The sequence below is a fragment of the Novosphingobium olei genome (assembly GCF_037076535.1).
Classification (GTDB): Bacteria; Pseudomonadota; Alphaproteobacteria; order Sphingomonadales; family Sphingomonadaceae; genus Novosphingobium; species Novosphingobium olei.
Window position 1 is genome coordinate 1809419 of sequence record NZ_AP029021.1, and the last position, 228248, is coordinate 2037666.

Consider the following 228248-nt stretch of genomic DNA (forward strand, 5'->3'; position numbering starts at 1 on the left):
GCCTGACCTCCCGCCAGCCCATTCACCAGCGTATCATAGCTGTCACAGACCGCTGCCATGCGTGAAATTACATCGAGATCCTCCGCGCCAAGGCGATAGGGATAGCCGCTGCCATCAAGGCGTTCGTGATGGCGAAGGCAGGCCCTCAGCACCTGGTCGGGTATGTCGCCCGCGGCCTTGAGCAGGGCGTGACCCAGAACCACGTGTCCATCACGCAGATCGTCGGGCAGCCGGCTGTAATCGCCGTCCTGCGGCAAGGCATCCGGGGGCAGCTGCCCCACGCCAATGTCCATCAGCAGCCCCGCCATGCCGGCCTCGCGGGTGTCGAGCGGCGTCAGCCGCATCGTCCGCGCCAGCGCTATCATCAGGGCACTGACGGCCAGCGAGTGCCGGTAGATGTTCCCCCCATCCTGCTGACAACGGAGCAGACCGTTGAACGCATAGAGATTGCGCTGGATCGACGCATAGATGTCTTCGATCAACGGCTCGACATCGCTTGCCGCGAGCGTCTTGCCCAGGCGCGCTTCGAGAAACAGCTTGTTGACGACGCGCCCCGCCCGCCCCGCAACCCGCCGCGCCGCGCCGAATTCTGCCGCGGTACTCGTGCCCACAGCGCGCATGGCCGTCGCCGGTGGCAGACGGTTTCCGCTTACCGGCGACCGCCTGGCCTGGCCGAAGCTTGCCCGAGGCATCGACGTCTGGATTGGTTTATGGCGCTCCGGCATGCCAGGCGCCGCCATGCGGGCACGAGACACGTCGGCTCCTCGCGCCGTGTCGATGATCACGGCAGGCACCGCGCTGTCGCGCAGAGATTGGAGCAGATCTTCATCCTCAAGCAGGAAGCGCGATTTCCAGAAGGGGTGCTTGAACCAGCTACCTTCCAGCTTGTGGATGAACATTCCCAGTCGGACTTCGTTTGTTTCGACGCGCTTGAGCATGCCCCGGACCGCAAATGGTTGTATCCGCTAGCTATCTCTTCTCCGCTTCGAAGCCCGCTTCCGCTGACTAGCTAAAACTACTTAGCCCCGGCACCGTCAAACGCCGGCCCCCTTGCTAGATCGACCAGCGCGCGGCCCAGCATCTCGATTTCCCGCTCGCTTCGCGAATTGGCGAAGATCGAGGCCGAGACGCAGAAGTGCACCTTGCCATCCTCGCCGGGGCGAGGTGGCACCGTTGTGCTAAGCGAGCAGATGCCAGGATGGTTGAACCCATCGTCCACGGCATACCCAAGGCCCTGCGCACGGGCGACCTGCTCGACCCACGCGGCGAGATCGATCGGCCTGCGCCAGCGCACCTTGGAAAAGCGGCGAACCAGTTCGCCATGATCCAGCTTCAGCGCGGCAGCCAGCGCCCTGCCCGTGGATCCGCCTCCGATCGGCTGACGCTGGCCGACCACCATATGGATGCGCGTCGCTTCACCGGATTCGCCAAGCGCCACAAGCGCGAGGCGTTCGCCTGAGACAACCTGCCAAAGCCCGGTCGCCGTATCATGTTCGCGGGCAAAGCGCGCCAGGGCGGGGCGCGCCGCGGCAATCCGGCTGGCAAAGTCTCCGCCATCAAGCACACCGGCCTGCGCCCAGGCGTCGGCAAGGCGATATCGCTTGCCAATGCTCTCACGCTCGCAAACGCCCTCGGCAACAAGCGTGCGGAGCAGATTGAGCCCGCTGGACGGTGACAGGCCCGTCTCGCGCACGACCTCTGACAAGGTGAGTGCGCCTTGCTCGGCGAGCAGGCGCAGGATGGCGAACGCCTGGGAAACGGAGCGCACGGGACCTGACATGCCCACCGGCATAGGTTTCATGATTGTGAAAAGCAATTCGATACGTTGAACTGTTTTAACCGAGCAGTTAGCGGTGAGAACGAGGAAGAGGAGAGAGTCGCGATGCCTGGCATTCTTGAAGGCAAGGTTGTCGCCATCACCGGCGCGGGGCGTGGCATCGGCCGTGAGATCGCATTGTTGTGCGCCCGCGAAGGCGCCGCAGTGGTGGTCAACGACCCTGGCGTCGCCCAAGGTGGGGATGGCGGAGATGCTGGCCCAGCCGACACCACGGTTGCGGACATCGTGGCCGCTGGCGGCCGCGCCCATGCCAATCTTGCCAACGTCGCCGATCCCGCAGCAGCAGCCTCCATCGTGGAGGACGCGGTGCAGCGTTTCGGCCGTATCGACGCCGTGGTGAACAACGCCGGCATCCTGCGCGACACCATCTGGCACAAGATGAGTTACGAGGACTGGACAAGCGTCATCGACGTGAACCTGACCGGGGCTTTCAACGTGTCGAAAGCCGCCACGCCCTATTTTCGCGAACAGGGCTCCGGCAGCTTCATCCACTTCACCTCGACCAGCGGCCTTATCGGCAATGTCGGCCAGGCGAATTACTCCGCCGCGAAGCTCGGCCTCGTCGCGCTGTCGCACTCGATCGCGCTCGACATGGCGCGCTGGGGCGTTCGCTCGAACTGCATCGCGCCTTTCGCGTGGAGCCGCATGACCGCCTCGATCCCCGCCGAAACGCCCGAACAGAAGCTGCGCGTCGAACGCATGAAGACGATGAGCGCGGACAAGATCGCGCCGCTCGTCGCCTTCCTCGCCTCGGATGCCGCGCAAGGCGTGAACAACCAGATCTTCGCCGTGCGCAAGAACGAGATCCTGCTGTTCAACAAGCCCCGCCCGGTGCGTTCGATGGTCAAGCTCGAGGGCTGGACCCCGCAGGCGATCGCCGACGAACTGGTGCCCGCATTCAAGCCCGCTTTCGCGCGCGCCGACGAAGTTTCGGCGCACGTCTTCCCCTACGATCCGGTCTGAGGAGAGACCCAGATGACCACAGCCAACCCCGGTATGGACGCTGACGTTTTCGAGCAGTTCCACGAACAGCTCAAGCGTTACGTCCGTGAACGCCTGATCCCGGCCGAAGCCCAGGTGATCGCTGAGGACAAGATCCCCGACGACATCCTGGCAGAGATGCGCGAGATGGGCCTGTTCGGCCTCACCATGCCAGTCGAATACGGCGGCGCGGGCATGAACATCACCCAGTATGTGGAAACGATCCACACGCTCAGCTACGCGCTGCCAGCCTATCGCTCGATCACCTCGATCAACCTCGGCATGGTTTGTTCGGCGATCAAGCTGAACGGAACGGACGAGCAGAAGTCGGAATGGCTTCCGCGCCTTGCTGCCGGCGAAATCGCCTCGTTCGGCCTGACCGAACCCGGCTCGGGTTCGGACTCGGCAGGCCTGCAGACCACCGCCGTGCGCTCTGGCAATGGCTACGTGCTCAACGGCACCAAGCGCTACATCACCAATTCGCCTTTCGCGAAGGTGGCGCTGATCATGGCGCGCACCAACAAGGAATCGCTGCCCAAGAACGCCCACGTTTCGGCCTTCATCGTGCCGATGGACACGCCCGGCATCACCGTGGGCAAGAGCGACAAGAAGATGGGTCAGGGCGGCAGCCACATCGCCGACATCATCATGGAGGACGTCTACGTCCCCGGCGAGGCGCTGCTCGGCGGCGAAGAGGGCAAGGGCTTCGCCGTGGCCATGCAGAGCCTCGACAACGGGCGGCTGTCGGTCGGCGCGGCGGCTACCGCCTATGCCAAGCGCGCGCTCGACACTGCGGTGCGCTATGCCAACGAGCGCAAGGCCTTCGGCGAGCCCATCGCCAACTTCCAGCTGATCCAGGCAATGCTGGCCGACAGCCAGGCCGAAATCTATGCCGCGCAGTGCATGATGCGCGACGCCATAGCCAAGGCGGACTCGGGGCAGAAGGTCCTGATGGAAGCCGCCTCGTTCAAGATGTTCGCCTCGGAAATGTGCGGCCGCGTCACCGATCGCTGCGTGCAGATCCATGGGGGCGCCGGCTATCTTGCCGAATACGAAGCTGAACGCTTCTTCCGCGACAGCCGGATCTACCGCATCTACGAAGGCACCACGCAGATCATGCAGCTGGTCATCGCCAAGCAGATGCTGCGCAACTTCGCCGCCGGCGTGGAAGGCTGACGCTTGTACGATCTCCTGAACGGATTGTCGGTGGTGGAGGCGTCGTCGTTCGTCGCCTCGCCTACCGCCGGCCTCTATTGCGCGCAGATGGGCGCAGAAGTCATCCGCGTCGATCAGATCGGCGGCGGGCCGGACTTCAAGCGCTGGCCATTGGGACCTTCGGGAGATTCGCTCTACTGGGAAAACCTCAACCGCGCCAAGAAGTCAGTCGCGCTCGATCTGGGCAAGCCGGCAGGGCGCGAACTGCTGCAGGCGCTGGTTCGCGCCACCGGGCAGTTCATCACCAACTTCCCGGCCGAGGGCTTCCTCGCCCATGATCTGCTCGCGCGCGAACGCGCCGACCTGATCACCGTGCGCGTGATGGGCTGGGCCGATGGCAGCCCGGCGCTGGATTACACCGTCAACAATGCGGTCGGCTATCCGATGCTCACAGGAGGCGGGCCAGAGCCGGTTAACCACGTCCTGCCGGCATGGGATCTGCTCACCGGCGCCTATGCCGCTTTCGCCCTGCTGGCCGCGTTGCGCCGCCGCGATGCCACCGGCACGGGCGGTGAAGTGCGCCTTCCGCTGTCCGATGTCGCCATCGGCACCGTCGCCAACCTCGGCAGTCTTGCCGAAGTGCTGGTCGGCGGCCAGAACCGACCGCGCATGGGCAACACCGTCTATGGCCTGTTCGGGCGTGATTTCGTCACCGCCGATGGGGTGCGCACGATGATCGTGGTGGTTACGCATCGCCAGTGGGCAAACCTGTTGAAAACCCTGGGGATGGAAGAGGCGGTCGCGGCGATCGAAGCGGCCCGCGGCGTCTCGTTCGCCAAGGACGATGGGTTGCGCTTCGATCATCGCGACGCGCTCTTCCCGCTGTTCGAAGCCGCCATCGGCGCGCGCAGCCACGCCGATCTTGCCACCGCCTTCGATGCTGCCGGGATCGTCCATTCGGCCTATCGCACGATGCTCGATGCCGCGCGCGATCCGGCGCTGGTCGACGACAACCCGATCTTCGGGGAAAGTGCCAACCCCAGCGGCTGCGCCTATCCTGCTGCCGGTTCCTTCGCCACGCTGCCGGGTCTCGAACGGGGCGAGCCCCGCCCTGCCCCATTGAACGGCCAGCACAGCGAGGAAGTGCTCAGCACCCGCCTCAAGCTTTCCTCGGGCGAGATCGCCCGCCTGATCGACACCGGCATCGTCGGCGTCGGACGAACCGGAGAATAACGTCATGACCCTGCGCCGCGTCGCCATTGTCGCCCCGATCCGCACCGCCGTCGGCAAGTTCGGTGGCTCGCTCGCCTCGATGAACGCCGGCCAGTTGGGCGCAGTCATCCTCAAGGCCCTGATGGAGCGGACCAGGATCGACCCGTCGCGGGTCGACGACGTGATCTTTGCGCAAGGCTACGGCAGTGGCGAGGCGCCCGCCATCGGCCATTGGGCGTGGCTTGCCGCGGGGCTGCCGCTCGAAGTGCCGGGCTATCTGGTGGATCGCCGCTGCGGGTCCGGGCTTCAGGCGGTGGTCAACGCCGCAATGATGATCCAGACCGGCGCGGCGGACGTCGTGGTCGCGGGCGGCGTGGAATCGATGTCCAACGTGGAGCACTACACAACGGATCTGCGCAAGGGCGTGCGCATGGGCAACCTGACCATCCATGACCGCTTGACGCGTGGCCGCGTGATGAGCCAGCCGGTCGAACGCTTCGGCGTGATCACCGGCATGATCGAAACGGCGGAGAATCTTGCCAAGGATTACGGCATAACCCGCGAGGAAGCCGACGCCTACGCCGTGCGCTCGCACCAGCGCGCCACGGCTGCCTGGGAAAAGGGGCTCTTCGAAGACGAACTCGTCGCCGTTCCCGTGCCGCAGAAGAAGGGCGAGCCGAAGCTTTTCGATCACGACGAGGGTTATCGTCCGGATGCGACAATGGCATCGCTCGCCGCGCTGAAGCCGATCGAGGGCGGCGTGGTCACGGCTGGCAACGCCAGCCAGCAGAACGACGCAGCGGCGGCTTGCCTGCTCGTCGCCGAGGACAAGCTCGAGGAACTGGGCCTCGAACCGATCGCGTGGTTTCATTCGTGGGCGGCAGCGGGCTGCGAGCCGAGCCGCATGGGCATCGGCCCCGTCCCTGCGGTCGAGCGGCTGTTCGCGCGCAATGGCCTTTCGTGGAAAGACATCGATCTCGTTGAACTGAACGAAGCCTTCGCGCCGCAGGTTCTTGCCTGCCTCAAAGGCTGGGGTTGGTCGAAGGACGACAGCCGCCACGAGATACTCAACGTCAACGGCTCGGGTATTTCGCTCGGCCATCCGATCGGTGCCACTGGTGGGCGCATCCTTGCCAACCTGACCCGCGAACTGGTGCGACGCGACGGGCGCTACGGGATCGAGACAATGTGCATCGGCGGCGGACAGGGCATTGCCGCAGTGTTCGAGAGGGCCTGATGTTCACGCACGAACTGGATGCCGCCCGGACCTACCGTGCTGCCGCGCAAGCGGCGCTGGCGAAGCGTCTCGAGACGCGCAAGGTCGATGACGAACAGCGCGCCGCCCACGGCTTTGCCTGGGTTGCCACCACCGTCGCGGCGCTGGAATCGGTTGCGGGATGGCTCGAACGCAACGGCGCTTCGAACCCGGTCGACGCGCTCGTTGCCAGGCTCGCCTTTGCCGAACTCGGCGCGCAGCTCACCGGCGGCCTTGCCATGGGCCAGAACGAGATGTTCCGCCCGGCGGATCTGGACCTGACCGATGCCGCGCGCGCCCTTCACGCTGCGTTTGCAGCGCTCATCGAAGCCGACCATGCCGCAACAAGGCTGGAACTGGCGCAGAAGCTGGCCGAGGGCCAATGGCCTAGCGAAAGCTTCCACGATGCCGATCTCGACACGATCCGCGACCAGTATCGCCGCTTCACCGATAGCGAGATCCTGCCCCACGCGCACAAGTGGCATCTCGCCAACGAACTGATCCCCGATGCGACCGTTCAGGCGATGGCGGATCTGGGTACGTTTGGCGTCTGCATCCCCGAGAGCTATGGCGGCTTGGGCCTCAACAAGCTGGTGATGTGCCTCGTGACCGAGGAGCTCTCGCGCGGGTGGATCGGTGCGGGTTCGCTCGGCACCCGGTCCGAAATCGCCGGCGAACTGATATCGGGCGGCGGCACCGAGGAGCAGAAAGCCTACTGGCTGCCAAAGATCGCCAGTGGAGAGATCCTTCCGACCGCCGTGTTCACCGAACCCGACACCGGCTCCGACCTCGGCTCACTTCAGACCCGCGCACGTCTCGAAGGCGGTAAATGGGTCATCGACGGCGCCAAGACCTGGATCACCCACGCCAGCCGCAGCGACCTGATGACGCTGCTGGCGCGCACCCTGCCCGATGCCAAGGGCTACGCCGGCCTCTCGATGCTGCTGGTGCCCAAACCGCGCGGTAGCGAGGCCGATCCCTTCCCCGCTGAAGGAATGACCGGAAGCGAGATCGAGGTGCTCGGCTATCGCGGGATGCGCGAATACGCACTGCAGTTCGACGGCATGACCGCGCCGGAGGACGCGCTGCTCGGCGGCGAGGAGGGCCAGGGCTTCAAGCAGCTGATGCGCACCTTCGAAGGCGCGCGCATCCAGACGGCAGCCCGTGCCGTGGGCGTTGCCCGCCGCGCGCTCGAACTTGCGCTCGACTATGCGCTGAACCGTAAACAGTTCGGAAAGGCAATCGTCCATTTCCCGCGCGTGTCGGACAAGCTGGCGATGAGCCTGGTCGACTTCGTCGTGGCGCGCGAACTGACCTACGACGCGGCGCGCGCCAAGGACCTGGGCAAGCGCTGCGACATAGAGGCCGGTATGGCCAAGCTCCTCGCGGCACGTGTGGCTTGGTCCAACGCGGACTCGGCGCTGCAGGTGCACGGAGGCAACGGCTACGCGCTCGAATACGAAATCAGCCGGGTACTGTGCGATGCCCGCATCCTGAACATCTTCGAAGGCGCGGCCGAGATTCAGGCGCAGGTCATCGCGCGCGGCCTCGTCGGTGGTCGCAACTGATGGACTGGCAGGCGTGGGTCGGGCGCGAGCAGCGCCGCAGCGACACGGTGACTGATGGCCTGCTGACCCGCTGGTGCGCAACGCTTGATCGCCCCGTCCCTGCCGCGATTCCGCAAGGCCTGCATTGGTGTCTGTGCCTGCCAGACGCGCAGACCGCAGGCCTTGGCGAAGACGGACACCCGCTTCGAGACGAAAGCGCCGACAGCTTTCTGCCGCCGGTTCCGCTGCCACGGCGAATGTGGGCATCGAGCAAGGTTGATTTCTGCGAGGTACTTCCGCAGGGGGCGCACGTCGAAAGGATCAGCCGCGTAATTTCGGTCAAGGAAAAGAGCGGTGGCTCGGGTCGCCTCGTCTTTGTCGAAATCGAGCACGAAACGCTGGCCGATCAGGTCATCTGCGTTCGCGAAGTGCAGTCGCTCGTGTACCGTGAGCCTGCTCCCGCAGGAGTTCCCCCGGCGCCACCGCCACCCGGCAGCAGCACGTTTGATCGCTCCACCTGGAATGTGGTGCGCAGCGTGACGCCAAGCGAGGCGCTGCTTTTCCGCTTTTCGGCCCTGACCTTCAACAGCCACCGCATCCACTATGATCTGCCCTATGCGACTGGCGAAGAAGGCTACCGCGGGCTCGTCGTCCATGGACCACTGACCGCGACGCTCCTCCTTGATCTTGCGCGGCGGCAGCTTGGCGAGAACAGCCTGCGCCATTTCGCCTTTCGCGGCACGTCGCCCGCGATTTGCGGCGAGGAGCTGAACCTCGCACTGCGAAGCGAGGGTGACGCATTGGTCCTGGGCGCGTTCGCAAGTGACGGGCGCCAGGTCATGGACGCCATCGCGCGCATCTGAACGCTTCCGTCTGTCACGACAGGACAACAGCGCGCGCTTGTTCGGCGCGCGCGGCAAAAGGCTACAATTCTTGAAAAATCTGGTTCTTGATCGTCCACAGGGCGCCGGCCGGCGGCACGCTGACGGTCGACTTTGCGATGCAGTACCTCGCCGCCGCTGCGCTGGGCGTGCCGCTCGAGGGCGAGATCGCGTGCATCCGCGAGACAGGCCGCCTTGCCTTCATCCGCGGCACGTTGCGGCAGGATGGCGAAGCGGTGATGGGCTTCACCGCCACCTTGCGCAAACTCAAGAGCCGCACCCCGCTCAGCTTTGGGCCCGGCGCCGTCAGCGAGAACGGATAGGAACGCTCAGCTCCACACGGCTTCGGGCGGCAGGCTCATCAGGATCGCGTCGATATTGCCACCGGTCTTCAGGCCGAACAGCGTGCCCCGGTCGTAGACAAGGTTGAACTCGGCGTAGCGGCCGCGCCACTGCAACTGCTGCAGCTTGTCGGCATCGGTAAACGCCAAGCCCATCCGCCGCCGCACCAGCTTTGGGAACACGGACAAGAAGGCTTCACCCACGTCGCGGGTGAAGGCGAAGTTGGCGGCAAAACCCGCTTCGTCTGCGCATTCCAGGTGATCGTAGAAGATCCCGCCCACGCCGCGATGCACCTTGCGGTGGGGAATATAGAAGTACTCGTCGGCCCAGGCCTTGAAGCGCGGGTAGTATTCGGGATCATGGGCGTCGCACGCAGCCTTGTAGGCGGCATGGAATTCCGCCGTATCCTCGGCATAGGGCAATGGCGGATTCAGATCGCCGCCGCCGCCGAACCATGCCTTCTGCGTCGTCAGGAAGCGGGTGTTCATGTGCACCGCCGGCACGTGCGGATTGGCCATGTGCGCGACAAGGCTGATGCCCGTGGCGGTAAAGCCCGGATTCTCCGCGCTCGCCCCGTTGATCGACCCTGCGAACTCCTTCGAGAACGCACCGCCCACGGTGGAGACGTTCACGCCGACCTTTTCGAACACACGGCCCTTCATCAGGCCCTGGACCCCGCCGCCACCGTTCTCGACCGGCTCGCCGTCGTGCTGGCGATCCCACGGCGTGTACGTGAAGCGCGCATCGCTTCCCGCCTCACGCTCGATCGCCTCGAACTCGGCGCAGATCCTGTCGCGCAGGGATTCGAACCAGGCGCGAGCGGCGGCGGTCTCCTGCGACCAGTCAGTCTTGGGCGTGTCCATGGCGAGGCCCTTGCCAAGCAATCCGCCCTGCGGCAAGGGGAAGCCATGGTTCCCTTTTCGTTCGCAGGGCAGGAATGGCATCTCGGGGCGGCACGCGCGCTGTTCTGGGCAGAGGAGAACGCGCTCCTCGTCGCCGACCTGCACCTCGAAAAGGCAAGCTGGTTTGCCCGGTTCGGCCAGATGCTGCCTCCTTACGACAGCCGCGAGACGCTGGGCCGAATGGCCGATGCGATTCGCGCAACCGGCGCGACGCGGGTTTTCTGCCTGGGCGACAATTTCCACGATGCTGCCGGGCCTGAACGGCTCGAGTCCCACGCTGCCGGCATGCTCGAAGCACTGACCCGCGCGGTCGACTGGGTGTGGATTACCGGCAACCATGATGAAAAAGGCGGCGCGGCGCCGGGCACTTATGTGCCCGAACTGGCGGTGCGCGGCGTGGCCCTGCGGCACGAGGCGAAGGCGGGCGAAACCGCTCCAGAACTTTCCGGCCATTACCATCCCAAGCTGCGCATCGCCGCGCGCGGCCGCCGTATCGCGCGCCCCTGCGCGGTGATGAGCGATCGCAAGCTGATCCTGCCCGCCTTCGGGGCGTTGACCGGCGGGCTCGACGCAGGCGACCCGGCAATTGTACGCGCGATGCAGCCCGCCGCGGCGATCGATGCGCTGGTTCCAGCTGGCGAGCGGCTTGCCCGCTTCCCGGTCTGGCGCGACCCGCTGTGGCAGGATGGACGCGCTCCGGCTTGAACCGGAGGTCCTTGCGCACCATCTCGCAAGACTAGGCCTTTATCTGCTGCGCCATTGTGATATGAGCGCGCGCAAAGCCGCATTATCCGACCACATCAGGAGAGCACACAATAGCACCCCCTCCCCGGCGCATGATGGCGCCCCCCGTCAAGAGCGGGCCCCGCTACAACCACATGATCAACGTGCCCAAGGTGCGCGTGATCGATGAAGCAGGCGAAAACCTGGGGGTGATGTACACCCGCGAGGCGATCGAGCAGGCGGCCGAAGTCGGCCTCGACCTTGTCGAAGTCTCGCCCAACGCCGATCCGCCGGTGTGCAAGTTCCTCGATGTCGGCAAGTTCCGCTACGAGGCACAGAAGAAGGCCAATCTCGCCCGCAAGAGCCAGAAGACGCAGGAGATCAAGGAGATCAAGATGCGTCCGAACATCGATGACCACGACTACGAAACCAAGATGCGTAACGTGGTCAAGTTCATCGGCGAAGGCGACAAGGTCAAGATCACCCTGCGCTTCCGCGGCCGCGAGCTTTCGCACCAGCAGCTGGGCATGAACCTGCTGCGCAAGGTGCAGGACGATGTTGCCGAAATCGCCAAGATCGAAGCCTTCCCCCGCATGGAAGGCCGGCAGATGCTGATGGTGCTCGCGCCGAAGTAAGCACTGGCGCCACCGACAATGGCCAAAAAAGGGCGCCGGATCTGGTCCGGCGCCCTTTTTGTTTGCCTCTGCCGCAACCTTTCTGCTTGCACGGCGTATCGCTCCCGTCTCGCTGCAGCGCAACATTATCGCGGCATGTCGGGGCAGCATGGAGCGATAGATGGCCAACCGCACGCTGATCCAGTTCTTCCATTGGTACTCCCCCGGGGACGGAGCGATATGGCGCCAGTTGCGGGACGAGGCGCCGCGGCTCGCCGAGATGGGGGTGACCGACGTCTGGCTGCCGCCCGCGTGCAAGGGCGCAGCCGGGGCGATGTCGGTGGGGTACGATACCTACGACCTGTTCGACCTTGGCGAATTCGACCAGAAGGGCACGGTCGCGACGAAGTACGGCACCCGCGCCGAACTGGGAGACGCTGTCGATGCGCTCAGCGCCAACGGCATCGGCGCGATCTTCGATGTGGTGTTCAATCACAAGATGGGTGCGGACGAACGCGAGGAAGTGACCGTGCGCCGTGTCAACCCGGAGGACCGTAACCAAATCGAGGACGATGCCTTCACCGCGCTTGCCTGGACGCGCTTCACCTTTCCGGGGCGGCAGGGCGCGCATTCGGACTTCGTGTGGGACAAGCACTGCTTCGGCGGGGTCGACCATATCGAGCAGCCAGACGAGAACGGCTTGTTCAAGATCGAGAATGAGCACGATCTGGGCGGCTGGAACGAAGAGGTAGACGCAGAGAACGGCAACTTCGACTACCTGATGGGCGCCGACATCGAGATGCGCAACCCTGCGGTTCAGGAAGAGCTAAAGCACTGGGGCCGCTGGATGGGCGAACAGTTCCCCATCGCCGGCTTCCGCCTCGATGCTGCCAAGCACGTGCCAGCCTGGTTCTTCCGCGACTGGGTTGGCCACATGCGCGATTGCGTGGCGCCTGAAGCACTCGTAGTTGCCGAATACTGGCATCCCGATGTCGATGTGCTGCGCGGCTATCTCGATGCGGTGGATCATCAGCTGATGCTGTTCGACGTCGGCCTGCAGCACGCGATCCATCACGCATCGCGCGATGGGGCGGACTACGATTTGCGCACGCTGTTCGACGGCACACTGGTGCAGTGCCTGCCTGATCACGCCATGACCATCGTCGCCAACCACGATACGCAGCCGTTGCAGGCATTGGAAACGCCGGTCGAGCCGTGGTTCAAACCGATCGCCTACGCCCTGATCCTGCTGCGTGAGCAGGGTATTCCCTGCGTGTTCCACGCCGATCTTTACGGCGCGCGCTATTCCGACACGGGGGGCGATGGCGAAAGTCACGAAGTCGAACTGCCGGCGCTCGGCTGCCTGCCCGCACTGATCGCCGCGCGCGCCCGTTTCGCCAACGGGCCGCAGACCGACTTGGTCGACGACGATCCGTCCTGCATCGGCTTCGTGCGTCACGGCACCGCCGAAGAGCCAAGCTGCGTCGTCGTGGTTTCCAACGGCGGGGAGAACGGCAAGGACGTCGATCTCGGCCCCGAACAGGCCGACACCACGTTCCGCTGCTGGCTGGCCCACCGCGAAGACACTGTCACCACGGACGGCGAAGGCCGCGCGCGCTTTCCCGTAAACGGCGGCAGCGTCTGCGTCTGGGTCCGCGCAGACGCGTGACCGCCTCTGCGTCGGGATCAGGGTCTACGGCCGGGTGATCCGCACCGACCAGCCCGCGCCTGCCTTGATCCCGTGCGCCTTGGCATAATCACCCTGGTTCAGCGCCACAGCGACGCTGAGCAGGCTGTTGATATAGACCATCGGTTGCCCCACCGGCACGTCTCCGAACGTGCGGGTATAAGGCGCGACCACCGTATCGACGACCTTGCCATCGTTCAGGAATTCGACCTTCACCTTGTCGCCCAGCTTGAACCCGGCCTTGGCGAACAGGTCCTGCGGCACATTGGTCCAGACATTGCCATACGCGACATCGAGCGCCGGGATCATGCCCTTGAGCACGCCGGCTTCAAGCACAGGATGCTGGTAGGACAGCCGCACCAGCTTGGCCGGATCGACCTTGGGCCCGACCTGCTCCCATGAAATCGTGCCCGATGCGAGCCGCGCGCCGGTGTAGCCGAACACGTCGCGCCCGTGGAAGGTGTTGCTCTTTTCAGAACCGGCCAGACGGTTGACCTTCTCGTCGATTACCCGCGCCTCGTCGATGCCCTCGACCTCGTCGATCAGGGTGTAGAGCCCGTTGTCGGGGCCGATGTAGTAATGCCCGGCGCGGGTGCGCACGCCGATCGACAGGCGGCTGGTGCCCACGCCCGGATCGACCACGGTGACGAACACCGTGCCCTTGGGCCAGTACGGCGCGACCTGGTAAAGACGATAGGCACCGTCCCAGATGCCGTCGATCTGGTGCGACAAGTCCGAGATCAGCAGGTCCTGCGACACACCATAGGCAACGCCCTTCACTTCCGAGACGGCACCATCGACGGTGCCGAAGTCGGTCATAAGCACCAAGGGCGCGCGGGCTGGCGCCGCCGCCGGTGCAGCGGGCGCGGCAACGGGCTGCGCCGCCAGCGCTGACGGCAAGGCGGCAAGGCCCGTGCAAAGGCCCGCAAGAACGATCCAGCGCTTGAACATGACGTCCCCCTCGAACAATTACGCCTTCCTTCTCGGCGATGCGTCTGCGCAGTTCAAGGCGGGATAGCCAAGAAGGGAGCGGGTCGGGCTTTGCAGGCAGCCCCCCTTCCCCGTGCCGGCCGTGCCATGCTACCCCACATGCCAAAGGGATTTGGGGGAACACCGTGGCGGCATTCGATCTACGCAAGCTGGCGCTCGTCGTCGGCCCGCTCGGCTTTGCGGCCACGCTGATGTTCGCGCCCCCGGCAGGCATGCCGCAACCCGCGTGGTACGCCGCCGGCCTGCTGTGGTGGATGGCGGTGTGGTGGATGACGGAAGCGATGCCGCTGTCGGCCACCGCGCTGCTGCCTTTCATCGTCCTGCCGCTCACCGGCGTTGCCGATGCCAATAAGACCGCGTCCGCCTATTATTCGCCGATCATGTTCCTGTTCGTCGGCGGCGCGTTCCTCGCCCTCGCGATTGAACGCACCGGTCTACACCGCCGCCTTGCGCTCGCCATGCTGCGCCACGCGGGGTCCAGTCCGTTTCGCCTGCTGCTGGCGGTGATGGCCGCGACGGCGACAATCTCGACGATGATCTCCAACACCTCGACCGCGCTGATCATGATGCCGATGGCACTGGCCATTCTCGCTTCGGGCGGGGTGAAGCCGGGTGAGACCAGCGGCATGGCCGGTGCGCTGCCGATGGGGGTCGCCTTCGCCGCCACGTTGGGCGGATACGGCACGATCGTCGGCACGCCGACCAACGCCATCGCCGTCGCGTTGCTCGACCGCACGCTGGGCGTCCAAATAAGTTTCATCGAGTGGTCGGCCTTCGGCATGCCGGTGGTGCTGATCGGTGTGCCGCTTGCCGCGTGGCTGATCGCGCGGGTCCACGGCCTGCGCGCCGACAGCTTCGATCCCGCCGCCGCGCGCGACGCGATCGAGCACTCGGTCGAATGGACGCTTCCCGAAAAGCGCCTTGTCCCGGTGTTTGCGCTCGCCGTGCTCGCCTGGGTGACGCAGCCGCTGACCGAGCCGCTGTTTCCGAAAGGCGGGCTGACCGACGGCACCATCGCCGCCATCGCCGGCCTTGTCCTGTTCGTGCTGCCCGATGGCACGGGCCGTCCGATGCTGCTGTGGAAGGAAGCGAACCGCGCACCTTGGGACGTGGTGCTGATGTTCGGCGGCGGGCTGTCGATGGCCATGGGGATGAGCGAATCGGGACTCGCCGACTGGCTCGGCAAGGCGATGCTGCCGCTGGCCCAAGTGCCGCTGCCGATCGTGGCGCTGGTACTGGTCGCCTTCGTCGTGGTCGTGACCGAATTTGCCAGCAACATTGCCGCGGCCAGCGGGATCATGCCGGTTGTCGCCGCGCTGTGCGGCGCCCTGGGGGCCGATCCGATCCTGCTTGCCCTGCCCGCCGCGCTTGCCGCAAGCTGGGGCTTCATGCTGCCTGCGGGCACCGGCCCCAACGCGCTCGCCTGGGCCACCGGGCACATCGCCATGCCGCGCGTGCTCAAGGCGGGGCTTGCGCTCGATCTTGCAGGCGCGGTCCTGATTGTCGTGGTGGTCTGGTCGGTGGCGCAGGTGCTGCACTTCTGACCAGTGCGCTCCGCACATTTCCCTCTTCCCCATTCCGCCAATTTGGCACTAAGATATCACGCGTAGGCCGCCGCCCCGTCGTCGTTCACCATTGTGACCGGCGACACAGCAAGAACCGGGCGAGCAGGCCAGATAGGGCGCACCACCACAAACCGGCAACGGGAAGAGGGCCATACCGTGCGCAGGATCATCACGTCATTGCTGGCAGGCGGCGCCTTGAGCGCGGCGCTCGTTGGTATCGCATTCGTACCGTCGGACAGCGCGATGAGCGCCGACCATCTTGATCCGCCGACGCGCACCGACGCCGGCTTCGACGCGACGCCCGATGTGCCCGCCGATATCGCCGACGTTTTCGCCTGGCATTCGAACGGCACGGTCAAGATCGCGATGACCTTTGCCGGCCCTGTCGCGACGACCGATCCGCTGCACTACGATCGAGACGTTCTCTACAAGATCCACATCTCGACCAAGGCGCCCGGCACCACCGACGAATTCACGATCCGGGCCCGCTTCGGCAAGGGATCGGGCGACAAGGACTGGGGCGTGCGCTTCGAAGGCGTGCCCGGGGTCGGCACGATCGAAGGGCCGGTCGAAGCCACGCTGGAAAAAGACGGGGTCAAGGCGCGCGCCGGCCTGTTCGATGAGCCGTTCTTCTTCGACCTGATCGGCTTCCGAGAAACGCGCTCGTTCGGCGAGATCCGCATCCGCAACAACCGCAATTTCTTCGACGGGCAGAACGACACTGCAATCGTGTTCGAAATTCCTGACGCCAAGTTCGGCGGTGATGTCAGCCAGCTGGAATTGTGGGGCCAGACCCTGCGCTTCGGAGGGAACCTGTGATGGCCAACACGTTCCCCATCCGCGCCGCTGCGTTGTTTGCCGCGCCGCTTGCGCTGATCCTCACCCTCGCGGCTTGTGGCGATGATGGCGCGGGCAGCACCGTCGTCGTGCCGGCTCCGCTGCCGAGCACTACCAGCACGCCCACCGCGACGCCCACCGCGACCGAGATCGCTTACGATGTCAGCCCGTGCTTCACCCAGACGATCCAGGGCCAGACGGGGGCTACCGCCACCCTGAAGGGGATCATCATCCCCGATACGCTCAAGCTCGATCTTACCCGCGCCACACGCTGGCCCAATGGCCGCCACCCGTCCGATCCGGTTGTCGACCTGCTGCTGGCAACGCTGTTCCTCGACATGAGCGCTTCGGGACAGGGGCCGAACACACTGGCCAATATCCCGCTCGATCCGCCATCGAACGACAAGCCCTTCAGCCTGACTTTCCCGTTCCTGGCGACGCCCAACGGATCACCGCAGGTGGCGAGCGGCACGGGCAGTGGCTTCAACTTCCGCACCGATGCCGACAGCGCCTACGTCAACGTCGACCGCATGGGCAATCCGGCCGTGGCCACCGCACTGATCCGCAGCCCTAAAAAGGTTGAGTACAACGACGACAATCCCGCTACGGACGAAACGGACAAGTACTTCGCGGAGGAGAAGGCCGATCTTGGCGAGCTGTTCCACCTGATCGGAGACGATCTGGTTGGGCTGGGCCTCAAGATTTGCGCCAAGACCTCCTGACCCACGCGTTTCGGTCGCCCTTTAAATGAACGAAACCGGGGAAAGCAGGCGCCGCGCGCCGTGGCCGTTGCTCCTGCTTATCGCCGTCCTGGTGGTGCTGGCGGCAGGCTTTGGCGTACGGTCATGGCGCCAGCACCATCAGGGCCCTCCGGACCCCGACCCCGCCGCCATCCGTCCGTGGTTCGGCCCGAAGACCGCGGCCGAAGCCATTGTGCTGGCCGATAGCCAGATCACCGGTGCGCGCGAGCGGATCGAGCGCGGGCAAAAGGACTGGCTCCATCTTGAAATCCTGGGCGACACGCTGGTCGGTCGTTACCGCCTGACCGGCAGCTGGAACGATCTAGCCGAGGCGGACCGCACGCTGACCGAAGCGATGGCCCTGGCTGACTATCCCGCCGGGCCGAGCCTCAGCCGCGCAGCGCTTTCGAACACATTGCACCGCCTGCCGGAAGTCGAAACGACGCTGGCGAGGTTTGACGCGCAAGCCGCAAAGCCCTTGCCCGACGAAGCATCGAGCGCCCTCGCCCTGCGCGGCGATGTCGCGATGCAGCGTGGCGACTATGCAGCAGCGCGCGATCTTTACGGCAAGGCAGAGGCAGCGGCCAACAATGCTGGCCTTGCGCTGCGCCAGTCGATGCTCGCGCTGCGCACCGGCGATCCGGAACTTGCCCGCCGCCGGGTCAATGCGGTGCTTCGCGGTAAGCGGCTGACGCGCCAGGCGCTGCAGACCGCCGCGCTGCAGCGCGCGACCATCGCTTATGCCACGGGCGACTGGGCCACGGCCGGTCGATGGGTCCGCTGGGCCGATGCGGTCTTTCCCGGGCAATGGTTGGCGCAGGCCTTCGTCGCGCAGCAAGCCGCAGTGGAGGGGCGCGCGGACGAAGCGGTGCACCGCTACACCGATCTTGCGAACCGCAGCAATGCGCCCGAAGTCATGGACGCGCTCGCCCACCTGCTGCGTCTGCAGGGGCGGCGCGATGCCAGCAATGCGTGGGCTGCGCGCGCCGGAAGCTTGTGGGCCAGGCGCGTGGCGGCCCTACCCACTGCAGCCTATGCCCACGCTGCCGAGCATGAACTGGCGGTCGGCGATCCGGCCCGCGCGCTCGACCTTGCGCGCAAGGACGCCGCGCTGCGGCCCCACGGCGCGACGCTGGCGCTGCTCGCCCGTGCGCAACTGCTGACCGGCGATGCCAAGGCTGCGCTGGCGACGATCGAGCGCGCCGAAAAGGGCGGCTGGCGCTCTGCGCTGTTGCTGATGCAAAGAGCCGAGGCGCTGGACGCGCTGGGCCGCAACGGCGAGGCAGAAGCCTCGCGCAAGGCCGCGCTGGCGATCAATCCCCACGCCGCCGATCCCGCGGCGCGGTACGTGTGGTTCGGGCATGACTGAATTGCGGCGCTGGCTGGCGACGCTGTTCCTGCTATTCCTGTCAACGCCTGCCGCCGCACACCTCACGCCCAATTCCGAAATTCGGCTAGACTTCGCCCCCGGTGCAGTCACCGCCGACGTGGTCGTGCCGCAGAGCGAATTCGGCTACGCGACCGGGCTTGCCACCGACAACAGCCCTCACAGCATAAGTGCCGCATCGCGCTACCTGCTCTCGCACATGGCCGTCGTCGCCCCGTCGGGCGCGCACTGGAAGGTGGAAGTACGCCGGCTGCGCTTCGAGACGATCGCCGGACCGCCAGATCTCCACGCCAGCCTCGTGCTGGTGCCCCCTCCCGGTGCCAGCGACCGCGCCTTCCGCTTCGACTGGCGGGTCATAACCAGTGAAGTCCCGACCCACTTCGCGCTGCTGGTCGTCGGCGGCGATCTCGTCGGCGGCACCGCCGAGGCGCGCGAACTGGTCGGCGCGCTCACCGCCGCGCGGCCCAGCCTTAGGGTCGACCGGGGAAACGTCGGCCTGCCCTCGCTCCTTGCCAGCGCGTTCCGCCTCGGTGCGGTGCACATCGCGGAGGGGACCGACCACTTGCTGTTCCTGCTCGCCCTGCTGCTCCCCGCGCCGCTGCTGGCGAGCGGCGGTCGCTGGAGCGGAAGGCGCTCGACCCGCGAGACAATTCGCCATCTCGCCGCGATCGTCACCGCTTTCACCATCGGTCACAGCACCACGCTGATCCTCGCCGCGCTGTTCGGCGCACGCCTCCCCGCAGCGCCGGTCGAAGCCGGGATCGCCTTCTCGGTCCTCGTCTCTGCGATCCATGCGGCAAGGCCGCTGTTTCCGGGGCGCGAGGCGGTCGTCGCAGGGCTGTTCGGCCTTGTCCACGGCCTCGCCTTCGCCACCACCATCGCCAACTTCGGGCTCGACCTCGCGACGCGCGCCACCGCAATCCTCGGCTTCAACTTGGGCATCGAGGCGGTGCAGCTGATCGTCGTGCTGGTCGCTCTGCCCGTTCTGATGACGCTGCCCCGGCTGCGGAACGGCAACGCAGTGCGGCTCGTTCTGGCGGGCGCGACCGGCCTTGCCGCGCTCGTCTGGCTCGCCGAGCGAACCGGGCTGGCATAGCAGTCGGTTGTTGGTTACAGTTGAAACCAATAGAGTTTTGCCAGAGGATTTCCGATGACCGCCAGCCCGCCCGACCGCACGCTCAAGCCTTCCACCCGAATGATGGGCGCGGGCTACGACCCCAAGTTGTCCGAAGGCGCATTGAAGCCGCCGATCTTCCTCACCTCGACCTTCGCTTTCGAAAGCGCGGCGGCGGGCAAGCGCCATTTCGAAGGCATCACCGGCAAGCGCCCGGGCGGCGCGGACGGGCTCGTCTATGGCCGGTTCAACGGACCCGACCAGGAAATCCTCGAAGATCGCCTCGCCATCTGGGACGAAGCGGAACAGAGCCTCGTGTTCTCGAGCGGCATGTCCGCCATCGCCACGCTGCTGCTCGCCCAATGCGGGCAAGGCGATGTCGTGGTGCATTCGGGCCCGCTCTATGCCGCGACCGAAACCTTCATCGCCAAGATCCTCTCTCGCTTCGGCGTGACGTATCTGGACTTCCCTGCCGGAGCGACGCAGGCCGAAATCGCGGCCCTGCTTGAACAGGGCAAGGCGCAGGCGGCGAAGCAGGGCGGCAAGCTGGCGCTGGTCTATCTCGAAAGCCCGGCCAACCCGACCAACGCTCTGGTCGACATCGAGGCGGTGCGCGCCGCGCGCGACGCGGTGCTGGGCGCGGACGGCGCGCCGATTGCGATCGACAACACCTTCCTCGGCCCCTTGTGGCAGCAGCCGCTGCGCCATGGCGCCGATGTGGTGGTCTATTCGCTGACCAAGTACGTCGGCGGCCATTCCGACCTTGTTGCAGGCGGCCTCTCTGGCGCGAAGAAGTGGATGGACCCGATCCGTTCGTTGCGCAACGTGATGGGCACGATCCTCGATCCGCATTCCTCGTGGATGCTGCTGCGCAGCCTCGAAACGGTCGAGCTGCGCATGACCCGCGCCGGGGAGAACGCCGCCAAGGTCTGTGCTTTCCTCAAGGACCATCCCAAGGTCGACGGCCTCGGCTACCTCGGCATGATCTCCGACGCACGCCAGCAGGACATCTTCGACCGCCACTGCAGCGGCGCCGGCTCCACCTTCTCGCTGTTCATCAAGGGCGGCGAGGCGGAGTCCTTCCGTTTCCTCGACGCCCTGCGCATCGCCAAACTGGCGGTCAGCCTCGGCGGCACCGAAACGCTCGCCAGCCATCCTGCCGCGATGACGCATCTTTCGGTGCCGGACGAGCGCAAGGCCGCGCTCGGCATCACCGACAACCTCGTGCGCGTGTCGATCGGCATCGAGGACCCCGACGACCTGATCGCCGACTTCGCGCAGGCGCTCGACGCGGTTTAGGCCTGTAATACCGCTCGACTTCGCTCGCCAGTATCGGAGGCAAGGTTTCCCTCTCCGTAGCCTGAGCTTGTCGAAGGGCCGTTCTTCTTCGTTGCAGCCCCTCCCTGACCGACAAGAAGGGCAGCCCTTCGACAAGCTCAGGGCGGACGGGGTGGAACGGCCACCGTAAGCTCACACCGATCCGTTCGTGTCGAGCGAAGTCGAGACACACTGGACAAGCTCCACGCGCTTCCCCCAAGATCGCACGCGGGATGGACAGGAACGGGGACCTCTCGGCACTCTCGGCGGGCGCCAATTCCGTGCTCGGCTCGCCGCTGCGGCTGCTGTCGGGCACGGTGATCTATGTCGCCACGCTGTTCGTCATCTCGACCATGGGCTACGTCCGCGCGGGCTGGCCGCTCGGCGATGCGGCCTACATGGTGCTGCTGACGATCTTCTCGGTCGGCTATGGCGAGATCCGCCCGGTCGACACCACGTTCCTGCGGCTGTGGACGACGATGACGATCGTGCTCGGCTGCACCGGCATGATCGTGCTGACCGGCGCGCTCGTGCAGGTCTTCACCCTCTTCCAGTTCCGTCGCCTGCTGGGGCTCGACAAGATGCAGACCGAGATCGAAAAGCTGAACAACCACGCGATCATCTGCGGCTATGGCCGGATCGGCGTGCAACTGGCCAAGGCGTTGACCGAGGCGCGGCACCCGTTCCTGATCCTCGAACGCAGTGTGGCCAAGGCCGAGGAGGCCAAGGCGCATGGCTACCTCACTCTGATCGGCGAAGCGACGCAGGAGGAGACGCTGCGCGATGCCGGGATCGAACGTGCCCGCGTGCTCGCGTCAGTGCTGCCCGACGATGCCGCCAACGTGTTCATCACGCTTTCGGCCAAGAACCTCAACCCCCGCGTCCAGATCATCGCGCGCGGCGAAGCGCCCAGCACCGAAAGCAAGCTGTTCCACGCCGGCGCCGACAAGGTCGTGCTGCCCACGCACATCGGCGCCGAACGGATCACCGAGCTGATCCTGTACCCCGCGACCGATGCGGTGACGCAAGTCGCGGAGATGGGGGCGGTCAAGCGCAACCTCCACGACTTCGGCCTTGACCTGGAGGTGGTGCGGGCCGCCGAAAAGGGCGCGCTGACCGGCGAAAGCGTGGGCGAAGCAGAGCGGCGCGGCAACGGCGCGTTCTTCATCGTGCGCATCGAGCGCGCCAATGGCCAGTCGATCGAGCATCCGGGCGAGGACGTGAAGATCGAGGCGGGCGACCAGGTCATGCTGGTGGTGCGCGGCAGCCGCCTTTCGGCGGGCGCGATCTTCACCACGCCGGCGCGGCCGGTGAAGCAGGGGCGGACCTGGTCGACCTAATCCCGCCCGTTGCGCCAGCGCCAGCCACCTTGCGTGCGGCGCGACGCGATGACCACCAGCAGCACTGTTGCCACGCCCATCGCGACCGGGCGCTGCCAACCCGATAGCATCGCGTTCGATAGCGCCATCGCCACGATATAGGTGACCAGCAGTGCCCAGCCCTGCCAGGCGATGGGCATCCCCGCGCCATAGCCGTATCGCTTGGCGGCAAACCACGGAGCGGGTGTCTTGAATGTCATGGCGGGCCTATGCACAAAGGGTCGGTCACCCTCATCGCAAAGTGGCGTTTGCACGGCAGACGTCAATCCCCGCCGCAACGACTGCGGGTCATAGGCTCACCCCTTGGGCCACTATCACCCGCAAGCTGCGTCGCGCATATATTTTGGTGAACAAGGGGGAAGCGATGGTTTCGGCGCAGTTCAAGGAATGCCTGCTCGACGTCTATCTGAGCGTCTATGCCGCCGAAGCAGTGTTCGAAGTCATGCTGGTGCGGGCGCAAGACGCCGAACAGCGCTATATTCTTTCCACTCTGTTGCAGGCGGAAACCGAGGCCAAGGTGGTGATGCGCCCGCTGCTCACCCGGCTTGGCCTTCCGATCACCGACAGCGAGGGCACCAGCGTGGGCGGCGCGGCGGCGGCCAACCAGCTCAGCTCCCTGCATTGGACGGACCGCTTCGACGCGCTGGGCGACATGATCCGCGCGACCTACCTTCCCCGCTATCTCGAACTCGGCATGCTGGTGTCGCCCGAGGAGGACGCCGAGGCGGCAGCGATCGCGCGCTTCATGGGCGACCACGAAAGTGCGCTGCTGCAAGTGGCCGACAACGTGGCGCAAGGGGTGCCCGATCCTGCAGCGCCGCTCGCCGCCCTGCTCCACTTCCCGCTGGTGCGCCCCACGCTGATGTAGAACTAGATCACCTCACTTCGGCATGCGGTTCCAGGCGTCGAGGGCGGCGATCTTGTAGGCTTCGGCCAGCGTCGGATAGTTGAAGGTGTTCTCGATGAAGTAGTCGAGCGTGCCCTTGAGGTTCAGCACCGCCTGCCCGATGTGGATCAGTTCGGTCGCACCCTCGCCCATGATGTGCACGCCGAGCAGGCGGCGGGTCTTCAACGAGAACAGCATCTTCATCATGCCGGAGTTGAGCCCCATGATGTGTCCCCGGCTGGTTTCGCGGAAGCGCGCGATGCCCACTTCGTAACCGATGCCGCGCGCCTTCACTTCCTGTTCGTTCATGCCCACGGTCGAGATCTCGGGCACGGCGTAGATGCCATAAGGGAAGTACTGCGGCGCGGGCGGCAGCGGCAGGCCGAAGGCGTGGCAGGCGGCGATGCGGCCCTGCTCCATCGAAGTGGAGGCAAGGCTGGGGAAGCCGATCACGTCACCCGCGGCATAGATGTGCGGTACGCTGGTCTGGAACGTCTTGGGATCGACCGCGATGCGCCCGCGATGGTCAGTGGCCAGCCCGCAATGCTCGAGCCCGAGGTCTGCGGTCGCGCCGGTGCGCCCGGCGGCATAGAGCAGCATCTCGCTGCGCACGCTCCGTCCGTCGGCCAGTGTCGTGGTGACCCATCCTCCGGGGTCCTTCACCACCGATGCCACCGGCGATCCGAGGCGGATGATCATGCCGCGATCGCGCAGTTCGTGGGTAAATTCGTCAATGATCTCGCGGTCGACGAAATCGAGGAACGTCTCGCGCGGCTCCACCAACGTTACCGGCACGTCCATGGCGGAAAAGATCGTCGCATATTCGATGCCGATCACGCCCGCGCCCACCACGCACAGGCTGCGCGGCACGCGCAGGTCCTCGATGATCGTATCGGAATCGATCACGTGGGTGCCATCGAAGGGCACGTTGTCGGGGCGGAACGGCACCGTGCCCACCGCGATCAGCACGCGCTCGCCATGCACCGCAAGTTCGCTGCCGTCGCCGCGCGTGATCGTGACTTCGTGCGCACCCGTAAAGCGCGCCGTGCCCGAAATCGTGCGGATCATGTTGCGGTGGAACTGATGCTCCAGCACGGCCACTTCGTGCTCCAGCGTCTTGCCAAGGCGGTGGGTCAGGTCGTCTCCGCCGATCTCCTGCTTCACACGATACGAATGCCCATAGAACCCGCGCTCGCGCCAGCCCGAAAGGTTCAGCACGGTTTCGCGCAGCGTCTTCGACGGGATCGTGCCGGTATGGACCGAGACCCCGCCCACCCGGCGGCGGCCTTCCACCACCAGCACCCGCTTGCCCAGCTTGGCCGCCTGCACGGCCGCGCGGCGGCCCGCCGGTCCCGAGCCGATGACGATCAGGTCATATGCATCCATGCCTTGTGCCCCCCAGCACTGGCGCACGGACTCCCGCAAGATCTTGCAAGAACCGGCGCTTGGCGCCTTGTCAGGACACTCCCCTTACGCGCGCAGAGCTGGCAAAGGCCCTTCGCGTCCGATCCGCAATGCTACGCGCTTAAGCGTGGCGCGGCAAAACCCTTGATGGCTCGATCGCTGCAATTACTCATACAATTGACTTGCGCAGGCAATGCAGCCCGCTATCGATTGACAGCGCAAGTCATAAAGGTGGGAGAACGTGGTGAAGTTTGTCTGCAGCGTCGCCGCAATTGCCGCTTCGATCGCAGCGGTGCCCGCGCAGGCAGCGCCTTCGCTCCCCGATACGGTCCTGTTCGGCGCGGCCTACTACGACGAATACACGCCATCGCCTCGCGCAGAGCAGGATGCCGCGATGATGAAGGCGGCCGGCATCTCCGTGGTGCGCATCGCCGAAAGCACGTGGTCGACGCTCGAACCCCAGCCTGGCCAGTTCGATTTCACCAGCATCGACCGCACCCTTCTCGCGATGCACCGCAACGGCATCAAGGTGATCGTCGGCACACCGACCTATGCCATTCCGACATGGCTGGCGAAGGCCCATCCCAACGTGCTGGTGGTGCGCAAGGACGGCCCCGCGCGTTATGGCCCGCGCCAGAACATGGACATCACCGACCCCGATTTCCGCGCGGCAGCAGAACGCGTGATCGTGGCTCTGATCGACCACGTACGCGATCATCCCGCTGTGATCGGGTACCAGCTCGACAATGAAACCAAGGCTTATGGCGTAGCCTCCGCCCGCGTTCAGGCTGCGTTCCAAGCAAGCTTGCGCGAGCGCTTCGGCTCCACCAATGCGCTGAACAAGGCGTTCGGGCTGGACTACTGGTCGAACCGGATCAACAGTTGGGAGGATTTTCCCGACGTGACCGGCACGATCAACGCAAGCCTTGGCAACGCCTTCGCCGAATACCAGCGCGGGCTGGTCAACGAATACCTCGCCTGGCAGGCTGGCCTCGTTCGCGCGCATGCCCGGCCGAAGCAATTTCTGACGCAGAACTTCGACCTTGAATGGCGCGGCTATTCCTATGGCGTCCAGCCAGAGGTAAACCACTGGCAGGCCGCGCGCCCGCTCGACGTGGCCGGCGTCGATATCTACCACCCGTCGCAAGGTGCGCTGACCGGCGCCGAAATTGCCTTTGGCGGCGACCTTGCCCGCTCGATCAAGGGTGGCCAAAACTACCTTGTCGTGGAAACGCAGGCACAGGGCTTTCCGCAATGGACGCCCTATCCCGGGCAGTTGCGGCTGCAGGCGTATAGCCACCTTGCCAGTGGCGCGAACATGATCGCCTACTGGCACTGGGCCAGCACCGGCGCCGGGCTGGAAACCTATTGGAAGGGGCTGCTTTCCCAGGACTACGCGCCGAATCCTGTCCTGGCCGAAGCGTCCACAATCGGCGCCGACCTGAAGCGTCTCGGCAAGCGGTTGGTGAACCTGAAGAAGGATAACAAGGTCGCGCTCTATGTCAGCAACGCCGCGCTTACGGGGATGGATTCCTTTGCCTTCGTCACCGGCGACAAGCTCAAGTACAACGACGTGGTGCGCCGGATGTACGATGCGCTCTATCGCCAGAACATCGAGGCCGACATCGTCTCGCCCGACGGCGCAGCCGACCTTTCGCGCTACAAGCTGGTCATCGTGCCTGCGCTCTATGCCGCGAGCGATGCCGAAATCTCCAAGCTGAATGCCTATGCCAAGGCAGGCGGGCACGTGCTTTACACCTTCAAGAGCGGCTTTTCGGACGAGAACACCCGCGTACGCGCCAGCGTCCAGCCGGGTGGGCTGGCCGAAGCGGCGGGCGTTACCTTCAGCCAGTTCGCGGTGCCGCAGGGCGTCACCTTGGCCGGAGATCCCTATAAAGCGGGCCCCGCGAACACCGCCAGCGACTGGCAGGAGATGCTTCAGCCGACGACGGCCAGCGTGCTGGCGCGTTACGATGGCGGCGGCTGGCCCGGGACGGCAGCCCTGACCCGCAACGCCTACGGCAAGGGCGAAGTGGAATACCTGGGCTTCATGCCCTCACCGGAACTGGCCGAGAAGATCCTTGCCGAAGCGAGCGATCGCGCCGGGGTGCAACGACCGGCACTGCACTGGCCGTTGATCCAGCGATCTGGCATCCTGACCGATGGCAAGCGGGTGCATTACGTGCTCAACTACGCCGCAACGCCCGCCAGCGTACCGATCGCCCTGCCTGCCGCGCACGATCTGCTGAGCGGCAAGGCCGTGGGAGCGCGCCAGCCTATCGACCTGCCGGCCTGGGGCGTTGCGGTGCTGGCCGAGGATTGAGCCGCGAGCCCGCAAGCGGCCCAGCTGCGCTGCTCAGCCGTGGGCACCGAAATAGTTGGCGATGGCCACTGCGATGCGCAGGTTGAGCGCGTGGGCTCGTTCGATGGGGTCGATGAACCGCGCCCGGATCGCGCCGTAATCCTCACCCTGGCTGTCGGGGAAGTCGGTCGGCTCGTCCACCGCGAAGTCCGAGATTTCGGGCTCGACCACCGGATAGGCACGGCGCATCTGCGCCAGCGCATCCTCCACGCGCAGCGACAGCACCATTTCCAGCACATCGTCACGGCTGACGTCGTTCGACCGCGCGAACGGCGGCACCTGTACCGCGCGCAGGAACATGTGCATCAGCAGCGCGAGCCGGACCGACTGCAGCAGCCCGATATTGCGCCGTTCCGCATCGGCCGCCGGATCGCGCTCGGTCGACCCCCCGGCGGTCAGCGCCAGCAGGCGGTGGAGCTTCATCCAATCGACCCGCAGGCGCGAAACCAGGCGGCGGAACACGCCCGCGCGATCGTCCTTGGTCAGGTGCTCGGCCATCGTCAGGCACGCCGTCTCCAGCGCGGTTTCGGTGCCGCGATAGGGGCGGCTCGCCCAATAGGCCGAATTGAACAGCTCGCCATAGGCCGCGACCGTCTTGATCGAGGCGAGCCCGTTTGCGCTGCGCAGCAGGCGCACAAGCTGGCTGCCGCGTCCCGAATGGCCGAGCAGTTCGGCGATCGCCTCCATCTCGTCACCTGCCGCCGTGCCCGCACCGGCGATCACGTTCACCGGATAGCCGATCTGCTGCAGGATCGCGTTGTGCGGGATCGCGCGGATCTGGCGCAGGCTCATCGTCCGGTCCGAGCCCACGTCGGACTGGCGGCGAGACACGCGGCTGCCGGTGGCCTTCAGCAGGCCCAGGCCGAACGCGGTGACCGCCCGTGAATAGGTCGCGCTTTCCAGATGTTCGCGCTGCACGCGGCGGATCGAGCGGTAGAAATCTAGGCTGAGGTCGGTGCGGTCGTAGAACGGATCGCGTGCCCCTTCTACGAGCTCCCCGGCGATGGCCGCTTCGGCCTCGGCAATCCGGGTCAGCGTTGCGAGCGCGAGGTCGTCGTTGCGGAAGAACAGGTAGCCGTCGCCGCCCTGGAAGCTTGCTTCGGGTTCGAGCGTGATCCCGGCTTTGGCAAAGCGCGCCCGTGCCCAGCGCGAGAGCGGCCAGGTCAGCCGATCGGCAAAGCCGGCGGGATGCGCGCCGCGACCCATCGATTCGCCGTGCGTGTTGAAGATCAGTGCGGCCACATCGGTGAGGCCGCTCGCCTTCATCGCTTCGGCCAGGCGGCCCTGCAGACGTTCGATGGCGAGCGCTGCTGGAAGCTGGCCGATGAAGCGGCCGGCATCCGAAAAGCCGGTCTGGATCGATACGCGGCCGCGCAGCGTTGCGTAATCGCGATAGCTTTCCTCGGCCAGCAGCGCTTCGAGGAAGCGGCCGCCGTGTTCCAGCGCGGTCTCCGTCTCGAACAGGGGCGATACGTCGACCTTGTCGTCGATGCCGAACAGCCTGGCGAAATAGAGCGCGGCAAGCACCGTCTGCGGCTGTTCGCATTCGGCGATCAGCATGCGGATCGGCGCATCGGCGTCGATATGGTGCAGGATCTGCGCCATCGCCAGGAACTGGCGCATCGCCGTGCTGGTCTCGATCGCCAGCGCAGCGAAGTTGACGCGCAGCGGCTTCACGTCGGCCAGCAGTTCGCGCAGCCGCGAAATCGCGCTCTTGCTTGAAAGGTCGAGCGTGGCGTCGGGGTCGATCCGGCGTCGCAACGCGTTGTGCAACTGGCTGGCGTTCACGCGGAAGTGGATCCACCCCATGCCCAGACCATCGGCGCGCATCGCCGCCGCCAGAGTCGCGAGCGCCAGCGCCTTCTCGCCGTCCGCTGCCTTGGCATCGGCCTCCAGGGTGGCGATCAGCGGGGCAAGGCTCAGCAGCTTTGCCGGATCGTCCGCCGTCAGGCGATTGGCCGCTGCGGCCAGCGCATCGGGCGCATCGAGCGGGCGTACGAACAGGCTGGCCATCTCGGCCGCATGGGCCTGCGCCGCTTCGAGCGTCGCGACCAGCGGATGGGCCGCATCGATCGCCTGCAGCGAGGCGAGATACCCTGCAAGCCGCCGCGCCTTTTCGGCCAGGCGATACGAGATCGAGGTGTGCCACCCGATGTCGGTGCGGCCGTCCATGTCATATCCGACCCAGGTGGCGAAGCGGAACGGCAGCGGGCGGAAATCGAGCCAGCGGCCCGGCCAGCGTGCGCGCGCATGGCCGAGCAGCGCGGCGACGATCCTGTCACGCGCGGCGCCGGCGCGCTCGATCGCGTCCATCGCCTCGACATGCTCGAAATCGAGCGTGATCGCCGGGCCATCGGCAGGCACGGTGCAGACCGTCGCGGCCAGCGGATCATCAGCCAGCGCGGCAGTGGCCACCGCGTCGGACTGAACCGGGTTGAGCAGGAACGTCGGGTGCGCGGTGAACACCGCATGCAGCAGCGGCTTTTCCCAGCGCGCGCGGAATTCCGAAAAGCCGTCCTCTTCATTCAGCAGCGCCGCGACGCGCTGGAGGTTCTGGGCAGGATCGGTGGGCGCAACCAGACGGCGCAGGCGCGCGGCGCGGCTCTGCAGCGCCTCGCACTCCAGCTCTGCCACGAGCGACTCAACCCCGTCGAGCGAGAGCGCCCCGCCTTCGAGCTGGCGCGACAAGTCGTGGCTCAACTGGAAGACGGGATTGAACAGCGGGGTTTCCGCCGTCCGCTGGTGCAGGACCTGCAGGCGTTCGCGCAAGGCTTCTACCGTCTTCATCGCCCGATTACCCCCCTTGCGCGCACTCTTTGCCACGATGCGCGCGCTTCAGCCTTGTGCCAGCGCCGCAGCGGCGCGCGCCGCGGCTTCGATCTTGCTCTCGTCGGGAACGCCCTTGCCAACGATCCAGCTCCCGCCCACGCAAAGGACCGGATCGAGCCCTAGCCAGTCCGGCGCGGTTTCGAGCGTGATCCCGCCGGTGGGGCAGAACTTGCAGGTGTGGAACGGCGCGGCAAGCGCCTTGAGCGCGGGCAGCCCGCCCGAGGTTGCCGCCGGGAAGAACTTGAAGTGCGAAAGGCCGAGATCCAGCCCCAGCATCAGATCGGCCGCATTCGCCGTGCCGGGCAGGAACGGTATGCCCGAAGCCACCGCCGCTTCGCCCAGGCGCGGGGTCAGGCCGGGCGAAACGATGAATTCCGCGCCCGCATCGATCGAAGCCTTCAGCTGATCAGGGTTGAGCACGGTCCCGGCGCCGACGATGGCACCTTCGACACCCTTCATCGCGCGGATCACATCGAGCGCGGCGGGCGTGCGCAGCGTCACCTCCAGCACGCGCAGGCCGCCGGCGACGAGCGCGCGGGCCACCGGAACGGCATGTTCCACCGTGTCGATCACCAGCACCGGAATCACGGGCGCGGTGCGCATGATGGTTTCGATCGGCTTCATGGGGCGCTACTCTTTCATGGGACAGATGATGGTCTGCCTCACGACTAACGCGCAACACCTTATTGTGCAGCCGCTAACCGCGCCCGCGCATAGCTATTACCCCACGACAGGTGCGCTCAAACCGCCGAACTGAACTGGTGCGCCCCGCCGCGATAGGCGTCGAACAGCGCCGCCACCGACCGGGCGTACGGTTCGCTGCCCCGTTCGAGCACCAGCATATCCCCGTCCAGGCTGATGATCCCGCGATCGGCAAATTCATCAAGCCGGTCGCGCGCGGCGATCAGCAGGTCGCGGTCCACACGGGCGTGGCCCTGGCACAGCAGGTCGGTGATGATCGCCCCGCGCCGCCGGTCCTCCACTGTGCGGACCACGCCCTTGCGCCCCGGCAGCAGGTTTGCCCCCACCAGCATGCGATAGCGCCCGGCGTTCTTTTCGTTCTGCACGAACAGCCCGTCGAACTCGCTGATCGAACTCGCGCCAAGGCCGATCAGCGTGGAGGCATCGTCATCGGTGAAGCCCTGAAAATTGCGCCGCAGCGTGCCCGCCAGCGCCGCACGGGCAAGATCGTCCCCTGGCCGCGCGAAGTGATCGAAGCCCACCGCCTGATAGCCTGCATCGACCAGTTGCACGTGCCCTTCTGCCGCCATGCGGAAGCGCGCAAGCTGGTCGGGCAGCTCGCTCGCATCGATCCGGCGCTGGCGCGGGATCATGTGCGGCACGTGGGCATAACCGAACAGCGCCACCCGGTCCGCGCCCATCGCCACCGTCCGGTCGAGCGTTTCGGCCAGCACCTCGTCCGTCTGGAACGGCAGGCCGTACATCAGGTCGAAGTTGATCGAATCGACGCCAGCCCGGCGCAGACCTTCGACCGCGCGCTCGATCATCTCGGCCGGTTGCACGCGCCCGATGGCCGTCTGCACGTGCGGATCGAAAGTCTGCACGCCCATGCTCGCCTTGATCACGCCGATGCCGCGGATCGCCATGAACCAGTCGGGCGTGATGCTGCGCGGATCCAGCTCGATCGAAAGCACCGGGCTCTCCATCCGCAAGTTCAGCGTCAGCGCATCGATCAGCCGGACAAAGTCGGTCGGCTTGATCGCGTTGGGGCTGCCCCCGCCGAACGAAATCCGCCCGATCCGTACCGACGGATCGAGCAGTTCGCCGATCATCTCGATCTCGCGATGCAGCGCCTCGAGATAGGAGGCGAGGCGCTGGCGCTTGTTGGCGGCGCCGGTGTTGCAGCCGCAATACCAGCAGATTTCCTGGCAATAGGGGATGTGGATGTAGAGCGAGGCACTGCCGCGAACGGCCTGCAACGCGCTTCGCTGCGCCTCCTCGAAGCTTTCCTCGACGAACTCGGCCGCCGTGGGATAGCTCGTGTAGCGGGGCACCGGCGTTGCCAGCAGCTCCGGATAATAGGTCCAGTCGCCGTAGCTTTCGCTGCGCGACGCGTCAGCCGACATCGGCCTCATCCTCAGAAGGTTCGCCATGGTCGCAACAGCTATCGCCGCCGATCCGCTTGCGCATTGAGATATGGCAAATTTTGCAGCACGGCGCGCCGCCCGGCCCGTCGCTGCGACCGGGCCCCTCGTTCCGACTAGGAATGCGGATCGGTGCGGAATGGCCCGGCTCGCCGCAGATCGGCACGAGAACGAAGGCCGCCTGCGCAGGCGCCGGCAGCGCCATCTGCAGCACCGCGAGCGGGGCGAGGAAGGCGAGCGCGCGGCTCACCGCTCCTCGTCCTCTTCGATCAGGATGCGCGCCGCCGCGCCATCTAGATCGCTGAACTGGCCGCGCTTCAGCGCCCAGAAGAATGCCGCCAATCCGCAAAGACCCATGCCCAGCGCGATGGGCAACAGGAAGGCGATCGATGTCATCGCGCCGCCCCCTGCAGCCGCAGCGAATTGGCGACCACGATCAGCGAGCTGGTCGACATGGCCACCGCCGCGATCAGCGGGGTGACGATCCCGGCCATCGCCAGCGGCACCGCCAGCACGTTGTAGCCGATCGCCAGCACGAAGTTCTGCCGCACCACCCGCATCGTCCGGCGGCTCGCGCGGACGGCGCGCGGCAGGGCCAGCAGGCTGTCGCCGGTGAACACGAAGTCCGCAGCCTGCCGCCCGACGTCACTCGCGCTGCCCGGCGCAATAGAGGCATCGGCAGCGGCGAGCGCGGGGCCATCGTTCAACCCGTCCCCCACCATCAGCACCTTGCGCCCCACACTTTGCAGGCTGGCGATGTTCTGCTGCTTGTCGGCCGGCGAGGCGGAAGCGCGCGCGGTGAGCCCGGTCTGGCGCGCGATTTCGGTGACGGCGGCGATTCCGTCGCCCGACAGCATCGAGCATTCGATGCCAAGCCCTTCTAGCGCATCTAGCGCGTCCAGCGTGTCGGGCCTAAGGCGGTCGGCAAAGCCGATCACGCGCGCAGGGCCCATACCGGTATCGAGTGCGGCGGCCATGCCATCGGCCACCGCCGGACGGCCCAGCGAAACGCGGCGGCCCTGCCAGGTTGCGCTGACGCCCCGGCCCGGCTCTTCCGCCACATCGCCCAGTTCCGCCGCATGGACGCCGCGCGCGGCGAGCGCCTGCGCCAGGCCGAGCGAGAGCGGATGGCGGCTGTGGCTGGCGAGTGCCAGCGCGACCGAAGCGTCGGCAGCCGACAGTGCATCAAGCGCGGCTTCATCGGGCACCGGCCGTCCGAGCGTGAGCGTACCCGTCTTGTCGAGCAGCGCGCGGTCGACTTCGGCAAGGCGCTCCATCGCCGAGCCGTCCTTGACGAGAATGCCGCGCTTCATCAGCGCGCCCGCCGCCACGACTTGCGCCACCGGCACGGCAAGGCCCAGCGCGCAGGGGCAGGTAATGATCAGCACCGCGATGGCGATGACCAGCGAATGATACAGCCCAGCGCCTGCCAGCATCCAGCCCGCGAACGTCAGCGCCGCCAGCGTGTGCACCGCCGGGGCATAGAGCCGCGAGGCGCGATCGGCGATGCGGACATAGGCGGAGCGCGACTGGCCCGCCGCCTCCATCAACCGCGCGATTTCAGCAAGCGCCGTATCGGTGCCCGCCGCCGTGACCCGCACGTCGACCGGGGCATCGACGTTGAGCGTTCCCGCATGGACCGCCTCGCCCTCGCGCGCAGGGACGGGCGCACTTTCGCCGGTCAGCAGCGACTGGTCGAACCGGCTGTTGCTGCGCATCACGATACCGTCGGCGGCAAGCCGTTCGCCCGCCGCCACGCGCATCACCATGCCGGGCACCAGCGCCGCCGCCGTGACCCAGCGCGTCGCACCATCGGCGTCCACGACCATCGCCCCTGTCGCCGCTTGGCGCAGCAGCGCATCCACGCCCGCGCGGGCGCGATCGCGCATCATCGCGTCGAGCGCGCGGCCCGCGAGCAGGAACAGCAGCAGCATCAGCGTGCCATCGAACCAGGCATCGGTGCCACCGGTGACGGTCTCGTAGACCGAAAGGCTGGTGGCGAGCGTGACGCCGATCGAGATAGGCACGTCCATGTTGGTCCGCCCGCGCTTCAATGCGGCGAAGGCGGAGGAAAAGAACGGCTTTCCGGCATAGGCGATGGCGGGAACGCCGATCGCCGCCGACAGCCAGTGGAACATTTCGCGCGTGGTGCCTTCCGCGCCCGACCAGACGCTGACCGAAAGCAGCATCACGTTCATGCAGGCAAAGGCCGCCACGGCGAGCGGTGCGAGCAGCGGCTTCACCGCCGAGGGCGCTTCCTCGATATCGACACGCGGTTGCGCTTCGAACCCGGCACCGGCAAGCGCGGCGATCAGGTCGGGCGTCTCGACGCCCTGTTCGTGCACCACCTCGACGGTCCGTGCGGTCAGGTTGGTCCGCGCCGAGGAAACCCCCTCAACGGCGGCAAGGCTGCGCTCGACCTTCCCCATGCACCCGGCGCAATGCATGCCGGGGACCGAAAACACGCTGTGGAGCTCGAAGGCCGCTTCGCCTGCGATCCGGCGTGCGGCGGCGGTCACTGGACGTCTCCGACCGTGCGCCATTCGCGGCCCTGCACGTGCGCGGCTAGCCGCAGGCGCCAGCGTCCGGCGGGCAGCGGCGCTTCATAGACGCCCGGCGCGCTCTCGCGGAAGGCAAGGGTTTCATCGGCACGCAGGCCGAGCGGATGTTCCGCCACGGCGCTGAGCTTCACGCCCCCAAGCGCCCTGCCCGCCGCATCGCGCAGCCGCACTTCCACGCGATCGCCGCCCGTCCGTTCTACCAGCGCCTTCCAGCCGAGCGCCTTCTCAGCCTTCGCCTCGTCGAGCCAGGTGTTGAAGTGCTGGCTCGCGACGTAGGAGTTTTCGACGACCACGCCGCCGAAGGTCGAGGTGGCGAGCCGGGCCATCAGCACGTTGACTGCGATGACCACGCCGAAGAACGCGACCATGATCGCGGCCATATGCTTTCCGGTGAATTGCCCCCTGTGGCGGGGCTCGTCTGCACGGCGCTGCTGGGTCACTGGCCGTTTCCTTCCGCTGTAGTGAATGTGGTGCGGACGCTGTCCTGCCCGCCTTCCTTGTCCAGCGCCTTGATCTGGAACAAGAATTCGGCCGGCTTCGCGCCCTTCGGGACGATGGCGTAGACGCGCATGCGCTTGGTCGTATCGGCCGGCACCTCGACCGAGAGCACAGTCCTTGCCAGCGCCGCATCCATCTCGTCGGTGAAGATCGCCCCGCCCGGCAGCCCTTCGATCGACAGCGTGACCGGGCGCGGCCGGTCCTCCATGTTGCGCAGCTTGACGGTGAAGCCGTTGCGCACCTCGCCCTTGGACAGCATGACGTATTCCGGATTGCGATCCTTGGCGACCGACAGGTCTAGCCGGGTGCGCGATCCCAGCAGGAACAGCATGGCCACGCCGATCCCCGCCCACACGCCGAAATAGACCAGCGTGCGCGGGCGGAAGATCGTGCGCAGCACCGGCGTCGGCGCCTCGCCCCGCTTGACCTTGTCGGCATCCTCCAGCGTGAAGTAGTCGATCAGCCCGCGCGGGCGGCCGACGTCGGCCATCGCTTTGTCGCAGGCATCGATGCACAGCGCACAGGTGATGCAGCCGATCTGCGGCCCTTCGCGGATGTCGATGCCGGTGGGGCACACCGCGATGCACTGCTTGCAATCGATGCAGTCGCCCAGCGGATCGAGCCCGGATTCGACGCGCTTCTGCGCCGCCTTGACCGATCCGCGCGGTTCGCCCCGCCAGTCCTTGTACGTCACGGTGAGCGAGCGTTCGTCGAGCATCGCGGTCTGGATGCGCGGCCAGGGGCACATGTAGATGCACACTTGTTCGCGCATGAACCCGCCAAGCCAGAAGGTGGTGAAAGTCAGCACCGCCGTGGTGGCATAGGCGACCGGTGCCGCCGTGCCGGTCCAGAACTCACGCTGAAGCGTCGGCGCATCGGCGAAGTAGAAGATCCACGCGCCACCGGTGAGGAAGCTGATGGCAAGGTAGACGCCCCACTTGAAGGTGCGTCGCGCGATCTTGGCGGGCGTCCACGGTGCATTTTGCAGACGGATCTGGGCGTTACGGTCGCCATCGATCAGCCGGTCCACGTGCTGAAACAGGTCGGTCCACACCGTCTGCGGACAGGCATAGCCGCACCACGCGCGCCCCACCGCGCTGGTGACGAGAAACAGCCCGATCCCCGCCATGATCAGCAGGCCCGCCACGAAGTAGAATTCGTGCGGCCAGATTTCGATCTGGAACATGTAGAAGCGGCGATGGGCGAGATCGACCAGCACCGCCTGGTCGGGGGCATAGGGCCCCCGGTTCCAGCGCAGCCAGGGCGTTCCCCAGTAGACGATCAGGCAGAACGCCATGATCGCCCACTTCAGCCGGCGGAACGGACCGTCGCTGCCGCGCGGGAACACGCCCTTGCGCTTTTCGTAGAAGCCGATTTCTTCGGAATGGTCCGCGCGGGTGAGCTTGGGATCGTGCGCGAGGTTCATGGGATCTGTCCTGAAAAGGGTGGCCGCCGGTCCGTTGCCGGGTGCGGCGGCCGCACCCGATTATTTGGCGGCCGCTTGAGCTGGCGCGGCAGCAGGTGCTGGCGCCGCTTCACCACCGCCCAGCGAATGGACGTAGGCCGCCAGCATCTTGACCGTGACCGGATCGAGGCGGCTGCCCCAGGCCGGCATCACGCCATAGCGCGCGTTGGTCACCGTCTCGGTCAGCGTCGCGCGGTCCCCCCCATAGAGCCAGATCGCGTCGTTGAGGCGCGGCGCGCCGACGTTGCGCCCGCCTTCACCGCCGGCACCGTGGCACACCGCGCAGTTGGCCGCGAAGATGGCCGCGCCGCGCTGCGAAGAACCGCTCGGCTTTTCCTGCCCGCTGATCACGCGGACGTGGCTGACCACGTCCTGCACCTGCGCCGGCGTGAGGATGCCGTCGCGCCCGAAGGCCGGCATCTGGCTCATCCGCGTGGCATCTTCGCCGGGCTGGCGAACGCCGTGCTGCAGCGTCTGGTGGATCGTCGCAATATCGCCGCCCCACAGCCAGTCGTCGTCGTTGAGGTTCGGATAGCCCTTGGCCCCCGCCGCGCCCGCGCCGTGGCACTGCACACAGTTGACCTTGAACGCGGCGCGCCCGCCTTCGATCGAGGCGCGCAGCAGCTTTTCGTTGCTGGCGAGCTGTTCCACCGGCGTGGCCGCAATCTCGGCCCGGATGCCGGCGCGCTCGGCGTCGGCTTCCTTCATCTCGTGCGCCAGTGCGCCCCGGCTCGACCAGCCGGAGGTGCCCGCGGTCGCACTGTGCAGGCCCGGAATGGCCGGATAGACCACGCAGTAGCCGATCGCGAAGACGATCGAGGCGTAGAACGTCCACAGCCACCAGCGCGGCAGCGGATTGTTCAATTCCTCGATGCCATCCCATTCATGGCCGACGGTTTCGACGCCCGTGGCCTCGTCGATGCGCTTATCGTTCGCCATCGTTCTCATCCTTGAAGATCGAGGTCGCCGCTTCGTCGTTCGTCACCCGCGCGCCCGGCCGGAACGGCCAGAGGCAGAGCACGAGAAACACGATCCCCATCGCGACGAGGCCCCAGCTGTCCGCCAGATGGCGCAGCAGGTCGTAGGTGGAGTGGGTGGACATGGAGAAGAAGCTCATCGCCCCTTCTCCTTGGCCAGATCCTCCTGCGCGGCAGGGGCGTTGACGTCGACCATCGTACCCAGCACCTGCAGGTACGCCACCAGCGCATCCATCTCGGTCAGGCGCTTGGGATCGCCGTCGAAATCGCGCGCCTGCGCCTTGGGATAGCGCTTCCTGAGGTCGGCGGTATCCGCTTCGGGATCGGCTTGCGCCTGCAGGTCGTCGTTCGCCTTGGCGATGTCGGTCTTCGAGTACGGAACGCCCACCTGGTAGAGCGTTTGCAGCTCCGCCGTCATGTCGCCGGGGTTCAGCTCCTTTTCGGCCAGGAACTGGTAGGTCGGCATGATCGATTCCGGCACGACCGAGCGCGGGTCCTTCAGATGCTGGACGTGCCATTCATCCGAATACTTGCCGCCCACGCGGGCAAGGTCCGGCCCGGTGCGCTTCGATCCCCACTGGAAGGGGTGGTCGTACATCGATTCCGCGGCAAGGCTGTAGTGGCCATAGCGTTCGACCTCGTCGCGGAACGGACGGATCATCTGGCTGTGGCACAAGTAGCAGCCTTCGCGGATGTAGATGTCGCGCCCCGCCTGCTCGAGCGGGGTGTAGGGGCGCATTCCCTGCACTTTCTCGATCGTGTTATCGATCCAGAACAGGGGCGCGATCTCGACGATGCCGCCCACCGTCACCGCTGCGAAGGCGAGCACGCCCAGCAGGGTGATGTTGCGTTCCAGCTTCTTGTGACGCTCCATGATGGAGAATGCCATTGTCGTGTCTCCTTCCCCAAGGCGTCAGGCGTGCGCCGCCGAGATGCCGGCCAGCGGCACGTCGCGGTTCGCGTCGTAGGGGGTCTCGGTCATCGGCTTTTCGACGCGGAGCGGCGAACCGATGATCGTGCGGGTGATGTTGTAGGCCATGATGCTGGCACCGGTGAGGTACAGCAGCCCGCCAAAGGCGCGCAGCGCGTACATCGGGTGGAGCGCGGCGACGGTTTCGGCGAACGAGTTCACCAGATAGCCGTCAGGCCCGTATTCGCGCCACATCAGGCCCTGGGTGATGCCTGCCACCCACATGCTCGCGGCGTAGAACACGATACCCGTGGTCGCGAGCCAGAAGTGCCAGTTCACCAGACGCAGGCTGTACAGCCGCTCGCGGTTCCAAAGGCGCGGCGCGAGGTAGTACAGCGTGCCGAACGTCACCATGCCGTTCCAGCCCAGCGCGCCCGAGTGAACGTGGCCGATGGTCCAGTCGGTGTAGTGCGAGAGCGAGTTGACGCTCTTCACGCTCATCATCGGGCCTTCGAACGTGCTCATGCCGTAGAAGGCCAGGCTCATCACGAACATGCGGATGATCGGGTCGGTGCGGATCTTGTCCCATGCGCCGTTCAGCGTCATCAGGCCGTTGATCATGCCGCCCCAGCTCGGCATCCACAGCATGACCGAGAAGACCATGCCCAGCGTCTGCGCCCAGTCGGGCAGCGCGGTGTAGTGCAGATGGTGCGGACCCGCCCAGATGTAGAGGAAGATCAGCGCCCAGAAGTGGATGATCGACAGGCGATAGCTGTAGATCGGGCGTTCGGCCTGCTTGGGCACGAAGTAGTACATCATCGCCAGGAAGCCGGCAGTCAGGAAGAAGCCGACCGCGTTGTGGCCGTACCACCACTGCACCAGCGCGCCCTGCACGCCGCCGAACACCGAGATCGAGTGCGAACCGAAGAAGCTCACCGGGATCGCCGTGTTGTTCACCAGGTGCAGCATCGCCACGGTCAGGATGAACGAGAGGTAGAACCAGTTGGCGACGTAGATGTGCGGCTCGGTGCGCTTCAGGATCGTGCCGACGAACACGGCGAGGTACGACACCCACACGATCGTCAGCCACAGATCGACGTACCATTCGGGCTCGGCATATTCCTTGCCCTGCGTCACGCCCAGCAGGTAGCCGGTCGCGGCCAGCACGATGAACAGCTGGTAGCCCCAGAAAACGAAACGGGCGAGGCCGGGGAAGGCCAGCCTCGCCCGGCAGGTGCGCTGGACGACGTAATAGGACGTCGCGATCAGCGCATTGCCTCCGAAAGCGAAGATGACCGCGCTGGTATGCAGCGGGCGAAGGCGGCCGAAGTTGATCCATTCAAGGCCGAAGTTGAGCTGCGGCCAGGTCAGTTCCAGCGCGATGTATAGCCCGGCGAGAAAGCCCGCCATGCCCCAGAACACCGTGGCGATCACGCCCCAGCGGATCGGGTCGTCATCGTAACGCCCCTGGTCTGGCATCTTGAGGATGCCGCGCGCGAGCGAATCCACGTCGGCCTGCCGCAGCGAGACGACCAGGCCGATCAGCGCGGCGAGAGCGCAGATGCCCATGTGGATGGCGAACGGGGTGTCTTTTGCGAGCGCGATCGCAATGACGGCGAGAAATAGCACAGCGAGCCATATGCCGCTGCGCGTCACTAACGAGACCATGGACCCTTCCCTTCCATGAATGATGTCTCGCCGCCGTGGGCCCATGTGGGCAGGCAAACATTGATGCGGGTCAAATTGCCGGAAAATCAGACCCCTACAAAGGTCTAGGGTCGCCGGTCCGATTTTTGCGCTCGGTCAATGAGGCTGATTCGCAAGGGGTGCATCACGCTGTCACACCGCGAGGCAGCAACCGGGTCTGCGAGGGGCAGGCCACCCGCGGTCGTCAGGATTGGACCCCATGAAGACAATGCTCTCCGCCGCCCTCGGCGCCACCCTCGCCACCACCGCGCTGGTCGCCCCGACCGCGGCGCACGCTGGCTCGGCCGATGGCAAGTGGCAGGTCAAGGTGCTCGGCACCGCCGTTCTGCCCAACGGCAGGATCGACGAAATCAAGTCGATCAACACAGCGACCACGCTGGGCTCGACCCTCGCCGCCGTCACCAACCCCGACGTCAAGGCGAACGACAACGTGGTGCCGACGCTCGCGGTCGAATACTTCTTCACCCCCAACGTCTCGGTCGAAACGATCTGCTGCTTCACCGGGCACCATGTCGAAGGCGACAAGGGTCTCGCCGGTGCCGGCCGCATCGTCGATCACGTGCTGATCCTCCCCGCCACGGTCACCGCCAAGGCGCACCTGCCGCTGGGCGCGATCAAGCCCTATGTCGGCGCAGGCCCCGCCCTGTTCTTCGTGTTCGGCGAAAAGCCGGGCGATACCGCCAAGGCGCTGGGCATCGACAAGGTCAGGATGAGCAATTCGTTCGGCGTCGCGCTGCAGGGTGGTGTCGACATCGCGCTCGGCGACAAGGGCTTCGGCCTCTCGCTCGATGCCAAGAAGTACTTCATCAAGCCCACGGCCAAGTTCTACGACAACGGCACGCTCGCGCTCGAAACCAAGCACAAGCTCGATCCCTGGGTGCTCAGCGCCGGCGTCAGCTACCGCTTCTGATTCCAGCTTCCTTCGGTCCCGCCCCGCCCCCACGCACGGGCGGGACCGGGGGACGGTGGGCGGGTCAACCGGGGTTCTGGGATCACCCCGGCCTTGGCCCGCCCGCTTCTTTTTTGGGGAATGAACAGATGCGCCCTATCGCAACCGAAACCTTCCCCTGTCAAAGCGGTTGCCGATAAACAAACCCAAGGGTCCCAGGAGCATCTGTGTCGCGCCAGCTTTCGATCGACGTTCTTCTCGACTACCAGTTCGATGCAGCGACTGACCTGCTGCTCCAGATCGAAGCCGCGCCGCTGCCCGAACAGCGCATCCTCGACGCCAGGATCGACATCACCGCCGACGACGCCGGTACCCGCATCGCCGCGCTCGATGCCATCGGCGAGCGGATCTGGCTGCACCGCCAGGGGCGCCTGCAGGTCTCCTACCGCGCCCGCGTCGAGATCGAGCGCGCCAGCCTCGACATCGCGCCGCTTGCCGTGACCGCGCACCGCCTGCTTCCGGGCGAGACGATCCCGTACCTGATGCCGTCGCGCTATTGCCCGTCGGACCAATTCCAGTCGTTCACGCTGCGCAAGTTCGGCGAGATCACCACCGGCGCAGGCGTCCTCGCCATCCGGGACTGGATTGCCGAAAACGTCGATTACGTCCCGGGGGTCAGCGATTCCGGCACCGATGCCACCGACACGTTCGTCCGGCGCCAGGGCATCTGCCGCGATTATGCGCACCTGATGGTCACCCTCGCCCGTGCCGCCGGGCTGCCTGCCCGCTTCGTCAGCGTCTATGCCGCAGGGGTTAAGCCGCAGGACTTCCACGCCGTGGCGCAAGTCTGGCTGGCGGGATCGTGGCACATCGTCGACGCCACGGGCATGGCCAGGTGCGACGAAACCGCGATCATCGGCGTCGGTCGCGATGCCGCCGACGTACCCTTCCTGACCGCCTTCGGCTTCGCCCGGTTCAACGACCAGCGCGTTTCGGTGACCGTCGCCTGACGGGGGCGGTTCAGCCCGCCAGCGAAACCAGCGCCGGGCGGTCGAGAATCTCGACCTCGCGGCGCGAGGGCAGTTCGATCACGCCGTCGTTCTTCAGCTTGGTGAACTGGCGGCTCACCGTCTCGATCGTCAGGCCCAGCACGTCGGCCACCTGCTGGCGGCTGAACGGCAGCGAGAAGCGGCGCGCGGGGCCAAGCTTCACCGCACAGCCGGTCTCGTTCAGCCGCTCGCTCATTTCGAGCAGGAACGTGGCGATCTTTTCGGGCGCGGTCTTGCGCCCCAGCAGCATCATCCACGAACGCGTGCGGTCGAGTTCGGCCAGCGTGCGTTCGAGCAGCTTGTGTTCCAGCTCGGGGTGTTCGCGGGCGAAGCGGTCGAAATCGTTGCGGGCGAACACGCAGACCCGCGCATCGGTCAGCGCGACGACGCTTGCCTTGCTGGTCTGGCCGAACGGGCGGCCGATGAAATCGGATGGATAGGCCACGCCGACGATCTGTTCGCGCCCGTCCTCGGTCGAGGTGGTGAGCTTCAGCACGCCTTCGATCACGTTGGCGACGAGCAGCGAATCGTCGTCCTCCCAGATCAGCGGCTCGCCCGCCGATACCGCGCGCCTGCGCCCCATGGTGTTGAGCGCCGCGATTTCCTGGTTATCCAGGCCGGCACAGATCGCCCGGTTGCGGACGACGCAGGTATCGCAAGAGGACATGACTTAGGCGCGTAACAAAATAGCGGCCCGGTCACAACGAAATGCAGTGCGACGGACCCGCAAAAAAATTGGGCGGCCACGAAATGACCGCCCGAGTCGGGGAGAAATCGGCGAAGGTCCGATCTCCGAAATGGCGATCTTTCCTTCGACAGGCCCTTTCTCGCCCAACCCGTGCCCGCCCGCCTTGACGGATGTCAAAAACGCGGCGGCGCTGCAAAAAAGGGCCGCGTTTCCGTCCACTCAATCGTCGAGCTTCGCCAGGTCGTGGTAGCCGCCACGGAAGAACAGCAGCGGCGCGCCCGCCTCGCGATGGCCCAGCGCCTCGACCGCGCCGACCACCAGCCAGTGATCGCCCACTTCCACCACACGCTCGATCGCGCAGTCGATCCACGCGACCGCGTCGTCGAGCAGCGGCAGGCCTGAAGGGCTGTGCCCGTGGGCCAGCTCGGCAAACTTGTCCTCGGCGCGCGAAGCGAAGCGGCGGCACAGGTCCAGCTGGTCCGATCCCAGCACGTTGACGCAGAAGCGCCCGGTCGGTGCGATCCGCGCCCAGGTTGTCGATCGCTTGTCGGGAAAGAAGCCGACCAGCGGCGGATCGAGCGAGATCGACGTGAACGAGCCGACCACGAGCCCGTGGCGCGCGCCATCGTCCCCGATCGCGGTGATCACGCACACCCCGGTGGGATAGGACCCCAGTACATCGCGGAACTGCCGCGCTTCGATCATGCAAACCCCGTTTCATTCATTTGCAGCGGCCCTTCGTTCGGCAGCGCCCCGGATGCAACACCTTCGTTTGGGATGTCCCAAAGGGCTCCGCAGCATCAAGGGCGGCTAGCCCGCCTGAAATCCATGTACCAACACATAATCCTCATCAACGCATGAGCGGCATTGATGGAACGACAGCCGATCCGGACGCCCGCGCGGCCTTGGCGATAGCGCTCCAGATGCGACCGAGTCTTGATCTGGAATCCCACCCAAGTTGACGAAGTTGACAGTGTTCAGGAAAAAGACTCCAAGGCCCGGCAAAAGCGCGCTCAACACTTCAAAAAGCGCCAATTTCAGCGCCCTTCCCTCCGCCTCTTATGGGCGCAGGCGAGCGTGTAGGACAGGTGCAAGTTGACACGTAACTGACGCCCGCGTCAGAAATGTGTCAGGCGCTGTCGCTCGGCAAACGATGGAAGGACGTTGCTTACCGAGCGATGTCCTGATGAGCCGCAACACGGAGGGCGGTGCAAAGAGGACGCCGGGGATGCGCCGCAATATGTCACCTCAGAGATATGTTTTTTGACGCCATTTAGCTGACCCACTCTCAATTAATAGAATTCGTGCGGCGGCACCGGTGCGATCGGTCGCACCAAGATGGGAGAGTCATTGACCTGCTCCCGGGGCGGATCCGCAAGTGAGGACTGGGCTTCAAGCCGAGGTATCGACATGCGCCACATCACGACGTGTGCGGTCGCAGGAGCGGCGGCGATAGTGGCCGGCATTGACGAGACCCTGCCCTACCGGGGTAAAGCTACGCTTGCGTTGATCTGAAGCATTTGGACGAAGCGGAGGCGGCTTATCGGCAGAGCCGAGGCAATTGAATCACGGTGACCTTCTCCTCGCCGACCGCCCGCCGCGCCTCTTTTGGGGGGTGCCAACTTCCTTAAGTGAGGTTGTTCAGGTCGGCAGTGATCCCGCAGGATAATCATAATAAAGTTTCGACCAGATATCTAATCCCCCATACAATGACAAAAAATGCCCCGATGCCTAATGTGATGTATTGGCGCCCCTTGGTCCACCACCATTCGCTTTCTTCGCTCATATCTCTTTCCCTTGTTGTCTAGCTGATTGCGGCCCGTGGAGGCGATGCGACCATTGGTGATCGCTAGCTACTGATGTGCAATTGACAGGAAAAGCAAGTTTGTGACCTGCATCTGCCATGCTGCTCCGATCAGCCGGAGGTCAAGGTGCGGTGATATTCACCGGCCATGTCTGCTTGCAAGCATCGTCAGCGCACTTTTCCGGCGGAAGCGCTCCTACTCCTTAAGGTTTTAAGACGAGCGTTAACCGCCAATTGGCGCAGAATGCTTCTGGGTGGTCCGAAACGACAGGAAATGGTGGGAAGCGGACCTTAGAATTCGGGCGTAAACGAGGGGTCAACCCAGACTCGCTTCACCTGTCCCGGCGTGAGTTTTACCTTTGTCATGTCGAAAGGCGTCAGCTTAGCGATGAGGCCCGATACGTCGCTGGCAACTACCTCGTCCTCACTCTCAACTTCGTGATCCCAGAAGCGAACGGAGCCGGACCGAGGCTCCACGTAAAAGTAGTTTCCGCAGCTATCCTCGGCGAAAGCAATGACGCCAACTGGAAAGCCGTCAATCTGTTCTGCCAACTTCGCCGCTTCATTCACCGAGATGAAACGTGAGAGCGCCACTTCGTTCTCATTTGTGACGAGCGAATTCTCTTGGGGTTCGGCGCCATCATGATTTCGAACAAATTCGACATATGTCGCAGGCAGCTGTTGGCCCAACCAGCTTTCCAAGTCGCTCAGCGCAGCCGCAGATGGTGAAGGCATCTTGGGGATGTGTATCGTCATAGCTGAGCCTTTCGATTGCTTGTTCGCAAGGAACGCTAACGTCCGCAAGTGGGCGGCAGCGGACGGCTGGCTTCACGCACCAGAGACTTGCCCAGCGAGCGCTTACCCGCCGCACGAGTGCGCAGCGGGCAATGCAGGCGGTCTCAGCCCTTCCTGCTCCTCCACTCCGTCCACTCTGGCGTATGTTGCCATAACAACCGGCGGGCGGCCCATCGCAGCGCCGGCAAGCGCCAGACCAGCCCCGGCGTCCGCCTTACTCCTCGCCCATCCGTAGCGCGGCGATAAAGGCTTCCTGCGGGATCGAGACGTTGCCGTATTCGCGCATGCGGGCCTTGCCCTTCTTCTGCTTTTCCAGAAGCTTCTTCTTGCGGGTGATGTCGCCGCCATAGCACTTGGCGGTCACGTCCTTGCGCAGCGCGGCGATGGTTTCGCGGGCGATGACCTTGCCGCCGATCGCCGCCTGGATCGGGATCTTGAACAGGTGGCGCGGGATCAGGTCCTTGAGCCGCTCGCACATGCCGCGCCCGCGTTCCTCGGCCACGGCGCGGTGCACGATCATCGACAGCGCATCGACCGGCTCGTTGTTGACGAGGATGCTCATCTTCACGAGGTCGCCCTCGCGCAGGCCGATCTGTTCGTAGTCAAAGCTCGCATAGCCGCGGCTGATCGACTTGAGGCGGTCGTAGAAGTCGAACACCACTTCGTTGAGCGGCAGTTCATAGTTCACCTGCGCACGGCCGCCGACGTAGGTCAGGCCGGTCTGGATGCCGCGCCGGTCCTGGCAGAGCTTGAGGATCGAGCCGAGGTATTCGTCGGGCGTGTAGATCGTTGCCTTGATCCAAGGCTCGTCGATCTGCTCGATCCGGTTGGGATCGGGATAGTCGGCCGGATTGTGCAGCAGGATCTCGCGCGCGTCGTCGGTCTTGCTGGCGCGCAGCTGGATGCGATAGACGACGCTCGGGCTCGTGGTGATGAGGTCGAGGTCGTATTCGCGGCTGAGGCGCTCCTGGATGATTTCCAGATGCAGCAGGCCTAAGAACCCGCAGCGGAAGCCGAAGCCCAGCGCCGCGCTGCTCTCCATCTCGAAGCTGAAGCTGGCATCGTTCAGGCGCAGCTTGGCAATGCTTTCGCGCAGCTTGTCGAAGTCTGCCGCGTCGACCGGGAACAGGCCGCAGAACACCACCGGCTGCACTTCCTTGTAGCCCGGCAGCGCCTCGAGCGCGCCACCTTTCACCGTGGTGATGGTGTCGCCGACCTTGGCGGTTTCCACTTCCTTGATCTGCGCAGTGATGAAGCCGATCTCGCCCGGCCCCAGTTCGGGCAGGTCCTCGCGCTTGGGCGTGAAGCAGCCGACGCGGTCGATCAGGTGCTCGGTGCCGCCGGCCATGAACTTGACCTGCAAGCCCTTCTTGATGACGCCATCGACCACGCGGACGAGGATGACGACGCCGAGGTAGGGATCGTACCAGCTGTCGACCAGCATGGCCTTGAGCGGCGCGGCGCGGTCGCCCTTGGGCGGCGGGATGCGTTCCACCACGGCATCGAGCACATCCTCGATGCCGATGCCGGACTTGGCGCTGGTCAGCACCGCCTGGCTCGCATCGAGGCCGATCACTTCCTCGATCTCGTCCTTGACCTTTTCCGGCTCGGCGGCGGGCAGATCGATCTTGTTGATCACCGGCACGATCTCGTGGTCGTGCTCGATCGACTGGTAGACGTTGGCGAGCGTCTGCGCTTCCACCCCTTGCGCCGCGTCCACCACCAGCAGCGCGCCTTCGCAGGCGGCAAGGCTGCGGCTGACCTCGTAGGCGAAGTCGACGTGGCCGGGGGTGTCCATCAGGTTGAGCTCGTAGGTCAGCCCGTCCTTGGCCTTGTAGTTCAAGCGGACGGTCTGCGCCTTGATGGTGATCCCGCGCTCCTTCTCGATATCCATGTTATCAAGGACTTGCGCGCTCATCTCGCGCTCGGTCAGGCCGCCGGTGTACTGAATCAGGCGGTCGGCCAGGGTCGACTTGCCATGGTCGATGTGGGCGATGATGGAAAAATTGCGGATCAGCGAAAGCTCGGTCATGCCGCGCCCGTTAGCAGTGCTTCGCCAAGCTGTCATCTGCCCCGATTCCCGCGCGGGCAAACCATGCGGTCGCATTTTTTAATTGCTCAATTAACACAGATGTCGCAGCTTCACGTTCGAGGCCGCGCGTGATTCCGCGTGGCTCAAGAACATGGCCAATGGGAGTGGCGGCATGAATCTCGATTTCTCCGACGAGCAGAAAGCGCTCAAGGAACAGGTAAGGCGTTTCCTCGAGGACCGCGGCGGCGTTGCGCAGATGCGCGCCGTGCTGACGAGCGACGCCTCTTACGACAAGGATCTGTACAAGGGCCTCGCCGATCTGGGCGTGCTCGGCGCGGCGATCCCGGAAGAATTCGGCGGCGTCGGCCTGTCGCACCTCGACCTGTGCGTGGTGGCTGAAGAACTGGGCCGCGTGATCGCGCCGGTGCCGGTCGCCTCCTCGATCTACCTCGCCGCCGAATTCCTGGTGCAGGCGGGATCGCAGGCGCAGAAGGAAGCCTGGCTGCCCAAGCTGGCCGCGGGCGAGGCCATCGGCGCCTTCGCCCTGAACGAAGGCGAAGGCCGCATGGGGCCTGAAAAGATCAAGGCCAGCGTTTCCGGCGGCAAGCTCACCGGCACCAAGAGCCCGGTGGCCGATGGCGATTGCGCCGATGTCGCCATTGTCGCCGCCAAGTCGGACAGCGGTGCTGTATCGCTCTACGTCGTTGATCTCAACGGCCCCGGCGTCGAGCGCCGCACGCTCAATTCGATCGACCCGAGCCGTGGGCAGGCGGTGCTGACGTTCAGCGGCGCTCCCGCCGAACTGCTCGGCGGCGAAGGCGATGGCTGGCACATCGCCACGCAGGTGCTCGACCGCGCGGCGATCCTGATGGCCTACGAGCAATTGGGCGGTGCCGACCGCGCGCTGGAAATGGCGCGCGACTATGCGCTTGAGCGCATGGCGTTCGGGCGGCCGATCGGCTCGTTCCAGGCGATCAAGCACATGCTGGCCGACATGTACGTTTCGGCGACGCTCGCGCGCTCGAACTGCTACTACGGCGCCTGGGCGCTGGCTTCCGGCGCATCGGAACTGCCGGTTGCCGCTGCCACCGCGCGCGTATCGGCGAGCCAGGCCTTCCAGCACTGCGCCAAGAACAACATCCAGGTGCACGGCGGCATGGGCTTCACGTTCGAATACGATTGCCACCTGTTCTATCGCCGCGCCAACGCCCTCGCGCTCGCGCTCGGTTCGGTTTCGACGTGGGAGGACATGCTGGTTGACCGCATGACCACCGGCAACGTCGCCGCTGCCGCCTGACCCCTTTCGTTCGGAGAGCAAACATGGACTTCGAAGATACCCCAGAAGAAGCCGCCTTCCGCGCCGAAGTGCGCAGCTGGATCGACGCCAACGCCCCCAAGCACCTTGAGGACCAGCTCAAGCGCGCCAACTTCGGCGACATGGGCGTGACCAGCGAGGACCCCATCCAGGCCTGCAAGTCGTGGCAGAAGAAGAAGGCCGAAGCCGGCTGGGCCTGCCTGCACTGGCCCAAGGAATACGGCGGCGGCAACCGCACGCCGATGGAACGCGTGATCTGGAACCAGGAAGAGGGCATCTTCCGCTCGCTCGGCGGGCTGTTCACTATCGGTCAGGGCATGTGCGGCCCCACGGTGATGGCCTGGGCCGATGAAGAGACCAAGCGCCGCATGCTGCCCCCCCTCGCCTCGGGCGAGGAAGTGTGGTGCCAGCTGTTCTCCGAACCCGCCAGCGGGTCCGACCTTGCCGGTCTTCGCACCCGCGCGGTCAAGGCCGACGACGGTTCGGGCGACTGGATCGTCAACGGCCAGAAGATCTGGACCAGCGGCGCGCAGAACTCCGACTGGGGCCTGCTGATCGCCCGCACCGACCCGGATGTGCCCAAGCACAAGGGCCTGACGATGTTCTTCCTGTCGATGAAGTCGCCGGGAGTCGAGGTCCGTCCGATCAAGCAGGCGAACGGCCAATCGTCATTCAACGAAGTCTACTTCACGGACGTGCGCATCCCCGACAGCCAGCGCCTCGGCGCGGTGGGCCAGGGCTGGGAAGTTTCGCTGACCACGCTGATGAACGAGCGCCTGTCGATCGGTTCGGGCATGTCGACCGGGTTCCCGCAGCTGCTGTCGCTGTGCATGGACGTCGAAGTGGACGGCAAGCCGGCGGTGCAGGATTCGAATGTGCGTTCGAAGCTCGCGCAGTTCGCGGTGCGCGAGATGGGCCTCAAGTACACCGGCATGCGTGCCATCACCGCGCTGTCGAAGGGCGAAACGCCGGGGCCGGAAAACTCGATCGGCAAGCTCGTCGCCGGCGCCACCATGCAGGACCTCGCGATGTTCGCGCTTGATCTGCAGGGCCAGTCGGGCGTGATCTGGGAGAAGGACGGCCCGCACGATGGCCGCTTCCAGGCGATCCTGATGCGCTCGCCCGCCACGCGCATCGAAGGCGGTTCGGACGAGATCCTGCGCAACATCATCGGCGAGCGCGTGCTGGGGCTTCCGGGCGACATCCGTGTCGACAAGGACGTGGCGTTCAAGGACATCCCGACCAGCGGCCGCAAGAAGGCTGCCGCCGCCGCCTGATCGCGGTATGCCGCAAACGAACGGAGGGCGCCCTGTGCGGAACGGGGCGCCCTTCTTCGTGTGGCGCGTGTTGCAGCACGGGCGATCCTGCGCCAAGGCGCCGCCATGGAGCAGACCCCTTACGAACTCTTCGGCGGCGAACCGACCGTGCGGGCGCTGTGCGCGCGGTTCTACGAGCTGATGGATACCTTGCCCGAGGCGCACGCGGTGCGCGCGGTCCATCCGCCGTCACTGGCGAATGCCGAGGCAAAGCTCTACGATTACCTGACGGGCTGGCTCGGCGGACCGCCGCTCTATACCGACAAGTATGGCCACCCGCGCTTGCGCATGCGCCACTTCGTCGCCCCCATCGGCCGGGCCGAGATCGAAGGCTGGCTGCTCTGCTTCGGTCAGGCGTGGGGCGAAGTGATCGCGCCCTCGCCGCTTGCGGACGCGATCATGGCAAAGGTCGAAGCGCTTGCCTGGCACATGGGCAACCAGCCCGAAGGCTGACGGCCAGCAGTCTGCTGGCCCCAAGCCTCACTGGCGAAAGCATCAGCCGACCTTGCGCTGGGCCACTTCCTGCGGAACGCTGCGCAGCGTGACGGCGGCGATGCGGCCATCCTCGTCAAGTTCGAGCGGCATCGAGAATTCCACCCCGAGCCGGTCGTCGTTCGACCAGCGGCACGTGGCCGTGACCGGGTAGTTTTCCGACAGCAGCACGCGGAAGATCGTTCCGGGCGGCACGTTCCACAGCCCTTCGATCAGCGCGCCGGTGCGGCTGATGTTGCGCACGGTGCCATGGTAGCGGTGCCCCGCGTGGTCGAGCACGACCTTGCGCAGCATCGTCTGGCGGCTGGCGCGTGCCGAACGCGGACCCTGCGCCACGGCGATCAGGCCCGAGGTCAGGCGCGATGCGGCGGCTTCGGCCGAAAGCGGGCGTTCGTAGATGTAGCCCTGCACGTGGCTGCAACCCAGAACGCGGATCAGGTCGAGCTCGTCGAGCGTTTCCACGCCCTCTGCCGTCGTTTCCATGCCCAGCGCTTCGGCCAGGCTGACGATCGAACCGATGATCGCACCGTTGCGGCTGCCCGGCTGCGTCGCGCCGCGCACGAAGGACTGGTCGATCTTGATCTTGTCGAACGGCGCCTTCTTCAGATAGCCGAGCGAGGAGTAGCCGGTGCCGAAATCGTCGAGCGCCAGCCGCACGCCGACCGACTTGAGCGCGCGGAACATCGCCTCGGTGTCGGAATCGTCGTTGAGGAACACGCTCTCGGTAATCTCGAGCTCCAGTCGCTGCGGATCGACCTGCGCATGGGCAAGCGCGCTGGTGACGATCGAGGGCAGCGAGGGATTGGCGAACTGCAGCGGCGATACATTGACGGCGACGCGCACGTTGGTCGGCCACTTGGCCAGATCCTGGCACGCGGTGCGCAGCGCCCATTCGCCGATCGTGGCGATCAGGCCGGTATCCTCGGCGATCGGAATGAACTTGGCGGGCGAGATGAAGCCCTGTTCTGGATGGTGCCAGCGCAGCAGCGCCTCGAACCCGGTGATCCGTTCGGTCGCGGTCTGCACCACGGGCTGGTAATACAGCTCGAGCCCGCCATTGGCGACCGCATCGCGTAGCTCTTCTTCGAGCTGGCGGCGCTCTTCGGCATCGCTGTGAAGATCCGGCGCATAGAAGTGGTAGCGTCCGCGCCCGCCATCCTTGGCCGCATAGAGCGCAAGATCGGCGTTGCGGATCAACGCTTCGCTGGTGACGCCGTCATCGGGCGCGAGCGCGATGCCGACCGACGCGCCGATCATCACCCGGCTACCGTCGATCGAATAGGGCTGCGAAAGCGCTTCGATCACCTGTGCCGCGATCGGCGCCAGCTTTTCGCGCTCGGTCTTGCCGGGCAGGATGACCTTGAATTCATCACCGCCGAGACGCCCGACCCGGCCGTGCTTGCCGATCACACGTTCCAGCCGCTGCGCCACCTGCTTGAGCAGGGCATCGCCCGCCGGGTGGCCCAGCGTATCGTTGACCTGCTTGAACCGGTCGAGATCGAGCAGGAACACGGCGCAGGCGCGGTGGCTGGCTTGCGGAGCGTTGAGGATCTTTTCCAGCGACTGCGACATGCGGAAGCGGTTCGACAGGCCAGTCAGCGAATCGAAGTGCGCGAGGCGGCTGGCGTGTTCCTGCGAGCGGCGCTTTTCGGTCAGGTCTGTGCCCGAGCCGCGGAAACCCTGGAAGTTGTTGAACAGGTCATAGGTCGGGCGGCCGGTGATCGACCACCAGCGTTCCTCGTTCTGCGTGGCGGCGCGAACCGCCAGGTCGGAAAAGCTCGACCGCGCGGAAAGGTGGAAGGCCAGCGTGCGCTCGCCCTCGCCCGACTGTTCGGCCAGGTTGAACAGTTCGGCCAGCGGACGACCGATCAGCTCCTCAACCTCGCGGCCGAGCGTGTCGGCCACGGGGCGCGAAAGATAGGTGATCTGGCCGCGGCGGTCGGTTTCCCAGAACCAGCCCTGCCCGGTCTCTTCATAGTCGGCGAGGATTTCCTGCGCGCGGGTCTGCACGCGGGCTTCTTCCTGAACGCGCTCCTCGGTGCGCAAGTCGATCTCGCGCTGGCGCATGTAGGCAACGCCCGCGATCGCCAGACCGATCAGCAGCGCAAGCAGGCCGCCCTGCGCACTGACCACGCAGGTGACACCCGACCACAGCGCGACCTGTGCCGCGAGCATGGCGGCGAGGCGCCCCGACTGGGTAACCGTGGTAAACAGCGAAATGGTTACCAGAAGCGCAAGCGATTGATCCCACGCGATATGTCCACCGTTCGCCCACAGGCCGACGGCCGTGCCGTAGACGAACATCGGCAGGACCACGGCAAGCGCGAGACTTGCGGTGCGCACGGCAGTGGAAAGCCGCGCGGTCTGTTCGAGCCGCACGGCGAATCGACCGGCGAAGACGATGATCGCGGCGACCAGCGCCATCACCGGCGCGGTCCACGAGGTAAACGCTGCGTTGACGACCGCGAGCCCGGCAATTCCGGCGGCCATCGGCAAGGCCATGTGCGGCCATTCGGGGCCGATCAGCGTGCGATTGCGACGATCGCCGAACAGGAAGACGTCTCCCGGCGGCACCGACGCGATGCGTTCGCGCCGCTTCTGAGTGCGGGCGAAATCACGGCCCGTCTGGGGCTTGGCGGGGAAATCGGCCATCACGACCGCCGGTTCATCGGACATGGTTTCCCGATTGCCCCATTTGCTTTGAAAAAGGCTTAACGCGGACCTGAAACCGCAGCCGGAACCTTGCGACTTTTGCCACCGGATCGAACCTGCTAGTCGCTCGCCCGACGGCGTCACGTTTGCGAGGGAAAATTGGCTTCGACTGCGGCATTTTCGATGATCGGCGTTGCCGGGCGCAGGCTTCGCGTGGGCCAGTGGCATGCCGAACAGACCGGGGCCCGGCCGCTCGTCATCCTCAACGGCATCGGCATGAACATCGAACTGCTCGAACCGATCGCGCGGGTGCTGACCGACCGTCGTATTATTGCGGTCGACATGCCCGGCATCGGTGGCTCGCCCGATCCGGTGTTCCCTTATACCATTCCCTGCATGGCGCTCGCGCTCGCCTCGCTGCTCGATCGCCTGCGCATCGAACAGGTCGATCTGCTCGGGATCAGCTGGGGCGGTGCGGTCGCCCAGCAGTTTGCCTTCCAGCATCGCGGCCGGCTCGGCAAGCTGGTGCTCGCCGCCACCGCCTCGGGCGGCGCGACGATGGTGCCGGGCAACTTCGCCCTGCTCGGCAAGATGGCCGATCCGCGCGAATATACCGTCGAGAAGGCGCTGCGCCGCAACCTCGCCATGCTCTACAACGGGGGCGGATCGGCGCGCGTTTCGCTGAACGCCGCCAAGGCGCCCTCGCCGCTCGGCTGGGCCTGCCAGATGACCGCGTTCGCCACCTGGACAAGCGTGCCGTTCCTGCCGCTGATCTCGGTGCCGACGCTGATCATGGCCGACGAGGAAGACCAGCTGATCCCGCCGACCAACTCGCACTTCCTGCACAATGCCATTCCCGGCAGCCGGCTCGAGATGTTCGAAGGCGGCGGCCACCTGTTCATGCTGTCGAAGTCGCACGAATTCGGCGAGAAGCTCACTGCTTTCCTCGACGAACGGCCGCACTACCCCAAGCGGGCCGCCTGACCCGCCTCAACGCTTTCCTTTTGCCGCCGGTCCGTCAGGCGGCGTGGATAAATTCCACAGCGCCACGGCTGGAGGCAAAAAGCGCCAGCGCGAGAAGGAGAGGCGGAGCAATATCGGGAATATTGCGAGCCGAGCCGACGCTGCGATGGCGCTTTTTGGTCCAGCCCCTTCTGGGTTGCCCTGTAAGAGGCCCCTGCGGCGTCGCTCAGCCTTGATGGAGGCCCACTCCACCTGCGGCCTCGCTCCTTGCCGGGGGCCTCTTACAGGGTAACCGTGGCGTTGCGGAATTTGCCCACGCCGCCTAGCATCTCCCGCAGAATCACAACAAACGCGCGGGAGAGCGCATGCGTCACATCGCGATCATCGGTTCAGGACCTGCCGGATACTATACAGCCGAAGCCGCCCAGAAGCAGTGGGGGGATGACGTCAGAGTCGACATCTTCGACCGCCTTCCCGTTCCCTACGGCCTGATCCGCACCGGTGTCGCGCCCGATCACCAGTCGATCAAGGGCGTCTCGCGCCGCTACGAACAGACCGCGCTGTCCGACAACGTGCGCTTCGTCGGCAACGTGACCATCGGGCAGGACGTTTCGATAGAGGAACTGCAGGGTTTCTACGATGCGGTGGTGCTCGCAACCGGCGCGCCGCGCGATCGCGGGCTCGACCTGCCGGGCGACCACTTGCGCAACATCCACGGCAGCGCCGCCTTCGTCGGGTGGTACAACGGCCACCCCGAATTCGCCGCGCTCGATCCCGACCTGTCGGGCGAAACCGCGGTCGTCATCGGCATGGGCAACGTGGCGCTCGACGTCGCGCGGATCCTGTCCAAGACGCGCGAGGAATTCGCCGGCAGCGACATCGTCGGCCACGCGCTCGAAGCGCTCGTCGCCTCGAAGATCCGCCGTGTGGTCGTCCTCGGCCGGCGCGGCCCTCACCAGATCATGATGACGCCCAAGGAACTTGGCGAACTGGGCCATCTTTCGCGCGCCGCGCCACGCGTCGATCCGGCGGACCTGCCCGATGTGGGTGAAGATGCGCTGCTCGAACCGGGCCTGCGCAAATCGGTCAACCACTTGCGCAGCTTCGCCGCGATCCCGGAAAGCCACCGTGCCGACGTCGACATCGAGGTGGAGTTCGATTTCTTCGCCGCTCCGCGCGCCCTGCTCGGCGATGGGCGGGTTGAGGCGATCGAAGTGGAGCGCACCCGCATCGAGAGCGGCCGCGCCGTCGGCACCGGCGAATTCTACGAAATTCCCGCCAGCCTCGTCGTCGCCTGCATCGGCTATCGCACCGCGCCGATTCCGGGCGTGCCGTTCGACGAGCGCGCCGGCCGCTTCGCCAACGACGAAGGGCGCATCCTGCCCGGCCTCTATTGCGTCGGCTGGGCGCGCCGTGGCCCATCCGGCACGATCGGCACCAACCGCCCCGATGGCTTCGCGGTGATCGAGAAGATCGCCGAGGACATGCCCGCCTTCGCCCACAAGGCGGGGCGCGAGGGGTTCGACGCGCTCGCGGCGCAGCGCGGGCTGGACGTCGTCACCTTCCGCGACTGGAAGCGGATCGAGGAAGCCGAAGCTGCCCGCGCCCGCGACGGCGCGCCGCGCGAAAAGTTCGTCGACGTAGCCGACATGATCCGCGCGCGAGGTTGACCGGGCCGCAACCCTCTGCCTTAATCGCTTAACTAAGTAAGGGGCGTGCGGCGACAGCTGCCGTTGCCAGGCGATTTAGGGAGAGAGGAAATGTCCGTTCGCGCGATGCAGCTCGGCGCAAAGCCGGCCACGCTAGACAGTCTGAAGGCGGTGGAGCTGCCCGATCCCGGCGCGCCGGGTGCTGGCGAAATCCGCGTGCGCATCCACGCCTCGTCACTCAACTTCCACGACTACGCCGTCGTTGCCGGCATGCTGCCGGCTCCGGCGGATCGCATCCCGATGTCCGACGGCGCGGGTGAAGTCGTGGCCATCGGCGATGGCGTGACCGAATTCGCGGTGGGCGACGCGGTCGTCTCGGTGTTCTTCCCGCTGTGGGAGGATGGCACGTTGCACCAGCCGATGCAGTTCTGCGTGCCGGGCGACAGCACCGATGGTTACGCCCGCACCGAGGTCGTGGTCCCGGCGCGTTGGTTCACCCGGGCGCCCAAGGGCCTCAGCCATAGCGAGGCGGCGACGCTCACTTGCGCAGGATTGACCGCGTGGCGCGCACTGTTCGTCGATGGCACGACGGGCCCGGCATCGACCGTGCTGATCCAGGGAACGGGCGGCGTATCGATCTTTGCGCTGCAGTTCGCCAAGGCTGCCGGGGCACGGGTGATCGCCACCAGCTCTTCGGACGAAAAGCTCGAGCGGCTGCGGGCCATGGGCGCGGACGAGCTCATCAATTACCGCGCCCATGCCGACTGGGGCGTCAAGGCGGCGGAGCTGACCGGCGGACGCGGCGTCGACACCGTGGTCGAGATCGGTGGTGCCGGAACGCTGGAACAGTCGATGATGGCCACGCGCGTCGGCGGCCATATCGCGGTGATCGGCGTGCTGGCCGGGTTCGCCGGGCCGGTCAACACCGCGCTGCTGATGAACAAGAACCTGCGCGTCCAGGGACTTACAGTGGGATCACGCGCAAGCCAGCTCGACATGATAGCCGCGATCGAAACCAACGGCATCCGCCCGGTGATCGATCGTCATTTCGCGTTGGAATCGCTGGGCGATGCCTTCCGCCACCAGATCAGCGGCGCCCACTTCGGCAAGATCGTCGTCGATATCTGATCGCCCGCCCGGGTGCGCCCAACGGCTCAGGCCGCGCGGCGCATCCGGCGCGCCACCCGAGAATCATTGCCCAGCTGGAAGCGGTCGACGAGTTCGGCCATGCGGTCGGCCTGCCCCGCCAGGTTGCGCGCCGCCGCGGTCGCCTCTTCAACCATCGCCGCGTTCTGCTGCGTCATCGTGTCGAGCTCGCCCACGGTCTCGCGGATCTGACCGATGTTGGTCGCCTGATCGCGCGCCGATGCGGCGATGCTGCTGGCAAGGTCGGCGATTTCGCCCACCCGGCCGACGATGCGCGAGAATGTCTCGCCCGTCTGTCCGACGATGGCCACACCGCGATCGACTTGCGCCGAGCTCGCGCCAATCAGGTTCTTGATGTCGAGCGCCGCTTCGGCCGAACGCTGCGCCAGCGCGCGCACTTCGTTGGCGACGACGGCGAAGCCGCGGCCTGCATCCCCCGCACGCGCCGCCTCGACGCCGGCATTGAGGGCGAGGAGGTTGGTCTGGAAGGCGATGCCGTCGATCACCGCGATGATCTTGCCGATCTCCTGCGCCGACCGCTGGATGTCGGTCATCGCCTGAACCGCCTCGCCCACCACGGTTCCGCCATCCTGCGCATCGGTATGGGTCTGGCGGACCGCATCGTGCAGGTTGCCCGCATCGTCGGCGGTGGACCGCACGCTGGCCGCGAGCGAGGTCATCGCCGCCGATGCTTCTTCAAGGCTTGCCGCCTGATGCTCGGTGCGCCGCGCCATGTCGTCGGAAGCCTGGCGGATCTGCTTGGCGCCGGTGTCGACCGAGGTCGAAGCCTGCGCCACTTCGGAAAGCGCCTCCGCCACCTTGGCGCGCATCGTTTCGAAGTCGGACTGGATCGCGGCGAATTCCTGCGGAAGGTTCTCGATCGCCGAGTGGAAATCGCCGTTGGTCATGCGCTGCAAGGCGCTGCCGAGATGGCCGATCACCTCGACACGCGCCTTTTCCGCAATCTCGAAATAGGTGGACAGCGCGATGTTCATGTCGAGCTGCGCCATCTTGACCATCGTGCCCGCCAGCCGCGCGGTGCGCCGCGGCGAAAGCGTCGGCAGCGCACCGGCGAGCCCGACCATGACCTCGTCGATCACGCTGGCATAGGCGCCGATGTACCAGTCGGGCGAAAGGCCGATCCGCGCGTGGACCCGGCCGATCGTGCGCGCGCTTTCAAGGTACGTCGAATCCGGACGGCCTGAGAACATCGTCTGCCAATGCTGCAGCTGCTTGTCGCGCGCATGGTTCATCGCCGCGCGCGAACCGAACAGACCGGCGATTTCGGGGCTCACCGCGATCCGGTCGTAAAGGCGTTCGAGCGCCGGCGGCGCCAAGCGCGCCATCGCCGCCGAAATCGCTGGAAACCGGCGATAGTCATCGTCGGTCAGGCTGAAGAAATCGAGCGTGCGGGAAAGGGAGGGCGTTGCTTGGGACATGACGCAGCTTCCAGAAAATGGTTGCTGCGTTATGTCACAAGGCTCTCAATCAACCTTGGCCGCCGATTAGGTACGATTACGGCGTCCGAGAGAACATCTGGCTTTTGGGCGATCTCACACCCGCATCGGCATCAGCACGTAGAGCGCCGGTGCCTTGTCGTCCTTGCGGATCAGCGTGGGCGCTCCGGCATCGGCGAGGTGCAATTCCACCGTATCGCCGTCGATCTGGCTGAGGATATCCTTCAAATAGTTGGCGTTGAAGCCGATCTCGAAGCCTTCGGCGCGATAGTCTGCCGCAAGCTCTTCGGCCGCGGTGCCGTTGTCAGGGCTCGTCACCGACAGCGTCACGCGGTCGGCTTCGAGCGCCATCTTCACCGCGCGGGTCTTCTCGGTGGCGATGGTCGCCACGCGGTCGACGCCCTGGAAGAACGAGCGCGGATCAAGCTTGAGCAGCTTGTCGTTGCCGGTGGGTATCACGCGGTTGTAATCGGGGAACGTGCCGTCGATCAGCTTGCTGGTGAGCACCACGCCATGTTCGCCGCCCAGCGTGAAGCGCACCTTGCTGGCCGAAAGATCGACCAGCACGGCGGTATCGAGCACTTCTTCGAGCAGCTTGCGCAGTTCGCCCACGCATTTGCGCGGCACGATCACGTCGGGCATGCCTTCGGCGCCATCGGGCCGCGGCAGGGTGTAGCGCGCCAGGCGGTGGCCGTCGGTCGCGGCGGCCTTCAGCACATCGTCCGCGACGTGGAAGAAGATCCCGTTGAGATAATAGCGCGTCTCTTCGGTGCTGATCGCAAAGCGCGTGCGGTCGATCAGTTCAGCCAGCGTGCGCGCCGGAATCTCGAAGCTGGTGGGCAGATCGCCTTCGACGATCACCGGGAAATCGTCGCGCGGTAGCGTCGGCAGCTGGAAGCGGCTGCGCCCGGCCTTGACCACCATGCGGTTGTCGGCGGTTTCAAGGCTCACCTGCGAACCGTCGGGCAGCTTGCGCGCGATGTCGAACAGCAGGTGCGCCGACACGGTGATCGCGCCCGGCCCTTCGACCGAGACGGCGGGCATCGATTCCACGATCTGCAGGTCGAGGTCGGTGGCCATCAGGCGAACCGAATTGTCGGGCGACGCCTCGATCAGCACGTTCGACAGGATCGGGATCGTGTTGCGCCGTTCGACCACGGACTGGACGTGGGACAGACAGCGCAGGAGCGTCGCGCGTTCGATCGTCGCCTTCATTCTCGTCTCTCGTCCCCCCAGTCGGCAGGGTTCAGCATGCCCGGCCGGTCGGTGTCAGCTAAGGTTTCCTGTGGCGGAATCGCCCGGAAACACAGGTCAATTCGGACTACCTTCCTTAGCGCGCGGACCGGCGCGGGCAAGCGCTCCGGCGCCGCTGCCAAGCGAAGCTGTGCATAAACTGCAGGAATTGCGCCTCAATCGAGCCGGCGCAGCCCATCGAACATGTTGGCCGTCGCCGCGATCCACGCGGTGATCAGCCGCCAGCCGTCCGGCGTCACCGCTGCGGGATCCTGTCCCGCATCGCGCAAGGCGGTGGTGATGCGGTTGAGATCGCCCTGCGTCACCTTCTCGGCCGGGTTGTTGGTCTTGCCTGGACCGATATCGAGCGCATCGTCGATCAGCGACACCGGAATGCCGATCGCCGCCAACCGGGCATCGAGCACGTCGCGCCCCATCCGCCCGAGCGTGTAGTCGACATAGGCATCGGTCTGCTTGGCATCGAGGAACTGGTCGCGCGCGCATCCTTCCACCACGCGGCGCAGTTCATCGATCACCGGGCGGTTGCGATCGGGATCCTGCGCCACGATCGCATCGGCCACGCGCGCATCGAGCCCCACGGGCGCTGCCTTGACCGCGCAGGCCAGCGCCTCGGGCGAACGCGCCTGCGCCCCTTGCGCGCCAGCGAGCAGCGCCAGCGCCACAAGGACCTTGCGCATCATCAGGAAAGCATCGCCATGCCGCCGTTGACGTGCAGCGTCTGGCCGGTGACGTAGCCTGCTTCCTTGCTGGCAAGATAGGCCACGGCTGCGCCGATGTCGCTGCCTTCGCCCATCCGGCCCATCGGGATGCGGGCGTTCAGCGCATCCTTCTGCGCATCGGGCAGAACGTCGGTCATGGCGGTGCGGATGAAGCCCGGTGCCACGCAGTTGACGGTGATGTTGCGGCTGGCGAGTTCCTGGCCGAGCGACTTGCTCATGCCGACAAGGCCCGCCTTGGCCGCGGCATAGTTGACCTGCCCCGGATTGCCCGTGGCGCCGACCACGCTCGTCACGGTGATGATGCGGCCGAAGCGCGCTTTCATCATCGGCTTGGTCGCCGCGCGCATCAGGCGGAAGGCCGCTTCAAGGTTGACCTTGATCACCGCGTCCCATTCCTCGTCCTTCATCCGCATGGTGAGATTGTCGCGGGTGATCCCGGCGTTGTTCACAAGGATGTCGACCTTGCCCAGCGTATCCAGCGCGGCGGGGACGAGATGTTCGACCTGTTCGGTGTTCGACAGGTCGCAGGTGATTTCGACGTGATCGTGGCCGTAGGTTTCGTTGAGTTCCTCGCGAAAGGCGCGCAGCTTTGCCGGGTTGGTCCCCGAAAGCGCCAGCCGCGCCCCCTGCCGCGCCAGCGCGTGGCTGATCGCCGAGCCGATGCCACCGGCCGCACCGGTCACGAGGGCGGTCATGCCGCTAAGATCGAACAGGCGGTTTTCCATGGCTCAGATATCCTTCAGGATGGCTTCGATGTCGGCCATGCCGACGACGCTGGTAACCGACACATCGGCCACGGTGCGGTTGATCATGGGCGAAAGGACCTTGCCGCCCAGTTCGATGAACTGTTCGACGCCGGCGTCCTTCATGGCGATCGCGCTTTCGCGCCAGCGCACGCGGCCGGTCACCTGCTCGACCAGCAGGCGCTTGACTTCGGCAGGGTCGGTCACGACCGCTGCAGTCACGTTGGCGAATAGTGCCACGCGCAGCGCGGCCGGCGGCGTCTTTTCGAAGGCTTCGGCCATGGCATCGGCCGCCGGCTGCATCAGCGGGCAATGGAACGGCGCGGAGACGGGCAGCAGGACGCCGCGCTTGATGCCGTGGTCCTTGACCAGCGCCACGGCGCGCTCGATCGCGCCCTTGTGGCCCGAAAGCACGACCTGCGTGGGATCGTTGTCGTTGGCAACGGTGCAGACTTCTCCTTCCGCCGCCGCTTCGGCCAGTGCCGAGGCTTTCTCGATATCGGCACCCAGCAGCGCCGCCATCGCACCCACGCCCACCGGCACGGCCGCCTGCATCGACTGGCCGCGCAGCTTCAGCAGGCGCGCAGTGTCGGCAAGGCTGAACGCGCCTGCGGCACAGAGCGCGGTATATTCGCCCAGGCTGTGGCCCGCGACGAAGTCCGCCTTGTCAGCGAGCGCAATGCCGCCTTCCTTTTCCAGCACGCGCAGCACGGCGATGGCGTTGGCCATGATCGCGGGCTGGGCGTTCTCGGTCAGCGTCAGCGCGTCTTCCGGCCCTTCCTTCATGATCTGGAACAGCTTCTGGCCCAGCGCGTCGTCGACTTCCTCGAAGACTTCGCGCGCGGCGGCGCTCGCCTCGGCGAGTTCCAGCCCCATGCCGACCTTCTGGCTGCCCTGCCCCGGGAAAACGAAAGCTCTCATGTCCTCTACGCTCCTTTGGGCGCGCGCCCTATTGCCGTCACTCGCGCGGGGCAAGCCCGAACGGGACGATCTTGTTGTCGATATCGTGGCCGATGTCGGCCGAACCCAGGAAGGAGAGGCCGGCAACCCCGCACCAGTGCCGCGCCATGGCTTCCGGCGCAAAGCCGAACGGCCGGTCGTTCTCGGGAACGTCGCTGACGCGGCCGAGGCGGAGGCCGGCAGCCCCTTGCGCGGCAAGGGCGTGGCAGACGTGGAACAGCAACCGGTCAACGGCATAGTCGTATTCGGCCACCTCCTCGACCAGCACCTCGTGGCCCGCAAGGTCGGGCATCAGCGGCGTGCCCAGCAGCATGGCCAGCGTCATGAGGTTGAACGCAACGCGGGGGCGCGCCCCCGCCGAGGGCTCGATCCCGTCGCGCGCTCCGCTCAGGAAGCCGAGCGTGCGCCGCACCGCCGCCTCGCCGCCGGTGCGCCGGATATCGGTCGGCATGGGCGCGTGGACCTGCCGCCCGATCGCTGAACGATAAAGCGCGCCCAGCAACGTGCCGCCGTCCGAATACCCGAGGTAGAGCTTGTCGCGCGCCGCCGCGCCCGCCTGCGCCACGGCATCGGCAGCGATCCGGTTGGCACCATAGCCGCCGCGCACGAACCACACGGCATCGAACGCCGGATCGTTGGCGCAGTCGAGAAAAGCCGCCAGCCGCACGGCGTCACTTCCGGCGAAGTGGCCCTCAACTGCAAAGCACTGTTCGTGGAAATCGAGCGCAATGGAGGCGAACTCCGCCCCGGCCAGCGCCACCACGCGCGCCGCATCGTCGCGAGTGAACGGGGTCGAAGGGGCGCAGATGGCGACACGCATCGACTTGCCATAGCGACAACCACAAGCCGGCGCAAAGCAATGGGCCAACGTTTGGGGGCCGAAGTCTGGACTGGCGTGGCCGTTGCTGTAGTGCGTTGCCCCCATGACCTCTGCCACAGCCACCGACCTTACCTCGCGCCCCTGGTTCTTCTGCGGCATCGGCGGATCGGGCATGCTACCCCTCGCCCTGATCCTGCGCGGCCTTGGCGCAAGTGTCGCCGGCTCGGACCGCAGCCGCGACCAGGGCCGCACGCCGGAGAAGTTCGCGTGGCTCGAAAGCCTGGGCTTCACGCTGTTCCCGCAGGACGGCAGCGGCGTCACCTCGTCCGAACAGGTGCTGGTCGCCAGCGCTGCGGTGGAGGACACCGTGCCCGAAATGGTCCGCGCCCGCGAGCTTGGCTGCCCGCGCATGAGCCGCGCCGAACTTCTCTCGCGCCTTTTCAACGCAAGCAGGACCGGCATCGCCGTCGGGGGCACGAGCGGAAAGTCGACCGTCACCGGGATGATCGGCTGGATCATGACGCAGGCGGGCCGCGATCCGACGGTGATGAACGGCGCGGTGATGAAGAACTTCCGCACGCCCGATGCGCCCTTCGCCTCGGCCCGCGTCGGGAGCGGCGAGCTGTTCGTGTCCGAGGTCGACGAAAGCGACGGCTCGATCGCGCTCTACACCCCGGCGATCGCGGTGCTCAACAACGTCAGCCTCGATCACAAGAGCCTGGAGGAACTGCGCGCGCTGTTCGGCGATTTTCTGGCGCGCGCCGCGATCGCGGTGATCAACGCCGACGATCCCGAAAGCCTCGCCCTGCGCCCGCGCGCCCATGCTTCGCTGACGTTCGGCTTTTCGACCGAGGGCGACATTTCAGTCGATGCCGCCACCATCGCAGAGCATCCCACCGGCATCGCGGCCACCGTGATCGATCGCCGCGACGGCGCTGCTGTGCCGCTCGCCTTGCAAGTGCCTGGCCGGCACAACCTCGCCAACGCGCTCGCCGCGCTGGCTGCCGCCAACGCCGCCGGCCTGCCCCTCGTCGAAGCGGCGCGGGCGCTGGAAGGGTTCACCGGCCTTGCCCGCCGCTTCGACATCGTGGGCACCAGCCCATCGGGTGTCACCGTGATCGACGATTTCGGCCACAACCCCGAAAAGGTCGCCGCCACGCTCGCTACGCTGAAAGCCCATCCCGGCCGCGTGATCGCCTTCTTCCAGCCCCACGGCTATGGCCCGCTGCGCCAGATGGGCGCGGAACTGGCCGAGGTGCTGGCCACCAGGCTCGACAGCGATGACGTGACCATACTGTGCGATCCGGTCTATTTCGGCGGCACGGTCGACCGCTCGGTCGGCTCCGAACGCATCGTCGCGCTGGTGCAAGGCCACGGCGGCCAGGCTGAACACATCGCGTCGCGCGATCATTGCGCCGACCGCATCGTCGCGCTTGCGCGCCCCGGCGATCGCATCGTGATCATGGGCGCGCGCGACGATACCTTGTCCACGTTCGCGCGCGACATCCTCGCCCGGCTCGCCTGAGATCGCCCCCCGCCTTAACAAAAAGCCCCCGGGCCGTACGAAATCGTCGCGAGTTCACGGCAACCGTTTGGTGCCGGGCGCGGTGCTAGGTCCCCGCTAACCCGCCGGCATCCCCGCGCCGGCCGGGGCAGCGTGGGGCCTGGCCATGACGATCCGCGAAACGAGCCGAAAAGGCGGGCTCAGCATCACCTGCATCCTCCTGGCCGCCGCCACCGCGCTTGCCGTCGGCGTGGCGCGCGTCCGCGTCGGTGGACCCATCTACACCCGCGTCGAGGAACTGGCCGACTTCAACGCCGATATCCTTCCCCCGCCGCTGTTCCTGACCGAAGCCATGCTGACCGCATCGGATGCCGCGAACATCGGCGGCTCGCTCGATGAGGACAAGGCAACGCTCGCGCGCCTTGAACGCGAATACCGCACGGCGCGCGATCGCTGGGCAAAGTCGGAACTCGACCCCGCGCTCAAGGCTGAACTTGCCGCCGGGGCCGGCGCGTTGGGCGATCGCTTCTGGACCGAGATCGACCAGAACCTTGTCCCCGCGCTGGAGCGCAACGATGCCGATGGCGCCGCGCTCAGTCAGGGCAAGGCGCGCCTGCTCTATCGCAAGCACGCCGATGCGGTGCGCCAGCTGACCGGGCACACGGCCAAGGTGCGCGAAGCGTTGTCGGACCATGTCCACCTGACCATGCGGCTGACGCTCGGCGTGATGGCTCTCGCCGGGATCGCGGTGCTGGCCATGGTGTTCGTGGCGCTGCGGCTGCTGGGCCGACATGTACTCACCCCGCTTGCGGCCACCGCCGAGCTGATGACCGACATGGCCGGGGGCGACCTCGACCGCACCCCCGATCATACCGACCGGGCCGACGAAATCGGCGACATGAGCCGGGCCATCGCCGTGTTCCGCAGCGCCGGGCAAGCCGCCCGTGAAGCCGCAGAAGCCCAGGCCGAGGTGGTGCGCGTGATGCGCGGCGCGCTGGATCGCCTGTCCGGCGGCGATCTCGTCCATCGCATCGAACAGCCATTCGCGCCCGACTACGAAGGCCTGCGTACCGCCTACAACACCGCCGCGGTCAAGCTGGACCGCCTCGTCGCCCAGGTTTCGGTGTCGGCGGGAGACGTCAAGGTGGGCGCGGCCGAGATCCGCGGCGCAAGCGACGACCTGTCGCGGCGCAACCAGATCCAGGCTGCTAGCATCGAGGAATCGGGCGCCGCCGTGCAACAGGCGGTCGACTTGGTCCACGATACCGCGCGCCGCACTGCCGAGGCGCACGGCGCAATCGGCGCGGCCAACAGCGAAGTCGCCAACGGCCGCCGGATCGTCGACGATGCAGTGCGGGCGATGACCGCAATCGAGAGTTCGTCACAGCAGATCGGGCAGATCGTCGACCTGATCGATGCCATCGCGTTCCAGACCAACCTGCTGGCGCTGAACGCCGGGGTGGAAGCAGCGCGCGCTGGCGAATCGGGACGCGGGTTCGCCGTGGTCGCCACCGAAGTGCGCGCGCTCGCCCAGCGATCCGCTGAAGCTGCGCAGGGGATCAAGACGCTGATAGCCACCAGCACGCGCGAAGTCGCCGCCGGCGTCGCCCTCGTCGGCAATACCGGAGAAGCGCTGTCGGCCATCGTCGAGCGCACCGCCGGTGTCGGTGCCCTGATTGCCGACATTGCCCGCGCATCGGAACAGCAGGCCGTCAGCATGGATCACGTCAATCGCGCGGTGGGCGATATCGACCGGCTGACCCAGCAGAACGTGGCCATGGTGGAGGAAAGCACCGCCGCCGCTCGTTCGCTTGCCGAAGAGGCGGAAGCGCTCGCCGAAATCGTCTCGCAGTTCCGCACCTCAGGCCGGCAACCCGGCGCCATGCGCCGGGCGGCCTGACGCGAAAGCCCGAGGTCAGGCGAAGCGCTTTTCCAGCAGCACCAGGTGCGGGTCGCCATCGAGCCCATGCGCCTCGAAGCCCTTTTCGCGCTCCAGCTCGATCGCGGCGTGGTTGTCGCGATCCTCGATCGAGATCACCCGCTCCAGTCCGCGCCTGTCTGCTTCGGCCGCAAGCAGGTCCAGCATCGTCCAGCCCACGCCCCGGCCGCGATAATCGCTGCGCACCGAAACGGCGATCTCCCCGGTCTGCATGCGCGGATCGCAGGCCAGCATGGCCGAGGCGACGATTTCCCCTGTGGTCGCATCGAACGCCACGAAGCTTTCGGTGCGCCAGTGGTCGACATGGGTCAGTGGCTGGAGTTGCGCGTGTTCGAGATGGCCGATCGCGGTCAGGAAGCGAAAGCGCCGGTCTTCCGGGCTCACCTTGTCGAAGAAATCGGCCAGCACGCCTTCGTCTTCCGAAAAGGCGGCGCGCACGGTCAGCACGGTTCCGTCACGGGTGGTCATCTGGGTCATCGGGGCAAGCTCCGCAAGCGTGGTGATCTGGGGCATGGCGGGATCTCCGTCGATCTGGCGTTGTGATGCGGCGACGTTAGCAACCGCAGCATCGTGCACCTTGATCCAGCGCAATCGCGCGCTTGCAAAAGACACGGTTTTGCTTGCGTTTTGCGGGGGCTTGGCCTAGGGGCGCGCGGTCCCTCGGACGGCCTTCACCGGCCCGATGTACGGATGCCCGCCATGGCATGAGGCCCGGCGGGCGGTTCGGCCCTTTTTGGCCCGTCGTTTCCGCATGGTGCGGAAGGCGGAGGAAAGACCGGCGGAGACAACCGCCTGGCCGGAATAACACGATACAGGAAGCATAGCATGGCTAGCACTCCCACGCGCGACGACTTCGCCGCGCTGCTCGACGAGACGCTGGGCGCCGCCGCGAATGGCGGTTTCGAAGGCCGCGTCGTCAAGGGCACCGTCACCGCAATCGAAAACGACAAGGCCGTCATCGACGTCGGTCTCAAGAGCGAAGGCCGCGTGCCGCTGCGCGAATTCGCCATGGCCGGTCAGCCGCATGGCCTTTCGGTCGGTGACGAAGTCGAAGTCTACGTCGACCGCGTCGAAAACGCCGACGGCGAAGCGATGCTCAGCCGCGACCGCGCCCGCCGCGAAGCCGCCTGGGACAAGCTTGAAAACGAATTCGGCGAAGGCAAGCGCGTCGAAGGCGTGATCTTCGGCCGCGTGAAGGGTGGCTTCACCGTCGATCTCGACGGCGCCGTGGCCTTCCTCCCCGGCTCGCAGGTCGATATCCGCCCGGTCCGCGACGTGACCCCGCTGATGGACATGCCGCAGCCGTTCCAGATCCTGAAGATGGACCGCCGTCGCGGCAACATCGTCGTCTCGCGCCGTGCGGTGCTGGAAGAAACCCGCGCCGAACAGCGCTCGGGCCTGATCCAGAACCTCAAGGAAGGCCAGATCATCGACGGCGTCGTCAAGAACATCACCGACTACGGTGCGTTCGTCGACCTGGGCGGCATCGACGGCCTGCTCCATGTCACCGACATGAGCTACAAGCGCGTCAACCACCCGAGCGAAGTCATCGCCATCGGTGACACGGTGCGCGTCCAGATCGTCCGCATCAACCAGGACACGCAGCGCATCTCGCTGGGCATGAAGCAGCTCGAAAGCGATCCGTGGGATGGCGTCGCCGCCAAGTACCCGGTCGGTGCGAAGCTGCACGGCACCGTCACCAACATCACCGAATACGGCGCCTTCGTGGAGCTGGAGCCGGGCATCGAAGGCCTGGTCCACGTTTCGGAAATGTCCTGGACCAAGAAGAACGTCCACCCCGGCAAGATCGTCTCGACCAGCCAGGAAGTCGACGTCATGGTGCTGGAAGTCGACAGCGACAAGCGCCGCATCTCGCTCGGCCTCAAGCAGGCCCAGCAGAACCCGTGGGAAGCCTTCGCCGAAAAGCACCCGGTCGGTTCGACCGTTGAAGGCGAAGTCAAGAACGCGACCGAATTCGGTCTGTTCATCGGCCTCGATGGCGACGTGGACGGCATGGTCCACATGTCGGACATCGCGTGGGGCATCTCGGGCGAAGACGCGCTGGCCCTGCACCGCAAGGGCGAGCAGGTTTCGGCCGTGGTCCTCGACGTCGATGTCGAAAAGGAGCGCATCTCGCTCGGCATGAAGCAGCTTGAAAAGGGTGCTCCGGCTGCCGGCGGCGTCTCGGCCGGTTCGGCTGGCTCGCTGCGTCGTGGCGAAGTCGTCACCGTCACCGTTCTCGAAGTCCGCGATGGCGGTCTCGAAGTGCAGGCTGGCGAAGACGGCGCGACCGGCTTCATCAAGCGTTCGGATCTCGGCCGCGACCGCGACGAACAGCGTCCGGACCGCTTCCAGGTCGGCCAGAAGCTCGATGCCATGGTCACCGGCTTCGACCGTTCCAAGAAGCCGAACTTCTCGGTCAAGGCCCGCCAGCTGGCCGAAGAGAAGGAAGCCGTGGAACAGTACGGTTCGTCGGATGCCGGCGCTTCGCTGGGCGACATCCTCGGTGCCGCGCTGAAGGCCCGTTCGTAAGAACGAGAGCCCTTAGCGGGACAAAGCAAGGCCCGTCCGGAGCGATCCGGGCGGGCTTTTGCTTTGGTGCTCGGATGGAGTAGGCTCCCCAAATGCGCGCCACCTGCCAGTGCGGCCAGCTCGTCGTAGAGATCGAAGCCGGGTACCAGACCGACCAGATCGTCGCCTGTCATTGCCTTGCCTGCCAGCGCCGCACCGGCTCGCCATTCGGCATTCTCGCCTACTTCCCCGCTGCCGCCGTGAAGATTGCAGGCGTCGCGCATGAATATGCGCGGGCCGGAACCAGCGGCGCGGTCTTCGTCAACGGCTTCTGCCCCAGCTGCGGCGCAACCATGTGGTGCCGCACCGAATTGAAGCCAGATACCATCGGCGTGCCCGTGGGCGCCTTCGCCGATCCGGCCTTCCCCGCCCCTGTCCGATCAGTCTGGGAAGAGACGCAGCACGATTGGGTTGCCATTCCCGGCGCGATCCCGCACTTTCCGCGCGGTCGCAGTTGAGGATGCCCGGATCGTGCCGTCGTCGCTAGAAGTTCACCAGTTCCCGTGCCTGTCCGATAACTACGGCTATCTCGTGCACGATGCGACGAGCGGCGAAACCGTCGCCATCGACACCCCGGATGCTGCCGCTTACCTCCGCGAGGCGGAGAAAAAGGGCTGGAAGATAACGCAAATCTGGAACACCCACTGGCACCCGGACCATGCCGGCGGCAACCAGGCTATCAAGGACGCGACGGGCTGCACGGTGATCGCCCCGGCAGTCGACGCCCCCCGCATCGCCGCTGTCGACCGCGAAGTCACACACGCGATGGGCGTGGACCTGGCAAAGTTCGAAGCCCAGGTAATCGACGTCGGCGGCCACACGATGGGCCACGTCGCCTACCACATCCCGGCAGCAGGCATCGCGTTCGTCGGTGATGCGCTCTTCGCCCTGGGCTGCGGACGAATGTTCGAAGGAACGCCCGACCAGTTCTGGGCCAGCCTCTCGCGCCTCAAGGCCCTGCCGCCCGCAACGACGATCTACTGCGCGCACGAATATACCGCCTCGAACGCCCGCTTCGCGCTCCACGCCGATCCAGACAACGCAACGCTGGCAGTTTATGCGGCGGAGGTCGAGCAACGCCGCGCAGCCGGGCAACCGACCGTTCCGACCACCCTTGATCGCGAACTTGCCACCAACCCCTTCCTTCGCGCCGACGACCCTGCCATGCAGGCGCGGTGGGGTGGTGCGAATGCAGTGGAAACCTTTGCCGCGCTGCGTGCCGCAAAGGACGACTGCCGCTAGGTTGCATGCGGACACGAGGGGAATGAACAAGCCGATGCCTGAAAAGCGCCTCACCCGCGTAACCTCGTTCGACGTGGCCGAGGCGGCGGGCGTCAGCCAGTCGACCGTCAGCCGCGCGCTTGCAGGCGACACCTCGATCAGCGAGCCGACCCGCAAGCGCGTGATCGAAGCCGCGCAGAAGCTCAATTACCAGGTTGACGAAAACGCCGCCCGCCTGCGCCGGGGCAAGACCGGCACGCTGGCGCTGGTGATGATCTGCCGTCCAGGACAGGACCGCAAGGACATCAACCCTTTCTACTTCGCGCTGCTGGGCAGCACCTGTGCCGCCGCTTCGGCGCGCGGTTATGAAGTGCTCGTCGCGTTCCAGGACAGTGCCGCCAACTTCTGGGGCCATTACCAGGAACGGCGCAAGGCCGACGGCATGATCGTCATCGGCACGAGCGAGAACACCGAGGCGTGGGATTACTTCGGCGCGCTGCCCGAAGGCACCAACTGGGTCTGCTGGGGCGCACCCAACGACAATTTCCCGTGGATCCGCAGCGACAACGCCGCCGGTGCCGCGCTGGCGACGCGCCATATGCTGGTGCGCGGCTATCGCCAGATCGTCTGCCTCGGTTCGGAAACCTCACCCCAGCGCCAGTTCAAGGAACGGTTCGACGGCTATGCCGCAGCGATGCGCGAGGCCGGGCTCGAACCAGTGCTGCAGAAAATCGAACGTGGCCTGCCGCGCGAGGAACAGGGCCGCCGCGCCGCCGCCGCGCTGGCGGAGAGTGGCCGTCCGTTCGACGCGGTGTTCGGCGTAAGCGACGAGATCGCGCTCGGTGCGCTCAAGGAACTCAGCCGTCGCGGCATCGCCATTCCCGATGATGTGGGGGTGGTCGGCTTCGATGGCGTGCGCGCCGGGCAATGGTCGGTGCCGCCACTGACCACGGTCGAATCCGATTTCGAAGTGGCAGGCTCGCTGCTGGTCGATCGCCTGATCGCGACCATCGGCGGCGAAGCGCCTTCGCCCCGCCGGGTACCGGTTCGCCTCGTGGTGCGCGGTTCTACCCGCGACTGACCGCGTGAGGATCCGCGACGCCGCCGCCAGCGATGCCGACGCGATCTGGGCGATCCTGGAACCGGTGATCCGCGCCGGAGAAACCTACGCCCTGGACAGGGACATGAGCCGCGACGCCGCGCTCGCCTATTGGTTCGGTGCCGACAAGCAGACCCTTGTGGCCGAAGACAATGAAGGCATCGTAGGCACCTACTACCTGCGCGCAAACCAGCCCGGCGGGGGCAGCCATGTCTGCAATTGCGGCTACATCACCTCAGCCTTTGCCACCGGGCGCGGCGTTGCCCGGGCAATGTGTGCGGATTCGCTCGAGCGGGCGCGCGCTGCGGGCTTTGCCGCCATGCAGTTCAATTTCGTGGTGAGCACGAACGTGCGCGCGGTCGCGCTGTGGACATCGTTGGGTTTTGCCATCGTCGGCCGCCTTCCCGACGCCTTCGACCATCCCGCACTCGGTCGGGTCGATGCTCTGGTCATGCACCGCGCGCTTTGAATTGGGCGACGCCATGCCCGCAAATGAAAAACCCCGCCGTTTCCAGCGGGGCTCTTCGTGTCGATGCACAGCTCTTTCGAGCCGGCAGGACGATCAGTGCGAAAGACCGGCAATCGCGCCGTCGACCAGCGCCTTGTCCGCGTTCGCGCCGTGGTTTGCGGCGATCAGCTGACCGGCGGCGGCCGCTGCAGCCGAAGCCACCTTGGCGCGCAGATCGTCGACCGCAGCGCGCTCGGCCGCGCCGATCTTGTCCGCCGCCATCTTTTCGCGACGGGCAATCACATCGGCAGTGTCCTGCGAGGCCTTGGCCACGATCAGGTCCGCTTCGTGACGGGCATGCTCGAGCATGGCCGCCGCGTCCTTTTCGGCATTGGCGATCTTGGCGGCATATTCCGCGCGCAGCTTTTCGGCTTCGGCGCGGAGCACCTTGGCTTCGTCGAGCTGCTGGCGGATCGCGGCGATCTGCTTGTCGAGACCACCCACGATGGCGCCGGGAACCTTCTTCACCACCAGGATGAGAAGGAAGACCAGCATGGCCGCCGCGACCCACATGCCGGGCGTGAGGCCCAGCGCGGCGGGTTCGACTTCGTGCTCGCTGCCATGCGGCTGCTCGACGGTTGCGGTGGTTTCGGCGGCGTTAGCCATGAGCGAGAACTCCCTTCACGGCGGCCTGCGCCTGCTCGGCCGGAACCGAAATGCCGGCAAGGCGCGAGACGATGTCCTGCGCCGCATCGGCGGCGACGGCTTCGATTTCGCCGAGCGCTGCATTGCGGGCGGCACCGATCCGCGCTTCGGCGGCGGCAAGGGTTTCGTCGACCTTGGCCGAAGCCACGGCAAGCGCCGCTTCGGTCGACTTGGCGGCATCCGCCTTGGCCTGGGCGATCACGGCCTGGGCCTCGGCGCGCTGCCTGGCGGCCGTGACCTTCCACGCCTCTTCCTCGGCATCGGCGGCGGCCCGGGCGGCTTCAGCCGCGGCGAGATCGTCGGCGATCTGCTTGTCGCGCAGGTCTACGGTCGAAGTCACCTTGGGCAGGAGCCCGAGGCCGACGACGAAGAAGACCAGGCCGAAACACACCAGAAGCCAGAAGACCTGGCTGGAATAGGTGGTGGCAAGCTGTGCAATCTGAGGCATCGCGTTGGTCCGCGCTTCTTGCGGTCGGGGCCGCAAAATCTGCGAACCCCGTCCGTTGCATCAACAGTATTCGAAACGTTCGATCAGGCGACGAAGATCAGGATCATCGCGACGACGAACGAGAGCAGGCCGAGAAGTTCAGCAGCCGCGAAGCCGATGAACAGACGGCCCTGCTGGCCGTCGGCAGCGCCGGGGTTGCGCAGCGCGCCTTCGAGGAACTTCGCGAAGACATTGCCCACGCCGAGCGAGGCGAGACCCGCACCGATGGCGGCCAGACCAGCGCCGAGAAGCTTTGCGCTCTGTGCGTCCATGATAAAAACTCCCTCTTTCAAATCCGTAGTGGAAAGGTTGAAACCGATCAGTGAAGATTTTCCGCGTCGTTGAGATAGACGCAGGTCAACAGTGCGAAGACGTAGGCCTGGATGCCTGCGACCAGCAGTTCGAGCGCGCAGATGCCGATCATCAGCAGGAAGCTGGGCAGCGCGGCAATACCGAAGGTCAGCGCGCCGGCATTGGTGCCCGAGATCACGAAGCCCGAAAGCACTTCGAGAAGGACGTGGCCGGCCATCATGGCGACGAACAGACGCAGGCCGAGCGAGAACGGACGCACCATGAACGAGATCAGCTCGATCGGGAAAATGATCGGGATCATCGGAACGGGCGTGCCGTGCGGCACGAACAGCGAGAAGAAGTGAAGCTTGTGCTTGGCAAAGCCGACGATCAGCACGATCGCGAAGCTCATCACCGCCAGCACGCCGGTCACCGTGAAGTGGCTGGTCGCCGTAAACGGATGCAGGCCGACCAGGGCCAGCGGCAGCAGGCCGAGCAGGTTGGCGAAGAGGATGAACATGAACAGCGAGAAGATGTACGGCAGGTACTTGCGGCCCGCCTCACCGATGTTCGACTTGAGCAGGTTGTCGACGAAGCCGGTAAAGCCTTCGACCGCCATCTGCCAGCGACCGGGCACCACGGCGCGCTTTGCCCCGCCTGCAACGAACACGATCAGCACGACGGCGGTAATCGCCATCCACAGTGCCGAATTGGTGAACATCACGTTGTAACCGGCGATGGACCAGTGATCGGTGCCGAACAGCGGCTCGATCGTGAACTGGTGAACCGGATCGACCTTGCCTTCGGCCACGTGCTTTCCCCGTCACAACTCAAAATAAGACAACAGCGCCCTTATTCGGGGCGCTGGTTCGAAATCCTGATGATGTTGCGGAAGGCGATTCCCACCCCCACGAACAGCATCACCAACAACCCCCAGGGCTTCGTTCCGGCAAACTGGTCGATGACCCAGCCGATGAACGCGCCCCCCACCATGCCGCCCACAAGTTCAGCCAGCACGCGGTTGCCAAGGCGATAGTTCGCGTCGGACCCATCCGGTGCCGGCTTGTTGATCCGCTCGTCCTCGCGCTGGCGAGCGGCCTGAAGCCGCGCGTCGAGCGTGGAGATCCGCGGATCTTCGCCGATGGGCGTCACGTCGGATGTGTCGTCGGTCATGCTGCTCTCCCCAGATCGTGTAAAGCCCGACCGAAAGCGCAGCGCAACCAACGGCTGTCCGCCGGGAGCGCCTGCCCCTTAGGCGGGGGGTTTGTTCAAGTCAACCGCTACGGGCCACAGGTGATCCGAAATGAAATGCCCCTTCCTGTGCGGGCAGGAAGGGGCGGAATTTCGTTGTTTGCTACGTATGCGCACAAGCGCGCCGGTGCAGCGCGCTGTGGGCGCCGCGATCAGGGGCAGCGCGCGTCCCGAAGGGGCGGCGCGGCGGTGCGGGTCTGCCACGAACCGTCGGGCGCCTGGTACTTCTCGCCCGGCTTGGTCTGGGCAATCAGAAGGCAGCCCGAAGTGAGCGCATATTCCTCGACCGTGGCGCTGTTGGCCTTCGCTTTGTCGGCATAGACCGCCTTTCGCTTGATGTTGATGTCCTCGACCACCGCGCGCAGCGCCGCGCTCGGCGAAACGACGTAGCCGAGGTAGCCGTCCATCTTCTCACCCACCTGCCCCGCAGCGCGCGCGGCGGCGTAGGCGGGGTCGCGCTGCGCGAGCGCGGCGGCGGGCAGGAGCAGCCCGGCGAGCGTGGCGGCAACGACAAACTTGGTCCCAATGCGTGCCATGATCAGAAAATCCCTGCATTCTTGTCGATCGTCTGGGCAGCGTCGGCCGCCAGGCGATAGACCACTTCCTGCTTGATGTTGATGTTGAGCTCGATGACGATCGGCTTGTCGGGCGCCTTAACCGAAATGCACCCGCCAAGCATCGCCGTCGCGCCCAGCACAGGGAGAAGCCGCAGGATGCGCTTCCCCTTCTTCGACCGGCTTACACGTTCCCTCATCATCGAAAGGGTCGCAGGGTTCGTGTCTGTGGTCAATTCGAGGCTCCTCATGGCATCTTTCCGCTTGCTGGAGGCTGAATGTTGGCGGGCAGCTCGATCACCGGCGTGCCGCCGGCGCGTACCCCGTTGGTCAGCCGCGAGACCGCCCGGCCCTTTTCGTCGACAAGGCCCAAGGTGCGCGGATCCTTGACGAACGACGGATCGTACATCGCCTTCACCGAGGTGATCAGCTGGTAGAACGGCGCGCGGATGTTGACGTTGAACTGGATCGGCAGGTTCGCGAGCTGCCGGGTGATGAAGTTGCGCTTCACGCTGGCGCCCTGCTTGACGCCTGCAAACTTGACGTTGGTGACGATCTCGCCCTCCAGATCACCCTGCATGGCGATGGTCATCTCGCGGTAATCGAGCGACTTGAGCTGGTCGAAGGCGTAGTTCGCCATGGGCGAAAGGTCCTTGTAGGTCAGCGCGCCGACGTAGGAGACGTTGCCCCCCGGCGGCCGGGCGACCAGCGATCCGCCGACGATCTTGCCGCCATCAGCATCGAACACCAGCGGCAGCCGCCCGTCGAAGATGCCCGTGGCCGAAAGATTGCCGATCTCGAGCCGGGCGAGGAATTTCGCCGCATCGAGCCCGTCGACAACCATTGTGTAATGGCGGGTTTCGGCCAGGCCGAGCCGCAGTTCGGTCGGCTCCATCGTCAGCGTGCCGCCCAGGAACGGCCAGCGCGCGCCATTCACGCGCAGCAGCTGTTCGGGCAGCAGCTGGATGTCGATGGTGCCGTCGTTGACCTCGATCCCGGGATTGACCGACGCGACCTTGAGCACCTGGTGCGGCGCAGTGACCATGTTCAGCAGATCGGTGAAGACGAGCTGGCCCGAAAGACCCCGCACCGGGCCGAATGCCGCGGCAAGATCCAGATTGTCGCTGCCGAAGGTGCCGCGACTGGTGACCTTCTGCGCGGTCCAGTCGACGCGGCCCTTGCCCTTCACCGTGCCAGAAACGTTGGCGACCACGCCGAGCGCGAGGCGCGTGAGCTGGTCGGGGCGCAGGCCGTTGTCGAACACCAGCCGGTCTACATCGAGATCGGCATGGCCGCTGGCATCGGTCAGATCGTGGCGAATCGCCACGCGAACGACTTCGCGATCGGCCTGCGGGTTGCGCAGCACGGCGGCTGCATCGATCCTGTTGTCGACCAGCATCAGCGTGGCATCGCGCGCGGTGAGCTTCTCGAACCGCGCCGGGCTCTGCCGGTCTGTCAGGTCGAAGGCGGCGTTCGACAGGGTCAGTGCGCCGTCGGCAAAGCGCCAGTCGCCCTTTGCGCCGCTCACATCCAGCGGCACCGCGGCCAGCCGGGCCTCGACGCCGGAGAAGGTTCCAGCCGTCTCGCTGCCTAGCCGTGCAACCACCTCGTCCAGCTTGAATTGCGTGGCACTCGCTTCCGGACCGAGTGCTACGTCAACCTTGCGTGCGGTTATCACGCCTGGCCAGGCAAAGCCGACGGGACCGCTCGCCAGCCGCACCGGCGTTTCGCCCAGGTGCCCGCTCAGCGCGAGCGCGTTGGTGCCGCCAGCAATGCGCAAGCCACCAGCGCCGTTGCGCAAGATCGGCTGCCCGCCGACCGGGCATACGATGAGCCTTTGCGCATCGAGCGCGACCGCGCCAAGCTCCAGCTTTTCGAAGCGCGGGGTCACGCAGCGGCGCCACAGCGCAAGGTCGCCGCGCGCGGAATAGGCGCCATGCAGCGGCAGTTCGAGCCCTTCGACCCGGCCGCCAGGTATGGCGCCAGACACCTGCGCCGTGCCCGCGAACCCGAGCGATCCATCGCCCACCTGCGCGATGGTAAGCTGCGGGATGGCGATCCGGCCGTCGCCGGCGCGATATTCGTCCATAGCCACGCTGAACACGGCGCGGCCCGGCAGCGACTGTTCTAGCCGCGCGGTCACGTGCGGCATGCCCGGCCCGCCGGTGCGGAACGCGCCCGACATGCGCGGAGTGCGATTGCCGGCCGATGCCAGCTGGAAGCGCGATACGGTCAGCAGCGGCACCCCGCTACCTCCCTTCACCGCGGCCGCCGGCACGACGAGGCTCCAGCCATCACCCTGCTTGCGGTAGGCGAGTTCGCCACCCAGCCGGCTACCGCGTTCTTGACTGGCGATCGCACGGCGGATCTGCGCGACCATCGGCCCCAGCAGGGTGCCTTCGACCTGCGCCTGGGTAGAGGACAGCGCGCGGTCGAACACCGCCCCGCGCCGCAGGCCCTGCCCGTCGACCCCGCCGCGAAATTCCACCGTGGAGAATCCGTCGCGCGCTGCCACGCGGCCATCGACGGTGAGCAGCGCGACCGTGGTGCCGCCTGCGTGGACGCCGCCCGCATTGCCCGCGATCCGCCCGCCCAGCTTGCCATCGCGCCATGAAAGCGCGGAATCGAGCGCCAGCGATTCGAGCGCAAGTCCATCCGCGGCGATTTCGCCGGACCGCAGGCTGTTCTTGGCGACCGCCCCCTTAAGGTCGCGATCCCCGATGACATCGAGCGCCAGCGTCGCCGCCTCGCCGTGCAGGCCCTGGCAGTCGAGCGCGTCGAGCGAAAGCGGGCCCGTCAGACGCAACCGCTCGCCAGCGCTGGTGATCCGCGCGGAAAGCGCCGCATTGTCGATCCTGCAATCCGCGCTCGCCAGCAGTGGCGCGGCGCCGACGAGCGTACCTGCAAAGCCGTTGCGCAACTTGCCCTTGCCTCGCGCCACGAACGCCAGCGGGCCCATCGGGGTGTCGATCAGCGCCTTGCCGTTTACGACCTCGAGGTTCAGCAGCGGCAGGCGAAACGGCTCGGTCGATGGCTTGTCCGGATAGATCAGCGGATCGAGGCTGCCGAAATGGACGCCGCCATCGCGCCACTGGCCGTGCAGGCGCGGGTTGGTCAGCACGATCTTGCCGATCTGCGGCAGGCCGAGCCCATAGACGACGCGCAGCTCGGCACGCTCGATGGTCAGATCGGGGTGCTTCGGATCGCCGATGACGATGTGCTTGAGCACTTCTACGCCGGGCGCGATCGTGTCGATCTCGTATGTCGCGGGCAGGCCAAGCGCAGTCAGCTCGCGCTGGATCACGCGATCGGCAATGCGCTCACGCGCCAGCCAGAATGCGCCGGCCGTCGCGATCAGCGCGGTCCCGGCGACAAGTCCGGCAATGCGTGCCCGGCGGTTCCGGCGCGTCGGCAGCGCATCAGCGCCTTCAACCTCGCCCGGATCTTCCGCCAAATCGGTCGTGTCCCCCATTGGCCCCTTCTTGCGCACTCCCCCATCATCGGCAATGCACGTTTGTGCAAACGTGCACGACCAAGAATGGTGCCTGTGAGTTCCTCGATGCCCGACGAACCCCGACTCTTTCCTGAACGGGATGCCGATCGGCGATCAAAAGACCGCGTTCGCGAAGCCGGAAACGATCCTTCGGGCCACCGCGCCCGCCTGCGCCAGCGGCTGCTCGATGGCGGCGACGATGCACTGGCCGATCACGAAGTCATCGAATACCTGCTGATGACCGCAATCCCGCAAAAGGACGTGAAGCCGCAGGCGCGCATGCTGCTGCAGCGTTTCGGCTCGCTGGCCGCCGTGCTCAACGCCGACTGGCGGGCGCTGGTCGAAACGCCGGGGATCAAGGAAACGGCTGCAGCATCGCTGCGCATCGTAGGTGTCGCCGCCCGGCGCCTTGCCCGCACGGGCGTGCAGCAGATGCCCGTGCTGGGCAGTTGGCAGGCGCTGATCGACTACCTCACCATCGATATGGCGCACCTGACGCACGAGCGCGTCCGCGTGCTCTATCTCAACACGCAGAACCGCCTGATTCTCGACGAAAAGGTCGCCGATGGAGACATCGACGAAGCCGCGATCCATCCGCGCCGCGTCATCCACAAGGCGATGGACATTGGCGCAGCCGCGCTGATCCTGGTCCACAACCACCCGTCCGGTTCCCCCCAGCCGAGCCGCGCCGATATCCAGATCACCCAGAAGATCATCGAAGCTGGGCGCCTGCTCGGGATCACCGTCCACGATCACGTCATCATCGGGCGCGAAGGTCACGTTTCACTGAAGGCGCAGGGCCTGATCTGAACGCACAGGTGGACAAGCCCCCTTGTCCCGCGCCATGACCCGTCCAGGGTCGCGGCAAGGGGAGGAAGCGCCATGACAAGACTGGACGACAGCAGGCTGGCGCAGGGCCCGGGCCGTGGTGCCACGCTGGCGATCGCCCTGGCGCTGCTGTGGCTGATCGTCCTCGTGGCCGAAAAGCTGGCCGGGCAACCGGGCCTGTCGCTGTTCGCGCTGATCGCCTTCGTCATCGCCCACGGCACTGCAACGATGGGCGCGCGCAGCATCGTGGTGTTCTTTGCCGTGACGATGCTGGTTTCGTTTCTGCTCGAAGCACTGAGCATCGCCACCGGCTTTCCCTTCGGCTTCTATGTCCATCACATGGCAATGCCCCGGCCACTGGGCGTGCCGCTGATCGTCCCACCTTCCTACGCGGTCTATGGCTATCTCGGCTGGCGGCTCGCCTGCACCATCCTGCGCTGCGAGGAGCCCGGCCCTTCGGCGCAGCGCCTGCTGGGCGCGCCGCTGCTTGCCGGTTTCATCATTCCCGGGCTCGATCTCGTCGGTGATGCAATGGGTTCGACCGTCGCCGGCACCTGGAGCTATCTGCATCCATCGGGCTATTTCGGCGTGCCGCTGACCAATTTCCTCGGCTGGATCTTCACCTGCTGGGCGATGGTCCAGCTTTACGCGCTGGTCGAGGCGCTGACCGACCGCAAGGTTCGCCATCCCATCGCGCCGACTCGGTTGCGGGTGCTGCCGCCGCTCGTGTGGATCCTGCTCGCGCTGCAGTTCGTGCCCGACCTGTTGCGCGGCAACCCCGCGATCGCAGGCGTTGCGGGACGCAGCTTTCTCGTTTCGGACATTCTCGAATCCGGGGTGATCGTCGGCCTCCTCGCCATGGGCCCGCCTGCGCTCGCCGCACTGTTTGCGGTGCTGGGCAGCCTCGGCACGCCAGCCCGGCGCTGAGCGCAGGAGAGCCAAGTTCATGTGCGTCGCCGCGATCGCCTGGTCCGCGCATCCGCGCTGGCGGCTTGTCGTTATCGGCAATCGCGATGAATTCCACGACCGGCCCGCAGCGCCGCTCTCGCGTTGGGACGATGGCACGATCGCAGGCCGCGATCTGCAGGCCGGCGGCACCTGGCTGGGCGTCAACGCCGCAGGACGGCTGGGGCTCGTCACCAACTACCGCGTCGAAGGCTATCCGCGCGCCGGCGCCCCGTCACGCGGGAGCCTCGTCACCGACTGGCTGGGCGGACGGCAGCCCGGCGCCCTTGCCGCGATGAACCCCTTCCATCTGATCGAGGCCGGGACGGAAGGCGCGTGGCATCGCAGCAACTATCCCGAACTTGCCCGAACCCCGCTTTCGCCCGGAATCCACGGGCTGTCGAACGGCGGTTTCGACGATCGCTGGGCCAAGACTTTGCGGCTGGAGGCGGTCTTGGCCGACTGGCTGGCGCAAGCGGTGGATGACATCGCCCCGCTTCTCGCCGCGCTGCGCGACGAAACGCCCTTGCCACCGCCGCCAAGCGGCGCAGGCCCCCTCGCCGGCTTTTCGCCCGTGTTCATTGCCAATCCGGTCTATGGCACGCGCTGCTCCACCGTCGTCCTCGTCGATCACGATGGATGCGGCCTTGCCTTCGAGCGCAGCTTCGATGCGGCGGGGCGTGCCACTGGGGATGTGGAAGTGCGGTTTTGACGCCCGATAATAACTGACGCGTCAGTCATCTATTGCCTGCTACGTTCATGACTGACGCGTCAGTTATCATTGGTCAGCGCGCCCGCACTTGCATCTGGTGCCCCCCTTCCCTAGCGGCGCGGGCGACAGAACTTTTCGGAGTCGAACCATGGTACCCCGCTACGCCCGTCCCGCGATGACCGCCATCTGGGAGCCGGAAGCCCGCTATCGCATCTGGTTCGAAATCGAGGCCCACGCCACCGAAAAGCTTGGCGAACTTGGCGTTGTACCGCCATCGGGTGCCAAGGCGCTGTGGGACTGGTGGGCGACCAATCCCGCCATCGACGTCGCCGCGATCGACGCGATCGAGGCTGTGACCAAGCACGACGTGATCGCCTTCCTCGACTGGGTGGCCCAGCAGGTCGGCCCCGAAGCGCGCTTCATGCACCAGGGCATGACCAGCTCCGACGTGCTCGACACCACGCTCGCCGTGCAGCTGACCCGCGCCGCGGACCTGCTGCTCGAAGACCTCGATGCGCTGCTCGCAGCGATCAAGCGTCGCGCCATCGAACACAAGTACACGCCGACCATTGGCCGCAGCCACGGCATCCACGCCGAACCCACCACGTTCGGCAAGAAGCTGGCCGAAGCCTATGCCGAATTCAGCCGGTGCAAGACCCGTCTCGAACACGCCCGCAGCGAGATCGCCACGTGCGCCATTTCCGGCGCGGTCGGCACGTTTGCGAACATCGACCCGTCGGTCGAGGAATACGTTGCGGAAAAGCTGGGCCTTGCGGTTGAACCGGTCAGCACGCAGGTGATCCCGCGCGATCGCCACGCGATGTTCTTTGCAACGCTCGGCGTGATTGCCAGCTCGATCGAACGCCTCGCCACCGAAGTGCGCCATCTGCAGCGCACCGAAGTGCTGGAAGCGGAGGAATACTTCTCGCCGGGGCAGAAGGGCTCGTCGGCGATGCCGCACAAGCGCAACCCCGTGCTGACCGAAAACCTCACCGGCCTTGCCCGGGTGGTCCGTTCGGCCGTGACCCCCGCGCTCGAAAACGTGGCGCTGTGGCACGAACGCGATATCTCGCACTCCTCGGTCGAACGCTACATCGGCCCTGATGCCACCATCACGCTCGATTTTGCGCTCGGCCGCCTTACCTCGGTGATCGACAAGCTGGTGATCTATCCCGAGCGGATGGAGAAGAACCTCAACAAGATGGGCGGCCTGGTCCATTCGCAGCGCGTGCTGCTGGCGCTCACCCAGGCCGGGCTGGAGCGCGATGCCTCCTACCGCCTTGTCCAGCGTAACGCGATGAAGGTGTGGGAATCGGACGGCCAGCTCTCGTTGATGGAACTGCTCAAGGCCGATCCGGAAGTCGCCGCCGTCCTGACTGCCGAACAGATCGAGGAAAAGTTCAACCTCGACTACCACTTCAAGGCGATCGACACGATTTTCGCGCGCGTTTTCGGCGAATAAGCCGCAACACCCTCCGGACTCGCCTTCCGCGTCGATGCGACTCAGGCGGCGTGGACAGATTCCACAGCGCCACGGCTGGAGGCAAAAAACGCCAGCGCGAGGAGGCGAGGTGACGCAATATCGGGAATATTGCGAGCCGAGCCGACGCTGCGATGGCGTTTTTTGGTCCAGCCCCTTTCGGGGTTGCCCTGGTGAAGGCCCCGGCGGCGTCGCTCGGCCTTGATGGAGGCCCACTCCACCTGCGGCCTCACTCCTTGCCGGGGCCTTCACCAGGGCAACCGTGGCGTTGCGAAATTTGTCCACGCCGCCTAGGGTTGCGACGGGCGGAAGGGGTCCGGAAGGGGAAGCATGAAGGTCCTGCGAACGATTTTCTGGGTGCTCGTCATCGCCGTGCTGGCGGCTTTCACGGCCGCCAACTGGAACCCGGTCGAAGTGCGCATCTGGCAGGGCCTCGTGCTCGATACCAAGCTGCCGGCGCTGGTGGTCTTCGCCTTCCTTGCCGGGCTCGTGCCGACCTGGCTGGTGTACCGCACCACCCGCTGGCGCCTGGGCAAGCGGATCGCGCAGCTCGAAGCAAACCTCGCCGCGCAGGCCTCGGCCTCGCTCACCTCCACGCAGCTCGATGCCGCTGCCAGCCAACCGACAGAGACGCCGTGAGCAACCCCATCTATCTCGCCCTCGACCTTCCCCGCCTCGACGCTGCCGTCGCGCTCGCCCAGAAGGTGCGCGGTCATGTCGGCGGCCTTAAGCTCGGGCTCGAATTCTTCTGCGCCCACGGCCACCATGGCGTGCACGAAGTCGCCAAGGTCGGCCTGCCGATCTTTCTCGACCTAAAGCTGCACGATATTCCCAACACCGTCGCCGCCGCCATGCAGTCGATCCATGTGCTCGAACCGGCGATCGTCACCATCCACGCCTCGGGTGGGCGCGCGATGATGGAAGATGCCAAGGCCGCCGCGGGCGAAAACTGCAAGGTGGTCGCGGTCACGGTGCTGACCAGCCTCGACGATGGCGATCTCGGCGCCGTCGGCGTCAACAGCACCGCGCACGACCAGGCATTGCGGCTTGCCGATCTGGCCCAGGAAGCCGGGCTCGACGGCATCGTCTGTTCGGGTCACGAGGTGGCCGCCATCCACAAGCGCTGGAAGAACGGCTTCTTCGTCGTGCCCGGCCTGCGACCTGCCGAAGCCGCGCTGGGCGATCAGAAGCGCGCCGTCACCCCGCGTGCGGCGCGCGATGGCGGGGCCAGCGTGCTCGTCATCGGCCGCCCGATCAGCCGCGCCGAAGATCCGGTCGCCGCCGCCCGCGCGATCGAAGCCACGCTCTGACGCGATGCTCGCGATCCGGCTCGCGACCGCCGCAGACATTCCCGCGCTGCGCCTGCTGGTAGAGCGCGCCTATCGCGGCGACACCGCGCGCGGCGGCTGGACTCACGAGGCTGACCTCCTCGATGACGAGCGCACCGACGAGCAGGAGCTTGCCGCAACACTCGCCGATCCCGCCTGCCGCCTGATCGTGGCGCTCGATGACGGTCGCTTCACCGGCACCGTCACGATCACCCGCAAGAGCGATACCCATGCCTACCTCGGCATGCTCTGCGTCGATCCCGATCTGCAGGCTGCGGGTCTCGGCCGCCAGCTCATCGCAGCGGCAGAAGCGCAGGCCGCGCGCGACTTCGGCGCAGCGTTCATGGAAATGACCGTAATCGACAGGCGCGCCGAACTTATCGCGTGGTACGAACGCCGCGGCTATGTCCGCACGGGCGAGATCCGCCCCTTCCCGATGCCCGGTGAATATCCGTTCGCGATGGTCGTGCTGGAACGCGCACTCGCCTGAGCGGTTCATCGCCGCGAAACTTCGTCTCGTCCACAAAGTTGGCACACGACAGGGAGACCGACCCGATGAAACGCCTTATTCTTGCCGCTTCGCTTGCTGCACTGCCGCTTTGCGCAGTACCGCTTGCCGCCAATGCCCAGCAGTTTTCCACCGCTCCGGTTGTCGCCCCCGGCAATTCGGTCCTGACCGTTTCTGCCGACGGCCGCTCGACCCGCAGCCCCGATCTTGCGACGTTCAACGCCGGGGTCACCACCCAGGCCAAGACCGCCAGCGCCGCGCTCGCCGAAAATGCGGGCAAGATGAACGCGGTGATCACAGCGCTCAAGAAGGCGGGCATCGCCGACCGCGACATCCAGACCAGCAATCTCTCGGTCAATCCCGTCTATGGCCAGCCCAAGCGGCTCGCCGATGGCACCACCGAAGGCGACCCGGTAATCATCGCCTACCAGGCGACCAACCAGGTCCAGGTGCGCCAGCGCAAGCTCGACCAGTACGGCAAGGTGATCGACACCCTCGTCAATGCGGGTGCCAACCAGGTCAACGGCCCTAGCTTCGAGCTCGAGGACAGTGACGGCGCGATGGACGAAGCGCGCATCGCCGCGATGAAGAAGGCGCGCGCGCGCGCCGATCTCTATGCCAAAGCCGCGGGTTTGCGGGTCGTACGCGTCCTGACCATCAACGAAAGCGGCGGCTGGAGCCCGCAGCCAGTGCTGTTTGCCCGCGCAGAAAAGATGATGGACGCCGCCCCGCCCGCGCCGCCGAGCCCGGTCGCAGCAGGCGAACTGGAAATGCGCGCCAACGTCACCGTTACCTACGAGCTGGCACCCTGAAGGGCTGTCGCGATTGACCTCATGCGCGCCGCCGTCCTATCGGCTGCGCGCATGAGTACTGCCCGGATCAAGATCTGCGGGGTCAATACCCCGGCCGCGCTCGATGCAGCCGTTCGCCATCGTGCCGATTACCTGGGCTTCGTTTTCTTTGCCAAGAGCCCGCGCAACCTCGCCTTGCGCGATGCCGCCGCGCTTGGGGCCCGCCTGTCCGGCCGTGCCAGCGCAGTCGGGCTGTTCGTCGATGCCGACGATACGACGATTGCCGAAGCTGCCAGCGCCGCCCGCCTTGGTGCGATCCAGCTTCACGGCAAGGAAAGTCCCGAACGGGTGGCGGCGCTTCGTGGCCAGCTCGGCCTGCCGGTATGGAAGGCCGTGTCCGTCTCCAGCCTTGCCGACATCGATGCGGCCGCGCGATATGCCGGCGCCGCCGATCTGGTCCTGTTCGATGCCAAGGCGCCCAAGGGCGCCGATCTGCCCGGCGGACTAGGCCTGTTATTCGACTGGACCCTGCTTGCCGGCTACCGCGCGCCCTTTGCCTGGGGCCTTGCCGGCGGCCTTTCGCCCGACAACGTCGCCGAAGCCATTCGCGTGACCGGCGCACCGCTGGTTGACGTCTCTTCCGGCGTCGAAAGCGCCCCCGGCGTCAAGGACGAGGGCCGCATTGCCGCCTTCGCCAGCGCCGTCCGCGCCGCCTGACCGCCAAAGAAAAAGGGCGGCCTCCCGAAGGAGACCGCCCGAATGTCCGAAACACGCGGCGCGATGCCGCGCGGGATCAGAACTTGGTGCCGACGCCGACAGCAACCGCGTCGAAGTCAGGCAGGCCGTCCTTCACGAAGAAGTGGCGATATTCCACCTTGCCGTAGAGGTTGCCGAACGAGTGCTGGTAACCGCCACCAAGCGTCCAGGTGCCAACGCAGCCCGAGCAGTTCTTGGTGTTGTAGCCACCGACGGCGTAAAGCTTGCCGTCTTCGCCAAGCTTCGCGCCGGCGCGGCCGTTGAAGCCGAACGTCACGCGCGTGTCGCTGGTGAGGATCTTGTCAGCCGAGACTTCGGCGCCAACGAACGTCGACGAACCGAGGTCGTAGTCATAACCGGCGGCGACACCGGCGATCGCTTCGCTGTCACCATGGCTCCACACGACGCCGCCACGCGCTTCGACGCGGGCTTCGTTGGCAAGGGCGGGGGTGGCGGCGACAAGCGATGCCGCAGCTGCGAGAAGGATCGTACGCATTGATGTAAACTCCTGAACTACATGCCCCTTCTTGGCTGGGGGCGGGGCGGGAGCTAGGAGCGGTGAGGCGCAGGGGCAATCCCCGCACTGCAACAAGACTGTAATAACGGTGAAGTTGTGCCATAATTGCCACACAGAGTTTGTGGGCAAGTTTAAGTATATCGCAGTAAAGAAATACAAACGCCGAAAGGCGGCCCTGTTACCAGAACCGCCTTCCACGACGTGACACGCTCCCCCTAGCCGCGCTGCATTGCAGTACGATGAACGGACATGAACAGCGTGTGACAGGCCCCGGTTTCGCGGTCTGCGCCCCGGATGCCCGACGGGGCTGGAAACTGGACATTCGCGCCCCGCTCTGCCAACGCGCGAGCCATGACCACGATGACGCCCAACAGCTTCCGCACCCTGCCCGACGAGCGCGGCCACTTCGGCCAGTTCGGCGGCCGCTACGTCGCTGAAACGCTGATGCCGCTGATCCTCGATCTCGAGGCGGAATATCGCAAGGCAAAGGCCGATCCCGCCTTCCAGGCCGAGTTCGACGACCTGCTCGAACACTATGTCGGCCGGCCTAGCCCGCTCTACTTCGCGCCGCGCCTCACCGCCGAACTCGGCGGCGCGCAGATTTGGTTCAAGCGCGACGAGCTGAACCACACCGGCGCGCACAAGATCAACAATTGTGTCGGCCAGATCCTGCTCGCCATGCGCATGGGCAAGACGCGGATCATCGCCGAAACCGGCGCGGGCCAGCACGGCGTCGCCACCGCCACCGTCTGCGCGCGGTTCGGCCTGCCCTGCACCATCTTCATGGGCGCGACCGACGTCGCCCGCCAGCAGCCCAACGTGTTCCGCATGAAGCTCCTGGGTGCCGAAGTCGTGCCCGTCACGGCGGGCGCAGGCACGCTCAAGGACGCGATGAACGAGGCGCTGCGTGATTGGGTCGCGAACGTCCACAACACGTTCTACATCATCGGCACCGCCGCCGGCCCGCACCCCTATCCCGAGCTGGTTCGCGATTTCCAGAGCGTGATCGGGCGCGAGGCGCGCGAACAGCTGCTTTCCCGCACCGGCCGCCTGCCCGACCTGCTCGTCGCCGCGATCGGCGGCGGCAGCAACGCCATCGGTCTGTTCCACCCCTTCCTCGACGACAGCAGCGTGAAGATGCTCGGGGTCGAAGCGGCGGGCCACGGGCTCGACAAGGAACACGCCGCATCGCTCGCCGGTGGCCGCCCGGGCATCCTCCACGGCAACAAGACCTACCTGTTGCAGGACGAAGACGGCCAGATCACCGAAGGCCACTCGATCTCGGCCGGGCTCGACTATCCCGGCATCGGGCCCGAGCACGCCTGGCTCAAGGAAATCGGTCGCGTCGATTACACTTCGGTCACCGACAAGGAAGCCTTGGACGCCTTCCAGCTGCTCTGCCGCACCGAAGGCATCATCCCCGCGCTCGAACCCAGCCACGCCATCGCCGCCGTGGCCAAGGTCGCGCCGACGCTGCCCAAGGACACCATCATCCTCGCCAACCTTTGCGGCCGCGGCGACAAGGACATCTTCTCGGTGGCCGAGCATCTGGGGGTGAAGATCTGATGTCCCAGCGTCTTTCGACCGCCTTCGCCAAGGGCCATCCCGCCCTCGTCTGCTTCGTTACCGCTGGTGACCCGACGCCCGACGCCACGCCCGCGATCCTCGACGCGCTGGTCGAAGGCGGGGCGGACGTGATCGAGCTGGGCATGCCCTTCACCGATCCGATGGCCGATGGCCCGGCGATCCAGCTCGCCAACCTGCGCAGCCTTGGCGCGGGCACTACGACGGCCGACATCCTGCGGATCGCGACCGACTTCCGCGCCCGCCATCCCGACGTGCCGCTGGTGCTGATGGGCTATGCCAACCCGATGACCATTCGGGGCCCCGAATGGTTTGCAGACGCCTGCGCCAAGGCTGGCGTCGATGGCGTGATCTGCGTCGACATTCCGCCCGAGGAAGATCCGGAGCTCGGCCCCGCGCTGCGCGCCAAGGGCATCTCGCCGATCCGCCTCGCCACGCCGACCACCGACGACGCCCGCCTGCCTGCGGTGCTCGAAGACTCGTCGGGCTTCCTTTACTACGTCTCGGTCGCTGGCATCACCGGCAAGCAGTCCGCCGCGCTCGATTCGATCGAGCAGGCGATGCAGCGATTGAAGGCCCACGCCGAAATCCCCGTCGCGGTCGGCTTCGGCGTCCGCACGCCCGAACAGGCCGGCCCGATTGCCCGCGTCGCCGATGGCGTCGTCGTCGGCTCGGCACTGGTCGATCTGATCGCCGAGCACGGCGCCAACGCCGCCGAACCTGTGCGCAAGCTCGTTTCCGCGCTTGCCCAGGCCGTGCATTCGGCGCGAAAGGAACTCGCATGAGCAGCTGGCTAACCCGCGTCCGCAACGCGCTTCCCTTCACCCCGAAGCGCGACACGCCCGACAACCTGTGGATCAAGTGCCCTTCGTGCAGCGAGATGCTGTTCACCAAGGAGTACGAAGACAACCTCTCGGTCTGCCCGCGCTGCGAGCATCACGGCCGCATCGGCGCCGACGCGCGGCTTGCCCAACTGCTCGATCCCGGTTTCGAGCTGCTGCCCGCGCCCAAGGTCAAGGAAGACCCGCTCAAGTTCCGCGACAGCAAGAAGTACACCGACCGTTTGAAGGCCGCCAAGGCCGCCAATCCGCATCCTGATGCGATGACCAACGCCTTCGGCACCATCGAAGGGCACAAGGCCGTGGTCGGCGTGCAGGACTTCGCCTTCATGGGCGGATCGATGGGCATGGCCGTGGGCAACGCCTTCCTCGCCGGCATCGATCGCGCGGTGAAGGAAAAGTGCCCCTATGTCGCGGTCACCGCTGCCGGCGGCGCGCGCATGCAGGAAGGCATCCTCAGCCTGATGCAGATGCCGCGCACCACCGTCGGCATCGCCAAGCTTCACGCGGCAGGCCAGCCCTATATCGTGATCCTGACCGATCCGACCACCGGCGGCGTCACCGCCAGCTACGCCATGCTCGGCGACGTCCAGATCGCCGAACCCGGCGCGCTCATCGGCTTTGCCGGCCAGCGCGTGATCCAGGACACCATCCGCGAAAAGCTGCCTGAAGGCTTCCAGCGCGCCGAGTACCTGCACGATCACGGCATGCTCGACATGGTCGTGCACCGCCACGCGCTCAAGGAAACCCTCGCCAAGACGATCGGCTATCTGACGGCTGCCAAGGCGGCATGAGCCCCTCCACCGTCCGGCGGACGGTCCCCCTCCCCGAGCAAGCTCCGGGAGGATAAACTTGGCCAGATCCTCCCCGAGCTTGCTCGGGGAGGTGGCAGCGCGAAGCGCTGACGGAGGGGTAGATTGCGCGATTTCGCCATTTCCGACGATCCGGCGGTCCAGGACCAACTGGACCGCCTCGGCGCGCTCTCGCTGCCGACCGGGCGCCTGGGGCTCGACACCGTGCGCGCCCTGCTTGCCCGCGTCGGCAACCCGCAGGATGCCCTGCCGCCGGTGTTCCACGTCGCCGGCACCAACGGCAAGGGCTCGACCTGCGCCTACTTGCGCGCGATCCTCGAAGCGCAGGGCCTGAAGGTCCACGCCGCGACCAAGCCGCACCTCGTCCGCTACAACGAACGCATCCGCATTGCCGGGCGCCTCGTTTCGGACGAACTGCTCGCCGAACTGCTAAAGGAAGTGCTCGACGCGGGCGAGGACCTTGCTCCCTCGTTCTTCGAGGTCACTACCGTCGCCACCTTCCTCGCCTTCCATCGCGAACCCGCCGACGTCTGCGTGATCGAGACCGGGCTCGGCGGGCGGCTCGACGCCACCAATGTGCTCAAGACCGCAGCCGCCTGCGGCATCGCGACGCTGGGCATGGATCACGAAGCCTTCCTCCTCGCGCCAGAGGATGGCGTCCCCACCGACCCGCTCGCCCGCATCGCGTTCGAAAAGGCGAGCATCGCCAAGGCGGGCGTGCCGCTGGTGACGCAAGCCTATCCCTCCAACGCCGCCGCCTCGGTGCTGGAAACCGCCGCCAAGCTTGGCGCGAGCGTGGTCATGCGCGGCCGCGACTGGGACGCGCGCGCCGACAGCGCGATCCACTACCGCGACGCGAACGGCGAACTGCTGCTCCCCCTCCCCGCCCTCGCCGGCGCGCACCAGGCCGACAACGCCGCGCTCGCCGTCGCCATGCTGCGCCACCAGAGCGCGATCGAGGTCGGCCATGCCGCGATGGCCAAGGGCATCGTCGACGCCCGCTGGCCTGCCCGCCTGCAGCGCCTCGGCCACGGCCCGCTGACCGACATCGTCGCCGGCCGCACCGTCTGGCTCGATGGCGGCCACAACCCGGACGCGGGCGAAGCCATCGCCCGCCACCTCGCCGCGCAGCCGCCGGTTCACATCGTCATGGGCATGCTCAAGGCCAAGGACCCCGGCGCCCTGCTCCGCCCCCTGGGCAGCCACGCCCTGTCGCTCTCGATCGTCCCCGCCCCCGGCCACGACGCGCACAGCCCCGAAGACTTCGCCCCGTTCAGCGCGCTGCCGGTGCAGAGCTTCCCCGACGTCGCCTCCGCCCTGCGCGCCCTGCCGCCCGAAGGCGACGTCCTCATCGCCGGCTCGCTCTACCTCGCCGGTGAAGTGCTGCGCCTGAACGAGGAAGTGCCCGACTGACGCGGGGTTGCGCGCGGGCAAGTACTGCAGCGCGCGCCATAGCCCCTCCGTCGCCCCGTGCTCGACACGGGGCTGGGCTTTTCGCCCGGCGTGCCATTTGGCATCGGACTCAGTTCGAGAAAGCAGAGCCCGGTGTCAAGCACGGGGCGACGTGAGCTTTGGATGACGGGGCGGTGTGCCCCGGACGGCAGGAAATGGGTGGGAAGCGGACGCTTTCCTATTCGTCATGCCAGCGAAGGCTGGCATCGCTTTCGGCCAAGCGCTCGATCAGATCAGATATTCCAAAAGGTCGTCCCAGCCCGGATTGGCTTGTTCGACCAGCCGGATTTTCCATTCCCGCTTCCATGCCTTCAGCGCCTTCTCACGCGCGATGGCATCCTCGATTGAAACATGTCGTTCGGCCAGCACCAGCCGGCTGATCCCGTACTTGCGGCAGAAAACCGATCCCGCGCCTTGCCTGTGCTGCGCCATACGTGCAGCCAGATTGCTGGTCACGCCAATGTAAAGCACGCCGCCCGGCTTGTTGGTCAGAATGTAGGTCCAGCCGCCGTGCTCCATGACCTTACAATCGCACCACGACGAGAGCGATGCCAGCCTTCGCTGGCATGACGGTTGGGAATCACAGGTCCGCAAGTCGGCGCTAGCTGCCTGATGAGTGGTAGTAACAAGCGCTGGCGTTTTCAAATGTCCGAATTCGACGCCGCAAGTTCTGTAATTGACGCCCCGCCTACGCCCTCTCCGCCCGCGCCACCCGCACCCACTCCAGCAGCACCATCACCACCGCCACCAGCCCCGCGGCCGCCGTCCAGCGGAACACCGTCGCGTAGCCATAGGTGTCGAACGCCTCCCCCGCGATGCCGCGCCCCAGCGAGCCGATCAGGAAGGTGAGCGAGGACAGCAGCGCGTATTGCACCGCCGTGTAGCTCTTGCTGACGATGCCCGACATGTAGGCGACGAAGGCCGCGCCGGCGATCCCAGTCGAAACGTTCTCGAAGCTGATCGCCAGCAGCAGCCGCACCATCCGCGCGTCGAAGCCGAACAGGGCGAACAGCGCGTTGAGGCCGGTGGCATTGCCCACCGCGTCGATGTGCCGCGCGCCTTCGGCAAGGTCGGCATAGACGAAGTTGCCCAGGATCGGCAGGATCGCGCCGATCAGGATCGTCGGCATCCGCCCCAGCGCGGTGAACAGGTAGCCGCCCAGGCTGATGCCGAGGATCGTCATGAAGATGCCGAACAGCTTCGAAGCGAAGGCGACCTCGTCCTTGGTGTACTTCAGGTGCTCGAGGTAGAACGGGAAGGCGAAGCTCGACCAGATGTTGTAGCACAGCGTGTAGGTCAGGATCATGCCGATCACGATCAGCACGCCCCAGCGCAGCCGCCCCGAAAGTTCGGCCAGCGGCGAAACCAGCGCGACGTAGAGATGGTTCGCCGCCGTGCGCAGCGGCGAAACGCGCGCATCGGGCGCGGTCAGCACCGCGCGGCCATGCGCCTTGAGCCAGTTGGTCAGCGCCGCCGCCACCAGCGGCACCACTACCGTCGCCACCACGATCCACGGGCCGTAGCTGCGGGTGAAATCGCTCACCGAAGGGTGCGGGCTGGCGGGATCGGCCGGCGCCAGCATGCCGACCATGAAGTGCCCGATCGTCCCGATCGCCCAGGCCCAGCTGACGCCGACCACCGCCAGCGCCGCCCAGCGCGCGGAGGGCGCCAGTTCGCCCGGCTGTGCCAGCGCCGCATGAAGCGCGCCCTGTTCGGGGCGCGGCGTATCGGGCGCACGCAGCGTCACCACCAGCATGATCGCCACGATCAGCCCCGCCATCGACAGGTAGACCAGCGGCCAGCTCATCCGACCCGCCATCACCAGCGCCAGCGCGCCGCCGACGATGGAGGCGATGCGATAGCCGAACTGGTAGATCGACGAGAGCAGCTCGACCGGCGTCGCCTCGTCCGCAACTTCGATCCGCCAGGCATCCACCGCCACGTCCTGCGTCGCCGAAGCGAAGGCGGCGAAGAACGCGAACAGCGCGAACGTGCCGATGGCGGTCGCCGGATTGGTCGCGGCAAGCCCGCCGAAGCCCAGCACCAGCACCATCTGGCACAAGAGGATCCAGCTCTTGCGCCGCCCCAGCCGGTCGAGCCCTGGCAGCGGCATCCGGTCGACCAGCGGCGACCACAGAAACTTGAACGAATAGGACAGGCCGATCCAGCTGAGCACGCCGATCGTCGCCAGGTCGATCTTCTCCTCGCCCAGCCAGGCGTTGAGCGTGCCGATCAGCAGCGCATAGGGCAGGCCCGATGAGAACCCGAAGCCCAGCATCGTGGCCGACTTGCGCTGGCGCAGCGCGATCCTGAGCAGCTTCAACCCCTTGGGGCGAGCCGGCTTTGCGCCGTCGTTGGCGGCACTCGATGCCATGCGATCCGGTGTCCCTTGTCCAATTGTCGTAGGAGATTAGCGGCGTTTCGGGGTAAGGCTAGGCCGATAACGGCGAAAAGCCGGGCAGAAGGAGAGGACGATGAGCGAAACGCTCGACCTGCGGCCCACCGATGGCCAGATCGCGCTGGCCCGGCGCATCGCTGTCGGCGTCGGCGAATCTGCGGGCGTCGTCACCCACGTGCCCGCTGCCGCCTATGTCGATGCGCAGCACTTCGCGCGCGAGAAGGCCGGCCTGTTCGACCGCCTGCCGCAAGTGCTGATCCCCTCGGCCCTGCTGCCCGATCGCAACATGGCCCTGCCGCATGATGCCACCGGCCGTCCGCTGCTGGTCACGCGCGATGGCGAAGGCCGTGCGCACGTGTTCCTCAACGTCTGTCGCCATCGCGGCACGCGCCTGGTCGAAGGCAGCGAGATCCAGTGCAGCGCGCGCATGGTCTGCCCCTACCACGCCTGGACCTACGCCACCGACGGCCGCCTGCTCGCCCTGCCCCGCCCCGAAACCTTTCCCGGCTTCGACAAGGCCGCGCACGGGCTGGTCGAACTGCCAAGCCTCGAAGCGGGTGGCCTCATCTGGTTCGCGCCGGTCGAGGCCGACTTCGCCGACGCCGCCGCGATCAGCGCGGATTTCGGCGCGATCGACTTGGGCGGCCACCACCTCTTCGCGCGCCGCACGCACGATGTCGCGGCGAACTGGAAGCTGATCATGGATGCCTTCCTCGAAAGCTACCATGTCCTGAGGCTCCATTCCGGCTCGATTGCGCCCTTCTTCAAGGACGGCGTCACCGCCGGGGACCGCATCGGCCCGCACCAGCGCTCGCTCGTCGGCCGCGCGGCGGAGATGGAGGGGCTCGACCTCGCCGACTGGTCCACGCTGCGCCGCCTGGGCACGTTCGCCTACCAGCTGTTCCCGGCGACGGTCGTCGTCGTGAGCCCGGACTACGTGAACCTGATGACGATCATGCCGCGCGGCGTCGACCGCACGCTGGTCGAAGACTTCATGCTGATCCCTGAGGCCCCCACGACCGACAAGGCGCGCGACCATTGGCAACGCAGCTGGGAGCTACTGGACGGTCGCGTGTTCGGCGCAGAGGACTTCCGCGCCGCCGAACTCGGCCAGCAGGGCCTGTCCTCGGGCGCGATCACGGAGCTGACACTGGGCACGCTCGAAACCGGCATCCGCCGCTTTCACGAGATCTGCGCCGAGATGATGGGCGACGGCTGACCCGCCGCCCGATAAGGATCAGACCAGACGCGCCTGCTTCACCGCTGCTTCGATGAAGCCACGGAACAGCGGGTGGACGTCGAACGGGCGGCTCTTCAGCTCCGGGTGGAACTGCACGCCGATGAACCACGGATGGTCGGGCCGCTCGACGATCTCGGGCAGCAGGCCATCGGGCGACATGCCGGAAAAGACGAGTCCGCCCTTTTCCAGCGCCTCGCGATAGGCGACGTTGACTTCGTAGCGGTGGCGGTGGCGTTCGCTGATCTCGCTCGCGCCATAGACCTGCGCCACGTGGCTGTTGCCCGCCAGCGCCGCAGGATAGGCGCCAAGCCGCATCGTGCCGCCAAGATCGCCGCCGGCCTGCCGCGTCTCGAGGCCTTCGGCCGTCATCCATTCGGTGATGATGCCCACCACCGGCTCCTCGGTCGGGCCGAACTCGGTTGAGCTCGCCGCCTTGATCCCGGCGGTGTTCCGGGCGCCTTCGATGCAGGCCATCTGCATGCCGAGGCAGATGCCGAAGAACGGCACCCCCCGTTCGCGCGCAAAGCGCACGCTGGCGATCTTGCCTTCCGATCCGCGCTCGCCGAAGCCGCCGGGCACCAGGATGCCGTGCATCGGTTCGAGGTGGGCCGCGATCTCGGCGTCGTCCTTCTCGAACAGTTCGGCGTCGATCCAGCGCACGTTGACCTTCACGCGGTTGGCCATGCCGCCGTGGACCAGCGCTTCGTTCAGCGACTTGTACGCATCCTGCAGGCCGACATACTTGCCGACCACGCCGATGGTCACTTCGCCTTCGGGGTTCTGGTGGCGGTCGACAATGTCGTGCCAGTGGCCAAGATCGGGGTTCGGTGCGGTAAGGCCGAAGTGGCGCAGCACTTCGTTGTCGAGCCCTTCGGCATGGTACTGCAGCGGCACGGCATAGATGCTCTTGGCATCGAGCGCCGGGATGACGGCGGATTTCCGCACGTTGCAGAACTGCGCGATCTTGGCGCGCTCGCTTTCGGGCAGCGGCTTCTCGCAGCGGCACAGCAGGATGTCGGGCTGGATGCCAAGGCCGGTCAGTTCACGCACGCTGTGCTGCGTCGGCTTGGTCTTCAGCTCACCGGCCGCGGCGATATAGGGTACCAGCGTCACGTGGACGAAGCAGGTCTGGTCGCGATCAAGCTCGTTGTGGAGCTGGCGCAGCGCTTCGATGAACGGCAGGCCCTCGATATCGCCCACCGTGCCGCCGATCTCGCACAGCACGAAGTCGAGGTCGTCGGTCTCGTCCTGCGCGAAGTCCTTGATCGCGTCGGTCACGTGCGGGATCACCTGCACCGTCGCGCCAAGGTAATCGCCCCGGCGCTCCTTGGCGATGATGTCGCGATAGATGCGGCCGCTCGTGATGTTGTCCGCCTGCCGCGCCGAAACGCCGGTGAAGCGTTCGTAGTGGCCAAGGTCGAGGTCGGTTTCCGCGCCGTCGTCGGTCACGAACACCTCGCCGTGCTGATACGGGCTCATCGTGCCCGGATCGACGTTGAGATAGGGGTCGAACTTGCGGATGCGCACGCGATAGCCGCGCGCCTGCAGCAGCGCCGCGAGGCTCGCTGCCATGAGTCCCTTGCCGAGCGAGGAAACCACGCCGCCGGTGATGAATATGTACCGCGCCATGGGAGTTGGGCCTTAGCGTCAGAAGTTGCACACGCGCAAGCGGTTGCCGCTGAAATGATCGCGGCAATCCACAAGCGTAAGATCGAAAACGGCACAAGCCCGGCCACCCGCCCCATCGGGCGAGCAGTCGGACGTGGCTGCTTGAGTTGAACCCCGGCTAGTGCCGGAGCATTACGGCTTCGCGGCGGGCGCGAGCGGATCGGTAACCGGAGCCTGGCCCGGAGCCTGGCCAGTAGCCTGGCTCGCGCCGGCGGCGGGCGCCTGCGACTGGGCCGGCGCCGGCGAAGCGGCCAGCGGATCGGCCGGTGCTGCGGGAACCGTGCGATCGAGCGAGGTGTCGATCTTGCGGCCACCGCTCTGGCTCACCGCCAGCGCGGCAAGGACGATCGACAGAACGACGAACAGCGTCGCCAGGATCGAGGTCAGGCGGGTGATGAAGTCCGCCGCGCCGCGCGCCGACATGAAGCCCGAAGGGCTGCCGCCAACGCCGAGGCCGCCGCCTTCGGACTTCTGGATCAGGATCACGCCGACAAGCGAAGCTGCGACCAGCGCCTGCACGACGGTAAGGAAAATGAAGAGCGACATTCAAGTCTCGCTGAAAGCTGTTGCGGCGCATCTAGGCGCAAGGGGCCACGAGCGCAACCCGCGCCGCGCCCCTTCTGGTGGCCTGGGCTTATCCTTCGCCCGCGCCGGCCGCCGCCACGATCGGCAGGAAGGCATCGGCCGTCAGGCTCGCCCCGCCGACCAGCGCCCCGCCGACACCCTCGGCCGCCAGCAGGTCGGCCGCGTTGCCGGCGTTGACCGAACCGCCATAGAGGATGCGCACCTTCTCGCCCGCCTCGCCATACGCGGCGACGAGCCGCGCGCGCACGGCCGCGTGCATCGCCACGACGTCCTCGACCGCGGCGACGCGGCCGGTGCCGATCGCCCAGACGGGCTCGTAAGCCACGGCAACCTTGCCCGTCGCCACGGCTTCGGCGGCGGCATCGCCCAGCGGGATCGAGCCATCGACCTGGCCCGAGACGATCGCCTCGGCCTTGCCGGCGTCGCGCTCTTCCAGCGTCTCGCCCACGCAGACGATCACGCCCAGCCCGGCGGCCAGCGCCGCTTCGGCCTTGGCGCGGATCAGCGCGTCGCCTTCGCCATGGTCCTTGCGGCGCTCGCTGTGGCCCAGGATGACGAAGTCGGCGCCGATATCGGCCAGCATCGCGGCCGAAACGTCGCCAGTGTGCGCGCCCTTGACGGCGACGTGGCAATCCTGCCCGCCCACGCCGATCTCGCTGACTTCGGCGCGCAGGGCGCCGATCAGCGTGAACGGCGGCGCAAGCGCGATGTCGACGTCGGGATAGCGGGCAGCGCCGCGCGCAATGGCGCGTGCTTCGGCGAGCATGGCGCGCGTCCCGTTCATCTTCCAGTTGCCGACAATATAGGGTCGGTGCGGCATTGGCTTCGACTGCCCCCTCGAAATGGTGATTCCCGTGAACCTGCGGCGCGGCTAACAAAATGAAGATACGAATGCAAAACGCTTGGCCGCTTTTTGCACGCCCTTTGCCCGGCCGATGCCGTGGCACACCTGCGGGAAAGCGGCCTGCCGTGCGCCATCGGGACGCCAGATGTGGCGTTGCGGAATTTATCCACGCCGCCTAAGGCAGCGCCCTTGGTATCCATTCCCCGTCTGGACGATCGCCTGCGATGCTCGGTTTCCTGCGTTCCCTTATTCACTCCCGCATCGGCGCGCTGGTTGCGCTGGTCTTTCTCGGCCTGATCGCGCTGGCCTTTGCGGGGGCCGACGTTACCGGCTCGCGCTTTGGCGGCATTGCCGGGGGTGACCGCGTCGCCTCGGTCGGCGGCAGCCGCATCGGCACGGCCGAGCTTGGCAAGGCGGTGACCAACGCGCTCGAAGGCGAACGGCAAAAGACCCCGACGCTGACGATGAAGGACTTCGTCGCCAGCGGCGCCATCGACCAGGTGCTCAACGGCCTGATCGACCGCGCGGCCATGATGGAATGGGGCGCCAAGCATGGCTTTGCCGTGTCGGATCGCCTGGTCGACAGCGAAATCGTCAAGATTCCCGCCTTCCAGGGCCCCGACGGCAAGTTCAGCGAAAGCGCCTACCGCCAGCTGCTCGCCCAGCGCAACCTGACCGACGCGCTCGTGCGCAGCGACATCGGCCAGGGCCTGATGGCGCGCCAGCTGCTCGTTCCCGGCAGCTTCGGCGCGCAGTTCCCCAAGGGCGTCGCGCTGCGCTATGCCGCGCTGCTCAAGGAAAAGCGCGAAGGCGTGCTCGCCTTCGTCCCCGCCACCGCCTTCGCCCCCAAGCAGGGGCCGGACGATGCCGCGCTCGCCGCCTTCTACAAGGCGCATTCGCAGCGCTACATGCTGCCCGAACGCCGCACGATCCGCTATGCCGTGCTCGATGAAAAGGCGGTCCAGAACGCGCCTGCGCCGACCGACGCCGAAATCGCCCAGCGCTACAAGCTGAACGCCGCGACCTATGCCCCCAGCCAGACGCGCGATTTCAGCCAGGTGATCGTCGCCGACGAAGCCACCGCCAAGGCGCTCGCTGCCGAGGTGGCCGCGGGCAAGCCGATCGACGCCGCCGCCAAGGCCAAGGGCCTGTCCGCCGCCAAGCTGCCCGGCCTCACCCGTGATGCCCTGACCTCGCAGGCGTCGAAGGCCGTCGCCGACGCCGCCTTCGCCGCCGCGCAGGGCAAGGTCGCTGCTCCGGCGAAGAGCCCGATCGGCTGGCACGTCGTCCGCGTCGATGCCGTCCACGACAATCCCGGCAAGACGCTCGAACAGGCCCGCGCCGAAATCGTCGCCGCGCTCGCCGTCGAAAAGCGCCGCGCCGCGCTGACCGACCTTGCCGCCAAGATCGAGGAGCAGTTCGAGAACGGCACCGGCCTTGCCGACGCCGCCAAGTCGCTCGGCCTTGCGCCCGTCGCTTCCGATCCGCTCCAGGCCGATGGCACCGTTTTCGGCAAGCTCGGCGTGAAGCCGGCGCCCGAAGTCGCCGCGCTGGTCCAGGCCGCGTTCGCGATGGAACGCGAAGGCCAGCCGCAGATCAGCCAGGGCGCCGATGGCAAGCTGGTCATGTTCGATGTGGCCCGCATCGATGCCGCCGCCCCCGCCCCGCTCGCGCAGATCCGCGATCGCGTCGCGCGCGATTGGCAGGTCGATGCCGGCAGCGCCAAGGCCCAGGCCGCGCGCGACACCATCCTTGCCGCGCTGCGCAAGGGCACGCCGCTCGCCGATGCGATGAAGGCAACCGGTGCCACCCTGCCCGCGCCCAGCCCCGTGACGATGAGCCGCGAACAGCTCAACGCGATGCAGCCGCGCATTCCCGAAGCGCTCGCGCTGATGTTCTCGATGGCGCAGGGCACGGCCAAGTCGATCGCCGCGCCCGATGGCTCGGGCTGGATCGTCGTCTCGCTGGGCAAGGTCATTCCGGGCGTGGTCACCGCAAACGACCCGATCGTTCCTGCCGCCGCGCAGGAACTGTCGCAGGCGCTCGGCCCCGAATACGGCGCTTCGCTGCGCCGCGCGATCAGCAACGATGTCGGCGTGAAGCGCAACGAAGCAGGCATCCGCGCCGTGCGCACGCAGCTCGTCGGCGGGCAGTAAGTCCGTGACGGCCGCCAACGCCACGCTCGACCGGACACCCGCCCAAACCGGGCGTCCGGAGAACTGGGACGCTGCTGCCGCCGCGCTGCAGGCGGGCAGGCCAGCGCTGATCTGGCGCCGCCTGATCGCCGATACCGAAACCCCGGTCGGTGCCGCGCTCAAGCTGATGCAATCGGGTCGTGGCGATTTCCTGCTCGAATCCGTGCAGGGCGGCGAGGTGCGCGGGCGCTACAGCCTGCTCGGGCTCGATCCCGACCTCGTCTTCCGCGCCACCGGCCACGCCTGCGAAGTGAACCGCATCTGGCGGCACGATCGCGCCGCCTTCGCCCCGCTTGCGGGCGATGCCCTGGTCGAACTGCGCGCGCTGGTCGATTCCTGCCGCATCGACGTGCCGCAGGGCCTGCCCCCGGTGCTGGCGCTGTTCGTCGGCTACTTCGGCTACGAAACCATCGGCCTTGTCGAAAAGCTGCCCCGCGCGCCCGACAGCGATCTGGTGCTGCCCGACATGCTGTTCGTGCGGCCCACCGTGGTGCTGGTGTTCGACCGCCTGACCGACGAACTCCACGCCGTCGCGCCGGTCTGGGCTGGCGCGGGCGATCCGTCGCATCTGCTCGAAGCCGCCGCCGACCGCATCGACGAAGCGCTGCGCCGCCTGTCCGAAGCAGCGCCGGCCGAACCGCGCCTCGACCAGCCGCTCGAAATCGAGCGCACCCCGGTCATGGCGCCCGAACAGTATGCGGGCATGGTCGGCCGGGCCAAGGACTACATCGAAGCGGGCGACATATTCCAGGTCGTGCTGGCACAGCGCTTCACCGCGCCCTTCCCGCTCCCGGCCTCGGCGCTCTACCGCTCGCTTCGCCGCGTGAACCCGTCGCCGTTCCTCTGCTTCCTCGATCTGCCCGGCTTCGCGCTGATCGGCTCGAGCCCGGAAATCCTCGTCCGCATCCGCAACGGCGAAGTCACCATCCGCCCGATCGCCGGCACGCGACCGCGCGGCAGCACGCCGGAGGAAGACCAGGCCAACGAAATCAGCCTGCTGGCCGATCCCAAGGAACGCGCAGAGCACCTGATGCTGCTCGATCTCGGCCGCAACGACGTCGGCCGCGTGGCGCAGGCGGGCACGGTCAAGGTCACCGAAAGCTACACCATCGAACGCTACAGCCACGTGATGCACATCGTGTCGAACGTGGTGGGCAAGCTCGACACCACCCGCGCCGACAGCGTCGACGCGCTGTTCGCAGGTTTTCCCGCCGGCACCGTCAGCGGCGCGCCCAAGGTGCGCGCCTGCGAGGTGATCGCCGAACTGGAGCCCGAAACGCGTGGCGCCTATGCCGGCGGCGTCGGCTACTTCGCGCCCGATGGCTCGGTCGACAGCTGCATCATCCTGCGCACCGGCGTGCTCAAGGACGGCGTGCTCCACGTCCAGGCCGGCGCCGGCATCGTCGCCGACAGCAACCCCGAATACGAACAGCGCGAATGCGAGGCCAAGTCCGGCGCGCTCTTCGCCGCCGCCCGCGAAGCCATCCGCGTCGCCAGCGAACCCCGGTTCGGACAGTAAGGCCGAAGCTCCATGATCCTCGTCATCGACAACTACGACAGCTTCACCTGGAACCTGGTCCATTACCTGATGGAGCTGGGCGCCAAGGTCGAAGTCGTGCGCAACGACGCGATGAGCGCGGCTGAAGCCATTGCCACCGGCGCCAATGGCTTCCTGCTCTCGCCCGGCCCCTGCACGCCCAACGAAGCGGGCATCAGCCTCGATCTCGTCGCCGCGTGCGCTCAGGCCGAAAAGCCGCTGCTCGGCGTGTGCCTTGGCCACCAGTCGATCGGCCAGCACTTTGGCGGCAAGGTCGTGCGCGGCGGACTGATGCACGGCAAGACCAGCCAGGTGACGCACGATGGCACCGGCCTGTTCGAAGGCCTGCCCTCGCCGTTCACCGCCACGCGCTATCACTCGCTGATCGTCGAGGACGTGCCTGATGCGCTGATCGTCAATGCGCGGTCGGACGATGGTCACGTGATGGGCTTCCGCCACGTGTCGCTGCCGATCCATTCGGTGCAGTTCCACCCCGAAAGCATCGCCACCGAGCACGGCCATGCGATGATCGCCAACTTCCTGCGCGTCTGCGGACTGGTCCCGCTCGCCCGCGCCGCCTGATCGGCACGATGACTCTGCACCTCCCAGACGTTACCGCCACGCCGTTCGCGGCGGACGAGGCGGAGCATCTGTTCGGCCAGATCCTCGACGGCACGCCCGAGGCTGACGATATCGCCCGCTTCCTCGTCGCGCTCTCCGACCGGGGCGAAGTGGCGAGCGAGATTGCGGGCGCTGCACAGGCGATGCGCGCGCGGATGATCCCGGTGTCCGGCCCTGCCAATGCGATCGACGTCTGCGGCACCGGCGGCGATGGCCTGCACACGCTCAACGTCTCGACCGCCGTCGCGCTCGTCGTCGCGGCCTGCGACGTACCCGTCGCCAAGCACGGCAACCGCGCCGCCAGTTCCAAGGCGGGCGCCGCCGATACGCTCGAAGCCCTCGGGCTCGATCTCAATCGCGCCGGAGAGACGGCCGAGGAAACGCTCAACGATCTGGGGATCGGCTTCCTCTTCGCCGCGCGCCACCACCCGGCGATGGGGCGGATCATGCCGATCCGCAAGGCGATCGGCCGTCGCACGATCTTCAACCTGATGGGCCCGCTCGCCAACCCGGCGGGCGTGTCGCGCCAGCTCGTCGGCATCGCCCGCCCCGCCTACGTGCCGATCTATGCCGAAGCGCTGCGTGCGCTGGGCAGTCGGCACAGTCTCGTCGTCTCGGGCGACGAAGGCATGGACGAGCTGAGCCTTGCCGGCGGCAACGAAGTGGCCGAACTGAAGGACGGCGTGGTGCTGATGCGCCGCGTCCACCCTGCCGATGCCGATCTTCCGGTCCACCCGATCGAGGCGATCCAGGGCGGCGATGCGGCCTACAACGCCGCCGCGCTGCGCCGCCTGCTCCACGGCGAGCCCGGCCCCTATCGCGATGCCGTATTGTTCAACGCCGCCGCCGCGCTGATCGTCGCGGGCGAAGTGCATTCGTTCCACGAAGGGGTCGAGGAAGCGGCCGAAGCCATCGACAAGGGCCTCGCCAACGCGCTGCTCAACTGCTGGATCGCCGCGCTGCGCTGACCTTCCCCCGCGCCCCCTCGACAAACCGCCCCGCCCACGGCAAGGCGCTTCGCACGATGACCGACAAGCTCGCCGAAATCTGCGCCACCAAGCGCGACGAAGTGCTCGCCCGCAAGGGGTTCGCCACACTTGCCGACCTCGCCGCGCGCGCCAGCGAACAGACCCCGCCGCGCGGGTTTGAGGCGGCCCTGCGCCAGCGCGCAGCCACCGGCTTCGCGCTGATCGCCGAGATCAAGAAGGCGAGCCCGTCCAAGGGCCTGATCCGCCCCGATTTCCGCCCCGCCGAGCATGCGCTCGCCTACCAGGCGGGCGGCGCTGCGTGCCTTTCGGTGCTGACCGATGCGCCCTATTTCCAGGGCCACGAAGACTATCTGATGGACGCCCGCGCCGCCTGCGCCCTGCCGGTGATCCGCAAGGACTTCATGGTTGATCCCTGGCAGTGCGCCGAAGCCCGCGCCATCGGCGCCGACGCCATCCTGATCATCGTCGCCGCGCTCGAAGACGCCCAGATGGCCGAGATCGAGGCCGCCGCGCGCGAACAGGGCATGGACGTGCTGGTCGAAGTCCACAACGAAGCCGAAATGGAGCGCGCCGCCCGCCTGCAATCGCGCCTGATCGGGGTCAACAACCGCGACCTGAAGCGCTTCGTCACCGACCTTGGCACCACCGAACGCCTCGCCCCGCTGGCTCCGCAAGGCACGCTGCTCGTGGCCGAAAGCGGCATCAACACCCACGAAGACCTGCTGCGGCTGGAAAAGTGCGGCGCGCGCACTTTCCTCGTCGGCGAAGCGTTGATGCGCCAGCCCGACGTCGAAGCGGCAACGCGCACCCTGCTAGAGGGCTAAGCCCGCCGCCCGCACGGAGCCTGTCGAAGGGCTGCCCTGCCTACCGCCCGCTGCCCCACAGCTCGGGCCGCCGCAGCAGCAGCGCCTGCGCCAGCACCAGCGTCTTGGCATCGGTCAGCTCGCCCGCCAGCACCATGTCGCGCAAGGCGTCCAGGGTGATCTCGTGCACGCTGATCGCCTCGAATTCGCCTTCCGCCCCGCCACCTTCGCCCACGCGGTCGGCGGCAGTGTATTCGGCAAGGTAGAGCATCACCCGCTCGGTCGAAACCGGCGGGATCGGCCAGATATTGGCCACCGGCTCCAGCTGGCCCAGCCGCAGCCCGCCTTCCTCCATCGCCTCTTCGCGGATGCGATCCTCGGGCGCGATGCCGTCGAGACCGCCGGCGATCGCCTCCAGCACCGGCGCCTCGCCCGCCGCGATGACCGGTGCGCGCGGCTGGGTGATCAGCAGGCAGCACCGCCGCACCGGATCATAGGGCAGCACCGCCACCGCCTGCCCGTTGTCGAGCAGATGGCGTTCCACCACCACGCCGTCGGGCAGCCGCACCTTCAACCGCGAGAACCTGTACCAGCCGTCGTAGACCAGCTCCTGCCCGATGATCTCGCCCATGATCGTCCCAATCTCCGCCACGGCCGCTCCGCCACGCAATCGGCCTAGCCGCCCCGCCCGGCCCGATGCAACGACCGTTTGCTGCACCGCAAGAAGGGCGTTACGCTCGGCCCGACATGCGCCTGCGCCCCGCCTCGATCCTCGCCCCGATCCTCGCCCCGATCCTCGCCCTGACCCCGATCCTGGCCGCCGCGTCGCTCGTGTGCGTCGGACCCGCCCGTGCGGCGCCGGCAGACCAACCCGTCGCCCTGCCGCTGTTCGGCAAGACGATCACCTTCCGCGTGCCCCCCGCCTATACCGCGCAGCCGGCCCAGCTTGCACGCGGCCAGTTCCTGCTCGAATTCCTGCGCGATGGCGAAACCTTCGCCACCTGGCGCACGCTGCTGACGGTGCGCGGCTTTCAGGGCTTCGGCGGCATCGCCAAGGCCACGCCCGATCTCGCCCGCGCCATTTTCGAACCGCGCGCGTGCCCCAGCGGCGCGATCTTCGAAGCCGCCCCGCCCGAACAGACCGCCGGCGGCATGGAGCTGACCTACATCGCCATCGGCTGCGCCGACACGCCCGCCAGCGCCTATGCCCAGGCGCAGGCCGGCTCGGGAGAGATCGACGTGATCGCGCTCTATCGCGATGCCGAAAACCTCTATTCGGTGCAGTATGCCGTGCGCGGCCCGTCCTTCCGCGGTGACAAGCCCCCGCTGTCGCTGGCCGATGCCCGGGCAACCCTCGCCTGCACCTTCGGCCCTGTCGCCATCATCCCCACACCAGCCGCCAGATGAGCGGCATGGAACACACCCCCTTGCGCCGGCTCGGCCTCATCGGCGGGATGAGCTGGGAAAGCACCGCGCACTATTACCGTCTGATCAACGCCCACGTGCGCGATGCGCGCGGGCCCACCAGTTCGGCCGACATCGTGCTCCACTCGCTCGATTTCGCCCCCATCGCGCAGGCCCAGCGCGAAGGCCGCTGGGATGATCTCGGCCGCCAGCTCGCCGCTTCGGCGCGGCTGCTGGCCGATGCCGGGGCGCAGGCGCTGGTGCTGTGCACCAACACCATGCACCTGCTCGCCCCGGCGATCGAGGCGGCAACGTCCGTTCCCCTGCTCCATATCGCCGACCCGACGGCACAGGCGGTAGTCGCGGCTGGCATCACCCGCATCGCGCTGCTCGGCACGGCTTTCACCATGGAGCAGGATTTCTACACCGGCCGCCTGCGCGATCGGCACGGGCTCGATGTCCTCGTCCCAGATGCTGAAGACCGAGCGCTCGTCCACCGCGTCATCTACGACGAACTCGTGGCCGGGGTGATCTCGCCCGCCTCGCGCGAAGCCTACCGCGCGGTCATCGCCCGCCTTGTGGCGCGCGGCGCGCAGGGACTGATCCTGGGCTGCACCGAAATCATGCTGCTGATCGACCAGAGCGATAGCGCGGTGCCCCTGTTCGATACCACCGCGCTCCACGCACAAGCCGCCGCCGCAGTGGCGCTGGGCTCCGATAAATAACGGACGCGTCAGTTATTTATCGGCGTGCGCGTCAATTTGCACTGTCCTACGCCGCACCTTTCTGGCAACAGCCTGGCCCATGAAAACTCGCGGAACACCGTTGCTTTGGCTCTTCCCGAACCCGCTCGCCCGACCGACGGAGTTCTCGTCCAGGACACTGTCAACTTCGTCAACTTGGACCGGCGGGCAGATTTTCTCCAGGACCGTGTCAACCCCGTCAACCCCCTCCTGCTGCGGAGCCCCGTCATGACCGGCCTCACCCATCTCGACCCCGACGGCAATGCCCGCATGGTGGACGTCGGCGGGAAGGCCGAGACCCGGCGCCTCGCCATCGCCGGTGGTCATATCCGCATGAGCCGGGAAGCGCTCGCCGCGATCCGTGACGGCGAAGTGCCGAAGGGCGATGTCCTCGCCGCCGCACGCATCGCCGGGATCATGGCCGCGAAGAAGACCGGCGAACTGATCCCCCTGTGCCACCCGCTCGCGCTCGATGCAGTCACGGTCGATTTCGTGCTGACCGAAACCGGCGTCTCGGTCACCGCCAGCGCCTCGCTCACCGCGCGCACGGGGGTGGAAATGGAAGCGCTCGTCGCTGCCTCGGTCGCGCTGCTGACGATCTACGACATGGCCAAGGCGCTCGACAAGGGCATGGTCGTCGAACAGGTCCGCCTGCTGGAAAAGCGCGGCGGCAAGTCTGGCGATTGGAAGGCGGCAGACGTGCCGGACCGCACCGCATGAACGCAGGCGCCGAACCGTCCGTCCGCACCCCGCCGCTGCCGCTGCGCACCGCGCAGGAACGGCTGGTATCGCTGGCACCCGATCTCGCCATCGAACATCGCGCCGTGGCCGATTGCACCGGCTTCTACCTCGCCCACCCGATCACGGCGCACCGCACCCAGCCCGATGCGCCGCTCTCGGCGATGGATGGATACGCCATGCGCGCCGCCGATCTGCCCGGTCCCTGGCGGGTCATCGGCGAAAGCGCGGCCGGCCATCCCTTTGGCGGCACCGTCGCCGCCGGGCAGGCCGTGCGGATCAGCACCGGCGCCGTCCTGCCCGATGGCGCGGACATGGTCCTGCTGCAGGAAGATGCGGCGCGCGCTGGCGATAGCGTCACGCTCATCGGCACGCCGCCTTCGCCCGCCGGGCGCCACATCCGCCCCGCCGGCATGGACTTCGTCGCCGATGCGCAGCTGCTCGCCCCCGGCACCCGCATTGGCCCTGCGCAGATCGCACTCGCCATGGCCGGCGGTCATCAGCACCTGCCCGTCCGCCGCCCGCTCCACCTCGCCATCATCGACAGCGGCGATGAACTTGTCGGTCCCGGCAAGCCGCTTGCGGCCCACCAGATCCCCGCCAGCAACGGCCCGATGCTCGCCGCCATGGCCGCCGGACTTCCGGTACAGGTCACGCGCATCGGCCCGGTGGCCGACCGGATCGACGATATCGTCGCGGCGCTCGAACAGGCCGGCGGGGCCGACATCATTGTCACCAGCGGCGGCGCCTCGGTCGGCGATCACGATCTCGTGCGCCCCGCGCTCGCCGCGGCGGGCGTCACGCTCGATTTCTGGCGGGTCGCGATCAAGCCCGGCAAGCCGCTGCTCGTCGGCCGGCGCGATCATGGCGCCGGTCCCGAATTCGCCAGTCCACAGATCGTGCTCGGCCTGCCGGGAAACCCGGCTTCGGCCTTCGTCACCGGCTTCCTGTTCATGCTGCCGCTGCTGCGCGCCGCGCTCGGCGCCGCAGAGGCGCTGCCGCGGACGATACCGGCGCGCCTTGCCGCCGATCTGCCCGCCGGGGGCAGCCGCACCGAATTCCTGCGCGCCCGCTTCGAAGGGGGCGCGGTCGCGTTCGATCCGCTGCAGGATTCGGGCGCGATCACCCCGCTTGCCCGCTCCAATGCCCTGGTCGTGCGCGAAGCGCGCGCGCCAGCGCTGCCTGCCGGAAGCGAAGTGCCGGTCTATCTGCTCGAAACTGGCGGAATTGCTTGACGGGTTTGGTGGAGTTGCTTATTCGTTCCGCATTCGTTCGCCAGTGATGAGAACAAGGGGCGAAGGAAACGGCAATAGGGAGCAAGCGTGATGTTGACGCGCAAGCAGCATGAGCTGCTGACCTTCATCCAGAACCGCCTCGAGGACTCCGGCATTTCTCCCTCTTTTGAAGAGATGAAGGAAGCGCTCGACCTCAAGTCCAAGTCCGGGGTCCACCGCCTGATCTCCGCGCTGGAAGAACGCGGCTTCATCCGTCGCCTGCCCAACCGCGCCCGCGCGCTCGAAGTGCTGCGCATGGCGGACGGCAATGCGGTGAAGGGCGCTGCCCCCGCTTCCCCAGCACCGCTCGCCGCCAACGCGAACACCGCCAATGCGAACACGGGGGTGCCGCCGCTGCGCGCTCCGGCCCGTGCGCCCGAACCCGCCAACGACGTGATCGAACTGCCGCTCCACGGCCGCATCGCCGCCGGCGCCCCGATAGAGGCGCTGGAAGGCACCTCGACGCTTCCCGTCCCTGCCGCGCTGCTCGGCGCAGGGGAACATTACGCGCTCGAGGTGTCCGGGGATTCGATGGTCGAGGCCGGCATTCTCGATGGCGATTACGCCCTCGTGCGCCGCACCGAAGTCGCCCGCGACGGGGAAATCGTCGTCGCGCTCATCCGGGGCGAGGAAGCCACGCTCAAGACGCTGCGCCACGAAAAGGGCATGGTGCGCCTCGATCCGGCCAACGCCGCCTACGATCCGCAGTATTACGCTCCCCACGAAGTGCAGATCCAGGGCAAGCTCGCCGGCCTTCTGCGCCGCTATCACTGAGGCGGCGACGGCGGACGGGGCCGTGATGCCAAGGCGCCGGGGGCAGGCCAGCGGTACCAGCCGTGATGCCCCTGCGTTTCGGCCACGGTGCGCACCCGGCCGCTGCCAAGCTCGATGGCAAGACCGCCCGTCTGGCGCAGCAGTCCCCGGTCGGCTTTCAGCAGGCGGGGCTTGCAGGCGTCGGGCAGGCGGCGATCGGCGATCACGATATCCGCCGCCGCGCAAGCCTCGACCAGCGGCGCCCACGGCGTCAGGTCCCTTCCCCGGCTCATCAGCAGCACGAAGCGGCGGGGCCGGCCCGACACCTGACGAACGGTCGCCAGACGGCAGAAATCGGCGTTGCATTCCGCCCCCGGCGCCTCCTCGATGGAGGCCGAAAGGTCCTTGATTCCGGCAGCTTCCATCAGCGTGTCACGGGCAAAGTCGCTCCGCCCTTCGCGCAGCAGCAGCAGCCCGCCGCCCGGATCCGCAGCCGTGATGCCGACCTGCCGCCCATCGCCCGAAACCAGCACGTCGGGCGTCGGCGCGGTCAGCACCAGCACGGTGGCCAGCGCGATGGGCGCGAAGCCCCACAGCCGCACCCGCCCGCTCCACAGCGCCAGCCACAGCAGGCCGGCGATGAACAGGCCGAACGTGATGCGGTCCATCCCCGGCAGCATCGTCACCGCGCCCGGCTGCGCGGCGGTTTCGTGGGCCATCCACAGCAGCAGGTCGAGCGACTTGCCGACGAGATACCATACCGGCGCGCCCCACCCCGCCAGATCGAGCAGCAGCGCCAGCGCCAGCAGCGGCATCGTGGCAAAGGTGGTCAGCGGGATCGCCACGACATTGACCAGCGCGCCGTAGAGCCCGGCGCGGTGGAAGTGGAACACCGCGATCGGCATCAGCGCCAGTTCGATCACCACGCCGGTGACGAGCAGCATGGCAAGGTGGCGGCCCGTCCGCACGAACCAGCCCTCGTCGCGAGGGGACAGGAAGCGGCGCGCAGGGGCGGAATTGTGGAACGCGATGATGGCGATGACCGAGGCGAAGCTCATCTGGAAGCTGGGACCCCATACCGCTTCGGGCCAGAACAGCAGGACGGCGAAGGCCGCGACGGCAACCATCCGCAGCGACAGCGGATCGCGGCCCAGCGCCATGGCGACAAGCACCAGCAGCGCACCGACGCAGCTGCGCACCGTCGGCACTTCCGCACCGGTCAGCAGGGTGTATCCGATCCCCGCGAGCGCCCCCGCAGCCGCCGCCACGAGCGGCAGCCGGACGCGCAGCGCGATGGCGGGAATGAGCGCCAGCAGCGCCATGACAAGGGCATAGACCCCCGCGATCACCGCGCTGACATGCAGGCCGCTGATCGACAGGAGGTGGGTGAGCCCGGCATCGCGCATCGCGTCTTCGTCGTCTTGCGCGATCGCACCCCGATCACCGCTGGCGAAGGCGGCGGCGATAGTGCCGGGCGAACCGCCGAGCTGGCTGCGCACATGGCGCGACAGGGCCCTGCGCACTTCGCCGAGCGAGCCATCGCCGTGGCCGGGATCCAGCACCTCGACCGGGCCCAGCGCGCGGCCGGTGGCGGCAAGGCCCTGGAACCAGGCGGCGCGGGCGAAGTCGTAGCTGCCGGGCAGCATTGGCGGTGCAGGCGGCATGAGCCGGGCGTCGAGCCGCACGGTGGCGCCTTCGGCCATGCCCGGCCGGTCCTGCTCCACCGGTACGTTCACGCGCACCCGCTGCGGCGCCGGGGGCATATCCTGCGCATCGCGGCCGCCCGGCGAACGCGGCAGCAGGCGGGCGGCGAGGACGAGCCGGATCGCATCCTTGGCCCCCTGATCCTCACGCGAAAGCACGCGCCCTTCGATCGTCACCACCATCGGCCGGGCGATGGGCGGCGCGCCGACGAAGGTCGACTTGGCCCATACCAGCCCCAGACCGCCGACGAGCATCACCAGCAGGCCGACAATTGCTGCCCGCAAGTGCGAAAGATCGCCCTGCGCATCGAGCAGCGACGCGCCCGCCCCCGCCGCAGCGCACAGGGCCAGAAACGCCAGCCACTGCTGCGGACCCGGCAGGACAAGCCATGTAGCGATTCCAACGCCAAAGCCCACGACCAGCCACGATCCGCGTTCGAGCGGACGGCTGGCGAGGAATTCGTCCATGGTGCGCTGCACACTGGACAAGCGGCGCAGATTGCCCCAAGGCCGCGGCGAAGATGTCGCGAGCCAGTCTTGCGGATCTGCCGCGGACGAGTCTTCGGCTCGCGTCGCCATGTTGACACTGGAAGGATCGCGTTCCGCAAATGGCAAGCGCCACTGATACCGTTTCTGCAGGATCGGCTCTTGCCGGCGGTGGTGACCGCACCGGCGTCGTTACCCGTTTCGCCCCTTCCCCGACCGGCTACCTCCATATCGGCGGGGCGCGCACCGCGCTGTTCAACTGGCTGTTCGCGCGCCACCACGGCGGCAAGTACCTGCTGCGGATCGAGGATACCGACCGCGCCCGTTCCACCGATGCGGCGATCGAGGCGATCTTCGACGGGCTGGAATGGCTGGGCCTTGGCGGCGACGAGCCGGCGGTGTTCCAGTTCGCCCGGTCGGAGCGTCACGCGGAAGTGGCCCACAAGCTCCTGGAAGCGGGCCACGCCTATCGCTGCTACCTGACGCAGGAAGAACTGGCCGCCATGCGCGAGAAGGCGCAGGCCGAAAAGCGCCCGTTCCGCATCGCCAGCCCGTGGCGCGACGCCGAACCGGCGAGCTGGCCGGCGGACAAGCCCTATGTCGTGCGCATCAAGGCGCCGCGCGAGGGCGAGACGGTGATCGAGGATCTGGTCCAGGGCACGATCACGGTCCAGAACGTCGAGATCGACGACTACGTGATCCTGCGCAGCGATGGCACACCGACTTACATGCTGGCGGTGGTAGTCGACGATCACGACATGGGGGTGACCCACGTGATCCGCGGCGACGACCACATCAACAATGCCTTCCGCCAGATCGTGCTGATCCGCGCGATGGACGCGATCGAAGGCAGCTGGCCGGACCCGGCCTATGCCCACATCCCGCTGATCCATGGCGCGGATGGCGCCAAGCTGTCAAAGCGCCACGGCGCGCTGGGCGTGGATGCCTATCGCGACGAGATGGGCCTGCTGCCCGAAGCGGTGCTGAACTATCTGATGCGCCTTGGCTGGGGCCACGGCGACGAGGAGATCATCAGCACGACGCAGGCGATCGAATGGTTCGACATCGGCAACGTGAACAAGGGCGCATCGCGCTTCGACTTCAAGAAGCTGCTGAACCTGAACGGCCACTACATCCGCGAAGCCGACGACGCGCGGCTGGCGGCGCTGGTGGCCGAGCGACTGCCGGCGCTTTCGCCCACGTTCGATGCGAGTCCCGATCTGGGGGGGCGCGACCTGGACCTGTTGACCAGGGCGATGCCGGTGCTGAAGGTTCGCGCCGCCGATCTCAACGAACTGGCGCGCGGCAGCGTTTTCCTGTTCGCGCAGCGCCCGCTGTCCATCGATGAAAAGGCGAGCGGCCTGCTGACCGACGATGCCCGCGCATTGCTGGGCAAGATCGCCGACCGGATCGCCGGCGAGGCCGAGTGGACCAACGAGGCGCTGGAGGCATCGCTCAAGGCGATGGCCGAGGACCTCGGACTTGGGCTAGGCAAGCTCGCTCAGCCCTTGCGCGCAAGCTTGACCGGGACGACTACCTCACCCGGAATTTTCGACGTACTGACGCTGCTTGGACGGGACGAGTCGCTGGCTCGCATCCGTGACCAGGCCGCGTGACCCAACGGATGCGACTGAACAACCGCACGGACAAACAGACAATTAGGAGGGCATAGCGTGAGCGAGAACCAGGCTACTTTGACCGCCGACGGCAAGACCATCGACATGCCGGTGAAGAGCGGCACGATCGGCCCGGACGTCATCGACATCCGCAAGCTCTATGGCGCGACGGGCATGTTTACCTATGACCCGGGCTTCACCTCGACCGCCAGCTGCGATTCCGCGCTGACCTACATCGACGGTGACGAAGGTGTGCTGCTGCACCGCGGCTACCCCATCGGCCAGCTGGCCGAGCACAGCTCGTTCATGGAAGTGAGCTATCTGCTGCTGAACGGAGAGCTTCCCAACCAGGGCGAGCTGGACGAATTCACCCGCACCATTTCGCGCCACACCATGGTGCACGAACAGCTTTCGAGCTTCTACAGCGGCTTTCGTCGCGATGCGCACCCGATGGCGGTGATGTGCGGCGTGGTCGGCGCGCTTTCGGCGTTCTATCACGACAGCACCGACATTTCCGATCCGGTGCACCGCAAGATCAGCTCGCACCGCCTGATCGCCAAGATCCCGACGATTGCGGCGATGGCCTACAAGTATTCGGTCGGCCAGCCCTTCCTCTATCCGGACAACAAGCTGTCCTACACGGGCAACTTCCTGCGCATGACCTTCGGCGTTCCCGCCGAGGAATACGAGGTGATCCCGGAAGTCGAAAAGGCGATGGACCGGATCTTCATCCTCCATGCCGACCACGAACAGAACGCCTCGACCTCGACCGTGCGGCTTGCCGGCTCGTCGGGCGCCAATCCGTTCGCGTGCATGGCCGCGGGCATCGCCTGCCTGTGGGGCCCGGCGCATGGCGGCGCGAACGAAGCCGCGCTCAACATGCTCAAGGAAATCGGCACGCCCGACAAGATCCCGCACTACATCGAGCGCGCCAAGGACAAGAACGATCCGTTCCGCCTGATGGGCTTCGGTCACCGCGTCTACAAGAACTACGACCCGCGCGCGACCGTGATGCAGAAGACCGTGCGCGAAGTGTTCGACGCGCTGAAGGTCAACGATCCGCTGTTCGAAACCGCGCTGCGCCTTGAAGAGATCGCGCTGAACGATCCCTACTTCATCGAGAAGAAGCTGTTCCCGAACGTCGACTTCTATTCGGGCATCATCCTGTCCGCGATCGGTTTCCCGACCACGATGTTCACCGTGCTGTTCGCCCTCGCCCGCACCGTGGGCTGGGTTGCACAGTGGAACGAAATGATCAGCGATCCCGGCCAGAAGATCGGTCGTCCGCGTCAGCTGTATACCGGCCCGACGGCGCGCGACTACGTGCCGATCTCGCAGCGCTGAGCAGCGCAGGGCAATGACGCCATGACGACGGGTTTCCGGACATGAAACTTCTGTTCCGGATCGTCGGCATGGCGGCCCTGATGATCGGCTTGCTCTGGATCGGCCAGGGCACGGGCCTCGTGACCTGGCCTGCATCCTTCATGGTGGCGCAAAAGCAGTGGGCGCTTTGGGGCCTGCTGCTTGCCGCGCTTGGCGTCGTGCTGTTGCTGCGCGTGGCGCGGCGGCGCTGATCGCCGCAGCAATCCTTATCGAGTGAGCGAACGCTCGTCGTTCTGGAACGCGGCCTCTTCGGCGAGGTCCGCGGGCAGCGTGAGGATGAAGCAGGCACCCTGCCCCGGCGTCGGCGCCACCTGAAGGTCACCGCCCATCGCCTTGGCCAGGCGGCGGGAGATGTAGAGGCCAAGGCCGCTGCCGCCATCGCCGCTGCGACCGAGCCGCTCGAACTTGTCGAATACGCGGATCGCCTGGGCTTCGGTCAGCCCTTCGCCCTGATCGGCAACCGAGATCCACGCCGTGCGCCCTTCGACGCCGACCCCGAGACGCACCTTCGAGCCGGCCGGCGTATACCGCAGCGCGTTCGTCAGCAGGTTGAGCAGCACCTGCAGGACGCGGCGGAACTCGCCGATGGCCGGCGCGCTTTCGTCGGCGGCCGGGCAATCCACCTCGATCCCCGATTCCTTGGCCCGGACCGAGAGGATGCCGACGGCGCGGCGCGCGCAATCGGCAAGGTCGATGCGATCGGGCGCTGGGCTGAAATCGGCGGATTCGACCGCTTCGAGATCGGCCAGATCCTCGATCAGCCCCATCAGGTGGCGGCCCGCCTCGGCAATGTCGGTGGCGTAGGAAGCGTATTCCTCGGCCAGGGGACCCGCGAGCCGCGTGCGGATCGTTTCGGCGTTGGCGATGATGCGGGTGATCGGCTGGCGCAACGCCGGGGCAAGGTCGCGGCCCAGCAGCGTGTTCCACGCCGGGTGCGTCGTCACCGTGTCGGGCAGTTCGTGCGGCAGGCGCTCGATCGATTCGGGAATGACCAGCAGTTCGAACCCGCCGCCGACCTGCGGCAGGATGCGCGCGTGCCAGCGGCGCATCGAACCGGGCGCGGTGAACTTGGCATCATCGAGCAGGCGCCAGTGGAGCGGCTGTTTTTGCCCGGCGCGATCGAGCCGGATGAAGTCGGTCCAGAACCGGCCGATGCCGTCCTGCAGGGCAAGCGAGAGGTCCTGCAGATCGCTGGCGCGCAAATGGGCGGCGAGGACGCGCTGTTCGGCATCGAGCAGGATTTCGCCCTCGGACAGCTGGCGCAGCAGGTCCTCGTCAGGGGTCAATTCCGCTACGGGCTGTACGTCGCCGGTAGGGCGCCACTGGCTCGCCTCGATATAGGTGAGATCGGCGGTCGGGCGGACCGAGACCCAGGCGGAAATCGAGCGGCCTTCATCCACCGCGACGATCATGCGCGACAGCGGCAAGCGCGCGCGGCGGGCCTTGCGCACCAGCGCGAGCAGCGCGGGGATGGCGATCAACCCGGGCATCCGTCCGCCGCAGCGCAGCTGCAGCCCGGCAAGCGGTTCGTCCGCTTCGACCAGCCAGTTCGCCGCATCGGATCGTGCCCGGATCGGGCCCGGCATGGTCATCCGTCGTTGGCCGCCTCAGCCAGGATCGCGGCAGCGCGATCGGGGTGGAGCCCGCCGAGCCCTTCGGGCAGGCCAATGTCGGGATGGAGCGCCATGAACTGCGCAGCGGTGACTTCGGCGCCGACGCCGCAGGCACCGAGCGCCAGGGCAAGCCGCGAGAGCTGGGTCTCGGTCGTGGCCATGATCGCCATCTCGCGCGAGAGGTGTGCGCCCGAGGCGAGCGCCGAGAGGAAGATCGCCACGCCCGCATTCTCGATCGACAGCGCGCGCGCGGCTTCCTCGGCGGGCAACGCGGCAATCACCTGGTCGATCAGGGCAAGGCGGGTGCGATCGGCATCGAGCCGCTGGCGCACGCGCTGGGCGGCAAGCGCGACAGCGCGCTGCGCATCGCCTTCGCCACCGGCCACGGCGCCAAGCGCGCGGATCGCGGCGGCAAAGAGCTGTTCGGGCAGCTCACCCGCCGACAGCTGCATGCGGCGCTGCGCCTGGCCGAAACGGGCTTGCGCGGCAAGCAGGCTCATCGCCGTGGCAGAAGCGGTGCCATCGGCAGAGGCGATGCAGGCCTGCAGCAGCGGCGGCAGCACCGGATCGAGCGCGAGCCGGGCGTGAAGCCGCTCGGTCAGCTGCCATTCGAGCGCGAGGCCGTGGAAATGCGTGAGCAGCGAAGGATCGGCCATGAGCCGCGTGGCGAGCTCGTCTGCCCCGGTCTGCGCCCACTCCTGCGGATCGCCCTGCCCTGCGGCTTCCGCCAGCGCCACAACCAGCTGGCGCGAGACATCCTGGAACATGCCGCGCACCCGCGCGACGATCTCGTCGCTGAAGATCGAGTTGTCGTCGCTGCGCAAAAGGTGCGCCAGGATCGGGCCGTGGCTGGCGATGACTCGATCTGCCGCGACGAGCTCGTCACGCAGCAAGGCCTCGATTGCCCGAGGTGCGCCGTCAGAGGGTGCGGGTAATGCCATGCGACGCTCTTAGGCGCTGCTGGTTAATGGCGGGTTAGGTGCTTGTCTATCGCCGGACGCTCCGGTGCGGACCTTCCGCAACCAGAGCAGGCTGGACAGGAGAAGCGCGACGATCAGGCCCGCCAGCACGACGTCGAAGGAAGCGAACATGGCCACCACCGCCAGGCCAAGGCCAAGCGCGAGCCGGTCGCCCAGCCAGTCGACCGCGCGCGAAGGCGGCGCTGCGAGCACCAGCAGCCGCAGCAGCAGGATCAGCACGACCGGAGCGAACCAGCGCAGCAGCGACATGGCCCCCGCATCCATCGGCAGTCCGCTGCGCCAGGCACAAAGCGCCACCAGCGTCGCATCGAGGGCGATCGCGATCGGCCCGTCGAGCGCCAGGCGCCCGGGCGATGCCAGCAGGGCATTGCGTTCGACTTGCACCAGCAACTGGCCGATCTTCGATACGCCGGCGGCCAGACCGGTGATGCACAGCGCCCCGGCGATCCAGCCGAACCGCCCCGCGCCGAGCGCCAGAAGCAGCAGGACCAGGGCCGCAAGCTGCAGCAGCGGCGGCCGGGTTCCGGCGTGGAGCAGCGAGGGCCCGGCATGGCGCAGGGCAATGCGCGCGAGCACGGTCGCCGGCGCATCGGATGAATCGCGCGCGGCATTGTGGGCGAGCCAGCGCCGCTCCACCACCTGGGCCTCCGCCTCTGTCCGGACGAGTTGCCAGCGCCCTTCGGCGAGCGACGCACCCGGCAGATCGCGCATCGGCTGGCGTGCCTGCACGGCGAGCCGGAGCAGGGCCGAAACCGGGTTCCATTCGGAAGGCAAATCGCCAAGGCCGGCAACGATGCGCCCTGGCAGGCGCATCATCCCGGCAAAGGCGTGGTTGATGTCGATCCGTTCGAATCCGGCGACGATGCCCGCCTCGACCGGAAGGGTGACGATGCCGGGCGCCTTTTCGACCAGTTCGAGCGCTTCGACCGGAAGCGCGAGCAGGCCGTCGGCAATGACTAGCAATTCGTCTTCGGGCGAGACCAGCGGAACGATCGCGCGGGTGTTGGCGACGACGTGAAACCGTGCGCCCTGCTGTTCGGCAACGTGTTGCAATTCAACGAGATCGCCGGTCAGGTTCTCGCTCAGTGCCACGATCCGCTTGCACCCGAACGCCAGCGCAAGCGCGAGCTGGTGGCGCAGGACCGTGCGGCCACCGACGAGCAGTCCCCCGCGCAGGGTCTGCGGTTCGCCGGGCACGGAATCGAGCGACGATAGTAAAGCGACGCGCAAGCGGTGGGTTCTCCTGGGGGCGGCGCATCGTAGGGCCGAGTAACGTGACTGCCAAGCGGCACGCATGATCATTGGCGTGCAAGCCCAAAGGCATCCACTTTCCCCCGACATTGCGACGAGATCGGGGCCATCCGGGTCAAGCCGGGTTTCGGGATCGGCGCGAGCCATGATATGACGTCGCCATGACTGGGGGATCGCGGATCATTCCGATTGACGGCGGCGGTGCGGATGCGCCGGGCGCAGGAGCCACGCGCATCGAGCCGGAGGCGCACGACGCCGTGCCGGCCACGCTCGACACCACGCTGGACGACGTTTTCGACGAAGCGGGCGAGGACGGCGAACCCGCCCTTCCCGCCCCCCGTGCGCCGTGGATTGCCGCCGTTGCCGTGGCCGGCTGGACCGCGTTCTTCGTGTGGGCGAATTTGCCCGCTTTCCAATCGGGCGTGACCCCGGCGCAAGGCGCGCAGCTGACGACGAGCTGGGCAACGCCGGTGGTACTGGCGCTGCTGGGCCTGTTGCTGGTGCTGCGCGGATCGCGGCGCGAAACCAGCCGCTTCAACGACGCGGCACGGCAGCTCTCGCTCGAATCGGAGCGGCTCGAAGCCCGCCTTTCTTCGGTGAACACCGAGCTTTCGCTGGCCCGCGAATTCATCGCCGCGCAGAGCCGCGATCTTGAGTCGCTGGGCCGAATCGCCGTGGACCGGCTTTCGGGCTCGGCTGATCGGTTGCAGGACCTGATCACCGGAAACGGCGCGCAAGTGGACCGAATCGGTGAAGTGTCGAGCTTTGCCCTTGCCAACATGGAAAAGCTGCGCGGGCAGCTGCCGGTCATAGCCAATTCGGCGAAGGACCTGACCAACAACATCGGCAACGCCGGCCGCGCCGCGCATGTCCAGATCGAGGATCTGGTCGGCGGATTCCAGCGGCTCAACGAATTCGGCGTCGCAAGCGAACGGCAGGTGGCGCAGATCCGCGAACGCGTCGACGCCGCGCTGGCCGGGTTCAGCGACGCCGCCGAGCGCATGGCCTCGCTCGCCGCCCAGCGCTTCGACGCGCTCGACCGCGACAGCGCCATCCGCCGCGCCGCGCTCGAGGCGAGCGAGGAATCCGCGCTCACCGCGATTGGCCGGCGCATCGCCGCGCTGGCAAATGAAACCGAACGGCTCGACGCCGAGATCGGGCGCCGCCGTGCACTGCTCGATGCCGAGTTTGCCGAACAGCGCGAGGCGGTGGAGCGCCGCCTTGCCGAGCTCGACCAGCAGATCGGCGAGCGGCGCGCGATGATTTCCGCGGCCAGTGCCGAAGCCACCGAGGCGCTGGCCGAAACGCTGGCGCGGCTCGACACTGCGGTCGACGCGCAGCGCGCCAAGCAGCGCGAAGAGGCGCGCCAGCTTTCGCTCCACTGCGATACTGTGGCCGAGCGCGTGGCGGGCTTTTCCGCCACCTTGCGCGCCTCTGGCGAACAGGGCGCGGCGACCGCGGCAACGGTCGACAAGGCGATGGAGATGCTCAACAACCGCCTTGCCAACATGCGCGAGGCGCTTTCGGGCACCGACCTGCAGATCGGCGAACTGACCGAATCCGCCGTGCGTCTGCTCGAACTGATCCGCGCCGGTGGCGATCATACCCGCACCCAGATCCCCGAAGCGCTGCGCAGCACCGAAGCCGGGCTCAACAAGATCGAGGACCGCGTCGTGGCGCTGCGCGACACGCTGCGCGAAGCGGGCGACACGGGCCGCGTGCTGTCCGAAACCATTGTCGGCACGCGTGGCAACGTCGCATCGATCACCAGCGAGATCGCCGATCTGCAGCAGGCCTTTGCCAGCCGTGCGAGCGAGCAGGAGGCGCGCCTTGCCGCGCTGCGCACGACGATGGCCAGCGCCAAGGCCGACAGCGAAGCACTTTCGGGCGAGATCGAGGAACGCCTTTCGACCGCGATCGCGCAGTTGAGCGATGCCGCGATTCACACCGGTGAAGCATTGCGCGATGGCGCCGGTGCCGAAGTTTCTGCCCTGGCCGCAAGGCTCGGCCAGGAAAGCCAGGCGGCGATCGTGAAGGTCTTGCAGGGTCGCGGGGCGGAGCTTGTGGCCCGGCTCGAGGAAGCGATCGACACGGCCGCTTCGGCCAGCCGCGACACCGCGCTGCAGATGACCGAGCAACTGGCCAAGGTCGGCGAACTGGCCACAGCAATGGAAGACCGCGTGGCACGGGCGCGCGAGCGGGCCGAGGAACAGGTCGACAACGACTTCGCCCGCCGGGCCGCGCTGATCACCGAATCGCTCAATTCGACCGCGATCGACATCACCAAGGCGCTGTCGGCCGATGTGTCCGAAACCGCGTGGGCATCCTACCTGCGGGGCGACCGGGGCATCTTCACCCGGCGGGCCGTCTCGCTGCTCGAAGCAGCCGAGGCGCGCACGGTGCAGCAGCACTACGAAGGCGATCCCGAATTCCGCGAGCACGTGAACCGCTTCATCCACGACTTCGAGGCGATGCTGCGCCAGCTGCTTTCGACGCGCGACGGCAACGCGCTGGGCGTGACGCTGCTTTCGTCCGACATGGGCAAGCTCTACGTCGCGCTGGCGCAGGGGATCGAGCGGCTGCGGGCCTAAGGTCGCGGGCTTACAGGCGCTTCCACATCAGCGCTTCGTCGGCGTAGCCGTCTTCGCGGCAGACCGAATCCGGCTCGATCGCATAGAGCTCGAAGCCATGGCGTTCGTAGAGCCGACGCGCGCGCAGGTTGTCGGCCATCAGCGTCAGTTGCAGCTGGCGTAAGTCCATGTCGCGGGCGGCCTGCTCCAGGGCATCGAGGATGCGCGCCGCAGCGCCCGTGCCCCGCGCGGCAGGCACGGCGTACATGCCCCAGATCAGCCCCTTGTGATCGAGCTTCACGCCGGGGAAGCGGGTCAGGCCTCCAACGGCTAGCCAATCGCCATCGGCTTCGAGCGCGACGACATGATCGCGCGCCAGGCGATCGCGCCAGGCCTGTAGCCCGAGCGCGGCATCATCGACGCTTGCCCCGCGAAAGTTCTGCGCATCGCCATCGAGAGCGAGGCGGCGCATGGCGAGAAAGCGTTCGGCGTCGTCAGCGGTGAGGCGAATGATCTCCATGCCCTGGACCTTAGCGGCGCAAGCCGGGTCCGTCGCGCTCAATGGAAATCGCGTGATTTGGGGATGATCCGCACGTTGCGCGGATGGGTCCGGTGATAGCCGCATTCGCGATTGCCCGGAGGCGCGACGAAAGGCTCCTCGGGCGGCATGGCCATGGAAGGAGCCGCGCGCACATGACTGGGCAACGGGTTGTTGACATGGTCGGCACGGGCCAGCGGCGGGGCCAACGTGGCTTCGGACAGGGCATTGAGCGAGGCGCTGGCATCGGTCAGGTGGGCGGCGATCACGTGGATCACCTCGTCATCGTATTCGACGCGGCCGCGCACTTCCATCAGCCGCGCGCCCATCACCACCTTGCGCTGCTTTTCCTTGAGATCGGGCCAGACGACGATGTTGACCACGCCGGTTTCGTCCTCGAGCGTGATGAAGCACACTCCCTTGGCAGAGCCGGGCTGCTGGCGGATCAGCACCACGCCCGCGACATGGACCATGGCGCGGAACTTGCGCTGGCGCAGATCGCAAGCGCGCACGAAACCGCGATCGGCAAGGCTGGCGCGCAGGAAGGCCATCGGATGCGCCTTCAGCGACAAGCGCTGGGTCTGGTAATCGGCGACGACTTCCTCGGACAGCGGCATCGTCGGCAGGCGGGTGATGCTGCGCTCCACGCCCTGGTCGCGCGCGGCCGCAGCGGCGAACAGCGGCAGGTCTGGCGCCGCGATCAGGCTGCGCGCATCCCACAGGGCCTGGCGCCGCGACAGGCCGAGCGAGCCCAGCGCGTCGGCGGCGGCAAGGCGCTCGATGATCGCCGGCGACAGCCCCGCCCGTTCCTTGAGCGCGGCGGCATCGGCGAAGGCCCCGCCTTCAGCCCGCGCGGACACCAGCGCAGCGGCAGCGTGTTCGGCAAGACCATCGATCTGACGCAGGCCGAGCCGCAGGGCGACGACGCCGGGGCGCTTTTCCTCCAGCGTGCAGTCCCAGTCGGAATGATTGACGTCGATCGGACGCACCTCGACACCGTGCTGGGCGGCATCGCGGACGATCTGCGCCGGGGCGTAAAAGCCCATCGGCTGCGAATTGAGCAGCGCGCAGGCGAAGGCGGCGGGGTAATGGCACTTGAGCCATGACGATACGTAGACGAGGTGCGCGAAGCTTGCCGCGTGGCTTTCGGGAAAGCCGTATTCGCCAAAGCCCTTGATCTGGTCGAAGCAGCGCGCGGCGAAGTCGGGATCGTAGCCGCGTTCGATCATCCGGCCGACCATCATGTCCTGCAGTTCGTCGACCATGCCGCGACTGCGGAAGGTGGCCATCGCCTTGCGCAGGCGATTGGCTTCTAGGCTGTTGAACTTCGCCGCATCGAGCGCAATCTTCATCGCCTGCTCCTGGAAGATCGGCACGCCGTATGTCCGCCCGAGGATCGAGGTCAGTTCATCGGGTGGGCCATGGCTGGGATGGGGTGCGGGGATCGTCACCGCCTCGTCCCCGCGCCGCCGCTTGAGATAGGGGTGAACCATGTCGCCCTGGATCGGCCCGGGCCGGACGATCGCCACCTGCACGACAAGGTCGTAGAATTCGCGGGGGCGCAGGCGGGGCAGCATGTTCATCTGCGCGCGGCTCTCAACCTGGAAGACGCCCAGCGAATCCCCCTTGCACAGCATGTCGTAGACCGCCGGATCCTCGCGCGGGACGCTGGCGAGCGTCAGGTCCTGCCCGTGGTGCGCGCGCAGCAGGTCGAGGCACTTGGCAATGCAGGTGAGCATGCCGAGCGCCAGCACATCCACCTTGAGGATGCCCAATGCGTCGATGTCGTCCTTGTCCCATTCGATGAAGCTGCGTTCGGGCATGGCCCCGTTGCCGATCGGGACGGTTTCGGTAAGTGGCCCGTGGGTGAGGATGAAGCCGCCGACGTGCTGGGAAAGATGTCTCGGCATTCCGATCATCTGCTGCGTCAACTTCAGAACACGCTTCAAGTGTGGATCGGTCAGGTCGAGCCCGGTTTCGGCAACGTGCCTTTCGGCAATCTCGGTACCCCACCCGCCCCAGACGGTGCGCGCCAGGGCGGCGGTGACGTCTTCGGTCAGGCCCATCGCCTTGCCCACCTCGCGCACGGCCATGCGCGGGCGATAGTGGATCACCGTGGCGCAGAGCCCGGCGCGCTGGCGGCCGTAGCGGCGGTAGATGTACTGGATCACCTCCTCGCGCCGTTCGTGTTCGAAATCGACGTCGATGTCGGGCGGCTCCTTGCGCTCCTCGGAGATGAAGCGATCGAACAGCAGCGCGTGTTTGGCGGGATCGACCGCGGTGATCTCGAGGCAGTAGCACACCGCCGAGTTCGCCGCAGAACCACGCCCCTGGCACAGGATTGGTGGATCGCAGCTGCGGGCGAAATCGACGATATCCTTGATCGTGAGGAAGTAGGTCGCGAGATTGAGCCTGCCGATCAGCGCGAGTTCGCGGCGCAGGGTTTCGGCGACGCTGTCGGGCACGCCGGTGGGATAGCGGACTGCGGCGCCAGCCCATGTCCGTTCTTCAAGCCATGTCTGAGGATCATGGCCTGAAGGACAGATTTCCTCGGGATATTCATAACGCAGCTCGCGCAAACTGAAGTGGCAGGCATCGGCCAGATCGCGCGCAGCGGCGATCGCATGGGGCCATCTGGCAAAGAGGCGAACCATCTCCTCGGGCGACTTGAGGTGCCGTTCGCCATTGGCTTTGAGCAGGTAGCCCGCGCGATCGACCGTGGTCTTGTGGCGGATCGCGGTCATCACGTCCTGCAGCGGCCGGCATTCGGGCGCATGGTAGAGCACGTCGTTGGTGGCGAGCAGCGCAAGGCCGTGCGCCCGAGCCAGCGCATCGAGCCGCTCGATCCGGGCCATGTCGTCGCCGCCATGGAAGTGACAGGCGGCAATGTGGCGCAATGTGGACAAGCTGTGGACAAGTCGGGGGACAAGATCGGCAAAGGTGGTGGACACCTGCTCTGCCAGCGGCACGCCATCGTGCAGGGCAACGACGTTGCCGGTCCCGCCATGCACGGAAAAGCGGCGGTCCAGATTGCGCGGCGGGACGAGCACGAGGTGGATGCCTTCGGCATGCGCGGCGAGCAGGGCGAGATCGATCTCGCATACGCCCTTGGCCTGCCATTCCCCATCGAGCGTTGCCATGCGCCCGGTCGAGATCAGGCGGCACAGGCGCCCGTAGGCGGCGCGGTCGGAGGGGTACGCCAGGAAGACGAGCCCCTCTGTCGTTTCGATCCGGCAACCGATCACCGGGCGCAGGCGCGCCGCCTCCGCCTCGGTATGGATGCGCACGACGCCGGCCATCGAATTGACGTCGGCCACGCCCAGTGCGTCGTAGCCCAGGGCGCGCGCCTGCATGACGAGATCGACCGGATCGGATGCTCCCCGCAGGAACGAAAAGCAGGTGACAAGGCCCAGTTCGACGAAAGGCGCGCGGGGCGGTGGGGCCTGGTTCTCTTCGGGATCGATCCGCCGCCGCTCGGGGGTCAGCGCACCTTCGGGCATCGCCTTGGACACACTGACGTCATGACGTCAGTTCCTTCAAACGCGCCGCAACCGCGCGCAAATCCTCGGCAAAGCGCTGCTCCTCACCGGCCCGGGCATCGTCCTGAAGCCGCAGCAGGTAGCTGGGGTGCGTGGTGAGCCACAGTTCAGTTCCGTCCTCGAGAACATGGGGGCGGCTGCGCTCCTTCTGCACGCTGACCGTGCGGCCCAGCAGCGAGCGCGCCGCACTGGCCCCGAGCGCAAGGATCAGGCGCGGGCGAACCAGCAGGCGCTCGCTTTCGACCCACCAGCGGCAGATGTCGATCTCCTTGGCGGTGGGCGACTGGTGCAGCCGCCGCTTGCCCCTTGGCACGAACTTGAAATGCTTGACCGCATTGGTGAGCCAGGCGTCGCCCAGATCGATCCCGGCCTGTTCGAGATGGGATCGCAGAACCTGCCCCGCCGGGCCCACGAAAGGCCGGCCCTGCTGTTCCTCGACATCGCCCGGCTGTTCGCCGACGATCATCAGCGGCGCGTGCGAAGGCCCCTCGCCTGCCACCGCATCCGTGCCGTTGCAGCCGATCGGGCATCGGCGACAGGCTTCGATGTCCTTCGCAATCTGCTTGAGGTTCACGGGGCGTTCCTGATCCTGGAACACCGGCTTGCCGCTTTCCACCATCGTCGCCTCGCGCGCCTGGGCCGTGGCGACAAGCTCAGGAATGAGCGCCGCTTCGGGCATGTTCTTCCAGTACTTGCGGGGCATCTCCTTGAGCATGGCCCCGATCTTCAAACGCGCGGGATTGAAGATCGACGCATAATAGCGCCGCCACAGGTCCTCGGTGGGATCGCCGGAGGGGGCATCGGTGCGTTCGGCCGGCGGCCCTTCCTGCAACGTCTCCCCATCCCAGTTAAGCGTGCCCTGCGGGGTGAGGATCGACCAGCGCATGGTGGTGAAGCGCCGGACGAAAAACCCGGCATTGGCGCGCAGGATATGATGTTCGGGTTCGAACCAGGCGACATAGCGTTCCGCGCCATCTTCTTCCTCGACAACGCGGAAACGCAGGAAGGCGCGCATCTTGTGGATATCGCGCCGCACCTGCCGGGCCAGCCTGTCAGCCTGACCCACATCGGCATCGGCGGCATCCTCCATCAGCCGGGGGCGCGACTGCAAACGCCAGAGCAGCCGGTAAAGCAGATCAAATCTTTTAGAATCCGAATGCAGGATGACGCTTTGGGCAATCTGCAGGAACTGCCGAGACACGCGTGGTTGCGGCGCTTCCGCAGGGGGCACGGGCAAGCGACGGTCCCCTTGCGCGAACAGGTCGCCACCCGCACTGCCCCCCGCTCCGTGGGGCGCTTCCCATACCACGCGGTCTGGCGGAACGTCGCACTGGACCAGACGCCGCGCCTGATCGCGCCAGCCATCAAAATCGTCGGGCGCTGCCAGCGTGACAAGCCAGGCGTGGGGCAGCCGCATGTCGCGAAACGGCTTCATGCCGCGAACAATTCGAGCTGCTCCGCCTTCTTCGGCGCGACGAGCGTGCGCAAGTCGGCCTTGTCGGTCAGGAGGACCGGGCGCCAGTCTTCAGCGACAAGGAACGGCCGCACCTTCGCAAGCGAGACCGTAAGCCGGGCAATGTCATCAAGCCGCAAGCGGCGCTGGCGGCGAGCGGCGAGGATCGCATTGACCGCCCGCACGCCAAGGCCTGGCACGCGCAGCAGCGCTTCGCGCGGGGCGCGATTGACATCGACAGGAAAGCGATCCCGAAACTTCAGAGCCCAGGCGAGCTTGGGATCGATATCGAGCGGAAGCATGCCGCCGGCATCGGTCGCCTGCTGCACTTCACCCGGGGCATAGCCGTAAAAGCGCATCAGCCAGTCGGACTGGTAAAGCCGGTGTTCGCGGATCAGCGGCGGGCGCTTGAGCGGCAAGACGGCGCTGGCGTCAGGGATCGGGCTGAACGCGGAATAGTAGACGCGGCGCAAGCTGAAACGATCGTAGAGCGTGCTGGCGCGGCCGACGATATCGGCATCGCTGGCCGCATCGGCGCCGACGATCATCTGGGTGGACTGCCCGGCAGGCGCGAACTTCGGAGCCGATCTGAACTTGCGGCGCGCATCCCGGGCTTCGACGATCGCGTCCTTGACCGTGCCCATCGCTCCTTCGATCTGACCGGCCGACTTGTCCGGCGCGAGGCGGGTGAGCCCGGCGACCGTCGGCAGTTCGACGTTGATCGACACGCGATCGGCATAGAGCCCCGCCCGGGCGACCAGTTCGGGATCGGCTTCGGGGATCGTCTTGAGGTGGATATATCCTCGAAAATCGTGTCCTTCCCGAAGGATGCGCGCGACTTCTATCAACTGCTCCATGGTGTGGCTGGAGCTCTTGACGATGCCCGAGGAGAGAAACAGCCCTTCGATGTAGTTGCGGCGATAGAACGCCAGCGTCAGGTCCACGACCTCTTGCGGGGTAAAGCGCGCGCGCCGCGTGTTCGAGCTCTTGCGATTGATGCAGTAGTGGCAATCGAACACGCAGTGGTTGGTCAGCAGGATCTTGAGCAACGAGATGCAGCGGCCATCGGGCGCATAGGCGTGGCAGATGCCCATGCCCTCGGTCGAGCCGATGCCCTTCCCGCCCTTGCTGTTGCGCTTGGCCGTGCCCGACGATGCACAGGAGGCATCGTACTTGGCGGCATCAGCCAGGATTTCGAGTCGTTCCATGACGGTTTGCTGGGCCATTCGTTCTCTATACGTTCCATTGTTGGATATGGCCAGAGGCAAGCCTCGTGCGCTGAGACAGCCCGTCGGGGAAATGCGAGTGCCTTGGCGCGAGGAACCGGGCAGAGCCCTGCGCGGTTGATCGGCGAGTGGACGGGACCCTTGGAGATTCAATGTCATGCCGATGATAGAAACGCGCGACGGGACTAGCCTCTACGTCAAGTCCTGGGGTGAGGGCGCGCCCGTCATCCTGATCCACGGCTGGCCTCTGTCGGGCGATTCCTGGGATCCGATCAGCCACACCCTGGCCGAGGCCGGATATCGCGCGATCGCCTATGATCGGCGCGGGTTCGGACGTTCCGACCAGCCATCGGGCGGTTATGACTATGACACGTTCGCTGACGATCTGGCTGACGTCATGGCCGCGACCGGGGCAAGCGACAACGTGACGCTGGTGGGCTTCTCGATGGGCGGCGGCGAGATCGCCCGCTACATGTCGCGCCACGGCGGACGCGGGGTTGCGCGGGTGGCGCTGGTGTCCTCGGTCGTGCCCTACATGCTCAAGACCCAAGACAATCCCGAAGGCGTGCCGCAATCGACCTTCGACCAGATGACCGATGGCATGCTGGAGGACCGGGCCAAGTTCATGGCCTCGTTCTTCAAGGATTTCTATGGCGTGGGCTGGATCAGCCAGCCGGTGAGCGACGAGGTTCTGCAGCTTTCGTGGGCGACCGCGATGATGGCAGGACTGCGCCCCACGCTCGCCGCGGCGAAGGCCTTTGCCACCACGGATTTCCGCCCTGACCTGCCATCCTTCACCGTTCCGACGCTGGTCATTCACGGCACTTCGGACAAGACCGTGCCGATCGAGGCAACGGGACGCGCGGTGGCGCGGGCGGTGCCCCACGCGACGCTGATCGAATACGATGGCGAACCGCACGGCGTTTTTGCGACGCAGGTCGAACGGCTCAAGGCCAATCTGCTCGACTTCCTTGCCGGACGCGATCCGGATGATCGCCAGGAAGTGCTGGATGCCATGACCGCAAGCGCGATGGTAACGCCGCCTGTGTGAGGGGCCGTCTGAGATCGATCAGGCCGAAAGACCCTGGATGAACCATTCGGGCAAGCCGCCACGGCCATCCCCTGCGATGCCGTGGCGGTAGATCCAGAAGCGCCGGCCCTCTTCATCCTCGATGCGGTAGTAGTCGCGCAGGCGCACGCTGGAGCGTTCGCGCCACCATTCGGGTGCGATGCGTTCAGGCCCTTCGGCACGCGCAATCACGTGCCGCCGTCCCCGCCAGCCGAACACGCGCGGCAAGCCATCGGGCGCGGCATAGATCACCGCAATCGATTCAGGACGATCCAGTATTTTCAAGGGCCTGTGATGAAATTCGAATTCTTCCTGTGAAGTCTTGACGGGCGCCAAGGGCGGCTGCCAGCGTTGTGCGCGTTCGGGCAGATGGCTTGCCTGGGGCACCGGGCGCCGCACCGCCTGCGATCCCAGGCGCACCGTCAACCGATCGATGCATGTGGCAAGGCTCGTGCCGTGCCGCTCTGCCGCCGCTTCGAGATCGCTTTGCGCCAGCGCCAGTGGCTCGGTCCACGAAGCGCGCAGCCGCACCATCTCGATGCCGAAGCCTGCATCCACATCGTCGAGCCGCGCGGCGAACAGGCGGACGAGATGGGCCGGATCGCGCGATGCGGCAGACATCTCGAGCTGACGGAAAATGACATCGCCATCGACCTTCCACAGCCCGAGTTCGAGCCGGCGCGCGCCCTGCCCCTGCCCTTCCAGCACGCGCGCCATGTCATCGGCGAGATCGGCGGCGACCCGATCGAGCAGGGCGCGATGGCGGATCGGCTCCATCAGCCGACGCTGAACCATCGGCGCTTCCACGCCGATCACCGGCAGGGCCGGTTCAGGCAGGCGGCCGAGCAACTGGTCGAGCCGGACGAGCGGATTGGCGGCGGGCGCGCGGCGATTGCGGAAGCGGCGAGCAAGGTTCTCGCGCTCGACCATGGCAAGATCCTCGATCCGCTTGAGTCCCAGCCGGCGCAGCAGCAGCTGGACATCATCATCCAGGCGCAGCGCCGCGACCGGCAGCGGGCCGAGGCGGCGGGCAATATCCTCTTCGCCCGAGAGGATCGCACCTTGCGGGCCGAAATGGGCCAGCGCCCAGGCGGCACCCGCCGTGGGAGCGAGTGCAATGCGCGCGGCAAGGCCCCGCCCCTGCATAAGGCGCACGGCATCGGCGACCAGCGCCTGCTCGCCGCCGAACAGGTGTGCCGCGCCGGTGATGTCGACGATCAGGCCATCGGGCGGATCGAGCGCGCTCCACGGCCCCCAGCGCTGCGCCCACAGCGCCAGGCGTTCGAGAAAGGCGAGATCGCCGCCTGGATCCGCGGGATGCACCACGAGTCCCGGGCACAGCGCCCGGGCATCGGCCAGCATCATGCCGGCAGCGGCGCCCTGGTCATGAGCGGCAGCGTTGACCGCAGCGATGCGGGGGCCATGCGCGCTTTCGCCAACGAGCACGACCGGGGCGGCATCGGCGCCCTCCCCCCGTCTGCAGCCTTCAGCCTGCCGCCAGCGATCGATCGCCAGATGCGCGCACCAGATCGCCAGCACCCGACGTGGCGGGAATGGTGGCGGGGCTGAAAGCGAGTTCGGAGCCTTCATCGCGCAAGGTCCATTGTCCGGGTTGGAAAGTGTGGGCGCGGAACAGTTCGGCGCGCCAGCTTGCGGCGCCGGGTGCGTGGCCGTTCCAGCGCGGCGCAAGGGAAGGCGCGGCCACGACCTTCCAGCGCATCCGCGCCGAGCCGAGGTCGCACGCCGCATCGAGCCGCACCAGCCACAAGGGGACGCCATGCCTTTCCGCCGCCAGACTGAGCCGGCGCGAAGCGGTGAAATCAAGCGCCCTGGGGTTGCCCGCAATCTCGCCAATGACGAAGGCAAGATCGCGACAACGCAATCCTTCCTCGAGCGCGAACAGCGCATCTTCGGCCTTGTCGGCGGCCACGTGGATCAGGCGATGGCGCAAGTCGGGCGGAAGACCGGGGCGATAGGGCCGGCCCGAGAGACGGCGCGCGGCCTTGTCCTGCACCCACAGCCAGGCGCGTTCGTCGGGCGTGTCAGCCACAGGATCACCGGGGGCACAGCGCCAGCCTTCGTTGCGCAGCGCCTCACGCGCGAGCGAGAGGGCAAAGCCTGCGCCGCTCCCTTCCCCGCCAGAAGCGAAGATTTCAGCATGGTGGCAACCGGTGGCGATACCGGGTCGCCAGCGCGCGGTGCGTTCAGAGGCAGAAAGCCCGCGGACAAGCGCTGGCGGCAGGCCGGGCGGGATGGAGGGATTGAGGGACTGCATGCGATTCGACTCCGATGTTCTTATTATGTTCCAACATCGGAACGATGCAATCCGGATGTCCACAGGACTTCCCCTTGAGGAGAAAGCGGAACCAAGTGCGTCTGGCTCCCGTTGCAGGCCTAAGCAAAACAACAGGATGGACTGCCATGAAATACGACCAGGGCGACCCGCAGGAGCTCAAGGAAAAGTTCTGGAAGGCGCTGGCCGCCTCCCCTTACGTGATGCTCCAGCTCGATCAGGATCCCGATTCGGCCGCGCCGATGACCGCACAGCTCGACAAGGATGCCAACAGCGCGATCTGGTTCTTCACTTCGCGCGATAACCGCTTTGCGGCGATGGGCGCGGCCACCGCCACGTTCGCTTCCAAGGGCCATGACGTATTCGCGCGCTTTGCCGGCAATCTGGTCGAGGAAACCAGCCGCGAGCGTCTGGACGAACAGTGGTCGAACTTCGTCGAGGCCTGGTTCCCGGGCGGGAAAGACGATCCCAACCTGCTGATGCTGCGAATGGATCTGGGCGATGCCTCGATCTGGGGCGGTGACCTTGGCGTTCTCGCCACCGTCAAGATGGCGCTCGGCATGAACGTGACCGACGACATCAAGGGCGGCTTTGCCGAGACGACGCTCTAAGCAAACGTCCCCCAAAAGAAGAAGGGCGCCTCCCACGCGGGAGACGCCCTTTTTTCTGGCCTGGACCGATCGATCAGCTGATCGGCGGTACCGACTGGGGCGGCACATCGTCATCCTCTTCATGGACTTCGACGAGCCCGCGCCCGACGTGGCTGCGACTACGGCTGTAAGCGTAGTAGACCACCAACCCGATCGCCGCCCAGATCACGAAGAGCATCTGGCTCTTCGGATCGAGCTTGTAGAACAGATAGAGGCACCCGAAGAACGCCAGCGGCGCAGTGAGGTAGATCGCAGGCGTACGGAACGGGCGATGACGGCCGGGTTCCCGCCGACGGATTACCAGAACCGCGATCGAGACCGCCGCAAACGCGAACAACGTCCCCGAGTTCGAGATGTTGGCAAGCAGACCCACCGGGAAGAATGCCGCAAACAGCGCAACGAAGATCCCGGTGAGGATCGTGATCACATGCGGCGTCTTGTAACGCGGGTGAATCTTCGAGAACGATGCAGGCAGCAATCCGTCACGGCTCATCACGAAGAAGATGCGGGTCTGGCCAAACATCATCATGAGAATGACCGAGGGCAAGGCCAGTCCTGCGGCAAGTCCGATCAGGTTGCCGATCTGCGGCCACCCGATCTCACGCAGGGTCCAAGCCAAAGCTTCCTTCGAGCAGACGACGGCCTGATCACCGATCGATGCACATTGTGCAGCGAGTTCTCGGCTGCCGGGCTCCATACCGATGCCTTGGCCATCAAGGATCGGTTGCGCGCCGACCGAACCGATTACGCCAGCGGCCACCAGAAGGTAGAAAACGGTGCAGATGGCAAGGCTGCCGATCAGACCGATAGGCATGTTGCGTTGCGGGTTCTTGGTTTCCTCGGCCGCGGTCGAGACCGCGTCGAAACCGACATAAGCGAAGAAAATCGAGGCTGCGGCCGCACCGATGCCGCTGAAGCCAAGCGGCGAGAACGGCTCGAAATTCTGCATCTTCATTACCGGCAGTGCGAGAATGATGAACAGCGTGAGCGCCGAGACCTTGATCGCGACCAGCACCGCGTTGACCGAAGCGCTTTCCTTTGTGCCGATGACCAGCAGCCAAGTCACAAGGGCTGCGATCAGCATGGCCGGAAGGTTGATGAGGCCCCCGTCATAAGGCCCTCGCACCAAGAGGTCGGGGATATCGATGTGAAAGGCGTTCTCGATCAGGCCGACCACGTAGCCGGACCAGCCGACGCTGACCGCCCCCGCCGCGACGGCATATTCGAGGATCAGCGCCCAACCCACCATCCAGGCGATCAATTCGCCCATGACAGCGTAGCTGTAAGTATAGGCCGAGCCCGAAACCGGGACCATCGAAGCCATTTCGGCGTAGCAAAGCGCAGCGACTGCGCAGACGAAACCGGCGATGACGAAGCTGATCATCATGCCGGGACCTGCCTTCTGCGCCGCCTCAGCGGTGAGAACGAAGATACCGGTGCCGATCACCGCGCCGACGCCGAGCATCGTCAACTGGAAAGGGCCGAGCGAGCGATGAAGCGACTTCTTCTCGGCGGTGGCTAGAATGGCGTCGAGTGGTTTGACGCGACCGAACATGCATTTCTCCCGAACGCGGGGCGGCGCAACGCACCACCCCCTTGCGGTCGTTGCACCGGTAACCAGGTTATGCAAACGGACGCTAGCGGGAAGCGCCTGTGCCGCAAAGCGCTTTTTCCCCAGCCTTGCGCGGCTGCTTGCGGCATTTGGTGCAGCGGGTAGAAGCGCAAGGCCCGACGGGAGAGAACCTTTCAATATGTCCACTACCTTCCAGCTCGATACGGCAACCAGCCGCGCCAACCCAACTCCGGCGCCGATGAAGCGCCTGACCGTGCCGGCGATCCGCCAGCGCAAGAAGGACGGGGTCACTGCCGAACCGGTGGTGATGCTGACGGCCTACACTGCGCGGCAGGCCCAGTTGCTCGACGCGCATTGCGACTTGCTGCTGGTCGGTGATTCCCTTGGCCAGGTCATCTATGGCCTGCCTTCCAGTGTACCTGTCACCCTGGACATGATGATCGCGCACGGCGCGGCCGTGGTGCGCGGATCGTATCACGCGGCGGTGGTGGTCGACATGCCGTTCGGGACTTACGAACAGAGCCCCGAGCAGGCTTTTGCCAGTGCCAGCCGGGTCCTCAAGGAAACCGGCTGCGCCGCAATCAAGCTGGAGGGCGGTGAAGCCATGGCGCCCACGGTTGCCTTCCTGACACAGCGCGGCATCCCGGTGATGGGCCATGTCGGCCTGACTCCACAGGCGGTGAACGTGCTTGGCGGCTACAACGCGCGCGGCCGCAGCGAGGCAGAGGCGGCCAAGATCGTGGGCGATGCCAAGGCGCTCGACAAGGCCGGCGCCTTTGCCGTGGTGATCGAAGGCGTGGTCGAACCGATCGCCATCGCCATCACCCAGGCAGTGGCATGCCCCACGATCGGCATCGGCGCTTCTGCCCAGTGCGACGGCCAGGTGCTGGTGACCGAGGACATGCTGGGCATGTTCGAGCGCGTTCCCCGCTTCGTCAAAATCTATGAAAACATTGCCGAAGTCATCTCTGGCGCAGCGGCCAAGTATGCCGAGGAAGTGCGCGCGCGCAGCTTCCCGGGCGAAGAGCAGACGTACCAGCCGCGCGCTCCCAAGGCCTGAAGCTCCAGACGCGCGGGCTGCACGTCCGGAACCTTATGCCCCGGAAGGCTTTGCGAACGCGGGCCTGCCGGGGTAGAGGCGCGCCCCGGACCGTCTCATACGAAAGCGCGCAAGCCTTGCTCAGCCAGTTCAAGGGATCCTTCCTCTTCACGTTCGCCTGCCTCCTGCTCGCTGTGGGCTACGGCTGGTGGCAAACCCATTCGGCACAGGCGACGTTGTCGCTGGTGTGGATCGTGCTCGTGCTTTCGGTCCTCGAAATATCGCTGTCGTTCGACAACGCGGTGGTGAACGCCAGCGTGCTGCAGGAAATGGACGAAGTGTGGCGCAAGCGCTTCCTCACCTGGGGCATGGTGATCGCGGTGTTCGGCATGCGAATCGTGTTCCCGCTCGCCATCGTGGCCATCGCTGCCGGAATCGGCCCCATCGAAGCGCTGGAATTGTCGCTGCGCGAACCCCGGCGTTACGAGGAGATCGTCAGCGGCGCGCATATCGGCATTGCAGGATTTGGTGGCGCGTTCCTCGCCATGGTCGGCCTGTCCTTCTTCTTCGACGATGAAAAGGATGTGCACTGGATCGACTGGATCGAAGAGAAGCTGGCCCTGTTTTCCAACGTGAAGGCCGCCGAAATCGCGCTGTTGCTGCTTGCACTGTGGGGGGTATCGCTGCTGCTGCCAATGGACGAGGCGCTGACCTTCATGGTGGCAGGCGCGCTCGGCATCGTCGCCTTCATTGCGGTCGAGGCGATCGGTACGGTGCTGGAAATGCGGGAAGAAGCCCAGAAAGCCGCCGGCGCGGTGGTCCGTTCAGGCCTTGGCGGCTTCCTCTACCTGAATGTGCTCGACGCATCGTTCAGCTTTGACGGAGTCATCGGCGCCTTCGCGCTTTCCAACAACATGATCGTGATCGCGCTCGGCCTGTCGATCGGCGCGATGTTCGTGCGTTCGATGACCATCCTGCTGGTCGAGCGCGGTACGCTTGCCGAATATCGTTATCTCGAACACGGTGCGTTCTGGGCGATCATCGCGCTTGGCGGGATCATGCTCGCCTCGGCCCGCTACGAAATTCCCGAGACGATCACCGGCCTGATCGGCGCGGTTCTGATTGCCGCTTCGCTGTACTGGTCGATCCGCCGCAAGCGGAAGTTCCCGGACGGCGAGATCGAAGCCGCCGTCCGGGCCGACTAGTTTATCAATCGAGCGGAACGCTCGCGAGCTTGGGCTCAGGCGCGGGCGTTCCGAGGAAGCGTGGCGCCGGGCGCGGCTGGACCATGCCGTCCACAGTGGTAAACGTGCCACGCGCGGTGTTGTGCGGGTGCGACGGTGCTTCTGCAAGGCTCAGCACGGGTGCGAAGCAGATGTCGGTGCCGTCCATGATCGCGCACCATTCGTCACGGGTCTTGGTCTTGATCAGCGCGCCGATCCGCTCCTTGAGCTCCGGCCACTGGCTCGCATCCATCTGGCGCTTGAACTGCGGATCTTCGGCAAGGCCCGTCTTTTCCATCAGAAGCGCGTAGAACTGCGGCTCGATCGAGCCCAGCGAGATCCACTTGCCGTCCGACGTCTCATACGTGTCATAGAAGTGCGCGCCGCCATCGAGCAGGTTGGTGCCGCGTTCGTCCTTCCAAGTGCCGTTGCCGTAGAACGTCCAGGTCATGCCCGAAAGGATCGCGGCGCCATCGACCATCGCGGCGTCGATCACCTGGCCCTTGCCCGTGCGCTGGGCCGAGAACACGCCTGCCATGATGCCGAATGCGAGCACCATGCCGCCGCCGCCGAAATCGCCCACGGCGTTAACCGGGAACTGCGGCTTGCCGCCAGCCTGGCCATAGGTGTGGAGCGCGCCGGACAGCGCGATATAGTTGATGTCGTGGCCGGCAAGCGGCGCCATCGGGCCATCCTGGCCCCAGCCGGTCATCCGCCCGTACACGAGCTTGGGATTGTCGGCGAGGAGGACGTCGGGGCCAAGGCCAAGCCGTTCCATCACTCCGGGACGATAGCCTTCGACGATCGCATCGGCCTGCTTGACCAGCTCCCGGATCCGGGTGATCGCGGCAGAATCCTTGAGATCGAGTTCGATACGAACCCGGTTGCGATTGAGAATGTCACGCTGGCCGGCATCACCATGTCGACCGGTAACGCCCGGACGCTCGATCCGAATCACCTTGGCGCCATGGTCGGCCAGCATCATGCAAGCGAAGGGCCCCGGCCCGATGCCCGCGAATTCCAGAACGGTAAGACCCTCAAGCGCGCCGGCCATTGCCCTCTCCATCGCAATTTAATTGATCGATTGAAAAGGCGATAGCCGCACGCCGGCGCGGCTGTCGAGTGCAAAATCAGCGCAGGGAGCGCCCCTGCCCGCGCGCACCAAGCGCGTTTTCGAGCTGGTCGCGCGCCGGCGACGGAGCGCGCGAAGCCCACGAGGCCGCGAGCAGCTTCATTGCGACAATGCTGGAGGGGTTCTGCGCGAGGAACCGCGAAGTCATGCCGTCGGCCTTGTCACGCTGACCAAGGGCGCGCAGCGCCGCATCCATGCGGCGCAGGACTGGCTCGTTGAAGCGGATGGCCGCAGCGCTCCCGAAATCCTCGAGCGCATCGGCCGTCCTGCCGCGCGCCATCTCCACATCGCCCGAGAGCAGCCAGGCTTCAGCAGCACCGGGGTTGGCATCGCTGAGCCTGTCGGCCACCTCCTGCGCCTCGTCCTTGCGTCCCGCCACCAGCAAGGCGCGGACATAAGGAACCGCATTGAAAGCAAAGCGCGGCCCATCGGCATAGCGCGCGGCAAGGACAGGCAAGGGCAGATCGGCGGCCAGCGGCTGCGCCGGCCTGGTCCCGCGCAACCCGGCCCGGGCGAGCAGCTCTTGCCCGCGCGCCCGATTGCCAAGCCGCAGCCACGCGTGGCCGACGATGTCCAGCAAGTACGGAGAGGCATAGGGCTGGCGCGCATCGACATCGAAGCGGCTAACCACCTGCCGCGCATCGCCCATCCGGCTCAGCGCCCGTGCCAGCAATTCGCGCGCCTGCAGATTGTCGGGTTGCGCACGGAGCAACCGATCGAACTGCTCCACGGCGAGGTTGATGTTACCGGCGCGGTATTCGAGCACACCGTTGAGAAGGATCGCTGCGGGCACGTCACGCATGGCATTGCCGGTGCGCAGCAGCAGCGTGCGCGCCAGTTCCGTTTCGCCCGCACGGGCTGCGAGCACGGCCTGCAGGAAAAGCGGGCGGGGATTTCGGGGATCGATCTGCGCAATCTTGCGACAGACGATCAACATCGCGCGATATTCGCCGATATCGCCGAGCGTCGCTGCATACTCCGCCAGCAGGCCGGGATCCTCGGGCTGAAGCTGCAACGCAGCCTCGAACCAGGGCAACGAAGCCTGCAGCCCGTACTGTTCACGGATCAACATGCCCCGCAACGCAAGTGCGCGCGGATTGTGCGGGTCAAGCTGAACGGCAAAGTCGGCCGCCGCAACGGCCTGCGCCTGCTCGCCACCCGAAAAGCGCAGGGACGCGATCGCAGTCCACAGATCGGCGTCGCGCGGCGTGAACGACAGCGCCTTGTCGAACGCCTGCGCCGCGCCAGGCAGATTGCCCGACGACATTTCGAGTTGCCCCCGCACGCGCCAGCCAAGCCCGCTCGTTTCGGGCGTGAAACTGCCTTGCGCCAGGACACGGCGGACTTCACCCCGGTCGCCCTGCCGCAGCAGCGCTTCGGCCAATTGCGCCCGCAGCGCATCAGCCGGAACCCCTGCCGCTATGGCTTTGCGCAGGATCACTTCGGCTGCGATCGGGTCACGCCGCTCCAGCGCCTTGCCGGCCGCAGCCCGCGCTTCATCCAGCGGGGTAGCCCCGCCGCTGACCGGCGCGCCAGCCGCGGCCGCCAGCAGCAGCGGAACAAGGAGGCGAACCACACGCCGCACGTCAGGCCTGGAGATCGTACTGCTTGAGCAGGTCGTACAGGGTCGGACGGCTGATCCCGAGCAGACGCGCGGTGCTCGAGATATTGCCTTCGCTGCGTGCGAGGGCATGGCGGATCACCTTGCGGTCGGTCGCTTCGCGCGCGGACTTCAGATTGAGCGGGGTTTCGCCGTCGTTGTCCCCACCTTCCAAATCGAGATCCAGAGCGGTTACGAGCTTGGCATCGGCCATGATCACCGCACGTTTCACCCGGTTTTCCAATTCGCGCACGTTGCCCGGCCAGCCCCACGAATCGATCGCCGCGAGCGCATCGGGTGCGAACCCCTTGACCTGCGGATTCATTTCCTTGGCAAAGCGCGTGAGGAAGACCTTGGCGAGAAGCGCGGCATCACCCGGACGGTCCGAAAGGCTGGGAATGCGGACGACGATTTCGGCAAGGCGGTAGTAGAGGTCTTCGCGGAAACGGCCATCGGCGATCATGGCCTCGAGGTTCTGGTGCGTTGCGCAAACGATGCGGGTGTCGACCTCTATCGACTTGCGCCCGCCGATGCGTTCGATCGTGCGCTCCTGCAGAAAGCGCAGCAGCTTGACCTGGAGCTGGAGCGGAATGTCGCCCACTTCATCCAGGAACAGCGTGCCACCGTTGGCCAGCTCGATCTTGCCTTCGGTCGTCTTGACCGCGCCGGTGAAGGCGCCCTTTTCGTGTCCGAACAGCTCGCTTTCGAGCAGGTTTTCCGGGATCGCCGCGCAGTTGATCGCGATGAACGCGCCCTTCGAGCGGATCGAGGCATCGTGCAGACCACGCGCCAGCAGTTCCTTGCCCGTGCCGCTGGCGCCCAGCAGCATCACCGATACATTGGTATTGGCCACTCGTTCGATGGTGCGGGCGACCTTGACCATCTCCGGCGCGCCGGTGACCAGACGGCCCAGCACGCGGTTATCGGCTGGCGCCTTTTCCGCGAGCATGCGGTTTTCGCGCTCGATACGGTGCAGATGCAGTGCCCGGCGCACGATCAGGCCGAGTGCATCGATATCCACCGGCTTCTGGTAGAAGTCGTAGGCACCATGTGAAATGGCCCGAAGCGCGCTTTCGCGCGCACCGTGGCCGGATGCGACCACGACCTTTGTATCGGGCTTCAGCGCCATGATCTCGTCAAGAACGGCAAACCCTTCGCTCGTCCCGTCCGGATCGGGCGGCAGGCCGAGATCGAGCGTGACGACCGGTGGCTCCTCGGACCGCAGCAGCGCAAGCGCACTGGCACGATCACCGGCAATGAACACCTCGAAGTCTTCGTAAGCCCACTTGAGCTGGGCCTGCAGGCCCGGATCGTCCTCGACGATCAGCAGTTTCGGACGGTCGTCCGCCATCATGCCACCTTCTTTGCACTATCGTTGCCGCCGCTGCCCGAAGGCGACGACAGGGAATCAATGAGGCTTGCCGTCGCAGCCAGCGGCAGGCGCACGGTAAAGCGGCTGCCCAGCCCTTCGCGGCTTTCGACATCGAGCCGTCCGCGCATGGCGGTGACCAGCTCGCGCGCTTCGAAGGCGCCGATGCCGAAGCCGCCGTTCTTGGTCGATACGAACGGCTTGAACAGGCGGTTGCGAACGAAGTCGGCGCTCATGCCGCAGCCTGTATCGATCACCTCGACATAGCCCCACAGCCCTTCGCTGCGGGTCTGGAGGAAAACGGCCATGCCCGGCGGACTCGCGTCGATCGCATTCTGGACGAGATGAAGAAGCACTTGCTCCAGCGTCTCGCGGTTGGCCAGCAGCCTGCAGGGTTGGGCGTCTGTCACGAAGACCCGAGGACCATCGCCGGTTGCGGCGTTCTGCACCGGGTCATAGCGCAAGGCGATGGCACGGATGACGTCGGCGGCCTCGACCTCCTCCAGCCGTTCGACATTGCCCGCGCCATACCGCGACAGGCGCGCCAGCAAAGCGTTGAGCTTGTCCGCCGCGTTGCGCAGCGTAACCAGCATGTCCTTGCGGAATTCCGGGTTGTCGGCATGGCGTTCGGCGTTGCGCGAAAGCAGCGCCAACTGGCTCGCAAGGTTCTTGATGTCGTGCATCACGAAGGCGATGCGGCGGTTGAATTCGTCGAAGCGACTGGCCTCCAGCAGGGCAACCTGCCCGCCATGTTCGGCAAGATAGCTTGCCAGCTGTTGCCCCACGACGCGCAGAAGATCGAAGTCCTCCCAGTCCAGCTTGCGCGGCAACGGCGGATGGCCAAGCACGACAAGACCGACCAGACGGTCGAAGTGAAGCAGCGGAACAAGCGCCCAGACGCTGTCGTCCTCGATCAGCCAGCGGGGCATGAGCGTCGCCTCGCCACCGTGATCGACACCGTCGCGAATTTCGTCGCAATCCACGATAAAGCCGCGGCGTTCGAAGAAAGCCGCACTGGCGGCGGCCATCGCTTCGGCAGGAACCTCAAGCGTCGGCCATTGCCAGCGCGCGGCGAGCATGAGGTCGCCATGCTCGCCCGGAACCAGAAGAAGGCCGCGACTGCTGTCGGTGATGTCTGCCACGGCCTGGACCACGCGATCATGCAGCGGCGTGGCACCCGCCCCCCCTCGCCCGATCGTGCGGGTAAAGCGCAGCCATTCGGCGCGGTAGTCATAGCGGTGCTGGAAGAAGTGCTTGGCAAGCCAGACGTTGAGATAGCCACGCAAGCGGCGCGAAGGCACCAGGGCGACGACGACAATCGTGGTCGCAAAGGCAAAGCCCAGCTGCGCCAGCTGCCCGACGTTGCCGCCAAGCCAGGCGAGCGATTGCGCTGCCGCAACCATCGCGATCATGTAGCCACCGATCACCAGCAGCGACAGCGACTGGAATGCGATCGTGCGCGACGGGGAAAAGCGCAGGGTCGATTGCCCGCGCAAGGCGCCGATGCATAGCAGCAGCACGGCAATCAAAGTTGCGAGGCCCCGGATCGCGGCCATCTCTATTGGCACCTGGCTGCCGAGGTAGGCGATCGTGTAATAGTTGAGGTCGTATCCCCAAATGATCGCCAGCGCGCCGCAGGTCCAGCGGACCGCGCCCCGCTGGGCGCTTACCGAACCGACGTAGAGGTTGTGAACCAGCACAAGGGCGCCGGTGACCAGAAGCAGCCGGAACATGACCGACATCTGGAAAATCATGCCCTGGGCGCTGGCGTTGCCGGCATAGCGCACGTTGAGCAACAACAGCCCCGGCTGGAACAGCTCCAGCATCGCCAGCACGATCAGCACTGGACGCACCGGCCCCACACTGGTGTGGCGCCCGTCCCTTGCGAACGAGGCATAGACGACAGCCAGCCAGCCAAGGTTGCGCAGAACCTCTGCCGCCTGGGTCACGAAATACGTCTGGCCAACGCCCGCAGCCAGCATGGCCCACAGTGCGGTCAGCCCAAGCGCGGCAATCTCGGTCCGGGCGGACGGCTTTCCGCGCCGGCGCCGATCGACCAGCCAGACCGCAAGCAGCATGGCGCCGAACGCGGCCAGCAGGAAGGACCACTGCGCAAGCCCGGCCCAGCCAAGGGGGTTTGCCATCGCGCCGCGCCCCTCAGCGCGCACCTTCGCGCCAAATCACCACGCGCAACGTCTGCAGCAGGATGATCAGGTCGAGGAAGGGCGAATAGTTCTTGGCGTAATACAGGTCGTATTCGAGCTTGTGCCGCGAATCCTCGATCGAGGCGCCGTAGGGGTAGTTGATCTGCGCCCAGCCCGTGATGCCGGGCTTGACCATGTGTCGTTCGGCATAGAACGGCAACTTCTCTTCCAGATCGGTGACGAATTCGGGGCGTTCCGGCCGCGGGCCGACAAAGCTCATCTGCCCCTTGAGCACTGTCCAGACCTGCGGCAGCTCGTCGATCCGCACCTTGCGGATGATGCGGCCGACCCGCGTCACTCGCGGATCGTTCTCCTGCGCAAACTGCGCGCCACCCGCCTCGGCATCGACCCGCATCGATCGCAGCTTGATAAGATTGAACGTCTGGCCGTAGAGCCCGACGCGCGTCTGGCGGAAGAAGGCCGGCCCGCGGCTGTCAAGCTTGACGATGATCGCGAAGACCAGAACCAGCGGCAGGGTGATGATCAGCAGCGCCAGGCTGACGATGACGTCGAACAGGCGCTTGAACACGCTCGACAACATACGGCCCGACGAAAAGCCGTCGGAAAAGATCAGCCAGCTTGGATTGACCGTATCGAGGTCGATCCGACCCGTCTCGCGTTCCAGGAACGTGGAGAAGTCACTGACGTGAACGCCCGTGGTCTTGATCCGCAACAGATCCTGCAGGGGCAGCGAATTGCGCCGCTCCTCCAGCGCAAGCACCACTTCGCCCACGCCGAGATTGTCGACAAACCGCGTCAGGTTGTGGATTGCATGTCGCCCGATGGCTTCCTCGATCACCGGCTTCTGATCGCTCATCGCCACGAAGCAGACGATAAGGAACCCTGCTTCGGGCCGCTCGGCCAACTGGCGAAGCCGTTCTGCCCGATCGCCTGCCCCCAGCACCAGCACGCGGCGTCGGAAGGGGGCCGTACCGAGCACGTTGCCGAGCACCAGTCGCACGAATACCAGCAGAACGATCGTGATGCCCATCGCGTAGAACAGGTTCGAACGCCACAGCGTCCGGCCCGGCAGAATGAAATAGACCACCGACAGCGCGATGATGCCCAGGCTGATCGCAACAAGCAGGCGAGCCGTGGCATAGCGCATCGACCGCAGCGCATCCGAACCGTAAACGCCAACTGCAATCATGGCCAACTGGGTCAGCAGGGCATAGCTGAGCAGCGGCACCCACCGCTGCGTGACGAGACCGGGATCCATGCCGATCTGTCGGGCACGAAGCAGCCAGCCTAGTTCGCCCGACACAAGCAGAAGGACGAAGTCCACGAGCGCCAGCACGAGCACCGCGTTGGGAATGTAGTGCTTGAAGAGCCGGAACATCTGCCTGTTGTCACCCCGATCACGGCCGGTCAGGGCCCGCCGCTTTCGTCGGTCCTAGCCCTCGGACGTAAAGCGTCGGTAAATTTGACAGTGAAATCCGGCCGCGCAAGAAATAAAATTCATGAAAAAGGGCGCGCCGGCAAACTCCGACGCGCCCACATGTCGCCCAAACTTACAGGTTGGTGACTTACTTGTCGGTCGCCTTGTCGGCAGCGGTGGCGGCGGCGCTCCCTACCTTCTTGGCCGCCGCACCCACGTCGGAGGCAGCCCCGGCGATCGCGTTATCGCGCGAGGCGCGGCTGTTCGACATGTTGGCGAAGAAGTAGAGGCCCGCTGCCAGCGCAAGCACCAGCACGATTGCGATGAACCAGCCCGCACCTCCGCCAGACCGCGAGCGATCGTCATAAACGGTGGTGTGAGTGTGCGTCGCGCCGGCGGGACGTTCGACTTCAACTACGCGTTCTTCGACCATGACTGGTGCCTTTCAGAAGATTTTCATGTTGCGGCACAAATGCCCGGAAATGCTGCAGGTTCCGCGATTGCCGAATGATTTGGCGTCCTGCACTCTGGCCAGACCATTCACCTGCTGCCATGTTCCGCCGCATGCGCCAGAAGGAACTCCGCATCGCGCTCGTCTGCTACGGCGGTATCAGCCTTGCGGTGTACATGCATGGGGTGACGAAGGAGATCTGGCACGCCACCCGGGCGAGCCGGGCCTTCCATCGCAGCGACGCCCGCTCTTCCGGAATCGAGGGCGTCTATCGCGCGATGTTCGAGACCGCACAGCTGACGCGAGGCGTGCGGCTGCGGCTCCTGCCCGACATCATCTCGGGCGCAAGCGCTGGCGGCATCAACGGCGTTTTCCTCGGCCAAGCGCTTGCCAGCGGTCAAAGCCTCGAACCGTTGACGCGACTCTGGCTCGATCGTGCAGATGTGGACGTGCTGCTGGATCCAGACGCGAAGCCCTGGGGCCGGTTTGCCAAATTCTGGGCCCAGCCGATCGTCTGGTTCGTGCTCAAATGGCCCGGAAACGTGGTTTCCCGAACGGTCGCGTCCCACACGCGCGCCGAAGTGCGACGCAAGGTTTCGCGGCTTATCCGCGCGCGCTGGTTTGCTCCGCCGTTCAGCGGCATCGGCTTCTCGCGCCTGATAACCGAAGCGCTCGATGCCATGGCGCGCAGCGTTGGCGACGAAGACGCCGACGGCCAGCCGCTTCTGCCGCCGGGCCACCCGCTCGACCTGCAGGTGACCGCGACCGACTTCAACGGCCACCCGGAGGAGTTGCGGCTGAACAGCCCGCCGCTGGTGGTCGAGAGCGAGCATCGGCTGACCATCGGATTTCGCAAGGCGGCCGGCGATGGGCAGGATGCTGGCCTCGCCCCTGTTCCCGAACTGGTCTTTGCGGCCCGCGCGACCGCCAGCTTTCCCGGCGCCTTTCCGCCGCTGACTGTCAACGAGGCCGACCAGCTCGTGCAAGAGCGATCGCTCGACTGGCCGACACGCGCTTCGTTCCTGCAAAGGATCATGCCGGTCCGCTGGAAGCGCGGCGAAATCGAAGGTGCTGCACTTGTTGACGGTGCCGTTCTCGTCAACCGACCGTTCGCCCAAGCGATCGGCGTCCTGCGCGATCGGCCAGCGCAGCGCGAGGTAGACCGCCGCTTCGTCTACATCGACCCCAGTCCGGACCACATGCGCATCGCCCCGCGGGGAGGGGCCACGGTCGGTTTCTTTTCGGCGATTTTCGGATCGCTGTCCTCCATCCCGCGTGAACAGCCGATCCGCGACAATCTGGAGGCGCTGGAACAGCAATCGCGCGAACGCGCCCGCATGCGGGCCATCGTCGATGCACTGCAGCCGGAGATCGAGGAAACGGTCGAGAGGCTGTTCGGATTCACGCTCTTCTTCGACTCCCCCACGCTCAAGCGCCTTACAGGTTGGCGCAACAAGGCGCAGCAAGCCGCTGCAGAACAGGCCGGCTTTGCTTTTCACGGTTATGCCCAGGTCAAGCTGGCCGGGATCGTTGCCGACTTGGCCGAAGTGATCTGCGAGGCCGCGCCGGAAGCGGCAACCCGTGGCGCGGTCGAAACCGCGCTGTGGGGTCACCTCTCGGCGCAAGGCCTGGACCGCCTGGCAGAACTTCGCGGCGGCGCGCGGCCTGAGGCCATCGCGTTGTTCCGGAACCACGATCTGGCCTTTCGCATCCGCCGCCTGAAGCTGCTGGCCCGCCGCCTGACGCACGATTGGGACGAAGCGGAAGGCACCGCTCCCGAAGCCCGCGAAGCAGCGCGCGACATGGTCTATCGCGCGCAAGCTTTGTATCAAGGGCGTGAAACGGCAACGGGTCTTGGGCCCGGTTTCGCCGAAACGGCCGCCGTCGCCACCCGAGATCCTGCAGCGGCACTGGCCGCAATCGCCGCACGCCGCGATCTCATGAGCATCGACCTGCAAGTTGACGCGATGATCGTCGCCGCGCTTGAAGCGATGGAAAAGCCGCTGCGCCGACGCTTTCTCTATGCCTACCTCGGCTTCCCGTTCTACGACGTTGCGACACTTCCCCTGCTGCAGGGCGAAGGCATGGGCGAATTCGATCCGGTCAAGGTCGACCGAATCTCGCCCGATGACGCCACTTCGATCCGGCCCGGCGGCACGTTCGATTGCCTGCGCGGGGTGGAATTCTTCAATTTCGGCGCGTTCTTCAGCCGCGCCTATCGCGAGAACGACTACCTCTGGGGCCGGCTGCACGGGGCCGAGCGAACCATCGACCTGATCGCCTCGACGATCGAGCCGCCGCTCGATGGCGTGGTCGTGCGCCGTTTCAAGCGCGATGCGTTTCTCGCAATCCTCGACGAGGAAAAGGCCCGCCTCGTTGCCGAGCCGGGCCTTGTCGCCGGTATCGAACAGGAAGTGCGCGCGGCCTTCGCGGAAGCGTGAAGACGCAGGCGCGTTACTCGGTCAGATCAGTCCAGGCATCCTTGATGCGTTCGAAGAAGCCCTTGGACTGCGGACATTCTTCGCCGGTCTCGGTTCCCTGGAACTCTCGCAGTAATTCCTTCTGCCGAGCGGAAAGCTTGGTTGGAGTCTCCACCTGGATCTCGACAACAAGATCCCCCTGCCCACGCCCTTGCAGCACGGGCATGCCCGCCCCGCGCTTGCGCAGTTGCTTGCCGGACTGGATGCCGGCGGGAATGTCGATGGCGTGGCGCGCGCCATCCAGGCCGGGAATCTCGATCGAGCCGCCAAGCGCCGCCGTGGTGAAGCTGATCGGCGCGCGGGTCAGCAGCGTGGTGCCGTCCCGCTCGAACACGCGGTGGCGCTTGATATGGAGAAAAATATAGAGATCACCGGCCGGCGCCCCGAATGGCCCCGCCTCCCCCTTGCCCGCTAGGCGGATCCGAGTGCCATTGTCGACACCCGGCGGAATCTGCACCTCCAGCTTCTGCTCGGCATCGACGCGACCTTCGCCGCGGCATTGCCGACAGGGCTTCTCGATCACTTCCCCGCGCCCGTGGCAGTTGGGGCATGGCCGCTCGACCATGAAGAAGCCCTGCTGCGCGCGAACCTTGCCGTGGCCACCGCACAGATTGCAGCGCCGCGCCGAGGTGCCCGGCTGTGCGCCCGTGCCGTCGCACGGATCGCACTTTTGCGAGATCTCCACCTCGATTTCGGCCTGCTTGCCGTGGAAGGCATCTTCGAGCGTGATCTCCATGTCGTAACGCAAGTCCGCGCCACGACGCGGTTGGCTCCGGCCGCCACCAAAGCCACCACCAAAGATGCTCTCGAAAATGTCGCCCAGATCTCCGAAGTCGCCGCCGCCGCCGAAGCCACCGCCGGCACCACCAGCGCCCTGCTGGAACGCAGCATGGCCATAGCGATCATAAGCCGCACGCTTCTGCGGATCGGAGAGGCAGGCGTAGGCTTCGTTGATCTGCTTGAACTTGGCTTCGCTGTCCGCGCAACCCGGGTTCTTGTCCGGGTGGAACTTCATCGCGAGCTTGCGGTAGGCCGACTTGAGCACCTTGTCGTCTGCGGTGCGCTCGACCTCGAGCAGTTCGTAGAAATCAATCTCGGCCGACATTGCGGTTCCTTACATAGACGACCCGCCGCCCACGCTGAAACGCAGACGGCGGGTCGAAATCATCGCAACATCACTTGGTGTCGTCGACTTCCGAGAATTCGGCATCGACCACATCGTCATCCGCCTTCGGCGCTTCGGCACCGGGCGAAGCCTGAGCAGCCTGATCCTTCTCGTAGATCGCCTGACCCATCTTCATCGCCTTGTCGGTCAGCGCCTGGGTCTTGGCGTTCATCTCGTCGGCATTGCCGCTTTCGATGGCAGCCTTGGCTTCGGCGATTGCCGCTTCGATCTCGCCCTTGAGCGCGGCGTCGATCTTGTCGCCGTTCTCTTCAAGCTGGCGCTCGGTCGCGTGGACGAGGCTTTCGGCGTTGTTCTTGGCCTCGGCGGCCTCACGACGCTTCTTGTCCTCTTCGGCAAACTTCTCGGCATCGCGGACCATCTGATCGATGTCCGCGTCCGAAAGACCACCAGACGCCTGGATGCGGATCTGCTGCTCCTTGCCGGTGCCCTTGTCCTTCGCGCTGACGTTCACGATGCCATTGGCGTCGATGTCGAACGTCACTTCGATCTGCGGCACACCGCGACGCGCCGGCGGAATGCCGACGAGATCGAACTGGCCGAGCAGCTTGTTGTCCTGGGCCATTTCTCGCTCGCCTTGGAACACGCGGATGGTCACCGCCTGCTGATTGTCCTCGGCGGTCGAATAGACCTGGCTCTTCTTGGTCGGGATCGTGGTGTTGCGGTCGATCATCTTGGTCATGATGCCGCCCAGCGTTTCGATACCCAGCGAAAGCGGGGTCACGTCGAGCAGCAGCACGTCCTTGACGTCGCCTTGCAGCACGCCGGCCTGGATCGCCGCGCCCATGGCGACGACTTCGTCCGGATTGACGCCGGTGTGCGGATCCTTGCCGAAGAACTCCTTCACCACTTCGCGAACGCGCGGCATGCGGGTCATGCCGCCCACCAGCACCACGTCGTCGATGTCCTTGGCCGAAACGCCGGCGTCGGCCAGCGCCTTCTTGCAAGGCTCAAGCGTGCGCTGGATCAGCCCTGCGACCAGCTTTTCGAGGTCGGCGCGCGTGATCGTTTCGACGAGGTGCAGCGGGGTGGTGCTGCCACCTTCCATGCGCGCGGTGATGAAGGGCAGGTTGATTTCGGTGGTCTGGGCCGACGACAGTTCGATCTTGGCCTTTTCCGCCGCTTCCTTCAGCCGCTGCAGGGCAAGCTTGTCGCCGCGGAGATCCATGTTCTCCTTCGACTTGAACTTGTCCGCCAGGTACTCGACCAGTGCGGTGTCGAAGTCTTCGCCGCCCAGGAAGGTGTCGCCGTTGGTGCTCTTCACCTCGAACACGCCATCGCCGATCTCCAGGATGGAGATGTCGAACGTACCGCCGCCAAGGTCATAGACCGCGATCGTCTTGCCGTCCTGCTTGTCGAGGCCATAGGCCAGCGCCGCCGCGGTCGGCTCGTTGATGATGCGCAGCACTTCCAGACCCGCGATCTGCCCGGCATCCTTGGTCGCCTGGCGCTGCGCGTCGTTGAAGTAGGCAGGCACCGTGATCACCGCCTGCGTGACGGTCTCGCCAAGATAGCTCTCGGCGGTTTCCTTCATCTTCTGCAGGGTGAAGGCCGAAATCTGCGACGGGCTGTAGTCCTGGCCGCCGGCCTTGACCCACGCATCGCCATTCTTCCCCTTCGTGATCGAATAGGGAACCAGCTCGGTGTCCTTCTGGGTCAGCGGATCGTCGAAACGACGGCCGATCAGACGCTTGACCGCAAAAATGGTGTTGTCCGGATTGGTCACCGCCTGGCGCTTTGCCGGCTGACCGATCAGGCGTTCGCCGTCCTTGGTAAAGGCGACGATCGAAGGCGTCGTGCGCGCGCCTTCGGAATTCTCGATGACCTTGGGCGTGCCCCCGTCCATCACCGCGACGCAGCTGTTGGTCGTGCCGAGGTCGATACCGATAACTTTAGCCATGGTTTCCCCAATTCCTTCCAAATGAGACACCGCGAAATCGCTCGCCCCCCTGCCGGGCAGGCGGCGTTGTGCGGCTCCGACGAGGGGCGATATAGGTGCGCTTCGACTTGGCACAAGGCCCTGCCCGCACTAGGTCGGGCACAGTTCAAGGATTGGAGAGAAAACCGATGCGCGCCAACTCTTTCGCCAAGTCGCTCGCGGCCGCGACCGGCATCGCGCTCGTGCTGTCCGGTTGCTCGAAGCAGCCGGGCGAAGCCCCCGAAGCGACCGCGTCGGCCCCTGCCGCGGCAGGGCCGGAAGCCGCACCTGGCATTACTGTTTCCGACGCAGTGGTTCGCCTGCCGGCCGTTTCCGGCAATCCGGGCGTTGCCTATTTCACCATTGCGCAAGGATCTGGCGCACCGCGCAAGATCGCAGCGATCCATGTCGAGGGCGTGGAACGTGCCGAGATGCACGAGAGCACCATGAAAGGCGGTGTTGCCAGCATGGGCGCGGTGACGGAAGTCGCGCTCGAACCGGGCAAGGCGATCCAGTTCGCGCCCGGCGGCTACCACGTCATGCTGTTCGGCACCGCGCCGACGCTCAAGGCTGGCGGCACAACCGAACTGACCGTAACCCTTGACGATGGCGACAAGGTCAGCGTCTCGGCCAAGGTCGAAGGGGTCGGCGGTGGCAGCGACGACATGGGCGGCCATGACATGAAGATGTGATTGGCTAATGCCGAAAGACAGGGCGCTGACGACGAACGAGCGCGCGCTCGTTCGTCACGTTTTCGGGGATGCCATTGCACTCGATCCGGTGCGGCTCAGGCCGCGCCGCTTTTTCCCGTTCCAGCCGCGCAACACCGTGATGGCACCGATGGGGCACATCCATTTCCACCCGGACGGGCCGCACTGGCGCGATGATTTCGCGCTGTCGTCCCTCCCTGCACAAGGGCTCTTCATTCACGAAATGGTGCATGTGTGGCAATCGCAGCAACGGGGGCGATGGTGGCTGCCGCTGGCGCGCCATCCGTTCTGCCGATACGACTACGACTACGTGGCCGGCAAACCGTTCGAGAAGTACGGCATCGAACAGCAGGCCGAAATCGTGCGGCACCTGTTCATGGCAAAAAGCGGCACACCCCAGCAGGGTGCACCGCCCTTGGCCGCGCTGGAAGCGCTGGTGCCGTTTCGCGCCTGATCAGCAGCGGACGCGGTATTCGTAACCGTTCGCATCCCGGCGATAGCAGCGACCGTTCTTCTTGATCAATGAGCCGACGGCGCCGCCGGCTGCCGCGCCGATCGCCGCACCAGTTGCGACGTCGCCACCGGTCGCAGCGCCGATCAGTGCACCGCCTGCGCCGCCAGCCAACGCACCTTCACCGGCGTAATTGCTGGCACATCCGCCGAGCGCCAGCGCACCAGCAAACACCGGAATCAAAAGCTTCGAAGCCATCGTCATTCTCCTCGCAACCCGTTGATGGGACTACGAGGAGAACGCTTGAACGGTTCCCGTAAAGCCCTTGGGGGTCAGTCGGGCTTCTTGGCCACTGCCACCATGGCCGGGCGCAGCAGGCGGTCCTTGATCATGTAGCCTGCCTGCAGTTCCTGGATCACCACGCCCGGCTCGACATCGGCCGAAGGGATTTCGAGCATGGCCTGGTGCTGGTGAGGATCGAGCGGCAGGCCCTTGGCGGCAATGCGCACGATGCCATGGCTACCGAAGACCTTCTCTATCTCGCGGCCGGTCGCTTCGAGGCCCGCGACCAGATTCTTCATCTTGTCGTCCTCGCGCAGATCAGCGGGGATCGAATCCAGCGCGCGCGAAAGGTTGTCAGCCACCGACAGAATGTCACGCGCGAAAGACGTCGCAGCATAGGCGCGCGTGTCGGCGATATCCTTTTCCATTCGGCGGCGCAGGTTTTGCGTCTCTGCCTTGGCATAGAGCACGTCCTGCTTGGCGGCTTCGAGTTCGGCCTTCACGGCCTCAAGCTCGCTGGCCGACGCCTGTTCGTCGTTCGCGCCAAGCACCAGTTCCTCTGGCACGCCTTCCAGTTCGGCCTTGGCTTCGGCATCCTGCGGGCGCGTCTCGTTCTCGGTCATTTTCTGGAAAATCCGTCCTGTGCGATGAGTTTGCTCAAGCTCTGAGCCGTGAAATCCACCATGGGGACAACCCGGGCATAATTCAACCGCGTCGGGCCGATTACCCCCACCACGCCGACAACGCGCCCGTCGCAGTCGCGCCACGGCGACGCGATGACCGACGAGCCGGAAAGCGAGAAAAGGCGGTTCTCGCTGCCAATGAAAATGCGCGCGCTTTCCGCTTCGCGCGCCGCATCCAGAACGCCTGCGATGGCTTCGGCACCTTCCAGTTCTTCCAGAAGCAAACGCACGCGCTCGATGTCATGTAGCGCCGCCTCATCGAGCAGGTTGGCCTGTCCTCGCACCACCAACACAGGACGCTGCGCCGCATCGATCGACCACACTGCAAGGCCGCGCTGGACAAGATCAGCGCTCACCGCATCAAGCGCGGAGCGCCCACCGGCAATTTCGGCACGGATCATCGCCACCGCCTCGGCCAGAGTGCGGCCGGCGAGTCGGCTCGTCAGGTAATTCGATGCCTGTTCCAGCGTGCCAGCGCCTGCCATCGCCGGCAGATCGAGGACGCGGTTTTCAACGCTGCCATCTTCGGCGACCATCACTGCAAGGGCGCGCGCCGGGCCGAGCGGCACGAACGAGAGCTGCACCAGCCGCGCCTCGCGCCGGGGTACCATGATGACCCCCGCCCCGGCAGAAAGCTCTGACAAGGCCGACGAGGCTGCGGCGAGCGCGGCCTCGATCGTCCCGCCGCTGGCAAGGCCGCGTTCGATCTGCTCGCGTTCGGCCATCGAAGGCTCAGCAACCTGCATTATGCCGTCCACGAACAGGCGCAGGCCGATTTCGGTCGGCATGCGTCCGGCGCTGGTATGCGGTGCCGCCAGCAACCCTGCATCCTGCAATTCCTGGAGCACCGAGCGGATCGAGGCCGGCGAGAGATTTACCGCACCCGAGCCAGCCAGCGTCTTCGAGCCGACTGGCAAGCCACTCGCAATGTAGCCTTCGACCACCAGCCGGAAGATGTCCCGCGCGCGCGCCGAGAGCTCTGAAAGCGTCGCCCCTGTCATGGCCGATCCGGCACGGGTACGACCATGGGCACGAACCGATCGAGCGCCTGTCCGATCGGTCTTACGGTCTCGAAGAAGCCCTTTGGCATTGCAGCGCATGAATCTGAATAGGTCGCGGTCCAGGTCTGCCCATTTTCGCGCCAGCGCAGCCGGGTGTAAATCGGGTCCTTGTCCGCAGGCTTGCATCCCTCGCCCGGCTCGGCAGCTTTGCGGAAGCGGGCGAATTGCGAGCGGGCGCGCTCGAACAGCCCGGCCTCGGTCGGGAAGCGGGTCCGATCTGGCTCCGCTTCCGGATGGGTAAGCGCGTTGCGCGTCACCCGTTCGCCCGTAGCGTCGGCATTGATCGCGAACGCATCCCAACTGCCCGGTGTGCCCACCTCGACCCACACGCTGTCCGGTGCAACGCTTGGCTCGGCAACGGTCGCCGCTGCAAGAAGAGTGGACAGGAAGGGAATCGGCATACCCCACATGTAGCGATCCTCTTGTCCTACTCAACATGGCGCGCAGAAGCGTGCGCCGCTCTGGCTTTCGCCCGGCTTCGCGGCTAAGCGCTCGCGCTGACCAGAATGGACAAGGACATGATCATGCGACCCTCCGGCCGTGCAGCCGATGAAATGCGCGCCATCTCGATCGAAACCGGCTTCACCAAGCACGCCGAAGGCTCGGTCCTGATCGGCTTCGGTGACACCAAGGTGCTCGTCACCGCGTCGATCGAAGAACGCGTGCCGCCGTTCCTGCGCGGCAAGGGCGAAGGCTGGGTCACGGCGGAATATTCGATGCTTCCCCGCGCCACCCACACGCGCGGCAGCCGTGAAGCCGCCAAGGGCAAGCAGTCGGGCCGCACGCAGGAAATCCAGCGCCTGATCGGACGTTCCTTGCGCGCCGTGACCGACCTCAAGAAGCTCGGCGAGCGCCAGATCACGCTCGATTGCGACGTGATCCAGGCCGATGGCGGCACGCGCACCGCATCGATTTCGGGCGCATGGGTCGCCCTGCGCCTTGCGGTGCAGAAGCTGCTGGACAGCGGCGCGATCAAGGAGGATCCGCTCACCCGCAAGGTCGCCGCGATCTCGTGCGGCATCCACCAGGGCACGCCGGTCCTCGACCTCGACTACATCGAGGACTCGTCGGCCGATGCCGATGCGAACTTCGTCCTTATCGAGGGCGGCCACATCGCCGAAGTGCAGGCGACGGCCGAAGGCGCCACCTATGACGAGGAAGGCCTGCTTCGCCTGCTCCGCCTTGCCCGGATGGGTTGCACCGAAATTTTCGCCGCCCAGGAAAAGGCCGTGTCACGGTGAACAAGCTGACCCCCGGCAAGCTCGTCATCGCCACGCACAACAAGGGCAAGCTCAGGGAAATTCAGGCCCTGCTCGCGCCCTATGGCATGGAATGCCTCGCTGCCGGGGACCTCGGCCTGCCCGAACCGGCTGAGACCGGCACGACCTTTGCCGAAAACGCCCTGATCAAGGCGCATGCGGCTGCGCAAGCGGCGCATCTTCCTGCGCTCGCCGACGATTCAGGCCTCTGCGTCGTCGCGCTCGATGGCGCGCCGGGCGTCTATACCGCCGACTGGGCCGAAGCCGCACCTTACGAAGGCGGGCCGGGACGAGACTGGTACATGGCCATGGGCAAGGTCGAGGGGAAGATTGCCGAGAAGGGGCCGTCCACGCCCCGCGATTGCTGGTTCGCCTGCACGCTTGCCATTGCCTGGCCAGACGGGTCGGAAGCGGTCTACGAAGGCCGCGCTCCGGGAACGCTGACCTGGCCGCCGCGCGGCACGATGGGTTTCGGATACGATCCGGTATTCGTGCCGGTTGGCGACACGCGCACCTTTGCAGAGCTTGCTCCGGCTGAAAAGCATGCCATCAGCCACCGCGCGGATGCGTTTGCCAAGCTGGTTGCCGCCCAGTTCGAATAAGCGATGTCGCTGGCACTTTATCTGCACTGGCCCTTCTGCCTCAGAAAGTGCCCCTACTGCGACTTCAACAGTCATGTCCGCGACAGGTTCGATCCGTCCGCCTGGGAACAGGCCCTGCTGGCCGATCTGGCGTTCGAAGCCGAACTGACCGGCGGCCGGGAGATCAGCTCGATCTTCTTCGGCGGCGGCACGCCGTCGCTGATGCCCCCTGCACTCGTCGCCCGCATCATCGATCAGGCGGCGAAACTTTGGCGCTTTGCCGATGACATTGAAGTCACGCTGGAGGCCAACCCGTCTTCGGTCGAGGCGAGCAGGTTTGCCGATCTGGCCTTGGCGGGGGTCAACCGCGTCTCGCTTGGCCTGCAGGCGCTCGACGATCAGACGCTGAAGTTTCTTGGCCGCCTGCACTCGGTTGCGGAAAGCCTGGACGCGCTGGCAATCGCACAGTCGCATTTCTCGCGCGTCAGTTTCGATCTGATCTACGCGCGCCCGGGTCAGACGCCGGAATCGTGGCAGGCGGAGCTGACGCAGGCCTTGTCGTACGGAACCGGCCATCTCTCGCTCTACCAGTTGACGATCGAACCGGGGACCCAGTTCGCGACACTGGTTCGTCAGGGAAAGCTCGTTCCGCAGGACGATGACGCGGCGGCAGAGCTTTTCGCCCTCACGCGAGAGATGACCGCTGCGGCCGGCCTCCCGGCCTACGAGATCAGCAACCACGCACGGCCGGGGGAAGAGAGCCGCCACAACCTCACCTACTGGCGCTATGGCGATTACATCGGCGTTGGCCCGGGCGCGCATGGCCGCCGGCTGGGGGTTGCGACGGTGCGGCACAAGAAGCCCGAGAACTTCCTCAAGGCAGTAGAGGAACAAGGCCAGGGGCTTTGCGAAACGCGCGCGCTGGGCCAGCGCGAACAGGCTGCCGAAGCGGTGATGATGGGCCTGCGTCTCGCCGAAGGCATCCGCCCGGCCGCGCTCGCTGGGCGTTTCGGTTTGACGCAAGACCAGTTGATAGTCCCGGCGAAAAGGCGCTTCTATCGCGAAATGGGCTACCTGGAAGAAGCAGACGCTGGCACCGACGCGCACGTCATGCGCGTGACGGAGCGGGGCATGGCCGTTCTCGACGGGCTGCTGGGTGAACTCGTGCCCGAAGAACTCGTCGCGTGATCGACCGGGGCGACATGCTCCGCATCTGGCACGACCATCTTTCCCACGCGCGTCGCCGCTCGCCCCACACGGTACGCGCCTACCACGCCACTGCTGCGCGCCTGCTCGATGCCCTGCCGGAAGGCCAGACGTGGTCTTCGCTTGCTCGCCTGGAAGCCCCGACGCTGCGCGCGCAGCTCGCGGCGCGGCGGGGTGAAGGGATCGGCAATGTCTCGGCCGCGCGCGAACTGTCGGCGCTCAAGGCCTTCCTAGCTTTTGCACGTGTTCAGGCCGGCGAACCCGAGGCACGGGCTCCACGCATGCGCGGGCCCCGCGTGAAGAAGGGGCTTCCCCGCCCGGTCACGCCCGACGACGCAGTCAATCTCGCGGCCACCGTGTCCGAAGACGCGGCCGAGGAATGGATCGCCGCGCGCGATCGCGCTGTCCTTCTGCTGCTCTATGGCGCGGGCCTGCGCATTGCCGAGGCCTTGTCGCTGCCCGCCGGGGTGCTGCCGCTGGGCGAAACGCTGCTGGTCAAAGGCAAGGGCGGGCGCGAGCGGATCGTTCCGATTCTGCCGATCGTGCGCGATTCGGTTGCGGATTATGCGGCGAAAGTTCCTTATCTTCTCGCAAAGGACGAATTGCTTTTTCGCGGGGCCAAGGGCGGGCCGCTGGCGCAGGCGATGATCCAGCGGGCGGTGGCCCGCGCCCGCGTCGCGCTGGGCCTGCCCCCGACGGCGACACCGCATGCCCTGCGCCATTCGTTCGCGACCCATCTGCTTGGCGCGGGAGCCGACCTGCGTTCGCTGCAGGAACTACTCGGCCACGCGAGCCTGTCGTCCACGCAGATCTATACCAAAGTGGACGCGGCAACCCTGCTCGACGTCTACCGCAGCGCCCATCCCCGGGCGTGACCGCCTAACGCGCTACCGCAACGCGCGGCAGCCGCAGCGTTGTCAGCAGCCCGCCCAGATCCTCGCTCTCGCCCAGATCGACCGAACCGCCATAGAGCTCGGCCACGTCGCGCACGATGGCAAGGCCAAGCCCGGTGCCCGGCTTGCCGGTGTCGAGCCGGGCGCCCCGATCGAAGATCCGCTCGCGCGCTTCCTCGGGAATGCCCATCCCATCGTCCTCGACCCAGATGTCGCAATACTTGGGATCGAGCGGCGATGCATCGACGGTAATGAACACCGAGCCACCACCGTACTTGGCGGCATTCTCGATCAGGTTGCCGAGAATTTCGTCAAGGTCCTGCCGCTCGATCGCGACCAGCGCTTCCTTGTTGCCGTCCATGTCGAACCGCACCTTGGGATAGAGCCGCGACACCGCGCGCTCGACCGCCTCGACGCTTTCCCACACTGTCGCGCGCGAGAGCCCGGTCGCCCGGCGCCCGACAGCCCGCGCGCGCGCCAGATGGTGATCGACCTGCCGCCGCATCACCGCCGCTTCACGGATGACCGTGTCGGCAAGGTCGTCCGCCTTTGCCGTGGCAGCGTTCATCACCACCGTAAGCGGCGTCTTCAGCGCGTGAGCGAGGTTCCCGGCATGGGTGCGCGCTTCTTCGGCCTGGCGCTCGGAGTGTTCCAGCAGCCCGTTCAATTCGACGACGAGCGGCTGCACCTCGAGCGGCAGCGGCTCATCCACTCGCGCCGCACCGCCTTCTCGCATGCGCTGGATGGCCCGGCGCACGCGGCGCAGGGGCGAAAGGCCATAGTATGTCTGGAGCGATGCCATACCGATCAGGCCCAGCCCAAGGACCACGAAGGACCACACAAGGATCGACCGGATGCGGCGGATCTGCGCGTCGATTTCGCCCCGGCTAGCCGCCACAGAAAACTGCCACAGCGTATTGCTACCGGGCAGGATCACGCTGCGTTCGATCACCCGCAGCCGCTCGCCTTCGAACTGGTCGGAATCGTAGACGTGCGGCTCGGTATCGAAATGGTCATTGCGCAGCTTGAGCGTGCGATCCCATAACGAGCGGGAGGGAAAGTCTTCGTGCCCCTGCCCTGAAATCTGCCAATACAGGCCAGAGTTTGGTTCAAGAAAGCGCTGGTCCCCCAAGGGCCGGTTGAAGAACACCTCCCCGTCCGGCCCGATTTCAGCCGACGCGACCATTGCGGTCAGCATATAGCCGAGCTGTTCGTCGAAATTGCGCACGACAAGGCCCGACAGCGTCCGGTCGAGCGCGATACCACCGCCAAGCAGCAGCACCGTGATCCACGCGAACGCGATCAGCAACATGCGCCGCGCCAGCGATCCCGTGTGCGGCGCGCGCGCAGGCACCTCCGGCATGGTCTCCACAGTCTGCGCCGGGGGCGTCGTCATGGCTGGGGCGTGCTGGCGCGCGGGCCCTTACCCGCGCGGCTGTGCCGGATCGTCGAGGCTGTAGCCCAGCCCGCGGATGGTGGTGATGACGTCCGGCCCCAGCTTCTTGCGGATGCGCGTGACGAACACTTCGATGGTGTTCGAATCGCGGTCGAAGTCCTGGTCGTAGATATGCTCGATCAGCTCGGTGCGGCTGACCACCTTGCCCTTGTGATGCAGCAGATAGGACAGCAGCTTGTATTCCTGCGCCGTCAGCTTGACCGGCTCGCCATTCAGCGTGACGCGTCCCGAACGCGTGTCAAGCCGCACGTCGCCTGCGATCAGCTCGCTGGAGCTATTGCCCGAAGCGCGACGGATCAGCGCGCGCAGGCGGGCGATCAGTTCCTCGGTCTGGAACGGCTTGGCGAGGTAATCGTCGGCGCCGGCATCGAGGCCCGCCACCTTGTCCGACCAGCTGTCGCGCGCGGTCAGCACGAGCACGGGGAACTTGCGGCCTTCCTTGCGCCACATGCCGAGCACGGTCAGGCCATCGATCTCGGGAAGGCCAAGGTCGAGGATAACCGCGTCGTATTCCTCGGTGGAGCCCATGAAGTGGCCGTCTTCGCCATCGACGGAAAGATCGACGGCATAGCCGTTCTGTTCGAGCGTGGTCTTCAGCTGACGTCCGAGAGTCGGTTCGTCCTCGACGATCAGGATACGCATTCGCGGCTGCCCCTTCTTGCGCTGCGCTCCATAGGCGGAGCTTTCAGCGCCAAACGTTGTCAGGCGCTAGATGGTCCCAAGAACCTGAACGGTCAAGAAACAGGCCGAAAAGCCAGCGTTCAGCGGGATTCGCCGAGAACCCTGCCGGTCCGGGCATCGACATCGACGAAAACCACCCTGCCATCGCGGATGAATTTGAGGCGATAGGCCATCGCCGCCGGATCGTATTCGGGGCCAAGGTACTGCATCCCCTGCTTCGTCGGGAGGACGCGGCGTTCAATGTCGCGCAGGGACTGGACATTGCCGGCGCGCAGGTCGCGGCGGGCCTCGTCCTGCTCGCCGCGAGGTTCGGCGTGAACGGGGACGAGCGGCGCAAGCGCCAGCGCGGCGACAGCCGCGAGCAGGGGAGTTTTCCGATGCATGATGCTGGAATGCCTAGCCCGGGGGCATTGAACAAGCTCTGAATGCCACCGTTCGGCGAGGTTCATTCAACCGGTGGCGCGATTGCATCACTTCGCGCAGCCCGCTAGGCGCAATGGCTATGGCAGCAGCACCGATCCTCAGCTGGGAAGGCCTTGGCCTCAACCAGGGCACCAGCTGGCTTTTCCGCGATATCGACATCCACATCGGCCCGCGCGACCGCCTCGCCCTGATCGGTCGCAATGGCGCCGGCAAATCCACGCTGCTCAAGCTGATCGGCGGGCAGATCGAAGGCGACAAGGGCAAGCGCTCGATCCAGCCGGGCGTCAAGGTCGTCACGCTGGAACAGGACCCCTTCTTCACCGGCTTCGACACGCTGATGGACTTCGCGCTTGCCGGAAGCGATGCGCCGGAACGGCACGAGGTGGAGGCGATCGCCGGGCAGCTCGGCATCGACATGAGCCGCAAGGCGCAAAGCGCCAGCGGCGGCGAACGGCGCCGCGCCGCACTCGCCCGCGCGCTGGCCCAGGATCCCGACCTGCTGCTGCTCGACGAGCCGACCAACCACCTCGACCTTGCCGCGATCGACTGGCTGGAAGACTGGCTGCAGCGGTACAAGGGCGCGTTCGTCGTCATCAGCCACGACCGCACCTTCCTCGAACGCCTGACGCGCGCGACGCTGTGGCTCGACCGGGGATCGCTGCGCCGCAAGGAGATCGGCTTCGGCGGCTATGAAGCCTGGATGGAGCAGGTCTACGCCGAGGAGGCGCGCGCGGCCGACAAGCTCGACGCCAAGCTGAAGATCGAAGCGCACTGGCTGGAACGCGGCGTCACGGCGCGACGCAAGCGCAACATGGGCCGGCTCGAAAAGCTCTACGAGATGCGCGCCACCCGCGCGGCGATGCTCAATCCGCAAGGCACCGCCAAGCTGGCCCTGGGCACCGATGACGAGGCCAAGAGCAAGGCGGTGATCGTCGCCGAAAACGTATCGAAGAAGTTCGGCGCCAAGGGACATGAGCGCACGATCATCAAGGACTTCACGCTGCGCATTACCCGCAAAGACCGCATCGGCGTGGTCGGCGCGAACGGTGCGGGCAAGACCACGCTGCTCAAGCTGCTGACCGGCGAACTTGCGCCCGATACGGGCACGGTCACGCTAGCCAAGACGCTTTCGGGCGTGATGATCGACCAGCAGCGCAGCCTGATGGCGCCAGACAAGCGGGTGCGTGACGTGCTGGCCGAAGGCAGCGACTGGATCGACGTGCGGGGCACGCGCAAGCACATCCAGGGCTATCTCAAGGAATTCCTGTTCGATCCGGGCTTGGTCGAAGCCCGCGTGGGCACGCTGTCGGGCGGTGAACGCTCGCGCCTGCTGCTCGCCCGCGAATTCGCGCGCCTGTCGAACCTGCTGGTGCTCGACGAGCCGACCAACGATCTCGATCTCGAAACGCTCGACCTGCTGCAGGAAGTCATTGCCGATTACGAAGGCACCGTACTGATCGTCAGCCATGACCGCGACTTCCTCGATCGCACGGTGACGATCACGCTGGGCCTCGATGGTTCGGGCAAGGTGGATATCGTGGCGGGCGGCTACGCCGACTGGGAAAAGATTCGCAAGAGCCGAGAGGCTGGCAAGCCGGTGGCGCGGAATGGCGGCGGCGCGAGCGAAGCCGCCGCGCCCCCTCCCCCGCCGCCCGCCAAAAAGGGCAAGCTTTCGTACAAGGACCAGCGCGACTACGAACTGCTGCCCACGCGGATCGAGGAGCTCGACGCGGCGATTGCGCGTGGCGAAGCCCAGCTCGCCGATCCCGACCTCTATGCCAAGGACCCGAAGAAGTTCGATGCGCTGATGGCCGCACTCGAAAAGGTCCGCGCGGACAAGGACGCCGCGGAAGAGCGCTGGCTGGAACTCGCCGAGATGGTCGAAGGCTGAAAGCGGCCCCTCCCCGCAATAGGGAGGGGAAGCACGCCGTTACGCCTTCAGCGCCGCCGCGGTGCGTTCGTCGATGCGCTTTTCCAGGATCGACAGCGGCATCGCGCCTTCGCGCAGCACTTCGTGGAACTGCTTGATGTCGAACTTCGGCCCAAGCGTCTTCTGCGCCTTTTCGCGCGCGCGGGTCCAGGCGATGTGCCCCATCTTGTAGCTGCACGCCTGGCCGATCATGGTGCAATAGCGCTCCACCTCGCGCTGGCTGCGCGGGCGGGCAAAGCCGGTGGTCGCGACCATGTAGTCGGTCGCCTGCTCACGGCTCCAGCGCTTGGTGTGCAGCCCCGTATCGATCACCAGCCGCGCCGCGCGGAACAGGAACGACTGCAGGTAGCCCGCCTTCTCGATCCCGTCGTATCCGCCAAGCTCGTCGGCCAGTTGCTCGGAATAAAGCGCCCAGCCTTCCGAATAGGCTGAAAAGCCGCCGACCTTGCGCAGCATCGGGATATCCTTCGACGTTTGCGCGATGCTGATCTGCAGGTGATGCCCCGGCACGCCTTCGTGATAGGTGAGCGATGGCAGCGAATACTTGGGCCAGTCGGCAACTTCCTTCAGGTTGATCCAGTAGATCGCCGGCCGCGACCCATCGAGCGCGGCGCGGTAGTAATAACCGTTCGACGCACCGTCCTGGATTTCGACCGGCACGCGGCGGATCTCTAGCGGCTGGCCGGGCAGCGTCGCGAAGGCCTTGGGTAGCAGGCCCGTCATCCGCGCCACGCCGGCATTCAGGCTGGCGATCAGCGCGGCCCGCCCTTCGTCCGTTTCCGGATAGAGCTGGTCCGGCCGCGCGTTAAGCGCCGCCAGCCGCTCGCCCACGGTGCCCTTGGTCATGCTCGCAGCCTTGAGCACGGCGTCCAGCCTGGCGGTCAGGTCCGCAACCTGCTCGAGCCCGATCTTGTGGACCTGCTCGGGCGTGAACTCCGTCGTCGTCGCCTGTCGCAGCGCGGCGGCGTAGATCACATCGCCATTCTGCAGGCGCCAGGCGCCGTCGCCCGCCGGGGTCTGCGCACGCAACTGCTGCACCAGCGCGATCTGGCGGTCGAGCGCGGGGTAGACGCTGTCGGCGACGATCTTCTCCGCCCGCGCCTGCCAGTCGCCGGCAATGCCCTTCGCGGCGGTGCGCCGCACCAGCGAGGCGACCATGGTGTTCTGCCCCGCAGGCACCGCGCGCAGCTTCTGCATCTGCCCGAGCGTCAGGTCGAGCGACCAGCCCGGTGCGATCAGTCCGCGCGCGCTTTGCGCCTTCTGCTCGGCGCTGTCCTCGTCGAGCGCCTTGCCCACCAGCCCAAGGCGCGCGAGATAGGCCTCGGCATCGCCCGCGTTCTCGATCGTGTGCCGGCTGTCGAGGAAGTCGGGCAGCGAGAAATACGCCCCGCCCTGCTGGTAGAGACGATAGGGCCGCTGCACCGAATCGACATGAAGACGCGGTGAATCCAGCCGAGATTCAAGCTGGTAGGTCACGACGTCGAGGTTCAGCCGGCTGGCGCTCGACAGCGCTGCGCGGTCAACCTTGCCAAGATCGGCCAGTGCCTGCCGCGTCTGGGCCACGCTTGCCGCGACGCCCGCCTCGGTACGGTCGTCGAGCTTCGACTTCATCGCCGCCCATTCGCCCTTGTCGAGCCCGAGCGAACTTACGCCTTCGGGCGAGAGCGCGAGGCTGTCCTTGAAGATTCGATCGAACAGCGCGTTAAGCGCCGCATCCACATCGCCCGCCGCAAGCGCAAGGCCTGGCCGCCCCAGAGTGATCATGCCGAGCGCGCCAGTGCCTGCCAGAAAGTGTCTGCGTTCCATTAATGTGGTCCTTCTTCGTGTCAGGTCAGGCGTTGCGCAGGCGTTCGGCCGTGCGCTGTTCGATCCGCGCCTCCAGCATCGAGAGCGGCATGACACCTTCCTTCAGCACTTCGTGGAACCAAGGGAGGCTGAACTTGTCGCCGAGCGCCGTCTCAGCCTTCTTGCGCGCACGGACCCAGGCGGTGTGCCCGATCTTGTAGCTGCAGGCCTGTCCAATCGAGGCGCAATAGCGCTCGATCTCTCGCTGCGCGCGCGCCCGCGGGAAGCCCACCGTAGCAACGAGGTAGTCGGTCGCCTTCTCGCGGCTCCACTTGTAGTGATTGAGCCCGGTATCGACCACCAGCCGCGCCGCGCGGAACAGGAACGACTGCAGGTACCCGGCCCGCTCGATGCCCGAATAGCCGCCCAGTTCGTCGGACAGCTGTTCAGCATAGAGCGCCCAGCCCTCGCCATAGGCCGAAAGGAAGAAGTCCTTCAGCATCATCGGCAGCGACTTCTCGGTGCGGCTGTACCCGCCCTGCAGGTGGTGGCCGGGAATGCCTTCGTGATAGGTCAACGCCGGCAGCGAATAGCGCGGCCAGTCGGCGGTCGATTTGAGGTTGATCCAGTAGATCGCCGGGCGCGAACCATCGAGCGTCGCCGAATAATAGTACCCGTTGGGCGCCCCATCCTGGATTTCCACGGGTACGCGCCGGATTTCCAGCTTTTCGTGCGGAATGTCCGAAAACGCGCGCGGCAGGCGGCCCTGCATCGCGGCAACGCCGGCGTTCAGGTCCTTGATCAGCTCCGCCCGGCCAGCGTCCGTGTTGGGATAGAGTTGGTCGCTCGCGTGGTTGAGCGCCGTCAGCCGCTCGCCGACATTGCCGGTGGTGTAGCCAGCCTTTGTGAGAATGGCATCGAGCTGCGCGGTGATATCCGCCACCTGCTCCAGCCCGATCTTGTGGATCTCCTCGGGCGTCATCGTCGTCGTGGTCGCCTGCGCGAGTGCCGTGCGGTAGATTTCGTCGCCGCGCGGGATGCGCCACGCGCCATCGCCGGGCCGAGTCGTGCGCCGCAAGCGTTCGACGAGCGCGATCTGACGGTCGAGCGCGGGATAGATGTCATTGGCGACGATCTTCGCAGCCCGGGATTCCCAGTCCCCGGCGATGTTCTTCTCGGCCGCACGCGTGACCAGCGAACGGACCATGCCGCTCTGTTCGGGGGCCGGCTGGCGCAGCTTCTTCATCTGCCCCAGCGCCAGATCGAGCGACCAGCCCGGCGCCAGAATGCCTTTTGCCGCCTTGCGCCGCTGATCCTCGGTCTGATCGTCAAGGGTAAAGCGGAAGAACCGCAGACGCGAAAGGTACGCCTCTGCATCGTCGGTGGTTTCGATCGGGTGCTGGCTGTCGAGGAAGTCGGGGATGCCGAAGTAGGCGCCGTCCTGCTGCGTGATGGGATAGGGTGATTGCACGCTGTCCACGCCGAGCGGCTTGGCGACCAGTTCCTGCTCATACTTGTAGGCGGCAATATCGCGGATGCGCTTGCCCGCATTGCTAAGACCACTCGCATCGAAGCTGCGGATCTGCTGCAGGGCCCTGCGGTTGAATGCCTCGGCCATGTCCTGCCCGGCCTGGCTGCTGTCGCTCAATCGGCTGCGAAGCTCGCGACGCGGACCGGTGTCCAGACCCATGCTGGTCGCTTGTTCGGGGCTGATCAGCAGCTCGTCGTAGAAGATCCGGTCAAGCAGGGCGTTGAGCGCGGCATCCGCGGTGCCTTGCGCCAGCAATCGCGCGGGCCAGCTGAGACCGAGTGCTGCGACAGCGCTCCCGGAAAATGCCAGAAAATCACGTCGTTCCATTTTGTGCTCCCCGAACAGGTCGTTGCAGTGGTTACCGCCTGCCTGCCAGTTCGGGAAGCTTGCAAATGTCGTTCGTCGATACCGGTCAGCGGTTCAACGGATGCTGTTGAAGTCCGTACTCCGGTCCAGCACGATGCTGCGCACCAGCCTGGTGCCATGCATCGGCCAGCGCAGCGTCCGCACCAATTCAAGGCGCAGTCACGTGCCAATCAAGAACCGTCGATTGAAGAGACATCCGCATCCTTGCAACCGAATAAGCTGACCGGCAGCAAAATTTGCTTTTAAACTTCGGGAGTTGGCAGCTTCATTTTGGCGAGGCAACGCATTTTCACGTTTCAATTCTCGCGCTTCAAGCACTTGTGCTGAGACGGCTGCGGAATGATCTGCCCGAAATCGCAAGGAACCTACAGTGAAAGACAGAAGCGCTTGCCCGAAATCGTGAATTGTAGGAAAGCATAAAGTCGCGCGCTTCAGCCGATCCTCTGACGAGAGCCGCCGTGCCATGATCAATAGAATTCGCGACATCCGTCGCCAGAAGGGTTTGACCCTTGCCGATGTAGCAGCACGCTGCACTCCGCCGACGACCGCACAGACGATCGGACGGCTCGAAACCGGCATGCGCTCGCTTTCGCTCGCCTGGATGAACCGGATTGCCGCCGCGCTCGATGTCGATCCCCAGCTCCTGGTGGGTGCCGAAAGCGATCAGCCGACGGCGATGGTCGCCAAACTTGGCGCCAGCGGTGCCGAAGCGCTGACACGTCCGCTGGAAGCTGTTTTCCCGCTCGCCCCCGATGGCGACACGCCGGTCGTGGTCATGGGCGTGGACGCAAGCGTCGGCGAATATCGCGCCGGCGATCAGGTTTGGCTGCGCCAGTTCGCGCCCGAAGACTTTGTCCGCGCGCTCAACCGCGATGTGCTGGTGCCCCGCCCTGCGGGTCGCTTCGCCTTTGGCCGCCTGCTCGATTGCGAAGACGGACGGGTCACGCTGCTGCCGCCAGGCACCGGCCATCGCCAGGTGACGGTTGACGCCCCAGCCTGGATCGCCGTTTCGGAAATGCTGGTGCGCCGACTGTGAATTTCAATGGAGCGGGTTCTCGCCCGTGAAGCGCCGGCTGCTGTCGATCTCCACGCTCTACCCGGCGCCGCAGCGTCCGGGTTTCGGCCGTTTCGTGGCACGCCAGATGCAGGCGCTGGCATCGCGGGGCGATTGGGACGTCACCGTGATCAACCCGGTCGGCCTGCCCCCGGTCAAGCTGCAGCGCTATGCGCGGCTGGCGGACATTCCGCATGAGGAACATGTCGACGGCGTCGCCGTCCACCATCCGCGCTTTACCCTGATTCCCGGGCTGTCGGCACCGTTCAACCCGGCCCTGATCGCCCACGCGATCCTGCCGCTCGCCCGCAGGCTACACGCGATGCAGCCCTTCGACATGGTCGATGCGCAGTTCTTCTTCCCCGACGGCCCCGTCGCCCGCCGCGTGGCCAGGGCACTCTACTTGCCCTTTGCGATCAAGGCGCGCGGCTCTGACGTCCACTACTGGGGCAAGCGCCGCCTCGCCCTGCGCCAGATGCGCTGGGCCGCGAACGAAGCCCGCGCCGTGCTGGCGGTCTCAGCCGCCCTCGGCCAGGATATGCAGGTGCTCGGCCTCGCGCCCCGTGGTGTCGAGGTGCATTATACCGGGCTGGATCACGAACGCTTCAAGCCGGTCGCCCGCGCCGCGGCCCGGCAGCTCGCCTCGGCCATCCCCGAACTCGGCATCTGGTCGCAAGGGCGGATGATCGCCTGCGTCGGCGCGCTGCTCAAGATCAAGGGCCAGGACATCGCCATTCGCGCGCTGCGCCAACTGCCCGAAGACGTGCGGCTGGTCCTTGCCGGCGAAGGTCCTGAGCTTGATGCCCTGCGCGCTCTGACGCGCCAGTGCGGCCTTGAACAGCGTGTGCAGTTTCTCGGCTCCGTCGGGCACGAAGCCATGCCCGTGCTGCTCAGCGCCGCCGATGCCATGGTCCTGCCGTCAGAGCGCGAAGGCCTCGCCAACGCCTGGATCGAGGCGCTCGCCTGCGGAACGCCGGTCGTCATACCCGACATCGGTGGCGCGCGCGAAGTCGTTTCGGCACCTGCCGCCGGCCGCATTGTGGAACGCACGCCGGAAGACATCGCGCGCGGCGTTTCCGAACTGCTCGAAGATCCGCCCGCGCAGGACGATGTCGCGGCCTACGCGGCGCGGTTCAGCTGGTCGGCCAATGCCGAGGCGCTGAACCGGATCTACCGCAGGGCCATCAATTCCTGATCCGCGAAAGGCGTCGCTCAGACGCCTTCGCGGGCCAGACGTTCCTGCTTTTCGAGCGCGGTCTCGGTCGGGACGAAGCTCTTCGGATTGACCTTGAGCCAGATCAGGATCGGCGCGGCCATGTAGATCGAGCTGTAGGTGCCGACGAAGATGCCCAGCGTAATCGCGGCGGTGAAGCCGAAGATGACTTCGGGCCCCAGCAGCAGCAGCGCCACCAGCGTGATCAGCATTGACAGCGACGTCACGATCGTGCGCGCCAGCGTTTCGTTGACCGACAAGTCGAGCAACTCGGGCATCGGCATCTTGCGGAACTTCTTCAGGTTCTCGCGGATGCGGTCATAGACGACGATCGTGTCGTTGAGCGAATAGCCGATCAGCGTGAGCAGCGCGGCGACGATGTTGAGGTCGAATTCCAGCTGGGTCAGCGCGAACATGCCCAGTGTCAGCGTCACGTCGTGGATCAGCGCGAACAGCGCGCCGATGCCGAACTGCCACTCGAAACGCAGCCAGATATAGGCCGCCACCGCCAGCGCCGCGAAGCCGAGCGCCTTGAACGCATCCCAGCCGAGCTCGCGCGAAACCTTGCCCGAAACCGAATCGACACCATCGATCCGCGCATCGGCGTGGTTCTTCTTGACGTCGGCGGTGATCGTGCGCGCCATCTTGTCCGACAGCGACGCATCGTGATCCGCGCCTTCGGGCAGCTTCATCCGGATCGAGATCTCGTTGGGCTTGCCGTAGCGCTGGATGATCGGCTCGCCATAGCCGAGCTTGGCGATTTCATCACGCAACGTGGCGACCGGCGCCTCTGCACTGCGCTCGAACGTCACGCGGATCATCTGTCCGCCGACGAAATCGACGCCCAGGTTCAGGCCCTTGGTCAGCACCAGCCCCCAGCTCGCCGCCATCAGCACGATGCTGACGATGTAGAAGGGCACGCGCCACTTGAGGAAGTGGATGTTGGTGTTGTCGGGAACGAGCTTGAGGAGCTTCATGCCTCTTCTCCTCTTACAGGTTCAGTTCGGCCGGGCGGGCGCGGCGCAACCATTGCGCGACCCACAGGCGGGTGAGCGTGACCGCGGTGAACACCGAGGTCGCGATGCCGATCATCAGCACCACGGCAAAGCCCTTCACCGGGCCCGAGCCGAAGGCGAACATCAGCACCGCCGCGATCACGTTGGTGATGTTGGCATCGAAGATCGCGCGGCTGGCTTCCTTGTAGCCCATCTCGACCGCAGCGACGACGCGCCGGCCCCGATGTCGCTCTTCGCGGATGCGTTCGTTGATCAGCACGTTGGCATCGACCGCCGCACCGATCGTCAGCACGAAGCCGGCGATGCCGGGCAGCGTCAGCGTGGTGCCGATGATGCCCATGATGCCCAGGATCATGAGGACGTTCAGCACCAGCGCGAGGCAGGCATAGACCCCGAAGCGGCCATAGGTGACGAGGATGAACACGGCGAGCGCCAGCGTGCCGACGCCCATCGCGATCATGCCCTTGCGGATCGAATCCGCACCAAGGTCCGGCCCGACGGTGCGCTCTTCGACGACCTTCAGGTCGACCGGCAGCGCGCCAGAGCGCAGCGAGATGGCCAGCGCATTGGCACTTTCGGCGGTGAAGCGGCCCGAAATGACCGCACTGCCGCCCAGGATCGGCTCGTTGATGTTCGGTGCCGACAGGACCTTGCCGTCGAGGATGATGGCGAAGGGCTTGCCCACGTTCTGCGTGGTCAGGTTGGCGAACTTCTTGCCGCCTTCGGTGTTGAAGGTGATGTTGACGACCGGCTCGTTGGTCTGCTGGTTGTTCGTCATCTGCGCGTTGGTGAGTTCGTCACCACGGATGCCGCCCAGCCGCTTGACCGCGATCGACGCCACGCCGCCGCCTTCGCTGGCGGTGGCATAAGGCACGATCTCGCTGCCCGGAGGGGCGACGCCGCGCGCCACGTCGGACGGCAGCGCGGTCGTGTCGACCAGCTTGAATTCAAGCTTGGCGGTCTGGCCCAGCAGGTTCTTGAGCTGCTGCGGATCCTGCAGGCCCGGCACCTGCACCACGATGCGCTGCGCACCCTGGCGAATGATCGTCGGTTCCTTGGTACCCAGCGCGTCGATGCGCTTGCGCACCACTTCCACCGCGGTGTCCATCGCCTGGCTCACCGCCTGGTCGATGCCTTCCTGCGTCGGCGTCAGCACGAAGCGATTGCCGTCGGCGACGGTGATCGTCCAGTCGCGCTTGCCGGTCAGCCCCGCCCCGTTGGTCAGCGGCAGGATCGCCTCGCGCACGGCATCGACCTTGCTCGGATCCTCGACCAGGAAGCTCAGCGAGCCGTTGTTGTTCGAGATGTCGCTGATGCGGATGTTTTCCGCCTTCAGCTTGCCGCGCACGCTTTCGTCCATGCCCTCGATGCGCTGCTGGCGCACCTGCGAAGGATCGGCTTCAAGCAGGATATGGCTGCCACCGGCCAGGTCGAGACCGAGGTTGACCTTTGGCTGCGGCAGCGACGCCGGCAGCTGGATGTTGGTCATCGAGGTCAGCGAAGGCACCGCGGCCAGCGCGCAGACAATGGTCAGCGCCCAGAGCCAGATTACCTTCCAGCGTGGAAATTCGAGCATCGGTATCGTCCTGCTGGAAAGATCAGTCGTTGGCGGGCTTGCTGCCACCCGGCGGCACGATGTCGCCGATGGTCGACTTCACCGCCTTGACCCGCACGTTGGGCGCAAGCTCGAGTTCGACGATGGTGTCTTCGACCTTGATCACCTTGGCGAGCAGCCCGCCGGCGGTAATCACCTGATCGCCCCTTTGGATCCCGGCCAGCTTGGCCTGCTGTTCCTTCTGCCGGCGCATCTGCGGGCGCAGGATCAGGAAATAGAACACCGCGCCCATCGCGATCAGAGGCAGGAACTGCAGATAGGCGGGCGGCTCGGACGACGCGGCGGCGGGCGCGGCGGAGGCGAGAAGGGCGAACATGGCAGGACCGTTCATGGGATCGGGGAAAACTCGTCTTGCGGGAAGCGCGCACAGCGATGGGGCACGCATCCCATGGAAAAACAGCGTGGCCGCGCGCCTAGCAGCCTTGCCGCGCCAAGGCAATCGAACCGCGCTCCGCCCCGTCCTGCCGCACTGGCCTGCCGCCCCGCCGACAGCGATGCGCGACAAACCCGCACAAACCCCCGCCAAGACTCTTGCCATGCGCAAATGCGCTGCCTATAGGCCGCCGCTCCGGTCGGGACGTAGCGCAGCCTGGTAGCGCATCACACTGGGGGTGTGGGGGTCGGAGGTTCGAATCCTCTCGTCCCGACCAATCAAAAAAGCCGGGCCATCCTTTCGCGGATCGCCCGGCTTTTTTTGCATTCTGTCGCCCGGTCGGGCGAGCAGGACTGCTGTTCAATCCATTTCGATCCCTTGGAAATCCCCGGCGGCCCGCCATTCGTCGAGAATGCGGAAGAATGCCGGCGAGCCCTTTCCGTACGAAGCAAAGCTCGCTGCAAGCGGGCTGATCTTGCCTTCGCCGTTGTAGTATCCCGGCGTGCATTCTTCGAGGAACTTGCGCCGGTCTAGCAGGGAATCGAGCACCTCTGCCGTCCAGGCCTCCTCGCCCTCCACCGTCGCCTCCACTCGCGTCGCCTGCCGCCCCATGGCTTCGGCGATGATGTGCGCGCTGTGGCACGCCTGTTCGTCGAGCGAGTGCGGATAGTTGGCGGTGAAGCCCGACTGGATGACCGAGAAGATGAACAGGTTGGGAAACCCGTTGACGGTCATCCCGTGCAGCGTCCGCGCCCCGCTCTGCCACTTCTGCTCCAGCGTGCGCCCGTCGCGGCCATGGACGTCGTAGCCGGCGCGCCGGGCATAGCTCGTGCCCACCTCGAAGCCGGTGGCGAAGATCAGGCAGTCGAGCTTGTATTCGCGGCCATTGGCGACGACGCCGTCCTTCGTGATGCGCTCCACGCCCTTGCCGTTGGTGTCGACCAGCGTAACGCTGTCGCTGTTGAAAGTGTCGAGATATTCGTCGTGGAAGCACGGCCGCTTGCAGAACTGGTTGTACCAGGGCTTCAGCGCTTCGGCGACGGCGGGGTTGGCGATCTTTTCATCGACCCGCGCGCGGATGGCTTCCATCTTCTTGAAGTCTGCCAGCTGCACCAGCTCGTCCGGATCGGCGGCGCCTTCCTTCACCGCCTTCATCCGCGCGATCACGCCCAGGTTGCGGATGATCTCGGTCCAGCCGTCGGCCACCAGGTCTTCTTCGGCCCAGCCGCCCGATACCAGCGTGTTGAAGTTCTCCATGCGGTGGCGGTGCCATCCCGGTTGGAGCGAGGCCGCCCACTGCTTGTCGGTCAACCGGTCGTTGCGCACGTCGATCGAGGACGGTGTACGCTGGAAGACGTAGAGCTGCTTTGCCGCAGCCCCCAGGTGCGGCACCGCCTGCACCGCGGTCGCGCCGGTGCCGATAATGCCGACGACCTTGTCCCGCAGCTTGTCCAGCCCACCCTTCGATGTACCGCCGGTATAGCCATAATCCCACCGGCTGGTGTGAAAGGTGTGGCCTTCGAATTCCTCGATGCCGGGAATGCCGGGCAGCTTGGGCCGGTGCAGCGGGCCATTGGCCATGATCACGAACCGCGCGCGGATCGCATCGCCCCGGTTGGTCGAAACGATCCAGCGGCGTGCCGCTTCATCCCAAGCAACACCGGTCACCTCGGTCTGCAACAGCGCCCGGCGGGTCAGGTCGAAATGGTCCGCGATCCGCTGCGAATAGGCGCGGATCTCGTCGGCGCCCGAATACTTGCGCTCGGGCATGAAGCCCGTCTCTTCCAGCAGCGGCAGGTAGACGTAGCTTTCGATGTCGCAGGCCGCGCCGGGATAGCGGTTCCAGTACCACGTGCCGCCGAACTCGCCGCCCTTCTCGATCAGGCAGATGTCGTCGATCCCCGCCTTGCGCAGCCGCGCGCCGGCAAGCAGTCCGCCGAAGCCGCCGCCGATCACCACCGCGTCGCGCTCGTCGGTTACCGGCTCGCGCTCGATCGGGCGCTCCACATAAGGATCGCTCAGGAAGTGCGCGAACTTTCCCGCCATCTCGACGTACTGTTCGTTGGCGTCGGCGCGCAGCCGCTTGTCCCGCTCGGAAAGATAGCGCTGCTTCAGCGCCGCCGGGTCGAAGCCTAGGTTCAGGTCGGTCATCTCACCCATACTCCATCGACCGGCAGGGCCAGTCGTTGACGTGATCGCCCGACTTCGATGCGCGGGCCTCTCCTCGGGCGGTCTGACGCCGCCACTGCCGGAAATGCTAGGTCAAATGACTTAACTGTAAAGCGCAAAAGCAGCCCCGGCGCTCACAAAACGCGGGGATCGAGCTGCGCCTGCGGCTCTTCGAGCATGGTGGCCGAACGGCCTTTCCCCTGCGGCATGCGATAGTTTTCGACAGTCCTCGAACGGAAATTCAGGCTGACGCGAAAGAGCTGAACGTCAGTCCTCGAACAGGCGGGATACCGATCGTTCGCGGCTGTGACCGGACCAATTCCTGCCGCGACTCGGAAGAATTCAGATCGCCGCGAGCAGCGACAGCGCCTCGGCTTCGCTGACGACTTCGGCGTACTTGGCCTGAAGATCGAACAGGTTGGCCTCGTGCGGGGCCTGATGGCGGTCGCCGCACGCATCGCGCACCACGAAGGGCAGGAAGCCGTTCTGGCAGGCGTCGAGCGCCGTCGCACGGATGCATCCGGACGTCGACGTGCCACAGACCAGCACGGTATCGACGCCCATAGAGGTGAGCGTCGCGGCAAGATGCGTGGCGAAGAAGGCCGAGGCATAGCGCTTGGTCACGACGATATCGCCGTCCTGCGGCGCCAGCACGGTGGGAAAGGCGCCTAGCGGCGATCCCTTCTCGAACACCTTGAGCGCCGGCACCTTGCGGAAGAACACGCCGCCGTCGGTCCCGCCGGGCTGGTATTCGACATTGGTGAACACGATCGGGATGCCGACCGCGCGCGCCGCGGCCGTCATCCGCACGGCGCTCGCCAGCGCGTCCTCGATCCCGGCATACAGCGGCGAGCCCGGCTGAAGATAGGCTTCGACCAGATCGATCAGCAGCAGCGCCGGACGCTGTCCGAACGGCAGGCGCCCGTCGAAGGCGCCCGCATAGTTTTCGGTGAGGTCCGCGTTTTCCTGCCCCATCAGATCACCCCGTTGTCCGCCATCGTGGCAAGCTCGCTCTCCGACAGGCCGAGCAGTTCGCCATAGACTTCGGCGTTGTGCTGCCCGACCACCGAAGGTGCCGGCCGCCGCACGCTGCCCGGCGTTGCCGAGAACTTGGGGAAGCTCGATTGCATCTTGAGCGGACCGAACCGCTCGGTTTCCACCTCGATGATCGCCTCGCGTGCCTGGAAATGCGGATCGGCCAGCATGTCGGGCGCGCGATACACGCGGCCTGCCGGGATCGAATGCTCGATCATCAGCGCGTCGACCTCGTCCATGGTCAGTGTGGCTGTCCATGCGTTGATCAGCGCGTCGAGCTCGTCCTGGTTCTCACCGCGGGCGAGGTGCGTCGCATAGCGCGGATCGTCGCCCAGCTCGGGCCGGCCCATCGCCGTTGCCAGCCGCTTCCACAGCGAATCCTTGTTGGCGCCGATCATGAACTCGCCGTCCTTGCAGGAATATACGTTGGACGGCGCAATGCCCTTCAGGATCGATCCCGACCGTTCGCGGATCAGGCCCATGCGGTCGTATTCCGGCACCAGCCCTTCCATCACCTGCAGCACGCTTTCGTAAAGCGCGGTGTCGATGACCTGCCCCTTGCCGGTCTTCTCCTTGACGTGCAGCGCAGCCAGCACGCCCATGCAGCCATAGGTCGCGGTCAGCGTATCGCCGATCGACACGCCCATTCGGCTGGGCGCGCGGTCGGGTTCGCCGACGATGTAGCGCCAGCCGCCCATCGCCTCGCCAATGCCGCCAAAGCCCGCCCGGTCCGAATAGGGCCCGGTCTGGCCATAGCCGGACATGCGCGCGATGATCAGGTGCGGGAACTCGGCGAGCAGCACGTCCGGCCCCAGCCCCCACTTCTCCAGCGTGCCGGGCTTGAAGTTCTCGATCAGCACGTCGGCATGCGCGATCAGCTTCTTCACCAGCGCCTGACCTTCGGCCACGCGCAGGTTTGCGCTGACCGAACGCTTGTTGCGGGCGATCACCTCCCACTGCACCTTTTCCGCGCCCTGCCCCCATTCGCGCATGGGGTCACCGGTCACGGGTGGTTCCACCTTGATCACGTCGGCGCCCATGTCGCCCAGCAACTGGCCGCAGAACGGGCCCGCCAGCAGCTGGCCCAGTTCGACGACGCGGATGTCCTTCAATGCACCGTTGTTCACGTCTTACTCCGCCGCTTCGAGGTGCGGCCATTGGGGTTGGATCGGCGCGGCAAGCCCGGTCTCGGCCTCGCACGCGGCGCGCAGGGCCTCGATGCCGGGGCCGGTGTTGAACACGGGGAGCGCCCCGCGCGATTTCCGCATCTCGGCACGCAGCGCTTCGGTCGCGCCCGCATCGACGCTGCCATCGCCTGCGATGACCACGCCATAGGCGCGCGCGCCTTCGGCCGTGACCAGCCCTTGGGTGATTTCCTTGGCCACCAGCGCGGGATCACGCTCCAGCGGGTCGCCCCAGCCGCCCCCGCCCCAGGTGACGAAGTGCAGCTGGTCGCCCACCTCCACTTCGACGTCTTCCACCTTGTTGCCGATGATCGTCATCGTGCCGTCGGCCTTTTCGAGCAGCTTCTTCGCCCGCTTGCCCGGCTCGCCGCCGTTGACGCCCCAGGGGGGCACGAACCAGCGGTCGTCGTGGATCGAGATCGTGCCGGGCGACAGGAAGCGGTAGGTCATGTGAATGCCATTGCCGCCGCGATGCAGCCCCGCCCCGCCCGAATCCGGCTCGGTCTCGTAGCGTTCGATCATCATCGGGAAGTAGCGTTCGAGGAATTCGTTGGGCACGTTGGTGAAGCCCGGCCACAGCGAATGGCCGTCCGGCCCGTCGCCAAGCGGCCGCCCGGGAATGCCGCCGAAGCCGATCTGGAACAGCTGGAACCAGGCATTGCCCTTGCCCGGCCGCTGGTCATAGCCCGAATAGAACAGGTGCGGGCTCGACGAAAAGCCGGCGGCGTTGAGGAATTCCGGCGTCTTCTGTCCCAGCAGCCCGCCAAGGATGTCGAAGATGCGGCCCAGCGCATGGGTGCGGCCCGAAAGCGCGGCAGGAAACTTCGGCTTCAGCAGCGATCCCTCGGGAATGCGCACGTCGATCAGGTCATAGAACCCGTCGTTGAACAGGATCATCGGGTCGAAGACCATGATCATGTAGATGCCGAAGAACATCTTGAACATGTTCTCGTTCAGGAAGAAGTTGATCGACGCCGAAGACTGCGGATCGGTGCCGTCGAAATCCAGGATTACCTTCTCGCCTTCGCGCCACATCGTGCACTTGATGCGGTACGGGCCATACCCCATGCCGTCGTCGCAGATGTAGTCCTCGAAGCTCACCGGCTCCTCGCTCACCGCTTGCGACAGCAGCGTCTTCATCGCGCGGTGGTTGCGCGCCAGCAGTTCCTGCGTGGCCGAGACATAGACATCGTCGCCGAAGCGGTTCGCCATCTCGATCACCCGGCGCGCGGCGACGCGGCACGATGCGATCAGCGCGTTGAGGTCCGCCGCGCACCAGTCCGCCTTGCGCGTCTGGTGCATCACCAGCTTCATCAGGTCTTCGTTGTATTCCCCCTTCTTCCAGATCTTCACCGGGGGGATGCGCACGCCTTCTTCGTAGATCGAGCGCGCGTTGATCGGCATCGAGCCGACGACCTTGCCACCGATGTCGCTCTGGTGGCCGAACATCGAGGTATAGGCGATCAGGCGTCCGTCCTTGAACACCGGCAGCAGCACCAGCCAGTCGTTCGAATGGCTGATTGCGCCGTCGACCGAGTACGGGTCGGACAGGAAGATCATGTCCCCGTCCTCGAGCGTGCCTTCGTAGTTCTTGAGGAAGCCGCCGATGAAGCTGCCGAACTGGCCGACGATCATGCGGCCTTCGGGATCGGCGATCAGCGGAAAGGCGTCCCCCTGTTCGCGGATGCCCGGCGACATCGCCGTGCGCACAAGCGTGGCATCCATCTCGACGCGCGCGTTGCGCAGCGCGTTCTCGATGATGTCGAGCGTCACCGGATCGATCGCGACGGTCTCGAACGGGGTGGAATTGGTCTGGACGATGGTGGCAGGCATGATTTCGTCCCTTTCGTCAGGCCAGGTTGATCAGGATGTTGCCGACATGGTCGACGGTGGCGACGCAGCCGCTTTCGATCAGCGTGGTCGAATCCATTTCGCACACGATCGCGGGGCCAGGGATCACGTCCCCGGCGCGGAGCTTCGCGCGGTCATAGATCACCGCCGCCTGTTCGCGCCCGTCCATCCACAGCACATGGTCGCGGATCTTGGCGGCGGACGGATCGCCATCGCCCTTCTCCAGCTCCGCCGCCGGCAGGTCGAGCGCGTGACCCAGCGCCACGGCGCGCAGGTTCACGATCTCGTGCGGAGTGTCCATGTTGAAGGTGAACAGCCGCTTGTGCTCTTCATCGAAGCGCGCAAGCACGCCGGAAATGCCGTCGCCGGCAAGCGCGTCCGCGGTGATCGTCAGCGGAACTTCGAAGGCTTGCCCGGCATAGCGCACATCGACTTCGAAAGCGGTGGTGATCTCGGCTTCGGGCACGCCGTCGCTCAGCAGCTCCCCCTTCACCTGGGTCGCCATCTCGTCGAGCACGGCGACGAGGTCCTCCGCCTTCGTGTCCCTGGCAAGGCGCGACCATGATCGCGCGGTTTCGGTGCGCATCCGCGTCGTCGCATCGCCCAGCGCACAAAGCACGCCCGGCGAAACCGGCGAGACTGCGGGCCAGCTGCCCATCAGCCTCGCCACCGCGTTGACATGCAGCGGCCCGGCACCGCCGAAGCCCATCACCGCGAAGTCGCGCGGGTCATAACCCTGCTGCACCGAAATCATGCGCAGCGCGCCGAACATGTTTTCGTTGACGATGTCGATGATCCCGCGCGCGGCAGCCATCAGGTCGATGCCCAGCGCATCGGCCACGGTCTGCACCGCTGCCTTGGCGCCTTCACGATCAAGCTTGAACGTGCCGCCCAGCAGGTTCTCGGGCAGATATCCCAGAACGACATTGGCGTCGGTGACGGTGGGGGCCGTGCCGCCCTTTCCATAGGCGACCGGCCCCGGCACCGCTCCTGCGCTCTGCGGCCCGACCCGAAGGGCTCTTGTCAGCTCAGGAACATATGCGATCGAACCGCCGCCCGCGCCGACCGTCTTCACGTCGAGCGCCGAGGCACGGACGGAAAGATGGCCGACCTCGGTGGTGCGCTGGCGGCGCGGTTCGAGGTTCTCGATCAGCGCAACGTCGGTGCTGGTGCCCCCGACGTCGAGAGTGAGGATATTCTTGATACCGGCATTGCGGCCGACCCAGATCGCGCCGGTAACGCCGCCAGCGGGGCCCGACATCAGGATGTTGACCGGGTGCTCCTCGGCCTTCTGCGCGCTCATCAGCCCGCCGTCCGACCGCAGCAGCGAAAGTTTGCCGGTCATCCCTTCGCTGGCGAGCCGGTTGCGCAGGTTGGACACGTACTTGCCCACGACCGGCCGGACCGAAGCGTTGGCCACCGTGGTCAGCGTGCGCTCGTATTCCTGCATTTCGGGCAGGACTTCGTGGGAAAGCGACACCGGCACGCCCGGCAGCACTTCGGCCACCAGTTCGCCGATCCGCGCTTCGTGCGCGCCATTGGCATAGGCGTTGATCAGGCTGACGGTCACGGCTTCCGCACCGTTGTCCTTCAGCCGGTTGAGCTGGAAGCGCACGTCGGCTTCGTCGAGCGGGCGCACTTCGTGGCCTTCGGCGTTCATGCGGCCCTTGACCGTGACGGTATCCTCAAGCGCGGCCAGCGGCTGCGGCTTGGGCCAGATGATCCACGCGGCCAGCCCGCCGGGCACATAGCTGCGGGCGATCTGCATGATGTCGCGATAACCTTCGGTGGTCACGAGGCCGACCCGCGCGCCCTTCCCTTCCAGCACAGCGTTGGTGGCAACCGTCGTGCCATGCAGGAAGTAGTCGATCGCGCCCGCACCGATCCCCGCCTTCTCGCAGATCGCGGTCACGCCGTTAAGGATACCCTCGGAACTGTCGTGCGGGGTCGATGGCGTCTTGTGCCGCCAGAACGCACCCGTGTCGGTATCGAACAGCAGGAGGTCGGTAAACGTGCCGCCGACGTCCACGCCAAGCCGGTAACCCATCGATCTGAGACCCCTTTTTCTCAAGCCTGCTTCGGGAACGACGGCGCTTTCGCCACCATCCCCGGCAGGGAACGCTGCATCACCTCGCCCAGCCAGTGATTGGCCGAAACCAGGCTCGTAAGATCAAGGCCCGTGCGCACCCCGGCGCGCTCGAGCATGTAGACGACATCTTCGGTAGACACGTTGCCCGCCGCGCCCGGCGCGAACGGGCAGCCGCCAAGGCCGCCAATCGCGGCATCGACCGTCACCGCGCCGGCCAGCACCGCCGCCCATACGTTGGCGAGGCCCGTTCCGCGTGTGTTGTGGAAATGGACGCGCACTGGCACCTGCGGCACCGCGGCGCGCACCTTGCCCACCAGCGAGGTGACATGCGCCGGGTTGCCCACGCCGATCGTGTCGGCGAGCCCGATCTCCACCGGACCCGCTTCGGCCAGCGCTATCGCCATCGCCACGATCCGCTCCTCGGCCACCTCGCCTTCGAACGGGCAGCCGAACGATGCCGCGATGGTCACCTGGCCGGTCTTGCCCGCCTCGCGCGCCATCGTGATGATCTCTTTCGCGGCCTCGACCGAACCGTCGCTGGTCTGGCCCTGGTTGGCCATCGCAAAGGTATCGGTCGCCACCGATACCGCGCCCAGCTGGTCGATGCGGTCCGTTGCCAGCGCACGCCCGGCGCCGCGCGCGTTCATCACCAGGCCGATGTAGGTCACGTCGTCGCGCTCGGGCAGGCCTTCGCACACCGCTTCGGCATCGGCCATCTGCGGAACGGCCTTGGGATTGACGAAGCTCGTCACCTCGATCCGCCGGCTTCCCGCCGCGATCGCCCTTTCAACGAGCGCGAGCTTGTCGGCGGTCGAGACGAGCGCCTTTTCGTTCTGCAATCCGTCCCGAGGGGCAACCTCGACCATTTCGATGGCTTCTGTATACATTACTCAGCAGCTTCCCGGATAATACCCTGCTCGGCGAGGCCGCGATGGGCGTCGGCATAGGCGTGATAGGCGCGCAGGATGTGCCCGGTCATGATTGCCTCGGCCCAGGCCCCGTCGCGCCGGGCAAAGGCGGCGATCAATTCCTCATGCTCACCGAAGGACCGCAGCAGCGCTTCGCGGCTGTAATGGTGCGCGGTGCGCCACACGACCGGCTGTTCCACCAGCGTGCCCAGCAGCGCCGCCAGCCGGCGAGAGCCAGCCACTTCAAGGATGACTGCGTGGAATTCGCGGTTGCCTTCAAGGAACCCCACCACGTCGGCGGAAGCGCCCCGCACAGCCTCGCCGATCTGCCGATTCGCGGCGCGAATGCGATCGAGCGCGGCATCGGTCATGCGCTCGGCCGCACGCCGCGCCGCCTTGCCCTCCAGCATCGCGCGCAGTTCGAAGGCATCGGCCACATCGTCGATCGACCAGTCCGCCACGAAGCTGCGCTGGGTGTCGGTGCGGGTGACCAGAAGATCGGATTCCAGCCGCCGCAGCGCCTCGCGAACCGGGGTGCGCGATACCCCGCACTTCTCCGCTAGCGCCTCTTCCGCAAGCTGTGACCCGGCGGGCAGTTCGCCCGACAGGATCATGCTGCGGATGGCCTCGTAAGCGCGGTCGGAAGCGCGGGACACGGATCACTCCAAAGAACTTGACCTTCCATATTTGTATACAATACGATCCCAACTCATCAAGCCGCGTTTGCCATGGGGGCATAAAAAAGACGCGGCGGGTGCAACGGCCGTCCCTGTCCGGGGACGCCGACAACAGGGAGTTTTCAATGCGACGTTCCCACTGGACCCTTCTCGCCGCCTCGGCTCTCGCCGGGATCACCGCACCAGCTCATGCACAGGAAGCGCCGCAAGCCGATGCCTCCGCACCAGCCGATGATGGCGGCATCATCGTCACCGCGCGTCGCCAGAACGAACGCCTGCAGGATGTCCCCGCATCGGTCGCGGTGATCACCGCCGATGCGCTCGCCCGCACCGGCGCGGTCAAGGCGGAGGACTTCGTGCGCCTGACTCCTGGCGTCACCATCGTCACCGGCACGGCCGAAGCCGGCGATACCCAGATCAACATCCGCGGCATCAACGGCGCGCGCGATGCCGAAAGCTCGGTCGCACTGATCGTCGACGGCATTCTCAAGACCAACACCGCGCAGCTGAACCAGCCGCAGGGCACGATCAGCCAGGTCGAAATGCTCAAGGGGCCGCAGGGCGCGCTCTATGGCCGCAATGCCGCCGCCGGCGCGATCGTCATCCAGACGATGAAGCCCACCGACACGCTGACCGGCGCGGCCAAGCTGTCCTATGCCGATTACAACACCTGGGAAGCCAGCGCCCATGTCGCAGGCCCGCTGGGCGGGGCGGCCGGGTTCGTCCTGTCGGGCTATTACTACAAGACCGACGGCTTTTATAAGAACGTCTTCACCAACTCGAAGACGGTGGACGACAAGGAGAACTGGGCGGTCGATGGCCGCGTCGTGATCGGCCAGGGCGGCCCCACCCAGCTCGACATCAAGGCCCGCTACGGCGAATTCCACGGCGCTTCGCTGCCGTTCAACGCCGCCTTCCACCTGCCCAACTTCGGCGGCGCCTTCTACGAAGACGTCAACAAGCACCCGTTCAACTTCTACAGCAACATCCGCCCCACCAACGACCAGACCAGCTTCGACGCCTCGATCAAGCTCGATCACCAGCTGTCGGACAACCTCAAGCTCGTCGGCTGGGCGCTCTATTCCAACGTCAACCAGGATCTCGTCGCCGACGGCACTTCGGCCGATTTCGGCCGCTTCCTCTCCGCCGCAAATCCTGCGGCACAAAGCGCGGTCAACGCCTGCTTCGCCAGCACCGCCGCGCTCACCGGGTACAAGGTTAACGCGCCCGGCTTCATCGGCCAGATCCCCGTGCCCTTCATCTTCGCGCCGGCCACCGGTTCGACCTTCGGCCCCTACAGCCCCACCACCTGCGACGGCACGCAGTACCAGGTGCGCAAGCAGCAGGACATCAGCACCGAATGGCGCCTGATCGGCGATGCCGGGGCGATCAACTGGCAGCTGGGCGCCTATTACCTGCACATCAAGCGCACCGTCGGCGTCAGCCTGGGCGCCGATACCGGCAACGGCGTGATCAAGCAGCTCTACAACGCGCCCGATTCCGCCAACCCGACCACGCTGCTGCTGGCAGACCGCTTCAAGACCAACGTCTACGCAGCGTTCGGCTCGGTCGAATGGAAGCCCAACGACAAGTTCGATGCCGGCGTCGCCGTCCGCTACGATATCGAGGACCGCAAGTCGTCCTCGCTCGTGCCCACGGCCACCGATCCGTTCACGGGCGGCCCGATCAATCCCGGCCAGGCCTTCGGCGCTCTGTCCGACAAGCACGCCCGCTTCGAACAGTTCGAACCCAAGGTCACTTTGAGCTACAAGCCCACCAGCGACCTCAACCTCTATGCCAACTGGGGCATCGGCTTCAAATCGGGCGGCTTCAACAACCAGGGTTCGGCGCAGCTGATCAAGGACAGCTTCGTCAACTTCTTCGGTGCCAACGTCACCGTCAACGACCAGTACAAGAAGGAATGGTCGAGCGCGTGGGAAGCCGGGCTTAAGGGCAACCTGCTCGATGGCAAGGTGACCTTCGATCTCGCCGGGTACTACACCCAGGTCCACGACATGCAGTTCTTCGAATTCTTCGTCGGCAGCTTCGGCCTGCTGCGCGTGGTGTCGAACATCGATCGCGTCGATCTGAAGGGCATCGAGGCCACCGTCACGATCAAGCCGACGCAGGGCTTCAAGCTGTTCGGCTCGTTCAACTACACCGATAGCGAGATCAAGAAGAACTCCTCGCGCCCCTACACCGTCGGCAACAAGTCGCCCTACACGGCGGATTACACGCTGAACGTGGGCATGGAGATCGAACAGCCGGTCAACGACAGCTTGCGCTTCTTCACCCGCACCGATTACCGCCTGACCGGCCCGACCTGGTTCCACACCGTGCAGGACCAGTCGATCCCGACCCTGTTCTCTGGCCTGCTGCCGATCTCGGCGCTCGGCCTGCCGAGCTTCGTCGGCGACGGCAAGTACGACGTAGCCCGTCGCGCGGCCTTCGGCATCGTCAACGTCCGCGCCGGGCTGCAGACCGATCGCTTCAGCCTGTCGGTCTTCGCCAACAACCTGTTCGACAAGCAGTACCTGAACGAAGTCATCACGGCGGTGGAATTCGGCGGATCGTTCATCACGCCCGGCACGCGCCGCCTGATCGGCGTGGAAGGCAGCGTGAAGTTCTGATCGCTTCCGGGATCAGGGTGCGTCGGACGGAGCCGGTTCAGGCTCCCGACGGCGCACCCCCGCTTGGCAGCAGTGCGGCGCGCGCGCGATCGTACCACGTCAGCAGCAGTCCCCGCGCCCGGCGGTCGCGCTCGGCCACCAGCCGCGCACGCAACCAGCTGGGCACCGACGTGCGCAGCAGCGTGTCGAGATAGACCTGGCTCAGATCGCCGACGATATGGCCGGGCATCGCCGGGCCCAGATCGCCCAGCAGCTCGCGAAACCGCTCGTCCGCCTCATTGAGCGGCCGGGCAGACTTCCACGATGGCGTCAGCCAGGCTTCATATAAATTCATTCCCGCAGTCCCCGCGATCGTAACGTTACGAACGCGAAACGCGGCAAACGGGTTCCTTGTTCCCAATTTCTACATTAAAATCATATGGTAGACCCGCCATCGACGACGATCGTCTGGCCATTGACATAGCTGCCCGCCTTCGAGGCGAGGAACACCGCCGCGCCGGCGATTTCCTCGGGCATGCCGATCCGCCGCATCGGGTGGCCCGAATTGTAGGCTTTCTCCGCTTCGGGATTGTCCCACAGCGCGCGGGCAAAGTCGGTGCGGATCAAGCCGGGCGCGATGGCATTGGCGCGGATATTGTGCTGCCCCACCTCGACCGCCAGATTGCGCACCAGCTGCATGTCCGCCGCCTTGGAAATGCAATAGGCGCCGATGGTCGCAGATCCGCGCAAGCCGCCGATCGAACTGACCACGATCACCGCTCCGTCGCGCCGCGCGATCATGCCGGGCAGGCACAGCTGGATCAGCCAGTGATTGGACAGCACGTTGTTGTCCATGATCTTGCGGAACTGTTCGTCGGCGATCCCGCTCATCGGGCCGTAATAGGGATTGCTCGCCGCGTTGCAGACCAGCACGTCGATCGGCCCGACATCGGCCTGCGTGCGCGAAACCAGCGTTTCGAGCGCGTCCTTGGAAGAGATGCTGGCCGCAATAGCCGTCGCCGTGCCCGCGCCGAAGCGGTCGTTGATTTCGGCAGCGACGGCATCGCAGGCATCCTGCTTGCGGCTGGAAATCACCACCCGCGCGCCCTGCGTCGCCATCTCCTCGGCGATGGCGCGCCCGATGCCGCGCGTCGAACCGGTGATCACGGCAACCTTGCCGGTCATGTCGAACAGACTCATGCCTCTCTCCTCCAGCGGTCTCGCGCCGCGATCCGTCCCAAGGCTAGGTCGGCGCAAGCAGGAGTAAAGCCCTGATCGCCAACGGGCCCTCCACAAGGTTCGAAGGCACCCCCGTTTGCGATGTTGCGTATACAACATCAAACCTGACATTGATCAGGCCTGCCCGGCCCATGTCCTACACATTTGCTGGGTGCTACAACGGGACGATGGCCCCGCAGGAATCCAGCAACATCAATAGGTTACATGCAGAGGTGGTCGTCACGGCGCGTCCATCGCGCAGCCTGCGATTTTTTCTTCAGTAGTCTGTCAACTTCGTCAACTTGGGCATCTGGCGCGGCTGCATCCGGGCCGCCGGCACCCGCCGCTGCGCGCTTAAGATTTTCCTACACAGCGCCAAGGGTATATCTGGTCGTGCGTTCTGCCGCAGCGATGGAGCGCCACCCATGTCCACCAGCCAGCCCGACATCACGACCGCATCGCACGATCCCTATGTCGAGCGGGCGCGGCCGACATTCCTTTACGTGATGTATGGCCTGATGCTCTGGTCGATCCCGCTCGGCCTGCTCGCCGCGGTCCGCCCGGCGATGGCCGATGCGGTGATCGGTGCGATGACCGCCTACTTTCGCGGGCTTCCCGAACCTCTCTACGCCCTCTTCGGCACCGGCTATGTCGGCTACACGGTGGCGCGCCAGTGGGGCAAGACGCGCGCCGCGCCCTGAAATGCCCTTTACGGGATATCCCCGATACGCGGCGCAAGGTCTGGTTAGTTTCGGGTAACTTTTCCCTGCTACACCATCAGGACGATGCAACAGCGCCGCCAGCCCGCCCGTCCTTTCGCCCGTCGCCCTGCCGCCCTGCGCGCCAGCTTCGGGCTTGGCCTCGCCCTTCTGCTGCCCGCCTGCAATGCAGCGCCGCAGGAAGATCGCGTCGCCGCGCTCGAACAGCGCCTCGCCGCCGTCGAACAGCGCGCCGATGCCGCCGAAAAGCGCGCCAAGAGCGCCGAGGACATGGCCCGCCACGCCGCGCCCCAGCCCTTCGTCAGCAACGATGCGTTCCCGGGGCCGGACCCCGACGTGAACCAGGTCACCGATCCCACCACCGAAGATCCGCAGTTCCAGAACGGCAACACGCCACCGCCCTCGCCGCTCATCCCCAACGGCTGAGCTTGCACCGGCGCGGCGGCAGTGCGAATAAGCCGCCGTTTCCCCGCTCTGCAGCAAGGGTAGTTCCAGCGTGACCCAGACCGTGTTCGTCCTCAACGGGCCCAATCTCAACCTGCTCGGCCTGCGCGAGCCCGAGATCTACGGCACGCAGACGCTCGACGACATCGCCGGCATGCTGGAGGATCGCGCCCGCGAACTCGACATTGAAATCGACGTGCGCCAGTCGAACCACGAAGGCCACCTTGTCGACTGGATGCACGAAGCGCAGGCGGTCGGCGCCAAGGCGGTGCTGCTCAATGCCGGAGCCTATACCCACACCTCGGTTGCCCTGCACGATGCGATCAAGTCGATCCGCACCCCGGTGATCGAAGTGCACCTGTCCAACCCGCACACGCGCGAAGCCTTCCGCCACAAGTCCTACGTCGGCATGGCCGCCAAGGGCACCATCGCCGGGTTCGGCGCGACCAGCTACCTGCTGGCGCTGGAAGCCGCCGCAAAGCTCTAGGGCGGTGCCGGAATCGGCGCAAACGCGACTTTTCCACCCTGCGACAAGCGCTTTCTCTTGCCACTAGGGACAAGCGCGGGCATGGCGCGCAGCTTGAATTCACCATTCCCGCGAGGAAAGAAAATGGGTAACGACCGCGGCGATAAGGCCGGAACCATGGCGATCGACAGCGCGCTGGTGCGCGAACTCGCCGAGCTTCTGGCCGACACCGGCCTATCCGAAATCGAAGTCGAAGACGGCGAACGCAAGATCCGCGTCGCGCGCACGCTGACCGCTGCCGCCGCGCCGGTCACCTACGCCGCCCCCGCGCCGGCGGCCCCCGCGCCTGCCGCCGCTGCCCCGGCTGTCGCGCCCGAAGCCGCGCCTGCGGCCGACCACGCCAACGCGCTCAAGTCGCCGATGGTCGGCACCGCCTATCTCGCGGCAGAGCCGGGCGCGCCGAACTTCGTGTCGGTGGGCCAGGCGGTGAAGGCGGGCGAAACCCTGCTGATCATCGAAGCGATGAAGGTGATGAACGCGATCACCGCGCCCGCCGCCGGCACCGTCAAGGCGATCCTGGTCGAAAACGCGCAGCCGGTCGAATTCGACCAGCCGCTGGTCGTGATCGCGTAAGGCCCGCCGAATGGCCATCAAGCGCCTGCTGATCGCCAATCGCGGCGAAATCGCGCTGCGCATCCACCGCGCCGCGCACGAAATGGGCATCGAAACGGTGGCGGTCCACTCCACCGCCGATGCCGATGCCATGCACGTGCGCCTGGCCAACCAGGCCGTGTGCATCGGTCCGCCGGCGGCCAAGGACAGCTACCTCAACGTCGCGGCGATCATCTCGGCGGCCGAGATCACCGGCGCCGACGCGATCCATCCGGGCTACGGCTTCCTGTCGGAAAACGCCAAGTTTGCCGAGATCGTCGAGGCGCACGGGCTGATCTGGATCGGCCCCAAGCCCGAACACATCCGCACGATGGGTGACAAGATCGAGGCCAAGCGCACCGCCGGCGCGCTGGGCCTGCCGCTCGTCCCCGGCTCGGACGGCGCGGTGTCGGACATCGAGGAAGCCAAGGCGATTGCCGAGGCGGCGGGCTACCCCGTGATCATCAAGGCCGCATCGGGCGGCGGCGGTCGCGGCATGAAGGTGTGCACCGGCCCCGAACAGCTCGAAACGCTGATCCAGCAGGCCGGCAGCGAAGCCAAGGCCGCGTTCGGCGATGCCACGGTCTATATCGAAAAGTATCTCGGCAATCCGCGTCACATCGAATTCCAGATCTTCGGCGACGGCAACGGCAATGCCATCCACCTGGGCGAGCGCGATTGCTCGCTGCAGCGCCGCCACCAGAAGGTGCTGGAAGAAGCCCCCTCGCCCGTCATCTCCGCAGAAGAGCGCGACCGCATGGGCGGCGTCGTGGCCAAGGCGATGGCCGACATGGGCTATCGCGGCGCGGGCACGATCGAGTTCCTGTGGGAAAACGGCGAGTTCTACTTCATCGAGATGAACACCCGCCTGCAGGTCGAACACCCGGTTACCGAAGCGATCACCGGCGTCGATCTGGTCCGCGAACAGATCCGCATCGCCGATGGCAAGCCGCTCTCGGTCAAGCAGGACGAGATCGAATTCAAGGGCCACGCCATCGAATGCCGCATCAACGCGGAAGACCCCTTCACCTTCGCCCCCTCACCGGGCCTGGTGAAGAGCTATCACGCGGCCGGCGGCATGCACGTGCGCGTCGATTCCGGGCTCTATGCCGGGTACAAGATCCCGCCGTACTATGACTCGATGATCGCCAAGCTGATCGTCTATGGCCGCACCCGCGAAGGCTGCATCATGCGGCTGAAGCGCGCGCTGGAGGAAATGGTGATCGATGGGGTCAAGACCTCGATTCCGCTGCACCAGCGCCTGCTGAACGATCCCACGTTCCTCGATGGCGGCTACACCATCAAGTACCTGGAAGAGTGGTTGGCCAAGGACGCCTGACCGCTCCGCCACTTACGACCGGACATGAAAGCCCTCGCCCTGTGCGGGGGCTTTTTTGTCAGCGCTCGCGCGGCTTCCAGCGCACGACGCGCCAGGCATAGACCAGCGCCAGCAGCACCATCCCCGCCGCCGCGACCGGCCCGGTATATTTCTCCAGCGCGCCGAAGTTGCGCCCCAGGTGCCAGCCCGCCCAGACGAGGATCGCGTTCCACACCGCTGCACCCGCCAGCGTGAACACCAGGAACCGCACATGGCCCATCCGGGCGAGCCCAGCCGGCAGCGAAATCAGCGTGCGCATGAACGGCGAAAAGCGCATCACGAACACCACCCACTGCCCGTGCTTCTGGAAGAACACGACCAGCCGCGCGACATCCTCCCAGTCCATCGTCAGCCAGCGCCCGAAACGGTCGACGAAGGGCTTCAACCGTTCGTAGCCCAGTGCCCGGCCGAGCAGGAACCAGGCATAGTTCCCCAGTGTCGAGCCGATCGTCCCGGCGATCATCAGCGGCGCCACCGCCATGCGCCCGTGCGCCACCGAAATGCCGCCGATGCCCATGATCACCTCGGACGGGATTGGCGGGAAAATGTTTTCGAGCGCCATCAGGAACGCGATGCCCCAATAGCCGCCACCCTCGATCAGGTGGAAGATCCAGTCGTTCATGGCTGGTGGAACACCTACAAGGGCCTTCTTGATCCGGGCGGCTGTCGGCCCAATACCCTTGCGTCAGCCCTTCGGCCTGCCACCTCCTCTTCAAGGGGAGGAGGACCACCCGCAGGGTGGTGGAGGGGTAAGGCTTACAGCCGCCCCTCGATCGCGTCCCAGATCATGCCCGCCGTGTCGGTGCCGTTGAAGCGGTCTATCGCCACGATGCCGGTGGGCGACGTCACGTTGATTTCGGTCAGGTACTTGCCGCCGATCACGTCGATGCCGACGAAGATCAGGCCGAGCCGCTTCAGCTCGGGCCCCAGTGCGGCGCAGATTTCCTGCTCCTGAGGCGTCAGCTCGGTCTTTTCGGCATAGCCGCCGACGGCGAGGTTGGAGCGGAATTCGCCCTCGCCCGGCTTGCGGTTGATGGCGCCCGCCACTTCGCCATCGACCAGCACGATGCGCTTGTCGCCATTGGCCACTTCGGGAAGGAAGGCCTGCACCATGTGCGGTTCGGGCCAGGTCTGGTTGAACACCTCGAACAGAGCGCCCAGGTTCTCGCCCTCTTCCGAAACGCGGAAGATCGCCTTGCCGCCGTTGCCGTGGATCGGCTTGATCACGATGGCACCGTGCTTCTTCTGGAAGGCGCGCACTTCCTCCACCGATCGGGTCACCAGCGTGGGCGGCATGAACCGGCGATAATCGAGCACCATCACCTTTTCGGGCGCATTGCGCACGCTGCGGGGATTGTTGACCACCAGCGTCTCGCGCTCGATGCGTTCCAGCAGGTGCGTGGCGGTGATGTAGCCCATGTGGAACGGCGGGTCCTGCCGCATCAGCACCACGTCGACATCGTGGCCAAGGTCCAGCCGGCGGCGTTCGCCCGCCTTGTAGTGATCGCCCACCACGCGCTGCACCGTTACCGGATGGGCGTGCGCGATCAGGCGGTCGTCTTCGTCGAGGCTCAGCGCGCCGACGTCGTAGTGAAAGATCTCGTGCCCGCGCTCCTGCGCCGAAAGCATCAGCGCGAAGGTCGAATCCCCGGCGATGTTGATCGAATGGAGCGGGTCCATCTGGACAGCGACGCGAAGGGTCATCGGGCAAGCACCTCAGTCAAATCTCTGATGCAGCCCTTAAGGCCGAATTGGCAGCCTTGCGACCAATTTCGCGCAGCCGCAGTCCGCGGCGCAACCCGCACAGGAAAAGGGACCTTCCATGCGCAAGATCATCACTGCCGCCGCTGCTGCCGCAACCGTTCTGGGCTTCAGCGCCTCGGCAATCGCCAACCCCGCCCCGCACCCGACCGAACACCCCAAGGACGATCACGCCGGCGACCACAAGGACGGCGAGCACAAGGACGAGCACAAGCCGCACTGAGCAAGGCTTGAAGCTTCCGGCCTGAGCCCAACGGCTCGGGCCATCATGTTACGCGCCGGGTTGCCACACGTTGGTAAGCCGGCGCGGCCATGCCCAGGGCGCCAGCAGGATCACGTCGAGCTGCGCACTGTCCCTGTCCTTCAGGAACCGCCCGGCCACGCCTTCGGCCGCGCGGGCCACCCGGCGAAAGCGCCGCGGATCGACCGCCCGGTCGCGCTCGGCCACCGAATTGCGCCACTTCACCTCGACGAAAGCCACCGTGCGCCCCTTGCGCGCCACGATATCGAGCTCGCCAGCGTGAACCCGCAACCGGCGCGCCAGCACGCGCCAGCCGGTCAGCCGCAAGTACCAGCACGCCAGCGTTTCGCCCTTGCGGCCGTTTTCCTCGGCCTGCACCCGTCTGCGTCGTCTGCTGCTCATTTCAGTTCCATTGCCCGCGCATAAAGCGCTTTGCGATCGATCCCAAAAGCCTTGGCCACGCTGCCCGCGGCCTGGCTCACGCTCATCGTTTCGAGGGCCTGGCGCAGCGCGGCGTCGACGTCCGCCTCGCCCGGTGCGGCGGGCGCGGGCGGAGGCCCGGCCAGCAACACGATCTCGCCCTTGGGCGGATGCGCGGTGTAGTGCGCGGCCAACTCCTCGGCCGTGCCGGTGCGGCATTCCTCGTGCAGCTTGGTCAGCTCGCGCGCCACGGCGATTTCGCGCCCCGGCATGATCCGCGCCATCGCTTCCAGGCTGTCGACCAGGCGCGGCCCGGTCTCGTAGAACACCAGCGTGGCCGGAACGGCGGCGAGTTCGCCCAGCGCATCGCCCCGCGCCTTGTCCTTGGATGGCAGGAATCCGGCGAACATGAAGCGGTCGGTCGGCAGGCCCGCCAGCGTCAGCGCCACCACCAGCGCGCTCGGCCCGGGCAGGCTGGTCACCGCGATCCCCCGCTCGCGCGCGGTGCGCACCAGCTTGTAGCCGGGGTCCGAAATCAGCGGCGTGCCCGCGTCCGATACCAGCGCGACGGGCTTTTCGCACATTTCGGCGAGCAGCTTCTCGCGCGCGTCTTCGCTCGCGTGATCGTCATAGCGCCGCATCGGGCGCTTGATCCCCAGATGATTCAACAACTTGCCCGTGACGCGGGTGTCTTCGCACGCTATCACGGCACAGCCCGAAAGGACCTCGGCGGCGCGACGCGTCAGGTCGCCGAGATTGCCAATCGGTGTAGCGACAATGTAGAGCCCCGGCGGGAGCGCAGGCGTATCCATGCGCATTCCAATGGACCGGGCGACGGGGAGCGGCAAGAGCATGAATGAAGGCAATCCGGCAGCGACCACGGGCATGACCCGGCGCTTTGCGGTCCTGGCGACGCTTTCGCTGCTGGCAGGTTGCGCGGTGATCCCCAAGACCGGCCCGGCGCCCGCGCCCAGGCCGACCGAGGCGGTGCCCGATTCCAACGTGCTGCCGACCGATGCCGATCGCCACCGCATCGCCCTGCTGGTGCCGATGACCGGCCCCAACGCCAGCGTCGGCCAGGCGATCGCCAACGCCGCGACGATGGCCCTGCTCGATACCAACGCGCAAAGCCTGCGCATCACCACCTACGACACGTCGGCCGGCGCGGGCGTTGCAGCGACGCGGGCGATCCAGGATGGCAACAAGCTTATTCTGGGGCCGCTGATGGCCGACGATGTCGTCGCCGTCGCCGCCGTGGCGCGGCCCGCGAAGGTGCCGATGATCACCTATTCCAACGATGCCAGCGTCGCCACCAGCGACGTCTTCGTGCTGGGCCAGGTGCCAGGCCAGTCGGTCGCACGCGTGCTCGGCTATGCAAAGTCGCACGGCGTCAGCCGCGTGGGCGCACTGGTGCCCGGTGGCGTCTATGGCCAGCGCGTGTCCGCCGCGCTTTCGGCCAGCGCGCAGCGCGAAGGACTGACCGTTACCGGCATCGAAAGCTATGCCCGCGGCAATACCTCGGTCGCCAGCGCGGTGCGCCGGATCAAGGCCAAGGGCCCGGTCGATGCGCTGCTGATCGCCGATGGCCCGCGCATTGCGCTGACCGCCGCGCCGCAGGCCGGCGGCACGCGCCTGATCGGCACCGAGCTGTGGAGCGGCGATGCCGCCGTGGCCAAGAGCCCGGCGATGAAGGGCGCCTGGTTCGCCGCCGTGTCCGACCGCCGCTTCGGCCAGTTCGAACAGTCCTATCGCAACCGTTTCGGCGCCACGCCTGCGCGGCTCGCCACACTGGGCTACGATTCCGTGCTGCTGACGCTCAACGTGGCGCGCAACTGGCGCCCGGGCACCGCCTTCCCCACCGCGCGGCTGGCCGATCGCGATGGCTACATCGGGCTCGACGGCGTGTTCCGCTTCAACGCCAACGGCGTTGCCGAACGGGCGATGGAAGTGCGCGAGGTATCGGGCGGCACCTTCGTCACCGTCAGCCCGGCGCCCTCGCGCTTCTGATCCGCGCATCAGGCGCCGCCTTCGGCCGCGCGAACGCTTCGAAAAGGGCGGGATAAGGACACGGTCCGGCTTGCGTGCGGATTCGCGCGTGTTCTATACACGTTCGCATGTCCGATGACCTGTTCGACAAGCTGCCCGCCAGCACCCCTTCCGAAAGCTACGACGGTTCCGCGATCGAGGTGCTCGAAGGGCTCGAACCGGTCCGTCGCCGCCCGGGCATGTACATCGGCGGCACGGACGAGCGCGCGCTGCACCACCTCGCCGCCGAAGTGCTCGACAACGCGATGGACGAAGCGGTGGCGGGCCATGCCAACCGCATCGAAGTCACGCTGGAAGAAGCTCCGGGCAGCGCCGGCCGCCTGACGATCAGCGACAACGGGCGCGGCATTCCGGTCGACGAACATCCCAAGTATCCGGGCAAGTCGGCGCTCGAAGTGATCCTCACCACGCTCCATTCGGGCGGCAAGTTCTCGGGCAAGGCCTATGCCACCAGTGGCGGCCTGCACGGCGTGGGCGTCAGCGTGGTCAACGCGCTGTCCACGCTCACCCGGATCGAGGTAGCCCGAAACAAGGAGCTTTACGCGCAGGAGTTCAGCCGGGGCCTGCCCACCGGCCCGCTGCAGCGCATCGGCAATGCCCCCAACCGGCGCGGCACGCAGGTGACGTTCGTGCCCGATGCCGAAATCTTTGGCGAGGATGCGAAGTTCAAGCCCGCGCGCCTGTTCCGCCTCGTCCGGTCCAAGGCCTATCTCTTCGCCGGCGTAGAGATCCGCTGGAAGTGCGCCGCCAGCCTCGCCAGCGACGATGTGCCTGCCGAAGCGGTGTTCCAGTTTCCCGGCGGCCTTGCCGATCACCTGGCCGAACAGGTTTCGGGCCGCGAATGCGTCACCACCCTCCCCTTCTCCGGACGGCAGGACTTCCCCGCCGGCCCCGGCGGCGAGGAGATGGGCCGCGTCGAATGGGCCATCGCCTGGCCGCTGTGGTCCGACGGATCGTATAGCTGGTACTGCAACACCATCCCCACGCCCGATGGCGGCACGCACGAACAGGGCCTGCGCGCCGCGCTGACCAAGGGCATCCGCGCCTTTGGCGAACTCGTCGGCCAGAAGAAGGCCAAGGACATCGCGCCCGAAGACATGATCACCGGCAGCGAGATCATGCTGTCGGTGTTCATCCGCGATCCCCAGTTCCAGAGCCAGACCAAGGACCGCCTGACCAGCCCCGAAGCCGCGCGGCTGGTCGAAAACGCGGTGCGCGATCACTTCGACCATTTCCTCACCGACAACCTCGAACGCGGCAAGGCGCTGCTCGGCGCGGTGATGGAGCGCATGGACGAACGCCTGCGCCGCAAGCAGGAGCGAGAGGTCAAGCGCAAGACCGCCACCAACGCGCGCAAGCTGCGCCTGCCGGGCAAGCTGACCGACTGTTCGGGCGAAGGCGATGGCGAAACCGAGCTGTTCATCGTCGAAGGGGATTCGGCGGGCGGCAGCGCCAAGCAGGCGCGCGACCGCAAGACGCAGGCGATCCTGCCGATCCGCGGCAAGATCCTCAACGTCGCCAGCGCCACGGCGGACAAGATCCGCGCGAACAGCGAAATCGCCGATCTCGCGCTCGCATTGGGTTGCGGCATGCGCAAGGACTGCAACGCCGATGCGCTGCGCTACGACCGCGTGATCATCATGACCGACGCCGATGTCGATGGCGCGCACATCGCCACGTTGCTGATGACGTTCTTCTTCCAGGAAATGCCCGAGATCGTCCGGCGCGGGCACCTCTACCTCGCCCAGCCGCCGCTCTACCGCCTGACCAGCGGCAGCACCTCGGCCTATGCCAAGGACGACGCGCACCGCGCCGAACTGGAACGCACCAAGTTCAAGGGCAAGAAGGTCGAAGTCGGGCGCTTCAAGGGCCTTGGCGAAATGAACCCGCAGCAGTTGCGCGAAACCACCATGGCGCCCGCCACGCGCAGCCTGATCCGCATCACGCTGCCGCCCGAATACGAAGGCCGCGCGGCGGTGAAGGACCTGGTCGACCGCCTGATGGGCCGCGATCCGGCGCAGCGCTTCATGTTCATCCAGAACCGCGCCAGCGAGATCGACCCCGAACTGATCGACGCGTGATCGGAGCCTGATCGGCCTCCACCGCCTAATGCTTCAGGTGGCTGCCCACCGCATCGATAAGCCGCTTCGATAGCGGATCACCGGGCTCGCCATTGCGCGCGGCGCGGTCGGCAAAGTGGATCAGGATCGCGCCGAGGACGGCGGTGGCCAGCGCCTCAAGCTCTTCGCCCTGAAGGCGGGCAATGAACGCGTTGGCCTGCTTGCGCGCCTTCTTCGGCAGGCGGAACCCGTTGATCTTGCGCGGCAACTTGAACGTCTTGGCCATGGGGATCGCTCCATTGCTCTCCATCCGGCTTTAGAACGCATCACGCTGCCATCGGCTCCCCCTTGCGCGCCGCAGAGATTTGTCTCACGCTGTCACCAATAAGGGGAGAGGCAATCAGGACATGACGGAACGACCGCACTTCGAAGTGCTCGACGGGTTGCGCGGGATCGCAGCGCTGCTGGTGCTGGTATTTCACGTCAACGAAATCCCGGTGATGGGCGACCCGGCGCGCAACATCCTTCCCCATGGCGCGCTGGCGGTCGATTTCTTCTTCTGCCTGTCGGGCTTCGTCGTGTCCTACGCCTATGACCGGCGCTGGGCGCAGGGCATGGGCTTTGGCGAATTCGTCAAGCGCCGCCTGATCCGGCTTCACCCGCTGGTGATCCTCGCCACCGCGATCGGCGCGGCGGTCTATTTCCTGGGACCGTTCCGCGGGCCCGGCTGGGACATCGGGCCGGTGGCGGCGGCGACCACGATCGCGCTCGCCCTGCTGGTCCTTCCCTACCCCGGCCTGCCCGGCCGCTTTGAAGACACCCATTCGCTCGATGGTCCCACGTGGACGCTGTTCCAGGAATATGTCGGCAACCTCGCCTACGCGCTCGTGCTGCGCCACCTTGGCAACCGCGTGCTGCTGGTCTTGGCGGCAATCGCCGCCATCGTCCTGGGCTGGGCCGCGGTCAGCCACGGCAAGCTGTCGCTCGGCTTCGGCTGGGAGACCTTCCCCTACGCCTTCGTCCGGCTGGCCTTCCCGTTCATCTTCGGCCTGTGGCTGCACCGGATGCTGCCCGCGTTGCCCAGGCTGCGCCTCGGCCTCGTGCCGCTGGGCCTGCTGATGACCGGCGCGCTTGCCCTGCCGTTCCTCGGCACGGCCGATGCCGCCACGGCCAACGGCGTGCTCGAAGCGGCGATGGTCATCGTGCTGTTCCCGCTGATCGTGCTGTTCGGCGCGCATTCCGACGTCGGACCGCGCACGCTGGCGACGGCGCGGGTGCTGGGGCGGCTGTCGTACCCGCTCTACATCCTGCACTACCCGTTCATCTACAAGTTCGCCGACTGGGTGATCCTGACCGAGCCCCAGCCCGGCGCCGTGCTCGCCGTGGCGCTGGCCATTCCGCCCGCGATGATCGCGGTGGGCTGGGCGGGCTTGCGGCTGTGGGACGAACCGCTGCGCGCCGCGCTGTCGCGGCGGCTGAAAGCCTAGCGCCCGTCGCTGTCCTTGGCCGGCTGGCGGAAGTCGAAGCGGATCCGCACCCAGGTGCCGAGCTGCGGCTTGCCATCGACGCGCGGCGGGCGGACCAGGAATTGCCAAGCGGCCTGCCGCAGCGCGCGCGCCAGGCCCGATCCGGGGGGCGATTCGCCCAGTTCGCGGCAATCCTCGACATGATAGTCCTGGATCGTGCGGCAGGCGATCATCGCCCACGATCCAGGTGCGCGGCCGGCGGGCAGATAGGGCGCGAGTTCCGCATCGCGCGGTTCGCGATACCACTGCGCTGCATAGAGCACCGCTCCGCCCGGCCCTTCGCCCACGCCCGCAGATGCGCCGCCGCTGCCGCTGTCGCCCGCACCGCCCGCTGCCGGGGGCGCGGCCTTGGCCATCTTGCCGATGTCGGCCGCGGCAAAATCCTTGCGGCTCATCACGATGAAGCCCGGCGGCAGCGTGGGGCTTTCGGTGGGCACGATCACGCGCGGCGGGATCTTCACCGCCTGGCGCACCGGCTCGGGCTGCGGCTGGACCGGCTGCTTTTGCGCCACCGCCTTCTTCTTTTCGGGCTGCTTGCGCTCCGCCTTCTTCTCCTCGCCCTTGTCCTGGCTGAGGTTCACGGCGGTCAGCTGGCCCTTCCCCTCGCCGCCGAACTCGATGTAATCGCCCATCCGCACCACGATCGCGGCGAGCGCGAAGCATACCGCGGCGGCAAGCACGATGGCGCGCGGCCGGTCACGTTTGGAGGCGCCATAGCGCGAAGGGGCAAACGGTTGGGCCTCGACATTCATTGCCTGCCGCCTAGACCCTCAATTCTGACAGGACAATGTACGGCACATGAAGCGCAAGAGAGTCTTGCCAGCCGCCAACCGCCTGCTATCGTTTAACCAACCGATTAACTCAGAGACACCCGACCAGAACAGAGCAAGGGACAGCCGATGCGCTTCGAAGGTACCCAGAACTATGTCGCCACCGACGATCTCAAGGTGGCGGTCAACGCCGCGGTGCTGCTGCGCCGCCCCCTGCTCGTCAAGGGCGAGCCCGGCACCGGCAAGACCGTGCTGGCGCACGAAATCGCCAAGGCCGTCGGCGCGCCGCTGATCGAATGGAACATCAAGTCCACGACCAAGGCGCAGCAGGGACTGTACGAATACGACGCGGTGGCCCGCCTGCGCGACGGCCAGCTGGGCGATGAACGCGTCCACGACATCCGCAACTACATCAAGAAGGGCAAGCTGTGGGAAGCGTTCACCGCGCCGCAGCTGCCCGTCCTGCTGATCGACGAGATCGACAAGGCGGACATCGAGTTCCCGAACGACCTGCTGCAGGAGCTCGATCGCATGAGCTTCGATGTCTATGAAACGCAGGAGCGGATCGCGGCCAAGGAACGCCCGATCGTGGTCATCACCTCGAACAACGAGAAGGAGCTGCCCGACGCATTCCTGCGCCGCTGCTTCTTCCACTACATCAAGTTCCCCGACCGCGACACGATGCAGGCGATCATCGACGTCCACTTCCCCGGCATCCAGAAGACGCTGGTGACCAAGGCGATGGAAGTGTTCTACGAAGTGCGCGACGTGCCGGGGCTGAAGAAGAAGCCCAGCACCAGCGAACTGCTCGACTGGCTCAAGCTGCTGCTCAATGAGGACATGCCGCTCGACGTGCTGCAGAACCGCGATCCGACCAAGGCGATCCCGCCGCTGCATGGGGCCTTGCTCAAGAACGAGCAGGACATCATGCTGTTCGAGAAGCTGGCCTTCATGGCCCGCCGGCCTAGCTGAAACCAGTTGGGCTGATCCAGAGGAAGGAGCCGCCAGACGATGACCGCACCCTATTCCGGGCGCTGCGCCTGTGGCGCGGTCACGCTGGCGATTTCGGCCGAACCGATGACCACGCGCCAGTGCTGGTGCCGCCAGTGCCAGAAGATCGCCGCCGGCGGTCCGACGCACAACGCGATCTTCGCGGCCGAGGCCGTGGCGATCGAGGGCACGCTGGCGAGCGGCGGGTGGCAGGCGGCAAGCGGCAACACGCTGACCTTCCATTTCTGCCCCGCCTGCGGCACGCAGATCTATGGCCAGAGTTCGGCGCGGCCGCATCTCAAGACCGTGCGCTTCGGCGCGCTGGATGCGGGGCACGGGCTGGAACCCGAAGTCGTGATCTGGACCGACGATGCCCCCGCCTGGGCGCAGATCGATCCGGCGCGCGAAAGCTGGCCCCAGCAGCCGCCTGCTCAGCCACCTGCCCAAACGCCCGCCGCGCCCTCCACTCCCCCTTCAGGGACCTGAACCGATGTTCTTCAACTTCGTCGACGAACTGCGCGCGGCGGGCATCCCCGCCAGCTTCAAGGAGCACCTCGTGCTGCTGGAGGCGCTCGACAAGGACGTGATCGAGCAGACGCCCGAAGCGTTCTATTACCTTTCGCGCGCCACCTTCGTGAAGGACGAAGGCCTGCTCGATCGCTTCGACCAGGTGTTCAACAAGGTGTTCAAGGGCATCCTGACCGATTACGGCCAGCGCCCGGTCGACATTCCCGAGGACTGGCTCAAGGCGGTTGCCGAGAAGTTCCTCACCGAAGAGGAAATGGAAAAGATCAAGGCCATGGGCTCCTGGGAGGAGATCATGGACACGCTCAAGAAGCGGCTGGAGGAGCAGGAAAAGCGCCACCAGGGCGGCAACAAGTGGATCGGCACCGGCGGCACGTCGCCCTTCGGCAATTCGGGCTACAACCCCGAAGGCGTGCGCATCGGCGGCGAAAGCAAGCACGGCCGCGCGATCAAGGTCTGGGAAAAGCGCGAATTCCAGAACCTGGACAACACCAAGGAACTGGGCACCCGCAACATCAAGGTGGCGCTGCGTCGGCTGCGCCGCTTCGCCCGCGAAGGCAACCCGGACGAGCTGGACCTCGAAGGCACGATCGAAGGCACCGCCAAGCAGGGCTGGCTCGACATCCGCATGCGCGCCGAGCGCAAGAATGCGGTCAAGCTGCTGCTGTTCCTCGACGTCGGCGGATCGATGGACCCGTTCATCCGCATGGTGGAGGAACTGTTCAGCGCGGCCACGGCCGAGTTCAAGAACATGGAATTCTTCTACTTCCACAACTGCCTGTACGAAGGCGTGTGGAAGGACAACAAGCGCCGCTGGTCGGAACGGACCAAGACCTGGGACCTGCTCCACAAGTACGGCCACGACTACAAGATCGTGTTCGTGGGCGATGCGGCGATGAGCCCGTACGAGATCAGCCATCCCGGCGGCAGCGTGGAACACTTCAACGAGGAAGCCGGCGCCGTCTGGCTGCATCGCGTGGCGCAGACCTACCCCGCCACGGTGTGGCTGAACCCGGTGCCCGAGAAGCAGTGGACCTATTCGCAGTCGACCAAGATGATCAAGGACATCATGAACGGATCGATGTTCCCGCTGACACTTGAAGGACTCGACGGCGCGATGCGGGAACTGACGTGCAAGAAGCATTGAGCGCGCGGGTGCCGCTCCGGCGGCACCCAAGTTGACGAAGTTGACAGACTTCTGAGCGAAGACTTGGACTTGCACCCGGCGGACGCGTCTGCGCCGGCCGGGTTTCGCCGACATCCGACCTATGCCACTGAAATATCGGACTTTTCCGAGAGCGCAGCAGGTTTGCATGGACGCAGCATACCGGCCGCCCCACCTGTAGGACAGGCGCGCCGAATGTTGCATATGCAAGACATGTGTCAACTTCAGCCATCCACCCCGCGGGTGGATGGCACTTTCAGGACATGCGCCGCAACCAGTCAGGCCAGCGCGCGATAGCGGAAATTGCGGAACAGGGCGCGCCCATCCGGGCCGCTGGCGAACAGCGCCGGGCGCAGGCTGAGCAGGTTGTCGACGGTATTGGCGTTGTATCCCGAGACTTCGCTCCTGACCCCGTGCCGCGTCCACGCCTTGCCATCGAGGCTGTAGTACATGGTGACGATCTGGTCCTGATTGACGATGCGCATGTGCATCTTGCGCACCGCCGGCGCAGGCTCTGGCCAATAGGACGCCTTGCCGCCGCGATAGCTGACCATGCGGCTGCCATCGATGCCCATGCCCAGGAACAGCCGATCGTCGAACAGCAGCAGCAGGCCACCCTGCGCCCCGCCTTCGAGTTCGACTTCCACGGTGACCTCATAGGCGCGATCGCCGACCTGCTGGGTAACGACGGTGCCGTCCGACGGCCCCTTCCCCCGTGCCTGCAGCGCCAGTGCGCCATTGCCGATCGCAACGCGCGCTGCTTCGGCCGGCGCGCTGTTGTAAAGGTTCCACAAGGTGCCGAGGCGCGAAGATGCGAAATCATCGGAATGCGGCATGCCGTGCGGCACGGCCGCGCCCTTCGGCTTGGCCAGCGGCTGCGAAAGATCGCCGCCGACCGCGCGGAACCAGCCATCGGCGGTCCATTCGATCGGTTCGACCAGCGTCTGCCGCCCCAACGTGGTCAAGCCTGCTTCGTAGCCGTGATAGACCATCACCCATTGCCCGCCCGGCCCTTCGACGCAGGTGGCGTGGCCGCGCGACCACCACATCTCGTCGCGCGAACGGGTGCGCTGGATCGGGTTGTGCGGGCAGTTCTCCCACGGCCCATGGATCGAGCGCGAGCGCGCCGCGACGATCATGTGCCCGGTCGGCGGGCCGCTGGTGCCGCCCACGGCGTTGACCAGGTAGAACCAGTCGCCCCGCCGGAACAGCTTGGGCCCCTCTGGCGAAAAGGCTTCGGTGATCCAGTCATCGGGATAGTGCCACGCCTTGTAGGCATCTTCTACCGGGCCCGCCGTGGCGAGGCCATCGGGGGTCAGGCGCACGCGCTTGCCGTCGTTGAAGAACAGGTAGCGATGGCCGTCTTCGCCCACGACATGGCCGGGATCGATCAGGCCGCCGATCTTCAGGTCGATGGGATCGCTCCACGGCCCCGCCATCGACGGCGCGTGGATGACATAGGTGTTGGCAAAGCTTGGCAGGTCGGGCGACCAGGGCGCCTTCATGAAGGGAATGTAGATGAAATAGCGCCCGTCGTGCTTCGCGATATCGACCGCGAAGACGGTGCCCAGCGGCTTGGCCAGTGCCGGGCCGAGCGGGCGCCAGTTCACCAGATCGCGCGAATGCCAGATGAGCAGGCCGGGCGCGGAATCGAACGACGAATGCGTCATGTAATAATCGTCGCCGTCCTTGAGCACGGACGGATCGGGATAGTCGCCCGACAGCACGGGATTGAGGAAGCGCCCATCGCCCAGATCGGCAATCCGCTGGCCTTCGATGCCACGGCGCCATTGCGGCGCGGCGTCGGTTGCTGTCGCGCACCGGGCCGCCGGGCCTGTCGCCCTGGGCAGCGTGCGCGCAGTGGCGCTACCGCCTGCTGCCAAGGCTCCCAAGGCAGTCAGCTTGAGGGCCGATCGGCGCGATTCCATGCAACTTCTCCCGATTATTAGAATGTTTGCTCTAATTTAGGGAGCGTGTGCAGGCAAGACGTTTGGCGGGGCCTTGCCGCCTCAATAAAGCAGATGCGGCCGACGCGCCTCAATCCACGCCGCTTCGTCGGGCGTGGCGATCGCGTCGAGGTCGGCGGCGGTGGTGGCGGGATCATCGACCCATTCCCGCAAGGCGGGGCCGCCGTTGATCACGTCGATGGCGAGCTTGTCGAACACGTACTCGTACGGGAAATCGCGCCACAGCGGGTAGTCCGGATAGAGCCGCCGGATCGCCTTGAACGCCAGCGCCTGCAACCGCCACGGGCGGAAGGCGTGGTGGTCATAGAAGCGGCCCTCGGCATGGACCATCAGCGCGCTGCACAGCGACTTTGCGTGCTTGTGGAAGGTCGGTTCGAACCAGCATTCGCGGATCGCGGCGCCTTCCATCCACTGCGGGGCGAACGTGCGCATCTCGGCCAGCACGGCCTTGGCGTCGATATCGGGCGCGCCGAACAGCACTTCGAGCGGGCGGGTGGTGCCGCGCCCTTCCGAAACGGTCGCGCCTTCGATCATCACCGTGCCGGCATAGGCGCGCGCCATGTTGAGGCTGGCGGCGTTGGGCGACGGGTTGACCCAGATGCGGCTTTCCGGCCAGCCGAATCCGGGGCCGCTTTCGGGCTGCCAGCCCTCCATCGCGATCACGCGGTAATCGACATCGAGCTTGAAGTGATCGACGAACCAGTGGCCCATCTCGCCCAGCGTCAGCCCGTGGCGCATCGGCATCGGCCCGGCGCCCACGAAGCTTTCCCAGCCGGGCAGCAGCGTGGTGCCTTCGACCGGGCGGCCGGCAGGATTGGGCCGATCGAGCACCCAGACCGCCTTGCCCGTGCCTGATGCGGCTTCGAGCAGGTAGAGCAGCGTGGTGACGAAGGTGTAGATGCGGCAGCCCAGGTCCTGCAGATCGAACAGGAACACGTCGGCGCTGTCCATCATCCGCGCGGTGGGGCGGCGGACTTCGCCATAGAGGCTGAACACCGGGATGCCGTAGACGGGATCGAGCTCGTCGGCGGTTTCGACCATGTTGTCCTGCTTGTCCCCCTTCAACCCGTGCTGCGGGCCGAAGGCGGCGGTCAGGTTCACGTCGGGCAGTCCGGCCAGCGCATCGAGCGAATGAACCAGGCCTTCGGTAACCGAAGCGGGATGCGCGACGAGCGCGACGCGGCGGCCGGCGAGCGGGGCGCGCAAGGTGGGGTCCGCCAGCAGGCGATCGATACCGAACTTCATGGGGCGCTGGGTGCCGCAAGGTGGCCGTGGAAGCAAGCCGGGTCGTGGAAGTCGGGCGTCTCGCCTCCGTGGGCCATCGCCCAGTACGACTTGTGGCCGCCCTCCTCCTCGATCACCGCGGTCAGGCCATAGCGCGCCGGCAGCGGCGGCAGCACGCTTGCCGGCAGCACGGCATCGAAGATCAGCACGTTCTGCCCCCGGCGCGGGGTGCACGTCGGCTGGGGCGCGACCGGCCGCTCGGCCATGCCGGCGCGCACGTCGGCAAAGGAATAGGCGGCCCAGCGCTCGGACGGGCTGAAGTTGAATTCGGCATAGGCCGGGGCATCGGCCCCTTGCACGAACAGTTCGAAGCAGGTCGCCTGCCACAGCCCGTCGGCGCGGCGCTTGCCCGCAAACGGCGGCACGACCAGCGCGGCGGTGCCATCGACGCGCCAGCGAATGGTGAGCCAGTTGGCATCGAACCCGATGATCCGCGCGGAAACCGCCGTGACCTGCAGCGGGGGGCGTGCCGGGTAGTGGATCAGCATGGCAGTGGCTCCATGGCGCAGGGGAAGGACGGAAGGGGGAAGGACGGCCCTTCGACAAGCTCAGGGCGGGCGGTGTCTGGGAGAACAGTCATCCCTTTCCCCTCCGTGCTACTCCGCCACAACCCAACGCTATCCCTCCTCCGTCCGTGCTGAGCTTGTCGAAGCACCGTCCTTCTTCGGGGGCGCCCCACGCACGGCCTGCCCCCTCCCCCGTCCGTACTGAGCTTGTCGAAGCACTGCCCTTGTTCTTTGCCAACGCTGAAATTCGCACCCAATCCCCGCGGATCAGCGCAAGCTTCTTCGCCCGCGACCAGCCCTTGATCTGCCGTTCGGCGGCCTTCGCCTCGTCGCGCGTTGAGAATTGCTCGGACCAGACCAGGTCGACCGGCAAGTGGTCGCGCGTAAATCCGGGGATCGCACCGCTGGTGTGCTCTGCGATGCGGCGCTCGAGATCGTCGGTCTGCCCGACATAGAACGCGCCGCCCCGGCAGTGGAGCATGTAGGCCCAGAACCCCATGCCCGCACGCTAGGAAAAGGGCAGCCCTTCGACAAGCTCAGGGCAGACGGATATTGACGGACCGGTTCCCCTCCCCAGCCCATGTCGATCCTGCCGAAACGTCAGACGCTCCCCCCGCAACGCTTGCCCTACCCCGCCCGTGCAGAGCCTGTCGAAGCACCGAACTTCACTTTCCGCCAAGGCATCAGCCGAAGTCCCGCCGCCGGGTTCATTTCGCGCAACAGCCGTGCTAGGCGCGCCGCCACCAGAAAGAAGGCCGCGATGACCCAATACCAGTCGACCCTGCTCCGCCTGCTCGAAGAGCGTGGCTACATCCACCAGCTGACCGATGCCGAAGGGCTCGACAAGCTGGCGAGCGCGGGCGTGGTTCCGGGCTATATCGGCTTCGACGCCACCGCGCCATCGCTGCACGTGGGCTCGCTCGTGCAGATCATGATGCTGCGCCGCCTGCAGCAGGCCGGGCACAAGCCGGTGGTGCTGATGGGTGGCGGCACCACGCGGATCGGCGATCCGACCGGGCGCGACGAAAGCCGCAAGATGCTGTCGGACCAGACGATCGAGGACAACATCGCCTCGATCAAGCGGGTGTTCGAAAAGCTGCTGACTTTCGGCGACGGGCCGACCGACGCGGTCATGGTCAACAACCACGACTGGCTGGGCAAGCTGGGTTACATCGAGCTGCTGCAGGAAGTCGGCACGCACTTTACCGTCAACCGGATGCTGACGTTCGATTCGGTCAAGCTGCGGCTCGATCGCGAACAGCCGATGACGTTCCTCGAATTCAACTACATGATCCTGCAGGGATACGACTTCCGCCACCTGAACAAGGCGATGGGCGTGCGGCTGCAGATGGGCGGCTCCGATCAGTGGGGCAACATCGTCAACGGCATCGAACTGACCCGCCGCAAGGATGGCAGGGAAGTGTTCGGGCTGACCACGCCGCTGCTGACCACCGCCGATGGCAAGAAGATGGGCAAGACCGCCGCCGGCGCGGTGTGGCTCAACGAAGATGCCCTGCCCGCCTGGGATTTCTGGCAGTACTGGCGCAATGCCGATGACCGCGACGTGGGCAAGTTCCTGCGCCTGTTCACCGACCTGCCGCTCGACGAGATCGCCCGGCTGGAAGGCTTGCAGGGCAGCGAGATCAACGCCGCCAAGGTCGTGCTGGCGAACGAAGTGACGCGGCTGGTGCGCGGCGAAGATGCGGCCAGGGCGGCCGAAGCCACCGCGGCGGCGACCTTTGCCGGCGGGGGCCTGGGCGAGGACCTGCCGAGCCTGGTCGTTTCGGATGCAGATGTATCCATTGTCGATGCGCTGGTCGGGCTGGGCTTTGCCGGCAGCCGCGGCGAAGCCAAGCGGCTGGTGGCCGGCGGCGGCGCGCGCGTCGACGGAATTGCGGTGACCGATGATTCGCATCGTATCGTGATGGGCGAAAACGAAATTCGCATTTCGTCGGGAAAGAAGAAGCACGGGGTGCTGCGCAGCCGTTAACGGAAGAATTCTGCCGCACCCCGGCAACGGCCCGGCTTAAACGTGCCGCCCGCTTTACGAAATATAAGCCAATCCGGATCAAAACCTTGCCTATCAACTGACACCGGCAAGGAGGAAAGATGTCCGGAGGAGCTCAGCTTTCCGTCACCGACCAGCGCCGCGCCGCGCGGCATCCGGTGAACCTGCCCGTGATCGGCGAGCACCGGCAGCTTGGCGATGTGATGATGACGATCGTCAACATCTCGTCGACGGGCTTCATGACCAGCGGCGCGATCGAACTGGGGCGCGGCGAACGCGTCACCATTCGCCTGCAAGTGATCGGGCGAATCGAGGCGTTCCTGGTGTGGAACGATGGCGAACGCGCCGGTTTCCAGTTCGAGCGAATCGTCCGGCAGGACGATTTCATCAAGCTGATCAAGGCGTTGCAGCCCAATCCTAGGCTGCGCCAGAGCCGCTGACGGAACAGGACCTGAAGACGGCGCGCCGCGCGGCAGGGGCAGGAATGCCCTTGTTGCGCGGTTCGTCGATCAGGTGTTGATATATTATATCATCACGCTAAGCAGCATCCGCACAAACAAACAGCGGGTAGCAACCTTGAACGCTCTCTCCCCCCTTCCCCGTCGCTCCGCCCCCTCCCAGACGCTGCGCAGCGCGCTGCTTGCGGGATTTGCCGCCGGCGGCCTGTTCGGCGTGACGCCGGCGCTCGCCGCCGAGGCTGACGCTCCTGCCCCCGCCCCGGCCAGCGGCGATACCGAGGCGCACGCCGATCCCGCCACGCCCGACGATGCCGGCCACCCGCCGATCATCGTGTCGGGCCGCCTGATCAGCGGCGATCGCGACACGATCTCGGCCCCGGTGGTGCTGACCGGCGATGCCCTCGCCCGCAACGTCGCGCCGCAAATCGGCACGATGCTGGCCAAGCTGCCCGGCGTTTCGACCAGCGGCTTTGCCCCCGGTGCCAGCCGTCCGGTGCTGCGCGGCTTCGACGGCCCTCGCGTGCAGGTGCTGACCGACGGCATCGGCTCGCTCGACGCGGCATCGGTTTCGGCGGACCACGGCGTCGCGCTCGATACGCTGAACGTCGACCACATCGACGTGCTCCACGGACCCGCCGTGCTGCTCTATGCCAGCGATCCCGCCGGCGGCGCGGTCAACGCGATCGACAAGCGCATTCCGCGCAGCGTGCCCGACAAGACGATCTCGCTCACGGCGCTCGGCTCCTATGGCACCGCGGCCGATGCGGTGAACCTGGGCGCGGCGGCGGACGTTGTCATCGCACCGCGCCTCGTGGCGCATGTCGATGGCAGCTACAACCACGCGAACGACCTGCGCATCGGCGGCTATGCGCTGTCGCCACAGCTGCGCGCGCAGACGCTGGCCTCTGCCGCTGACCTTGCCGCCGATGGCGATCAGGCCGGGGCGGACCAGCTGACGACCCAGGCCAACCAGCGCGGCCGGCTGAGCAATTCGTGGGCCAAGGGCTATACCTTCGGCGGGGGCCTCGCCTTCATCGACGATGGCGGCAGCATCGGCATTTCGGTGCAGCGCCTGGCCAGCGACTACGGCATTCCGCCGCGCCCGGCGGTGGGCGATTCCGACCCCGTCTCGCTGTCGCTGCGCCAGACGCGCTATGACCTGCGCGCCAGCCTCAACGCCACCGGCTTCCTCGACCGGATCGACCTGCGCGCGGCCTATGGCGATTACACCCACGCCGAACTGGACGCGGGCGTCCCCGCAACGCGCTTCTTCAACAAGGCGATCGAAAGCCGGCTCGACCTGGTGCAGGCAAGGCACGGTGACTGGAGCGGACAGAGCGGCGTGCAGGTTTCGACCCGCAAGCTGTCCGTGGTCGGCGACGAGCGGCTGATCCCCGACACCAACACCGATCGCTTCGCCGCCTTCACGCGCCAGCAACTGAAGCTCGGCACGGTCGATCTGGAAGGCACCGCGCGTTACGAACACACCGCCGTCGCCACGATCGACGGGACGCAGCGCAGCAGCTTCAACCAGTATTCGGGCGGCCTCGGCCTTGCCTGGCATCCGGTCGAAAGCCTGACGCTCAGCCTTTCGGCGGCGCACGGCGAACGCGCGCCGACGTCGGAAGAGCTGTACATCGACGGCATCCACGATGCGACGCAGTCCTACGAGCGCGGCAACCCCGGCTTCCGCAAGGAGCGTTCGAACACGGTCGAAGCCGGCGCGCGCTTCCACGGCGAACGCTTCGCCGCGGCGGTCACCGCCTATGCCACCGATTTCAAGGACTACATCGCGCCGCTGCCGACCGGGGAGCTGATCGAGGGCTACCCGGTCTACCAGTTCACGCAGGTGCCGGCGAAGTTCCGCGGCATCGAGGCGGAAGCATCGGCCAAGGCGCTGCAGTGGGACAACGGCAGTTCGGTAAGCATCGATGGCAGCGTGGATTACGTCCACGCCAGCCTGACCGGCCTCGGCGCCGCACCGCGCATTCCACCGTTGCGGGTGCGCGGCGGCATCGAGTTCGATTCCGACATGTTCGACGCGCGCGCCGAAGTGGTGCGCAACGCCGCGCAGAACCGCGTGGCCGCGAACGAGAACCCGGTGGGCGGCTTCACGCTGGTAAACGCCAGCCTGACCTGGCGCCCCAAGGGCAAGGACGGCCCGCTGTCGCTGATCCTGTCGGGCGACAACCTGCTCGACGTATCGGGCCGCCTCGCCACTTCCGAAACCCGCGACTTCGTGCCGATTGCCGGGCGCGACGTGCGGATCACCGTGTCGCTGAAGATCTGACGGGCATTTCGCGCGCTCGGAAGAAAAGGGCTATCCTTCGACAAGCTCAGGATGGGCGGGGGTAAGGCGTGGCGCCCACCTCCGCCCGCACCATGGCGTCATCCCAGCGAAGGCTGGGATCGCTGGCCAGCAAGCGCCTCCCAACCGTTCCGCAAACCGAGAGCGATGCCAGCCTACGCTGGCATGACGGTTGAGGAGCGAACACCCCCTCCCCCAACCGCCTGCCCTGAGCCTGTCGAAGGGCCGCCCTTGTTCTCCCAAGCGCAACAGCGAGACAGGGCGTAACCCCACCCCATAGCGCTTGACCAGCGCCGGAAGACGTCCCGGGAGCGCGAGGGGGTGACCCCCTCGCATCTGTCCTGTTCTTCCCCAACCTTGACAAAACGTACCATATAGGTTATACGCCCCACCCACGGACCGGGAGCGGCATGGCCGGCTTGCTCTTCGCTCCTTCGGGCCAATCTCCACGCAGGGAAAGGCCCGACGCGACCGGCGCGGGTCGGCGCTGCGGGAGCCGCATCTCTCTTGGGGGATACGGCAGCGAGGGCGTTAAGCCCCAGTCCCGGGCACACCCAAGCCACTGCAACGGACGGGCGGATGTGGTGCGGTGGTTCAACCGCGTGCATGCGCCTCCCTGAAGTCACAGTGCCCCATGATCCGCCGACGATCCGCTTGTCCGATCAAAGGCCGTCCGGGCTGATCCTTCAGGGACTTATTCGCTACGGACCGGGCCGCCTTGCGAGCCGCCGCCCGGGTTTCGAGCCCCCGTCCGAATTCAGGCTGAGCCGATCCGGGATAGCCAACGCCCCGCCGGCCACTCGCCACAGCGTTCCTCTTGCCCTCCCACGCGCAGCGCCACGCATGGCGCCCGCGCCGGTCGCGCAGGTCCGTACACTTCCCAAACGGCGTTATCGTCCGGGCTCGCCGCCGGATATGGGGGCGTGGCCCCACAATCCTTCGGCGCGACTTATGTCTCGATTTACGCGGCTCATTAGTTTTCGTTGCTTGGCAAGCGACTTGCGCGCTGCCACTTGAAGGCGGTGTCAGACACTGCCCCCTCCCCCGAACCCACATCCCCGCTGCAGATCCCGGATTACCGCCGCTTCTGGACGGCGCGGCTGGCCTCTGCCTTTGCCACCACCGGCATGGTGGTGATCCTGGGCTACCAGCTCTACGACGTGGCGCGCGGCGCCTATGGCATGAGCATCGGCAAGGCTTCGTTCCAGCTCGGCCTTCTGGGGCTCGTACAGTTCCTGCCGCTGTTCCTGCTGACCCCGGTCGCGGGCGTGGTGGCCGACCGGTTCGACCGGCGGCTGGTGGTGACGTGTTCGATGCTGATCGACACGGTGGTGGCGCTGGTGCTGACGCTGGCGACGTGGCTGCAGGTTCTGAACCTGCCGCTGCTGTTCGGCCTTGGCGCGCTGCACGGCACGGCGCGCGTGTTCCTGGGGCCGGCGCTGTCCTCGATCGCGCCCAACGTGGTGCCGCCGGCGCTGCTGCCGCGCGCCGTCGCGATCAATGCGATGGCGTGGCAGATCGGTTCGCTGGGCGGCCCGGCCCTCGCCGGACTGATGTTCGCGGCCTATGCCCCGGCGCCCTATGCGGTTTCGACCGTGCTGCTGGCGGTGGGCGCGGTGCGCATCTTCGGTATCCGCCCGCTGCCCCCCAAGGAGGACAACCGCAACGTCCATCCGATCAAGCAGATCCGCGAAGGACTGTCGTTCGTGTGGAACGAACGCTTCCTGCTGGGCTGCATCACGCTCGACCTGTTCGCCGTATTGCTGGGCGGGGCAACTGCGCTGCTGCCGGTGTTCGCGCGCGATATCCTGACGATCGACGGGCACGCAGTCGGTTCGTATGGCCTGGGCTTCATGCGCGCGATGCCGGGCCTTGGCGCGGCGCTGGTGGCCACGTTCCTTTCCCGACGCCCGATCGAGCAGGAAGTCGGCAACAAGATGCTGCTGGCGGTGATCGCGTTCGGCGCGGCCACCATCGGCTTTGCCCTGTCGCGCAATTTCGCGCTGTCGCTGGTGTTCCTGGCGCTGATCGGCGCGAGCGACATGGTTTCGGTGTTCATCCGCAACACGCTGGTACAGCTGCACACGCCCGACGGCGTGCGCGGGCGCGTCTCGTCGATCTCGGGCCTTGCCATCTCGGCCTCGAACGAGCTGGGCGAAATGCAGTCCGGCGTGGCCGCCGCCCTGCTCGGCGCAACCGGAGCGGTTGTGTTCGGCGGGGTGGGTGCGATAGTCGTTACCGTGCTGTGGGCCTTCTGGTTCCCGGAACTGCGCCGGGCCCGGACGTTCGCGGCGAAGTACACCTGACGTTTCAACCGCAACACACATTCAACGCTCAACACCTGGGAGCATAGCGACATGAAAGCGGATTCCGTTCTCGCCACCATCGGCAACACCCCGCACGTGCGCCTGTCCCGCCTGTTTCCCGACCACGAGGTATGGGTGAAGAGCGAGCGCACCAATCCCGGTGGCTCGATCAAGGACCGCATCGCCCTTTCGATGATCGAGGCCGCCGAAGCCGACGGCAGCCTCAAGCCCGGCGGCACCATCGTCGAGCCGACCAGCGGCAACACAGGCATCGGCCTCGCCATGGTTGCGGCGGTCAAGGGCTACAAGCTGATCCTGGTCATGCCCGAATCGATGTCGATCGAACGGCGCCGGCTGATGCTGGCCTATGGCGCCAGCTTCGACCTGACGCCGCGCGAAAAGGGGATGAAGGGCGCGATCGCCCGCGCGCAGGAAATCGTCGAGACGACCGACGGCGCGTGGATGCCGCAGCAGTTCGAGAACGGCGCGAACATCGCCGTCCACGTGCGCACCACGGCGCAGGAAATCCTGAAGGACTTCGCCGACACGCCGATCGATGCGCTGATCACCGGCGTCGGCACCGGTGGCCACCTGACCGGTTGCGCCGAAGTGCTGAAGAAGAGCTGGCCCAACCTCAAGGCCTGGGCGGTCGAACCGACGCTGTCGCCGGTCATTTCGGGCGGACAGCCCGCGCCGCACCCGATCCAGGGCATCGGCGCAGGCTTCATCCCCGGCAACCTGCACACCCAGTCGATCGACGGCGCCATCCAGGTCGATCCGGCCGACGCCAAGGAATGGGCGCGTCGTTCTGCGCGCGAGGAAGGCCTGCTGGTGGGCATCAGCTCGGGCGCGACGCTGGCCGCCATCGCGCAGAAGCTGAAGGAGCTTCCCGCCGGCAGCCGCGTGCTCGGCTTCAACTACGATACCGGCGAACGCTACCTGTCGGTGCCCGACTTCCTGCCGGAGTAAGCCGCATGGCGCTCCAGCAGGTCGACTACCAGGACGGCGACGTCGCGCTCACGGGGTGGCTGGCGCTGCCCCAGGGCGCGGCGAAGGCGGGCATCGTGATCTTCCCCACGATCATGAACCGCAACGCCCCAATGGACCGGCGCGCGCAGATGCTGGCCGATGCCGGCTACGTCGCGCTGATCGCGGATTTCTATGGCGAAACGCCAGCCGACTTCGCCGCATCGCAAACGCTGTCGGCCACGTTGAAGGCAGACGTCGACGCCTATCGCGGGCGGATCGCGGCGGGCATCGCCGCGCTGCGGACGCACCCGGCGGCGGCGGGCCTGCCGCTGGCGGCCATCGGCTACTGCATGGGCGGGCAGGCGGTGCTCGAAGCCGCGCGCGACGGGCAGGACCTGCTGGCGGTGGCGAGCTTCCACGGGATTCTCACCACCGACCGCAAGGCCGACAAGGCGATCGGCCCGCGCGTGCTGGTCTGCCACGGCGATGCCGACCCGCTCGCCCCGCGCGACCATGTCCTTGCCTTCTGGGAGGAAATGGACGCGGTCGGCGCGAAGTGGCACTTCCACAGCTATGCGGGCGTCAAGCACGGCTTCACCGATCCCGGCAGCGACGCGCGCGGCCTGCCGGCCATCGGCTACGACGCCAGCGCCGACCGGCAATCGTGGGCGGCGCTGACCTCGCTGCTCGACGAAGTGCTGGGCTAGACCAGCTTCCAGTCCTTCAGCGCGGCCACATTGCGCTCCGCCAGCGTCATCAGCAGGCGGTCGTTATGCTCGGTGGATGGCATGGCCATGATCGCGCCGACCGTGAACTGCAGCGCGATGGGCAGTGCGGCGGCATAATCGGCGCGGGCGCGTTCCAGCGTCCATTCCGGCGCGACCTTGCCCACGGTCGCCACGCTCGCTTCGATCAGCGCGTTTTCGCAAGCGCGGCGATCGTCGGGGGTGAGCGATCCGGCAAGGAAATAGGCGAGATCGAGCATCGGGCTCGCCTTGGTGGCGAATTGCCAGTCGATCAGCCAGGCGCGCGGACCGTCCGGCGTATCTTCGAACATCACGTTATCGACGCGCGGTTCGCCGTGGACCAGCGTTTCGCCCTGCGCCGCGGTGCGGATGGCGGCCTCCATGCGGGGCACGAAGGCGTCGATCGCGTCGAGCACGGAGGGAGCGAGGCGGCCGGTGAAGCGGTTGCGGAATTCAGCGGCGGCGGCGGCATAGCCCTGCGCCGATTCGGCGGCCCCGCCCGCGCGATCCTGCAGCCAGGACGCGCCTTCGAGACGCGGATCGCCCCAGCTCGCGGCATGGAGCTTGGACAGTTCGGCCGCCACGGCATGGGCCTCTGCCACCGAGCAGCCGGCGATCTGGTCGCCCGCGCGAGTCCGTTCGGACAAGTCTTCCATCACGAGGTTGATGCCACGCCCATCGTCGCTGACCTTGCGCCAGAAGGCACGCGGGGTGGCGAGCGGCGGGTTTTCGCCGAGGAATTCGTAGACCGCGCATTCGCGGGCATAAACCTGCGCCGCGCCCGCCATTTCGATCGCCTGCGGGATGGCCGAGGTGATCTTGCACACCACCGCGCCCACCGCGTCGGCGGCGTTGGCGTTGTACGTGATCTGGGTGCGGATGGTCTGCGACATGTTGCCATGGCCGATCGCCTTGTTGGCAAGCAGGCTGACACGCGGCGACGCAACGCCCGCGTGCTGCAGCATGGCCTGGATCCAGGTCGGCGTGATCTGGTCGACGGTGGCGATCAGCGCCGGTTCGGGCAGGTCCTGCGGGACTGAGCTGTCACCCTCCACGCCCCAGCGGCCCGGGGTGTAGCTTGAATTCCAGCAATCGGTGAACTTGCCGTCGACAGCCTTGAACACCTCGATCCCGCACAGGTCGATCCGCTCGCCCTTGCGCGTGTGCATGTTCCACACCGAGGTGACGTAAGTGTCGTCGGCACAGAGCACTTCGTGGGTGAAGTAGGGTTCGGCGCGCTCGGACTGCTGGCGCACGCGGGCCATCTGGTCTTCGAGGCTAAGCGCGGTGACGCTGCCGGGATCGTGGCGGATGATCGGATCGGCGCAAAGCTCGGCAATCATCTCGACCTTGCGGTTGTTCCAGACCTCGGTCCAGTAAAGCTCGATAAGCTCCCTGGGGCTGCGCTTGGCCATCATTCTCTCCCGGATAATCTTAACCGCGTGGTTAAGCCGCCGGGAGAGAGTTGGTCAAGGACGACTATTCGGTCAGGCCGCGAAAGCTTCGGGCGGCAGCGCCATGATGGTATCCGCCCCCGCCTCGATCTCGCGACGCAGCGCGCCTGCATGCGGAGCGGAACGCAGCGCCCAGTGCTTTGCACAGACGAGCTTAGCGGCATAGAACGAAGGCTCCTCGCCCCCGTCGGCGCGCGCGGCGATCTTGGCCATGCGCAGCCACATCAGGCCGGTGGCGGCAATGCCCAGCAGCGTCATGTAGGCATAGGCCCCGGCGCCGAGGTTGTCGGGATTGGCCATCGCGTTGGACATGAACCACATGGTCGATGCCTTCAGCTCTCCATTCACCTTGGCAAGGCGTTCGGCAACGAGCCCGACCGCGTCGTTGTCGCTGCCTTCGGCGCATTCGTCGTCGACGAGCTTGAAGAAGGCCTGGATCGCGCGGCCGCCGTTGAGCGCCAACTTGCGCCCGGCAAGGTCCATCGCCTGGACGCCGTTGGCGCCTTCGTAGATCATCGCGATGCGGGCATCGCGCACGAACTGGTCCATGCCGTTTTCGACGATGTAGCCGTGGCCGCCCCACACCTGCTGCATGTCGGTGGCGACCTTGTAGCCCATGTCCGTGCCGTAGCCCTTGATCACGGGGGTGAGCAGGCCGATCAGGTCGTCGGCTTCCTGCCGTTCGGCCTCGGTCGCCGCCTTGTGCGAAAGGTCGACCAGCAGGCCGCCCCACAGGCACAGCGCGCGCATGCCTTCGATGAAGGTCTTGCCGTCCATCAACATGCGGCGAACGTCCGGGTGGACGAACAGCGGATCGGCCTTGGCGGCGGGGTCCTTGGCGCCGGTGAGCGAGCGGCCCTGGCGGCGTTCGCCGGCATAGGCGACCGCGTTCTGGTAGGCGACTTCGGCCTGTGCGAGGCCCTGGATGCCGACGCCGAGGCGCGCCGCGTTCATCATGATGAACATCGCGGCGAGGCCCTTGTTCTCCTCGCCCACGAGCCAGCCCTTGGCGCCATCGTAGTTCATCACGCAGGTGGCGTTGCCGTGGATGCCCATCTTGTGCTCGATCGAGCCGACCGACACGGCATTGCGCTCGCCCAGCGAGCCGTCCTCGTTCACCAACACCTTGGGCACGATGAACAGCGAGATGCCCTTGGTCGAATCCGGCGCGCCCGGCGTCTTGGCGAGCACGAGGTGGATGATGTTGTCGGCCAGATCGTGGTCGCCCGCCGAAATGAAGATCTTGGTGCCGGTGACGGCATAGGAGCCATCGGCCTGCGGTTCGGCGCGGGTGCGGATGAGCCCGAGGTCGGTGCCGCACTGCGGCTCCGTCAGGTTCATGGTGCCGGTCCATTCGCCCGAGATCATGCGCGGCAGGTACTTGGCCTTCTGTTCGTCAGACCCCTTGGCAAGGATCGCCGAGATCGCGCCCGCGGCAAGGCCGGGGTACATCGCGAAGGCCTGGTTGGATTCGCCCATGTATTCTTCGAAGGCGAAGCCCAGCGCGTGCGGCAGGCCCTGCCCGCCGAATTCCTGCGGCGCGGTCAGCGTGCCCCAGCCCGCTTCGCGGAACTGGTTGTACGCCTGCTTGAAGCCGGTGGGCGTGGTGACGCTGCCATCGGCATGGCGCGTGCAGCCTTCGCGATCGCCCACCTGGTTCAGCGGCGCGAGCACTTCGGAAGTGAAGCGGCCCGCTTCCTCGATCACCGCGTCGGTCATGTCGCGGGTGGCGCCTTCGAACCCGGGAAGGTTCGCATAGGATTCGAGGCGGACGAGTTCGTTGAGCACGAAACGGGTATCGCGCGTGGGCGCCTTGTAAACGGGCATGAGGGGTGCCTTCTGCTAAGGGTACGGGTCAGTCGACGTCGCGGCCGGCGGCGCGCTCGCGCGAGACGACGAGGTCGACGAAGCTGGTGAGTTCATCGATGGTGGCGGCAATGTCCGCCTGCTGCTTCTGGAGCATGTCGATCCGTTCGCGGCACTTGGCGATGGTGACGCGGCGCTGTTCGGCGCGGCCATCGTCGAGATCGTAGAGATCGATCATGTCGCGGATTTCGGACAGGCTGAAGCCGACGTTCTTGGCCCGCATGATCCAGGCGAGCCGCGCGCGGTCGCGCTTGGAGTAGATGCGCGACAGGCCGACACGGGTCGGCGAGATCAGCCCTTCGTCCTCGTAGAAGCGAAGCGCGCGGGCGGTCACTCCAAACTCGGCGGAGAGATCGGAAATGGTGAAATTCTCGCGCGCCAGCGCATCGGGCTGGTCGAGGTGGCCGGTGTGATCGGCGCTTTGGGCGACGGACTGGGTGAGCGGCTGCGACGACATGGCCGCAACCTAGCTAACCTTTACGTAAGCGTCAATGCCGTCAGGCGTCCGCGATCCGGGCGAGGCTGCCGTCGTCTTCGATGCGGCGGTAGAAGCACGAGGGCGCAAGCGTGTGGCACGCAGGGCCGGCCGGCTCGACCCGCAGTTCCAGCGCGTCCTGGTCGCAATCGACGCGGATCTCGATCACCTTGAGCACGTGGCCGCTGCTTTCCCCCTTCATCCACAACCGCCCGCGCGAACGCGAATGGAAGTGGGCGAATCCGGTCTCGCGCGTTTTCGCGATCGCTTCGGCATCCATGTGCGCCAGCATCAGCAGCGCGCCGCTGGCATGATCGACCGCCACCGCGGTGACGAGCCCGGCGGAATCGAACCGGGGCATGAACACGGCGCCCTGTTCGCGCAGCTCGGTTTCGGAAGAATGCGCGGAAATGGGACAGGCCTTTCGGATCGTTACCTCACCACAATGGTGGTTTGTTGCACGATAACCACAGATGGCGCCGAAAATCCATGCGCCGCGCACATGGGACTTTCGTCGCGGGCGGGGATCGTGGATGAAGACCATGCGGTTTGAGGGAGCCGCATCTGGACCGCCGAAAGGCGGCGCGAAGCGCCAAAGTTCAGGGAAAAAACGAGGGGCCTTTGCCCGAGCCGATCCCGCGGTGACACCGGGCGGCAGGGTACTGGAACGATGAGGGATACGGCGACGGCTGGTTCGGGGGGATCAGCCAGACGCGAGAGCGGCGCCAGCATTTCGTCACGAGGACGCCCGGGACTTCGGTTCCGGGCGTTTCTCGTTTCAGGGCCCTTCCCGCTTCGCCCCCTTCAACGCCCGGCATGCGGGACTCCTTCGCCCGGACTTCACGCCGCTGCCTGGCTTTCCGGGCCGGCGGCCTGCGTCGCATCGTCGATCGCTTCGTCCAGCACGCGGGCAAAGCAGGCGATGCGCACCCGCGCCGCGCCCGCCTGGCGCAGCGCCTTGATGCAGGCATCGGTGGTGGCGCCGCTGGTCAGCACATCGTCGACCAGCAGCACGCTGGCGCCAGCGATTCGCCCGCTGCGCGCAGGGTTGGCGCGGATCGCGCCGGCAAGCGCCCGGGCGCGGGTGCGCCGGTCGAGCCCGCCCAGCGAGGGCGTGCGGCGCGTGCGTTCAAGCGCATCGATGCACAGCGGCTGGCCGAGTGCGCGGGCAATGTGCTGCGCCAGCACCGCCGACTGGTTGTAGCCCCGCTTCCACAGCCGCCAGCGGTGCAGCGGCACCGGCACGACCAGCCATGGCCCATCGAGCGGGGGCACGCGCGCCGCCATCAGCCGCGCGAGCAGCGCGCCGAGCGCGACGCGGCGGCCGTGCTTGAAGGCGAGCACCAGCTTGCGCGAGGGCGCGGTGTAGAGCGTGGCGGCGCTGATGCCGTGATGGCGCGGCGGGTGGACCAGGCAGGCGGCGCAGACCAGCCGGTCCGAATCGCGCGCCACGTCCGCAGGTGCGTCAGTCTGGGCAAGCGGTCGCTGGCAGCGGCTGCAGGACGGATCGCCCGGCACCACCAGCGTGCTCCAGCATGCGCTGCACAAGCCGCCCTGCTCGGCCAGCGCCTCGCCACACAAGGGGCAGCGCGGCGGGAACACCAGGTCGAGCAGCGGCACGAACAGCGCGGGGGCGGTCATGCCGCGATACTCCGCGCAAAGCGGGGGGCTTGGCAAGAGCGTGCCGGGCGGGCAGGCACGCGCCATGGCCAGCGCGCTTCCCCCCCAGACTCCGCCCACGATCTTCTCCCCTGCCCGGCGCCTTGCCGTGCGGCGGCGGATGCGGCGCTTGCAACAAAGGGCCGATGCCGCGCGATACCTGGCCGAGGACATGGCCGAGGACGTGCTCGAGCGCCTTGGCTTCCTGCGCCACGAACCGCGCCGGGCGCTGCTGATCGGCGACGTGACCGGGCAGGTCGCGGCGGCGCTGCGCGCGCAAGGGTGCGAGGTCGTGGTGGCCGACCCCGCGCCGCTTCCAGGCGAACAGGAACTCGACGAGGAAGCCCCCTACCCCTTCGGCGGGTTCGACCTCGTGGTGAGCCTCGGCACGCTCGATAGCGTGAACGACCTGCCCGGCGCGCTGGTGCACGGGCGGCGCGCGCTGGCGCCCGACGGGCTCGCGGTGATCAGCTTCATCGGCGCGGGCAGCGTGCCGGCGCTGCGAGCGATCATGCTGGCCGCCGATGGCGAGCGCCCTGCCCCGCGCATCCATCCGCAAGTCGACGTGCGCGCCGGCGCGCAGCTGGTGCAGCGCTGCGGCTTTGCCGATCCGGTGGCCGATTCGCGCACGCTGACAGTGGCGTTCCGATCACTGCGCCGGCTGGTCGCGGACTTGCGCGAACAGGGCCTTTCGGCGGTTCTGGCCCGCGGTGGCCCGGCCTTGGGCAAGGCTGGGCTGGCTCGGGCCGAGGCCGCCTTTGCCGCAGCGGCGGACAACGATGGGCGCGTGGTCGAACGCTTCGAGATCGTGACCCTGAGCGGCTGGGCCAAGCCGCTGCGCGCGCCCAAGTTCTGAGAACTCGCGTTTCCATCAGTTGAGGCGGCCCCCGTGCGCCGCCACCTTCGCCTGCGATCCGGCACAGGCCGGAACCAGCGAGAGGATTACCCGATGCGTTTCAAGGACAAGGTCGTCATCACCACCGGCGCCGGATCGGGCCTGGGCCTTGCCACCGTGCAGCGGCTGGCGACGGAAGGCGCGACGCAGGTGCTGGTCGATCTGCGCCAGGACTGGCTCGATGCCGCCAAGGCGAGCCTGCCCACCGATGCCAAGGTCACGCTGGTGCAGGCCGACGTGTCCGACGCCGCGCAAGTGCAGGCCTATGTCGACGCGGCGGTAGCAGCGCATGGCCGGATCGACGGGTTCTTCAACAACGCAGGCATCGAAGGGCGCCAGAACCTGACCGAAAACTTCGGCGCGGAGGAGTTCCACCGCGTGATCTCCGTCAACCTCGACGGCGTATTCTTCGGCCTTGCCGCCGTGCTCAAGGTGATGCGCGAACAGGGATCGGGCGCGATCGTCAACACGGCATCGGTGGGCGGCATCCGGGGCGTTGGCAACCAGAGCGGCTATGCCGCCGCCAAGCACGGCGTGGTCGGCCTGACCCGCAATTCGGCGGTGGAGTACGGAGTGCACGGCATCCAGATCAACGCGATTGCGCCGGGCGCGATCATGACCGCGATGGTCGAGGGATCGCTGCGCCAGATCGGCGGCGAGAACTGGGAAGAGGCCGGGCGGCAGTTCGTTTCGGTCAACCCGATGAAGCGCTTCGGGCGGCCCGAGGAAGTGGCCGCGCTGGTAGCCTTCCTGCTTTCGGGCGAAGCGCCGTTCATCAACGGCGCGACCGTGCCGATCGATGGCGGCCAGTCCTACAAGTACTGATCGGCGCGAGGTCGAAGGATCGAACGGGCGGCGGGACCGGATGGTGCCGCCGCCCTTTTCCGGTTCAGCCGAGCGCGGCCTGCGCAGCGGCAAGGCGGGCGATCGGCACGCGGTAGGGGCTGGCCGAGACGTAATCGAGCCCGGTCTTTTCGCAGAACGCGATCGAGGCGGGATCGCCGCCGTGTTCGCCGCAGATGCCGAGCTTGAGATCGGGCCGGGTCTTGCGACCGCGCTCGGCGGCGAGTTCGACCAGCTGGCCGACGCCTTCGATGTCGAGGCTGACGAACGGATCGCGCGGATAGATGCCTTGGTCGACGTAAGGGTTGAGGAAGCGCGCGGCATCGTCGCGGCTGACGCCGAGCGTGGTCTGCGTGAGGTCGTTGGTGCCGAAGCTGAAGAACTTCGCTTCCTCGGCAATCTCGCCCGCCATCAGCGCGGCGCGCGGCAGTTCGATCATCGTGCCGACCATGTAGTCGAGCGTGCGGCCCTTTTCGGCAAAGACCTCGCCCGCCACGCGATCGACCAGCGCGCGCAGGATTTCCAGTTCGCGCCTGGTGGCGACGAGCGGGATCATCACTTCGGGGATCGGCGCATCGCCGCTGGCCGCCGCGACATCGCAGGCCGCTTCGAAGATCGCGCGCGCCTGCATCTCGTAGATCTCGGGGAACGTGATGCCAAGGCGGCAGCCGCGATGGCCGAGCATGGGATTGAATTCGTGCAGTTCCCCGGCCCGGCGCTTGAGGTGGTCGACCCCGAGCCCGGTCGCTTCGGCGAGTTCGGCGAACTCGGCATCGGCGTGGGGCAGGAATTCGTGCAGCGGCGGATCGAGCAGGCGGATGGTGACCGGCAGGCCCGCCATGACTTCGAAGATCGCCTGGAAGTCGCTGCGCTGTTCGGGCAGCAGCTTGGCGAGCGCGGCGCGGCGGCCGGCTTCGTCTTCGGCGAGGATCATCTGGCGTACGGCGCTGATGCGGCCCGCTTCGAAGAACATGTGCTCGGTGCGGCACAGGCCGATGCCTTCGGCGCCGAACTGGCGCGCGACCTGGCAATCGAGCGGAGTTTCGGCGTTGGTGCGCACCTTCATGCGCCGGTGCTTGTCGGCCCAGACCATCAGCGTGCCGAAGTCGCCCACCAGTTCGGGCTCCACGGTCGGCACCTTGCCCGCCATGACATCGCCGTTCGAGCCATCGAGCGTGATGACGTCGCCTTCGGCAATCTCGCGGTTGCCGATGCGCGCGGTGCGGGTCTTCATGTCGATTGACAGGGCGGATGCGCCCGAAACGCAAGGCCGCCCCATGCCGCGCGCCACAACCGCCGCATGGCTGGTCATCCCGCCCCGCGCGGTGAGAATGCCCTTGGCCGCGTGCATGCCGTGGATGTCTTCCGGGCTGGTTTCGACGCGGACGAGGATCACCGCATCGCCGCGTTCGGCGAGCGTCTGCGCTGTGTCGGCATCGAACACTACCGCGCCCGAAGCCGCGCCGGGGCTTGCAGGAAGCCCGCGGGTCAGCACATCGCGCGTGGCCTTGGGATCGAGCGTGGGGTGGAGCAGCTGGTCCAATGCCATCGGGTCGATCCGGCGGATCGCGGTGGCTTCGTCGATCAGCCCTTCGCCGACCATGTCGACCGCCATCTTGAGCGCGGCCTTGGCGGTGCGCTTGCCCGAGCGGGTCTGGAGCATGAACAGCTTGCCCTGCTCGACGGTGAACTCGATGTCCTGCATGTCCTTGTAGTGCTTTTCGAGCAGCTCGAAGACATGGGCGAGCTCGGCATAGGCGGCGGGCATCGCCTCTTCCATCGACAGCGGCTTGGCGCCTGCCGCTTCGCGCGCGCGCAGCGTCAGGTACTGCGGGGTGCGGATGCCGGCGACGACGTCCTCGCCCTGCGCGTTGACCAGCCATTCGCCGTAGTAGGCCTTCTCGCCGGTCGCGGGATCGCGGGTGAAGGCAACGCCGGTGGCGCTGGTATCGCCCATGTTGCCGAACACCATCGCCTGCACGTTGACGGCGGTGCCCCAGCTTTGCGGAATGTCGTTGAGCTTGCGGTAGACCTTGGCGCGATCCGATTCCCAGCTTTCGAACACGGCGGCAATGGCGCCCCACAGCTGTTCTTCGACGTCCTGCGGGAACGGGCGGCCGAGCTCTTCGGCAACGATCGCCTTGTATTCGCCCACCAGCGCCTGCCAGTGTTCGGCCTGCATCTCGACATCGTTGAAGAAGCCGTTGTCTTCTTTGGCGATTTCGAGCGCATCTTCGAAGCGGTGGTGATCGAGCCCGAGCACCACGTCCGAATACATCTGGATGAAGCGGCGGTAGCTGTCCCACGCGAAGCGCGCATCGCCCGAACCGGCAGCGAGCCCTTCGACCGTGGCGTCGTTGAGGCCGAGGTTGAGCACGGTGTCCATCATGCCCGGCATCGAGACGCGTGCGCCCGAGCGGACCGAGACGAGCAGCGGGTTGGCGGCATCGCCGAAGCCGCGTCCGGTGACCGATTCGATGTGCTTGACACCAGCGGCGACCGCGGCGCGCAGGTCGGCATCGAAGGTCTTGCCGTTTTCATTGTAGAGCGCGCAGACTTCGGTGCTGATCGTCAGCCCCGGCGGGACTGGCAGGCCGATGCTGGCCATTTCCGCAAGGTTTGCGCCCTTGCCACCCACGATGGTCTTGTCCTTCGACCGCGGATCGCTGGAAACTGCGCCGCCGCCGAAATGGAATACGTATGCGCTCATGGGTGTATCGATGCTCCCAAACTACGTCTCGGGCCGGACGTTTCGCGTCCGGCCTTGTTCCCTCGATTAGCCCTCTATGCGGGAAAAGTCTGCAACTTTGTGCACTGCAGCACGGAAGCGAGACAGGATCCCGAGGCGCGAGGCGCGCTTGTTCGCATCTGCATCGTTGACCGTCACCTGATCAAAGAACGCGTCGATCGGCGCGCGCAGGCTGGCCAGCGCGGCCATCGCGGCGGTGAAATCCTCGGCCGCGACGGCGTCGCTCGCCTGGGGTTCGGCCGCATCGAGCGCGGCGATCAGCGCGGCTTCGGCCGGCTCCGGCTGGTAGGAAAGCGTGCGTTCGGGATGCGCGAACTGCGCGGCGATGTCCTTGAACGCGGGATCGTCGACCAGCACGAGCGGGTCTTCCTCGCCGGTGGGCGGCACGACGCCTTCGCCGTGGGCGCCGGCGGTCTGGTCGTTCGCCTCTTCCTTCTTGAGGATGTTGGCGGCGCGCTTGTAGCCCGCGAGCAGGTTGGTGCCATCCTCGGTGCCGACGAAGGCCTGCAGCGCATGGACGCGGGCGAGCAGGCGGACGAGATCGTCCTCGCCGCCCAGAGCGAACACCGCGTCGATCAGGTCGTGGCGGACGCCGGCTTCGCGCTGCTGCACTTTGAGGCGGTCGGCGAAGAAGTCAGGAAGTGTCGTAAACACTGCCTTCTGGTTTGTTTGAAAAGCTTCATAGGAAGCTTCCGCCATGTCGTCAGAAACAAGCTGCTTTGTAAATGCGGCGAGTGCCTTCGCAATTGCCTCCCACATCGAGACGCGCAGTGAACACCGGTTGAGAAGTTCGAGCACGCCAAGAGCTGCACGTCGAAGCGCAAACGGGTCTCGCGATCCTGTGGGGCGCTGATCAATCAGGAAGAACCCGACCAACGTATCCAGTTTATCCGCCAGCGCCACTGCCACCGTTACCGGCGCAGTCGGCACGTCATCGCCCTGCCCGACCGGCTTGTAGTGGTCGCGGATGGCATCCGCCACGGCATCGGGCAGGCCTTCGGCGCGGGCGTAGTAGCCGCCCATAAGGCCTTGCAGTTCGGGGAATTCGCCGACCATTTCGGTGACGAGGTCGGCCTTGCACAGGCGGGCGGCGAGTTCGGCCTGGTCCGCCAGTTCAGCAACGGAAACACCGTTCGCCTCGAGCGAAGTCGAGAGGCTGCTTGCGGTGTCTCGACTTCGCTCGACACGAACGGACTTTGTGGTGTCTGCGGGTTTTACAATGCCTTCCTCGACCAGCCAGCGGGCAAGCTTGGCAACGCGTTCGACCTTGTCGGCGACCGTGCCCAGCTTTTCGTGGAAGGTGATGCGGCCGAGCTTTTCGGCGTGCTGGACAAGCGGCTTCTTCTTGTCCTGTTCCCAGAAGAAGCGGGCGTCGGACAGGCGCGCGGCGAGGACCTTGCGATTGCCGTCGACGATGGCCGCGCCGCCATCGGTGGCGGCGATGTTGGCGGTGCAGACGAAGGCGTTGGCGAGCTTGCGATCCTCACCGAGCTTGCTCGGGGAGGTGGCAGACGCGGCAGCGTCTGACGGAGGGGCCCCTCCACCGTCCTGCGGACGGTCCCCCTCCCCGAGCAAGCTCGGGGAGGAACTTTCTACGCAGATGAAGTACTTCTGGTTGACGCGCGCGGTGAGCTGGATGACTTCGGGCGGCACGTCGAGGAAGGCTTCGTCGAAGCGGCCCAATAGCGGCACGGGCCATTCGGTGAGGCCGGCGTTTTCGATGACGAGGCCTTCGTCCTCGACCAGCACGAGGCCGGCGGCGGCGGCAGCGGCCTTGGCCTGTTCGCGCACGATGCCTTCACGCTCGGCATGGTCGACGATCACGTGGCACGCGCGCAGCTTGTCGGCATAGTCGTGCGCGCCGCCGATGGTGATCTCGCCGTGGTGGTGGAAGCGATGCCCCGCCGTGGCGTAGCCCGAGCGGATGCCGCCGACTTCGCATTCGACGAGGTCTTCGCCGAGGATCGCGACGATGCCCGACAGCGGGCGCACCCAGCGCAAGGCATCGGTGGCGATCGAGGCGGCGCCCCAGCGCTGGCTCTTGGGCCAGGGGAAGGCGCGGATGATCGCGGGGATCGCGGCGGCGAGCACGTCTTCGGTGGCGCGGCCGGGCTTTTCGGTGACCGCGAACCACACGCCATCGCGCTCGGTCAGCTGGTCCTTGGTAAGGCCGGTCTTGCGCAGGAAGCCTTCCAGGGCCTGCTCGGGCGCGCTGGTGCGCGGGCCCTTTACTTCCTCGCTGACGGCGTCGGTCGCCAGCGGCAGGTCACGCGCGATCAGTGCGAGGCGGCGCGGGGTGGACCAGACGGTGATCGCGCCGGCCTTGAGGCCCGCTGCTTCCAGTTCCTTGCGGAACAGCTTTTCGAGATCGGCGCGGGCGCCCGCCTGCATGCGTGCGGGGATTTCCTCGCAGCGCAGTTCGAGAAGGAAATCGGCGGTGCTCACAGGAAAGAACTCCGTTCGCTTCGAGCGAAGTCGAGAAGCGGGGGGCGGCGTGTCTCGACTTCGCTCGACACGAACGGACCAAGGGCTGACGGACGGGGTGACGCGGTGCTCATGCGGCCCACTCCGGATACTTCACGGCCCATTCGTCCTTGAACTTTGCCATGTAAGCTTCGCAGGACCCACGCGCGAGATCGCGGACGCGGGCCATGTAGCTGGCGCGTTCCTGCACGCTGATCACGCCGCGCGCCTGCAGCAGGTTGAACAGGTGGCTGGCCTCGATCGCCTGTTCATAGGCGGCGATGGGCACGTTCGCATCCAATGAGCGGCGGCATTCCTCCTCGGCGCGGCGGAAGCCTTCGAACAGGCTGTCGGTATCGGCGACCTCGAAGTTCCACTTCGACATCTGCTTCTCGTTTTCGAGAAACACCTCGCCATAGGTCACGCCGGGGCGATTGCCCTTGGGCGCATTGAAGGCGAGGTCGTAGACGTTGTCGACGCCCTGGATGTACATGGCGAGGCGTTCGAGACCGTAGGTCAACTCGCCCGCGACGGGGCGGCAGTCAAACCCGCCCATCTGCTGGAAATAGGTGAACTGGGTGACTTCCATGCCATCGCACCACACTTCCCAGCCGAGGCCCCAGGCGCCGAGCGTGGGCGATTCCCAGTCGTCCTCAACGAAGCGGATATCGTGCACCAGCGGATCGATGCCGATTTCGACCAGCGATTGCAGGTAGAGTTCCTGCAGGTTCTCCGGGCTCGGCTTCAGGATCACCTGATACTGGTAGTAATGCTGCAGCCGGTTCGGGTTTTCGCCATAGCGGCCGTCGGTCGGACGGCGGCAGGGCTGCACGAACGCGGCGTTCCAAGGCTCTGGCCCCAGCGCGCGCAGCGTGGTGGCGGTGTGGAACGTGCCGGCGCCCATGCGCATGTCATAAGGCTGCAGGATCAGGCAGCCCTGTTCACCCCAGAAAGCGTGGAGGCGCAGGATCATGTCCTGCAGGCTGAGCGGTGGTTTTGCTGGTGAGGCCATGGTGGCGCGGGCTTTGGCCGATGAGGGCCCGCAAATCAACCGTTCGCCGCAACCGTCGGGCCGCTTGCGCCGCCGAACGCGCTGGTCCATCGCTGCTTGCCGATGAACCGAGCGATCCGCCTTGTCCTTGCCGTGCTGCTGCTGGCCGGCTGCCACGTCCCTGCAACGCCCACGGAGGCCGCGCCGAAAGTCGCGCTGTGGGAAATCACCGACGATACCGGAGCCGTGCACGGCTGGCTGTTCGGCACGGTGCACGCCCTGCCCGCCAGCCTCCACTGGCAGCGCCCCGCGATCGAGAAGGCCCTGGGCAGCGCCGACCGGCTGGTGCTCGAGATCGGGCAGCCGCTCGACGAAAAGGTCGCGGGCGAAGCGATGGGGCGCGTGGCCTTCACCGAAGGACTGCCGCCGGTATCACAGCGGGTGGGTCCGAAGTATCGCGACGCGCTGGCCAAGGCGTATCGCAAGCTCAACCTGTCCGACGATCAGTTCAAGGACCAGGAGGACTGGGCCGTGGCGCTGCAGATCGCGGCGATCAGCGGCCAGAAGGAAGGCATGATGCCCGACAGCGGGGTCGAACCCGAACTGCGGCGAATGAATGGCGCGCGGCCGGTAGAGGGGCTCGAAACGCTCGACGGCCAGTTCGGCGTGTTCGACCGCCTGCCCGCGCGCGCGCAGCAGGTGCTGCTGGAGCAGGTCGCGGTGGAGGCGACCGACGACAAGGACGACGAGGCCGACCTGATGCAGCTGTGGCTGCGCGGCGACGAGCTTGGCATCGCGCGCGAATCGACCACCGGCTTCCTGGCCGACGCGCAGCTGCACGAAGCGCTGCTGACCGGGCGCAACCGCGCCTGGGCGGACGAGATCGACGCGATGCTCAAGCGCGGGGCCAGGCCCTTCATCGCGGTGGGCGCGGCGCACGTGGCGGGCAGCGATGGACTGCCGCGCATGCTGATGGCGCGCGGGTGGAAAGTGCGGCGGGTGGATTAGGGCTGCGAGCAGCTACGTCATCCCGGGCTCGACCCGGGATCCCGCTTCTTTCTTGCCAGCGCACAGAACAGCGGGACCCCGGGTCAAGCCCGGGGTGACGGTAGATACTGGATGGGAGGCACAACCAGCGTCCCACCCGCCCGCGCTTTTCCTTGCTTTTCGCGCGCGATCGGCTATGGGCCGCCGCTTCCCCGTCGTGGTCATCCCTGGAGGCGTGGCGGGAGAATTGGAACAACAAGCATTTTCGGAAGGTACAGTCCATGAGCGAGACGCTTACGCTGGCTGCCGAGACGCGCGATCGGGTTGGCAAGGGAGCCTCCCGTACTCTGCGTCGCGAAGGCCGCACCCCCGCCGTGATCTACGGCGAAAAGCAGGAACCCATCGCGATCCACGTCGAAGAAAAGGCGCTGGTCAAGGCGCTGGGCACCGGCCACTTCTTCAACTCGATCGTCGAGCTGACCGTGGGCGGCCAGACCGTTCGCACCCTGCCCAAGGACGTTGCCTTCAACCCCGTTTCGGACCGCCCCGAGCACGCCGACTTCCTGCGCCTTTCGGCCGACCACGCGGTGCACGTGAACGTGCCGGTCGTGTTCGCGAACGAAGAGCAGTCGCCCGGTCTCAAGAAGGGCGGCGTGCTGAACATCGTCCGCCACGAGCTGGAACTGGTCTGCACCCCGGACGCGATCCCCGACGAAATCACCGTCGACGTGTCGGGCTATGAAGTGGGCGATTCGATCCACATCAGCGCGGTGACCCTGCCGGCCGGCGTGAAGAGCGCGATCACCGATCGTGACTTCACCATCGCCACGCTGGTCGCCCCGTCGTCGCTCAAGAGCGAAGAAGGCGACACCACCAAGGAGGACTGATCGTCCGGCCTGGTGGACTTCCGCCTGCGCGTGGAAGGCCGCGAACGCACAAAGGAGCCCCTCCCGCCTTCGGGTCGGAGGGGTTCTTTTTTTGCCCGCCCGCTTCTGGCATGGCCGCAGCGGCGTCATTTCGGGAATTGATCATGCAGGTGTGGACAGGGCTCGGCAATCCGGGCCCCCAGTATGCGCTCAACCGCCACAACGTGGGCTTCATGGCGCTGGACACGATCGCCGAAGTCCACGGCTTCGGCCCGGTGCAGAAGAAGTTCCAGGGCTGGGTCCAGGAAGGCCGCATCGGCACGCAGAAGGTGCTGCTGCTGAAGCCGGCGACGTTCATGAACGAAAGCGGCCGCGCCGTGGGCGAAGCGCTGCGCTTCTACAAGCTGGGCACCGATGCCCTCACCGTGTTTCACGACGAACTCGACCTTGCTCCGTTCAAGGTCAAGGTGAAGCAGGGCGGCGGCACCGCCGGGCACAACGGACTGCGATCGATCGACCAGCACCTGGGCCCCGACTTCCGCCGTGTGCGCATCGGCATCGGCCATCCCGGCCACAAGGACCGGGTCACCGGCCATGTGCTGGGGAACTATGTCAAGGCCGAGCAGGACGATCTGGCCGACATGCTGGGCGCGATGGCGGCCGAGGCGGAGTGGCTCGCCAAGGGTGACGACACGCGCTTCATGAACGATGTCGCGCTGCGGCTGCAGGACTGAGCGAACAACCTTTTTCCCTTGGGCAACGGTTTGTGAACGGCCGGCGATCTATCCGGTCCGGATAGTCGGCAGAGTTTACAACCGAATTGGCCGCGCTGGCCCGTTAACCAACAGGATTGGCGGTTTTCCGAGTTTGGCACCGCTCTTGCAGAATACCGGGTTAACCGATCAAGACGTACAAGGGGATCTACCATGAAGCGTTCGCTCGTCATTGCCACCGCCCTGATGGGCTCGCTCGCGGCTTCGGCTCCGGCCCATGCCACCTGGTTCCACACGCACTACTGCAACTGCGGTGACGCGACCGGCGCCGGCATGTGCCCGGGATCGAGCACCAGCTCGTCGACCACGACCTCGACCTCGGGTGGCACCACCACCACCTCGGGCGGTACGACCACGACTTCGGGCGGCACCACGACCACCTCGGGTGGCACGACCACGACTTCGGGCGGCACCACCACCACGACGTCGGGCGGCACCAAGGTTCCGGAACCTGGCATGCTCGGCCTGATGGCCATGGGCCTCGTCGGCCTCGGCGCAGCGCGTCGCCGCCGCCGCTGATTTCCCGAAAGGACGGCGCGTGCGGGGTCAGCCCGCCGTGCCGCTCCGGACAAGATCGGCGCGGAACAGGCGATTGGCAGGATCTGCCTCGCTCGCCTGCTTGAGCAGCCGAACCATCACCTCGCGGTCGCGTCCAGCCTCCAGCCGGACCAGCCCCGCGAGGTGAATCATGTCGGGGTTGCGCGGCGCAAGCTCCAGCGCGCGGTCGGCATGAGCAATCGCCTCGTCAGCCCGGCCCGCCTTGCTGCAGGCAAACGCGATCAGCTTCTGCGCATCGGCGTCGTTCTCGTAGCCGGGAATGCGCTGCACCGCCGCGATCGCCCCGGCCCAGTCCTGCCGCATCAGCGCCGCGTTCGCCTCGCCCAGCGCCTGCTGCCCAGCCTTGAACGCCGGCGATGACAACCGCGCGGCATACTGCGCCGCCGCCGGATCGTTGGCCGCGCGCGCCGCGCGCAGCGCCAGGTCGAGCTCGCGCGGGCCCGCCGTCACTCCGTCGGCCAGCGGCCGGATGGTGCGCAGCGCACCCGCGCCATCACCCGTCGCCAGTTCGGATTCGCCGAGCATGATCCGCACATAGGGGTTCTGCGGCGAGAGCAGCGCCGCCTTGGCGAAGATGGCGCGCGCCTGTTCGGGATGGTTCAGCGCCAGCAGCGCCTCGGCATATTTGAGCCCGTTGGCCGAGCGCGGATCGAGATCGGCTTCCATCGGCGCTAGCGTGGTGCGCACCTTCTCCCAATCGCCCTTTTCCGCCGCGATCTGCACGCCGAGTTCGACCACGCGCGAATCGTTGGGCGCGATCGCCGCGGCGCGCGAAACGAAGCCTGCGGCATCGTCGACCTTGCCCGCCATGTCGGCGAGCGATGCCCGCGCCAGCAGCGGCTCGATCCGCTTGGGGTGATCGGCGATGGCCGCGTCGTAGATCCTCGCGGCTTCGTCCCGCCGGCCT

The 228248-nt window shown here is 66.3% G+C and carries 204 protein-coding genes, 1 tRNA gene and 2 pseudogenes (2 of these 207 running past the window's edge); 102 read left to right on the forward strand and 105 right to left on the reverse strand.

Annotated elements, in window-relative coordinates; all coding sequences use genetic code 11:
- Together AACH40_RS08545 and AACH40_RS08550 are read right to left on the reverse strand one after the other, a co-directional pair.
- Positions 1-938 carry the 5' portion of an HD-GYP domain-containing protein gene (locus tag AACH40_RS08545; RefSeq protein WP_338645611.1) on the reverse strand. Its footprint begins 361 nt before the window's first position, so 938 of the gene's 1299 nt are visible here — the first part of the coding sequence; it begins with the start codon at positions 936-938; its stop codon lies beyond the left edge, outside the window.
- Positions 939-1015: 77 nt separating this feature from the next.
- The gene (locus tag AACH40_RS08550) at positions 1016-1768 is read right to left on the reverse strand and encodes an IclR family transcriptional regulator (RefSeq protein WP_338645613.1); all 753 of its coding nucleotides are present in this window, start codon (positions 1766-1768) and stop codon (positions 1016-1018) included.
- 114 nt (positions 1769-1882) lie between these two features.
- Between AACH40_RS08550 and AACH40_RS08555 the strand changes: the two genes are divergently transcribed.
- From AACH40_RS08555 to AACH40_RS08585, 7 genes are all read left to right on the forward strand, one after another.
- Positions 1883-2800 (forward strand): SDR family NAD(P)-dependent oxidoreductase, encoded by a 918-nt coding sequence (locus tag AACH40_RS08555; RefSeq protein ID WP_338645615.1) that lies wholly within the window; start codon positions 1883-1885, stop codon positions 2798-2800.
- A gap of 12 nt (positions 2801-2812) precedes the next feature.
- On the forward strand, positions 2813-3994 hold the full coding sequence (locus tag AACH40_RS08560; protein WP_338645617.1) for an acyl-CoA dehydrogenase family protein: 1182 nt from the start codon (positions 2813-2815) through the stop codon (positions 3992-3994).
- 3 nt (positions 3995-3997) lie between these two features.
- Positions 3998-5206 carry a CoA transferase gene (locus AACH40_RS08565; protein ID WP_338645620.1) on the forward strand — a complete coding sequence of 403 codons (1209 nt, stop codon included), beginning with the start codon at positions 3998-4000 and terminating at the stop codon, positions 5204-5206.
- Positions 5207-5210: 4 nt separating this feature from the next.
- Positions 5211-6422 carry an acetyl-CoA C-acetyltransferase gene (locus AACH40_RS08570; protein WP_338645622.1) on the forward strand — a complete coding sequence of 404 codons (1212 nt, stop codon included), beginning with the start codon at positions 5211-5213 and terminating at the stop codon, positions 6420-6422.
- Entirely contained in the window at positions 6422-8008 is a 1587-nt protein-coding gene (locus tag AACH40_RS08575; protein WP_338645624.1) for an acyl-CoA dehydrogenase family protein, read from the forward strand. Before AACH40_RS08570 ends, AACH40_RS08575 begins: the two co-directional genes overlap by 1 nt.
- On the forward strand, positions 8005-8850 hold the full coding sequence (locus AACH40_RS08580; protein ID WP_338645995.1) for a hypothetical protein: 846 nt from the start codon (positions 8005-8007) through the stop codon (positions 8848-8850). The genes AACH40_RS08575 and AACH40_RS08580 overlap by 4 nt, the downstream gene beginning before the upstream one ends.
- Before the next feature lie 86 nt (positions 8851-8936).
- On the forward strand, positions 8937-9191 hold the full coding sequence (locus AACH40_RS08585) for a hypothetical protein (RefSeq protein WP_338645626.1): 255 nt from the start codon (positions 8937-8939) through the stop codon (positions 9189-9191).
- A gap of 6 nt (positions 9192-9197) precedes the next feature.
- Here the strand turns inward: AACH40_RS08585 and hemF are convergent, their stop codons facing one another.
- A complete protein-coding gene (gene hemF / locus AACH40_RS08590) occupies positions 9198-10073 on the reverse strand; it encodes an oxygen-dependent coproporphyrinogen oxidase (RefSeq protein WP_338645628.1) in 876 nt (291 codons plus the stop codon).
- 45 nt (positions 10074-10118) lie between these two features.
- Here hemF and pdeM point away from each other — a divergent pair, with 45 nt between their 5' ends.
- The 3 genes from pdeM (at position 10119) to amyA (ending at position 13118) form a co-directional block, all read left to right on the forward strand.
- The gene (gene pdeM, locus AACH40_RS08595; RefSeq protein ID WP_338645630.1) at positions 10119-10817 is read left to right on the forward strand and encodes a ligase-associated DNA damage response endonuclease PdeM; all 699 of its coding nucleotides are present in this window, start codon (positions 10119-10121) and stop codon (positions 10815-10817) included.
- 131 nt (positions 10818-10948) lie between these two features.
- Entirely contained in the window at positions 10949-11470 is a 522-nt protein-coding gene (infC, locus tag AACH40_RS08600; protein ID WP_169493378.1) for a translation initiation factor IF-3, read from the forward strand.
- 160 nt (positions 11471-11630) lie between these two features.
- Positions 11631-13118, forward strand: a complete 1488-nt coding sequence (amyA, locus tag AACH40_RS08605) for an alpha-amylase (RefSeq protein ID WP_338645634.1) — start codon at positions 11631-11633, stop codon at positions 13116-13118.
- 24 nt (positions 13119-13142) lie between these two features.
- On the opposite strand, the gene AACH40_RS08610 is transcribed toward amyA, so the two are convergent.
- A complete protein-coding gene (locus AACH40_RS08610; RefSeq protein ID WP_169493380.1) occupies positions 13143-14087 on the reverse strand; it encodes an SAM-dependent chlorinase/fluorinase in 945 nt (314 codons plus the stop codon).
- A 230-nt stretch (positions 14088-14317) separates the two neighbouring features.
- Between AACH40_RS08610 and AACH40_RS08615 the strand changes: the two genes are divergently transcribed.
- The 7 genes from AACH40_RS08615 to AACH40_RS08645 all read left to right on the forward strand — a co-directional run bounded on the left by AACH40_RS08615 (position 14318) and on the right by AACH40_RS08645 (position 22426).
- Positions 14318-15670 carry a DASS family sodium-coupled anion symporter gene (locus tag AACH40_RS08615; protein WP_338645997.1) on the forward strand — a complete coding sequence of 451 codons (1353 nt, stop codon included), beginning with the start codon at positions 14318-14320 and terminating at the stop codon, positions 15668-15670.
- A gap of 177 nt (positions 15671-15847) precedes the next feature.
- Positions 15848-16510, forward strand: a complete 663-nt coding sequence (locus AACH40_RS08620) for a hypothetical protein (RefSeq protein ID WP_169493382.1) — start codon at positions 15848-15850, stop codon at positions 16508-16510.
- On the forward strand, positions 16510-17250 hold the full coding sequence (locus AACH40_RS08625) for a hypothetical protein (RefSeq protein ID WP_338645637.1): 741 nt from the start codon (positions 16510-16512) through the stop codon (positions 17248-17250). Before AACH40_RS08620 ends, AACH40_RS08625 begins: the two co-directional genes overlap by 1 nt.
- Before the next feature lie 25 nt (positions 17251-17275).
- On the forward strand, positions 17276-18637 hold the full coding sequence (locus AACH40_RS08630) for a hypothetical protein (protein WP_338645639.1): 1362 nt from the start codon (positions 17276-17278) through the stop codon (positions 18635-18637).
- Positions 18630-19751, forward strand: coding sequence for a HupE/UreJ family protein (locus tag AACH40_RS08635; RefSeq protein ID WP_338645641.1), 1122 nt, complete (start codon positions 18630-18632; stop codon positions 19749-19751). Before AACH40_RS08630 ends, AACH40_RS08635 begins: the two co-directional genes overlap by 8 nt.
- A 54-nt stretch (positions 19752-19805) precedes the next feature.
- Entirely contained in the window at positions 19806-21068 is a 1263-nt protein-coding gene (locus tag AACH40_RS08640; RefSeq protein ID WP_338645643.1) for a cystathionine gamma-synthase family protein, read from the forward strand.
- A 251-nt stretch (positions 21069-21319) separates the two neighbouring features.
- Positions 21320-22426: a potassium channel family protein gene (locus tag AACH40_RS08645; protein WP_338645645.1), complete on the forward strand. Its 1107-nt coding sequence runs from the start codon at positions 21320-21322 to the stop codon at positions 22424-22426.
- Here the strand turns inward: AACH40_RS08645 and AACH40_RS08650 are convergent.
- A complete protein-coding gene (locus AACH40_RS08650) occupies positions 22423-22665 on the reverse strand; it encodes a hypothetical protein (protein WP_338645647.1) in 243 nt (80 codons plus the stop codon). The genes AACH40_RS08645 and AACH40_RS08650 overlap by 4 nt on opposite strands.
- A gap of 146 nt (positions 22666-22811) precedes the next feature.
- On the opposite strand from AACH40_RS08650, the gene AACH40_RS08655 reads away from it, so the two are divergent.
- Entirely contained in the window at positions 22812-23333 is a 522-nt protein-coding gene (locus AACH40_RS08655; protein ID WP_338645649.1) for a hypothetical protein, read from the forward strand.
- A 12-nt stretch (positions 23334-23345) separates the two neighbouring features.
- On the opposite strand, the gene sthA is transcribed toward AACH40_RS08655, so the two are convergent.
- Entirely contained in the window at positions 23346-24737 is a 1392-nt protein-coding gene (gene sthA / locus AACH40_RS08660) for a Si-specific NAD(P)(+) transhydrogenase (protein WP_338645651.1), read from the reverse strand.
- Positions 24738-24999: 262 nt separating this feature from the next.
- Here sthA and AACH40_RS08665 point away from each other — a divergent pair, with 262 nt between their 5' ends.
- A complete protein-coding gene (locus tag AACH40_RS08665; protein WP_338645652.1) occupies positions 25000-27078 on the forward strand; it encodes a beta-galactosidase in 2079 nt (692 codons plus the stop codon).
- Positions 27079-27111: 33 nt separating this feature from the next.
- On the opposite strand, the gene AACH40_RS08670 is transcribed toward AACH40_RS08665, so the two are convergent.
- From AACH40_RS08670 to ccoN, 12 genes are all read right to left on the reverse strand, one after another.
- Positions 27112-29904: a phosphoenolpyruvate carboxylase gene (locus AACH40_RS08670; protein WP_338645654.1), complete on the reverse strand. Its 2793-nt coding sequence runs from the start codon at positions 29902-29904 to the stop codon at positions 27112-27114.
- A gap of 48 nt (positions 29905-29952) precedes the next feature.
- The gene (eda, locus tag AACH40_RS08675; RefSeq protein ID WP_169493392.1) at positions 29953-30570 is read right to left on the reverse strand and encodes a bifunctional 4-hydroxy-2-oxoglutarate aldolase/2-dehydro-3-deoxy-phosphogluconate aldolase; all 618 of its coding nucleotides are present in this window, start codon (positions 30568-30570) and stop codon (positions 29953-29955) included.
- A gap of 116 nt (positions 30571-30686) precedes the next feature.
- A complete protein-coding gene (hemN, locus tag AACH40_RS08680) occupies positions 30687-32033 on the reverse strand; it encodes an oxygen-independent coproporphyrinogen III oxidase (RefSeq protein WP_338645657.1) in 1347 nt (448 codons plus the stop codon).
- Positions 32023-32301 (reverse strand): hypothetical protein, encoded by a 279-nt coding sequence (locus AACH40_RS08685; RefSeq protein ID WP_169493394.1) that lies wholly within the window; start codon positions 32299-32301, stop codon positions 32023-32025. Before AACH40_RS08685 ends, hemN begins: the two co-directional genes overlap by 11 nt.
- The gene (gene ccoS, locus AACH40_RS08690) at positions 32298-32447 is read right to left on the reverse strand and encodes a cbb3-type cytochrome oxidase assembly protein CcoS (RefSeq protein ID WP_169493395.1); all 150 of its coding nucleotides are present in this window, start codon (positions 32445-32447) and stop codon (positions 32298-32300) included. Before ccoS ends, AACH40_RS08685 begins: the two co-directional genes overlap by 4 nt.
- Positions 32444-34498: a heavy metal translocating P-type ATPase gene (locus AACH40_RS08695; protein WP_338645999.1), complete on the reverse strand. Its 2055-nt coding sequence runs from the start codon at positions 34496-34498 to the stop codon at positions 32444-32446. The genes ccoS and AACH40_RS08695 overlap by 4 nt, the downstream gene beginning before the upstream one ends.
- Positions 34499-34566: 68 nt before the next feature.
- The gene (locus AACH40_RS08700; protein ID WP_422394893.1) at positions 34567-35052 is read right to left on the reverse strand and encodes a FixH family protein; all 486 of its coding nucleotides are present in this window, start codon (positions 35050-35052) and stop codon (positions 34567-34569) included.
- Entirely contained in the window at positions 35049-36536 is a 1488-nt protein-coding gene (ccoG, locus tag AACH40_RS08705) for a cytochrome c oxidase accessory protein CcoG (protein ID WP_338645660.1), read from the reverse strand. Before ccoG ends, AACH40_RS08700 begins: the two co-directional genes overlap by 4 nt.
- A 60-nt stretch (positions 36537-36596) precedes the next feature.
- Complete coding sequence (gene ccoP / locus AACH40_RS08710; RefSeq protein ID WP_338645662.1) at positions 36597-37514, reverse strand: cytochrome-c oxidase, cbb3-type subunit III; 918 nt, start codon at positions 37512-37514, stop codon at positions 36597-36599.
- Positions 37501-37677, reverse strand: a complete 177-nt coding sequence (locus tag AACH40_RS08715; RefSeq protein WP_169493628.1) for a cbb3-type cytochrome c oxidase subunit 3 — start codon at positions 37675-37677, stop codon at positions 37501-37503. Before AACH40_RS08715 ends, ccoP begins: the two co-directional genes overlap by 14 nt.
- 11 nt (positions 37678-37688) lie before the next feature.
- Entirely contained in the window at positions 37689-38441 is a 753-nt protein-coding gene (gene ccoO, locus AACH40_RS08720; protein ID WP_338645664.1) for a cytochrome-c oxidase, cbb3-type subunit II, read from the reverse strand.
- Between the two features lie 24 nt (positions 38442-38465).
- On the reverse strand, positions 38466-40130 hold the full coding sequence (gene ccoN, locus AACH40_RS08725; RefSeq protein ID WP_338645666.1) for a cytochrome-c oxidase, cbb3-type subunit I: 1665 nt from the start codon (positions 40128-40130) through the stop codon (positions 38466-38468).
- Positions 40131-40368: 238 nt separating this feature from the next.
- Here ccoN and AACH40_RS08730 point away from each other — a divergent pair, with 238 nt between their 5' ends.
- Positions 40369-41079 carry an OmpW/AlkL family protein gene (locus AACH40_RS08730; protein ID WP_338645668.1) on the forward strand — a complete coding sequence of 237 codons (711 nt, stop codon included), beginning with the start codon at positions 40369-40371 and terminating at the stop codon, positions 41077-41079.
- A 206-nt stretch (positions 41080-41285) separates the two neighbouring features.
- Entirely contained in the window at positions 41286-42068 is a 783-nt protein-coding gene (locus AACH40_RS08735; protein ID WP_338645670.1) for a transglutaminase family protein, read from the forward strand.
- 10 nt (positions 42069-42078) lie between these two features.
- Here the strand turns inward: AACH40_RS08735 and AACH40_RS08740 are convergent, their stop codons facing one another.
- The 4 genes from AACH40_RS08740 to lepA form a co-directional block, all read right to left on the reverse strand.
- Entirely contained in the window at positions 42079-42774 is a 696-nt protein-coding gene (locus AACH40_RS08740) for a Crp/Fnr family transcriptional regulator (RefSeq protein WP_169493403.1), read from the reverse strand.
- A 240-nt stretch (positions 42775-43014) separates the two neighbouring features.
- A complete protein-coding gene (locus AACH40_RS08745) occupies positions 43015-43500 on the reverse strand; it encodes a flavin reductase family protein (RefSeq protein ID WP_169493404.1) in 486 nt (161 codons plus the stop codon).
- Positions 43501-44890: 1390 nt separating this feature from the next.
- A complete protein-coding gene (locus AACH40_RS08750) occupies positions 44891-45355 on the reverse strand; it encodes an SMI1/KNR4 family protein (RefSeq protein WP_338645673.1) in 465 nt (154 codons plus the stop codon).
- 253 nt (positions 45356-45608) lie between these two features.
- Positions 45609-47426 (reverse strand): translation elongation factor 4, encoded by a 1818-nt coding sequence (gene lepA, locus AACH40_RS08755; protein ID WP_169493405.1) that lies wholly within the window; start codon positions 47424-47426, stop codon positions 45609-45611.
- A gap of 172 nt (positions 47427-47598) precedes the next feature.
- Here lepA and AACH40_RS08760 point away from each other — a divergent pair, with 172 nt between their 5' ends.
- The 3 genes from AACH40_RS08760 to AACH40_RS08770 all read left to right on the forward strand — a co-directional run bounded on the left by AACH40_RS08760 (position 47599) and on the right by AACH40_RS08770 (position 50510).
- Positions 47599-48723, forward strand: coding sequence for an acyl-CoA dehydrogenase family protein (locus AACH40_RS08760; RefSeq protein ID WP_338645677.1), 1125 nt, complete (start codon positions 47599-47601; stop codon positions 48721-48723).
- Positions 48724-48746: 23 nt separating this feature from the next.
- Entirely contained in the window at positions 48747-50018 is a 1272-nt protein-coding gene (locus tag AACH40_RS08765) for an acyl-CoA dehydrogenase (protein WP_169493407.1), read from the forward strand.
- A 105-nt stretch (positions 50019-50123) separates the two neighbouring features.
- A complete protein-coding gene (locus AACH40_RS08770) occupies positions 50124-50510 on the forward strand; it encodes a group II truncated hemoglobin (protein WP_338645679.1) in 387 nt (128 codons plus the stop codon).
- Between the two features lie 42 nt (positions 50511-50552).
- Here the strand turns inward: AACH40_RS08770 and AACH40_RS08775 are convergent, their stop codons facing one another.
- Entirely contained in the window at positions 50553-53225 is a 2673-nt protein-coding gene (locus tag AACH40_RS08775) for an EAL domain-containing protein (RefSeq protein WP_338645681.1), read from the reverse strand.
- A 135-nt stretch (positions 53226-53360) separates the two neighbouring features.
- Here AACH40_RS08775 and AACH40_RS08780 point away from each other — a divergent pair, with 135 nt between their 5' ends.
- The 3 genes from AACH40_RS08780 (at position 53361) to AACH40_RS08790 (ending at position 56941) form a co-directional block, all read left to right on the forward strand.
- Positions 53361-54185, forward strand: coding sequence for an alpha/beta fold hydrolase (locus tag AACH40_RS08780; protein WP_240959677.1), 825 nt, complete (start codon positions 53361-53363; stop codon positions 54183-54185).
- A 344-nt stretch (positions 54186-54529) separates the two neighbouring features.
- A complete protein-coding gene (locus tag AACH40_RS08785) occupies positions 54530-55834 on the forward strand; it encodes an FAD-dependent oxidoreductase (protein ID WP_338645684.1) in 1305 nt (434 codons plus the stop codon).
- Between the two features lie 90 nt (positions 55835-55924).
- Positions 55925-56941 carry an NAD(P)-dependent alcohol dehydrogenase gene (locus AACH40_RS08790; RefSeq protein ID WP_338645686.1) on the forward strand — a complete coding sequence of 339 codons (1017 nt, stop codon included), beginning with the start codon at positions 55925-55927 and terminating at the stop codon, positions 56939-56941.
- Positions 56942-56967: 26 nt separating this feature from the next.
- On the opposite strand, the gene AACH40_RS08795 is transcribed toward AACH40_RS08790, so the two are convergent.
- The 6 genes from AACH40_RS08795 to AACH40_RS08820 all read right to left on the reverse strand — a co-directional run bounded on the left by AACH40_RS08795 (position 56968) and on the right by AACH40_RS08820 (position 62912).
- A complete protein-coding gene (locus tag AACH40_RS08795) occupies positions 56968-58398 on the reverse strand; it encodes a globin-coupled sensor protein (protein WP_338645689.1) in 1431 nt (476 codons plus the stop codon).
- 114 nt (positions 58399-58512) lie between these two features.
- Positions 58513-59631 carry a DNA polymerase III subunit beta gene (gene dnaN / locus AACH40_RS08800; protein WP_169493413.1) on the reverse strand — a complete coding sequence of 373 codons (1119 nt, stop codon included), beginning with the start codon at positions 59629-59631 and terminating at the stop codon, positions 58513-58515.
- 194 nt (positions 59632-59825) lie between these two features.
- A complete protein-coding gene (locus AACH40_RS08805) occupies positions 59826-60350 on the reverse strand; it encodes a hypothetical protein (protein ID WP_338645691.1) in 525 nt (174 codons plus the stop codon).
- Complete coding sequence (fabG, locus tag AACH40_RS08810) at positions 60350-61102, reverse strand: 3-oxoacyl-[acyl-carrier-protein] reductase (protein WP_338646004.1); 753 nt, start codon at positions 61100-61102, stop codon at positions 60350-60352. Before fabG ends, AACH40_RS08805 begins: the two co-directional genes overlap by 1 nt.
- A 15-nt stretch (positions 61103-61117) precedes the next feature.
- On the reverse strand, positions 61118-62053 hold the full coding sequence (gene fabD / locus AACH40_RS08815; protein WP_338645693.1) for an ACP S-malonyltransferase: 936 nt from the start codon (positions 62051-62053) through the stop codon (positions 61118-61120).
- A gap of 37 nt (positions 62054-62090) precedes the next feature.
- The gene (locus AACH40_RS08820) at positions 62091-62912 is read right to left on the reverse strand and encodes an LD-carboxypeptidase (protein WP_338645695.1); all 822 of its coding nucleotides are present in this window, start codon (positions 62910-62912) and stop codon (positions 62091-62093) included.
- 103 nt (positions 62913-63015) lie between these two features.
- Here AACH40_RS08820 and AACH40_RS08825 point away from each other — a divergent pair, with 103 nt between their 5' ends.
- Positions 63016-64437 (forward strand): glutamate ligase domain-containing protein, encoded by a 1422-nt coding sequence (locus tag AACH40_RS08825; RefSeq protein WP_338645697.1) that lies wholly within the window; start codon positions 63016-63018, stop codon positions 64435-64437.
- Between the two features lie 145 nt (positions 64438-64582).
- A complete protein-coding gene (locus tag AACH40_RS08830) occupies positions 64583-66316 on the forward strand; it encodes a methyl-accepting chemotaxis protein (protein ID WP_338645699.1) in 1734 nt (577 codons plus the stop codon).
- Between the two features lie 15 nt (positions 66317-66331).
- On the opposite strand, the gene AACH40_RS08835 is transcribed toward AACH40_RS08830, so the two are convergent.
- Complete coding sequence (locus AACH40_RS08835) at positions 66332-66967, reverse strand: GNAT family N-acetyltransferase (protein WP_338645701.1); 636 nt, start codon at positions 66965-66967, stop codon at positions 66332-66334.
- 213 nt (positions 66968-67180) lie between these two features.
- Between AACH40_RS08835 and rpsA the strand changes: the two genes are divergently transcribed.
- The 5 genes from rpsA (at position 67181) to AACH40_RS08860 (ending at position 71715) form a co-directional block, all read left to right on the forward strand.
- Complete coding sequence (gene rpsA / locus AACH40_RS08840; protein WP_169493418.1) at positions 67181-68887, forward strand: 30S ribosomal protein S1; 1707 nt, start codon at positions 67181-67183, stop codon at positions 68885-68887.
- A gap of 92 nt (positions 68888-68979) precedes the next feature.
- Positions 68980-69384 (forward strand): GFA family protein, encoded by a 405-nt coding sequence (locus tag AACH40_RS08845; protein WP_338645708.1) that lies wholly within the window; start codon positions 68980-68982, stop codon positions 69382-69384.
- A gap of 13 nt (positions 69385-69397) precedes the next feature.
- A complete protein-coding gene (gene gloB, locus AACH40_RS08850) occupies positions 69398-70168 on the forward strand; it encodes a hydroxyacylglutathione hydrolase (protein WP_338645710.1) in 771 nt (256 codons plus the stop codon).
- A 22-nt stretch (positions 70169-70190) separates the two neighbouring features.
- Complete coding sequence (locus AACH40_RS08855; protein ID WP_338645712.1) at positions 70191-71228, forward strand: LacI family DNA-binding transcriptional regulator; 1038 nt, start codon at positions 70191-70193, stop codon at positions 71226-71228.
- A 4-nt stretch (positions 71229-71232) separates the two neighbouring features.
- The gene (locus AACH40_RS08860; RefSeq protein WP_338645714.1) at positions 71233-71715 is read left to right on the forward strand and encodes a GNAT family N-acetyltransferase; all 483 of its coding nucleotides are present in this window, start codon (positions 71233-71235) and stop codon (positions 71713-71715) included.
- Positions 71716-71808: 93 nt separating this feature from the next.
- Here AACH40_RS08860 and AACH40_RS08865 read toward each other — a convergent pair whose 3' ends face one another.
- The 8 genes from AACH40_RS08865 to AACH40_RS08900 all read right to left on the reverse strand — a co-directional run bounded on the left by AACH40_RS08865 (position 71809) and on the right by AACH40_RS08900 (position 78454).
- Positions 71809-72360 (reverse strand): hypothetical protein, encoded by a 552-nt coding sequence (locus AACH40_RS08865; RefSeq protein WP_338645716.1) that lies wholly within the window; start codon positions 72358-72360, stop codon positions 71809-71811.
- A complete protein-coding gene (locus tag AACH40_RS08870; RefSeq protein WP_169493423.1) occupies positions 72353-72847 on the reverse strand; it encodes an ATPase in 495 nt (164 codons plus the stop codon). The genes AACH40_RS08865 and AACH40_RS08870 overlap by 8 nt, the downstream gene beginning before the upstream one ends.
- An 83-nt stretch (positions 72848-72930) precedes the next feature.
- Positions 72931-73158: a F0F1 ATP synthase subunit C gene (locus AACH40_RS08875; protein WP_022677864.1), complete on the reverse strand. Its 228-nt coding sequence runs from the start codon at positions 73156-73158 to the stop codon at positions 72931-72933.
- A 47-nt stretch (positions 73159-73205) separates the two neighbouring features.
- Positions 73206-73988: a F0F1 ATP synthase subunit A gene (locus AACH40_RS08880; RefSeq protein WP_169493424.1), complete on the reverse strand. Its 783-nt coding sequence runs from the start codon at positions 73986-73988 to the stop codon at positions 73206-73208.
- Positions 73989-74029: 41 nt separating this feature from the next.
- Positions 74030-74350, reverse strand: a complete 321-nt coding sequence (locus tag AACH40_RS08885; RefSeq protein WP_169493425.1) for an AtpZ/AtpI family protein — start codon at positions 74348-74350, stop codon at positions 74030-74032.
- Positions 74351-74580: 230 nt separating this feature from the next.
- Entirely contained in the window at positions 74581-74964 is a 384-nt protein-coding gene (locus AACH40_RS08890) for a YdbL family protein (protein ID WP_169493426.1), read from the reverse strand.
- A gap of 2 nt (positions 74965-74966) precedes the next feature.
- The gene (locus AACH40_RS08895; RefSeq protein WP_338114878.1) at positions 74967-75218 is read right to left on the reverse strand and encodes a YnbE family lipoprotein; all 252 of its coding nucleotides are present in this window, start codon (positions 75216-75218) and stop codon (positions 74967-74969) included.
- Positions 75219-75229: 11 nt separating this feature from the next.
- Entirely contained in the window at positions 75230-78454 is a 3225-nt protein-coding gene (locus AACH40_RS08900) for a YdbH domain-containing protein (protein ID WP_338645737.1), read from the reverse strand.
- 87 nt (positions 78455-78541) lie between these two features.
- On the opposite strand from AACH40_RS08900, the gene radC reads away from it, so the two are divergent.
- From radC to AACH40_RS08945, 9 genes are all read left to right on the forward strand, one after another.
- Positions 78542-79285 (forward strand): RadC family protein, encoded by a 744-nt coding sequence (gene radC, locus AACH40_RS08905; protein WP_338645739.1) that lies wholly within the window; start codon positions 78542-78544, stop codon positions 79283-79285.
- Positions 79286-79357: 72 nt separating this feature from the next.
- Entirely contained in the window at positions 79358-80230 is an 873-nt protein-coding gene (locus AACH40_RS08910; RefSeq protein WP_338645741.1) for a carotenoid biosynthesis protein, read from the forward strand.
- A 19-nt stretch (positions 80231-80249) separates the two neighbouring features.
- Positions 80250-80960, forward strand: coding sequence for an NRDE family protein (locus tag AACH40_RS08915; RefSeq protein ID WP_338645743.1), 711 nt, complete (start codon positions 80250-80252; stop codon positions 80958-80960).
- Between the two features lie 148 nt (positions 80961-81108).
- Positions 81109-82422: an adenylosuccinate lyase gene (gene purB, locus AACH40_RS08920; protein ID WP_338645745.1), complete on the forward strand. Its 1314-nt coding sequence runs from the start codon at positions 81109-81111 to the stop codon at positions 82420-82422.
- Positions 82423-82770: 348 nt separating this feature from the next.
- On the forward strand, positions 82771-83079 hold the full coding sequence (locus tag AACH40_RS08925; protein WP_338645747.1) for a DUF1049 domain-containing protein: 309 nt from the start codon (positions 82771-82773) through the stop codon (positions 83077-83079).
- Positions 83076-83750 (forward strand): orotidine-5'-phosphate decarboxylase, encoded by a 675-nt coding sequence (gene pyrF, locus AACH40_RS08930; RefSeq protein ID WP_338645749.1) that lies wholly within the window; start codon positions 83076-83078, stop codon positions 83748-83750. Before AACH40_RS08925 ends, pyrF begins: the two co-directional genes overlap by 4 nt.
- Before the next feature lie 4 nt (positions 83751-83754).
- Positions 83755-84258: a GNAT family N-acetyltransferase gene (locus AACH40_RS08935; RefSeq protein WP_338645751.1), complete on the forward strand. Its 504-nt coding sequence runs from the start codon at positions 83755-83757 to the stop codon at positions 84256-84258.
- Positions 84259-84323: 65 nt separating this feature from the next.
- Positions 84324-85088, forward strand: coding sequence for an SIMPL domain-containing protein (locus AACH40_RS08940; protein ID WP_338645753.1), 765 nt, complete (start codon positions 84324-84326; stop codon positions 85086-85088).
- A 51-nt stretch (positions 85089-85139) separates the two neighbouring features.
- Positions 85140-85784, forward strand: a complete 645-nt coding sequence (locus AACH40_RS08945) for a phosphoribosylanthranilate isomerase (RefSeq protein WP_338646006.1) — start codon at positions 85140-85142, stop codon at positions 85782-85784.
- 76 nt (positions 85785-85860) lie between these two features.
- On the opposite strand, the gene AACH40_RS08950 is transcribed toward AACH40_RS08945, so the two are convergent.
- Positions 85861-86319 (reverse strand): hypothetical protein, encoded by a 459-nt coding sequence (locus AACH40_RS08950; RefSeq protein ID WP_338645755.1) that lies wholly within the window; start codon positions 86317-86319, stop codon positions 85861-85863.
- Positions 86320-86691: 372 nt separating this feature from the next.
- Between AACH40_RS08950 and trpB the strand changes: the two genes are divergently transcribed.
- The 4 genes from trpB to AACH40_RS08970 all read left to right on the forward strand — a co-directional run bounded on the left by trpB (position 86692) and on the right by AACH40_RS08970 (position 90988).
- Positions 86692-87906, forward strand: a complete 1215-nt coding sequence (trpB, locus tag AACH40_RS08955) for a tryptophan synthase subunit beta (protein WP_338645757.1) — start codon at positions 86692-86694, stop codon at positions 87904-87906.
- Positions 87906-88709 carry a tryptophan synthase subunit alpha gene (trpA, locus tag AACH40_RS08960; protein WP_338645759.1) on the forward strand — a complete coding sequence of 268 codons (804 nt, stop codon included), beginning with the start codon at positions 87906-87908 and terminating at the stop codon, positions 88707-88709. The genes trpB and trpA overlap by 1 nt, the downstream gene beginning before the upstream one ends.
- Entirely contained in the window at positions 88706-89557 is an 852-nt protein-coding gene (accD, locus tag AACH40_RS08965; protein ID WP_338645761.1) for an acetyl-CoA carboxylase, carboxyltransferase subunit beta, read from the forward strand. Before trpA ends, accD begins: the two co-directional genes overlap by 4 nt.
- A 123-nt stretch (positions 89558-89680) precedes the next feature.
- Entirely contained in the window at positions 89681-90988 is a 1308-nt protein-coding gene (locus AACH40_RS08970; protein WP_338645763.1) for a folylpolyglutamate synthase/dihydrofolate synthase family protein, read from the forward strand.
- A gap of 267 nt (positions 90989-91255) precedes the next feature.
- On the opposite strand, the gene AACH40_RS08975 is transcribed toward AACH40_RS08970, so the two are convergent.
- Together AACH40_RS08975 and AACH40_RS08980 are read right to left on the reverse strand one after the other, a co-directional pair.
- Entirely contained in the window at positions 91256-91546 is a 291-nt protein-coding gene (locus AACH40_RS08975) for a GIY-YIG nuclease family protein (protein ID WP_338645765.1), read from the reverse strand.
- A gap of 169 nt (positions 91547-91715) precedes the next feature.
- Positions 91716-93401 carry an AmpG family muropeptide MFS transporter gene (locus tag AACH40_RS08980; RefSeq protein WP_338645767.1) on the reverse strand — a complete coding sequence of 562 codons (1686 nt, stop codon included), beginning with the start codon at positions 93399-93401 and terminating at the stop codon, positions 91716-91718.
- Between the two features lie 100 nt (positions 93402-93501).
- On the opposite strand from AACH40_RS08980, the gene AACH40_RS08985 reads away from it, so the two are divergent.
- Positions 93502-94644 carry an aromatic ring-hydroxylating dioxygenase subunit alpha gene (locus AACH40_RS08985; RefSeq protein WP_338645769.1) on the forward strand — a complete coding sequence of 381 codons (1143 nt, stop codon included), beginning with the start codon at positions 93502-93504 and terminating at the stop codon, positions 94642-94644.
- Positions 94645-94662: 18 nt separating this feature from the next.
- Here the strand turns inward: AACH40_RS08985 and AACH40_RS08990 are convergent, their stop codons facing one another.
- The 3 genes from AACH40_RS08990 to tpiA form a co-directional block, all read right to left on the reverse strand.
- Positions 94663-96294, reverse strand: a complete 1632-nt coding sequence (locus AACH40_RS08990; protein WP_338645771.1) for a CTP synthase — start codon at positions 96292-96294, stop codon at positions 94663-94665.
- Positions 96295-96465: 171 nt separating this feature from the next.
- The gene (secG, locus tag AACH40_RS08995) at positions 96466-96879 is read right to left on the reverse strand and encodes a preprotein translocase subunit SecG (RefSeq protein ID WP_338645773.1); all 414 of its coding nucleotides are present in this window, start codon (positions 96877-96879) and stop codon (positions 96466-96468) included.
- A gap of 88 nt (positions 96880-96967) precedes the next feature.
- Positions 96968-97738: a triose-phosphate isomerase gene (gene tpiA / locus AACH40_RS09000; RefSeq protein WP_338645775.1), complete on the reverse strand. Its 771-nt coding sequence runs from the start codon at positions 97736-97738 to the stop codon at positions 96968-96970.
- 248 nt (positions 97739-97986) lie between these two features.
- Between tpiA and AACH40_RS09005 the strand changes: the two genes are divergently transcribed.
- The 5 genes from AACH40_RS09005 (at position 97987) to trpC (ending at position 103928) form a co-directional block, all read left to right on the forward strand.
- Positions 97987-99918, forward strand: coding sequence for a peptidylprolyl isomerase (locus AACH40_RS09005; RefSeq protein WP_338645777.1), 1932 nt, complete (start codon positions 97987-97989; stop codon positions 99916-99918).
- Between the two features lie 166 nt (positions 99919-100084).
- Positions 100085-101476, forward strand: coding sequence for an anthranilate synthase component I family protein (locus tag AACH40_RS09010; RefSeq protein ID WP_338646008.1), 1392 nt, complete (start codon positions 100085-100087; stop codon positions 101474-101476).
- A gap of 12 nt (positions 101477-101488) precedes the next feature.
- Positions 101489-102076 (forward strand): aminodeoxychorismate/anthranilate synthase component II, encoded by a 588-nt coding sequence (locus tag AACH40_RS09015; protein ID WP_338645779.1) that lies wholly within the window; start codon positions 101489-101491, stop codon positions 102074-102076.
- 8 nt (positions 102077-102084) lie between these two features.
- Positions 102085-103083 carry an anthranilate phosphoribosyltransferase gene (gene trpD, locus AACH40_RS09020; protein ID WP_338645781.1) on the forward strand — a complete coding sequence of 333 codons (999 nt, stop codon included), beginning with the start codon at positions 102085-102087 and terminating at the stop codon, positions 103081-103083.
- 56 nt (positions 103084-103139) lie between these two features.
- Positions 103140-103928 carry an indole-3-glycerol phosphate synthase TrpC gene (trpC, locus tag AACH40_RS09025; protein WP_338645783.1) on the forward strand — a complete coding sequence of 263 codons (789 nt, stop codon included), beginning with the start codon at positions 103140-103142 and terminating at the stop codon, positions 103926-103928.
- A 40-nt stretch (positions 103929-103968) separates the two neighbouring features.
- Here trpC and AACH40_RS09030 read toward each other — a convergent pair whose 3' ends face one another.
- The gene (locus tag AACH40_RS09030) at positions 103969-104559 is read right to left on the reverse strand and encodes an ADP-ribose pyrophosphatase (protein WP_338645785.1); all 591 of its coding nucleotides are present in this window, start codon (positions 104557-104559) and stop codon (positions 103969-103971) included.
- Between the two features lie 95 nt (positions 104560-104654).
- Between AACH40_RS09030 and AACH40_RS09035 the strand changes: the two genes are divergently transcribed.
- The 5 genes from AACH40_RS09035 to lexA all read left to right on the forward strand — a co-directional run bounded on the left by AACH40_RS09035 (position 104655) and on the right by lexA (position 108840).
- A complete protein-coding gene (locus AACH40_RS09035; protein WP_338645787.1) occupies positions 104655-105314 on the forward strand; it encodes a hypothetical protein in 660 nt (219 codons plus the stop codon).
- A gap of 20 nt (positions 105315-105334) precedes the next feature.
- The gene (locus tag AACH40_RS09040; RefSeq protein WP_422394903.1) at positions 105335-106036 is read left to right on the forward strand and encodes an aspartate/glutamate racemase family protein; all 702 of its coding nucleotides are present in this window, start codon (positions 105335-105337) and stop codon (positions 106034-106036) included.
- Positions 106037-106282: 246 nt separating this feature from the next.
- Complete coding sequence (gene moaC / locus AACH40_RS09045; protein WP_338645791.1) at positions 106283-106774, forward strand: cyclic pyranopterin monophosphate synthase MoaC; 492 nt, start codon at positions 106283-106285, stop codon at positions 106772-106774.
- A complete protein-coding gene (locus AACH40_RS09050) occupies positions 106771-108027 on the forward strand; it encodes a molybdopterin molybdotransferase MoeA (RefSeq protein WP_338645793.1) in 1257 nt (418 codons plus the stop codon). The genes moaC and AACH40_RS09050 overlap by 4 nt, the downstream gene beginning before the upstream one ends.
- 90 nt (positions 108028-108117) lie before the next feature.
- Positions 108118-108840 carry a transcriptional repressor LexA gene (gene lexA, locus AACH40_RS09055; protein ID WP_338645795.1) on the forward strand — a complete coding sequence of 241 codons (723 nt, stop codon included), beginning with the start codon at positions 108118-108120 and terminating at the stop codon, positions 108838-108840.
- Here lexA and AACH40_RS09060 read toward each other — a convergent pair.
- Positions 108834-111002, reverse strand: a complete 2169-nt coding sequence (locus AACH40_RS09060) for a ComEC/Rec2 family competence protein (protein ID WP_338646010.1) — start codon at positions 111000-111002, stop codon at positions 108834-108836. The two genes, lexA and AACH40_RS09060, sit on opposite strands and share 7 nt — an antisense overlap.
- Positions 111003-111130: 128 nt before the next feature.
- Here AACH40_RS09060 and gltX point away from each other — a divergent pair, with 128 nt between their 5' ends.
- The 3 genes from gltX (at position 111131) to AACH40_RS09075 (ending at position 114198) form a co-directional block, all read left to right on the forward strand.
- On the forward strand, positions 111131-112624 hold the full coding sequence (gene gltX, locus AACH40_RS09065) for a glutamate--tRNA ligase (protein ID WP_338645797.1): 1494 nt from the start codon (positions 111131-111133) through the stop codon (positions 112622-112624).
- 105 nt (positions 112625-112729) lie between these two features.
- A complete protein-coding gene (gltA, locus tag AACH40_RS09070) occupies positions 112730-113968 on the forward strand; it encodes a citrate synthase (RefSeq protein ID WP_240959721.1) in 1239 nt (412 codons plus the stop codon).
- Positions 113969-114009: 41 nt separating this feature from the next.
- Positions 114010-114198 (forward strand): hypothetical protein, encoded by a 189-nt coding sequence (locus AACH40_RS09075; protein ID WP_338645799.1) that lies wholly within the window; start codon positions 114010-114012, stop codon positions 114196-114198.
- A 15-nt stretch (positions 114199-114213) separates the two neighbouring features.
- Here the strand turns inward: AACH40_RS09075 and AACH40_RS09080 are convergent, their stop codons facing one another.
- The 3 genes from AACH40_RS09080 to AACH40_RS09090 are packed head-to-tail and all read right to left on the reverse strand — an operon-like array spanning position 114214 to position 117830.
- A complete protein-coding gene (locus tag AACH40_RS09080) occupies positions 114214-115599 on the reverse strand; it encodes a HAMP domain-containing sensor histidine kinase (protein ID WP_338645801.1) in 1386 nt (461 codons plus the stop codon).
- Positions 115596-116561 carry a hypothetical protein gene (locus AACH40_RS09085; RefSeq protein ID WP_338645803.1) on the reverse strand — a complete coding sequence of 322 codons (966 nt, stop codon included), beginning with the start codon at positions 116559-116561 and terminating at the stop codon, positions 115596-115598. Before AACH40_RS09085 ends, AACH40_RS09080 begins: the two co-directional genes overlap by 4 nt.
- A 9-nt stretch (positions 116562-116570) precedes the next feature.
- Positions 116571-117830 (reverse strand): hypothetical protein, encoded by a 1260-nt coding sequence (locus tag AACH40_RS09090; RefSeq protein ID WP_338645805.1) that lies wholly within the window; start codon positions 117828-117830, stop codon positions 116571-116573.
- Between the two features lie 182 nt (positions 117831-118012).
- Here AACH40_RS09090 and AACH40_RS09095 point away from each other — a divergent pair, with 182 nt between their 5' ends.
- Positions 118013-120442: a hypothetical protein gene (locus tag AACH40_RS09095; protein ID WP_338645807.1), complete on the forward strand. Its 2430-nt coding sequence runs from the start codon at positions 118013-118015 to the stop codon at positions 120440-120442.
- Positions 120443-120452: 10 nt separating this feature from the next.
- Here the strand turns inward: AACH40_RS09095 and AACH40_RS09100 are convergent, their stop codons facing one another.
- Genes AACH40_RS09100 through AACH40_RS09115 form a run of 4 tightly spaced genes read right to left on the reverse strand, consistent with a single transcriptional unit; the run spans position 120453 to position 127177 of the window.
- Positions 120453-120941, reverse strand: a complete 489-nt coding sequence (locus AACH40_RS09100; RefSeq protein WP_338645809.1) for a GNAT family N-acetyltransferase — start codon at positions 120939-120941, stop codon at positions 120453-120455.
- A 38-nt stretch (positions 120942-120979) separates the two neighbouring features.
- Complete coding sequence (locus tag AACH40_RS09105; RefSeq protein ID WP_338646014.1) at positions 120980-124459, reverse strand: error-prone DNA polymerase; 3480 nt, start codon at positions 124457-124459, stop codon at positions 120980-120982.
- A gap of 19 nt (positions 124460-124478) precedes the next feature.
- Entirely contained in the window at positions 124479-125933 is a 1455-nt protein-coding gene (locus AACH40_RS09110) for a UdgX family uracil-DNA binding protein (RefSeq protein WP_338645811.1), read from the reverse strand.
- Entirely contained in the window at positions 125930-127177 is a 1248-nt protein-coding gene (locus tag AACH40_RS09115; RefSeq protein ID WP_338645813.1) for a putative DNA modification/repair radical SAM protein, read from the reverse strand. The genes AACH40_RS09110 and AACH40_RS09115 overlap by 4 nt, the downstream gene beginning before the upstream one ends.
- A gap of 157 nt (positions 127178-127334) precedes the next feature.
- Between AACH40_RS09115 and AACH40_RS09120 the strand changes: the two genes are divergently transcribed.
- The gene (locus tag AACH40_RS09120; RefSeq protein ID WP_338645815.1) at positions 127335-128228 is read left to right on the forward strand and encodes an alpha/beta hydrolase; all 894 of its coding nucleotides are present in this window, start codon (positions 127335-127337) and stop codon (positions 128226-128228) included.
- A gap of 18 nt (positions 128229-128246) precedes the next feature.
- On the opposite strand, the gene AACH40_RS09125 is transcribed toward AACH40_RS09120, so the two are convergent.
- Together AACH40_RS09125 and AACH40_RS09130 are read right to left on the reverse strand one after the other, a co-directional pair.
- On the reverse strand, positions 128247-129836 hold the full coding sequence (locus tag AACH40_RS09125) for a DUF6504 family protein (RefSeq protein WP_338645817.1): 1590 nt from the start codon (positions 129834-129836) through the stop codon (positions 128247-128249).
- A complete protein-coding gene (locus AACH40_RS09130) occupies positions 129733-130521 on the reverse strand; it encodes a hypothetical protein (RefSeq protein WP_338645819.1) in 789 nt (262 codons plus the stop codon). Before AACH40_RS09130 ends, AACH40_RS09125 begins: the two co-directional genes overlap by 104 nt.
- A 146-nt stretch (positions 130522-130667) precedes the next feature.
- On the opposite strand from AACH40_RS09130, the gene AACH40_RS09135 reads away from it, so the two are divergent.
- On the forward strand, positions 130668-131150 hold the full coding sequence (locus AACH40_RS09135) for a pyridoxamine 5'-phosphate oxidase family protein (RefSeq protein ID WP_338645821.1): 483 nt from the start codon (positions 130668-130670) through the stop codon (positions 131148-131150).
- A 73-nt stretch (positions 131151-131223) separates the two neighbouring features.
- Here the strand turns inward: AACH40_RS09135 and AACH40_RS09140 are convergent, their stop codons facing one another.
- A complete protein-coding gene (locus tag AACH40_RS09140) occupies positions 131224-132744 on the reverse strand; it encodes an amino acid permease (protein WP_338646015.1) in 1521 nt (506 codons plus the stop codon).
- A gap of 196 nt (positions 132745-132940) precedes the next feature.
- Between AACH40_RS09140 and panB the strand changes: the two genes are divergently transcribed.
- Together panB and AACH40_RS09150 are read left to right on the forward strand one after the other, a co-directional pair.
- Positions 132941-133822, forward strand: a complete 882-nt coding sequence (panB, locus tag AACH40_RS09145) for a 3-methyl-2-oxobutanoate hydroxymethyltransferase (RefSeq protein WP_169493471.1) — start codon at positions 132941-132943, stop codon at positions 133820-133822.
- A 116-nt stretch (positions 133823-133938) separates the two neighbouring features.
- Positions 133939-135006 (forward strand): DUF475 domain-containing protein, encoded by a 1068-nt coding sequence (locus AACH40_RS09150; RefSeq protein ID WP_169493472.1) that lies wholly within the window; start codon positions 133939-133941, stop codon positions 135004-135006.
- A gap of 4 nt (positions 135007-135010) precedes the next feature.
- Here the strand turns inward: AACH40_RS09150 and AACH40_RS09155 are convergent, their stop codons facing one another.
- From AACH40_RS09155 to AACH40_RS09180, 7 genes and pseudogenes are all read right to left on the reverse strand, one after another.
- The gene (locus tag AACH40_RS09155) at positions 135011-136078 is read right to left on the reverse strand and encodes a CaiB/BaiF CoA-transferase family protein (protein WP_338645824.1); all 1068 of its coding nucleotides are present in this window, start codon (positions 136076-136078) and stop codon (positions 135011-135013) included.
- A 76-nt stretch (positions 136079-136154) separates the two neighbouring features.
- Positions 136155-136958: a tetratricopeptide repeat protein gene (locus AACH40_RS18905; protein ID WP_422394904.1), complete on the reverse strand. Its 804-nt coding sequence runs from the start codon at positions 136956-136958 to the stop codon at positions 136155-136157.
- A 249-nt stretch (positions 136959-137207) separates the two neighbouring features.
- Positions 137208-137849 (reverse strand): annotated as a pseudogene (locus AACH40_RS18910) (tetratricopeptide repeat protein); the annotation flags it as partial.
- On the reverse strand, positions 137743-139107 hold the full coding sequence (prsR, locus tag AACH40_RS09165; RefSeq protein WP_169493645.1) for a PEP-CTERM-box response regulator transcription factor: 1365 nt from the start codon (positions 139105-139107) through the stop codon (positions 137743-137745). The pseudogene AACH40_RS18910 and the gene prsR, both read right to left, overlap by 107 nt.
- Positions 139107-141269, reverse strand: coding sequence for an XrtA/PEP-CTERM system histidine kinase PrsK (gene prsK, locus AACH40_RS09170; RefSeq protein WP_338645828.1), 2163 nt, complete (start codon positions 141267-141269; stop codon positions 139107-139109). Before prsK ends, prsR begins: the two co-directional genes overlap by 1 nt.
- Before the next feature lie 13 nt (positions 141270-141282).
- Positions 141283-142668, reverse strand: coding sequence for a TIGR03013 family XrtA/PEP-CTERM system glycosyltransferase (locus AACH40_RS09175; protein ID WP_338645830.1), 1386 nt, complete (start codon positions 142666-142668; stop codon positions 141283-141285).
- 187 nt (positions 142669-142855) lie between these two features.
- Positions 142856-143140 carry a hypothetical protein gene (locus AACH40_RS09180; protein WP_338645832.1) on the reverse strand — a complete coding sequence of 95 codons (285 nt, stop codon included), beginning with the start codon at positions 143138-143140 and terminating at the stop codon, positions 142856-142858.
- 131 nt (positions 143141-143271) lie between these two features.
- Here AACH40_RS09180 and AACH40_RS09185 point away from each other — a divergent pair, with 131 nt between their 5' ends.
- A complete protein-coding gene (locus AACH40_RS09185) occupies positions 143272-145599 on the forward strand; it encodes a patatin-like protein (protein ID WP_338646018.1) in 2328 nt (775 codons plus the stop codon).
- A gap of 13 nt (positions 145600-145612) precedes the next feature.
- On the opposite strand, the gene dnaJ is transcribed toward AACH40_RS09185, so the two are convergent.
- Positions 145613-146743 (reverse strand): molecular chaperone DnaJ, encoded by a 1131-nt coding sequence (gene dnaJ, locus AACH40_RS09190; RefSeq protein ID WP_169493478.1) that lies wholly within the window; start codon positions 146741-146743, stop codon positions 145613-145615.
- A gap of 70 nt (positions 146744-146813) precedes the next feature.
- The gene (gene dnaK, locus AACH40_RS09195; RefSeq protein WP_169493479.1) at positions 146814-148721 is read right to left on the reverse strand and encodes a molecular chaperone DnaK; all 1908 of its coding nucleotides are present in this window, start codon (positions 148719-148721) and stop codon (positions 146814-146816) included.
- A gap of 167 nt (positions 148722-148888) precedes the next feature.
- Here dnaK and AACH40_RS09200 point away from each other — a divergent pair, with 167 nt between their 5' ends.
- On the forward strand, positions 148889-149431 hold the full coding sequence (locus AACH40_RS09200; protein ID WP_338645837.1) for a copper chaperone PCu(A)C: 543 nt from the start codon (positions 148889-148891) through the stop codon (positions 149429-149431).
- Between the two features lie 7 nt (positions 149432-149438).
- Positions 149439-149903, forward strand: coding sequence for a vgr related protein (locus tag AACH40_RS09205; RefSeq protein ID WP_338645839.1), 465 nt, complete (start codon positions 149439-149441; stop codon positions 149901-149903).
- On the opposite strand, the gene AACH40_RS09210 is transcribed toward AACH40_RS09205, so the two are convergent.
- The 4 genes from AACH40_RS09210 to AACH40_RS09225 form a co-directional block, all read right to left on the reverse strand.
- Positions 149904-150158 (reverse strand): glycine zipper domain-containing protein, encoded by a 255-nt coding sequence (locus AACH40_RS09210; protein ID WP_169493482.1) that lies wholly within the window; start codon positions 150156-150158, stop codon positions 149904-149906.
- A gap of 74 nt (positions 150159-150232) precedes the next feature.
- Positions 150233-150805, reverse strand: coding sequence for a nucleotide exchange factor GrpE (locus AACH40_RS09215; protein ID WP_169493483.1), 573 nt, complete (start codon positions 150803-150805; stop codon positions 150233-150235).
- Positions 150802-151866, reverse strand: coding sequence for a heat-inducible transcriptional repressor HrcA (gene hrcA, locus AACH40_RS09220; protein ID WP_338646020.1), 1065 nt, complete (start codon positions 151864-151866; stop codon positions 150802-150804). Before hrcA ends, AACH40_RS09215 begins: the two co-directional genes overlap by 4 nt.
- Entirely contained in the window at positions 151863-152336 is a 474-nt protein-coding gene (locus tag AACH40_RS09225; RefSeq protein WP_338645849.1) for a hypothetical protein, read from the reverse strand. The genes hrcA and AACH40_RS09225 overlap by 4 nt, the downstream gene beginning before the upstream one ends.
- 114 nt (positions 152337-152450) lie before the next feature.
- On the opposite strand from AACH40_RS09225, the gene rph reads away from it, so the two are divergent.
- From rph to AACH40_RS09245, 4 genes are read left to right on the forward strand one after another with little or no spacing between them, the layout of a single operon-like run.
- Positions 152451-153167 (forward strand): ribonuclease PH, encoded by a 717-nt coding sequence (gene rph / locus AACH40_RS09230; protein ID WP_169493648.1) that lies wholly within the window; start codon positions 152451-152453, stop codon positions 153165-153167.
- Positions 153164-153787: an RdgB/HAM1 family non-canonical purine NTP pyrophosphatase gene (gene rdgB / locus AACH40_RS09235; protein ID WP_338645851.1), complete on the forward strand. Its 624-nt coding sequence runs from the start codon at positions 153164-153166 to the stop codon at positions 153785-153787. The genes rph and rdgB overlap by 4 nt, the downstream gene beginning before the upstream one ends.
- A gap of 3 nt (positions 153788-153790) precedes the next feature.
- Complete coding sequence (hemW, locus tag AACH40_RS09240; RefSeq protein ID WP_338645853.1) at positions 153791-154954, forward strand: radical SAM family heme chaperone HemW; 1164 nt, start codon at positions 153791-153793, stop codon at positions 154952-154954.
- A gap of 14 nt (positions 154955-154968) precedes the next feature.
- Positions 154969-155847 carry a tyrosine recombinase XerC gene (locus AACH40_RS09245; RefSeq protein ID WP_422394905.1) on the forward strand — a complete coding sequence of 293 codons (879 nt, stop codon included), beginning with the start codon at positions 154969-154971 and terminating at the stop codon, positions 155845-155847.
- Between the two features lie 4 nt (positions 155848-155851).
- Here AACH40_RS09245 and AACH40_RS09250 read toward each other — a convergent pair whose 3' ends face one another.
- The 3 genes from AACH40_RS09250 to AACH40_RS09260 form a co-directional block, all read right to left on the reverse strand.
- Positions 155852-157261, reverse strand: coding sequence for a sensor histidine kinase (locus AACH40_RS09250; protein ID WP_422394894.1), 1410 nt, complete (start codon positions 157259-157261; stop codon positions 155852-155854).
- Between the two features lie 27 nt (positions 157262-157288).
- A complete protein-coding gene (locus tag AACH40_RS09255; protein ID WP_169493488.1) occupies positions 157289-157963 on the reverse strand; it encodes a response regulator transcription factor in 675 nt (224 codons plus the stop codon).
- Positions 157964-158082: 119 nt separating this feature from the next.
- The gene (locus AACH40_RS09260) at positions 158083-158385 is read right to left on the reverse strand and encodes a PepSY domain-containing protein (protein WP_169493489.1); all 303 of its coding nucleotides are present in this window, start codon (positions 158383-158385) and stop codon (positions 158083-158085) included.
- Between the two features lie 119 nt (positions 158386-158504).
- Between AACH40_RS09260 and AACH40_RS09265 the strand changes: the two genes are divergently transcribed.
- Positions 158505-160316, forward strand: a complete 1812-nt coding sequence (locus AACH40_RS09265; RefSeq protein WP_338645856.1) for an ABC-F family ATP-binding cassette domain-containing protein — start codon at positions 158505-158507, stop codon at positions 160314-160316.
- A gap of 39 nt (positions 160317-160355) precedes the next feature.
- Here AACH40_RS09265 and AACH40_RS09270 read toward each other — a convergent pair whose 3' ends face one another.
- A complete protein-coding gene (locus AACH40_RS09270) occupies positions 160356-162161 on the reverse strand; it encodes a DUF885 domain-containing protein (RefSeq protein ID WP_338645858.1) in 1806 nt (601 codons plus the stop codon).
- A 25-nt stretch (positions 162162-162186) separates the two neighbouring features.
- Positions 162187-163998 (reverse strand): DUF885 domain-containing protein, encoded by a 1812-nt coding sequence (locus AACH40_RS09275; protein WP_338645860.1) that lies wholly within the window; start codon positions 163996-163998, stop codon positions 162187-162189.
- 502 nt (positions 163999-164500) lie between these two features.
- Here AACH40_RS09275 and AACH40_RS09280 point away from each other — a divergent pair.
- Together AACH40_RS09280 and AACH40_RS09285 are read left to right on the forward strand one after the other, a co-directional pair.
- Complete coding sequence (locus tag AACH40_RS09280) at positions 164501-165073, forward strand: helix-turn-helix domain-containing protein (RefSeq protein WP_169493493.1); 573 nt, start codon at positions 164501-164503, stop codon at positions 165071-165073.
- 25 nt (positions 165074-165098) lie between these two features.
- A complete protein-coding gene (locus tag AACH40_RS09285; protein ID WP_338645864.1) occupies positions 165099-166286 on the forward strand; it encodes a glycosyltransferase in 1188 nt (395 codons plus the stop codon).
- 17 nt (positions 166287-166303) lie between these two features.
- On the opposite strand, the gene secF is transcribed toward AACH40_RS09285, so the two are convergent.
- Genes secF through yajC form a run of 3 tightly spaced genes read right to left on the reverse strand, consistent with a single transcriptional unit; the run spans position 166304 to position 169266 of the window.
- Positions 166304-167281, reverse strand: coding sequence for a protein translocase subunit SecF (secF, locus tag AACH40_RS09290; protein ID WP_338645867.1), 978 nt, complete (start codon positions 167279-167281; stop codon positions 166304-166306).
- A gap of 13 nt (positions 167282-167294) precedes the next feature.
- Positions 167295-168896 (reverse strand): protein translocase subunit SecD, encoded by a 1602-nt coding sequence (gene secD, locus AACH40_RS09295; protein WP_338645869.1) that lies wholly within the window; start codon positions 168894-168896, stop codon positions 167295-167297.
- A gap of 22 nt (positions 168897-168918) precedes the next feature.
- Positions 168919-169266, reverse strand: a complete 348-nt coding sequence (gene yajC / locus AACH40_RS09300) for a preprotein translocase subunit YajC (protein ID WP_338645871.1) — start codon at positions 169264-169266, stop codon at positions 168919-168921.
- Positions 169267-169508: 242 nt separating this feature from the next.
- Here yajC and AACH40_RS09305 point away from each other — a divergent pair.
- Positions 169509-169585 (forward strand) — tRNA-Pro (locus AACH40_RS09305).
- Positions 169586-169668: 83 nt separating this feature from the next.
- Here AACH40_RS09305 and AACH40_RS09310 read toward each other — a convergent pair.
- From AACH40_RS09310 to AACH40_RS09340, 7 genes are all read right to left on the reverse strand, one after another.
- Positions 169669-171459: an NAD(P)/FAD-dependent oxidoreductase gene (locus tag AACH40_RS09310; RefSeq protein WP_338645873.1), complete on the reverse strand. Its 1791-nt coding sequence runs from the start codon at positions 171457-171459 to the stop codon at positions 169669-169671.
- 360 nt (positions 171460-171819) lie between these two features.
- Positions 171820-172452, reverse strand: a complete 633-nt coding sequence (locus AACH40_RS09315; protein WP_338645875.1) for an N-carbamoylsarcosine amidohydrolase — start codon at positions 172450-172452, stop codon at positions 171820-171822.
- Complete coding sequence (locus tag AACH40_RS09320; RefSeq protein WP_338114882.1) at positions 172452-173639, reverse strand: CoA transferase; 1188 nt, start codon at positions 173637-173639, stop codon at positions 172452-172454. Before AACH40_RS09320 ends, AACH40_RS09315 begins: the two co-directional genes overlap by 1 nt.
- A 3-nt stretch (positions 173640-173642) precedes the next feature.
- Entirely contained in the window at positions 173643-175529 is a 1887-nt protein-coding gene (locus AACH40_RS09325; RefSeq protein WP_338645877.1) for a hydantoinase B/oxoprolinase family protein, read from the reverse strand.
- 16 nt (positions 175530-175545) lie between these two features.
- Positions 175546-177594, reverse strand: a complete 2049-nt coding sequence (locus AACH40_RS09330; protein WP_338645879.1) for a hydantoinase/oxoprolinase family protein — start codon at positions 177592-177594, stop codon at positions 175546-175548.
- Positions 177595-177614: 20 nt separating this feature from the next.
- Positions 177615-178523 (reverse strand): hydroxymethylglutaryl-CoA lyase, encoded by a 909-nt coding sequence (locus tag AACH40_RS09335; RefSeq protein WP_338645881.1) that lies wholly within the window; start codon positions 178521-178523, stop codon positions 177615-177617.
- The gene (locus tag AACH40_RS09340; RefSeq protein WP_338645883.1) at positions 178523-179200 is read right to left on the reverse strand and encodes a GntR family transcriptional regulator; all 678 of its coding nucleotides are present in this window, start codon (positions 179198-179200) and stop codon (positions 178523-178525) included. The genes AACH40_RS09335 and AACH40_RS09340 overlap by 1 nt, the downstream gene beginning before the upstream one ends.
- Before the next feature lie 146 nt (positions 179201-179346).
- Here AACH40_RS09340 and AACH40_RS09345 point away from each other — a divergent pair, with 146 nt between their 5' ends.
- Positions 179347-181851 (forward strand): TonB-dependent receptor, encoded by a 2505-nt coding sequence (locus AACH40_RS09345; RefSeq protein WP_338645885.1) that lies wholly within the window; start codon positions 179347-179349, stop codon positions 181849-181851.
- A 37-nt stretch (positions 181852-181888) separates the two neighbouring features.
- Here the strand turns inward: AACH40_RS09345 and AACH40_RS09350 are convergent, their stop codons facing one another.
- Positions 181889-182185 carry a hypothetical protein gene (locus tag AACH40_RS09350; RefSeq protein WP_169493504.1) on the reverse strand — a complete coding sequence of 99 codons (297 nt, stop codon included), beginning with the start codon at positions 182183-182185 and terminating at the stop codon, positions 181889-181891.
- Positions 182186-182265: 80 nt separating this feature from the next.
- Positions 182266-183030 carry an SDR family oxidoreductase gene (locus tag AACH40_RS09355; protein WP_338645887.1) on the reverse strand — a complete coding sequence of 255 codons (765 nt, stop codon included), beginning with the start codon at positions 183028-183030 and terminating at the stop codon, positions 182266-182268.
- A gap of 476 nt (positions 183031-183506) precedes the next feature.
- Here AACH40_RS09355 and AACH40_RS09360 point away from each other — a divergent pair.
- From AACH40_RS09360 to accC, 5 genes and pseudogenes are all read left to right on the forward strand, one after another.
- Positions 183507-183749: pseudogene (locus AACH40_RS09360) on the forward strand (3TM-type holin); the annotation flags it as partial.
- 84 nt (positions 183750-183833) lie between these two features.
- Complete coding sequence (locus AACH40_RS09365) at positions 183834-184193, forward strand: carbohydrate porin (protein WP_169493507.1); 360 nt, start codon at positions 183834-183836, stop codon at positions 184191-184193.
- Positions 184194-184263: 70 nt separating this feature from the next.
- The gene (gene aroQ, locus AACH40_RS09370; RefSeq protein ID WP_338642164.1) at positions 184264-184698 is read left to right on the forward strand and encodes a type II 3-dehydroquinate dehydratase; all 435 of its coding nucleotides are present in this window, start codon (positions 184264-184266) and stop codon (positions 184696-184698) included.
- A gap of 123 nt (positions 184699-184821) precedes the next feature.
- Positions 184822-185310, forward strand: a complete 489-nt coding sequence (gene accB, locus AACH40_RS09375) for an acetyl-CoA carboxylase biotin carboxyl carrier protein (RefSeq protein ID WP_338642165.1) — start codon at positions 184822-184824, stop codon at positions 185308-185310.
- Between the two features lie 10 nt (positions 185311-185320).
- Entirely contained in the window at positions 185321-186667 is a 1347-nt protein-coding gene (accC, locus tag AACH40_RS09380) for an acetyl-CoA carboxylase biotin carboxylase subunit (RefSeq protein ID WP_169493510.1), read from the forward strand.
- Between the two features lie 58 nt (positions 186668-186725).
- On the opposite strand, the gene AACH40_RS09385 is transcribed toward accC, so the two are convergent.
- Positions 186726-187328, reverse strand: coding sequence for a DedA family protein (locus AACH40_RS09385; RefSeq protein ID WP_169493511.1), 603 nt, complete (start codon positions 187326-187328; stop codon positions 186726-186728).
- 134 nt (positions 187329-187462) lie between these two features.
- The gene (gshB, locus tag AACH40_RS09390; protein WP_338642168.1) at positions 187463-188410 is read right to left on the reverse strand and encodes a glutathione synthase; all 948 of its coding nucleotides are present in this window, start codon (positions 188408-188410) and stop codon (positions 187463-187465) included.
- A gap of 118 nt (positions 188411-188528) precedes the next feature.
- On the opposite strand from gshB, the gene AACH40_RS09395 reads away from it, so the two are divergent.
- Complete coding sequence (locus AACH40_RS09395) at positions 188529-188690, forward strand: hypothetical protein (RefSeq protein ID WP_169493513.1); 162 nt, start codon at positions 188529-188531, stop codon at positions 188688-188690.
- Positions 188691-188738: 48 nt separating this feature from the next.
- Here the strand turns inward: AACH40_RS09395 and AACH40_RS09400 are convergent, their stop codons facing one another.
- Complete coding sequence (locus tag AACH40_RS09400) at positions 188739-189110, reverse strand: YraN family protein (protein WP_169493514.1); 372 nt, start codon at positions 189108-189110, stop codon at positions 188739-188741.
- The gene (gene rsmI, locus AACH40_RS09405) at positions 189107-189940 is read right to left on the reverse strand and encodes a 16S rRNA (cytidine(1402)-2'-O)-methyltransferase (protein ID WP_338642172.1); all 834 of its coding nucleotides are present in this window, start codon (positions 189938-189940) and stop codon (positions 189107-189109) included. Before rsmI ends, AACH40_RS09400 begins: the two co-directional genes overlap by 4 nt.
- A 40-nt stretch (positions 189941-189980) precedes the next feature.
- Here rsmI and AACH40_RS09410 point away from each other — a divergent pair, with 40 nt between their 5' ends.
- Together AACH40_RS09410 and parE are read left to right on the forward strand one after the other, a co-directional pair.
- The gene (locus AACH40_RS09410; protein WP_338642174.1) at positions 189981-191135 is read left to right on the forward strand and encodes a penicillin-binding protein activator; all 1155 of its coding nucleotides are present in this window, start codon (positions 189981-189983) and stop codon (positions 191133-191135) included.
- A 107-nt stretch (positions 191136-191242) separates the two neighbouring features.
- Positions 191243-193255: a DNA topoisomerase IV subunit B gene (parE, locus tag AACH40_RS09415; RefSeq protein WP_169493516.1), complete on the forward strand. Its 2013-nt coding sequence runs from the start codon at positions 191243-191245 to the stop codon at positions 193253-193255.
- A gap of 25 nt (positions 193256-193280) precedes the next feature.
- Here parE and AACH40_RS09420 read toward each other — a convergent pair whose 3' ends face one another.
- Positions 193281-193520 (reverse strand): hypothetical protein, encoded by a 240-nt coding sequence (locus AACH40_RS09420; RefSeq protein WP_169493517.1) that lies wholly within the window; start codon positions 193518-193520, stop codon positions 193281-193283.
- A gap of 121 nt (positions 193521-193641) precedes the next feature.
- Here AACH40_RS09420 and AACH40_RS09425 point away from each other — a divergent pair, with 121 nt between their 5' ends.
- Positions 193642-194721 carry an acyltransferase gene (locus AACH40_RS09425; RefSeq protein WP_338642176.1) on the forward strand — a complete coding sequence of 360 codons (1080 nt, stop codon included), beginning with the start codon at positions 193642-193644 and terminating at the stop codon, positions 194719-194721.
- Here the strand turns inward: AACH40_RS09425 and AACH40_RS09430 are convergent.
- Entirely contained in the window at positions 194718-195512 is a 795-nt protein-coding gene (locus AACH40_RS09430) for a hypothetical protein (protein ID WP_338642178.1), read from the reverse strand. The two genes, AACH40_RS09425 and AACH40_RS09430, sit on opposite strands and share 4 nt — an antisense overlap.
- A gap of 147 nt (positions 195513-195659) precedes the next feature.
- Between AACH40_RS09430 and AACH40_RS09435 the strand changes: the two genes are divergently transcribed.
- From AACH40_RS09435 to AACH40_RS09445, 3 genes are read left to right on the forward strand one after another with little or no spacing between them, the layout of a single operon-like run.
- Entirely contained in the window at positions 195660-196502 is an 843-nt protein-coding gene (locus AACH40_RS09435) for an AAA family ATPase (protein ID WP_169493520.1), read from the forward strand.
- Between the two features lie 39 nt (positions 196503-196541).
- The gene (locus tag AACH40_RS09440) at positions 196542-197006 is read left to right on the forward strand and encodes a GFA family protein (RefSeq protein ID WP_338642180.1); all 465 of its coding nucleotides are present in this window, start codon (positions 196542-196544) and stop codon (positions 197004-197006) included.
- 4 nt (positions 197007-197010) lie between these two features.
- Positions 197011-198192, forward strand: coding sequence for a vWA domain-containing protein (locus AACH40_RS09445; protein WP_338642182.1), 1182 nt, complete (start codon positions 197011-197013; stop codon positions 198190-198192).
- 296 nt (positions 198193-198488) lie between these two features.
- Here the strand turns inward: AACH40_RS09445 and AACH40_RS09450 are convergent, their stop codons facing one another.
- The 4 genes from AACH40_RS09450 to AACH40_RS09465 form a co-directional block, all read right to left on the reverse strand.
- A complete protein-coding gene (locus AACH40_RS09450; RefSeq protein ID WP_338642183.1) occupies positions 198489-200138 on the reverse strand; it encodes a family 43 glycosylhydrolase in 1650 nt (549 codons plus the stop codon).
- 81 nt (positions 200139-200219) lie between these two features.
- The gene (locus tag AACH40_RS09455) at positions 200220-201422 is read right to left on the reverse strand and encodes a DUF1343 domain-containing protein (RefSeq protein ID WP_338642185.1); all 1203 of its coding nucleotides are present in this window, start codon (positions 201420-201422) and stop codon (positions 200220-200222) included.
- Entirely contained in the window at positions 201419-201949 is a 531-nt protein-coding gene (locus AACH40_RS09460) for a DOMON-like domain-containing protein (RefSeq protein ID WP_338642187.1), read from the reverse strand. Before AACH40_RS09460 ends, AACH40_RS09455 begins: the two co-directional genes overlap by 4 nt.
- A gap of 88 nt (positions 201950-202037) precedes the next feature.
- A complete protein-coding gene (locus AACH40_RS09465; protein ID WP_338642189.1) occupies positions 202038-202466 on the reverse strand; it encodes a GIY-YIG nuclease family protein in 429 nt (142 codons plus the stop codon).
- Between the two features lie 261 nt (positions 202467-202727).
- On the opposite strand from AACH40_RS09465, the gene tyrS reads away from it, so the two are divergent.
- From tyrS to AACH40_RS09495, 6 genes are all read left to right on the forward strand, one after another.
- Positions 202728-203957 (forward strand): tyrosine--tRNA ligase, encoded by a 1230-nt coding sequence (gene tyrS / locus AACH40_RS09470; RefSeq protein WP_338642190.1) that lies wholly within the window; start codon positions 202728-202730, stop codon positions 203955-203957.
- Positions 203958-204076: 119 nt separating this feature from the next.
- Positions 204077-204415 carry a PilZ domain-containing protein gene (locus tag AACH40_RS09475; RefSeq protein WP_338642191.1) on the forward strand — a complete coding sequence of 113 codons (339 nt, stop codon included), beginning with the start codon at positions 204077-204079 and terminating at the stop codon, positions 204413-204415.
- A 136-nt stretch (positions 204416-204551) separates the two neighbouring features.
- A complete protein-coding gene (locus tag AACH40_RS09480; protein WP_338642192.1) occupies positions 204552-206723 on the forward strand; it encodes a TonB-dependent receptor in 2172 nt (723 codons plus the stop codon).
- A 1040-nt stretch (positions 206724-207763) separates the two neighbouring features.
- On the forward strand, positions 207764-209047 hold the full coding sequence (locus AACH40_RS09485; protein ID WP_338642194.1) for an MFS transporter: 1284 nt from the start codon (positions 207764-207766) through the stop codon (positions 209045-209047).
- Positions 209048-209098: 51 nt separating this feature from the next.
- A complete protein-coding gene (gene cysK, locus AACH40_RS09490) occupies positions 209099-210016 on the forward strand; it encodes a cysteine synthase A (protein WP_338642196.1) in 918 nt (305 codons plus the stop codon).
- A gap of 5 nt (positions 210017-210021) precedes the next feature.
- Positions 210022-210723: a dienelactone hydrolase family protein gene (locus AACH40_RS09495; protein WP_338642197.1), complete on the forward strand. Its 702-nt coding sequence runs from the start codon at positions 210022-210024 to the stop codon at positions 210721-210723.
- On the opposite strand, the gene AACH40_RS09500 is transcribed toward AACH40_RS09495, so the two are convergent.
- The 5 genes from AACH40_RS09500 to AACH40_RS09520 form a co-directional block, all read right to left on the reverse strand.
- Complete coding sequence (locus tag AACH40_RS09500) at positions 210720-212180, reverse strand: phosphotransferase (protein ID WP_338642198.1); 1461 nt, start codon at positions 212178-212180, stop codon at positions 210720-210722. The two genes, AACH40_RS09495 and AACH40_RS09500, sit on opposite strands and share 4 nt — an antisense overlap.
- Before the next feature lie 69 nt (positions 212181-212249).
- Entirely contained in the window at positions 212250-214043 is a 1794-nt protein-coding gene (locus tag AACH40_RS09505; RefSeq protein ID WP_338642199.1) for an acyl-CoA dehydrogenase C-terminal domain-containing protein, read from the reverse strand.
- 28 nt (positions 214044-214071) lie between these two features.
- Positions 214072-214539 carry a MerR family transcriptional regulator gene (locus AACH40_RS09510; RefSeq protein ID WP_169493533.1) on the reverse strand — a complete coding sequence of 156 codons (468 nt, stop codon included), beginning with the start codon at positions 214537-214539 and terminating at the stop codon, positions 214072-214074.
- 40 nt (positions 214540-214579) lie between these two features.
- The gene (gene hisI / locus AACH40_RS09515; RefSeq protein WP_338642202.1) at positions 214580-214918 is read right to left on the reverse strand and encodes a phosphoribosyl-AMP cyclohydrolase; all 339 of its coding nucleotides are present in this window, start codon (positions 214916-214918) and stop codon (positions 214580-214582) included.
- 479 nt (positions 214919-215397) lie between these two features.
- On the reverse strand, positions 215398-216198 hold the full coding sequence (locus tag AACH40_RS09520) for a ComF family protein (protein ID WP_338642204.1): 801 nt from the start codon (positions 216196-216198) through the stop codon (positions 215398-215400).
- 64 nt (positions 216199-216262) lie between these two features.
- Between AACH40_RS09520 and AACH40_RS09525 the strand changes: the two genes are divergently transcribed.
- Both AACH40_RS09525 and AACH40_RS09530 read left to right on the forward strand, forming a co-directional pair.
- Entirely contained in the window at positions 216263-217072 is an 810-nt protein-coding gene (locus AACH40_RS09525; protein WP_338646026.1) for a class I SAM-dependent methyltransferase, read from the forward strand.
- Positions 217073-217165: 93 nt separating this feature from the next.
- Positions 217166-217936: a glucose 1-dehydrogenase gene (locus AACH40_RS09530; RefSeq protein WP_338642205.1), complete on the forward strand. Its 771-nt coding sequence runs from the start codon at positions 217166-217168 to the stop codon at positions 217934-217936.
- A 64-nt stretch (positions 217937-218000) separates the two neighbouring features.
- On the opposite strand, the gene ppdK is transcribed toward AACH40_RS09530, so the two are convergent.
- The 3 genes from ppdK to AACH40_RS09545 form a co-directional block, all read right to left on the reverse strand.
- Positions 218001-220664, reverse strand: a complete 2664-nt coding sequence (ppdK, locus tag AACH40_RS09535; RefSeq protein ID WP_338642206.1) for a pyruvate, phosphate dikinase — start codon at positions 220662-220664, stop codon at positions 218001-218003.
- A 66-nt stretch (positions 220665-220730) separates the two neighbouring features.
- Entirely contained in the window at positions 220731-223094 is a 2364-nt protein-coding gene (locus AACH40_RS09540; RefSeq protein ID WP_338646028.1) for a glycine--tRNA ligase subunit beta, read from the reverse strand.
- Positions 223095-223257: 163 nt separating this feature from the next.
- Positions 223258-224178: a glycine--tRNA ligase subunit alpha gene (locus tag AACH40_RS09545; protein ID WP_338642207.1), complete on the reverse strand. Its 921-nt coding sequence runs from the start codon at positions 224176-224178 to the stop codon at positions 223258-223260.
- A gap of 102 nt (positions 224179-224280) precedes the next feature.
- On the opposite strand from AACH40_RS09545, the gene AACH40_RS09550 reads away from it, so the two are divergent.
- From AACH40_RS09550 to AACH40_RS09565, 4 genes are all read left to right on the forward strand, one after another.
- On the forward strand, positions 224281-225165 hold the full coding sequence (locus AACH40_RS09550) for a TraB/GumN family protein (RefSeq protein ID WP_338642209.1): 885 nt from the start codon (positions 224281-224283) through the stop codon (positions 225163-225165).
- A 260-nt stretch (positions 225166-225425) separates the two neighbouring features.
- The gene (locus tag AACH40_RS09555) at positions 225426-226031 is read left to right on the forward strand and encodes a 50S ribosomal protein L25/general stress protein Ctc (RefSeq protein ID WP_169493540.1); all 606 of its coding nucleotides are present in this window, start codon (positions 225426-225428) and stop codon (positions 226029-226031) included.
- 143 nt (positions 226032-226174) lie between these two features.
- On the forward strand, positions 226175-226744 hold the full coding sequence (pth, locus tag AACH40_RS09560; RefSeq protein ID WP_338642212.1) for an aminoacyl-tRNA hydrolase: 570 nt from the start codon (positions 226175-226177) through the stop codon (positions 226742-226744).
- A 192-nt stretch (positions 226745-226936) separates the two neighbouring features.
- The gene (locus tag AACH40_RS09565) at positions 226937-227302 is read left to right on the forward strand and encodes a PEP-CTERM sorting domain-containing protein (RefSeq protein WP_169493542.1); all 366 of its coding nucleotides are present in this window, start codon (positions 226937-226939) and stop codon (positions 227300-227302) included.
- Positions 227303-227329: 27 nt separating this feature from the next.
- Here AACH40_RS09565 and AACH40_RS09570 read toward each other — a convergent pair whose 3' ends face one another.
- Positions 227330-228248 carry the 3' portion of a tetratricopeptide repeat protein gene (locus tag AACH40_RS09570; RefSeq protein ID WP_338642216.1) on the reverse strand. The gene runs 608 nt beyond the window's last position, so the window shows 919 of its 1527 coding nt (coding positions 609-1527); the start codon falls outside the window, past its right edge; its stop codon occupies positions 227330-227332.

Coding starts and splice junctions, on each gene's coding strand:
- AACH40_RS08555 (WP_338645615.1), top strand. CDS start 1,883: ATGCCTGGCATTCTTGAAGGCAAGGTTGTCGCCATCACCGGCGCGGGG.
- AACH40_RS08560 (WP_338645617.1), top strand. CDS start 2,813: ATGACCACAGCCAACCCCGGTATGGACGCTGACGTTTTCGAGCAGTTC.
- AACH40_RS08570 (WP_338645622.1), top strand. CDS start 5,211: ATGACCCTGCGCCGCGTCGCCATTGTCGCCCCGATCCGCACCGCCGTC.
- AACH40_RS08575 (WP_338645624.1), top strand. CDS start 6,422: ATGTTCACGCACGAACTGGATGCCGCCCGGACCTACCGTGCTGCCGCG.
- hemF (WP_338645628.1), bottom strand. CDS start 10,073: ATGGACACGCCCAAGACTGACTGGTCGCAGGAGACCGCCGCCGCTCGC.
- pdeM (WP_338645630.1), top strand. CDS start 10,119: ATGGTTCCCTTTTCGTTCGCAGGGCAGGAATGGCATCTCGGGGCGGCA.
- infC (WP_169493378.1), top strand. CDS start 10,949: ATGATGGCGCCCCCCGTCAAGAGCGGGCCCCGCTACAACCACATGATC.
- amyA (WP_338645634.1), top strand. CDS start 11,631: ATGGCCAACCGCACGCTGATCCAGTTCTTCCATTGGTACTCCCCCGGG.
- AACH40_RS08610 (WP_169493380.1), bottom strand. CDS start 14,087: ATGTTCAAGCGCTGGATCGTTCTTGCGGGCCTTTGCACGGGCCTTGCC.
- AACH40_RS08615 (WP_338645997.1), top strand. CDS start 14,318: ATGTTCGCGCCCCCGGCAGGCATGCCGCAACCCGCGTGGTACGCCGCC.
- AACH40_RS08625 (WP_338645637.1), top strand. CDS start 16,510: ATGGCCAACACGTTCCCCATCCGCGCCGCTGCGTTGTTTGCCGCGCCG.
- AACH40_RS08630 (WP_338645639.1), top strand. CDS start 17,276: ATGAACGAAACCGGGGAAAGCAGGCGCCGCGCGCCGTGGCCGTTGCTC.
- AACH40_RS08635 (WP_338645641.1), top strand. CDS start 18,630: ATGACTGAATTGCGGCGCTGGCTGGCGACGCTGTTCCTGCTATTCCTG.
- AACH40_RS08640 (WP_338645643.1), top strand. CDS start 19,806: ATGACCGCCAGCCCGCCCGACCGCACGCTCAAGCCTTCCACCCGAATG.
- AACH40_RS08645 (WP_338645645.1), top strand. CDS start 21,320: ATGGACAGGAACGGGGACCTCTCGGCACTCTCGGCGGGCGCCAATTCC.
- AACH40_RS08650 (WP_338645647.1), bottom strand. CDS start 22,665: ATGACATTCAAGACACCCGCTCCGTGGTTTGCCGCCAAGCGATACGGC.
- sthA (WP_338645651.1), bottom strand. CDS start 24,737: ATGGATGCATATGACCTGATCGTCATCGGCTCGGGACCGGCGGGCCGC.
- AACH40_RS08670 (WP_338645654.1), bottom strand. CDS start 29,904: ATGAAGACGGTAGAAGCCTTGCGCGAACGCCTGCAGGTCCTGCACCAG.
- eda (WP_169493392.1), bottom strand. CDS start 30,570: ATGAAGCCGATCGAAACCATCATGCGCACCGCGCCCGTGATTCCGGTG.
- hemN (WP_338645657.1), bottom strand. CDS start 32,033: ATGTCGGCTGACGCGTCGCGCAGCGAAAGCTACGGCGACTGGACCTAT.
- ccoS (WP_169493395.1), bottom strand. CDS start 32,447: ATGACATCGATCGCCTTCCTGTTGCCCATCGCGCTGGGCATGGGTCTT.
- AACH40_RS08695 (WP_338645999.1), bottom strand. CDS start 34,498: ATGCATTGCGCCGGGTGCATGGGGAAGGTCGAGCGCAGCCTTGCCGCC.
- ccoG (WP_338645660.1), bottom strand. CDS start 36,536: ATGAACCTCGCGCACGATCCCAAGCTCACCCGCGCGGACCATTCCGAA.
- ccoP (WP_338645662.1), bottom strand. CDS start 37,514: ATGGCGAACGATAAGCGCATCGACGAGGCCACGGGCGTCGAAACCGTC.
- AACH40_RS08715 (WP_169493628.1), bottom strand. CDS start 37,677: ATGTCCACCCACTCCACCTACGACCTGCTGCGCCATCTGGCGGACAGC.
- ccoO (WP_338645664.1), bottom strand. CDS start 38,441: ATGGCATTCTCCATCATGGAGCGTCACAAGAAGCTGGAACGCAACATC.
- ccoN (WP_338645666.1), bottom strand. CDS start 40,130: ATGGTCTCGTTAGTGACGCGCAGCGGCATATGGCTCGCTGTGCTATTT.
- AACH40_RS08730 (WP_338645668.1), top strand. CDS start 40,369: ATGAAGACAATGCTCTCCGCCGCCCTCGGCGCCACCCTCGCCACCACC.
- AACH40_RS08740 (WP_169493403.1), bottom strand. CDS start 42,774: ATGTCCTCTTGCGATACCTGCGTCGTCCGCAACCGGGCGATCTGTGCC.
- AACH40_RS08745 (WP_169493404.1), bottom strand. CDS start 43,500: ATGATCGAAGCGCGGCAGTTCCGCGATGTACTGGGGTCCTATCCCACC.
- AACH40_RS08750 (WP_338645673.1), bottom strand. CDS start 45,355: ATGACGATACACATCCCCAAGATGCCTTCACCATCTGCGGCTGCGCTG.
- lepA (WP_169493405.1), bottom strand. CDS start 47,426: ATGACCGAGCTTTCGCTGATCCGCAATTTTTCCATCATCGCCCACATC.
- AACH40_RS08760 (WP_338645677.1), top strand. CDS start 47,599: ATGAATCTCGATTTCTCCGACGAGCAGAAAGCGCTCAAGGAACAGGTA.
- AACH40_RS08765 (WP_169493407.1), top strand. CDS start 48,747: ATGGACTTCGAAGATACCCCAGAAGAAGCCGCCTTCCGCGCCGAAGTG.
- AACH40_RS08770 (WP_338645679.1), top strand. CDS start 50,124: ATGGAGCAGACCCCTTACGAACTCTTCGGCGGCGAACCGACCGTGCGG.
- AACH40_RS08775 (WP_338645681.1), bottom strand. CDS start 53,225: ATGTCCGATGAACCGGCGGTCGTGATGGCCGATTTCCCCGCCAAGCCC.
- AACH40_RS08785 (WP_338645684.1), top strand. CDS start 54,530: ATGCGTCACATCGCGATCATCGGTTCAGGACCTGCCGGATACTATACA.
- AACH40_RS08790 (WP_338645686.1), top strand. CDS start 55,925: ATGTCCGTTCGCGCGATGCAGCTCGGCGCAAAGCCGGCCACGCTAGAC.
- AACH40_RS08795 (WP_338645689.1), bottom strand. CDS start 58,398: ATGTCCCAAGCAACGCCCTCCCTTTCCCGCACGCTCGATTTCTTCAGC.
- dnaN (WP_169493413.1), bottom strand. CDS start 59,631: ATGAAGGCGACGATCGAACGCGCGACGCTCCTGCGCTGTCTGTCCCAC.
- AACH40_RS08805 (WP_338645691.1), bottom strand. CDS start 60,350: ATGATGCGCAAGGTCCTTGTGGCGCTGGCGCTGCTCGCTGGCGCGCAA.
- fabD (WP_338645693.1), bottom strand. CDS start 62,053: ATGAGAGCTTTCGTTTTCCCGGGGCAGGGCAGCCAGAAGGTCGGCATG.
- AACH40_RS08820 (WP_338645695.1), bottom strand. CDS start 62,912: ATGCGTGTCGCCATCTGCGCCCCTTCGACCCCGTTCACTCGCGACGAT.
- AACH40_RS08825 (WP_338645697.1), top strand. CDS start 63,016: ATGACCTCTGCCACAGCCACCGACCTTACCTCGCGCCCCTGGTTCTTC.
- AACH40_RS08830 (WP_338645699.1), top strand. CDS start 64,583: ATGACGATCCGCGAAACGAGCCGAAAAGGCGGGCTCAGCATCACCTGC.
- rpsA (WP_169493418.1), top strand. CDS start 67,181: ATGGCTAGCACTCCCACGCGCGACGACTTCGCCGCGCTGCTCGACGAG.
- AACH40_RS08845 (WP_338645708.1), top strand. CDS start 68,980: ATGCGCGCCACCTGCCAGTGCGGCCAGCTCGTCGTAGAGATCGAAGCC.
- AACH40_RS08855 (WP_338645712.1), top strand. CDS start 70,191: ATGAACAAGCCGATGCCTGAAAAGCGCCTCACCCGCGTAACCTCGTTC.
- AACH40_RS08865 (WP_338645716.1), bottom strand. CDS start 72,360: ATGGCTAACGCCGCCGAAACCACCGCAACCGTCGAGCAGCCGCATGGC.
- AACH40_RS08870 (WP_169493423.1), bottom strand. CDS start 72,847: ATGCCTCAGATTGCACAGCTTGCCACCACCTATTCCAGCCAGGTCTTC.
- AACH40_RS08875 (WP_022677864.1), bottom strand. CDS start 73,158: ATGGACGCACAGAGCGCAAAGCTTCTCGGCGCTGGTCTGGCCGCCATC.
- AACH40_RS08885 (WP_169493425.1), bottom strand. CDS start 74,350: ATGACCGACGACACATCCGACGTGACGCCCATCGGCGAAGATCCGCGG.
- AACH40_RS08890 (WP_169493426.1), bottom strand. CDS start 74,964: ATGGCACGCATTGGGACCAAGTTTGTCGTTGCCGCCACGCTCGCCGGG.
- AACH40_RS08900 (WP_338645737.1), bottom strand. CDS start 78,454: ATGGGGGACACGACCGATTTGGCGGAAGATCCGGGCGAGGTTGAAGGC.
- radC (WP_338645739.1), top strand. CDS start 78,542: ATGCCCGACGAACCCCGACTCTTTCCTGAACGGGATGCCGATCGGCGA.
- AACH40_RS08910 (WP_338645741.1), top strand. CDS start 79,358: ATGACAAGACTGGACGACAGCAGGCTGGCGCAGGGCCCGGGCCGTGGT.
- AACH40_RS08915 (WP_338645743.1), top strand. CDS start 80,250: ATGTGCGTCGCCGCGATCGCCTGGTCCGCGCATCCGCGCTGGCGGCTT.
- purB (WP_338645745.1), top strand. CDS start 81,109: ATGGTACCCCGCTACGCCCGTCCCGCGATGACCGCCATCTGGGAGCCG.
- AACH40_RS08925 (WP_338645747.1), top strand. CDS start 82,771: ATGAAGGTCCTGCGAACGATTTTCTGGGTGCTCGTCATCGCCGTGCTG.
- AACH40_RS08935 (WP_338645751.1), top strand. CDS start 83,755: ATGCTCGCGATCCGGCTCGCGACCGCCGCAGACATTCCCGCGCTGCGC.
- AACH40_RS08940 (WP_338645753.1), top strand. CDS start 84,324: ATGAAACGCCTTATTCTTGCCGCTTCGCTTGCTGCACTGCCGCTTTGC.
- AACH40_RS08945 (WP_338646006.1), top strand. CDS start 85,140: ATGAGTACTGCCCGGATCAAGATCTGCGGGGTCAATACCCCGGCCGCG.
- AACH40_RS08950 (WP_338645755.1), bottom strand. CDS start 86,319: ATGCGTACGATCCTTCTCGCAGCTGCGGCATCGCTTGTCGCCGCCACC.
- trpB (WP_338645757.1), top strand. CDS start 86,692: ATGACCACGATGACGCCCAACAGCTTCCGCACCCTGCCCGACGAGCGC.
- trpA (WP_338645759.1), top strand. CDS start 87,906: ATGTCCCAGCGTCTTTCGACCGCCTTCGCCAAGGGCCATCCCGCCCTC.
- accD (WP_338645761.1), top strand. CDS start 88,706: ATGAGCAGCTGGCTAACCCGCGTCCGCAACGCGCTTCCCTTCACCCCG.
- AACH40_RS08975 (WP_338645765.1), bottom strand. CDS start 91,546: ATGGAGCACGGCGGCTGGACCTACATTCTGACCAACAAGCCGGGCGGC.
- AACH40_RS08980 (WP_338645767.1), bottom strand. CDS start 93,401: ATGGCATCGAGTGCCGCCAACGACGGCGCAAAGCCGGCTCGCCCCAAG.
- AACH40_RS08985 (WP_338645769.1), top strand. CDS start 93,502: ATGAGCGAAACGCTCGACCTGCGGCCCACCGATGGCCAGATCGCGCTG.
- AACH40_RS08990 (WP_338645771.1), bottom strand. CDS start 96,294: ATGGCGCGGTACATATTCATCACCGGCGGCGTGGTTTCCTCGCTCGGC.
- secG (WP_338645773.1), bottom strand. CDS start 96,879: ATGTCGCTCTTCATTTTCCTTACCGTCGTGCAGGCGCTGGTCGCAGCT.
- tpiA (WP_338645775.1), bottom strand. CDS start 97,738: ATGCCGCACCGACCCTATATTGTCGGCAACTGGAAGATGAACGGGACG.
- AACH40_RS09005 (WP_338645777.1), top strand. CDS start 97,987: ATGCTCGGTTTCCTGCGTTCCCTTATTCACTCCCGCATCGGCGCGCTG.
- AACH40_RS09010 (WP_338646008.1), top strand. CDS start 100,085: ATGCAATCGGGTCGTGGCGATTTCCTGCTCGAATCCGTGCAGGGCGGC.
- AACH40_RS09015 (WP_338645779.1), top strand. CDS start 101,489: ATGATCCTCGTCATCGACAACTACGACAGCTTCACCTGGAACCTGGTC.
- trpD (WP_338645781.1), top strand. CDS start 102,085: ATGACTCTGCACCTCCCAGACGTTACCGCCACGCCGTTCGCGGCGGAC.
- trpC (WP_338645783.1), top strand. CDS start 103,140: ATGACCGACAAGCTCGCCGAAATCTGCGCCACCAAGCGCGACGAAGTG.
- AACH40_RS09035 (WP_338645787.1), top strand. CDS start 104,655: ATGCGCCTGCGCCCCGCCTCGATCCTCGCCCCGATCCTCGCCCCGATC.
- moaC (WP_338645791.1), top strand. CDS start 106,283: ATGACCGGCCTCACCCATCTCGACCCCGACGGCAATGCCCGCATGGTG.
- AACH40_RS09050 (WP_338645793.1), top strand. CDS start 106,771: ATGAACGCAGGCGCCGAACCGTCCGTCCGCACCCCGCCGCTGCCGCTG.
- lexA (WP_338645795.1), top strand. CDS start 108,118: ATGTTGACGCGCAAGCAGCATGAGCTGCTGACCTTCATCCAGAACCGC.
- gltX (WP_338645797.1), top strand. CDS start 111,131: ATGGCAAGCGCCACTGATACCGTTTCTGCAGGATCGGCTCTTGCCGGC.
- gltA (WP_240959721.1), top strand. CDS start 112,730: ATGCCGGTGAAGAGCGGCACGATCGGCCCGGACGTCATCGACATCCGC.
- AACH40_RS09075 (WP_338645799.1), top strand. CDS start 114,010: ATGAAACTTCTGTTCCGGATCGTCGGCATGGCGGCCCTGATGATCGGC.
- AACH40_RS09080 (WP_338645801.1), bottom strand. CDS start 115,599: ATGACCATGCCGGGCCCGATCCGGGCACGATCCGATGCGGCGAACTGG.
- AACH40_RS09085 (WP_338645803.1), bottom strand. CDS start 116,561: ATGGCATTACCCGCACCCTCTGACGGCGCACCTCGGGCAATCGAGGCC.
- AACH40_RS09095 (WP_338645807.1), top strand. CDS start 118,013: ATGACTGGGGGATCGCGGATCATTCCGATTGACGGCGGCGGTGCGGAT.
- AACH40_RS09100 (WP_338645809.1), bottom strand. CDS start 120,941: ATGGAGATCATTCGCCTCACCGCTGACGACGCCGAACGCTTTCTCGCC.
- AACH40_RS09105 (WP_338646014.1), bottom strand. CDS start 124,459: ATGCCCGAAGGTGCGCTGACCCCCGAGCGGCGGCGGATCGATCCCGAA.
- AACH40_RS09110 (WP_338645811.1), bottom strand. CDS start 125,933: ATGAAGCCGTTTCGCGACATGCGGCTGCCCCACGCCTGGCTTGTCACG.
- AACH40_RS09115 (WP_338645813.1), bottom strand. CDS start 127,177: ATGGCCCAGCAAACCGTCATGGAACGACTCGAAATCCTGGCTGATGCC.
- AACH40_RS09120 (WP_338645815.1), top strand. CDS start 127,335: ATGCCGATGATAGAAACGCGCGACGGGACTAGCCTCTACGTCAAGTCC.
- AACH40_RS09125 (WP_338645817.1), bottom strand. CDS start 129,836: ATGAAGGCTCCGAACTCGCTTTCAGCCCCGCCACCATTCCCGCCACGT.
- AACH40_RS09130 (WP_338645819.1), bottom strand. CDS start 130,521: ATGCAGTCCCTCAATCCCTCCATCCCGCCCGGCCTGCCGCCAGCGCTT.
- AACH40_RS09135 (WP_338645821.1), top strand. CDS start 130,668: ATGAAATACGACCAGGGCGACCCGCAGGAGCTCAAGGAAAAGTTCTGG.
- AACH40_RS09140 (WP_338646015.1), bottom strand. CDS start 132,744: ATGTTCGGTCGCGTCAAACCACTCGACGCCATTCTAGCCACCGCCGAG.
- panB (WP_169493471.1), top strand. CDS start 132,941: ATGTCCACTACCTTCCAGCTCGATACGGCAACCAGCCGCGCCAACCCA.
- AACH40_RS09155 (WP_338645824.1), bottom strand. CDS start 136,078: ATGGCCGGCGCGCTTGAGGGTCTTACCGTTCTGGAATTCGCGGGCATC.
- AACH40_RS18905 (WP_422394904.1), bottom strand. CDS start 136,958: ATGCGTGACGTGCCCGCAGCGATCCTTCTCAACGGTGTGCTCGAATAC.
- prsR (WP_169493645.1), bottom strand. CDS start 139,107: ATGGCGGACGACCGTCCGAAACTGCTGATCGTCGAGGACGATCCGGGC.
- prsK (WP_338645828.1), bottom strand. CDS start 141,269: ATGGCAAACCCCCTTGGCTGGGCCGGGCTTGCGCAGTGGTCCTTCCTG.
- AACH40_RS09175 (WP_338645830.1), bottom strand. CDS start 142,668: ATGTTCCGGCTCTTCAAGCACTACATTCCCAACGCGGTGCTCGTGCTG.
- AACH40_RS09180 (WP_338645832.1), bottom strand. CDS start 143,140: ATGGTCGAAGAACGCGTAGTTGAAGTCGAACGTCCCGCCGGCGCGACG.
- AACH40_RS09185 (WP_338646018.1), top strand. CDS start 143,272: ATGCGCCAGAAGGAACTCCGCATCGCGCTCGTCTGCTACGGCGGTATC.
- dnaJ (WP_169493478.1), bottom strand. CDS start 146,743: ATGTCGGCCGAGATTGATTTCTACGAACTGCTCGAGGTCGAGCGCACC.
- dnaK (WP_169493479.1), bottom strand. CDS start 148,721: ATGGCTAAAGTTATCGGTATCGACCTCGGCACGACCAACAGCTGCGTC.
- AACH40_RS09200 (WP_338645837.1), top strand. CDS start 148,889: ATGCGCGCCAACTCTTTCGCCAAGTCGCTCGCGGCCGCGACCGGCATC.
- AACH40_RS09205 (WP_338645839.1), top strand. CDS start 149,439: ATGCCGAAAGACAGGGCGCTGACGACGAACGAGCGCGCGCTCGTTCGT.
- AACH40_RS09210 (WP_169493482.1), bottom strand. CDS start 150,158: ATGGCTTCGAAGCTTTTGATTCCGGTGTTTGCTGGTGCGCTGGCGCTC.
- AACH40_RS09215 (WP_169493483.1), bottom strand. CDS start 150,805: ATGACCGAGAACGAGACGCGCCCGCAGGATGCCGAAGCCAAGGCCGAA.
- hrcA (WP_338646020.1), bottom strand. CDS start 151,866: ATGACAGGGGCGACGCTTTCAGAGCTCTCGGCGCGCGCGCGGGACATC.
- AACH40_RS09225 (WP_338645849.1), bottom strand. CDS start 152,336: ATGTGGGGTATGCCGATTCCCTTCCTGTCCACTCTTCTTGCAGCGGCG.
- rph (WP_169493648.1), top strand. CDS start 152,451: ATGCGACCCTCCGGCCGTGCAGCCGATGAAATGCGCGCCATCTCGATC.
- hemW (WP_338645853.1), top strand. CDS start 153,791: ATGTCGCTGGCACTTTATCTGCACTGGCCCTTCTGCCTCAGAAAGTGC.
- AACH40_RS09245 (WP_422394905.1), top strand. CDS start 154,969: ATGCTCCGCATCTGGCACGACCATCTTTCCCACGCGCGTCGCCGCTCG.
- AACH40_RS09250 (WP_422394894.1), bottom strand. CDS start 157,261: ATGACGACGCCCCCGGCGCAGACTGTGGAGACCATGCCGGAGGTGCCT.
- AACH40_RS09255 (WP_169493488.1), bottom strand. CDS start 157,963: ATGCGTATCCTGATCGTCGAGGACGAACCGACTCTCGGACGTCAGCTG.
- AACH40_RS09260 (WP_169493489.1), bottom strand. CDS start 158,385: ATGCATCGGAAAACTCCCCTGCTCGCGGCTGTCGCCGCGCTGGCGCTT.
- AACH40_RS09265 (WP_338645856.1), top strand. CDS start 158,505: ATGGCAGCAGCACCGATCCTCAGCTGGGAAGGCCTTGGCCTCAACCAG.
- AACH40_RS09270 (WP_338645858.1), bottom strand. CDS start 162,161: ATGGAACGCAGACACTTTCTGGCAGGCACTGGCGCGCTCGGCATGATC.
- AACH40_RS09275 (WP_338645860.1), bottom strand. CDS start 163,998: ATGGAACGACGTGATTTTCTGGCATTTTCCGGGAGCGCTGTCGCAGCA.
- AACH40_RS09280 (WP_169493493.1), top strand. CDS start 164,501: ATGATCAATAGAATTCGCGACATCCGTCGCCAGAAGGGTTTGACCCTT.
- secF (WP_338645867.1), bottom strand. CDS start 167,281: ATGAAGCTCCTCAAGCTCGTTCCCGACAACACCAACATCCACTTCCTC.
- secD (WP_338645869.1), bottom strand. CDS start 168,896: ATGCTCGAATTTCCACGCTGGAAGGTAATCTGGCTCTGGGCGCTGACC.
- yajC (WP_338645871.1), bottom strand. CDS start 169,266: ATGAACGGTCCTGCCATGTTCGCCCTTCTCGCCTCCGCCGCGCCCGCC.
- AACH40_RS09310 (WP_338645873.1), bottom strand. CDS start 171,459: ATGACCGACCTGAACCTAGGCTTCGACCCGGCGGCGCTGAAGCAGCGC.
- AACH40_RS09315 (WP_338645875.1), bottom strand. CDS start 172,452: ATGGGGCAGGAAAACGCGGACCTCACCGAAAACTATGCGGGCGCCTTC.
- AACH40_RS09325 (WP_338645877.1), bottom strand. CDS start 175,529: ATGCCTGCCACCATCGTCCAGACCAATTCCACCCCGTTCGAGACCGTC.
- AACH40_RS09330 (WP_338645879.1), bottom strand. CDS start 177,594: ATGGGTTACCGGCTTGGCGTGGACGTCGGCGGCACGTTTACCGACCTC.
- AACH40_RS09335 (WP_338645881.1), bottom strand. CDS start 178,523: ATGTATACAGAAGCCATCGAAATGGTCGAGGTTGCCCCTCGGGACGGA.
- AACH40_RS09345 (WP_338645885.1), top strand. CDS start 179,347: ATGCGACGTTCCCACTGGACCCTTCTCGCCGCCTCGGCTCTCGCCGGG.
- AACH40_RS09350 (WP_169493504.1), bottom strand. CDS start 182,185: ATGAATTTATATGAAGCCTGGCTGACGCCATCGTGGAAGTCTGCCCGG.
- AACH40_RS09355 (WP_338645887.1), bottom strand. CDS start 183,030: ATGAGTCTGTTCGACATGACCGGCAAGGTTGCCGTGATCACCGGTTCG.
- AACH40_RS09365 (WP_169493507.1), top strand. CDS start 183,834: ATGCAACAGCGCCGCCAGCCCGCCCGTCCTTTCGCCCGTCGCCCTGCC.
- accB (WP_338642165.1), top strand. CDS start 184,822: ATGGGTAACGACCGCGGCGATAAGGCCGGAACCATGGCGATCGACAGC.
- accC (WP_169493510.1), top strand. CDS start 185,321: ATGGCCATCAAGCGCCTGCTGATCGCCAATCGCGGCGAAATCGCGCTG.
- AACH40_RS09385 (WP_169493511.1), bottom strand. CDS start 187,328: ATGAACGACTGGATCTTCCACCTGATCGAGGGTGGCGGCTATTGGGGC.
- gshB (WP_338642168.1), bottom strand. CDS start 188,410: ATGACCCTTCGCGTCGCTGTCCAGATGGACCCGCTCCATTCGATCAAC.
- AACH40_RS09395 (WP_169493513.1), top strand. CDS start 188,529: ATGCGCAAGATCATCACTGCCGCCGCTGCTGCCGCAACCGTTCTGGGC.
- AACH40_RS09400 (WP_169493514.1), bottom strand. CDS start 189,110: ATGAGCAGCAGACGACGCAGACGGGTGCAGGCCGAGGAAAACGGCCGC.
- rsmI (WP_338642172.1), bottom strand. CDS start 189,940: ATGGATACGCCTGCGCTCCCGCCGGGGCTCTACATTGTCGCTACACCG.
- AACH40_RS09410 (WP_338642174.1), top strand. CDS start 189,981: ATGAATGAAGGCAATCCGGCAGCGACCACGGGCATGACCCGGCGCTTT.
- parE (WP_169493516.1), top strand. CDS start 191,243: ATGTCCGATGACCTGTTCGACAAGCTGCCCGCCAGCACCCCTTCCGAA.
- AACH40_RS09420 (WP_169493517.1), bottom strand. CDS start 193,520: ATGGCCAAGACGTTCAAGTTGCCGCGCAAGATCAACGGGTTCCGCCTG.
- AACH40_RS09425 (WP_338642176.1), top strand. CDS start 193,642: ATGACGGAACGACCGCACTTCGAAGTGCTCGACGGGTTGCGCGGGATC.
- AACH40_RS09430 (WP_338642178.1), bottom strand. CDS start 195,512: ATGAATGTCGAGGCCCAACCGTTTGCCCCTTCGCGCTATGGCGCCTCC.
- AACH40_RS09435 (WP_169493520.1), top strand. CDS start 195,660: ATGCGCTTCGAAGGTACCCAGAACTATGTCGCCACCGACGATCTCAAG.
- AACH40_RS09440 (WP_338642180.1), top strand. CDS start 196,542: ATGACCGCACCCTATTCCGGGCGCTGCGCCTGTGGCGCGGTCACGCTG.
- AACH40_RS09445 (WP_338642182.1), top strand. CDS start 197,011: ATGTTCTTCAACTTCGTCGACGAACTGCGCGCGGCGGGCATCCCCGCC.
- AACH40_RS09450 (WP_338642183.1), bottom strand. CDS start 200,138: ATGGAATCGCGCCGATCGGCCCTCAAGCTGACTGCCTTGGGAGCCTTG.
- AACH40_RS09455 (WP_338642185.1), bottom strand. CDS start 201,422: ATGAAGTTCGGTATCGATCGCCTGCTGGCGGACCCCACCTTGCGCGCC.
- AACH40_RS09460 (WP_338642187.1), bottom strand. CDS start 201,949: ATGCTGATCCACTACCCGGCACGCCCCCCGCTGCAGGTCACGGCGGTT.
- AACH40_RS09465 (WP_338642189.1), bottom strand. CDS start 202,466: ATGGGGTTCTGGGCCTACATGCTCCACTGCCGGGGCGGCGCGTTCTAT.
- tyrS (WP_338642190.1), top strand. CDS start 202,728: ATGACCCAATACCAGTCGACCCTGCTCCGCCTGCTCGAAGAGCGTGGC.
- AACH40_RS09475 (WP_338642191.1), top strand. CDS start 204,077: ATGTCCGGAGGAGCTCAGCTTTCCGTCACCGACCAGCGCCGCGCCGCG.
- cysK (WP_338642196.1), top strand. CDS start 209,099: ATGAAAGCGGATTCCGTTCTCGCCACCATCGGCAACACCCCGCACGTG.
- AACH40_RS09495 (WP_338642197.1), top strand. CDS start 210,022: ATGGCGCTCCAGCAGGTCGACTACCAGGACGGCGACGTCGCGCTCACG.
- AACH40_RS09500 (WP_338642198.1), bottom strand. CDS start 212,180: ATGATGGCCAAGCGCAGCCCCAGGGAGCTTATCGAGCTTTACTGGACC.
- AACH40_RS09505 (WP_338642199.1), bottom strand. CDS start 214,043: ATGCCCGTTTACAAGGCGCCCACGCGCGATACCCGTTTCGTGCTCAAC.
- AACH40_RS09510 (WP_169493533.1), bottom strand. CDS start 214,539: ATGTCGTCGCAGCCGCTCACCCAGTCCGTCGCCCAAAGCGCCGATCAC.
- hisI (WP_338642202.1), bottom strand. CDS start 214,918: ATGCCCCGGTTCGATTCCGCCGGGCTCGTCACCGCGGTGGCGGTCGAT.
- AACH40_RS09520 (WP_338642204.1), bottom strand. CDS start 216,198: ATGACCGCCCCCGCGCTGTTCGTGCCGCTGCTCGACCTGGTGTTCCCG.
- AACH40_RS09525 (WP_338646026.1), top strand. CDS start 216,263: ATGGCCAGCGCGCTTCCCCCCCAGACTCCGCCCACGATCTTCTCCCCT.
- AACH40_RS09530 (WP_338642205.1), top strand. CDS start 217,166: ATGCGTTTCAAGGACAAGGTCGTCATCACCACCGGCGCCGGATCGGGC.
- ppdK (WP_338642206.1), bottom strand. CDS start 220,664: ATGAGCGCATACGTATTCCATTTCGGCGGCGGCGCAGTTTCCAGCGAT.
- AACH40_RS09540 (WP_338646028.1), bottom strand. CDS start 223,094: ATGCAGGCGGGCGCCCGCGCCGATCTCGAAAAGCTGTTCCGCAAGGAA.
- AACH40_RS09545 (WP_338642207.1), bottom strand. CDS start 224,178: ATGGCCTCACCAGCAAAACCACCGCTCAGCCTGCAGGACATGATCCTG.
- AACH40_RS09550 (WP_338642209.1), top strand. CDS start 224,281: ATGAACCGAGCGATCCGCCTTGTCCTTGCCGTGCTGCTGCTGGCCGGC.
- AACH40_RS09555 (WP_169493540.1), top strand. CDS start 225,426: ATGAGCGAGACGCTTACGCTGGCTGCCGAGACGCGCGATCGGGTTGGC.
- pth (WP_338642212.1), top strand. CDS start 226,175: ATGCAGGTGTGGACAGGGCTCGGCAATCCGGGCCCCCAGTATGCGCTC.
- AACH40_RS09565 (WP_169493542.1), top strand. CDS start 226,937: ATGAAGCGTTCGCTCGTCATTGCCACCGCCCTGATGGGCTCGCTCGCG.